The sequence below is a fragment of the Krasilnikovia sp. MM14-A1259 genome (genome assembly GCF_047159535.1).
GTDB lineage: Bacteria > Actinomycetota > Actinomycetes > Mycobacteriales > Micromonosporaceae > Actinoplanes.
In genome coordinates this window covers 6,270,742-6,499,536 of the sequence record NZ_BAAGAJ010000002.1, presented here as the reverse complement: position 1 = coordinate 6,499,536, position 228,795 = coordinate 6,270,742, and the positions used below count along the sequence as shown (strand labels likewise).

The 228,795-nt window shown below is 70.3% G+C and carries 204 protein-coding genes, 4 tRNA genes and 1 pseudogene (1 of these 209 only partly in view); 96 read left to right on the top strand and 113 right to left on the bottom strand.

What is annotated here, in order from left to right; translation table 11 throughout:
* The 3 genes in view from ACMCNK_RS29550 to ACMCNK_RS29540 are tightly spaced (at most 17 nt apart) and all read right to left on the bottom strand, a layout consistent with a single transcriptional unit that may run on beyond the window.
* Positions 1 to 795, bottom strand: partial view of a hypothetical protein gene (locus ACMCNK_RS29550; RefSeq protein WP_412739613.1) — the 5' portion only. It extends 225 nt beyond the left edge of the window; 795 of the gene's 1,020 nt are visible here — the first part of the coding sequence; the start codon lies at positions 793 to 795; its stop codon lies off the left edge, out of view.
* A gap of 11 nt (positions 796 to 806) precedes the next feature.
* Entirely contained in the window at positions 807 to 2,078 is a 1,272-nt protein-coding gene (locus ACMCNK_RS29545; RefSeq protein ID WP_412739612.1) for a methionine adenosyltransferase, read from the bottom strand.
* Between the two features lie 17 nt (positions 2,079 to 2,095).
* A complete protein-coding gene (locus ACMCNK_RS29540) occupies positions 2,096 to 3,319 on the bottom strand; it encodes an NAD-dependent epimerase/dehydratase family protein (protein WP_412739611.1) in 1,224 nt (407 codons plus the stop codon).
* 49 nt (positions 3,320 to 3,368) lie between these two features.
* On the opposite strand from ACMCNK_RS29540, the gene ACMCNK_RS29535 reads away from it, so the two are divergent.
* The 6 genes from ACMCNK_RS29535 (at position 3,369) to ACMCNK_RS29510 (ending at position 13,848) form a co-directional block, all read left to right on the top strand.
* Positions 3,369 to 4,667, top strand: a complete 1,299-nt coding sequence (locus ACMCNK_RS29535) for a helix-turn-helix domain-containing protein (protein WP_412739610.1) — start codon at positions 3,369 to 3,371, stop codon at positions 4,665 to 4,667.
* The gene (locus ACMCNK_RS29530) at positions 4,664 to 5,335 is read left to right on the top strand and encodes an HAD family hydrolase (RefSeq protein WP_412739609.1); all 672 of its coding nucleotides are present in this window, start codon (positions 4,664 to 4,666) and stop codon (positions 5,333 to 5,335) included. The genes ACMCNK_RS29535 and ACMCNK_RS29530 overlap by 4 nt, the downstream gene beginning before the upstream one ends.
* A gap of 147 nt (positions 5,336 to 5,482) precedes the next feature.
* The gene (locus tag ACMCNK_RS29525) at positions 5,483 to 6,517 is read left to right on the top strand and encodes a hypothetical protein (RefSeq protein WP_412739608.1); all 1,035 of its coding nucleotides are present in this window, start codon (positions 5,483 to 5,485) and stop codon (positions 6,515 to 6,517) included.
* An 11-nt stretch (positions 6,518 to 6,528) separates the two neighbouring features.
* Positions 6,529 to 6,717, top strand: a complete 189-nt coding sequence (locus ACMCNK_RS29520) for a hypothetical protein (protein ID WP_412739607.1) — start codon at positions 6,529 to 6,531, stop codon at positions 6,715 to 6,717.
* A gap of 207 nt (positions 6,718 to 6,924) precedes the next feature.
* Positions 6,925 to 8,982 (top strand): UvrD-helicase domain-containing protein, encoded by a 2,058-nt coding sequence (locus tag ACMCNK_RS29515; protein WP_412739606.1) that lies wholly within the window; start codon positions 6,925 to 6,927, stop codon positions 8,980 to 8,982.
* A gap of 408 nt (positions 8,983 to 9,390) precedes the next feature.
* Complete coding sequence (locus ACMCNK_RS29510) at positions 9,391 to 13,848, top strand: hypothetical protein (RefSeq protein ID WP_412739605.1); 4,458 nt, start codon at positions 9,391 to 9,393, stop codon at positions 13,846 to 13,848.
* A gap of 7 nt (positions 13,849 to 13,855) precedes the next feature.
* Here the strand turns inward: ACMCNK_RS29510 and ACMCNK_RS29505 are convergent, their stop codons facing one another.
* Positions 13,856 to 15,352, bottom strand: a complete 1,497-nt coding sequence (locus ACMCNK_RS29505) for a hypothetical protein (RefSeq protein ID WP_412739604.1) — start codon at positions 15,350 to 15,352, stop codon at positions 13,856 to 13,858.
* Positions 15,353 to 16,059: 707 nt separating this feature from the next.
* On the opposite strand from ACMCNK_RS29505, the gene ACMCNK_RS29500 reads away from it, so the two are divergent.
* On the top strand, positions 16,060 to 17,643 hold the full coding sequence (locus ACMCNK_RS29500) for a diguanylate cyclase (RefSeq protein ID WP_412739603.1): 1,584 nt from the start codon (positions 16,060 to 16,062) through the stop codon (positions 17,641 to 17,643).
* Positions 17,644 to 17,659: 16 nt separating this feature from the next.
* Here the strand turns inward: ACMCNK_RS29500 and ACMCNK_RS29495 are convergent, their stop codons facing one another.
* Entirely contained in the window at positions 17,660 to 18,637 is a 978-nt protein-coding gene (locus tag ACMCNK_RS29495; protein ID WP_412739602.1) for a hypothetical protein, read from the bottom strand.
* Between the two features lie 135 nt (positions 18,638 to 18,772).
* On the opposite strand from ACMCNK_RS29495, the gene ACMCNK_RS29490 reads away from it, so the two are divergent.
* A complete protein-coding gene (locus tag ACMCNK_RS29490; RefSeq protein ID WP_412739601.1) occupies positions 18,773 to 19,387 on the top strand; it encodes a hypothetical protein in 615 nt (204 codons plus the stop codon).
* Between the two features lie 58 nt (positions 19,388 to 19,445).
* Here ACMCNK_RS29490 and ACMCNK_RS29485 read toward each other — a convergent pair whose 3' ends face one another.
* Together ACMCNK_RS29485 and ACMCNK_RS29480 are read right to left on the bottom strand one after the other, a co-directional pair.
* The gene (locus tag ACMCNK_RS29485) at positions 19,446 to 20,495 is read right to left on the bottom strand and encodes a hypothetical protein (protein WP_412739600.1); all 1,050 of its coding nucleotides are present in this window, start codon (positions 20,493 to 20,495) and stop codon (positions 19,446 to 19,448) included.
* 285 nt (positions 20,496 to 20,780) lie between these two features.
* Positions 20,781 to 22,358, bottom strand: coding sequence for a methyl-accepting chemotaxis protein (locus ACMCNK_RS29480; protein WP_412739599.1), 1,578 nt, complete (start codon positions 22,356 to 22,358; stop codon positions 20,781 to 20,783).
* 239 nt (positions 22,359 to 22,597) lie between these two features.
* On the opposite strand from ACMCNK_RS29480, the gene ACMCNK_RS29475 reads away from it, so the two are divergent.
* The 3 genes from ACMCNK_RS29475 to serA all read left to right on the top strand — a co-directional run bounded on the left by ACMCNK_RS29475 (position 22,598) and on the right by serA (position 25,078).
* Entirely contained in the window at positions 22,598 to 22,738 is a 141-nt protein-coding gene (locus tag ACMCNK_RS29475; RefSeq protein ID WP_412739598.1) for a hypothetical protein, read from the top strand.
* Between the two features lie 84 nt (positions 22,739 to 22,822).
* Positions 22,823 to 23,740 carry an aminoglycoside phosphotransferase family protein gene (locus ACMCNK_RS29470; RefSeq protein ID WP_412739597.1) on the top strand — a complete coding sequence of 306 codons (918 nt, stop codon included), beginning with the start codon at positions 22,823 to 22,825 and terminating at the stop codon, positions 23,738 to 23,740.
* Positions 23,741 to 23,863: 123 nt separating this feature from the next.
* A complete protein-coding gene (gene serA, locus ACMCNK_RS29465) occupies positions 23,864 to 25,078 on the top strand; it encodes a phosphoglycerate dehydrogenase (protein ID WP_412739596.1) in 1,215 nt (404 codons plus the stop codon).
* 53 nt (positions 25,079 to 25,131) lie between these two features.
* On the opposite strand, the gene ACMCNK_RS29460 is transcribed toward serA, so the two are convergent.
* Together ACMCNK_RS29460 and ACMCNK_RS29455 are read right to left on the bottom strand one after the other, a co-directional pair.
* Positions 25,132 to 27,459 (bottom strand): hypothetical protein, encoded by a 2,328-nt coding sequence (locus ACMCNK_RS29460; protein ID WP_412739595.1) that lies wholly within the window; start codon positions 27,457 to 27,459, stop codon positions 25,132 to 25,134.
* A 97-nt stretch (positions 27,460 to 27,556) separates the two neighbouring features.
* Positions 27,557 to 28,219: a response regulator gene (locus ACMCNK_RS29455; RefSeq protein WP_412739594.1), complete on the bottom strand. Its 663-nt coding sequence runs from the start codon at positions 28,217 to 28,219 to the stop codon at positions 27,557 to 27,559.
* Positions 28,220 to 28,679: 460 nt separating this feature from the next.
* Between ACMCNK_RS29455 and ACMCNK_RS29450 the strand changes: the two genes are divergently transcribed.
* From ACMCNK_RS29450 to ACMCNK_RS29435, 4 genes are all read left to right on the top strand, one after another.
* Entirely contained in the window at positions 28,680 to 29,258 is a 579-nt protein-coding gene (locus tag ACMCNK_RS29450; RefSeq protein WP_412741031.1) for a class I SAM-dependent methyltransferase, read from the top strand.
* A 271-nt stretch (positions 29,259 to 29,529) separates the two neighbouring features.
* Positions 29,530 to 30,015 carry a MarR family winged helix-turn-helix transcriptional regulator gene (locus ACMCNK_RS29445; RefSeq protein ID WP_412739593.1) on the top strand — a complete coding sequence of 162 codons (486 nt, stop codon included), beginning with the start codon at positions 29,530 to 29,532 and terminating at the stop codon, positions 30,013 to 30,015.
* On the top strand, positions 30,012 to 31,790 hold the full coding sequence (locus ACMCNK_RS29440) for an MDR family MFS transporter (RefSeq protein WP_412739592.1): 1,779 nt from the start codon (positions 30,012 to 30,014) through the stop codon (positions 31,788 to 31,790). The genes ACMCNK_RS29445 and ACMCNK_RS29440 overlap by 4 nt, the downstream gene beginning before the upstream one ends.
* Before the next feature lie 81 nt (positions 31,791 to 31,871).
* Positions 31,872 to 32,171: an antibiotic biosynthesis monooxygenase family protein gene (locus ACMCNK_RS29435; RefSeq protein ID WP_412739591.1), complete on the top strand. Its 300-nt coding sequence runs from the start codon at positions 31,872 to 31,874 to the stop codon at positions 32,169 to 32,171.
* Positions 32,172 to 32,183: 12 nt separating this feature from the next.
* On the opposite strand, the gene ACMCNK_RS29430 is transcribed toward ACMCNK_RS29435, so the two are convergent.
* The 3 genes from ACMCNK_RS29430 to ACMCNK_RS29420 form a co-directional block, all read right to left on the bottom strand.
* The gene (locus ACMCNK_RS29430; RefSeq protein WP_412739590.1) at positions 32,184 to 32,999 is read right to left on the bottom strand and encodes an ANTAR domain-containing protein; all 816 of its coding nucleotides are present in this window, start codon (positions 32,997 to 32,999) and stop codon (positions 32,184 to 32,186) included.
* A 490-nt stretch (positions 33,000 to 33,489) separates the two neighbouring features.
* The gene (locus ACMCNK_RS29425) at positions 33,490 to 34,068 is read right to left on the bottom strand and encodes a DUF1360 domain-containing protein (protein ID WP_412739589.1); all 579 of its coding nucleotides are present in this window, start codon (positions 34,066 to 34,068) and stop codon (positions 33,490 to 33,492) included.
* Positions 34,069 to 34,079: 11 nt separating this feature from the next.
* Positions 34,080 to 34,331: a DUF6158 family protein gene (locus tag ACMCNK_RS29420; protein WP_412739588.1), complete on the bottom strand. Its 252-nt coding sequence runs from the start codon at positions 34,329 to 34,331 to the stop codon at positions 34,080 to 34,082.
* A gap of 85 nt (positions 34,332 to 34,416) precedes the next feature.
* On the opposite strand from ACMCNK_RS29420, the gene ACMCNK_RS29415 reads away from it, so the two are divergent.
* From ACMCNK_RS29415 to ACMCNK_RS29405, 3 genes are all read left to right on the top strand, one after another.
* A complete protein-coding gene (locus tag ACMCNK_RS29415) occupies positions 34,417 to 34,863 on the top strand; it encodes a hypothetical protein (RefSeq protein ID WP_412739587.1) in 447 nt (148 codons plus the stop codon).
* A gap of 25 nt (positions 34,864 to 34,888) precedes the next feature.
* Positions 34,889 to 35,197, top strand: a complete 309-nt coding sequence (locus tag ACMCNK_RS29410) for a DUF3817 domain-containing protein (protein WP_412739586.1) — start codon at positions 34,889 to 34,891, stop codon at positions 35,195 to 35,197.
* Between the two features lie 432 nt (positions 35,198 to 35,629).
* Positions 35,630 to 36,562: an NlpC/P60 family protein gene (locus tag ACMCNK_RS29405; protein WP_412739585.1), complete on the top strand. Its 933-nt coding sequence runs from the start codon at positions 35,630 to 35,632 to the stop codon at positions 36,560 to 36,562.
* Positions 36,563 to 36,741: 179 nt separating this feature from the next.
* Here the strand turns inward: ACMCNK_RS29405 and ACMCNK_RS29400 are convergent, their stop codons facing one another.
* Positions 36,742 to 37,743, bottom strand: coding sequence for an RNA polymerase sigma factor RpoD/SigA (locus ACMCNK_RS29400; protein ID WP_412739584.1), 1,002 nt, complete (start codon positions 37,741 to 37,743; stop codon positions 36,742 to 36,744).
* Positions 37,744 to 38,297: 554 nt separating this feature from the next.
* On the opposite strand from ACMCNK_RS29400, the gene ACMCNK_RS29395 reads away from it, so the two are divergent.
* Positions 38,298 to 38,990: an SDR family NAD(P)-dependent oxidoreductase gene (locus ACMCNK_RS29395; protein WP_412739583.1), complete on the top strand. Its 693-nt coding sequence runs from the start codon at positions 38,298 to 38,300 to the stop codon at positions 38,988 to 38,990.
* Positions 38,991 to 39,004: 14 nt separating this feature from the next.
* On the opposite strand, the gene ACMCNK_RS29390 is transcribed toward ACMCNK_RS29395, so the two are convergent.
* The gene (locus ACMCNK_RS29390; RefSeq protein WP_412739582.1) at positions 39,005 to 39,757 is read right to left on the bottom strand and encodes a dTMP kinase; all 753 of its coding nucleotides are present in this window, start codon (positions 39,755 to 39,757) and stop codon (positions 39,005 to 39,007) included.
* 98 nt (positions 39,758 to 39,855) lie between these two features.
* Between ACMCNK_RS29390 and ACMCNK_RS29385 the strand changes: the two genes are divergently transcribed.
* The 3 genes from ACMCNK_RS29385 (at position 39,856) to ACMCNK_RS29375 (ending at position 42,776) form a co-directional block, all read left to right on the top strand.
* Complete coding sequence (locus ACMCNK_RS29385; RefSeq protein ID WP_412739581.1) at positions 39,856 to 40,002, top strand: GPGG-motif small membrane protein; 147 nt, start codon at positions 39,856 to 39,858, stop codon at positions 40,000 to 40,002.
* 191 nt (positions 40,003 to 40,193) lie between these two features.
* Positions 40,194 to 41,108 carry an MHYT domain-containing protein gene (locus ACMCNK_RS29380; RefSeq protein ID WP_412739580.1) on the top strand — a complete coding sequence of 305 codons (915 nt, stop codon included), beginning with the start codon at positions 40,194 to 40,196 and terminating at the stop codon, positions 41,106 to 41,108.
* 27 nt (positions 41,109 to 41,135) lie between these two features.
* On the top strand, positions 41,136 to 42,776 hold the full coding sequence (locus ACMCNK_RS29375) for a glycoside hydrolase family 13 protein (RefSeq protein ID WP_412739579.1): 1,641 nt from the start codon (positions 41,136 to 41,138) through the stop codon (positions 42,774 to 42,776).
* Positions 42,777 to 42,858: 82 nt separating this feature from the next.
* Here ACMCNK_RS29375 and ACMCNK_RS29370 read toward each other — a convergent pair whose 3' ends face one another.
* Genes ACMCNK_RS29370 through xylA form a run of 3 tightly spaced genes read right to left on the bottom strand, consistent with a single transcriptional unit; the run spans position 42,859 to position 46,925 of the window.
* Positions 42,859 to 44,265: an MFS transporter gene (locus ACMCNK_RS29370; RefSeq protein WP_412739578.1), complete on the bottom strand. Its 1,407-nt coding sequence runs from the start codon at positions 44,263 to 44,265 to the stop codon at positions 42,859 to 42,861.
* A gap of 9 nt (positions 44,266 to 44,274) precedes the next feature.
* Complete coding sequence (gene xylB / locus ACMCNK_RS29365) at positions 44,275 to 45,735, bottom strand: xylulokinase (protein ID WP_412739577.1); 1,461 nt, start codon at positions 45,733 to 45,735, stop codon at positions 44,275 to 44,277.
* 2 nt (positions 45,736 to 45,737) lie between these two features.
* A complete protein-coding gene (xylA, locus tag ACMCNK_RS29360) occupies positions 45,738 to 46,925 on the bottom strand; it encodes a xylose isomerase (RefSeq protein ID WP_412739576.1) in 1,188 nt (395 codons plus the stop codon).
* A 110-nt stretch (positions 46,926 to 47,035) separates the two neighbouring features.
* Here xylA and ACMCNK_RS29355 point away from each other — a divergent pair, with 110 nt between their 5' ends.
* Positions 47,036 to 48,250, top strand: coding sequence for an ROK family protein (locus ACMCNK_RS29355; RefSeq protein WP_412741030.1), 1,215 nt, complete (start codon positions 47,036 to 47,038; stop codon positions 48,248 to 48,250).
* Positions 48,251 to 48,384: 134 nt separating this feature from the next.
* Here the strand turns inward: ACMCNK_RS29355 and ACMCNK_RS29350 are convergent, their stop codons facing one another.
* The 6 genes from ACMCNK_RS29350 to ACMCNK_RS29325 form a co-directional block, all read right to left on the bottom strand.
* On the bottom strand, positions 48,385 to 50,088 hold the full coding sequence (locus ACMCNK_RS29350; protein ID WP_412739575.1) for a substrate-binding domain-containing protein: 1,704 nt from the start codon (positions 50,086 to 50,088) through the stop codon (positions 48,385 to 48,387).
* A 245-nt stretch (positions 50,089 to 50,333) separates the two neighbouring features.
* A complete protein-coding gene (locus ACMCNK_RS29345) occupies positions 50,334 to 51,395 on the bottom strand; it encodes a lactonase family protein (protein WP_412739574.1) in 1,062 nt (353 codons plus the stop codon).
* A gap of 39 nt (positions 51,396 to 51,434) precedes the next feature.
* Positions 51,435 to 52,031 carry a GTP-binding protein gene (locus tag ACMCNK_RS29340; RefSeq protein ID WP_412739573.1) on the bottom strand — a complete coding sequence of 199 codons (597 nt, stop codon included), beginning with the start codon at positions 52,029 to 52,031 and terminating at the stop codon, positions 51,435 to 51,437.
* On the bottom strand, positions 52,012 to 52,398 hold the full coding sequence (locus ACMCNK_RS29335; protein WP_412739572.1) for a DUF742 domain-containing protein: 387 nt from the start codon (positions 52,396 to 52,398) through the stop codon (positions 52,012 to 52,014). The genes ACMCNK_RS29340 and ACMCNK_RS29335 overlap by 20 nt, the downstream gene beginning before the upstream one ends.
* Positions 52,388 to 52,807, bottom strand: coding sequence for a roadblock/LC7 domain-containing protein (locus ACMCNK_RS29330; protein ID WP_412739571.1), 420 nt, complete (start codon positions 52,805 to 52,807; stop codon positions 52,388 to 52,390). The genes ACMCNK_RS29335 and ACMCNK_RS29330 overlap by 11 nt, the downstream gene beginning before the upstream one ends.
* Complete coding sequence (locus ACMCNK_RS29325) at positions 52,808 to 56,095, bottom strand: nitrate- and nitrite sensing domain-containing protein (RefSeq protein WP_412739570.1); 3,288 nt, start codon at positions 56,093 to 56,095, stop codon at positions 52,808 to 52,810.
* Between the two features lie 224 nt (positions 56,096 to 56,319).
* Here ACMCNK_RS29325 and ACMCNK_RS29320 point away from each other — a divergent pair, with 224 nt between their 5' ends.
* Positions 56,320 to 56,742, top strand: coding sequence for a nitroreductase/quinone reductase family protein (locus ACMCNK_RS29320; RefSeq protein ID WP_412739569.1), 423 nt, complete (start codon positions 56,320 to 56,322; stop codon positions 56,740 to 56,742).
* A gap of 11 nt (positions 56,743 to 56,753) precedes the next feature.
* Here the strand turns inward: ACMCNK_RS29320 and ACMCNK_RS29315 are convergent, their stop codons facing one another.
* The 3 genes from ACMCNK_RS29315 to ACMCNK_RS29305 all read right to left on the bottom strand — a co-directional run bounded on the left by ACMCNK_RS29315 (position 56,754) and on the right by ACMCNK_RS29305 (position 60,885).
* Positions 56,754 to 57,218 (bottom strand): hypothetical protein, encoded by a 465-nt coding sequence (locus tag ACMCNK_RS29315; RefSeq protein ID WP_412739568.1) that lies wholly within the window; start codon positions 57,216 to 57,218, stop codon positions 56,754 to 56,756.
* A 180-nt stretch (positions 57,219 to 57,398) separates the two neighbouring features.
* Positions 57,399 to 59,312: a M48 family metalloprotease gene (locus ACMCNK_RS29310; protein WP_412739567.1), complete on the bottom strand. Its 1,914-nt coding sequence runs from the start codon at positions 59,310 to 59,312 to the stop codon at positions 57,399 to 57,401.
* A 127-nt stretch (positions 59,313 to 59,439) separates the two neighbouring features.
* Positions 59,440 to 60,885, bottom strand: coding sequence for a beta-N-acetylhexosaminidase (locus tag ACMCNK_RS29305; protein WP_412739566.1), 1,446 nt, complete (start codon positions 60,883 to 60,885; stop codon positions 59,440 to 59,442).
* Positions 60,886 to 60,968: 83 nt separating this feature from the next.
* Here ACMCNK_RS29305 and ACMCNK_RS29300 point away from each other — a divergent pair, with 83 nt between their 5' ends.
* The 6 genes from ACMCNK_RS29300 (at position 60,969) to ACMCNK_RS29275 (ending at position 66,859) form a co-directional block, all read left to right on the top strand.
* Positions 60,969 to 61,499 (top strand): N-acetyltransferase family protein, encoded by a 531-nt coding sequence (locus tag ACMCNK_RS29300; RefSeq protein ID WP_412739565.1) that lies wholly within the window; start codon positions 60,969 to 60,971, stop codon positions 61,497 to 61,499.
* 39 nt (positions 61,500 to 61,538) lie between these two features.
* Positions 61,539 to 61,775, top strand: a complete 237-nt coding sequence (locus ACMCNK_RS29295) for a DUF2277 domain-containing protein (protein WP_412739564.1) — start codon at positions 61,539 to 61,541, stop codon at positions 61,773 to 61,775.
* 74 nt (positions 61,776 to 61,849) lie between these two features.
* Positions 61,850 to 62,098: a hypothetical protein gene (locus tag ACMCNK_RS29290; protein WP_412739563.1), complete on the top strand. Its 249-nt coding sequence runs from the start codon at positions 61,850 to 61,852 to the stop codon at positions 62,096 to 62,098.
* A 265-nt stretch (positions 62,099 to 62,363) separates the two neighbouring features.
* Positions 62,364 to 63,512 (top strand): magnesium and cobalt transport protein CorA, encoded by a 1,149-nt coding sequence (locus ACMCNK_RS29285; RefSeq protein WP_412739562.1) that lies wholly within the window; start codon positions 62,364 to 62,366, stop codon positions 63,510 to 63,512.
* A 290-nt stretch (positions 63,513 to 63,802) separates the two neighbouring features.
* The gene (locus ACMCNK_RS29280) at positions 63,803 to 66,394 is read left to right on the top strand and encodes a lipopolysaccharide biosynthesis protein (RefSeq protein WP_412739561.1); all 2,592 of its coding nucleotides are present in this window, start codon (positions 63,803 to 63,805) and stop codon (positions 66,392 to 66,394) included.
* 114 nt (positions 66,395 to 66,508) lie between these two features.
* Positions 66,509 to 66,859 carry a DUF2750 domain-containing protein gene (locus ACMCNK_RS29275; protein ID WP_412739560.1) on the top strand — a complete coding sequence of 117 codons (351 nt, stop codon included), beginning with the start codon at positions 66,509 to 66,511 and terminating at the stop codon, positions 66,857 to 66,859.
* 3 nt (positions 66,860 to 66,862) lie between these two features.
* Here the strand turns inward: ACMCNK_RS29275 and ACMCNK_RS29270 are convergent, their stop codons facing one another.
* The 4 genes from ACMCNK_RS29270 to ACMCNK_RS29255 form a co-directional block, all read right to left on the bottom strand.
* A complete protein-coding gene (locus tag ACMCNK_RS29270; RefSeq protein WP_412739559.1) occupies positions 66,863 to 69,646 on the bottom strand; it encodes a transglycosylase domain-containing protein in 2,784 nt (927 codons plus the stop codon).
* A gap of 165 nt (positions 69,647 to 69,811) precedes the next feature.
* Positions 69,812 to 70,813 (bottom strand): biotin-dependent carboxyltransferase family protein, encoded by a 1,002-nt coding sequence (locus tag ACMCNK_RS29265; RefSeq protein WP_412739558.1) that lies wholly within the window; start codon positions 70,811 to 70,813, stop codon positions 69,812 to 69,814.
* Positions 70,804 to 71,430 (bottom strand): 5-oxoprolinase subunit B family protein, encoded by a 627-nt coding sequence (locus ACMCNK_RS29260; RefSeq protein WP_412739557.1) that lies wholly within the window; start codon positions 71,428 to 71,430, stop codon positions 70,804 to 70,806. Before ACMCNK_RS29260 ends, ACMCNK_RS29265 begins: the two co-directional genes overlap by 10 nt.
* The gene (locus tag ACMCNK_RS29255; RefSeq protein WP_412739556.1) at positions 71,427 to 72,212 is read right to left on the bottom strand and encodes a LamB/YcsF family protein; all 786 of its coding nucleotides are present in this window, start codon (positions 72,210 to 72,212) and stop codon (positions 71,427 to 71,429) included. The genes ACMCNK_RS29260 and ACMCNK_RS29255 overlap by 4 nt, the downstream gene beginning before the upstream one ends.
* A gap of 177 nt (positions 72,213 to 72,389) precedes the next feature.
* Between ACMCNK_RS29255 and ACMCNK_RS29250 the strand changes: the two genes are divergently transcribed.
* Together ACMCNK_RS29250 and ACMCNK_RS29245 are read left to right on the top strand one after the other, a co-directional pair.
* Complete coding sequence (locus ACMCNK_RS29250; protein ID WP_412739555.1) at positions 72,390 to 73,379, top strand: Ig-like domain-containing protein; 990 nt, start codon at positions 72,390 to 72,392, stop codon at positions 73,377 to 73,379.
* Between the two features lie 119 nt (positions 73,380 to 73,498).
* Positions 73,499 to 74,020: a hypothetical protein gene (locus ACMCNK_RS29245; RefSeq protein ID WP_412739554.1), complete on the top strand. Its 522-nt coding sequence runs from the start codon at positions 73,499 to 73,501 to the stop codon at positions 74,018 to 74,020.
* Positions 74,021 to 74,026: 6 nt separating this feature from the next.
* Here ACMCNK_RS29245 and ACMCNK_RS29240 read toward each other — a convergent pair whose 3' ends face one another.
* Positions 74,027 to 74,371, bottom strand: coding sequence for a YybH family protein (locus ACMCNK_RS29240; RefSeq protein WP_412741029.1), 345 nt, complete (start codon positions 74,369 to 74,371; stop codon positions 74,027 to 74,029).
* 39 nt (positions 74,372 to 74,410) lie between these two features.
* Between ACMCNK_RS29240 and ACMCNK_RS29235 the strand changes: the two genes are divergently transcribed.
* The 5 genes from ACMCNK_RS29235 to ACMCNK_RS29215 all read left to right on the top strand — a co-directional run bounded on the left by ACMCNK_RS29235 (position 74,411) and on the right by ACMCNK_RS29215 (position 76,001).
* Positions 74,411 to 74,803: a hypothetical protein gene (locus tag ACMCNK_RS29235; RefSeq protein ID WP_412739553.1), complete on the top strand. Its 393-nt coding sequence runs from the start codon at positions 74,411 to 74,413 to the stop codon at positions 74,801 to 74,803.
* A gap of 442 nt (positions 74,804 to 75,245) precedes the next feature.
* Positions 75,246 to 75,316, top strand: a tRNA-Gly gene (locus tag ACMCNK_RS29230).
* Positions 75,317 to 75,360: 44 nt separating this feature from the next.
* A complete protein-coding gene (locus tag ACMCNK_RS29225; RefSeq protein ID WP_412739552.1) occupies positions 75,361 to 75,804 on the top strand; it encodes an HNH endonuclease in 444 nt (147 codons plus the stop codon).
* A gap of 47 nt (positions 75,805 to 75,851) precedes the next feature.
* Positions 75,852 to 75,925, top strand: a tRNA-Leu gene (locus ACMCNK_RS29220).
* A gap of 1 nt (position 75,926) precedes the next feature.
* Positions 75,927 to 76,001, top strand: a tRNA-Leu gene (locus ACMCNK_RS29215).
* Between the two features lie 22 nt (positions 76,002 to 76,023).
* On the opposite strand, the gene ACMCNK_RS29210 is transcribed toward ACMCNK_RS29215, so the two are convergent.
* Positions 76,024 to 76,689: a TetR/AcrR family transcriptional regulator gene (locus tag ACMCNK_RS29210; protein ID WP_412739551.1), complete on the bottom strand. Its 666-nt coding sequence runs from the start codon at positions 76,687 to 76,689 to the stop codon at positions 76,024 to 76,026.
* A gap of 138 nt (positions 76,690 to 76,827) precedes the next feature.
* Between ACMCNK_RS29210 and ACMCNK_RS29205 the strand changes: the two genes are divergently transcribed.
* Positions 76,828 to 77,814 carry an NAD(P)-dependent alcohol dehydrogenase gene (locus ACMCNK_RS29205; protein WP_412739550.1) on the top strand — a complete coding sequence of 329 codons (987 nt, stop codon included), beginning with the start codon at positions 76,828 to 76,830 and terminating at the stop codon, positions 77,812 to 77,814.
* A gap of 31 nt (positions 77,815 to 77,845) precedes the next feature.
* Here the strand turns inward: ACMCNK_RS29205 and ACMCNK_RS29200 are convergent, their stop codons facing one another.
* Positions 77,846 to 79,042 carry a cytochrome P450 family protein gene (locus ACMCNK_RS29200; protein ID WP_412739549.1) on the bottom strand — a complete coding sequence of 399 codons (1,197 nt, stop codon included), beginning with the start codon at positions 79,040 to 79,042 and terminating at the stop codon, positions 77,846 to 77,848.
* Between the two features lie 237 nt (positions 79,043 to 79,279).
* Here ACMCNK_RS29200 and ACMCNK_RS29195 point away from each other — a divergent pair, with 237 nt between their 5' ends.
* A complete protein-coding gene (locus ACMCNK_RS29195) occupies positions 79,280 to 79,687 on the top strand; it encodes a VOC family protein (RefSeq protein WP_412739548.1) in 408 nt (135 codons plus the stop codon).
* Positions 79,688 to 79,697: 10 nt separating this feature from the next.
* Here the strand turns inward: ACMCNK_RS29195 and ACMCNK_RS29190 are convergent, their stop codons facing one another.
* From ACMCNK_RS29190 to ACMCNK_RS29105, 18 genes are all read right to left on the bottom strand, one after another.
* The gene (locus tag ACMCNK_RS29190; protein ID WP_412739547.1) at positions 79,698 to 80,288 is read right to left on the bottom strand and encodes a YdeI/OmpD-associated family protein; all 591 of its coding nucleotides are present in this window, start codon (positions 80,286 to 80,288) and stop codon (positions 79,698 to 79,700) included.
* Positions 80,289 to 80,394: 106 nt separating this feature from the next.
* A complete protein-coding gene (locus ACMCNK_RS29185) occupies positions 80,395 to 82,275 on the bottom strand; it encodes an NAD(P)-binding domain-containing protein (protein ID WP_412739546.1) in 1,881 nt (626 codons plus the stop codon).
* A 57-nt stretch (positions 82,276 to 82,332) separates the two neighbouring features.
* On the bottom strand, positions 82,333 to 82,797 hold the full coding sequence (locus tag ACMCNK_RS29180) for a type II toxin-antitoxin system RatA family toxin (RefSeq protein ID WP_412739545.1): 465 nt from the start codon (positions 82,795 to 82,797) through the stop codon (positions 82,333 to 82,335).
* Positions 82,794 to 84,305 (bottom strand): aldehyde dehydrogenase family protein, encoded by a 1,512-nt coding sequence (locus tag ACMCNK_RS29175; protein WP_412739544.1) that lies wholly within the window; start codon positions 84,303 to 84,305, stop codon positions 82,794 to 82,796. Before ACMCNK_RS29175 ends, ACMCNK_RS29180 begins: the two co-directional genes overlap by 4 nt.
* A 750-nt stretch (positions 84,306 to 85,055) precedes the next feature.
* Positions 85,056 to 87,089 (bottom strand): anthranilate synthase family protein, encoded by a 2,034-nt coding sequence (locus tag ACMCNK_RS29170; protein WP_412739543.1) that lies wholly within the window; start codon positions 87,087 to 87,089, stop codon positions 85,056 to 85,058.
* Entirely contained in the window at positions 87,086 to 87,733 is a 648-nt protein-coding gene (locus ACMCNK_RS29165; RefSeq protein WP_412739542.1) for an isochorismatase family protein, read from the bottom strand. Before ACMCNK_RS29165 ends, ACMCNK_RS29170 begins: the two co-directional genes overlap by 4 nt.
* A gap of 67 nt (positions 87,734 to 87,800) precedes the next feature.
* Positions 87,801 to 88,571, bottom strand: coding sequence for a 2,3-dihydro-2,3-dihydroxybenzoate dehydrogenase (locus ACMCNK_RS29160; protein WP_412739541.1), 771 nt, complete (start codon positions 88,569 to 88,571; stop codon positions 87,801 to 87,803).
* 1 nt (position 88,572) lies between these two features.
* Positions 88,573 to 90,057: an amidohydrolase family protein gene (locus ACMCNK_RS29155; RefSeq protein ID WP_412739540.1), complete on the bottom strand. Its 1,485-nt coding sequence runs from the start codon at positions 90,055 to 90,057 to the stop codon at positions 88,573 to 88,575.
* A complete protein-coding gene (locus tag ACMCNK_RS29150; protein WP_412739539.1) occupies positions 90,054 to 90,329 on the bottom strand; it encodes a phosphopantetheine-binding protein in 276 nt (91 codons plus the stop codon). The genes ACMCNK_RS29155 and ACMCNK_RS29150 overlap by 4 nt, the downstream gene beginning before the upstream one ends.
* A gap of 15 nt (positions 90,330 to 90,344) precedes the next feature.
* On the bottom strand, positions 90,345 to 91,979 hold the full coding sequence (locus tag ACMCNK_RS29145; protein WP_412739538.1) for a (2,3-dihydroxybenzoyl)adenylate synthase: 1,635 nt from the start codon (positions 91,977 to 91,979) through the stop codon (positions 90,345 to 90,347).
* Positions 91,972 to 93,021 carry a ketoacyl-ACP synthase III family protein gene (locus ACMCNK_RS29140; protein ID WP_412739537.1) on the bottom strand — a complete coding sequence of 350 codons (1,050 nt, stop codon included), beginning with the start codon at positions 93,019 to 93,021 and terminating at the stop codon, positions 91,972 to 91,974. The genes ACMCNK_RS29145 and ACMCNK_RS29140 overlap by 8 nt, the downstream gene beginning before the upstream one ends.
* The gene (locus ACMCNK_RS29135; RefSeq protein ID WP_412739536.1) at positions 93,021 to 94,367 is read right to left on the bottom strand and encodes a salicylate synthase; all 1,347 of its coding nucleotides are present in this window, start codon (positions 94,365 to 94,367) and stop codon (positions 93,021 to 93,023) included. Before ACMCNK_RS29135 ends, ACMCNK_RS29140 begins: the two co-directional genes overlap by 1 nt.
* 46 nt (positions 94,368 to 94,413) lie before the next feature.
* On the bottom strand, positions 94,414 to 95,598 hold the full coding sequence (gene aroC, locus ACMCNK_RS29130; protein WP_412739535.1) for a chorismate synthase: 1,185 nt from the start codon (positions 95,596 to 95,598) through the stop codon (positions 94,414 to 94,416).
* Complete coding sequence (locus ACMCNK_RS29125; protein ID WP_412739534.1) at positions 95,595 to 96,935, bottom strand: 3-hydroxybenzoate 6-monooxygenase; 1,341 nt, start codon at positions 96,933 to 96,935, stop codon at positions 95,595 to 95,597. The genes aroC and ACMCNK_RS29125 overlap by 4 nt, the downstream gene beginning before the upstream one ends.
* A gap of 881 nt (positions 96,936 to 97,816) precedes the next feature.
* The gene (locus ACMCNK_RS29120; protein WP_412739533.1) at positions 97,817 to 99,256 is read right to left on the bottom strand and encodes an MFS transporter; all 1,440 of its coding nucleotides are present in this window, start codon (positions 99,254 to 99,256) and stop codon (positions 97,817 to 97,819) included.
* 311 nt (positions 99,257 to 99,567) lie between these two features.
* Positions 99,568 to 101,886, bottom strand: coding sequence for a non-ribosomal peptide synthetase (locus ACMCNK_RS29115; protein ID WP_412739532.1), 2,319 nt, complete (start codon positions 101,884 to 101,886; stop codon positions 99,568 to 99,570).
* A 28-nt stretch (positions 101,887 to 101,914) separates the two neighbouring features.
* Complete coding sequence (locus tag ACMCNK_RS29110; protein ID WP_412739531.1) at positions 101,915 to 103,003, bottom strand: 3-deoxy-7-phosphoheptulonate synthase; 1,089 nt, start codon at positions 103,001 to 103,003, stop codon at positions 101,915 to 101,917.
* 23 nt (positions 103,004 to 103,026) lie between these two features.
* On the bottom strand, positions 103,027 to 104,049 hold the full coding sequence (locus ACMCNK_RS29105) for a ketoacyl-ACP synthase III family protein (RefSeq protein WP_412739530.1): 1,023 nt from the start codon (positions 104,047 to 104,049) through the stop codon (positions 103,027 to 103,029).
* Positions 104,050 to 104,227: 178 nt separating this feature from the next.
* Here ACMCNK_RS29105 and ACMCNK_RS29100 point away from each other — a divergent pair, with 178 nt between their 5' ends.
* Positions 104,228 to 104,806: a CGNR zinc finger domain-containing protein gene (locus ACMCNK_RS29100; RefSeq protein ID WP_412739529.1), complete on the top strand. Its 579-nt coding sequence runs from the start codon at positions 104,228 to 104,230 to the stop codon at positions 104,804 to 104,806.
* A gap of 43 nt (positions 104,807 to 104,849) precedes the next feature.
* Here the strand turns inward: ACMCNK_RS29100 and ACMCNK_RS29095 are convergent, their stop codons facing one another.
* The 7 genes from ACMCNK_RS29095 to lysW are packed head-to-tail and all read right to left on the bottom strand — an operon-like array spanning position 104,850 to position 111,534.
* Complete coding sequence (locus tag ACMCNK_RS29095) at positions 104,850 to 105,998, bottom strand: acyl-CoA dehydrogenase family protein (protein WP_412739528.1); 1,149 nt, start codon at positions 105,996 to 105,998, stop codon at positions 104,850 to 104,852.
* Positions 105,998 to 107,602 (bottom strand): AMP-binding protein, encoded by a 1,605-nt coding sequence (locus ACMCNK_RS29090; protein WP_412739527.1) that lies wholly within the window; start codon positions 107,600 to 107,602, stop codon positions 105,998 to 106,000. Before ACMCNK_RS29090 ends, ACMCNK_RS29095 begins: the two co-directional genes overlap by 1 nt.
* Positions 107,599 to 108,558 (bottom strand): transketolase family protein, encoded by a 960-nt coding sequence (locus ACMCNK_RS29085; protein ID WP_412739526.1) that lies wholly within the window; start codon positions 108,556 to 108,558, stop codon positions 107,599 to 107,601. Before ACMCNK_RS29085 ends, ACMCNK_RS29090 begins: the two co-directional genes overlap by 4 nt.
* Positions 108,555 to 109,433: a transketolase gene (locus ACMCNK_RS29080; protein WP_412739525.1), complete on the bottom strand. Its 879-nt coding sequence runs from the start codon at positions 109,431 to 109,433 to the stop codon at positions 108,555 to 108,557. Before ACMCNK_RS29080 ends, ACMCNK_RS29085 begins: the two co-directional genes overlap by 4 nt.
* A 31-nt stretch (positions 109,434 to 109,464) precedes the next feature.
* Complete coding sequence (gene argC, locus ACMCNK_RS29075) at positions 109,465 to 110,490, bottom strand: N-acetyl-gamma-glutamyl-phosphate reductase (protein ID WP_412739524.1); 1,026 nt, start codon at positions 110,488 to 110,490, stop codon at positions 109,465 to 109,467.
* On the bottom strand, positions 110,487 to 111,338 hold the full coding sequence (locus ACMCNK_RS29070; protein ID WP_412739523.1) for a RimK family alpha-L-glutamate ligase: 852 nt from the start codon (positions 111,336 to 111,338) through the stop codon (positions 110,487 to 110,489). Before ACMCNK_RS29070 ends, argC begins: the two co-directional genes overlap by 4 nt.
* A gap of 13 nt (positions 111,339 to 111,351) precedes the next feature.
* A complete protein-coding gene (lysW, locus tag ACMCNK_RS29065; protein WP_412739522.1) occupies positions 111,352 to 111,534 on the bottom strand; it encodes a lysine biosynthesis protein LysW in 183 nt (60 codons plus the stop codon).
* Positions 111,535 to 111,772: 238 nt separating this feature from the next.
* Between lysW and ACMCNK_RS29060 the strand changes: the two genes are divergently transcribed.
* From ACMCNK_RS29060 to ACMCNK_RS29035, 6 genes are read left to right on the top strand one after another with little or no spacing between them, the layout of a single operon-like run.
* Positions 111,773 to 112,693: a family 3 encapsulin nanocompartment shell protein gene (locus ACMCNK_RS29060; protein WP_412739521.1), complete on the top strand. Its 921-nt coding sequence runs from the start codon at positions 111,773 to 111,775 to the stop codon at positions 112,691 to 112,693.
* Positions 112,690 to 113,610, top strand: coding sequence for a sulfotransferase (locus ACMCNK_RS29055; protein WP_412739520.1), 921 nt, complete (start codon positions 112,690 to 112,692; stop codon positions 113,608 to 113,610). The genes ACMCNK_RS29060 and ACMCNK_RS29055 overlap by 4 nt, the downstream gene beginning before the upstream one ends.
* Positions 113,611 to 113,645: 35 nt before the next feature.
* On the top strand, positions 113,646 to 114,413 hold the full coding sequence (locus ACMCNK_RS29050) for an SDR family NAD(P)-dependent oxidoreductase (RefSeq protein WP_412739519.1): 768 nt from the start codon (positions 113,646 to 113,648) through the stop codon (positions 114,411 to 114,413).
* A gap of 15 nt (positions 114,414 to 114,428) precedes the next feature.
* The gene (locus tag ACMCNK_RS29045; RefSeq protein ID WP_412739518.1) at positions 114,429 to 116,339 is read left to right on the top strand and encodes a M20/M25/M40 family metallo-hydrolase; all 1,911 of its coding nucleotides are present in this window, start codon (positions 114,429 to 114,431) and stop codon (positions 116,337 to 116,339) included.
* Positions 116,336 to 117,268, top strand: coding sequence for a sulfate adenylyltransferase subunit CysD (gene cysD, locus ACMCNK_RS29040; protein ID WP_412739517.1), 933 nt, complete (start codon positions 116,336 to 116,338; stop codon positions 117,266 to 117,268). Before ACMCNK_RS29045 ends, cysD begins: the two co-directional genes overlap by 4 nt.
* Positions 117,268 to 118,515, top strand: a complete 1,248-nt coding sequence (locus ACMCNK_RS29035) for a sulfate adenylyltransferase subunit 1 (RefSeq protein WP_412739516.1) — start codon at positions 117,268 to 117,270, stop codon at positions 118,513 to 118,515. The genes cysD and ACMCNK_RS29035 overlap by 1 nt, the downstream gene beginning before the upstream one ends.
* Positions 118,516 to 118,564: 49 nt before the next feature.
* Here the strand turns inward: ACMCNK_RS29035 and ACMCNK_RS29030 are convergent, their stop codons facing one another.
* Positions 118,565 to 119,437, bottom strand: a complete 873-nt coding sequence (locus ACMCNK_RS29030) for a LysR substrate-binding domain-containing protein (protein WP_412739515.1) — start codon at positions 119,435 to 119,437, stop codon at positions 118,565 to 118,567.
* 317 nt (positions 119,438 to 119,754) lie between these two features.
* Between ACMCNK_RS29030 and ACMCNK_RS29025 the strand changes: the two genes are divergently transcribed.
* From ACMCNK_RS29025 to ACMCNK_RS29015, 3 genes are read left to right on the top strand one after another with little or no spacing between them, the layout of a single operon-like run.
* Positions 119,755 to 119,925, top strand: a complete 171-nt coding sequence (locus tag ACMCNK_RS29025; RefSeq protein WP_412739514.1) for a hypothetical protein — start codon at positions 119,755 to 119,757, stop codon at positions 119,923 to 119,925.
* Between the two features lie 9 nt (positions 119,926 to 119,934).
* The gene (locus ACMCNK_RS29020; protein WP_412739513.1) at positions 119,935 to 122,199 is read left to right on the top strand and encodes a TOMM precursor leader peptide-binding protein; all 2,265 of its coding nucleotides are present in this window, start codon (positions 119,935 to 119,937) and stop codon (positions 122,197 to 122,199) included.
* A 21-nt stretch (positions 122,200 to 122,220) separates the two neighbouring features.
* The gene (locus ACMCNK_RS29015) at positions 122,221 to 123,744 is read left to right on the top strand and encodes a SagB family peptide dehydrogenase (RefSeq protein ID WP_412739512.1); all 1,524 of its coding nucleotides are present in this window, start codon (positions 122,221 to 122,223) and stop codon (positions 123,742 to 123,744) included.
* Positions 123,745 to 123,828: 84 nt separating this feature from the next.
* On the opposite strand, the gene ACMCNK_RS29010 is transcribed toward ACMCNK_RS29015, so the two are convergent.
* From ACMCNK_RS29010 to ACMCNK_RS29000, 3 genes are all read right to left on the bottom strand, one after another.
* Positions 123,829 to 124,434: a DNA-binding response regulator gene (locus tag ACMCNK_RS29010; protein WP_412739511.1), complete on the bottom strand. Its 606-nt coding sequence runs from the start codon at positions 124,432 to 124,434 to the stop codon at positions 123,829 to 123,831.
* Positions 124,435 to 124,456: 22 nt separating this feature from the next.
* Entirely contained in the window at positions 124,457 to 126,925 is a 2,469-nt protein-coding gene (locus ACMCNK_RS29005; protein ID WP_412739510.1) for a sensor histidine kinase, read from the bottom strand.
* Positions 126,926 to 127,325: 400 nt separating this feature from the next.
* The gene (locus ACMCNK_RS29000; protein WP_412739509.1) at positions 127,326 to 127,700 is read right to left on the bottom strand and encodes a response regulator; all 375 of its coding nucleotides are present in this window, start codon (positions 127,698 to 127,700) and stop codon (positions 127,326 to 127,328) included.
* Positions 127,701 to 127,959: 259 nt separating this feature from the next.
* Here ACMCNK_RS29000 and dhaK point away from each other — a divergent pair, with 259 nt between their 5' ends.
* The 6 genes from dhaK (at position 127,960) to ACMCNK_RS28970 (ending at position 133,333) form a co-directional block, all read left to right on the top strand.
* Positions 127,960 to 128,958, top strand: a complete 999-nt coding sequence (gene dhaK / locus ACMCNK_RS28995) for a dihydroxyacetone kinase subunit DhaK (RefSeq protein ID WP_412739508.1) — start codon at positions 127,960 to 127,962, stop codon at positions 128,956 to 128,958.
* Complete coding sequence (gene dhaL, locus ACMCNK_RS28990) at positions 128,958 to 129,596, top strand: dihydroxyacetone kinase subunit DhaL (RefSeq protein WP_412741028.1); 639 nt, start codon at positions 128,958 to 128,960, stop codon at positions 129,594 to 129,596. Before dhaK ends, dhaL begins: the two co-directional genes overlap by 1 nt.
* Positions 129,596 to 132,148, top strand: a complete 2,553-nt coding sequence (gene ptsP / locus ACMCNK_RS28985; RefSeq protein ID WP_412739507.1) for a phosphoenolpyruvate--protein phosphotransferase — start codon at positions 129,596 to 129,598, stop codon at positions 132,146 to 132,148. The genes dhaL and ptsP overlap by 1 nt, the downstream gene beginning before the upstream one ends.
* Before the next feature lie 35 nt (positions 132,149 to 132,183).
* The gene (locus tag ACMCNK_RS28980) at positions 132,184 to 132,396 is read left to right on the top strand and encodes a dodecin (protein WP_412739506.1); all 213 of its coding nucleotides are present in this window, start codon (positions 132,184 to 132,186) and stop codon (positions 132,394 to 132,396) included.
* A gap of 4 nt (positions 132,397 to 132,400) precedes the next feature.
* Positions 132,401 to 132,667, top strand: coding sequence for an acylphosphatase (locus ACMCNK_RS28975; RefSeq protein ID WP_412739505.1), 267 nt, complete (start codon positions 132,401 to 132,403; stop codon positions 132,665 to 132,667).
* Between the two features lie 105 nt (positions 132,668 to 132,772).
* A complete protein-coding gene (locus tag ACMCNK_RS28970; RefSeq protein ID WP_412739504.1) occupies positions 132,773 to 133,333 on the top strand; it encodes an acyltransferase in 561 nt (186 codons plus the stop codon).
* Between the two features lie 26 nt (positions 133,334 to 133,359).
* Here ACMCNK_RS28970 and ACMCNK_RS28965 read toward each other — a convergent pair whose 3' ends face one another.
* The 3 genes from ACMCNK_RS28965 to ACMCNK_RS28955 are packed head-to-tail and all read right to left on the bottom strand — an operon-like array spanning position 133,360 to position 136,820.
* A complete protein-coding gene (locus ACMCNK_RS28965) occupies positions 133,360 to 134,643 on the bottom strand; it encodes a nucleotide sugar dehydrogenase (RefSeq protein WP_412739503.1) in 1,284 nt (427 codons plus the stop codon).
* Between the two features lie 12 nt (positions 134,644 to 134,655).
* Positions 134,656 to 135,723 (bottom strand): Gfo/Idh/MocA family protein, encoded by a 1,068-nt coding sequence (locus ACMCNK_RS28960; protein WP_412739502.1) that lies wholly within the window; start codon positions 135,721 to 135,723, stop codon positions 134,656 to 134,658.
* Positions 135,720 to 136,820, bottom strand: a complete 1,101-nt coding sequence (locus ACMCNK_RS28955) for a DegT/DnrJ/EryC1/StrS family aminotransferase (RefSeq protein ID WP_412739501.1) — start codon at positions 136,818 to 136,820, stop codon at positions 135,720 to 135,722. Before ACMCNK_RS28955 ends, ACMCNK_RS28960 begins: the two co-directional genes overlap by 4 nt.
* Before the next feature lie 336 nt (positions 136,821 to 137,156).
* Between ACMCNK_RS28955 and wecB the strand changes: the two genes are divergently transcribed.
* From wecB to ACMCNK_RS28935, 4 genes are all read left to right on the top strand, one after another.
* The gene (gene wecB / locus ACMCNK_RS28950; protein WP_412739500.1) at positions 137,157 to 138,242 is read left to right on the top strand and encodes a non-hydrolyzing UDP-N-acetylglucosamine 2-epimerase; all 1,086 of its coding nucleotides are present in this window, start codon (positions 137,157 to 137,159) and stop codon (positions 138,240 to 138,242) included.
* A gap of 309 nt (positions 138,243 to 138,551) precedes the next feature.
* Positions 138,552 to 140,987: a glycosyltransferase gene (locus ACMCNK_RS28945; RefSeq protein WP_412739499.1), complete on the top strand. Its 2,436-nt coding sequence runs from the start codon at positions 138,552 to 138,554 to the stop codon at positions 140,985 to 140,987.
* A 64-nt stretch (positions 140,988 to 141,051) separates the two neighbouring features.
* Positions 141,052 to 141,783 carry a hypothetical protein gene (locus ACMCNK_RS28940; RefSeq protein WP_412739498.1) on the top strand — a complete coding sequence of 244 codons (732 nt, stop codon included), beginning with the start codon at positions 141,052 to 141,054 and terminating at the stop codon, positions 141,781 to 141,783.
* A 543-nt stretch (positions 141,784 to 142,326) separates the two neighbouring features.
* A complete protein-coding gene (locus tag ACMCNK_RS28935; protein ID WP_412739497.1) occupies positions 142,327 to 143,853 on the top strand; it encodes a hypothetical protein in 1,527 nt (508 codons plus the stop codon).
* A gap of 1 nt (position 143,854) precedes the next feature.
* On the opposite strand, the gene ACMCNK_RS28930 is transcribed toward ACMCNK_RS28935, so the two are convergent.
* Positions 143,855 to 144,046, bottom strand: coding sequence for a hypothetical protein (locus ACMCNK_RS28930; protein WP_412739496.1), 192 nt, complete (start codon positions 144,044 to 144,046; stop codon positions 143,855 to 143,857).
* Positions 144,047 to 144,301: 255 nt separating this feature from the next.
* Here ACMCNK_RS28930 and ACMCNK_RS28925 point away from each other — a divergent pair, with 255 nt between their 5' ends.
* From ACMCNK_RS28925 to ACMCNK_RS28915, 3 genes are all read left to right on the top strand, one after another.
* Entirely contained in the window at positions 144,302 to 146,299 is a 1,998-nt protein-coding gene (locus tag ACMCNK_RS28925; RefSeq protein ID WP_412739495.1) for a hypothetical protein, read from the top strand.
* A 41-nt stretch (positions 146,300 to 146,340) separates the two neighbouring features.
* On the top strand, positions 146,341 to 147,990 hold the full coding sequence (locus tag ACMCNK_RS28920; RefSeq protein WP_412739494.1) for a hypothetical protein: 1,650 nt from the start codon (positions 146,341 to 146,343) through the stop codon (positions 147,988 to 147,990).
* A 272-nt stretch (positions 147,991 to 148,262) separates the two neighbouring features.
* Positions 148,263 to 148,475, top strand: coding sequence for a hypothetical protein (locus ACMCNK_RS28915; RefSeq protein WP_412739493.1), 213 nt, complete (start codon positions 148,263 to 148,265; stop codon positions 148,473 to 148,475).
* 172 nt (positions 148,476 to 148,647) lie between these two features.
* Here the strand turns inward: ACMCNK_RS28915 and ACMCNK_RS28910 are convergent, their stop codons facing one another.
* On the bottom strand, positions 148,648 to 149,124 hold the full coding sequence (locus tag ACMCNK_RS28910) for a winged helix-turn-helix transcriptional regulator (RefSeq protein WP_412739492.1): 477 nt from the start codon (positions 149,122 to 149,124) through the stop codon (positions 148,648 to 148,650).
* 92 nt (positions 149,125 to 149,216) lie between these two features.
* On the opposite strand from ACMCNK_RS28910, the gene ACMCNK_RS28905 reads away from it, so the two are divergent.
* Positions 149,217 to 150,608 (top strand): MFS transporter, encoded by a 1,392-nt coding sequence (locus ACMCNK_RS28905; protein WP_412739491.1) that lies wholly within the window; start codon positions 149,217 to 149,219, stop codon positions 150,606 to 150,608.
* Here ACMCNK_RS28905 and ACMCNK_RS28900 read toward each other — a convergent pair.
* The 3 genes from ACMCNK_RS28900 to ACMCNK_RS28890 all read right to left on the bottom strand — a co-directional run bounded on the left by ACMCNK_RS28900 (position 150,598) and on the right by ACMCNK_RS28890 (position 154,533).
* Entirely contained in the window at positions 150,598 to 152,172 is a 1,575-nt protein-coding gene (locus ACMCNK_RS28900) for a cellulase family glycosylhydrolase (protein WP_412739490.1), read from the bottom strand. The two genes, ACMCNK_RS28905 and ACMCNK_RS28900, sit on opposite strands and share 11 nt — an antisense overlap.
* Before the next feature lie 252 nt (positions 152,173 to 152,424).
* Positions 152,425 to 154,026, bottom strand: a complete 1,602-nt coding sequence (locus ACMCNK_RS28895; RefSeq protein WP_412739489.1) for a diguanylate cyclase domain-containing protein — start codon at positions 154,024 to 154,026, stop codon at positions 152,425 to 152,427.
* 45 nt (positions 154,027 to 154,071) lie between these two features.
* The gene (locus ACMCNK_RS28890) at positions 154,072 to 154,533 is read right to left on the bottom strand and encodes a nitroreductase/quinone reductase family protein (RefSeq protein WP_412739488.1); all 462 of its coding nucleotides are present in this window, start codon (positions 154,531 to 154,533) and stop codon (positions 154,072 to 154,074) included.
* A gap of 276 nt (positions 154,534 to 154,809) precedes the next feature.
* Between ACMCNK_RS28890 and ACMCNK_RS28885 the strand changes: the two genes are divergently transcribed.
* The 4 genes from ACMCNK_RS28885 to ACMCNK_RS28870 all read left to right on the top strand — a co-directional run bounded on the left by ACMCNK_RS28885 (position 154,810) and on the right by ACMCNK_RS28870 (position 162,197).
* Positions 154,810 to 156,378: a DUF2397 domain-containing protein gene (locus tag ACMCNK_RS28885; protein WP_412739487.1), complete on the top strand. Its 1,569-nt coding sequence runs from the start codon at positions 154,810 to 154,812 to the stop codon at positions 156,376 to 156,378.
* Positions 156,375 to 157,535, top strand: a complete 1,161-nt coding sequence (locus ACMCNK_RS28880) for a TIGR02678 family protein (RefSeq protein WP_412739486.1) — start codon at positions 156,375 to 156,377, stop codon at positions 157,533 to 157,535. Before ACMCNK_RS28885 ends, ACMCNK_RS28880 begins: the two co-directional genes overlap by 4 nt.
* The gene (locus ACMCNK_RS28875) at positions 157,532 to 161,830 is read left to right on the top strand and encodes an SbcC/MukB-like Walker B domain-containing protein (RefSeq protein WP_412739485.1); all 4,299 of its coding nucleotides are present in this window, start codon (positions 157,532 to 157,534) and stop codon (positions 161,828 to 161,830) included. Before ACMCNK_RS28880 ends, ACMCNK_RS28875 begins: the two co-directional genes overlap by 4 nt.
* 133 nt (positions 161,831 to 161,963) lie before the next feature.
* Positions 161,964 to 162,197, top strand: a complete 234-nt coding sequence (locus ACMCNK_RS28870) for a hypothetical protein (RefSeq protein WP_412739484.1) — start codon at positions 161,964 to 161,966, stop codon at positions 162,195 to 162,197.
* Between the two features lie 257 nt (positions 162,198 to 162,454).
* Here the strand turns inward: ACMCNK_RS28870 and ACMCNK_RS28865 are convergent, their stop codons facing one another.
* A complete protein-coding gene (locus tag ACMCNK_RS28865; RefSeq protein ID WP_412739483.1) occupies positions 162,455 to 163,066 on the bottom strand; it encodes a hypothetical protein in 612 nt (203 codons plus the stop codon).
* Positions 163,067 to 163,192: 126 nt separating this feature from the next.
* On the opposite strand from ACMCNK_RS28865, the gene ACMCNK_RS28860 reads away from it, so the two are divergent.
* The 3 genes and pseudogenes from ACMCNK_RS28860 to ACMCNK_RS28850 all read left to right on the top strand — a co-directional run bounded on the left by ACMCNK_RS28860 (position 163,193) and on the right by ACMCNK_RS28850 (position 165,398).
* Positions 163,193 to 164,155 (top strand): hypothetical protein, encoded by a 963-nt coding sequence (locus ACMCNK_RS28860; protein ID WP_412739482.1) that lies wholly within the window; start codon positions 163,193 to 163,195, stop codon positions 164,153 to 164,155.
* Positions 164,156 to 164,255: 100 nt separating this feature from the next.
* Positions 164,256 to 164,777, top strand: a complete 522-nt coding sequence (locus tag ACMCNK_RS28855) for a hypothetical protein (RefSeq protein WP_412739481.1) — start codon at positions 164,256 to 164,258, stop codon at positions 164,775 to 164,777.
* A gap of 40 nt (positions 164,778 to 164,817) precedes the next feature.
* A pseudogene (locus ACMCNK_RS28850) lies at positions 164,818 to 165,398 on the top strand (GNAT family N-acetyltransferase).
* Positions 165,399 to 165,450: 52 nt separating this feature from the next.
* Here the strand turns inward: ACMCNK_RS28850 and ACMCNK_RS28845 are convergent.
* Positions 165,451 to 166,284: an alpha/beta fold hydrolase gene (locus ACMCNK_RS28845; protein ID WP_412739480.1), complete on the bottom strand. Its 834-nt coding sequence runs from the start codon at positions 166,282 to 166,284 to the stop codon at positions 165,451 to 165,453.
* 186 nt (positions 166,285 to 166,470) lie between these two features.
* A complete protein-coding gene (locus tag ACMCNK_RS28840) occupies positions 166,471 to 167,508 on the bottom strand; it encodes a zinc-dependent alcohol dehydrogenase family protein (protein ID WP_412739479.1) in 1,038 nt (345 codons plus the stop codon).
* A gap of 110 nt (positions 167,509 to 167,618) precedes the next feature.
* Between ACMCNK_RS28840 and ACMCNK_RS28835 the strand changes: the two genes are divergently transcribed.
* The gene (locus tag ACMCNK_RS28835) at positions 167,619 to 167,849 is read left to right on the top strand and encodes a hypothetical protein (protein WP_412739478.1); all 231 of its coding nucleotides are present in this window, start codon (positions 167,619 to 167,621) and stop codon (positions 167,847 to 167,849) included.
* A 9-nt stretch (positions 167,850 to 167,858) separates the two neighbouring features.
* Here the strand turns inward: ACMCNK_RS28835 and ACMCNK_RS28830 are convergent, their stop codons facing one another.
* Together ACMCNK_RS28830 and ACMCNK_RS28825 are read right to left on the bottom strand one after the other, a co-directional pair.
* Positions 167,859 to 169,070 carry an RNA polymerase sigma factor gene (locus ACMCNK_RS28830; RefSeq protein ID WP_412739477.1) on the bottom strand — a complete coding sequence of 404 codons (1,212 nt, stop codon included), beginning with the start codon at positions 169,068 to 169,070 and terminating at the stop codon, positions 167,859 to 167,861.
* 21 nt (positions 169,071 to 169,091) lie between these two features.
* Positions 169,092 to 169,454, bottom strand: a complete 363-nt coding sequence (locus ACMCNK_RS28825) for a YciI family protein (RefSeq protein WP_412739476.1) — start codon at positions 169,452 to 169,454, stop codon at positions 169,092 to 169,094.
* Between the two features lie 298 nt (positions 169,455 to 169,752).
* Here ACMCNK_RS28825 and ACMCNK_RS28820 point away from each other — a divergent pair, with 298 nt between their 5' ends.
* Entirely contained in the window at positions 169,753 to 170,193 is a 441-nt protein-coding gene (locus tag ACMCNK_RS28820) for a DUF6069 family protein (protein WP_412739475.1), read from the top strand.
* Between the two features lie 90 nt (positions 170,194 to 170,283).
* On the opposite strand, the gene ACMCNK_RS28815 is transcribed toward ACMCNK_RS28820, so the two are convergent.
* The gene (locus ACMCNK_RS28815) at positions 170,284 to 170,553 is read right to left on the bottom strand and encodes a hypothetical protein (RefSeq protein WP_412739474.1); all 270 of its coding nucleotides are present in this window, start codon (positions 170,551 to 170,553) and stop codon (positions 170,284 to 170,286) included.
* Between the two features lie 578 nt (positions 170,554 to 171,131).
* Between ACMCNK_RS28815 and ACMCNK_RS28810 the strand changes: the two genes are divergently transcribed.
* The 3 genes from ACMCNK_RS28810 (at position 171,132) to ACMCNK_RS28800 (ending at position 173,941) form a co-directional block, all read left to right on the top strand.
* Positions 171,132 to 171,542 (top strand): VOC family protein, encoded by a 411-nt coding sequence (locus ACMCNK_RS28810; protein ID WP_412739473.1) that lies wholly within the window; start codon positions 171,132 to 171,134, stop codon positions 171,540 to 171,542.
* A 68-nt stretch (positions 171,543 to 171,610) separates the two neighbouring features.
* On the top strand, positions 171,611 to 172,999 hold the full coding sequence (locus ACMCNK_RS28805; protein ID WP_412738289.1) for an IS701 family transposase: 1,389 nt from the start codon (positions 171,611 to 171,613) through the stop codon (positions 172,997 to 172,999).
* A 630-nt stretch (positions 173,000 to 173,629) separates the two neighbouring features.
* A complete protein-coding gene (locus tag ACMCNK_RS28800) occupies positions 173,630 to 173,941 on the top strand; it encodes a hypothetical protein (protein ID WP_412739472.1) in 312 nt (103 codons plus the stop codon).
* Here ACMCNK_RS28800 and ACMCNK_RS28795 read toward each other — a convergent pair.
* From ACMCNK_RS28795 to ACMCNK_RS28780, 4 genes are all read right to left on the bottom strand, one after another.
* A complete protein-coding gene (locus ACMCNK_RS28795) occupies positions 173,936 to 174,145 on the bottom strand; it encodes a hypothetical protein (RefSeq protein WP_412739471.1) in 210 nt (69 codons plus the stop codon). The genes ACMCNK_RS28800 and ACMCNK_RS28795 overlap by 6 nt on opposite strands.
* Positions 174,146 to 174,223: 78 nt before the next feature.
* On the bottom strand, positions 174,224 to 174,892 hold the full coding sequence (locus ACMCNK_RS28790; RefSeq protein ID WP_412739470.1) for a hypothetical protein: 669 nt from the start codon (positions 174,890 to 174,892) through the stop codon (positions 174,224 to 174,226).
* Between the two features lie 140 nt (positions 174,893 to 175,032).
* Entirely contained in the window at positions 175,033 to 175,137 is a 105-nt protein-coding gene (locus ACMCNK_RS28785; protein WP_412739469.1) for a trypco2 family protein, read from the bottom strand.
* A gap of 9 nt (positions 175,138 to 175,146) precedes the next feature.
* Positions 175,147 to 175,695, bottom strand: a complete 549-nt coding sequence (locus tag ACMCNK_RS28780; RefSeq protein WP_412739468.1) for a hypothetical protein — start codon at positions 175,693 to 175,695, stop codon at positions 175,147 to 175,149.
* 345 nt (positions 175,696 to 176,040) lie between these two features.
* Between ACMCNK_RS28780 and ACMCNK_RS28775 the strand changes: the two genes are divergently transcribed.
* Positions 176,041 to 177,039, top strand: a complete 999-nt coding sequence (locus ACMCNK_RS28775; RefSeq protein ID WP_412739467.1) for an NAD(P)-dependent alcohol dehydrogenase — start codon at positions 176,041 to 176,043, stop codon at positions 177,037 to 177,039.
* 97 nt (positions 177,040 to 177,136) lie between these two features.
* Positions 177,137 to 177,580, top strand: a complete 444-nt coding sequence (locus ACMCNK_RS28770) for a DUF4279 domain-containing protein (RefSeq protein ID WP_412739466.1) — start codon at positions 177,137 to 177,139, stop codon at positions 177,578 to 177,580.
* A gap of 191 nt (positions 177,581 to 177,771) precedes the next feature.
* Here ACMCNK_RS28770 and ACMCNK_RS28765 read toward each other — a convergent pair whose 3' ends face one another.
* Complete coding sequence (locus ACMCNK_RS28765; protein ID WP_412739465.1) at positions 177,772 to 178,179, bottom strand: nitroreductase family deazaflavin-dependent oxidoreductase; 408 nt, start codon at positions 178,177 to 178,179, stop codon at positions 177,772 to 177,774.
* Positions 178,180 to 178,567: 388 nt separating this feature from the next.
* Positions 178,568 to 179,959: an AAA family ATPase gene (locus tag ACMCNK_RS28760; protein WP_412739464.1), complete on the bottom strand. Its 1,392-nt coding sequence runs from the start codon at positions 179,957 to 179,959 to the stop codon at positions 178,568 to 178,570.
* A gap of 441 nt (positions 179,960 to 180,400) precedes the next feature.
* On the opposite strand from ACMCNK_RS28760, the gene ACMCNK_RS28755 reads away from it, so the two are divergent.
* Complete coding sequence (locus ACMCNK_RS28755) at positions 180,401 to 181,111, top strand: hypothetical protein (protein ID WP_412739463.1); 711 nt, start codon at positions 180,401 to 180,403, stop codon at positions 181,109 to 181,111.
* 89 nt (positions 181,112 to 181,200) lie between these two features.
* Here ACMCNK_RS28755 and ACMCNK_RS28750 read toward each other — a convergent pair whose 3' ends face one another.
* From ACMCNK_RS28750 to ACMCNK_RS28735, 4 genes are all read right to left on the bottom strand, one after another.
* Positions 181,201 to 181,692 carry an HIT family protein gene (locus tag ACMCNK_RS28750; RefSeq protein WP_412739462.1) on the bottom strand — a complete coding sequence of 164 codons (492 nt, stop codon included), beginning with the start codon at positions 181,690 to 181,692 and terminating at the stop codon, positions 181,201 to 181,203.
* A gap of 368 nt (positions 181,693 to 182,060) precedes the next feature.
* Positions 182,061 to 182,474 (bottom strand): SRPBCC family protein, encoded by a 414-nt coding sequence (locus tag ACMCNK_RS28745; RefSeq protein WP_412739461.1) that lies wholly within the window; start codon positions 182,472 to 182,474, stop codon positions 182,061 to 182,063.
* Between the two features lie 207 nt (positions 182,475 to 182,681).
* Positions 182,682 to 183,053: a nuclear transport factor 2 family protein gene (locus ACMCNK_RS28740; protein WP_412739460.1), complete on the bottom strand. Its 372-nt coding sequence runs from the start codon at positions 183,051 to 183,053 to the stop codon at positions 182,682 to 182,684.
* 83 nt (positions 183,054 to 183,136) lie between these two features.
* Entirely contained in the window at positions 183,137 to 183,367 is a 231-nt protein-coding gene (locus ACMCNK_RS28735; protein ID WP_412739459.1) for a hypothetical protein, read from the bottom strand.
* 101 nt (positions 183,368 to 183,468) lie between these two features.
* On the opposite strand from ACMCNK_RS28735, the gene ACMCNK_RS28730 reads away from it, so the two are divergent.
* Positions 183,469 to 184,326, top strand: coding sequence for a helix-turn-helix domain-containing protein (locus ACMCNK_RS28730; RefSeq protein ID WP_412739458.1), 858 nt, complete (start codon positions 183,469 to 183,471; stop codon positions 184,324 to 184,326).
* A 367-nt stretch (positions 184,327 to 184,693) separates the two neighbouring features.
* On the opposite strand, the gene ACMCNK_RS28725 is transcribed toward ACMCNK_RS28730, so the two are convergent.
* A complete protein-coding gene (locus ACMCNK_RS28725) occupies positions 184,694 to 185,431 on the bottom strand; it encodes an SDR family oxidoreductase (RefSeq protein WP_412739457.1) in 738 nt (245 codons plus the stop codon).
* A 102-nt stretch (positions 185,432 to 185,533) separates the two neighbouring features.
* Here ACMCNK_RS28725 and ACMCNK_RS28720 point away from each other — a divergent pair, with 102 nt between their 5' ends.
* Positions 185,534 to 186,400, top strand: a complete 867-nt coding sequence (locus tag ACMCNK_RS28720; RefSeq protein WP_412741027.1) for a LysR family transcriptional regulator — start codon at positions 185,534 to 185,536, stop codon at positions 186,398 to 186,400.
* A gap of 99 nt (positions 186,401 to 186,499) precedes the next feature.
* On the opposite strand, the gene ACMCNK_RS28715 is transcribed toward ACMCNK_RS28720, so the two are convergent.
* From ACMCNK_RS28715 to ACMCNK_RS28705, 3 genes are all read right to left on the bottom strand, one after another.
* Entirely contained in the window at positions 186,500 to 187,057 is a 558-nt protein-coding gene (locus tag ACMCNK_RS28715) for a GrpB family protein (protein ID WP_412739456.1), read from the bottom strand.
* 867 nt (positions 187,058 to 187,924) lie between these two features.
* Positions 187,925 to 188,056: a hypothetical protein gene (locus tag ACMCNK_RS28710; protein ID WP_412739455.1), complete on the bottom strand. Its 132-nt coding sequence runs from the start codon at positions 188,054 to 188,056 to the stop codon at positions 187,925 to 187,927.
* Between the two features lie 204 nt (positions 188,057 to 188,260).
* Positions 188,261 to 188,334 (bottom strand) — tRNA-Lys (locus ACMCNK_RS28705).
* 281 nt (positions 188,335 to 188,615) lie between these two features.
* Here ACMCNK_RS28705 and ACMCNK_RS28700 point away from each other — a divergent pair.
* Entirely contained in the window at positions 188,616 to 189,005 is a 390-nt protein-coding gene (locus tag ACMCNK_RS28700) for a YciI family protein (protein ID WP_412739454.1), read from the top strand.
* Positions 189,006 to 190,548: 1,543 nt separating this feature from the next.
* A complete protein-coding gene (locus ACMCNK_RS28695; RefSeq protein ID WP_412739453.1) occupies positions 190,549 to 191,049 on the top strand; it encodes a hypothetical protein in 501 nt (166 codons plus the stop codon).
* Between the two features lie 344 nt (positions 191,050 to 191,393).
* Here the strand turns inward: ACMCNK_RS28695 and ACMCNK_RS28690 are convergent, their stop codons facing one another.
* Positions 191,394 to 191,846 (bottom strand): DUF6228 family protein, encoded by a 453-nt coding sequence (locus ACMCNK_RS28690; RefSeq protein WP_412739452.1) that lies wholly within the window; start codon positions 191,844 to 191,846, stop codon positions 191,394 to 191,396.
* Positions 191,847 to 192,239: 393 nt separating this feature from the next.
* Between ACMCNK_RS28690 and ACMCNK_RS28685 the strand changes: the two genes are divergently transcribed.
* From ACMCNK_RS28685 to ACMCNK_RS28675, 3 genes are all read left to right on the top strand, one after another.
* Positions 192,240 to 192,848, top strand: a complete 609-nt coding sequence (locus ACMCNK_RS28685) for a hypothetical protein (RefSeq protein ID WP_412739451.1) — start codon at positions 192,240 to 192,242, stop codon at positions 192,846 to 192,848.
* Positions 192,781 to 193,437 (top strand): hypothetical protein, encoded by a 657-nt coding sequence (locus tag ACMCNK_RS28680; protein WP_412739450.1) that lies wholly within the window; start codon positions 192,781 to 192,783, stop codon positions 193,435 to 193,437. The genes ACMCNK_RS28685 and ACMCNK_RS28680 overlap by 68 nt, the downstream gene beginning before the upstream one ends.
* 120 nt (positions 193,438 to 193,557) lie before the next feature.
* Positions 193,558 to 193,929: a group II intron maturase-specific domain-containing protein gene (locus tag ACMCNK_RS28675; RefSeq protein WP_412741026.1), complete on the top strand. Its 372-nt coding sequence runs from the start codon at positions 193,558 to 193,560 to the stop codon at positions 193,927 to 193,929.
* 205 nt (positions 193,930 to 194,134) lie between these two features.
* On the opposite strand, the gene ACMCNK_RS28670 is transcribed toward ACMCNK_RS28675, so the two are convergent.
* Entirely contained in the window at positions 194,135 to 194,719 is a 585-nt protein-coding gene (locus ACMCNK_RS28670; protein WP_412739449.1) for a DinB family protein, read from the bottom strand.
* A gap of 101 nt (positions 194,720 to 194,820) precedes the next feature.
* Between ACMCNK_RS28670 and ACMCNK_RS28665 the strand changes: the two genes are divergently transcribed.
* Positions 194,821 to 195,282, top strand: coding sequence for a GNAT family N-acetyltransferase (locus ACMCNK_RS28665; RefSeq protein WP_412741025.1), 462 nt, complete (start codon positions 194,821 to 194,823; stop codon positions 195,280 to 195,282).
* 225 nt (positions 195,283 to 195,507) lie between these two features.
* On the opposite strand, the gene ACMCNK_RS28660 is transcribed toward ACMCNK_RS28665, so the two are convergent.
* On the bottom strand, positions 195,508 to 195,657 hold the full coding sequence (locus tag ACMCNK_RS28660; protein ID WP_412739448.1) for a hypothetical protein: 150 nt from the start codon (positions 195,655 to 195,657) through the stop codon (positions 195,508 to 195,510).
* Positions 195,658 to 196,184: 527 nt separating this feature from the next.
* Here ACMCNK_RS28660 and ACMCNK_RS28655 point away from each other — a divergent pair.
* The gene (locus ACMCNK_RS28655; RefSeq protein ID WP_412739447.1) at positions 196,185 to 196,940 is read left to right on the top strand and encodes a metallophosphoesterase family protein; all 756 of its coding nucleotides are present in this window, start codon (positions 196,185 to 196,187) and stop codon (positions 196,938 to 196,940) included.
* Between the two features lie 67 nt (positions 196,941 to 197,007).
* On the opposite strand, the gene ACMCNK_RS28650 is transcribed toward ACMCNK_RS28655, so the two are convergent.
* The 5 genes from ACMCNK_RS28650 to ACMCNK_RS28630 form a co-directional block, all read right to left on the bottom strand.
* A complete protein-coding gene (locus ACMCNK_RS28650; protein WP_412739446.1) occupies positions 197,008 to 197,403 on the bottom strand; it encodes a hypothetical protein in 396 nt (131 codons plus the stop codon).
* 1,162 nt (positions 197,404 to 198,565) lie between these two features.
* Entirely contained in the window at positions 198,566 to 198,991 is a 426-nt protein-coding gene (locus ACMCNK_RS28645) for a C40 family peptidase (RefSeq protein WP_412739445.1), read from the bottom strand.
* A gap of 327 nt (positions 198,992 to 199,318) precedes the next feature.
* Positions 199,319 to 201,040 (bottom strand): pentapeptide repeat-containing protein, encoded by a 1,722-nt coding sequence (locus tag ACMCNK_RS28640; RefSeq protein ID WP_412739444.1) that lies wholly within the window; start codon positions 201,038 to 201,040, stop codon positions 199,319 to 199,321.
* 1,162 nt (positions 201,041 to 202,202) lie between these two features.
* Positions 202,203 to 203,276, bottom strand: coding sequence for a glycoside hydrolase family 26 protein (locus ACMCNK_RS28635; protein WP_412739443.1), 1,074 nt, complete (start codon positions 203,274 to 203,276; stop codon positions 202,203 to 202,205).
* Between the two features lie 290 nt (positions 203,277 to 203,566).
* Entirely contained in the window at positions 203,567 to 204,076 is a 510-nt protein-coding gene (locus ACMCNK_RS28630) for a hypothetical protein (protein WP_412739442.1), read from the bottom strand.
* 206 nt (positions 204,077 to 204,282) lie between these two features.
* Here ACMCNK_RS28630 and ACMCNK_RS28625 point away from each other — a divergent pair, with 206 nt between their 5' ends.
* Positions 204,283 to 206,601 (top strand): hypothetical protein, encoded by a 2,319-nt coding sequence (locus ACMCNK_RS28625; RefSeq protein ID WP_412739441.1) that lies wholly within the window; start codon positions 204,283 to 204,285, stop codon positions 206,599 to 206,601.
* A gap of 1,414 nt (positions 206,602 to 208,015) precedes the next feature.
* Positions 208,016 to 208,219: a hypothetical protein gene (locus ACMCNK_RS28620; protein WP_412739440.1), complete on the top strand. Its 204-nt coding sequence runs from the start codon at positions 208,016 to 208,018 to the stop codon at positions 208,217 to 208,219.
* Positions 208,220 to 208,266: 47 nt separating this feature from the next.
* Here the strand turns inward: ACMCNK_RS28620 and ACMCNK_RS28615 are convergent, their stop codons facing one another.
* The 7 genes from ACMCNK_RS28615 to ACMCNK_RS28585 all read right to left on the bottom strand — a co-directional run bounded on the left by ACMCNK_RS28615 (position 208,267) and on the right by ACMCNK_RS28585 (position 213,102).
* Complete coding sequence (locus ACMCNK_RS28615; protein ID WP_412739439.1) at positions 208,267 to 208,734, bottom strand: Imm1 family immunity protein; 468 nt, start codon at positions 208,732 to 208,734, stop codon at positions 208,267 to 208,269.
* A 194-nt stretch (positions 208,735 to 208,928) separates the two neighbouring features.
* Entirely contained in the window at positions 208,929 to 209,384 is a 456-nt protein-coding gene (locus ACMCNK_RS28610; protein ID WP_412739438.1) for a hypothetical protein, read from the bottom strand.
* Positions 209,385 to 209,564: 180 nt separating this feature from the next.
* The gene (locus ACMCNK_RS28605; RefSeq protein WP_412739433.1) at positions 209,565 to 210,458 is read right to left on the bottom strand and encodes an IS3 family transposase; all 894 of its coding nucleotides are present in this window, start codon (positions 210,456 to 210,458) and stop codon (positions 209,565 to 209,567) included.
* Positions 210,455 to 210,757 carry a transposase gene (locus ACMCNK_RS28600; protein ID WP_412739434.1) on the bottom strand — a complete coding sequence of 101 codons (303 nt, stop codon included), beginning with the start codon at positions 210,755 to 210,757 and terminating at the stop codon, positions 210,455 to 210,457. The genes ACMCNK_RS28605 and ACMCNK_RS28600 overlap by 4 nt, the downstream gene beginning before the upstream one ends.
* A gap of 552 nt (positions 210,758 to 211,309) precedes the next feature.
* Complete coding sequence (locus ACMCNK_RS28595) at positions 211,310 to 211,768, bottom strand: SUKH-3 domain-containing protein (RefSeq protein ID WP_412739437.1); 459 nt, start codon at positions 211,766 to 211,768, stop codon at positions 211,310 to 211,312.
* Positions 211,769 to 211,928: 160 nt separating this feature from the next.
* The gene (locus ACMCNK_RS28590) at positions 211,929 to 212,372 is read right to left on the bottom strand and encodes a DUF4279 domain-containing protein (RefSeq protein WP_412739436.1); all 444 of its coding nucleotides are present in this window, start codon (positions 212,370 to 212,372) and stop codon (positions 211,929 to 211,931) included.
* 310 nt (positions 212,373 to 212,682) lie between these two features.
* The gene (locus ACMCNK_RS28585) at positions 212,683 to 213,102 is read right to left on the bottom strand and encodes a DUF3995 domain-containing protein (RefSeq protein WP_412739435.1); all 420 of its coding nucleotides are present in this window, start codon (positions 213,100 to 213,102) and stop codon (positions 212,683 to 212,685) included.
* Positions 213,103 to 213,192: 90 nt separating this feature from the next.
* Between ACMCNK_RS28585 and ACMCNK_RS28580 the strand changes: the two genes are divergently transcribed.
* The 3 genes from ACMCNK_RS28580 to ACMCNK_RS28570 all read left to right on the top strand — a co-directional run bounded on the left by ACMCNK_RS28580 (position 213,193) and on the right by ACMCNK_RS28570 (position 215,113).
* Positions 213,193 to 213,495, top strand: coding sequence for a transposase (locus tag ACMCNK_RS28580; RefSeq protein WP_412739434.1), 303 nt, complete (start codon positions 213,193 to 213,195; stop codon positions 213,493 to 213,495).
* On the top strand, positions 213,492 to 214,385 hold the full coding sequence (locus tag ACMCNK_RS28575; RefSeq protein WP_412739433.1) for an IS3 family transposase: 894 nt from the start codon (positions 213,492 to 213,494) through the stop codon (positions 214,383 to 214,385). Before ACMCNK_RS28580 ends, ACMCNK_RS28575 begins: the two co-directional genes overlap by 4 nt.
* Before the next feature lie 275 nt (positions 214,386 to 214,660).
* Positions 214,661 to 215,113, top strand: coding sequence for a hypothetical protein (locus tag ACMCNK_RS28570; RefSeq protein WP_412739432.1), 453 nt, complete (start codon positions 214,661 to 214,663; stop codon positions 215,111 to 215,113).
* Between the two features lie 311 nt (positions 215,114 to 215,424).
* On the opposite strand, the gene ACMCNK_RS28565 is transcribed toward ACMCNK_RS28570, so the two are convergent.
* From ACMCNK_RS28565 to ACMCNK_RS28550, 4 genes are all read right to left on the bottom strand, one after another.
* A complete protein-coding gene (locus ACMCNK_RS28565; protein ID WP_412739431.1) occupies positions 215,425 to 217,086 on the bottom strand; it encodes a SulP family inorganic anion transporter in 1,662 nt (553 codons plus the stop codon).
* Positions 217,086 to 217,760 (bottom strand): GAP family protein, encoded by a 675-nt coding sequence (locus ACMCNK_RS28560; RefSeq protein WP_412739430.1) that lies wholly within the window; start codon positions 217,758 to 217,760, stop codon positions 217,086 to 217,088. Before ACMCNK_RS28560 ends, ACMCNK_RS28565 begins: the two co-directional genes overlap by 1 nt.
* A gap of 198 nt (positions 217,761 to 217,958) precedes the next feature.
* Positions 217,959 to 219,512, bottom strand: coding sequence for an MFS transporter (locus tag ACMCNK_RS28555; RefSeq protein ID WP_412739429.1), 1,554 nt, complete (start codon positions 219,510 to 219,512; stop codon positions 217,959 to 217,961).
* 47 nt (positions 219,513 to 219,559) lie between these two features.
* On the bottom strand, positions 219,560 to 221,482 hold the full coding sequence (locus ACMCNK_RS28550) for an alkyl/aryl-sulfatase (RefSeq protein WP_412739428.1): 1,923 nt from the start codon (positions 221,480 to 221,482) through the stop codon (positions 219,560 to 219,562).
* Between the two features lie 157 nt (positions 221,483 to 221,639).
* On the opposite strand from ACMCNK_RS28550, the gene ACMCNK_RS28545 reads away from it, so the two are divergent.
* Positions 221,640 to 222,656, top strand: coding sequence for an FUSC family protein (locus ACMCNK_RS28545; RefSeq protein WP_412739427.1), 1,017 nt, complete (start codon positions 221,640 to 221,642; stop codon positions 222,654 to 222,656).
* 486 nt (positions 222,657 to 223,142) lie between these two features.
* Here ACMCNK_RS28545 and ACMCNK_RS28540 read toward each other — a convergent pair whose 3' ends face one another.
* A complete protein-coding gene (locus ACMCNK_RS28540) occupies positions 223,143 to 223,406 on the bottom strand; it encodes a hypothetical protein (RefSeq protein ID WP_412739426.1) in 264 nt (87 codons plus the stop codon).
* Between the two features lie 195 nt (positions 223,407 to 223,601).
* Here ACMCNK_RS28540 and ACMCNK_RS28535 point away from each other — a divergent pair, with 195 nt between their 5' ends.
* Positions 223,602 to 223,925: a hypothetical protein gene (locus ACMCNK_RS28535; RefSeq protein ID WP_412739425.1), complete on the top strand. Its 324-nt coding sequence runs from the start codon at positions 223,602 to 223,604 to the stop codon at positions 223,923 to 223,925.
* A gap of 13 nt (positions 223,926 to 223,938) precedes the next feature.
* A complete protein-coding gene (locus ACMCNK_RS28530) occupies positions 223,939 to 224,253 on the top strand; it encodes an STAS domain-containing protein (protein ID WP_412741024.1) in 315 nt (104 codons plus the stop codon).
* 277 nt (positions 224,254 to 224,530) lie between these two features.
* On the opposite strand, the gene ACMCNK_RS28525 is transcribed toward ACMCNK_RS28530, so the two are convergent.
* Genes ACMCNK_RS28525 through ACMCNK_RS28515 form a run of 3 tightly spaced genes read right to left on the bottom strand, consistent with a single transcriptional unit; the run spans position 224,531 to position 228,388 of the window.
* A complete protein-coding gene (locus ACMCNK_RS28525; protein WP_412739424.1) occupies positions 224,531 to 224,932 on the bottom strand; it encodes a DUF6262 family protein in 402 nt (133 codons plus the stop codon).
* On the bottom strand, positions 224,919 to 227,213 hold the full coding sequence (locus ACMCNK_RS28520; RefSeq protein WP_412739423.1) for a tyrosine-type recombinase/integrase: 2,295 nt from the start codon (positions 227,211 to 227,213) through the stop codon (positions 224,919 to 224,921). The genes ACMCNK_RS28525 and ACMCNK_RS28520 overlap by 14 nt, the downstream gene beginning before the upstream one ends.
* A complete protein-coding gene (locus ACMCNK_RS28515; protein WP_412739422.1) occupies positions 227,210 to 228,388 on the bottom strand; it encodes a tyrosine-type recombinase/integrase in 1,179 nt (392 codons plus the stop codon). The genes ACMCNK_RS28520 and ACMCNK_RS28515 overlap by 4 nt, the downstream gene beginning before the upstream one ends.
* A gap of 35 nt (positions 228,389 to 228,423) precedes the next feature.
* On the opposite strand from ACMCNK_RS28515, the gene ACMCNK_RS28510 reads away from it, so the two are divergent.
* A complete protein-coding gene (locus tag ACMCNK_RS28510; RefSeq protein WP_412739421.1) occupies positions 228,424 to 228,768 on the top strand; it encodes a hypothetical protein in 345 nt (114 codons plus the stop codon).
* The last annotated feature ends 27 nt before the right edge of the window (positions 228,769 to 228,795 follow it).

Below are 228,795 nucleotides of genomic sequence, written 5' to 3'. Positions count from 1 at the left end.
GACCGGAGTGCCAGCGCGGATGGCGTCACCAAAGACGGCCGCACCTGCCTCGACGTAGTCGGGCGCGCAGGTGTAGACGAGGGTGCCGGCCTCGGCCAGCGCCTTGGACTTCTCCATGCCGCCCAGCTCGCCCACCCACGCCACCTCGGCGGTGTCAAAGTCGGCTGCGTGCTGGAAGACGTATTCGCGGTCATGCACAGGACCGATGAGGCGTAGCCTCCGGCCCAGCCGGGCGGCGACGCGAGCGGCAAGGTGCGGTGCCTTGTCCGCGCAGATCCGCCCCAGCCAGACCAGGTAGTCACCCTCACGGGCGGGAAGCGGTTCCTCATCCGTGCCAATCTGGACGCTCAACTCCGGGCGCGGATGGTGCGCCCGGTAGAGCTGGACCATCTCGTCCGAGTAGCAGTAGAGGCGGGTACGGCTGCCGTCGAAGGTTCCGGCTGGATGGACGAAGCGGGGATCATGCTGAAACGTGGCGATGGTGCACCCGAGTCGTTCCGCGGTCCACCGCCACGCGGGCAGTGCGGGGTACTCGTGGCCCGCGACGATCAGGTCAAGGCCCAACCCAACCAACGCATCGAGGCGCTTGTCTGGCGCTCGAAGGTCTTCGAGCCGGAGATCCAGGCGGCCGAAGGTCGGCGGTAGGTCCGTCCGCCATTGCGGCCCGAGGAGATGGACGGTGGCGCCCCACTCCTGGGCGCCGACCGCGACGGCCCACAACCAGCGCTCGATGCTGCCGTAGCCGCGCGGCGGGAACGCGTAGGCGGAAGGGTAGTCGCAGATTCCGACGATCATGTTTCTGCTCCTCACGCGGTCCGCTCGTGCCCGGCAAGCAGGTCTTCGGTCAGCGCCGGGAAGCGGTCCAGTTCGTGCTGGACGCGTTCCTCGACCGCCTGGTGGTCGATATCGGTGCCGGTCATCCGGACGACGGCCTGCCAGGGTGACGCGAGCGCCTGACCCGTTGCGCTGATCAGGTGGACCTCGACGAATCCTCCGAACTGCTCCTGCAGGATGGCCGCGATCCGTTGAGCAGCGATGTTGTAAAGCTTGCCGACGTGGTAGACGGGGTTCTTGCCATTGACGCCTTCCAGGTTCATCGGCCGTAGCGGTGTGATCAGGCCAGATGCCCGGTTCCCGCGGCCCACCACGCCCTCGTCGCCGGATTCGATCGAACTTCCGGTGACCGTCAGGTAGATCTCGTCCCGCTCCACGAGGTCACGCGCGTTGAGGGTGAGCCCGACCTTTCGATCCGGCAGGAACCGTCGGCCGAGGTCCTCGGCGAACTCGACGATCTCGGCAGTGTTCCGTACGTATGCCGACCGGCTCGGCACCTGCGAACTGATCTGCGGCACGCAGAAGACGAAATCGGCTCGGCGTTCGTCGGCGAGCGCCATCACCTTGACATCGGTGCCGCACCACGGCCGGTCCCGACGGAAGTCGCTGTCGCCGGACAGCGCGTCGGTGAGCGTGAGGACGAACTGCTCAACCTCGTTCAGCGGCGCCCACCCGGTGCCGATCGAGGTGTCGTTGGAGAGCAGCACGCGGTGCTCGCGGAGCTGCTCGACCGAGGTCGGCGCGAACCACGACGTTCGCTCAGGCTCGTGGGCTCCGGTATGCACCGCTCCCGGGCTTGAGTTCGACGTGACGTTCAACTCGACGACGAAGCGGTCGCCCAGATGAGGCAGCCTGCGCTGCATGAAGCGCCGAACGGTCTCCTGGATGATGTCGTCCACCGGGACGGTGACCGATCCACAACGACGCGTGGCCCGCCCGTTGACCAGCACTCGCACCGGGGCGACCATCCAGCCGCCCCCGTATCGCACCTGCGAGGAACCGCCAAGGAGCGCCAGCTTGTCGAAGTTGTGGTGCAGGATGGCGCCCACCGCGTCCCTGGTGTGCAGGGCGTAGGCCCGGGAGAGTTCCTCGGCAAGGTGATCGGCGAGGGTGTCGGGATGCCCGAATCCCTTGCGTTCGATGATCGACAGGGCGGGCGCCTTGCTGATGCCGGTTTCGATGGTCAGCCGAGATTCGCCCCCGGTGGTGCAGGGCAGTGGTGTCATGGAGAGCTGGGTGGTCATGGTCTTCCTTCCGTTGCTCAGGGCGCGGTGACGTTGGTGCGAGCTGCGTGGATGACTTGCCGGATGCCGGTCGGTAGATCGATGTGAGGGCGCCAGCCGAGGAGCTGGCGGGCACGGGCCGTGTCGAGCTGGATGTGGCGGACCTCGCCGCGCGCCTCTGGCATGAACTCAGCGTTCGGTTTGGTGCCGGCGAGGCGGCCCACGAGGGCAAGTAGCTGAATGAGGGACGTGGGGACTCCTGACCCGACGTTGAGTCGGCACACCGGGCCGTAGATGCAGGCGAGCCCGACGGCGTGTGCCACGTCGCGGACGTGAACAAAGTCCCGGGTCTGCTGGCCGTCACCGTGGATCCGGGGTGGCAGACCCGCCAGGATTCGGCTGATGAAGGACGCGACCACCCCGCTACCGAGGCCACCCGCGGTATCAGGGCCGTAGACGTTGCCGAAGGCCAGGCTGGTGGTGCGGAGGCCGTACAGCTCGGCGAACAGCCGGACGTACTGGTCCGCCGCGGCTTTGCTGGTGCCGTACGGGCTGGACGGGGTGCCTTTCGCGTCTTCTGAAACAGGCTGACCGTCCAGGCCGGCTTGCCCGTAGATCGTGCCGCCGCTCGAAGCGACCACTACCCGCTCGACCCGGTGTTCTACCGCGGCCGTGAGCACGTTGACTGTGCCCGTGACGTTGACCGCGGCGTCGGTGACCGGATCGCTGATCGAGCTGGCGACCTTCGACTGGGCCGCCAGGTGGACCACGATCGAGGGTCTCCATGTCTCGAAAATGCGGTTCACATCGTCGGACCGGACGTCCGCGGCGAAGACAGCCTCCGACCGGAGGCCACGGCGTTGCGCCTGCCTGAGGTTGTCGCAGGTCCCGGCGCTGAAGTCGTCCAGGACCGCGACCTCGCGGGTGTGGCTCAACAGTTCGTTGACGACGTGGCCGCCGACGAAGCCGGCCCCACCTGTAACCAGAACACGGGCCTGGTCCAGCCGGACGGGTGCAACGGACGGCGATCGGGTGGTGCCGCTGCCGTCTACCTTCCCCTCCGCGACGGCAGACTTGGACGAAGTGCCGGCGAGCGTCCCGGCGAGGGCCTCGACGGAAGCAGCCAGCCGTCTCGCCGGGCAGGGCCAGTGCCATCGGCAGCCTCGGCACTTCCCCGTCGCGTCTGCGGCGGGATGTTGCCAACTCACCTCGTCTGCCAGGACCGGCAGGGCGGCCGGTGCCACCGCTTGCAGTGTCGACATTGGCCGCTCCGTTGATCGATCTCGATGTCCCCGTTCCTTGCGATCGAGCTTGGCCGGTACGGTGTGTGCGTCGAAAGCCACTCGGTGTAGGCCCACGGTGGCCTACACCGTCTCTGGTCAGGGGGATCAGGTGGACGGCGAGACTTTCGGTCAGGCGCTGCGCAACAGCCGGCAGAGGCGAGGTCTGTCGCTGCGGCGGTTGCAGGCTCTGACCAGCTACGACTTCACGTACGTCGGTCAGGTCGAACGCGGTGAGAAACCCGGATCCGCGGACCTCGCCGAGGTGTGCGACCGTGCACTGGGCACGGACGGCCAACTCGTGGCGGCATATCGTCGGGCGTCAGCGCCACCGAGTGGACCGGAACAGCAGGAGGACGATATGCGCCGGCGCACAGCCATCAAGGCGATGGCGGCCTCTCCGCTCGCTCTCATGGATCACGACATGCGGGCCCCGGATCCTCGCGTGGCCCGCCTGGAGCGCAGCACGGAGGTCTACCGCCACCTGTACCACGGCGCCAGCGATCCCCGTGACCTGTTGACGTTGGTGCGGGACCACCTTGATGCGGCGATCGACCTTCTACGCGAGCTGCCGGACGGGGCGCTCAAGCGTCGTGTGCTGCGTACCCGTAGCGAAACAGCGACCCTGGCCGGTCGGCTGACCTTCTTCGACCTCCACCTGCCTACGGAAGCTCGGGGGTACTACGGACTTGCCCACGAGTCGGCCACCCAGGCGGACGACGACCTTCTCGCCGCGGCAGCTCTCTGCCATCTGGCCTTCCTTCCGGCGGCTGAGGCCAATCCGTCGGCCGCGGTCGACTACCTCGGCGGGGCTGCCCGTCATGCCGGCCGAGCCGGTGTTCCCCTCGTGCAGTCCTGGATCGCCGCCGTGGAATCCGAGATCCTGACGCCGGTCAACGCCGCTGGCACACTCCTGGCGCTCGACCGAGCGACCGAGCTGCTGACGCGACCGGCCGATGCCGCGCCGCCTGGATGGTTCGACTACTACTCCGGCGACCGACTCGACGGTTTCCGTGGACGGGCGCTCCTGCAGCTCGGTCGTGCCGAGGAGGCTCGGTCCGCCCTTACCGCGGCACTGAGGGGCGTTGGTCCGAGCGCCGTCAAGCAGCGGGCGGTGTTCCTGCTGGACATCGCAAGCTCGCACCTCGGCGAGGAGGTGCAGCTCGAACGGGCGTGCGACCTCGCCGTGGACGCTGCCACGGCTCTGGCGATGGCCGGGTACGCCACCGCCGGGGACCGGCTCCGTGAGTTTCGGGAGCAGGTGAAGCCGTGGGAGCATACGTCCGCAGTTGTCGACCTTGATGAACGATTGGGTGCGCTGATCGCATGACAAACCCGAGCCGCACGCCAGGACCGATCCGCGCCGTGTACTTCGACGTGGGCGAAACATTGATCAACGAATCCACCGAGTACGGCACCTGGGCCGACTGGCTGGGCGTACCCCGGCACACGTTCTCGGCGGTGTTCGGACAGGTCATCGCTCAGGGACGGGACTACCGCGAGGTGTTCCAGCACTTCCGGCCCGGGTTCGATCTCACGTTGGAGCGGCAGCGCCGGGCCGAGGCCGGCCTGGCGGAGCACTTCAACGGGCGGGACCTGTACCCGGATGTTCGCGAGTGCCTGGCCCAGCTCAAGGCGGACGGGTACTTCGTCGGTGTCGCTGGCAACCAGACTGCGCGGGCCGGCCGGTTGCTGCACGAGCTGAACCTCGGCGTGGACCTCATCGCCACGTCGGACGACTGGAAGGCCGAAAAGCCCGGGACCGAGTTCTTCGCCAAGCTGATCGAGTCGGCAGGCTGCGCACCGGAGCAGATCGCGTACGTCGGGGACCGCCTCGACAACGACATCCTCCCAGCGCTGAACGCGGGCCTGACCACGGTGTTCATCCGACGTGGCCCGTGGGGCTACTACTACGCCGGACAGCCCGAGGTGCAGCGAGCCCATCTGCGTATCGATTCGCTGCGGGAACTCAGCTCCCGGCTGCGCGAGCTGAGTTAGCTCGCCGCGGGCTTCCCATATCGGCAAGTTCCTGCCCTGAAGTACGAGCTAAACCCCTAATTCTCCGGTATGTCCCCGTAAGAGCTTGGCGCAAATGGCACAGTAGGCACTGGATGGCACTGTGCCATCTGTGCCATTGTAGTTCCCATGCCACCTACACCCCTGTCTCAGTGGGCCGATCGGCAAGGCATCCCCCGCAGGACCGCCTACAACTGGGCCAAATCCGGCAAGCTCCGGATTCCTCTACACCGCACGCTGACCGGCCGGCTCATGGTCCTGGACGACGACGAGGACGCGCCCGATGCGGAGGCCCATCCGTTCGTGGCGGCCTATGCCGAAGCGCTGAGCCTGCCGGTCGGCACGCACACCGGGGACTTCCACTACTCCGAGGTGCTGGAGGCGTGGGGCGTCAATCTGTACGAGGCGGTGGACTCCAACATCCGACCAGCCGTCCTGCATCTTGCAATGGCCGCTGCGTGTGGGCGACCCAAGCGTGACGTCCTCTTCCGAATGGCCGACTGGTTAGGCCGTGTCGAGCTTGCCGATTGGTACGAGTCGGCCGGCCTCCCGGAGCCGGCAGGCATGCTGAGGGAGCGTCCCGAGATCAAGGACGCCGACTCCTTCCTTGATTGGTGGCCGACCGGCGTCGGGTCCTTCAAATGGCGAGATGAGCTGGAGGAGGCGGTCAACCGTGGCATCGAGGCGGCTGACGCCAAGAGGATTCACGGCGGCAGAGCCGTCGAGAGCCTGGCGGAGGAGAGCATCGGTGCGTTGGAGCAGATCCCACTAGCCATCCGCCGCGACAAGTTCCGGCTCACTCTGGACCGCTTTGCGCGCCTTCGGGAGGGCAACAAGACCGTCAAGATCCTTGGACCCGACCGTGGCGACCTTTGGGATATTCGAGCCCTCTACGCGGACCCGATGTGGGCGCTCGGTCGCCCAGCAGCTCGCCGAACAGCTCGGCTTATGTGTCAGTTGCTCGGCTGGGACGCCGATGCGCCAATGCCCTCGACCGGCCATCCCCTCTGGGAGATCGGCCTTCCGGCATGCCAAAGTGCGGCAGTATCCGCCCTCACCCCGTACGTCCATGACGCTCACATGAGGGAGATCGACGCGTTCCGTCGTATCGCCTTCGGCAGACCGTTTGACCTGCCCATTTCCCGCGACAACGGAGGCAAGTGACGGAGGATCGAGTGAATCTGGCCGACGCTTACGACAGCAACGACTGGCAGGACCTGCTCAACCGCGCCAGGCGAGCTGAACGCAACTACTACACCCTCGCCGATCAGATCCTGCGCGATCACGACGAGAAGCATGCTGGCAATGCGCGCTGGTGCTCCTCACGAGCGTGCCGCATGGCCTACGACCGGAGTCAGGACTGAATCCGCCTCGACGCGATTGGCTCCGCGACACACCAAAGATCGACTTCTGTAAGCAATTCGTGAACGTTGAACGCCGTTCTAGGATCGCAATCGAACGTCTTCATTGGAGGGTCGTCTGTGCCTGCAGGGGGATCAGCAAACAGTCGAGCGCAGCGTGAGCGTGAGTACGCGGCAGAACTCATGCGACGGTATCGCCAAGCCCAAGCCGTGGCGTCCCGATACGAAGCAGCCGCGGCCGGGGAACAACGTGTAGCAGCCGCCCTCCTCGCGTTGACCGGCGCTGGCTGGACCCTCCTCGTCGACCGCCGCTGGCCAGGCAACGCAGTCGCCAACGTCGACATGATTCTGGTCGGCCCCGGCGGCGTCTTCGTCATCGACGTCAAGAACTGGCGGCCGTCGCCGACAGTCGTGGACGGCCAGCTCCACGCCGGCACGGAGAATCGCCAGCAGGAAATCAACAAACTGAGAGCAATCACCCAAAGGGTCCGAGACGAACTTGCCATCCTCGACATGGCACCCGCCGCGGCGGCATCCGTCATGGTCTTCGCCAGCCACCAAGTTGATCAGCAGGTGGGTACCGTCTTCCTTCGAGGTGTCAAGGAGGTCGCTCCTTGGCTGGCCGCTCTGCCGCGACGGCTCACCGCGGGACAGGCCGGCCGAGTAGCTTCGCGACTCGCCGCCAGGTTCCCGGCCTACGACAATCCCAACCTGGACAAGCAACCCGCGGAAGAGTCGGACCACCCTTCGGAGCCGGAGCCCCAATCGCTTTTCGACGTCGATGCCATCGCTGAGGCTGAGCAGCGGTCGGCGCTGGCGCGCCCCATCGAGAGCTGGATGACTTATCTACACCCGGACCAGCTCGCCATCGTCAGGCGCCGGTGGAACGGGCCGGCGCGCATCAGCGGGCCGGCGGGCACCGGCAAGACGGTCGTAGGCCTACACCGCGCCGTATGGCTCGCCGAGCACACAATCGGCAAGATTCTGTACGTCACGTTCGTGCGCAACCTGCCACGAGTGCAGGCGCAGCTCCTTGCTCGGCTGTCCCCCGCGGTCGTCGAGCGGGTGGAGTTCTCCAGCCTCCACGCTTGGGCACTCGCACTACTCGACGAACGCGGCGTCAAGATCCGGCTGGATCCGCAGGTCACCGAAGGCTGCTTCTCGCGAGCTTGGCTACGCGTCGGGAGAGGGACAGTTCTGGAGGAGCTTGAACCGAACCCACGGTACTGGCACGACGAGATCACGTACGTCATCAAGGGCCGAGGCATCACTGACCTGGGCCGGTACCACACGGCTACGCGGCCGGGCCGCCGGACCGCGTTGCGACACAACCACCGTGAAGCTGCTTGGCGGCTGTACGAGGAGTACGAACGGCTGCGCACCGATCGTGGCGTACACGACTTCACCGACGTGCTGACGGACGCTCTGGCAGCGGCGTGCAGCGAACCCGTCCAACCGAGGTACGCCGCGGTCATCGCCGACGAAGTGCAGGACCTCCCCTTGGTCGGGATCCGTCTCCTGCACCAGCTCGTCGGAGACGCCCCGAACGGACTACTGCTTATCGGAGACGGTCAGCAGGCGGTCTACCCCGGCGGTTTCCGCTTGAGTGACGCCGGCATCGATATCCGGGGTGGCCGCGCGGAAGTTCTCAAAGTCAACTACCGCAACGGGGCGGACATCCTGAACGCCGCCCTCAAAATCCTCGAAGATCAACCCTACGACGACATTGACGGCACCGTCGTAACCACCGGGCCGACCGTCGAGACCAGCTACCACGAAGGCAGCGTGGTCAGAGTCGATGCAGCCACAGCCGAGGAGCATGATCAGGCGATGATCGCCGCCCTGACCGCGCTCGCAGGCGCCTCACCTGACGACTCACGGCTGGGTGACACAGCCGTGCTCTGCGCCCTGAAGAAGGAGGTCGCCTACTATCGGCGCTTACTGACCCGTGCGGGCATCCCGAACAGCAACCTCGAAGACTACGACGGACAACCGACCGCCGAGGTCAAAGTGGGCACCTTCCTTCGGGCCAAGGGGCTGGAATTTAAGTACGTCTTTCTCCCACGCCACGATCGAGACGTACGAGGCGCGGGGACGGGCAGCTTCGCCGACACTGACCGCCTCGCCCTGGCGAAGCGGCAACTCTTCGTCGGTATGACCCGTGCCCGAGACATGCTCTGGATGGGCGCCGTCATGGGTGTGCAAGCGCCTAGGCCCAGGTCACGACACAGCGCGGCAGCCCGGACCGGCTCTACGCAGGCCGGTTAGTCACCAGGTCGTGGCATTCGCCCGCGCGCTGCGCGCACGGCCTACGCCAGGCGCTGCGTGGCCAAACACGGACGCGCGGACGGAGAGTGGATCACGTGCGGAAGTTGACGTTACCGCAGCTAGAGCGGCATCTGTTCGCTGCGGCTGACATCCTGCGAGGCAAGATGGACGCCTCGGAGTTCAAGGAGTCCATCTTTGTCAGCGGGCCAAGGAGGGGGAATTTGACCTCATCTAAACGTTGGGGCGTCGCCTGCGACGCCCTGCGCGTAGGGGGAGAGGCAGGCCAGGACGGGCCTTTCGCTGCCTTGATCGTTATCCGTGAAGCTGTCAAAATGTAGATTGAACAAGTCAAACGCCACAACTAATGATCAAATATACCACGCTTCTGGATCTTCTCGGAGAGACTTCGTGAGCCCACGTCCTGGCGGCGAGACTGATAAGTTCGGTAATCGCTATGAGGGCGCGTGGACAGTACAGCACGTCCTACGCGTGCTTTCCGGTGCCGCCGACTCCATCACGGTTGAAGATATCGACGACCTGGCGGAAGGGGCGGAGTTCACTTTTCGTCGCGGCGATTCGGTGCAAGTTCACCAATTGAAGCGCCAGAACGGGAACGCCAACAGCTGGACACCCAAATCACTTCAAGACAAGGGTATTTGGGAGAACGCCCGCCGACATGTGGAGGCGGGCCGCCGATTCCACTTCGTTTCCGGGGTTCCGTCACGTCCATTGCAGGAATTGACCGACAGGGTCCGACGCTCCTCTGATCTGGACTCTTTCGTCAAGCACTGGATGACCGGAGAGTTAAAGGTCCCGTTTGACGAGCTAGCATCTACCGCCATCTTCGGGTCGGCCGAAGTTGCATGGTCTGTCCTTCGCGGGTTCTGGATCGAGTGGCCCGATGAGCGGAACATCAACGACATGAACGCCGCACTCGCAGGCTTGTTACTGGAGGGCGCAACAGGCCGACTCGCCGCGGTCGGTCTCGGCGATCTTGTCGAGCAGAACCTCGGCGTCCAACTCGATGCCGCAGCCATTGAGGCAAGCCTGCCCGAGTACGGACTCCGCCGAGCACAAGACGCGAGAACGACTACGATAGCTGAGCGCGTTACAGCCATCACAGCAGGATGGACAACAGGGATTGAACGAGAGCTTCTCAACCCTGCGATCGTGCGTGATGAAGCGACCAAGCTAATTGACTTGTTGGACGGTGAGGATCGACTTCTACTCCTTACTGGTGACGCAGGCGACGGCAAGAGTGCTGTCTTGCAGCAGGCAGCGGGAAAGTTAGGCGTAAAGGAAGTAGCCGTTCTCAGTTTCCGGTTGGACCGACTCGACCCCTTCTCATCCACCGCAGAGCTTGGTGAGAGACTCGGACTAGCTGTCTCTCCAGTTACGGCACTCTCTGTCGTTGCAGGTGATCGCCCATCAGTTCTCGTAATCGACCAGCTCGACGCCGTTAGCCTCGCTTCCGGGCGTATGCCACGTAGCTTTGACGCCATCGCAGACACGATAAGAGAAGCCTCTGCGTTTCCGAACATGCGAGTATTGCTCGCATGTCGGAAGTTCGACATCGAAAACGATCACCGCATACGGGAACTGGTGAAGGACGAGCGGTCCGCCCGAGTCGAGGTTGAGAAGCTGTCCGAATCACAGGTCACAGAAGCCGTTCGGGGAATGAATCTCGACCCAACAGCGCTGACCGATAGGCAAATAGCACTGCTTCGGTCTCCTCTGCATCTCGTCCTACTGAACACGGTCGCGGATGAAGCTGGGGCATTGTCGTTCCAGACCCCGGACAATCTGTTCGATGCTTTCTGGGATCGGAAAATGGTTGACTGTTCCCAGCGGCGTGCGGCAACCCGATTCGCCGAGGTTACCGAGCGGGTGTCTGAGGCGATCAGCTCACGACAGCGACTTTCGGTGAATGTCTCGGTTCTCGATCGAGACAACTTGGCCGTCGATGCTGGCGTACTGGTGTCCGAACATGTACTTACCAGAGATGGTCAGCAGATCGCGTTCTTTCATGAGGCATTCTTTGGCTATGTCTTTACCCGCGGTTGGATGAACCGGAGTCAGACGATTGTCGAGTTCCTCCTTGGGAGCGAACAGGAACTGTTCCGACGCTCCCAGGTCCGCCAGATCCTTAACTATCTCAGAGCGTCGGAGCCAGAACGCTTCGTTGACGAAGTCGAAGAGCTACTCACCCACGACGGTGTAAGATTTCATATCAAGGATGTCGTCTTGGGTATCATGCGCTCTCTGCCTGATCCATCGTGCGCGGAGTGGGAAGCGGTGAGCCGTATACTTGAGACCCACCCGTCGTTCGAGGACCGAATTTGGCTGGCCCTGCGCACACTGCCTTGGTTCGAGCGTCTCGACGCCGAGGGTATGTTCGAGGAATGGCTTGCTCGCGGCGATGAACAAGTGCAGAACCAGGCGATGTACCTTGCACTTGGAGGAATTAAGGAGCGTCCCAACCGAATGGCTGAGCTTCTCCAGCCACACGCGGGGAAGGCTCAGAACTATGCCAACTGGCTCATGTGGGTCGTCAGGTTTGCGAACGTCCACGAGAGCCGCCCCTTGTTCGATCTGCTCCTCAACGCAGTCCGAAGCGGGACGATCCGTGAGTACGGCCATGACATGTGGATGTTTACTTACGACCTAGCAACGAACCAGCCGACCTGGGCAGTTGAGTTGCTTGCAGTACACCTCGTTCTACGTCCAGACGCTATGACATTAGATGACTCATGCAAGGTCGTATCCCTCCTTGACCGCGATCACGCAATCATCAGGCTAACGACGCAGGCAGCGGAAGGCGCTCCGCAAATCTTCTGCGAGATGCTAACGCCGTACCTACTCGCAGTGATGCGAGTGACGGAACGGGAATTCAAAGACCATCTTCTGGCGGACGCTCATTTCGGCCTCCGCATCCCACACAGTGACTTCCACGAACTTGAAGACGCGATCCTCTTTAGCGCCGCTGACGCTCTTCGCCGGTTCGCCGGGTCGGACCCTGAGGCGGCAAAGCCACTACTTGAGACTTTGGCAGCGGACCAACACGACGCAGCCCAATGGCTCCTATACGAGGGGCTGCGAGGAGAGGCCGCAGAGTACTATGCCGATTGGGCCGCGGACCTTCTCGGTGGGGGTACTACTAGGTTCCTGAGCGGTTACATGTCGAACGGGGTTTGGACGACTCGTCAACTCATCCAGGCAATTAACCCACACCTGTCGGCCGAGAGGTTCAGCCGGCTGGAGCAGGAGATCCTCGGCCTCCGCTTTCCGTGGGAGAAGAAGAACTTCGGCTGGTATATGTTCTGCCTGCTATCGGTCATGGACGAGTCGAGGTTGTCCTCCACGGGTCGGCGCAGGTTGGGTGAACTGAGACGTCTCGTCAATGTGGAACAGCCCGAAGCGCCGGAACCAATTGAGATGCGTGCTGTCCAGTCGCCTATAGCGCCAGAGGCGGCTCAGCGCATGTCCGACGACGACTGGTTGCGTGCAATGGCAAAACACAAGGCGGACAGAGAGGACTTTAAGACGTTCCGAGGCGGCTCCCATGAGTTGTCGCAGCTCTTGAAGAGCGAAGTGTCGAACGATCCTGCGCGGTTCGCCACCATGACGCTGCGTCTTAGTAGCGACGTCAACCCTGCCTACACCGAAGCAATCTTGATGGGTTTGGGTGACGCGGAGGCTCTTCCCGATCCGACTCCAATATTTGCGGCAATGCGCCACATAGCGTCACTTCGGCTCGCCCCAAATGACCGGTGGCTTGGGTGGCCGATTCGCCGCAATTATCTGAAGAATGACGTCCCCGCCGACATTGTCTCAACAATAATCGACCTAGCTCTGACCTCCGAAGACCCAGCGGAGGACAGATGGCCCAGCCATGAAACGGGTGAACGAGAAAGTCTTGACGAGGCGATCTATGCGAATGGAATTAACACAGCGCGCGGAAGCCTTGCTCTCACATTGGGAGATCTCCTTGTTTACGATCCCGATGGGAGCCGCACGTCACTGGTAGTGCCCGTCTTGGGCCGGATGGCTCAAGATTCATCTATAGCAGTTCGATCGTGCGTTGCCCATGTGATCGCAGCCTGCCTCCGTCATGCGCGCCCAGAGGCAATTCAGGCTTTCGACTTGCTGATCCAGGGTGATGACAGATTACTTGCGGTCGGCACCGTCCAGCGACTCATTAGATATATCGGGAACGGTGACTCTACCCTCGTGGTGCGGCTTATCCCACGGATGCTGGGCGCGCAGGTCGCGGAAGTCCGGCAATGCGGCGGTGCGTTGGCAGCCTTTGCCGGTATCGAGTGGGGTGAAGAGGATTTGCTCGCATCGGTCCTCGCGAGCCCGGACGCCGCAGCTCGACGGGGCGTTGCGGCTGTATGCGCCCACCGACTGGCGTTTTCGACGAATGTCATTGTGGCAGAGGATGCATTGATGCGCCTAACCAATGACGGCGACGAAAACGTGCGCAAGGCAGCGGCAGAAGTCGCTGGCGCCCTCCGCAATGAGCGATTGCGCCCGTTCACCCGCGTCCTGAGCGCTCTCATTTCGTCCGAAACTTTCTCTGATGCCGTGCCTCAGTTGCTGATTACGCTCGAACGCGCGCCAGATCGTGTCGACGCACTCGTAACTGCGTGCGCTCGGCGTTTTGTCGAGGTTCATGGTGTCGATGTTGGCAACATAGCAACGGGCGCGGCTGGAGATGCGCGGGAGGTCGGACAGCTTGTGTTCAGGGCATATGCGCAGTCAACCTCTGCTACGGGCCGTCGCGAGGCACTTGATCTAATCGACGAGTTGCTTGCGCTCAACGCCTACGGGGTGGCTGAGCTTGCGGACGCCGCAGAACACTAGTTTTCCACTACCTGACGTTCGAAGCAGATGGCTTATTGTCGTTGCGAGCGTCGATCATGACAATGCTTGGATCCTTATCGAGCTTGAGATTCTTGAGAATCTCGCACGCCCGATGTTCCTGTTGTTCAGTGTAGAAAATGATTACTTTGATTGACTTTTGGGTCTGATTGGCCTTCTCGTAAATCCTCACCTGATTCTTCAAGTTCATCTCAAGCTTTGTGTTGCTAGCCAACTTCAGTTCAACAAGGGCCTTGTCGCGCCCATAAGAAACCTTGAAATCCACTGGCCCACGTCCATTATTAGGCTCTCGGTTCACATCGAAAGTAGTTCCATACCAGATTAGCCCGAAGAATAACTGAACTTCAGCCTCATCGCTGAAAGGCTTACCCCGCCTATTTATTACACGGTATTCGTCTTGATCCTCGACGTAACGCTTAAACGCCAGTACCCGCTTGAGCGCCTCATCATGGCTGTCAGGCGAGTATGAATAGAAGTCGGTTACCTGCTCCAGCTCATCGATAATCCGGCGCACCCTTGAGATAAAAACCGTTTGAATGTAATCAACGTCGTCTCTGTTTTGCCTGCCGGCAGTTTGCGCTTCGCGCTCTTTGAGCTTGAGATAAAGCTCATTCAAATCAGGGAATCGCCACAGCGTCTGAACTATCGCCTCATAGCGCGGATTTTCGCCCTCGATCTCCATCAGCATCTTTTTGAAGTACTCATTAATCTTGGCGCGAAGATTTTCGTTTTCACAAGACTTCACTACCTTGTCGAAATTCCGCAACAAATCTTCGCGGTTGATGAAGGTGTCATTACGGGAAAGGAGATCCGTAGGCGTAAGTAGGACATAGTCGCCAGCATCAGCACGCCGCTTCCCCTTCCTGACAGAGATCCCAGCCTTCTGCGGGTCCAAGAATGGCAGCTCGAACGTACCGCTAACCCAGGTTTCGGTGCCATAGTCAAAGTCCACTCGCTCAACTACGAACCGGCGACGAAAGTCTGGCGCAACGTATTGGCGAGCGAAGTCCTGCGTATATTCCAGCAGGTATCTCTTGATCAAATTTGTAGCGAAGTCGCTAACTCCGTCCTGACCAACCCCATCATCGACCAGTCGGATATGCTCCAAGTGGACGGATTCCTGCCCGCCAACGAAAACATTAAGATTCCGGATGAGCGACTCTGCGAACTTCATCCCAGGTCCGCGACCCTGGTTTCCCAAAAAGCAAAACCCCAACCAGTTCTGCTTGACCTCGCCGAAGTAGAACCACTCCTTTAGAAGACCTTCGTTTCGCGTCGCGAGTTCTGCGCGGCTCCTCAAGAAGACCAGGTAGCTGATTATAGACTTATGCAACAGTTGATACTCGGGCTTCTTGCTCTGGAACAACAAGAACGGGTCAATGAACATTGGCAGATCGGACACCAAGCAGATATTCAACGCCCCGTGCGCATCGAGATCGTCTTCAGATACGCGAAAGTAGTCAGAGAAGTAGACTCTACTCGGCATTCACTCAATGTAGCTGAAGCATGTCGATGTGTCACCATGCTGGCATGCTGGATTGCTCCCCGGAAAGATCACCTCACGTGCGCAGAGCTGGCGTCAGGCGGCCAAGCGGCCGGGGCTCGCACCAAAGTGGGCACCCGATCACGACTACGTGAGGCGGACCCCGGAACGCAAGCCTGAGGGATCACCACCACGCGCCGGGGAGACTTGGAGCCCGCACTCTCTACCGCAGCCATATCGCGCCAAATGCCCCAAGGACGTGGCCCAGTTGGTTACCCACTTTGTTACCCGTCACCGCCGTTACCGTCGATGAACACCACTGATCACGGCTGAGACGACCATCTTCTTATGCGGGCGTTTTGCCTGTTCACGATGATGAGCGGTTAGGTTGGATGATTCGACAGGCCCGGCAGGTTTGCTAATCCGTCGGTCGCAGGTTCGAATCCTGCCGGGCGCGCCCAGGTCAGATGCTTGATCGATGATCACCACGAGATTTCGTGGAGCCAACGTGGCTCCACGTCCTCGCATCAAGGGCTCGAAGCTCGGTCGCGGTGAGATCGAGACCCTGCGCAGCGGATCACTGAGAGTAATGGTGAACGCTGGCCGCGACCCGCGCCGCCGACCCCCTTGGACCACGGTTCTCCGCCTGTTGTTCAGCCAGCTGCCCGGGATGCCGATAGGGCCATAAGGGTCCGGGTGGAGGTGGATTGATGGACGGCAGCGCGATCGGCGCCGGAGAACTGTCGGCTGCACTGCTGGCACTCGAGGACGAAGTCATCGACTACTCCGAGGCCATCCTTGCCGCCGCGGCCGAGTTCGAGCGGCAGGCCGTCGCCCTGGGCGACGAGCTGCTCGTCGTCCGGGCGAGGTTTCTCAAGGCCACCATGCTGGTCCGCGCCGGCGACCATGCGGAGGACGCCCAGCGAACGATTGACGGCATCCACGAGTGGGCACTTGTGCACGGCGATCACCGGCTCCAGGCCCGCACGCACCTGCAATGCGCCTATGCCGAACGGGTCTCCGGAGACATGGCGAACTTCCTGGAGCACGCGTTGAGCGCGGTCGAACTGTTGGACGACACCGCCTCCCCGCACATGCAGGTCTGGCACCGCGCCAAGCTGGCGGACGCGCTCGCTGACAACGGAGACCTGGCCGCGGCACGGCTGCGGTTCGGCCAGGCCGAGGAGTTGGCCCGCGAGCTCCACCAGCGGCAGATGCTGACGCGCGTACTCAACAACTGGGCCTACAGCGAGTACGAGGCCGGTGAGTATGCGCGCGCCCGCGAGGTGGTCGGCCGTCTGCTGGAGCACGCCGAGGCGCACGGCATCGACCTCTACCCCGCGGATCTCGACACGGTCGCCTCGATCCAGATCGAGTACGGCGAGTACGGCGAGGCCGAGCAGACGATGCTGCTGGCCATTGCCCGGCACGAGGCAGGTGCCCACAACGGGGCTGAAGCGCTGGCCCATTACCTGCTCACCCTGGCCTGCGCGCAGCGCAGACTCGGTGAGCTGGACCGGGCCCAGGCCAGCCTGATTGCGTCACGCGAGCTGTGCGCCGAGGGGAAGCTGACCGAGGTCATGCTGCGCGTGCATCAGGAACAGGCCGAGCTGCACGCCGCCGGTGGCGACTTCGCCGCGGCGGTCGCGGCGCAGGCACTGTTCATGGCTGCACAGGAAAGCATGCGTTCCGAGGAAGCCGACGCGAAGGCACAGACCCGGTGGGTCCAGTTCGAAACCGCCGAAGCCCGCGTGGAAGCGGAGCGGTTCCGGGAGCAGGGGCGCCGCGATCCGCTGACCGGGCTGCGGAACCGCCGCTACACCGACGAGGAACTGCCGGGTCTGGTCGCCGCGGACCCGGATCTGGTGGTGGCGATCGCCGACATCGACCATTTCAAGCGCATCAACGATGAGCTTTCCCACGCCACCGGCGATCAGGTGCTGATCCAGGTCGCCAAGCTGCTCGAAACCGGACTGGCCGCTGTCGCGCCGGAGGGCTTTGCGGCGCGGCTCGGCGGCGAGGAGTTCCTCCTCGTGCTGCCCGCGAGACCGGTGACCGTGGCGGCCCGTCAGCTCGACGGCGTCCGGCAGGCCATCAGCGACCACGACTGGCGGGCAGTGACCGGCGAACTGCCGGTGACCGTCAGCATCGGCGTGGCCGGGGTCAGCGAATCGGTCCCGGCCGACCAGGCAGTGGCGCTGGCCACTGCCGACCGCAACCTGTACGCCGCGAAGCGGGACGGGCGGAACCGTGTCGTCGCCACCACCGAGCCCGCTCCCGTCCGCCGCCACTAGGGATTCAGGGCCCTGGTCATGGGGTCAGGTAGGCGGTGGAGAACGGCTCGTGGCGTGCCCGCATGTCGGCGTATGCGGTGACGTTCATCGGGGCCAGCACGACCTGGGACATGGCGGAGAGGACGACCCCGAGGGTCATCACGGCGAGGAACGCGACCCCCGCCATCCGGTCGGTGCTGAACGAGCCGAGCGGCGCGGTGACGATGCCGAGAATCACCTGCTGCACGATGCCGATGGCAATACCGAGGCCGATCATTGTGGCCAGGCGGGCGAGCGCGGCACCCGGGCTCGCGTGGAACAGCCGGAAGCAGCGGGCAACCGCACGACCTCGTTCCAGCAGCACCACGGTGGGCAGGATCATCACCACGATCGCCACGTAATAGCCGGGCAGGATGCAGCAGACGAAGCCGACCATGGTCAGAAGACCACCGAGCAAACCCCATCCGATGTACGCGGGGACGCGTGGCCCCGCGTGGCGCAGGGCGTGCCGGACCGACGGCGGCCGGCCGACGGCGGCCTGTACCACCAGATGTGCCATGGCCAGGGACGCGAGCGCGCCGAGCAGGCCGAGCAGCAGGCCGAGCGGGACCAGGAAGTACAGCGACCGGAGCAAAGGGTGCCAGTCGGGCTGAACGTCCGCCGGCGTGTTGACCACATCGGTGAAGGTGCTGCCGAGGAAGAAGCTGGCGAGTGTTCCAGCGACGACGACCGGCCCCACCCAGAGGAGTTGCACCATGGCGGCCTGCCGCCAGACGGCCTTCAGGAGCCGGAAACTGCGGCTCCACCAGCCCCCGAAGTCCGCGCTGACCAGCGGATCATCCGGCGTGGGATAGAGGCCCGGAGGTGCGGGCGGAAACGGGGGCGGCGCAGCGACACGGACCGGGTCGCCGGGCGACGGCCGATCGAAGGCCCGGTCCGGTCCGGGCGGCGGACCCGTCTGGGCCGATGGCCGGATCTGCGGGGGCGGGCCGGGCGGCGGCGCGTCGTCAGGCACAGCTCCTTTCGTCCATCGCGATCGAGGACCCACGAAGTCCGGGACCTCGCGCAGACGTCGGACAAATCAGCCGGAACCGTACGGCTGCCGCGGACGTCCAACCCTGCGTAGATCACCGTACGGAGGGGGATTGTCATGGCACGTGACCGGTCGTACCTGTTCTGGGTGGTGCCGTTGTTCACCACCGTCGTCGCCACAGCCGGCTGCGGCGGGCCTAACGTGGGCACTGAGCAGCCCGCCGCTCCCGCGGCCGCGGCCTCCCAGCCCGGGACCGCTCCGCCGGAGATGGCTCGGAAGGAGCAGACAACCGTGGAACCTGTACCGGCTCAGGACGACACCGCGCCGCGCTGCGGTCAGCCGGTGCGCGCACCCGCGGCGACGGCGCTGACCGTGACCGGCCGATTCCCCACCAGCGTCGCGGCGAACGAGCAGACCGTGTCCGGCCTGGTCGAGGTCACCAGCCAGGCGGCCGTCAAGGGCGTCGGCGCGCCCCAGGCGGACCTGTTCCTCGTGCGGAAAGGGCGCATCGTCACGGAGCCGATGCCACAGGACGCCGTCGGCGTCCGCTGGGATCTGGCGGCCGGGCAGAGCAGGAAGATTCCCGCCGCGGCGACGTTGATGTCGTGCGAGCCCGGCGGGGACCGGCTGCCCCCCGGCGATTACGAGATGTACGCCCGGGTCGCGATCACCCCGGACGACGCGCCCACGGCCACGTCCCAGGGCGGCCCGTGGCCGCTGGAGCTGCACTGACGCGCGAAACGGCCGGGAACCGCGTACGGTTCCCGGCCGATCCGCGTACTGATTCAGGTCAGCCGGTCACGATGCTGAGGCCCATCCGGGGCGAGATCGTGGTCCACGGCTCCACGTACCCGTTGCCGTTGCCGGAGGCGATGACGTTGCCCCGGATCCAGGCGTTGCCCGAGGCGTCCTTGGCGTAGAACGGGCTGCCCGAGTCGCCGCCCTGCGGCAGGGTCCCACCGGTGTAGACGATGACGGGCGACTTGCAGCCGGTCTGGGTGCAGACCTGGCCGCTGATGCTGGTGGCGGTGTGGCCACAGGTCTCACCGGTGGTCCGGCCGCTGGCGCAGTAGGCGTTGTAGCCGACGTAGGCCGTACCGGCCGCCACGACGCGGGTGCTGGTGGAGCTGGTCACCCCGCCGGTGAAGATCCGCCCGGCGTACGCCTGGCCGCCGATCAGTTCCGCGTCGTACGCCTCACCGGTGACGGTGGGCAGGTGACGGTTCGACACCGAGCCGTACACGCGGCCGAACGACTCGGTCCACACGGTGGAACCGGTGGCGAAACAGTGCCCGGCCGTCGTCATGAACACCGTGCCGGCGCCGTTGCGGACGGCGTAGCCGGAGGAACAGATCCCGCTGCCGTTCGTGATGCCACCACCGCCGTAGAACGCCGGCACGTCGTCACGCCGGCTGAAGGTGTCCCGGATCGCGGCACGGCTGACCTTGATCTGGGAGACGGCGTCGCGGGTCGCGAGGGACGCCCCGGACAGATTGGTCAGCGACGACACGACGGCGTCCGGGGCGTTGGTATCGAGGACGATCCGGCCCGTGGTGGAGTCGATGAAACTGCCGAACGTGTACTTACCGCCGCTGGCGGCTGCGTAACGGGCGATCCGCGCTTGGAGCGAAGCCAGCGCGGCCGTTGCGGCGGGCGTCGCCGCCACGTGGGCCTTCGCGGCCCGGTCGGGCGACAGGGACGCGTCCACCCGCACCCCGGACGGGCGGACCGCTGCCTTGCCATCCCCTTCGGCTGCCTGCGCCGCTCCGACGTTCAGCGTCACCAGAGCCGCGGTCGCTGCGACGACTGCCCCGACGAGTGCTTTCTTCGTGGTTGGCATGTGGATCCCTTCTCACGCACACCCACGGCCCGTTGCCGTGGCACCTCTTGGAAGAGACCGCCACGGAGGGATCCGTACCTACCGAGGGTGTTTATTTCGCTGACGAGCTGTCAGAGACACGACAGTCATCATGATCTGCCGTGGACAGTGCTGAGCAGCAGTTTCGGTGATCCGATCAAGAAGTTCCCGGGATGACCGGCCGACCGCGACAGTCACCCTCTGTGGAGGTTCGGCCCCACGGGCACAGCAACGTACGCAAACGTGCCGTGCGGCGCAGGGACAGGGTCACACCGTGAATTGGGTGACCAGGGTGTGCAACTCACCCGCCAGACGCGACAGCTCCTCCGCCGTACGATTCGCCTCCGACACCCCCACCGTCGTACTCTGCGCCACCTCCGCCACCCCAGCAATCGTCTCCGTAATCGACGACGTCCCCACCGCAGCCTGCGCCACATTCCGACCGATCTCACTCGTCGTCGCCGTCTGCTCCTCCACCGCCGACGCAATCGTGTCCGAATACGAATTGATCCGCTCAATCACCGCAGCAATCTCCCCGATCGCCGCCACCGCCGCACCCGTATCCGACTGAATCGCCGCAATACGCGACGAAATCTCCTCCGTCGCCTTCGCCGTCTCCTGCGCCAAATCCTTCACCTCCGACGCCACCACCGCGAAACCCTTACCCGCCTCACCCGCCCGCGCCGCCTCAATCGTCGCGTTCAACGCCAACAAATTCGTCTGCTCCGCAATCGACGTAATCACCTTCACAATCTTGCCCACCTCACCCGACGACACCCCCAACTTCGCCACCGTCGCATTCGCCGCCGCAGCCACACCCACCGCACCCCGCGCAATCCCCGCCGCATCCGTCGCACTACCCGCAATCTCCCGGATCGACGCCGTCATCTCCTCCGCCGCCACCGCCACCGTGTCCACATTCGCCGACACCTGCACCGCCGCCGCCGACACCAACTCCGCCCGCGAACTCGCCGACTCCGCATCCATCGCCATCTGCGCACTCACCGACGCCATCTGCTGCGCCGACCCCGCCAAACTCCGCGAACTCCCCCCGATCCGCCCAATCGTCGCCCGCAACGTCCCCGCAGCCCGATCCAACTCCCCCGCCATCACACCGATCTCATCACCCGCATCCACATCCGCCTTCACCGTCAAATCACCATCCGCAATCGACCGGATCACCGCCGACAACGCCCGCACGCGACGGGCCAGCCCCCGGGCCACCAGCGTTCCGAACAGCGCCGCGAGCGCGAGCCCGGCAGCCAGCACGACGATCGTGACGGTACGGGCGGTGACGTACCGCGCGTGCGCATCCGCCGCGGCGGCGGTGGCCGAATCGTTCTCGGCCGCGATGAGCTGGTCGAGTTCGGCCATGGCCGAATCGGCGACCGGGTTGAGCGAGTGGTCCCGGATCGCTCCCACGTCACCGTGATTACGGCTGGCCGGGACGAAATCGGTGTCGCGCACCGTGCGGTACCGCTGCCACGCCGCCACGAGCGAATCAAGCCGCGCGGCGTCCACTGTCGTCGCGCGGTACGCCGCCACATCCTTGTTGAACGTGATATCGCCGGCCTTCATCGCCTGCTCGTACTGATCCATGGCACCGGGCGTGTCGGACAGCGCGTGATTCAGCACGATCGAGCGCATGTCGCCGATGTCCACCGCGATCTTCCCGAGCTGCTGGCTCGGCACCACACTGTTCGCGTACAGGTCCTGCGCCATCCCGCTCAGCCGCGCCATCTGCACCATCGCGAACGCCCCGACGCCGCCGCCGACCACGGCCAGCACCACCACGACCATAAGGATCTTGGTGTACATGGGCCGGTTGCGGAACCACCGGGCCACGGCGGCTCCCCTTACGCCGGCGGTCAAGCCTGTGAACCTCATGGCGTCGGCTCCCATCGGAGTGTGAGCTGAATCGCCCTACCATCGGTTGCCGTCGGCCCGACCTGACGTGTCTGCCGGGTGCCGTCGCGTAGCCGTACGCGGCGGACCCGATGAGGCAGCTGCGGTCGGCTGAATTCGCCGGTAGGGGCCGATAGGTCATCCGCAACGCAAGGGAGGAGATAGCGCCCAGACTGCGCGTGCACCACATCTCGACCCCCTGGACGGTACCCGGCGAGGAGCGCCTGCGCGGCGATACGGCCGCGGCTTACGCGGTGACCGCCCGGGTGCCGCCGACCGAGGTCGCGCACTACCGGTTCGCCCGCTCCACCGCAGGCTGACCGACGCCGGGCCGAGTGCCAGAACCAGCGGCCCCGGACAGAAAGTCCGTGTCGCACAGCCCGCCGACCTGCCAAGATCCCGGCATGGTCGCTGCCGTAGGAGTCCGGATCGGGTGGGCCGACGTGCCCTCCCACGTCCGGGCCGCGGTCACGGAGATCCTCGGCTCGCCGGTCGTCACGGCCACGTCACAGCCGGGCGGATTCTCCCCGGGCACCGCGGACCGGGTCCGCACCGCCGCCGGCACGGCCGCGTTCGTCAAGGCGGTGTGCCCGGCGCTCAACGAGCGCTCCACCGAGCTGGCCCGGCAGGAGGCGCGCATCAGCGCGGCGCTGCCCCCGCACGCGCCGGTGCCCCGGTATCTCGGCGGCTACGACGACGGCGACTGGGTCGTGCTCGTCCTGGAGGACATCGAGGGCCGCCACCCGCACACCCCGTGGCGGGCGGATGAGCTCGGCGCCGCCGTACGCGGACTGCGCCACCTGGCCACGGCCCTGACGCCCTCCCCCGTGGCCGGCCTGCCGACCGCCCGGGAGCGGATGGAGGACAACTTCGCCGGCTGGGATCGAGTGGCGGCCGACCCGCCGCCCGACCTGGACCCGTGGGCCCGCACCCACGTGGACGAGCTGCGAGCGCACGCCTGGTGGGCGTTGACGCTTCTCGACGGCGACACGCTGTGCCACTGCGACGTGCGTGCGGACAACATGTTGTTCCGCCCCGACGGCACGGTGATCTTCGTCGACTGGCCGTGGGGCTGCACCGGCCCGGACTGGCTGGACACCGTGCTGCTCGCGGAGAACGTCATCGTGTACGGCGGCGACCCGGCGCCGCTGCTGACCGGCCTCGAACCGCGCGCGGCCACCGCGATCATGGCGGCACTGGCCGGCTACTTCGTGGACCGGGCCCGGCAGCCGCCGCCGCCCGGCATTCCCACGGTACGGGCGTTCCAGCGCGCTCAGGGCGACGCGCTGCTGCCGTGGCTACACGGGCGTCTCACCCAGTGAGCAACATGGGACATCCGGCACACCCCGACGGGCCCGCTCGCCCAGGGCACTACGCTGGTGTGCCGTGAGCTGGGCTTCGGCGTGGCGGCCCGGACGGCGCAACCGCACACGAAACGGAAACTGATGATCGACCAAGCCAAGGTACGAGTCCTCCTGCTGGAGAGCATTCATCCCGACGCGGTGACCCGGCTCGAAGCCCAGGGTTACGAGGTCGAGTCCGTCCGCAACGCCCTCGACGAGGCCGAGCTGATCGAACGGATCGACGGGGTCCACCTGCTGGGGATCCGCTCCAAAACCCGGGTGACGGCCAAGGCGCTCGAAGCGGCGAACAGCCTCGTCGCGATCGGCGCGTTCTGCATCGGTACGGACCAGATCGACCTGCCGGTCGCCTCACGCGCCGGGGTCGCGGTCTTCAACGCGCCGTTCTCCAACACCCGTTCCGTGGTGGAGCTGGCACTCGCCGAGATCATCGCGCTGACCCGGCGGCTCACCGAGAAGAACGCCGGCATGCACGCCGGGGTCTGGGACAAGGCGGCCGACGGCAGCCACGAGATCCGCGGGCGACGCATCGGCATCGTCGGCTACGGCAACATCGGTACCCAGCTGTCGGTGCTGGCCGAGAGCGTCGGCATGCAGGTGTCGTTCTACGACACCGCGGACAAGCTGGCCCTGGGCAACGCCCGGCGCTGCGGCAGCCTCGACGAGCTGCTGGAATCCTCGGACATCGTCACCCTGCACGTGGACGGACGCCCGGGCAATGCGGGCTTCTTCGGCGCGGACCAGTTCGCCCGGATGACCAAGGGCGCGATCTTCCTCAACCTCTCCCGCGGCATCGTGGTCGACCACGTCGCCCTGCGGGAGGCCCTGACCAGCGGTCACCTGTCCGGCGCCGCGGTGGACGTCTTCCCCAAGGAGCCGAAGGGTCGCGGCGACGAGTTCCTCTCCGAGCTGCGGGGGCTGCCGAACGTCATCCTCACCCCGCACATCGGCGGGTCCACCGAGGAGGCCCAGGCCGATATCGGCAACTTCGTGGCGAACAAGCTCGCCAGCTTCGTGCAAGAGGGCAACACCACGCTGAGCGTCAACCTGCCCAGCGTCGCCCTGCCGCTGCAGGAGGGCATGAGCCGCATCGGCCACGTGCACGTCAACACCCCGGGCGTGCTGGCCCAGGTCAACTCGATACTCGCCGACCACAAGGTCAATGTGGAGGGTCAGCTCCTCACCACCCGCGGCGAGTACGGCTACCTGGTCACCGACATCAGCGGCGGGTACACCGACGAGGTGCTGGAGCAGCTGCGCGCCATGAACCAGACCGTGCGGCTGCGCGTACTGGCCTGAGCCGCTGCGCCGGGTCCGGCGGCGCGCCGGGTCCCGGCGCGCCGCCGGCCGGGTTAGATCGCCTCCACGCGCAGCAGGGTGATCCGGGCCGCCGCGTCCAGGTCGTAGCGGTCCGGCACCTGCCAGTTGCGCGGGGTCAGGGTCGAGCCCGGGGCGACGTCACGTAGGGTCCGGGTGCCCGCAGTGACGGTTTTCGCCCCGCTCTCCACGCGTACCCGGACGGGCGCGTCGCCGGGCGATTTCACGGACAGCTCGTCGAGGGCGCCGTCCACGCGTACCGCGACGGTGCCGGCGGGCTTGGGCAACGTCAGCGAGACCTTGCGGGCCGCCCCGGTCAGGGCCACATCGCCGACCTGGCCGCCGCTGAGGTCGATCACCTGTTCGTCCGCGCCGCCGGTGAAGCGCAGCGTCCAGCGGACCTTTGCGGACAGTACGACGTCGACCGCGCCCGGGTCACCGTTGCCGTCGGGAGTCACGTGCAGCCGGACCTGGTCGTCCGTGAGCACCGGGGTGGGCAGGCTCGTCGACCCGTCCGCGGCGGTGATGCGGTACAGCTGGTCGCCGAGGTCTTCACTGCGTACGGTCAGCCGCCCGATCCCGGCTACGACGTCAAGGCTCGCGGCGGTGCGGCCGTCCAGTGGGGCGGTGGCGGTGCGGCGGTCCGCCGAACCGGCGCCGAGCTGCAGCACCGAGGTGATGTCGCCGTGCGAGCCGGAGAAGAAGACGACACCGGCGACCGAACCGGCCAGCAGAATGACGCCCGCGAGCGCGACGACCGCGGCCGTCGCGGCCCGGGATCGCCGTCGCGCCGGGGAACCTCCTGCGCCCTGCAGGACCCGGCCGTCCGTGTTCCGGCCGTCCGTGTTCCGGCCGTCTTCGCTACGCCCGTCTTTCGCACGCCGACCCGCATGCCCATTCGCCGCGCGCCCGTCGGCCTCACGACCGCCACCCTGACGACCATCACCCCGGTAGCCGTCCGCGGCATGCCCCTCGGCCTCACGACCGCCACCCTGACGACCATCACCCCGGTAGCCGTCCGCGGCATGCCCCTCGGCCTCACGACCGCCACCCTGACGACCATCACCCTGGTGGCTGTCCCCGGCATGTCTCTCGGTCTTACGACCGCCCTGACGACCACCACTCTGATGGCCATCCGCGGCAGCGCCCTCGGCCTTACGACCGCCCTTACGGCCATCACCCTGGTGGCGATCCGCGGCAGCGCCCTCGGCCTTACGACCGCCCTTACGGCCATCACCCTGGTGGCGATCCGCGGCGCGGCCCTCGGCCTTGCGGCCGGCCGCGTCGCGGCGCGTCGCGCGGTGTGGCCGGATCTCACGCCCGGGGCCGTTGACGATGTCGCCGATGGCCGGCGTGGGCGTCGGATCCGGCTCATCCGTACGTTCGGGCTTCGTGCCCGTGCGGGGAACGGGCTGCGCCACCGTGCCGGGAGCGGGCTGCGCGACCGGTCCGGGAGCGGGCTGCGCGACCAGGCCGGGAAGGCCGGGCTGCGCGACCGGGGCGGGCGAGATCGGGCCGGGGCGCGCCAGGACGGGTGCCGGGGATTCCGGCGCGGCGGAGCGCGCGTGTGAACCGCTGATCGGGCCGGCAGTGAAGCCGAACGAGACCCGGCCGCCGGTGGCCGGCGGCGCCGGCCCGTACGGGGGCTCCGGCGCCTCGCGACCCGCCGGGGCGGCGTATCCCGCCTCGTCACGTCGGGGTGCACCGGCGCCGTGTGCCGGATTCGCGGACCGGCGGGCCTCCCGCATTCCGTCGGCGGGCGTCTCCGGGGACCGTCGGGGCAGTTCCGCGGACGGACCGTGCCCGGTGCGCCCGTCGCCCGGGTTGCCGGCTCGCGATGGCGACGCCGGGCGGTGCGGCGCTGACCCGGCAACGGCGGGGAGAGTGTCGCCCGCCGCAGTCCCGGGAACACGCCGGGGCAGGTCGCCGGTGGTGGCCCCGACTACCCGGCGGGGCAGTGTCTCCGCGCCCGCACCGCGCCGGGGCGGGTGCTCGGCCGTCGCCGGCCGGTCGTTCGGATGAGGCCGCCCGGATTGCGGGCCGTGTGACGTCGACCCGCCGCCCGTACGGTTGTCTGGGGCCTCGTGGTCGCGGTGCGCGATGCTGAACGCCCACGAGCCGGTGTCCTCTGTGGCCGACCCGCCGGCCCGCTGACGCGGTGTTGCGGGCGAGTCACCCGGGAGCGCGCCGGACGTCGGCGTGCGGCTGAACGGCTCGGCGGCGGCGCCGGGACGCCGCCGGTCGGCGTCGGAGTCCCGGTTGGCCCAGTGCGCGCCGGAGGCCGACGGCAGGTCGGCGATCGCAACGGACGCATCGGACATGCCGCTGTTGTCCGCCACATCTCCGGAAGCTGTACGTTCCACGCGAATCCTCCACCCGCGCCGGCGCCGACGATTCTCCAGGTGGCGCGCTGCACAGTGGTACGGATCCCGGCCTCTTCCGGATGAGTCGCGAGGGGAATTACCGTCCGTAGTGGCGATCCGGCCGGATCAGACCCCGCCGGGTGGCCACCGCGACCGCCTCCAGCTGGCTGTGCGCGTCGAGCTTCGCGAGCACCGCCTTCACGTACCCGCGGCAGGTGTGCACACTGATGCCGAGCCGGCGGGCGATCGCGCGCGGGTCGAGACCGGAGCCCATGAGTTCGAGCACTTCGTGCTCGCGCGCGGTGAGCCCCCCGGCACGGGGCCCGACGACCGGGGTGGTGCTGCGCAGCAGCCGCGCGAGGATGTCGGTGGACACCGTCATGCCGCCGCCGTACGCGGTGTGCACCGCGTTGAGCACGTCGCCGAGCGCGCCGTTCTTGCTGAGAAATCCCGCGGCACCGGCCGCCGTCGCGCGTCCCACCAGCGTCGCCTCACTGCTGGCCGTCAGGATGACCACGCGGGTCTCCGGCTGACGGTGCCGCAACAGTTCGGCGATCGCGATTCCGTCCGCGTCGGGCAGCTCGGGATCGAGCAGGATCACGTCGGGCTTCAGTTCCGCAGCAAGGCGGATCGCCTGCTCACCGTTGCGGGCATGGCCCACGTACCGCAGGTCCGGCTGACCGCGTAACGCGACTCCGAGCAGCTCAGCGAACGTCTGGTGGCCGTCGACGACGAGCACGGTGATCACTTGGTCGCCCATGCCAGCCTCCCGTCAACAACCGTTGTCGAAGTCTAAAATCGGGGCGCCCGCAGCCTCGCCGTATTAACAGCCGGACCGCGCGGGCGCGCCGGGGCCTACCGCCCGGTACGGCTGCCGCCCGGATGAGGCCGACCGGCTGTGATGACAGGTCATTCGGCCGAGGCACCCCCTCGATTGACCGGGCTGCCGTCCGGCGCCCACGAAGAGTCTGGCGCATGTGGGACATCCCGCTGCGGTGGGGCTCGCCGGCGCGGCGCCCGCTGCCGGTTCACAGGCGCGATTCGGTGCGGCCCGCCGACCACGTCGGACAGCCGGCGCCCGTACGCCCGGGGGCCATGGTGGAGGGTGACGACCGGGAAAATGGTGCGCGGCTGACCGTGATGCCCCGCAGAATCATCCGGTGCCGATCGAGCCCGTCCTGTTGCCGGTGCCCTTTGTGCCGGAAATTTCGCTGTTCCAGATGAACCGCCCGGTCGGCCTGTTCGACCTGACCGGCGGCGAGTTCCGCAGCGACGAGCCACCGCCCTTCTGGGCCTTCGCCTGGGCGGGCGGTCAGGCGCTGGCCCGGCACCTGCTGGATCACCCCGAGATCGTGCGCAGCCGCCGCGTACTCGATCTCGCGTCCGGCTCGGGTCTGGTGGCGATCGCGGCAGCGCTGGCGGGTGCCGCGCAGGTCCGGGCCGTGGACGTGGACCCGGCCGCCTGCGCTGCCGTGCTCCGCAACGCCGCCGCGAACCGCGTCGACGTCCGGGTGGCCGCCGCGGATGCGGGGGCGGCCCCGGATCCGGAGGACACCGCTGAGCCCGAGGTGGTCCTGGCGGGGGACGCGTTCTACAGCCCTTCCGTGGCCCCGCGAATGACCCGGGCGCTGCGCCGGGCGGCCCGCTCCGGGGCACGGGTCCTGGTGGGCGACCCGGGCCGCGGGTACCTCCCGGAACACCTTTTCTCCCGGATCGCGGAATATCCGGTACCCGTCACTGAGCTACTCGAAGAGACGAGTCTGCTGGTCACCGGCGTCTGGGAGATCCACGCCACATAACATGCTTTCACTAACCAACAAGTTGTACGCTACATGCATCGAGCGCCGGGGTCAGGACGAGCCACCGCGCGCAGACAGACATACGGGCGCACTGCGACCCGAGACCGGGCCCAGATCGCCCCGAGCGACCGGCACCGGATGAGCACCGTGACGGGCCTCGGCCGCCGAGAACCGGCGCCGCCGACCGAGCCCGTTCAAACGACGCAGAACCACAGTGTGGCCACCCGCGGACGCGGAGGGCCGCGCGCCGAATGCGATAGGACGGCATGACGTGGTGGAACGGGACGCCGAGGACGGCGTCAGCCGGCTCGCCGGCGAGATTGTGCGGTTCGCCCGGGTGGGCGCCCGCGCCAAGAGCATGCTCAACGTTGGGGACTTCGGAGCCGAATTCTCGGCGCTCATGCTGCTCTTCCCGCTGTGCCATCAGGGCCCGCTGCGAGTCACCGACCTCGCGGAGGTCAAGCAGGCGGACCCCTCGACGATCAGCCGGCAGGCCGCCCAGCTGGTGAAGGCGGGCCTGGCCCGGCGCGAGGCCGACCCGGCCGACGGCCGGGCGTCCCGCCTGGCCGCCACGGAGGCCGGCCAGGAGGCATGCCATCGAATGCACGAGGCGCGACACGCACTGCTCAGTGAGGCGCTGAGCGCCTGGCCCGCCGAGCGGGTCCGGACGTTCACCGACCTCTTCGAGGAATTCAACAGCTCCGTCGAGGCGCTGATGCGCCGCGACTCAGCCCCAACCCCACGGGAGAATGCGTGAGCAACGCGAGTACCACCGCGACGGCGAAGGCCGGTCCACCCGGCGGCGCGCCCGCAAAGCCGGGAATGTCCGCGGACTTCACCCACCGCCAGATCCTCACGATCCTCGCGGGCCTGATGATGGGCATGTTCCTGGCCGCCCTCGACCAGACGATCATGGCCACGGCGACCCGGACCATCGCCGACGACCTCAACGGCTTCAACCTGCAGGCGTGGGCGACCACGGCGTTCCTCATCACCTCGACGATCTCCACGCCGCTGTACGGCAAGCTGTCCGACATCTACGGCCGCCGCGGCTTCTTCCTGTTCGCGATCGGCGTGTTCATCGTCGGCTCGATGCTCTGCGGCCTGTCCCAGAACATGTACGAGCTGGCCGCGTTCCGCGCCATCCAGGGCATCGGCGCCGGCGGTCTCATGTCGCTGGCCCTGGCGATCATCGGCGACATCGTGCCGCCTCGCGAACGCGCCCGCTACCAGGGCTTCTTCCTCGCCGTGTTCGGCACCGCGAGCGTCATCGGCCCGATCCTGGGCGGCTTCTTCGCCGGGCAGGACACGCTGCTGGGCGTCGACGGCTGGCGCTGGGTGTTCTACCTCAACGTGCCGATCGGCATCGCCGCCATGGCGGTCGTGGCGAAGGTGCTGCACCTGCCGCACCACCGCACGGACCACCGCATCGACTGGCCCGGCGCGCTAACCCTGATCATCGGCCTCGTGCCGCTGCTGACGGTCGCCGAGCAGGGCCGTGAATGGGGCTGGGGCTCGTCGCGTTCCATCGCGTGCTTCGTCATCGGTGCACTGGGCCTGATCGCATTCGTCCTCGCCGAGCGGGCGTACGGCGACGAGGCGTTGCTGCCGCTGCGCCTGTTCCGCAACAGGACCGTCGCGGTCGGTTCGACCTCCAGCACCATCGTCGGCATGGCGATGTTCGGCGGCCTGATGACCGTCCCGCTGTACCTGCAGATCGTGAAGGGGTCCTCCCCCACGGTCGCCGGCCTGCAGATGATCCCGTTCGTCGTCGGCATCATGGCGGGCTCGATCACCTCGGGCCAGCTCATCGCCCGTACGGGTCGCTACCGGATCTTCCCGATCATCGGCAGCGTGCTGATGGCGACGTCGCTGGGTCTGTTCGCACTGGTCGGGGCGGACACGCCGCTGTGGAAGACCATGCTGGTCATGGTCCTGATGGGTCTCGGCCTGGGCGGCAACATGCAGCCGATGATCACGGCGGTGCAGAACGCGGTCTCGCCGCGGGAGATCGGCGTGGCGACCAGCTCGGTCACGTTCTTCCGGTCCATGGGCGGCACGCTCGGTACCGCGATCTTCCTGTCCGTGCTGTTCAACGTGCTGCCCGACAAGATCAAGGGCGCGTACACCACGGCCGCGTCGACCCCGGCCTTCCAGCAGGCGGTGGCGGCCCACCCGGACCAGGCCCGGGTGCTGCAGCAGTCCCAGGGTGGCGGCGCGCTCAGCGACACGTCGTTCCTGACCAGGCTGGCCGACGCGATGGCACACCCGTTCAAGGTGGGCTTCTCGGACAGCATCCACATCGTCTACCTGATGGCGCTCGGCGTGATGATCATCGGTCTGATTGTGGTGCTGTTCCTGCCGGAGATCCCGCTGGCACAGCGCTCGGCGCAAGCCCAGCGTGCCGTGGACCAGCAGGCGGCCGAGAGCGCGGCCGCGACCGCCGCGGGCGCCGGGGCCGTAGGAACGGACGCGGACGAGGCGGTTCCGGCCTCCGCCGGTTCGGACGGCCCGGCCCCCGGCCGCGGCTGACGACACGAAACACCGCCGGGGGTACGGGTGGCCGCGGCCGCCCGTACCCCCGGCGTTCGTGTGGGCACTAACCTGGAGCCCATGGCAGTGGTGAAGATCAACGCGATCGAGGTGCCGGACGGCGCCGGCCCCGAACTCGAGCGTCGTTTCGCGGCGCGGCTGGGCGCGGTGGAGAACGCCAAGGGCTTCCTCGGTTTCGAGTTGCTGCGCCCGGTGGCCGGCGAGACCCGGTACTTCGTCTACACCCGCTGGGAGACCGAAGAGGACTTCCAGGCGTGGTCGACCGGTTCGGGCCGGCAGGCGCACGCGGGCGAGCGGTCCCAGCCGGTCGCCACGGGCGCCGCGCTGCTGGAGTTCGAGGTCGTCCAGCGGGTGGGCTGACCGCCCGCCCGGTCACGCCTCGGCGTTGCGGGCCGCGGCAGCGATGAGCCTCTCGGCGACCGTACGGCGGTCGAGGCCGAGCCGCTGCGCGGTGTCCTGCAGCACGTCGTAGGCCTCCCGGACGCTGCACCCCCGCTGGGCGATGATCACCCCGACCGCACGGTCGACCGTGGCGCCGTCGCGCAGGGTGCCCCGCCGCTGGATCTCCCCGATCAGCACCTCGGCCTGCCCGACGATCGCCATCGCGGTCAGCAGCACCTCCGGGTCCACGCTGTGCGGGCGGGACAGGAACAGGCTCAGCGCGCCGACCGAGGTGCGCTGCACGTCGAGTGGGATGGCCACGACCGATTGGACCCCCTCCGCGCGGGCGCACTCGGCCAGTTGCGGCCAGCGCGCATCCCTGGGCAGGTCCTGGGCCGTCACGAGCGTGCGGGTACGGGTGGCGTCGAGGCCGGGGCCGTCGCCCGCGGCGTACTGAATGTCGTCGAGCGCCTGCGCCCGCGGCCCCGAGGCGGCCTTGGTCAACGGGGTGCCGTCGCCGATCAGCACCGCCGAGCAGCGCACCACTCCCGGGATGGCGGCCGCGGCGAAGCCGGTCAGCTGGGCCAGCGCCTGAGGGACGTCGTCGGCGCCCAGCAGCCGCACGGAGAGTTCGTGCAGGAGACCGGCCAGCTCGACCGGGTGCGGACCGGCGGCGGCCGGCAACGGCGGGGACGCCGCGGCCAGCGCCCGCGGCCGGGTGCTGAAGCGGACCTGGGCCGGTGCGCCGGCAACGGTCACGGACCGGCGCGGCACCAGGCCACCGGAACTCCGATGCGGGGCAGACATTTGCCCGATATTGCCATGCGGATCGACGGACACGGTAGCCGTACCCCTAACGGGTGGCTTCTCCGGAAGTCCCGGCCCCGGGCGACGTTCGGTGTCCGGAACACGTGCGCGGAGCTGGGCCGGTCCCGGTACGGCTCACCGCGTAGCCGTCGGCACCGCCCGTCACCCACGCGGGGAACACGTCTGCGGAGGGCCGTTCGAGGCGATCGTCAGTCACGGTGCGTTCTTACCCGCGCGGGCGCCGCGGCAATCGCCGCCGGGGGAAGCAGTGTGGCGCCCCCGGAGATCCGGGGGCGCCACAGGTGTCGGTGCGCAGGTCGCCTCGCGGCGAAAGGCGCAACGCGGCTCCAGCCGAACGGTATTCCGCGAAGGCAGGTGGTTGAGGCCCGGGGACACATGGACACACCGACATCCGCTCTCAACCGTCGGCGGCACGCGTCGATTCCGGCAGCGATTGTGACCTGGACCACACCATCGGGTCCACCACGGCTCAGGCAGAGGCTGCGGCGTGACCGGGCCGGTCCGCGCCCGCATCCGGCAGGGACCGGCGCCGCCCGCCCTCCGCGGCCTCCTTGGCCATCGAGTACGCCATCTGCAGGAAGTCCGAGACAGCCGTGGCGGTGAGGGCCACGGCGGCGAGCCGGGTCAGCCGCGGAGCCAGCACCAGCCCGCCCGTCAGCCCCGTGGCCACCCACATGCCCAGGCAGAACGGGCAGCTCACCAGTTCCCCGACGGCGTGCCGCACGGCGCCCCGGTCCGTGCGGACCTCCTCGTTGACCTCGGCACTGCCGCCGGGCTCGGCGTACCGGGTGAACGGGGCACGCAGCGGACTGGTCACGGCGTCCTTGGCGAGCAGCCGGCTGAGCTTGTGCGTGGCGATGGAGATCAGTACGACGTCCGAGGTCGCGGGGCGCTCCGGCACCGGGCACCGGGTCACCTTGGCGGCCCCGGCGAGACTGCCGGCGAGCGCCCCGAAGGCACCCAGTGCCGCCGCATACCCGTAGAGCGGCCGGTGCTCGTCCGGCGCGTACGCGCGCGGCAGGTCGGCGAATCGCTGGCGGAGAGTCATCGCGCAACCCCTCAGAAGTCCTGCGTCAACCGGGACGGGTCGACCTCGCGGCCGGGGTGCCGGGTCAGATATTCGCTCTCCAGTTCGGCGGTGCGGCGCAAGTGGTTGGCCAGCGCGGCATCCGGGCCGTGTCGCAGCGTGTTCAGCCGGGTGCGGTGCAGGCTGGTGAGCTCGCGCAGCAGGTCGTTGTCCGAAAGACCGGCCGGGTCGATACCCATCTCGGCCCCGACGTCGTCCGGGCCCACGCGCGTCACATCGGCCATGCGACTCTCCCCCTTCACAGTTTCGTACGTGTCCCCCGGTTGCCCGTCCAGCCAGGTCCCAAACCCCCGCCGGTACGCTCGGAGCATGAAGGGGCTGTGGACACCGGCGTGGCTCGTGCGCCACGTGGTCACGGTCGTCCTGGTCGCGGGCTTCTGCGGACTGGGCTGGTGGCAGTTCACCCGGGCGGCCGGCGGAAATGCGCTGAGCTGGGGCTACACGTTCGAGTGGCCGGTCTTCGCCGGGTTCGTGGCCTTCCTGTGGGTGCGCGAGGTGCAGCATGAACGGCGGCGGGCCACCGCCGCACCCGACGCCCCACGCCCGGAGGACTCCGCGGCCGGCGAGTCGGCCGCCGGGGCGCGCGGGGCCGGCGGGGTGAGCGTGCGGCGCCCCGTCCGGGTGCCGGTGACGCCGAGCGCCACGAGCGGCGCCGACGACCCGGAGCTGGCCGCCTACAACGACTATCTCGCCTGGCTGGCGGCGCATCCCGGGGCGCGCCCGACGGATTACCCTGGCCCGGCGCGCCACAGCTGACCGCAACAACCGAAGGACGTGCAACGTGCAGGGAGCCCTCACCCGCTACCGGATCATCGCCTGGATCGTCGGCGTGGTCCTGATCGTGCTCGTGTTGGGCATGCCGCTGAAATACCTGGCCCACAACGACGTCGTGGTGGCCACGGTGGGGCCGGTGCACGGGTTTCTGTTCATGGTGTATCTGGCCCTCACGTTCGACCTCGGGCGGCGGGCCGGGTGGCCGCTGGGACGCATGGCGCTGGTGATGCTGGCGGGGACGGTGCCGTTCCTGTCGTTCTGGGCCGAGCGCAAGGTGAGCCACGAATGGGTCAAACCCGAGCCGGTCGCCGCGTAGGTCCGATTAGCCGCAATTGTGGCTCTGTCGTGACGCAGCGATTCGACGTCATGGCAATGCGTTATCGGGATCATTGGTAAAACGACGACTATTGGCGTGAATCACTCCGCGACACCTTGATTTTGCCCGGTGCATCGATAGGTTGGTGCGGTTGATCCGGTCCGCAGCCACATCCCTCCGGTGGCGCCGGGTCGACGCCGCCGAATCATCGCGGCGTACCCGGCGTGCCCCACCCCCCGCGGGACGCTCCGCCGGCCGCCGCGCCGAGCCGGGAACCGCCGAGTAGCACCTGGGTGAATCCGCGCCAGCGGTAGGGCCTTCTTCCCGCCCCCAGACCCGCCGGGAACCCAGGCGTCAGCCACCCGGTAGGCGGCCATGCGGAAGAAAGGCCACGTACCGTTGTCACACGCCCGCACTAGGCTTCGGGCCCTGGTGGTCGCCGTCCTCGCCGTCGCCGTCACCGGCTCCGGCGCGACGGCCGCCCATGCGGCACCCTCCACCAGTGACATCAACAAGAAGATCGAGACGGCCTCCAACCAGCTCGAGGACGTCGTCGAGTCGTACAACAAGATGAAGATCAGCCTGGCGAAGACGAAGGCGGACGAGAAGCAGCTCGCCGCGTCGCTCGGGCCCGCCCGGGAGGCGCTCAAGAGCGCCAGTGCCCAGGTCCAGACCATCGCCTCGTCGGCGTACATGACGGGCACGGTCGGCACGGTGAACGTGCTGCTCGAAGGCCCGGACAACCTGATGGACCGGATGGGCTTCCTCGACCAGCTCTCACGCAGCCGCCAGCGCGACATCGCCACGTTCACCGAGACCACCCAGAATTACGCCGAACGGCAGGCCGCGCTCAAGAGCACGCAGGAGAAGCAGGACGCCGAGGTCACGGCGCTCGCCGCGCGCAAGAGCAAGATCGAGGGCGATCTGAAGAAGCTGTACTCGATGCGGCGCTCCGCGTACGGCAGTGACACGTCGAGCGGCAGCAAGTACACCGGCGCCATCCCCGACATCCCCGGCTCGGCGGGCGTGGCGGTGAAGTACGCCTACGGCACCATCGGCGCGATGTACCACTACGGCGCGGAGGGACCGTACTCCGCGGGCTACGACTGCTCCGGGGAGACCAAGGCAGCCTGGGCAGCCGCGGGCAAGTCGCTCCCGCACAACGCCGCCGCCCAGTACAGCGCCACGGCCCGGATCAGCCGCGCCGATCTCCAGCCAGGGGACCTGGTCTTCTATCGCAATCTCGGACATGTCGGCATCTACGTCGGCGACGGCCAGATCATCGACGCCTCGCACGCCGGCGAACCGGTCAAGAAGCGATCGATGGACGTCATGCCGCCGTACGGCTACGGCCGGGTGCGTTAAGGCAACGGTTCTTCGAGCGGGCCGGACCCGGGTGGGTCCGGCCCGCTTCGCCGTCCGGCCCGCTCGCGGTCCCGTCCGATGCGAGGACGCGAAACGCGCGAGCACGAGGAAAGCCGGCTAACCACGACGAAAGGCCGGTGTCCCCGTTGCGGGACACCGGCCTTGTCGTCTGTCTGCGGTCAGGCCGCCTGCAGGCCCTCGGCCCGGGCCAGCTCGCGCAGCCGGCCCAGCGCCTGGATCTCCAGCTGGCGGATGCGCTCGCGGGACAACGAGAACCGGGACGCCACCTCGGTGAGCGAGTGCTCCCGGCCGTCCTCCAGGCCGTACCGGGCGCGCATGATGCCGGCCGAACGGTCGTCGAGGTGGTTGAGCAGACCCTCGATGCGCTGGCGCTCCAACGCGGTCAGCACGATCTCCTCGGGCGAGGGGGCGTCGCTGTCGGCGACCAGGTCGCCGAGGTTGGTGTCGCCGTCATCGCCCACCGGGGTGTCCAGCGACACGGTGTCCTGGGCCCAGCGGGTCAGCTCGTGGACCCGCTCGACGGTCACCCCCAGCGCCGCGGCGACCTGCTCCGGCTCCGGGTCGGCGCCCAGCTCGCGGACGAGCTGACGGGTGACGTTACGCATCCGGTTGACGTCTTCGACGAGGTGCACCGGCAGGCGGACGGTGCGCTCCTGCTGGGCGATCGCCCGGCTGATGGCCTGACGGATCCACCAGGTGGCGTACGTGGAGAACTTGTAACCGCGCTCGTAGTCGAACTTCTCGACGGCGCGGACGAGACCGGTGTTGCCCTCCTGGATGAGATCCAGCATCGGCATGCCCGAGCGGACATACCGGCGGGCGATCGACACGACCAGTCGCAGGTTCGCGCGGATGAACAGGTCCTTGGCTCGGGCGCCCTCGACGACGAGGCGCTCCAGCTCCTCCCGGCTCACGCCCCGGCGGACGTCACCGGTGTCCAGCAGGTGCTCGGCGTAGAGGCCGGCCTCGATCGCCTTCGAAAGGTCGACCTCCCTGGCGGCATCCAGCAGTGGCGTCCGGGAGATCTCGTGCAGGTAGACGCCGACCAGGTCGCGCTCCTCGGCGACCTCATCGGTCCGCATCACGGTGTTCTTCTCCACGTTGCCCACGGTCCCCTCATTGCCATCACTAAGCCTGTTACGGGCAATACCTGTGTCCATCAGCCCTCCCGTAACGTCCGCAGTTCGTGCATTGCGGCGCTTCATCAACACAACAGATCTCGCCCTGCAGTGATTCCGGCTGGTGAGTCGAAAGTGTCACGAATGTCTGAGCGATAGCTGAGAGCCGCGTGCATACTTGCTGAGGAACGCCTGCATCAGACATTCGGAGCCGCACCCGGCGGTGGGTGCGAACACGCGCGCAAACCCGTCGCCTACTTCATGACACCATCGGCTCCCCATCCGTCACAGCGACGGGCATCACGACCGGCGTTGCGACACTCGTCACTACCCAGTACGGCCCGATAGCCGAATGGGTTCACAGGCAGCATCGACCGGGTACTGATCGTCTTGAACCAAAAGCCCGCACGAGAAAGATCCCCGTCTCAGCGCGGAACGGGACCACCTGCCACAATGCGGCACGCCACGCCGCTATTCACTCAGCCGACAGGGTGACCCCCGCCTGGGGGACCTTGGACTTTCCCCTACCTGGGCCGTTTTTCCCGGGCTGCACGTGACGAAACGCACACCACCGTTCGCGGGTCTACGGTGTCGGCATGGAACGCACCGCGCTGATCACCGGCGGCACCGGCGGCCTCGGCGCCGCCGTGGTTTCCGCCTTCTCGGACGCCGGATGGCGAGTGATCGCCCCGATCCGGCCGCGCACCGGCCGTGCGCCCCAAGCCACCACCGCGCACGTCGAGACCGTGGAGGCCGATCTCACCGCGGCGCAGGACGTCGCGGCCGTGGTTTCCGCGGCGGCCGCCGTACCGGAGGCGCCGTTGCGGGCGGTGGTCAACCTGGTCGGCGGGTACGCGTCGGCGGGGCTGGTGCACGAGACCCCGGTCGAGGACTTCGAGGCGATGCTGCGGGTCAACCTGCGCCCCACCTACCTGGTCACCGCCGCGGCGCTGCCGCATCTCGTGGCCGCGGGCGGGGGCTCGGTGGTGTGCGTGTCGTCACGGGCGGCGCTCGCGCCGTTCTCCGGCGCCGCCGGATACGCGACCGCGAAGGCCGCCGTGCTGGCGTTCGCCAACGCCGTGGCGGTCGAGTACAAGGGCCATCACGTGCGGTGCAACACGGTCCTGCCCAGCGTCATCGACACGGCGGCGAACCGCGCCGCGATGCCCGGCGCGGACACCTCCCGTTGGGTGACGCCCGCCGAGATCGCGCAGGTGATCCGGTTTCTCGCGGACGACGCGTCCGCAGCGACCAGCGGTGCGGCCATCCCGGTCTACGGCCGGGCCTGACCCGAGCGCCCGGCTCAGAGCACGTCGGTGAGCTGGCGGCCCACCGCCGCGGCGCCCGCCGCCAGAGGCCCTGCGGCCAGCACCACCGCGCGGGTGCCTGCCACCACGGCGGGCAACCGCGGGACGGCAGCCGGGCGGGCCTGCCATGCGTCCAGGGCGGCCATCAGCGCGGCGGCCACCTCGTCGGGGCTGCGGTTCGCGTCCACCACGACGAAGTCGTCGTGTTCCGGCAGCGACTCGTACGCCGCCGACGCGGCGCGCAGGAACACCATCTCCTCGTGGTCGTACCCGCGGGCCTCGATCCGTTCGTAGGCGACCGTGGGGTCGACCGCCAGCAGGAACGTGACATCCGGCCGCGGGAATATCCGGTACGCCAGCCGGGCCCGCCGTTCCGCGCCCGGGGAAGCGCCGCGCGCCCGCAGGCTCGCGTACTGGCAGACGGCGTACCGGTCCATGATGGTGGTCTCGCCGGTGAGCAGGCGGCGCAGCCGGGTGTCGAGAATCGCGAACCAGCGCAGCAGCGACTCGACGGACAGCATGAGCCGGCGCCCCAGCAGTTCCTCGGCGTCGCGGCGGCCGAACCTCGCGGCGAGCCGCCCGAACCAGCGCCGGCCGCCGGCATTGCGCCGGTACGCCGCGCGTAAACCCTGCGCTGCCAGGGCATCCGCGAGCACGCGGGCCTGGGTGGTCTTACCGGAGCCGTCGATGCCGACGAGCGCGACCGTGCGCAGTCGGCGGCGGCGGGTGAAGGCGAGGTCGGTGACCATGCCCGTCAACGGTACCCGGGGAGGTCACGCACCGTCTCCGGCTGCTCGCACGGGGGAAGGCGGGTTTTCGAGAACGGTCGATCGGGTACCGCGCAGACATGGACCTAGTGCTCTGGATTCTCGCAGTCGTTCTGGTGGTCGCCGGCATTCTCGCGCTGTTCCGGCGCCAGCTCCTCTGGGGCATCGTGCTGATCGTCGTCGGTCTGCTCGTCGGGCCCGGCGGCGTCAGCATCTTCTCCTCCTGACCCCCTTCCCTACCGGTCGTGAGCCGGGGCCCCGCCAACGGCCGGCCCCGGCTCTGCTGTGGACGGTCACCCGGCAGACTGCAAAGAGTCAAGAGGCGCACACGCCGTGCGATCCCACACTTCGGACATGTGGCTGAATCCGTACGCACGATCCGACGGGCGGATCCGAAACGTACGCGAGGTACGGCGCTGTGGCCCACGTCCATCACTTCACCTACGGAGCCTTCAATCCGGTCGCCGCGTACCTGCTGGCGTTCCTCGGATCCTTCCTCGGGCTGCTCAGCACGGGACGGGCGCGCAGCGCCCGGACCCGGGGACGGCGTACCCGCTGGCTGATCATCGCCGCGTTCGCGATCGGAGGCGGCGCGATCTGGCTCATGCACTTCGTGGCCATGCTCGGCTTCGACGTCCCGGCCAGCCCGGTCCGCTACGACCCGCGCATGACCGCGTTGAGTCTGGGCCTGTCCGTACTCACCGTCGGCTTCGGACTGATGGTGGTGGGTCACGGACGTCGCAGCTTCCCGAAGACCCTGGTGGCGGGCATCCTCACCGGCGTCGGTGTGCTGGCCATGCACTACACCGGCATGGCGGCCATGCATCTGTCCGGGACGATCCATTACGACTCCGGACTGGCTGCCGCATCGGGCGTGATCGCGGTCGTGGCGGCGACCACCGCCCTGTGGTTCACGGTTTCCGTACGGGGGTGGGGCCCGATCACCGGCGCCGCGGCGATCATGGGCGTCGCGGTGTGCGGCATGCACTACACCGGCATGGCGGCGATGCGCGTCGAACTGGACCCGCAGATGGACCAGCCGGTGACCGGGCTGCGGCCGATGCTGATGATCGTGCCGATCACCCTGCTCAGTGCGGCCACGATTCTCGGGCTCGCCCTCAGCGCGCTGCAGGCGCTGACCGAGGAGGAGTTCACCGACGGTGCCGGCATCCCCCGCCGCGGCGTCCATGCGGACAGCGCGGGCTGGTCGCTCAAGGAGGCGTCGCTGACGGCGATGCGTCGCGCGCCGGGCACCCGGCCGTCGCCGCGCCCGGTGGCCCCGCGCTTGCCCACCCCGGACGAGGTCATGGAGGAGGCGCCGGCCGTCTCCTGACCGGCGGGCGGCCGATAACCTGGCCGTATGCAGTCCTCCGCCGACGACTGGTGGCGCAGCGCCGTCATCTACCAGGTCTATCCACGCTCGTTCGCCGACAGCGACGGCGACGGGATGGGCGACCTGCCAGGCATCACCGCCCGGCTGAGCAGCCTGCGCGACCTCGGGGTCGACGCGGTGTGGCTGTCGCCGTTCTACCCGTCACCGCAGGCCGACGCCGGGTACGACGTCGCGGACTACCGCGACGTGGACCCGATCTTCGGGACGCTTGCGGACGCCGACAAGCTCATCGCCGAGGCACACGCGCTGGGGCTGCGCGTACTGATCGACCTGGTGCCGAACCACACCTCCAGCGCCCACGCATGGTTCCGGGCCGCGCTCGCCGCGGCGCCGGGCAGCCCGGAACGGGCGCGCTACTGGTTCCGTGACGGCCGCGGCTCCGGCGGGGACGAGCCGCCGAACTCGTGGCCCAGCGTGTTCGGCGGGTCCGCCTGGGAACGGGTAGCGACGCCGGACGGGCGGCCCGGGCAGTGGTATCTGCACCTGTTCGACGTCAGCCAGCCTGACCTGAACTGGGCGCACCGAGACGTCCGCGACGAGTTCGTCGACGTGTTGCGGTTCTGGCTCGACCGGGGCGTCGACGGATTCCGGGTGGATGTGGCGCACGGCCTCATCAAGCAGGCCGACCTCGCGGACTGGCACTACCCGAACGCGATCCTCGGCGGGCTCGGCCACGAGGGACCGCCGCCACCGATGTGGGATCAGGAAGGCGTGCACCAGATCTACCGCGAGTGGCGCGCCGTACTGGACGAGTACCCCGGCGACCGGATCCTGGTCGCGGAGGCGTGGGTGCAGCCCCCCGACCGGCTCGCCCGGTACGTGCGGCCCGACGAGATGCACCAGGCGTTCAACTTCGAATACCTTGAGGCGCCGTGGGCCGCGGCGGCACTGCGTACCGTCATCGGGGGCAGCCTGACGGCCAACGGCGCGGTCGGGGCGCCCACCACCTGGGTGCTGTCCAACCACGACGTGGTGCGGCACGTGACCCGGCTGGGCTACCCCGTCGGGGAGTCCCGGCGGCACGGGATCGGGGCCGAGGACCCGCAGCCCGACCCGGGGCTGGGATTGCGCCGTGGACGCGCCGCGACGCTGCAGATGCTGGCGTTGCCCGGCTCGGCATACCTGTACCAGGGGGAGGAACTGGGGCTGCCGGAGGACACCCGGATGCCCGACGACGTACGGCAGGACCCCGCCTGGTTCCGGTCCGGGCACACCGAGAAGGGCCGGGACGGCTGCCGGGTGCCGATCCCCTGGGAGGCCGACGCCCCGTCGTACGGCTTCGGGCCGGCGGACGCGAGCTGGCTGCCGCAGCCGGGGGTGTGGGCGGAGTTCGCTCTGGACCGCCAGCGGGACGTGCCCGGCTCGACGTACGAGCTGTACCGGTCGGCGCTGCGGCTGCGCCGCGAGCTCGGGCTGGGCACCGGCACCGTGGACTGGGTCGGGTCCCCGGCCGACGTGCTGGCGTTCCGTAACCGCGGCGTGCTGGTGCTGACCAACTTCGGGCCGGAGCCCGCCGAACTGCCGCCGGGCGCTCAGGTGCTGCTGGCCAGTGAGCCGTTGACCGCCGACGGCCGGGTTCCCCAGGACGTCACGGTGTGGGCGCGCTGACCCGCCCCGCCCGGTCGTCGTGGCCCGCAGCAGCGCCCGGGCCAGCGGCACCGGGTGGGCCGGAATCACGCGGCCGGGTGGGTCACGGGCCGGGTTGGGCGGCCTCGACCGCCGCGGCGCGCGCCGCCAGCAGCGCACCGTGGGTGTCCGCCATGTCGCGGGCCACGGTGCGGGAGGCCAGCCAGTACATGATCCCGGTCGGGATGAAGAACATCTGGAAACCGGCCAGCCCGACCGCGTAGTTCAGCGGCGGCGGGAAGCCGGTGGCCAGCGCGCGGAACGCCACACCGACCAGCGCGTTGCCACCGGCCCGGCCGGCGCCGTTGACCAGGTTGCCGAGGCTGTAGACCGTGCCGCGGTGCTCGGGCGGGTTCACGTCGGCGATCATCGCGAACCAGTTCGGCGAGTTCGCCGAGGTCAACGCGAGCGCGAACACCGCGGTGGCGAAGCACGCGCCCACGGTCGGTTCGGTGAACACGTTCGCGAGCACGGCCCGCAGCACCGCGCCCGAACCCGCGCTGTCCGGGACGCCGATGCGCATCGGCACGAGGAACAACACCACGTAGAACGGCACGGCCGCGAGGACCCCGACCGCCGCGACCAGGGCGCGGCCGCGGGGCGTACGCCGTTGCAGCCGGTCCCCGATCAGACCACCCAGGATGGACAGTGCCCCGCCGACCTGGAACAACGTGGCGAACACGCTGCCGACCAGCACCGCGGTCCCGGACGAGTAGCCCTGTGCCTCCGCGCGCGAGCGGAACAGCACCGGCAGCCACACCAGCGAGCCGAGCGCGATCTGCGCCGAGAAGCCCTGCAGGATCAGCCACACGTTCGTCCGGCGGCCGAGGATCTTGGGCAGGTCATCGCGGTGGATGCGCTCGTCGTACTCGATCCCGGCGAGCTCCGGCTGGCTGTCGCCGCGCGGCACGTCGTACGTCAGCAGGTACGCCGCGGCGGCGATCAGCCCCGCGGCCGAGACCGCCAGGAACGGGCGCCGCCAGTCGTCGTGGCCCAGCAGTCCGCCGAGCATCGTCCCGGCGAGAGTGCCGACGCCCTGTGACAGCCCCCAGAAACTCATCGCGAGTCCACGGCGGCGCGGCGAGATCAGGTCGCTGACCACGGAGAAGCTGACCGACGCCACCCCGCCGAGCCCGATCGCGGCGACGACCTGGGCCGTCAGGAATCCGGAGTATCCGCCGGCCAGCCCGGACCAGCCGGTGCCGAGGACCCAGATGACCGTGCCGGCGATGAGGACGGGTTTGCGGTGGGTGCGGTCCCCCACGTACGCCCAGACGACCGCGGCCACCGCACTGATCAGGAACATCGCGGTGGTGGCCAGGGCGATCCGGGCCTCGCCGACCCCGAACGTGGCGGCGATGCTGCCGTACAGCGGGGGGACCAGGCCGATCGCCACATTGTCCAGCGAGGCGAGGATGACGAAGACGACCACGCTGTAGCCGCGATGCGCGGCGCCGCCCCAGACCGTCACCGTGGCAGGTTATCGGGACTTTCGGTCCACCACCGCGTCGCGAGCCGCCGCGTACTGCTCTCTGATCAACGGGACACTGTCGGCTTCGTACTTCTGGGGGGTCGCGGCCGACCAGGTCGGCGGATCGGCCGCGCCGGACAGCACCCAGGCGGCCTGGCGGGCGGCGCCGTCGGCGACGTACTCGCCGGGCGGGGGTACGAGCACGGGCAGGCCGAACAGCGCGGGGGCGATGCGGCGGACGGCCTCGCTGCGCGCCCCGCCGCCGATCAGGACGATCCGGTTGGCCTGCGCGCCGTGCCGCACGAGCGCGTCCAGGCCGTCGGCGAGGGCGCACAGCATGCCTTCGACCGCGGCCCGGGCCAGGTGGGCCGGGGACGCGGTGCGCAGCGTGAGGCCGTGCACCGCACCGGTGGCATGCGGCCGGTCCGGCGTGCGCTCACCTTCCAGGTACGGGACGAGGACCAGGCCGTCCGCGCCCGCGGGCGCGGTCAACGCGAGCCGGGACAGCTCCTCGTGGTCGACACCGAGCAGCCGGGCGGCCGCGTCGAGGACCCGGGCGGCGTTCAGGGTGACCACGATCGGCAGGAAACGGCCGGTGGTGTCCGCGAAGCCGGCGACCGTGCCGGTGGGGTCGTCCGTGGCGACGTCGGTGGCGACGAAGACCGTCCCGGAGGTGCCGATGGACACCACCACGTCACCGGGCCGGGCCCCGGCGCCCAGGGCGGCTGCGGCGTTGTCGCCCGCGCCGGGAGCCAGCGGTGCGCCGTTGCGCAGTGCACCGGCCACCCCGGTGGGGGCGAGCACCTCCGGTACCGCGATCCGCCGCCCGAAGCCCAGTTCGAGGAGGTCGAGGCGGTACTCGTTGGTGCGCGCGGACCAGTACAGCGTGCCGCTGGCGTCGCTGCGGTCGGTACGCAGCGCATCGAGGTCGGCCGTGCCTGGCGCCGGCCCGTCGGCGCCGGACAACCATCGCCCGCCCGCGCCGGCGAGGTGCCAGGTGAGCCAGTCGTGCGGCAGGCACACCGCCTCGACCCGGTCCGCGTTCGCGGGCTCGTGGCGGGCGAGCCAGCGCAGCTTGGTGAGGGTGAAACTGGCGACCGGCACGATGCCGACCGCCTCGGCCCAGGCTCGCCGCCCCCGCTCGCCGCCGCCGAGGTCGTCGATCAGCTCGGCGGCGGCGCCCGCGCTGCGGGTGTCGTTCCACAGCAGCGCGGGGCGCACGACCGCGCCGCCGGAGTCCAGGCACACCATGCCGTGCTGCTGGCCGGCGACCGACGCGGCGGCCACGTCGTCCAGGCCGCCGGCTCGTGCGGCGGCCTCATCGAGCGCCGCCCACCAGGCGTCGGGGTGCACCTCGGTGCCGTCGGGATGGGCGGCGCGCCCCTGACGGACCAGGGCACCCGTGGCGGCGTCGCGGATCACCACTTTGCACGCCTGCGTGGATGAGTCGATGCCCGCAACGAGGCTCATGCTCAGCGGGCCCGCAGCAGGTGCTCGACCGCGAGCTGGTGCAGCGCGACGAAGCCGTATCCGGATGCGCCGGCCGCGTCCGGGTCGAAGTCCTCGAACGCGCTGCGGTCGGCGAGCAGGTCGGCGTACGTCTCACCGGCGCCCAAGGTGGGTGTGGCCAGCTCGCCGACCCTGGCCGCCCGCAGCGCCGCCTGCACCTCCGGGTCGGCGCGGAAGGCCGCGGCCCGCTGCTTGAGCAGCAGGTACATGCGCATGTTGGCGGCGGCGGAGGCCCACACCCCCGCGGTGTCCTCGGTCCGCGACGGTTTGTAGTCGAAGTGGCGGGGCCCGTCGTACGCCGGGCCGCCGCCCGGACCGCCGAACTCCAACAGGTCCACCAGCGCGAACGCGTTGATCAGATCGCCGTGGCCGAACACGAGGTCCTGGTCGAACTTGGGCCCGTGCTGGCCGTTGAGGTCGATGTGGAACAACTTGCGGTGCCACAGTGCCTGGGCGATGCCGTGCATGAAGTTGAGGTTGGCCATCTGCTCGTGGCCGACCTCGGGGTTGACACCGAACAGCTCGGGGTGCGCCAGCTCGGTCACGAATGCGAGGGCGTGGCCGACCGTGGGCAGCAGGATGTCGCCGCGCGGCTCGTTCGGTTTGGGCTCGATGGCGAAGCGCAGGCCGTACCCGCGGTCGAGGGAGTACTGGGCGAGCACGTCGAGGGCTTCGCGGTAGCGGTCGAGGGCGGCGCGCACGTCCTTGGCGTGGTCGTACTCGGCGCCCTCGCGGCCGCCCCACAGGACGAGCGTCTCGGCGCCCAGTTCGGCGGCGAGGTCCATGTTGCGCAGGACCTTGCGCAGCGCGTACCGGCGGACCGCGCGGTCGTTGCTGGTGAAGCCGCCGTCCTTGAAGACGGGGTGGGTGAACAGGTTCGTGGTGATCATCGGGACCGCGGTGCCGGTCTCGTCGAGCGCCTTGCGGAACCGGGCGATGGTGGCGTCGCGCTCGGACGCGCTCGCGCCGAACGGCACCAGGTCGTCGTCGTGGAACGTGACGCCGTACGCCCCCAGCTCGGACAGCCGGTGCACCGCCTCTACCGGGTCGAGCGGCGGCCGGGTGGCGTCGCCGAACGGGTCCCGGGCCGGCCAGCCGACCGTCCACAGGCCGAAGGAGAACTTGTCGTCGCGCGTGGGCTGGACCGTCACGGTGACCTCCACGGGTGATCAGCGCCGCCGGTGGGGACTCGGGCGCATTTGTTTATTGGTTGAATTATTTGGCGGGCGTGTGGCATTGTCAAGGCGTGCATTCCCGCCCGATGGCCGCGCACTCCCGCGCGGCGGCATCACCTCGGAGTCCGATCGCGGCCGCCGACGGCCCCGTACGGCAGTCCAGCGTGCGGGCCCACAATCTCGCACTGGTCCTGCGGCACGTGGCGGAAAGCCCGAAACCGCCGTCCCGGGCGGCGGTCTCCTCCGCCACCGGGCTCACCCGGGCCACGGTCTCCGCGCTGGTCGACGACCTCGTCGCCGGGACGCTGCTGGCCGAGGTCGCCCCCGCCCCCCGGACCGGTGCCGGACGGCCCGCGGTCGGGCTCATCCTCAACCCGGCCGGGCCCGCCGCGCTCGGGTTGGAGATCAACGTCGACTACCTGGCCGGGTGCGTCGTCGACCTCACCGGGACGGTCCGGCACCGGCTCGTTGCGTACGCCGACCAGCGGCCCACCGGCGCCCCGGGTGCGTTGACCGCGCTGGCCGGGCTCGCCGGGCGCCTCCGGGAACTCGCGGCGGGTGACGGGCTCGGCCTGGCCGGCGCCGCCGTGGCCGTACCGGGGCTGGTGGCCGCGGACGGCCTGGTCCGGGTCGCACCGAACCTGGGCTGGCAGGACGTGCCCGCCGCGGCCCTGCTGGGCGCCACGCCCGCCCTCGCGGGGCTACCGCTGACGGTCGACAACGAGGCCAACCTGGCCGCGCTCGGCGAGCTGCGCGCGGGCGGCGGCGCCCGCAGTTTCGTCCACGTCTCCGGCGAGATCGGCATCGGCGCGGGCATCGTGCTCGACGGCGCCCTGTACCGGGGTGCCCACGGGTGGAGCGGCGAGATCGGCCACCTGCCCGTGTATCCCGACGGCCCGCCGTGCCGCTGCGGCGGACGCGGCTGCCTGGAGCAGTACGCCGGCCAGGAGGCCATCCTGCGGGCGGCCGGCGCGCCGACGCTCGACGCCCTCGACCCCGCCGAGCCCGGCGCCCGCACCGCCCTCACCGCGGCCGGCAGCGCGCTGGGCATCGCCCTCGCCGCGGTGGTCAACCTGCTCGACGTGGACACGGTCGTCCTGGGCGGCAGCTACGCACCGCTGCTGCCGATGCTGCGCGAGGCGATCGAGGGCGAACTGCGGCGCCGCGTACTCACCGCAGACCTGGCGCCGGTGACCCTGCGCCCGGCCACGCTCGGTGCGGACGCCGCGATGCGCGGGGCGGCCGACTCCGTGATCCGCGCGGTGCACGCCGACCCCGCCGCGTGGCTGGCACGCCGCTGACGGCACGCGCCACACCGCCGCTGACGGCGTGCGGCACAGCACTCCCCAGGCAGGCACGACGACCCGCCCAGCCCGGAAGCGCGACGGCCGCCGCTCCCCGGGTGGGGTGCGGCGGCCGTCTGCGACCGGGTGCGTCAGCGGTTGGCGCCGGTCCGGGAGGAAATGGCCTCCAGGAAGATGTCCGAGATCTTCGCCGGGTCGGGGGCGATGAAGACCCCACCGGAACTCGTCGCGTCCGTGATCGCCTGAAGCTCGTTGCGGTCGACCTCGTCGCCGATACCGATGATCACCATGCGGACCGGACGCTTCGGGTTGTTGAGCTTCTTCAACTCGCTGATGAGCTGATCGCGGCTGATGCCGTCCTTGTTCTCGTTCTTGCCGTCGGTGAAGAGCAGAACCGAGTTGACCCGGCCGGGCTGCCAGCTGTCCTCCACCGTCTTGTACGCGGCGAGCGCCGTGTCGTACAGGCCGGTGGCGCCGTTCGGCTTGGGCGTCAGCTTCTGGATCGACTCCTGGATCTGGCCGCGGGCCGAGGTCAGCGGGCTGATCGGGACGATCTCCCGCCAAGGTTGCTTGCCCTGCAGCTCGGTCGAGAACACCCACACGCCGACCGCCCACCGGTCGTCGAACAGGCTGAGCCCCTGCGACGCGGCGCGCTGGGTGACCTGCGCCCGGGTCAGGTTGTTCGCAGTCGGTACCGGTTTGAGCATGGAGCCGGAGACGTCGAACACCGCCAGCGCCCGACCGGGCAGCGTGATCGCCGCCCAGCTGCCCAGCGCCTGGCTGAGCACCGAGGCGTCCAGACCGCTCGCGGCCGCCCCGCCCTGCGAGTCGCCGGACGCGCTGGCCGGCGGGGTCGCCTCCGGGGCGCCCACGGGCGTCGCGAAACCGGCGCCCTTCGTGCCATCGGGGCCGCGCAGGCCGACCGAGGCCAACGCGTTCTTGAATTCCGGCTTCTGCAGCTCCTGGCGCAGGCCGTTGGCGGCGGCCGCCTTGGTCAGGTCGACCTCGGGCATGACCGCGAACGGGTAGTCCAGCGGCGGCGGCATCGGGTCCAGGTACAGCGCGGCGAGCTTGATCGGCGGGCCCTCGGCGTTGAACGAGACCACGTCCTCCTCCGACAGCGGTGCGGCGCTCAGGCTGCTCGCGATGTCGTTGGCTTCCTCGGAGTGCGGGAACTTCTGCAGCAGATCTTCGCGCACCGCGGAACTGCCCGCGGCCAGCGCGCGCAACGCGCCGACCTTGGCCGCCTGGGCGTTCGGCCCGGCGCCCGCGGATTGGCCCAGCGCCAGCAGCCCGGCGAGGCCGGCCGCGTCGCGGGTCGGGTCCACGATGCCGGTACGCAGCGTGTTGCTGGTGACCATCTTGCCGAGCAGGTCCTTCCAACCCAGTTTCTTGTCCGGCCAGCCGACCGCCTGCTGCGCGACAGGCACGGGCATGGCCACCACGATCGGGCTCTGCGCCACGGACTTGCCGTCGGTGGGCACGAAGCCGGAGGCCTCCGACTTGAGCCGCAGCAGCCACGTGGAGGAGTCCGGAAGCCAGACGTCCGGCGTCACCACGGACTGCGGGGCGGTGCCGAGCCCGACGAGCGTGACCTGGTGCTCCCGCGCGATGGCCGCAGCCATCTGGGCCGGGTTGATCGCGTTGACGGTGACGGCGACGCACGTCCCGTTGACCTGGGCGCCACCCTCGGTCCACTTCGCGGCGGTCCGCTCGATGGCGGGAGCGATCTCGGGTGCCGCGGCGACGTTCAGCTTGATGGAGCCGGTGCACCCCGAGTTGGCGAGCTGTCGGTAGCCGAGCCATGACCCGGCGAGGATGACGACGATCGCCATCGCGGCACCAACGACGCCCGCTCCTCGGAGATTGAAGTTCCTACGATGGCGACCTGACACGCGGTCCATACTGCGCATCCCGCGAGCTGATTGCCATATACGTTCGGACGAAAATTACTCGGATTGGAAGTTCGGGACTACTTCACCACTCTCCGTGGTCACTCGACTTCTTCCAGTATCGAGGTCTGGGCCTAATCTGGGGTTCTAGGGTGTAAATCTAGAAGATTCTGAATGTCCGATATGACTCATAGGCTGACCTGCCCGGGAAGCCAGCGCAGGAGGCACGTCGGGCTCGCCTCCCCGACCGGATCACCCTGCTGGCGGGGAATCCCGCTGTCCGGGTCGAGACGGAACACCGTGACACTGTGTGAGCGCTCGTTCGCTACGTACAGATGATCGGCGATCAGCGCAAGGTGACGCGGCCAGGATCCGCCCGTCGGCACCTCCGCCACCAGAACGGCCGCCGCACCGTCCCAGGCGAACGTCGAAATCGTGTCCGGACCGCGGTTGGCCACGTACACGAAGCGGCCGTCGCGGCCCGCCGCCAGCTCCGACGGATGGTTCTTGCCCAGCGTCGTGCTGGCCGCGATGTCGCCCTCGCGATGCAGAGCGCCGTCCTGGCCACCCGGCCGGTACCAGGCAAGGTCGCCGCGCAGCTCGCCCACCAGCAGTAACGCACCGTCGGCCGCCCGCAGCAGGTGACGCGGGCCGGTGCCCGGAGCCGTGACCACGGCCGGGCCGCCCAGCGTCAGCCGCCCCGAGGCCGGATCCAGCCGGCACCGCCACACCCGGTCCGACCCCAGGTCCGTCACCAGCACGTCCGGGCCGTGCGGGTCGGGCGAGACCATGTGCACGTGCGGGCCCTCCTGACGGTCCGCCACCGGGCCCGACCCGGCGAGATCCAGCAGATCACAGCGCGGGCCGGGGACCCCGTCGGCGTCCAGCGGGTGCACGGCGACGCTGCCGCTGTCGTAGTTCGCCACCAGCAGGTGCCGCCCGCCCGCCGCCACCGCCAGGTGACACGGGTGCCGCCCGCCGGTCGACTGCACCGCGAGCGGCGTGAGATCGCCGTCCTCGGCCACCGCGAACGCGGTCACCGAGCCGGCGTGCAGCTCGTTCACCGCGTACAGGACCGGGCGGGTGGGGTGGCGGGCCAGGAAGGACGGCGACGCGGTGGTCACCGCGAGGCCGAGACGGGTCAGATCACCGGTCGCCGGGTCACGGCGCAGCAGCGCGATGCCCTCGCCCTCGCCGCCGCTCTCGCCGGTGTAACAGCCGACGAAAAGGAACTCACCATGAGCACCCACGAGTGCATCCAATCAGACTTCCCTGGTCGTGTCCGGGGGTCAGCGGCCTGCCATCGCCAGCTGGCGGCGCGCGACGTACTCGACCAGCTCGATGAGCACGTTACGGGCGGCCGACTGCTGCCGCGCGTCGAACAGCACCACGGGCACGTCCGGGTCGAGATCCAGCGCCCGGGCCACCGCCTCGGGCGCGAACTGCCGCTCGCCGTCGAAACAGTTCACCGCGACCACGAACGGCGTCCCGCGCTGCTCGAAATAGTCGATCGAGGGGAAGCAGTCCGCCAGCCGCCGCGTGTCCGCGAGCACCACCGCGCCCAGCGCACCCTGCGACAACTCGTCCCACAGGAACCAGAAGCGGTCCTGCCCCGGCGTACCGAAAAGGTAGAGCTGCAGGTCGTCCGTAATGGTGATGCGCCCGAAGTCCATCGTCACCGTCGTGGTGCGCTTGCCCTCGACCCCGGAGGTGTCGTCGCCACCGTCGACCCCGGTGAGCACCTCCTCGGTCTGCAGCGGACGGATTTCGCTGACCGAGCCGACCATCGTGGTCTTGCCCGCGCCGAAGCCGCCGGCGATGAGAATCTTGAGCGCGACGGGGATGCGTGCGCGCGACGCGTCCCGGTCAGAGCGCACGGAGTCCATTGACAACCGCCTTGAGTACGTTGACGTCGTGCGGCTGAGAAGCCGCGGGAGGTTCGTACAGCGAAATAAGTCCTGCCGAGCGTAGATCACCGAGCAAAACCCGGACGACCCCGAGCGACAGGTCCAGTTTGGAGGCCAGCTCAACGATCGAGGTCGGCTCCCAGGCCGCGGCGACCAGGGCCCGGTGCTCGGGCAGCAGCGCCGGCATCGCCGGCACCTCCGGCACCGTGGCCACCACGAACGCCACCAGGTCGAGATCCCCGCCGGCCGGCGCGACCCGGCCCTGGGTCACCGCGTACGGCCGCACCACGGGTCCGGCGTCGGCATCGAGCCAGTCGTGGGACGGGCGGGACGGCTCAGCGGGCATCGGACGGGGACACGAAAGGCCGATCAGGCGCACCCATGAACTCCCCGACACGGGTCACCAGCATCGCCATCTCGTACGCGATGAGGCCCAGATCGGCGTCACTGGCCGCGAGCACCGCCAGACACGCCCCCTGGCCGGCCGCGGTCACGAACAGGAACGCCGACTCCATCTCGACCACGGTCTGCCGTACCGGGCCCGCCCGGAAATGCCGGCTGGCGCCCTTGGCCAGGCTCTGGAAGCCCGCGGCCATGGCCGACAGATGCTCGGCGTCCGCCCTGCTCAGCCCGGCCGACGCGCCCATCATCAGGCCATCGGCCGACAGCACCACGGCCTGCTCCGTCGACGGCACTCGCTCGACAAGATCGTCGAGCAGCCAGGTGAGGTTCGCGCTCTGGTTCGTGTGTGCCACTTATGCGTCCTTCTCCGGCCGGTTCCCATGGTCGTCGTCCTGTGTGGCGGCGGTGCCGCCGTCCCCGGTGCCGGGTGGCGGCTCCGGAGCGCTGTCCGCGTCGGCCGCATCCCGCACGGCCGGAAGCAGAACAGTCGGTGCGTCCGCGAGGGTGTGATTCTGCGCCGGGCGCGGCGGATGGCCGTCGGCGCCCGCGGAACCTCCAGCGCCCGCGGAACCCCCGGCGCACGCGGAACCTCCAGGGCCTGCGGAACCCCCGGCGCCCGCGGAACCTCCCGGGCCGGACGGCCCGCTGGGGGCCGGGGCGGCATCTACGGCCGGGTCTGCCGGCCGCCCGGGCAGATCTGTGGGGCGGCCGGGCGGACGCGGAACGGGCGGCGGCGCAATTCCCGCGGCGGCCTGCCTGCCACGGTTGGTGCCTCGCTGCAGGGCGCTCATCAGATCCCGCACACGCTCGGGGGAACGGGCCCGCGCCATGGCCGGCGCGGCCGCGGGTTCCCGCAGCTGCGGCGCGAGGCTCGCCTGGCGCACCCGGCGGGGCAGCCCGTCCAGTCCGGACGGCATGCCCGGCGCCCCGTTTGGTGGGGTTACTTCGGCCGGGCTTGCCTCGGTCTGGCTTACCTCGGCCGGGAGTGCCATGGCCGGGCGTGCCTCGGCCTGGCTTACCTCGGCCGGAATTGCTTCCACCGGGATTGCTTCAGCCGAGGCAGCTCCGGCGGGGGACGTGTCGGTCGAGCCGTCTTCGATCGGGGTGGCTCCGGCTGGGACCGCTTCGGCCGGGACGGCTTCCACCTGGGCCGGAGACACCGGCGTGACCGTGATCGGCACCGGGGACACCGGGGCCGTGGGCAACAGTGCCGGGGACACCGGCGCCGCGGGGAACGAGCGCAGCAACGGATCCGGGCGGTCGAGCCCGGCCGGAAGCGGGGTGGCCTCGGTCCGCTGGGGCGCGCGCCGGCCCGCGGTACGCCGGCGCCGCACCAGGCCGTCCGCGCTGAGCCCGTCCGCCACCGCGCTGCGACTCGGGCCGCCGAGCGCGGGCCGCTGCGGCTCGTCACCCGCAACCGGCCCGCCGGGCTGCGCCGGGTCGCCGAGCCGCGCCGGGTCGCTGAACTGCTCCGGGTCCCTGAACTGCTCCGGGTCCCTGAACTGCATGGGTCCATTGAGCTGCATCGGCTCGCTGAGCTGGATCGGCTCGGTGGAGCGCACCGGTTCGGTGGCCGTGCCGTTCAGCGCCACCGGGCGGCCGGCCACCGTGATGGATCGCAATTCCTCCGAACCCTGCCATTGCAGCGCCGCCAGTGAGCGCCGCGCGGGGTCCTCCGTACCGGAGCCGACCAGGGGGCCGTCCCAGGCCGGGTCCGCCGGTGACGGGCCTGCGGGTAGGGCCGGGCGGCCCGGCTCGGCGGTGACCAGCTCGCCCGGGATGAGCACGACCGCCGTGACGCCCCCGTACGCGGAGGGGCGCAGCGACACCCGGATGCCGTGGCGCCCGGCGAGCTGCGCCACCACGAACAGTCCCAGCCGGGCGCTGTCTGCCGGGTCGAAGTCCGGCGGCTCCAGCAGGCGCCGGTTGGCGTCCGCGATGGCCTCCGTGGACATGCCCAGGCCACGGTCCTCGATCTCCAGCGCGTACCCGTTGGGCAGGATCTGGCCGATCACCTCGACCCGGGTGTGCGGCGGCGAGAACGACGCGGCGTTCTCCAGCAGCTCGGCGAGCAGGTGGATGACGTCCCCGACCGCTCGTCCCAGCACCGCGGAGGACACGACGGAACGGATGTCGATCCGCTTGTAGTCCTCGACCTCGCTGATCGCGCCGCGGATCACGTCGATGACCGGTACCGGGTTGCGCCAGCCCCGGCCCGGCGCCGCGCCCGCGAGGATGACCAGGTCCTCCGCGTGGCGCCGCATGCGGGTGGCCAGGTGGTCGACGCGGTACAGATCCTCCAGCTCCTGCGGCTCGGTCTCGCGGCGTTCCATCCGGTCGAGCAGGGCGAGCTGGCGGTGCAGCAGCGTCTGGCTGCGCCGGGCGATGTTGAGGAACACCTCGTTGATCCCGCGCCGGACGTTCGCCTCCTCCACGGCGGACTGGACCGCGGTGCGCTGCACCTCGTTGAAGGCGTGGCCGACCTGGCCGATCTCGTCCTTGCCGTACTCCAGCGGCGGGGTTTCGACGTCGACGTCGACCGCCTCGCCACGCTGCAGGCGCCGGATGACGCCGGGCAGTCGTTCACCGGCCATCTCCAGGGCCTCGCCGCGCAGCCGGATCAGGCGGCCGACCAGCGAACGGCCGACCCGGACCGACACCACGATCGACGCGATCACCGCGAGGAGACCGAGGACGCCCGCGACGGCGAGCCGGCCGAGCACCCGCATCGCCAGCGGGGTGGCGCGTTTCGTCAGCGAATCCGCCGCGGCCAGCTCGAACGTGCGCAACTGCAGCGTGGAGCTGTCGTACGCGGGCTGCCAGTCCGTGCCGCCGACCGGCGACTTCTCCCCCGCCCGGGCGGACTCGACGAGCACGTCCTGCATCTCGCGCAACCGGCTGAACGCGGGCCCGGTACTGAGCCGCTGGAACGCGGCCCGGTCCGCGGGTGGCAGGTCCGCGACGCCGTCGGCGAGCAGGAACCGTGCGGTCGCGATGGCCTGCAGCAGGTCGCGCCGTGACTCCGCGGTGAGTCGCCCGGCCGCGTCCGCCCCGGCGAGCAGCGAGTCGGTGCGGCTGAGGTACTCCTGGCCGCGCCCCACCGTGGTGAGCGCGCGGATCTGCCGGTCGACCCGCTCGTCGTTGAACGTCGCGGTCGCGGTGAACAGCTGGAACCCGGCGTCGACCATCGCGTTGTACAGGCTCTGGGCGGCGACCGGGTCGAGCCGGCGCGAGTCGATCTGGGCACGGTTGCCCGCGAGCCCGTCGAGGTCCGTGATGAGCTGGGCGACCCGGGTCCGCAGCGTGGGGCTCGCCGCCTGCTGGGCGTCGTCGCCGGTCGCGCGGTGGCGGAACGTGGCCGCGGCCCGGTCGGTCGCGGCGCGCTGCGCGGTCAGCAACGCGGGGTCGCTGCTGGGGTTGGACAGGAACGCCACGCTCAGGCGGCGCTCGTGCTGCAGCTCCCCGACCAGCGCCTCGCCCGGGTGGCCGACCGTGTCGAGCAGCGTATTGGCGGACAGCAGGTTGAACGCGGGCCCGGCGGTGAGCACGGTCGCGAAGATCCACAGCGCGAGCAGGGCCGTGAGCGGCACCGTCACCAACGCGATGATCTTGGACCGGATCGACCAGTTGCGGGTTCTCATCAGGCTCCGCCCGAGGGGTTCAGCAGGGGACCGACACCACACCGCCCATCACGGTCGTCAATGCCTGACGAATCGTAACGGGCCGCGAGCGCCTTCGGCAGAATACGTAAAGGTGGGCCGGGGAGCCACCACCAAGGCGTACCAGATGAACAGTTAATGTCCTTTTTGGTCGATGAGTTTGGCACTGTTCCGTCCATCGACGAGCCCGCGGAGGAAGCGACGCCATGACCATGCCCGACGACATCCTGGCCTACAACCGCACGCTGATCGCATCATTCCGCGCCGACGGCGGAGCGTCCATCGGCCACCGGCGCCTGCTGTTGCTCACCACGCGCGGCCGGCGCACCGGCGAGCAACGGACCAGCCCGATGATGTACGTCGAGGACGGCGCCCGGCTACTGGTCATCGCGTCCAATGCGGGCGCGGCGACCGACCCGTACTGGTACCGCAACCTGGTCGCCGATCCACACGTCACGGTCGAACTGCCGGGCCGCACGTACGCGGCGCACGCCACCTCGCTGACCGGGGCGGACTACGACCGGCAGTGGGTGCGGATCAAGCAGGACCACCCGTTCTTCGCCGAGCACGAGGAGAAGGCGGGCCGGACGATTCCGCTGGTGGCGCTGACGGAGGATCAGGCGGGCTAGACCCGCGCCGCTCAGGTCTCGGACCGGGCGGCCGCCCCCGTCTCCGTCGGGGCGGGCGGAGGGCTCGGCGAGACCGTGCCCTGGCCACCGCCGGTCGGCTCGGTGCCCGGGGTGCTCGGCGTGACGGTCGGGTCGGTGCTCGGCACGGACGGCGACGCGGGCCCGCTCGGCTCCTGGCTCGGCTCCGCCGACGGCGTGGTGGGGGTGGGCGGCGAACTCCGCGGCTTGTGCGCCCTAGGCGTACCGGACAGCTCGACGAGCCGCCCGCGAGGGCGCGTGTCGACCACCACGGACGGGTCGTCCCGGGCTGCCGCGCCGGCGCCCCCGGCCTCCTTGTTCACCTGCTGCGGCACGATCACGGCCGGAGGCCCGGCGGGTGGTGCGGCGGCCGGTCCGAACTGGGCACCCAGCCACATCGCGGGGCCGAGCCCGACCGCGACGATCGTGGCGAAGAGCGCCAGCGGTCCACGGTCCATCAGCGCCCCCTCCCTGCTCGACGAACAGCATCGCCGCACGTTCAGGGATCCATCTACCCAAATGTGGCGACGACCATGCCAACACCACCTGATGTCAGTGTGGCCCTCAGGGGCGCGCGGGTTGCCGATACGTCGGAAGTCGGTCCCCGTTGATAGGCACGGACCGGGCGGCCGTTCGGTTCACCCCGAGTCGGACGTTGCGCGCGTACGGGCGAGAAAGGCCACCGCCTCGTCGAACGCCGCCCAGCCCCCGGGCAGCTCGTCCGAGTCCAGCCCGGCCCGTACGCCCAGCGTGGCGCCATCGCGCAGGCGCAGGTCCCAGGCGCGCGGGCCCCGCCGGGTCCGGACCGCGCCGGCCACCTCCGTGTACGGCAGGAACCGGCTGCCCGGTGCCGCCACCTCCCGCTCCCCGGCCTCGGCCGCCGCGAACCGGGCCAGCCGCACCTTGGCCGAGCCGTTGCGGGCGCGGGGCAGCCCGGGCACCAGGAACAACCCGGTGTCCACGATGAGCACGTCGGTGCGGGCGCCGTCGACCACCAGGTTGACCACCCCGCCGACCACCTCGGCCCGCCCGGCCGCCGACCGGCCGGTGGCCGCGGGTGCGGCCGGGTCGATCCCGAGCGCCGTCAACCGGTCGCGGGCCGCCGTCACGGTCGCGGGATCGGCGACCAGCGCGGCCGGCCCGGCCACATCAAGGTGGGTGCCGTCGATGGCGACGAGTTCGGCCGTACCCGTCCAGCTGTGCCGCCAGCGGGCGACGCCGCTGCGCAGCGCGGCAAGCGCGAACAGCAGCGTGATCAGCTCCGCTTCCCGCCCGGCGGTCTGTTCCGCGTCCAGATCCGGGAAGACGGACTCGGCGGCCTTGCGAAGCCGGTTGTCCGCGGCGAGGTCGAGCACGTCGGCGGCGTTCGCCACGGGCACCCCCGCGGCGCGGGAGATGGCGGTCAGCGCGGTCTCGGCCTCCCGCTCCATCTCGGAGGTCCGAGCCGCGCCGAAGAACGTGTCCCAGTCCACCGCCGTGCGTCCCTGCGGTGGGTACGCGATCTCCTGCAGCGCGCGCCCCAGCCCGGGCAGGTCCGGCACCAGCTCGCCGTCAAGGCCCGACTCTCTGCCGGGGAGGATCCCGCCGGGCGCGGGCCCGTCGTCAGGAACGGGCCCGCCGTCGGGAGCGGACGGGAGGGCGGAGAGCCTTTCCGCCACCGGCGGATGGGTGTCCCACCGGCCCGGGATCGGTTGCGGCCGGGCGCGCAGGCGGGCGGCCTCGTCGGCACGGGCGGCCAGCATCCGCAGGAAGCCGCCGAACAGGTCGTCCGGCGTGTGCCCGGCCTGCCGGCCGGGAGCGACGTACTCGGCGAGGAACAGGTGCTGCATCGCGTCCAGCACGGGCAGGTCGGTGAGCACCACGGCGGCGGCGTGCGCTCCGGCGAACCGCGCGGCGACCTGGTCCGCGGCCAGCTCCTGGGCCCGGCTGAACGGTGCGTCGAGCCGCCGGTACAGCCCGGCGTACGCGCGCAGCACCGGCCCGGCCGGGTTGCGCCGGACGATCCGCGGCACGGTCCGGGCGACCGCCATCCGCCCCCGGTACGCCAGCGGCGCGAACCGCGCCCCCCGCGACGAGAAGTGGGCCAGCTCGTGCGCCACCACCGCGCGCAGCCGCGCCACGTCCCACACCTGCAGCAGCGGCAGGCCCAGGAACAGGTCGCGGCGCCCGCCGGTCAGCCCCAGCAGCCGCGTACGTTCCCGCAGGGTGGCGGCCGCCTCGGCGACGATCGTGACCGTGTCCGGTGCCCGGGTGCCGGCCGCGGCGGCGGCCGCGTCGAGCAGCGCCCAGAGCTGCGGGGCGTCCGCGCGGGTCACGGGCACACCGGCCGGTTCGGCGTGGCGGGTGCGCAGCGCGCGCCACGTCGCGTACGCCAGCACCCCGACGGTGGCCATGCACAACGGCGCGCCGACCTGCGCGGCGAGCGTGCCCGGCAGCATTGCGAGCAACACCAGGATCAGCACGCCCACGAACGCGATCTGGCCCACCGCGACGGCGAGGAACCCGGCCAGCGCGACGGCCGACCGCAACGCCCGCCCGCCGTGCCTGTCCACGCGGCAAGCCTAGAGGCGGCCGGCGCCACCCGGTACCGGGCACCCGTCCGGTGGACCGCCGCCGTCACACCCAGGAATCCCGCCGTCACACCCAGGAATCCCGCCGTCACACCCAGGAATCCCGCCGTCACGCCCAGGGGATCTCGGGCGAGCGGTGGAACGCGATCCCCTGCGCCCTCCAGCGTGGGCCGAACGCGGCGAGGCGGCGCCGGAACGACGCCCAGTCCCGGGCGGTCTGGGGCGACCAGGCCACTTCGGCGATTGCGGGCAGTCGCGGGAACGTCATCGTCTGTACGTCGGTGAGGCTGCGCAGGGTTTCCGACCACAGCGGAGCCTCGACCCCGAGCAGCGCCTGCTCACCGACCCGGGCCAGCCGGGTCGCCGGGTCCCAGTCGTACGCCCGGGCCACGTCGAGCGGCCCGGCCCAGTCCAGGCCGGGTTCGCTGTCCGCGGCGTACTTCATGTCGAGGTACGTGCGGTCGGCGGGCGACATGATGACCTGGCAACCGTTCGCGGCGGCGCGGGCCACCCCGGCGTCGGCCGCGCGTGTACGCCAGAACTGCGGCACCGCGGTGTCCGGCAGGTCGACCGCGGCCACCTCATGCCAGCCGATCGGGCGTTTGCCGTACCGGGCGACCAGCGGCAGGACCCGGTGCAGGAACGTGCGGTAGTCCGCGGCGCTGGTGGCCTTGGCCTCGTCGCCGCCGATGTGCAGGAACGGCCCGGGGGTCAGTGCGGCGACCGCGCGGATGACGTCCTCGACGAACGCGTACGTCTGTTCCCGCCCGGCGTCCAGCGAGCTGTAGCCGACGGCGCGATCGTGGCGGGGAGCCACCCGGCGGCCGTCGCCGGCCAGCTCCGGGTACGCCACCTGGGCGGCGTTGACGTGCCCGGGCATGTCGATCTCGGGAACGATCGTGATGAACCGGCCGGCCGCGTAGGCGACCAGGTCCGCGTACTCGGCGGCGGTGAGGAATCCGGGCCCCGCGCCGCCGACGCCGGTGCCGGGGCCGCCGCCGATCTCGGTGAGCCGTGGCCAGCCCTCGATCTCCAGCCGCCAGCCCTGGTCGTCGGTGAGGTGCAGATGCAGGTGATTGATCTTGAATTGGGCGATCGCGTCGATGAACGAGCGCACCTCGTCCGGGGTGAAGAAGTGCCGGGCCAGGTCCAGCATCGTGCCGCGGTAGGCGAACCGGGGCCGGTCCAGGATCCGGCCGCCGGGCAGCACCACGTCGCCCGCACGCCCGGCGACCGGCAGGAGCTGGCGCAGCGTCTGCACGGCTGCGTGCAGGCCCGCGGGTCGTTCGGCCGCGACGGTCACGGCGTCGGTCGCCACGTCCAGGCGATACCCCTCCGCGCCGTGACCGTCCTGCAGCTCCATCCGGATCGTGCCGTCCGGCCGCATCGGGACGGGGTGGCCGGTGGCCGCCCGCAGCAGCTCCGCGAGCTGCCGGGCCACCGGCTCGGCGCCGGGCGCGGCCCGGATGGCAGCGTCCGGGCCGATCGTGAAGTCCGCGGCCGGATCCGGCCACACCTGGGCCGGGACCGGGATGACATCGCCGAGCTGCCCCACCCGCCCGACTCTAAGGCCTGTTTCCAGTTCATGGCTACGGCTGTGCCACGGGCGTCGACGCGGCGGCGGATAGGGTGGGCGCCATGCCGATCACCACGCGGCGCGCCGTCGCCGCCGACGCGGACGAGTTGCACGACGTCGCCGCCCGTACGTTCGGCCTGGCCTGCCCGCCCGGCACCCCGCAGAGCGACGTCGACGCGTTCGTCGCGAAGCATCTGTCCGCGCAGCGGTTCGCCGCTTACCTCGCGGACGGCGACCGGATCCTGCTGCTCGCCGAGGACGACGGCAAGCCCGTCGGCTACGCGATGCTGGTGTCGGGCCCGATCACCGACCCGGATGTGCGCGCGGTCGTCCCGACCGGGCCGAGCATCGAGCTGAGCAAGTTCTACGTGCTGGAGGACAGCCACGGCAGCGGGGCCGCCGGTGCGCTCATGGCCGCCACGCTGCAGGCCGCGGGCGGTACCGGGGCGGCACTGTGCTGGCTGGGGGTCAACCAGCGCAACGCGCGGGCCGCCAAGTTCTACGCCAAGCACGGCTTCGAGGTCGTCGGCACGAAGCGGTTCAAGGTCGGCGAGCAGTGGCACGACGACCACGTGCGGACGCGCCCGCTCTGACGCCTTTGCGGAACGCGGGTCACGGGCGACGATGGGCCCATGTGCCGAAGCATCAAGACCCTGCGCGAGCCGTACACCAGTGATGTCACGGACGCCGAGATCCGCGCCGCCGCCCTGCAGTACGTACGCAAGATCTCCGGTTTCCGGGCCCCGGCAGCGCACAACGCCGAGGCCTTCGACGCCGCGGTGAGCGCGGTGACCGCGGCGACCAAGGACCTGCTGGAGCATCTCGTGGTGCGTTCCGGCCCGGCCGCGGCGCGACTGACAGGCAGCTGACAGAACCCGATGTACGGACCGGCGTGTCCGGGGCTCTTCTGGGTGTATGGCCCGCTGGAGGGAGGGACCCCGAGATGAGCACCATGACCGCCCCGCTGACCGCCGCCCGCGCGGAAGCGCTGTACGTGAGCCCGCTGGAGACCGGTGTCCGGCCGAGCCGCGCGGAGGTCACCTCGGCCATCCTGGCCGCTCTGCGCAGCCATGGCGGCGTGCGCGGCTGCGCCGCCGACGTCGCCGGCGAGTACGGCGAGTACCCCACCACCGCCGCACGGCGGATGACCTGGGCCCTCGGCGTGGTCGACGCGGTGTACGGCGTCGACTGACCGATCCCGGCTTCTCCCGGCCCCGCCGCCCCGCCCGGGTGGTGGGGCCGGTCCGTGAGACGGGCCGGGGCGGTCTGCGCGACGGCGCCGAAACTGTCGGGGGCGAGCGGTAGGTTTCATTCTGCGGATCGGCGCCACGGGGGCGCCGATCCGTCCATGTCCGGCCGCGCTCCCACCGGCCCCTGCCGGTGGACCTGCCTGGGCGCTCGTGCACCCGGCCGCTAACCTCGGCCTCCGGCGCAGGCGAGGCGACGGAGGTGCACGGATGCTGGGTTGGTCGCGACGGCGGGAGCAGCCGCTCGCGGAGCGTCCCCCGGGCCCGTTCGCCCAGTTCCTGCTGCGGCGCCGGCTTCAGGGCCGCCGGCTCCTGTCCGGGCTCGTCGGCCCGGAGCCGCTCATCCCTGCGCCGCGCCGCCCCAACCCGTCCGCGGTCGTCGACTGCGCGGTCTACGTCGACGGGGTGCGCCGGCCCGGCCGCCCGCATTACTCCGACGCCCGCCGCCAGGCGCGCCGGCACCGTGGCGGGTTCGTCTGGCTGGGCCTGCACGAGCCGGACGAGGCCACGATGACCTCGATCGCGACGGCGTTCCGCCTGCACGAGCTGACCGTCGGGCAGGCGGTCGCGGCGGGCCACCGGCCCGCGGTCGAGTCGATCGGCGACGTGACCCGGCTCGTGCTGCGCACCGCCCGTTACGTCGAGCACGACGAGCTGACCGCGACGTCGGAGGTGGTGGACACCGGCGACGTCACCGTGCTCATCGGTGAGCATTTCGTCATCACGGTGCGCCACGGGGCGGCCGGTGCCCTCGCCCCGGTGCGGGAGGAGTTGCAGCGCCGCCCCGACCTGCTTGCGCACGGTCCGTGGGCCGTCGGCTACGCCGCCTGCAGCCGGATGGTCGATATTTACCTCGACGTCGCCGGTCACGTGGAGAAGGACCTGGAACGCCTGGAGGAGAGCGCGTTCGCGCCCGACACCAGCCCCGACATCGCGCACATCTACCAGCTCAAGCGGGAGATGGTGGAGTTCAAGCGGGCGGTGCTGCCGCTGCAGGAGCCGCTGCACCGGCTGCTCGGCGCCGAGACGCTGCCCGAGCCGCTGCGCCCGTACTTCGCGGACGTGCGGGGGCGGCTGGCCCGGGCCGTGGACCGGGTGGCGGGCTTCGACGACCTGCTCAACTCGATCCTGCAGGCGCGGCTCGCGCAGGTGTCGGTCGACCAGAACAACGACATGCGCAAGATCGCGTCGTGGGCGGCGATCGCGGCCGTACAGACCGCGATCGCGGGCATCTACGGCATGAACTTCGAGAACATGCCGGGACTGCACTCCGTGTACGGGTATCCCGCGGTGATGGCCCTGATGGTGGTCGCTGCCGTGATCCTGTACCGCCGCCTCAAACGCGTGGGCTGGCTGTGACGCTGTGTCATCGGAGGAGGCGCACATCACGTCACCCACCTGGCGTACGTTCTGGTGGTGCGGAATGTGATCACCGCGATGTTTGAGGCCTCAGACAACTCAAAACTCGTCCGAACGGGCACCCCCACATCGACCGGAACCGCATTCCTCGACTCCGGACGGAAGCCCAACGCGACCCGCTCTCCCCTAGCCGTTGAATACGCGGTGTAACTACCGTTTCCGGCAGATCACCTACTGGGGGCGGTAGTGGAGAACATGGTGTGGCCGCAGCGGGCGGCCGGAGCTCGCGCGTGACCGCGACCGAGGCGATGCCGCCGAGCGTGGAGACCGGTACGCCGGCCGTCCAGCCGGGCATCGTGGGCAGACTCAAGGGCCACCTCGATCTGTTCCTGAACGCGGGCTCGCTGATGGCCACCACGGTCATCACGTCGCTGCTCGGGTTCGCGTACTGGTGGGTTGCGGCGCGGACCGCATCCGCGGAGGCGGTGGGCGAGGCGTCCGCCGCGGTGTCCGCGATGACGCTGATCGGGACGATCGGCATGTTCGGCATGGGCACCATGCTCATCTCGGACCTGCCCCGGATGGACCGGCGCCGCTGGGACCTCATCGCGACGTGCCTGCTCGTGGCGGGCGCGGTGGCGACCGTGGGCGGGCTGGCGTACGTGGCGCTGGCGCAGCTGGCCCTGCCGCAGCTGAAAGAAGCCATGGGCGGGACCGCCGCGACCGTGCTGCTGGTCTTCGGCATCGCGCTCAACGCGGTGACCCTGGTGCTGGACGAGGCACTGGTCGGCCTGCTGCAGGGGCCGATGCAGCTGACCCGCAACGCCTGGTTCGCGGTGAGCAAGCTGGCCCTGCTCGGACTGCTCGCGGCGCTGCCGGTCAAGCTGACCGGAAGCCTGCTGCTGCTGACCTGGATCGCCGGCATCGTGCTGTCCGTGGCGGTGCTCGCCCGGGTGCTGCGCCGCCGCGGCATGGTCGACTCGCTGCGCCCCTCCCCGGCGCTGCTGCGCGGCCGGGGCAAGGCCACGTTCGACCACAACCTGCTGAACCTCGCGACCTACCTGCCGCGCGCCGCGCTGCCGCTGGTCGTCACGGCCGTGCTGTCCGCGGAGGCGAACGCGTCGTTCTACACCGCGTTCATGGTGCTGTCGTTCCTGGCGATGGTGCCGGGCAACGTGGCGCTGACCCTGTTCGCGGTGGCCAGCGGCGACAAGGCCGCGCTGCGTTCCAAGGTGCGCATGGGCCTGCTGATCTGCCTGGGTGGCGGCCTGCCGGTCGCGATCGTGGTGGCGCTGCTCGCCGAGCCGATCATGTCGGTGTTCGGCGCGAACTACGCCCGCACCGCCAGCTCCGCGCTGGCCATCCTCACGCTGACGTACGTGCCGTTCGTCTTCCACCACTTCTTCCTGGCGGTCTCCCGGGTGCAGGACCGGGTCCGCCAGGCCGGCATCTTCTCCGTGTTCGCCGGTGTCGCCGAACTGCTCGCCGCCTGGTACGGCGGCAGCCGCGGAAGTCTGACTTCGCTCGTCACCTGGGTGGCGATCGTGATGGCGATCGAGACTGTTCTCGTCGCACCTACCGTGCTGCGCGTCGTCCTGCCCTCGCGGCGGGAGTCCGCGGCCGAGAACCCGGAGGGAACCATGTCCACCACCAGCCTGACCCTGCGCGAGCGCGCCTGGTTGCCGCTGGAGTACATCCGTACGGTCGGCCCGCTGACGCAGGTCACCGCGGAGCGGCTGCGCAACGCGCTGATCGGCCTGCACGCGGCCGACCCGACACACCGCGCGGTGTCCCGGCTGGACCGTTCCGGCAACCGCTGGATCCACCTGGACGCGGCCGCGTTCGCGGCGTACGTGCAGGAGGCCGTGACGGACCTGGGCGACGGCCCGGTGGACTTCGACGAGATGACCCGCACCCTGCAGTCCGAGCAGCGCGCCCACCACCCGGTGCGGATTCTGGTCGGCGGCGGCTACATGGCGCTGAAGGTGGCCCACGCGTACGGCGACGCCGGGCCTGTCAACACGCTGGTCCGCGAGCTGGTCCGGGCCGCCGGCGAGGGCCGCGCCGCGTCGATCGAGCCGATGTTGCGCCACCGCAGCGCGCTGCCCAAGGCGTGGTGGAAGACGTTCGGCCTGTCCGTGGGCCGGATCAAGTCCAGCATGCAGCTGGCCCGCCCGCCGCACGCCGGTGACGTGGCGATGCAGCCGTGGACCGCGTCGCTGACGGTCGAGACGGCCCGGTCGGCCGACGTGCTGGCGAAGATGCGCGTGTGGCGCGACGAGCACGCCCCCGGCGTGACCACCTCGGCGATCACGTTCGCGGCGTTCACCGCGGCGCTGCAGCAGCTGGGCCTGAACCCGGACACCGACGGTGCCACGTTCCTCGCCGACGCGCGTCGCTATCTGGACAAGGGCGTCAGCATCGACAGCAACTTCTGCTGGGGCCAGTACCTGTCCCCGGCCGACCTGACCGACCCGCGGGCGATCCACACCACCTTGAAGGCGGAGCTGGCCAGCGGGCGGATGCTGACGATGATGCTGCTGCGGGAGACGAAGATCGCGGTGACCGGGGCGCCCGGCCTGCCGGACCCGTACCCGGCCGAGGCGCCCGCCGAACCGCGCCCGCGGCTGACGTTCAGCAACCAGGGGCGTCACGACGTGCTGTCCGACCTGCCGTGGGCCGTGGAGCCCGCGGGCCGCGTCAACCAGAGCGTGCCGACCCTGAACGGCCCCGAGGGGGTCACGCTCACCACGTCCGAGATGAACGGCGTGCTGCACCTGGAGGCGACGTTCCACGCCTCGACGTACGACCCGGCGGTGGTCGCCCGGGCGCTTGAGCTGGTCTGCACGGACCCGGCGGCGCTCATCATGGCCTCCCGCTAGGTCGCCGGAGGGCTCGCGCGGCCGGCCGCCCCCGCCGGCCGCGCGTCTCCCCCCTTTCGAGCGTTTCCTCCCTGTTCGTCCCCCTGGGCGTTTCCGCACCTCGACCATGAGGGCATGTCGCTCAGCAGCGCGCACACGTCGGCGTTCCAGCGGGAGGTCCCCCGCGAGGGCCGGGTCTGGACCGTCCGCGACGACCGGGGCTTCCCCGCCCCGCGGGACCCCGAAGGCCACCGGGCCATGCCGTTCTGGTCCAAGCCGACCCGCGCGCAGCGGGTGGTCAGCCAGGTCCCGGCGTACGCAGACCTCGAAGTCGTAGAGATCCCGCTCGCCGACTGGCTGGAGAGCTGGCTGCCCGGCCTCGAACGCGACGGGGCGCTGGTCGGAGTGAACTGGTCCGGCCCCCGGGCGACCGGCTTCGACCTCCCGCCCGCCCAGGTCGCGGAATGGTTCGCCACCGACCGCTGACGGTCACTTCGCGGGTACGCCACAAGCCTTCCCGCACGTCGATGTCCCGTCGTCAGACTGCTGCGACCCACCGACATCGCCCGGCTGCTCGTCGCAACGCGACCCGCACGCCGGAGTGGACGGTGCCGCCGACGGGGACGCCGCGGACGCGGCATTCTGCGGCAGGCGGGTGTCCGGCCCCGGGCCCGGCAGTCCGGTGCCCGCCCCGGCGGCCGGCAGGCGGTGGCCGGGCCGCGTGGTCTCCGGCAGGTCGAACGTCCAGCCCTGGCCGAGCAGCTTCGGGATGAGCCCGGTCAGGGCGTCCACGGTCTGCCGGCGGTCACCTCCGCCGTCGTGCACCAGCATCACCGCCCGGTCGGTGAGCTGCTTCTCGATGCGGGAGGCGATCTCGTCGGCGCCGGGCAGCCGCCAGTCGTCCGGGTCGACCACCCACCCGAGCGGGGTGTGCCCGAGCTGCGCGCCGACCTTCGCCGAGGCGCCCCAGTCCCCGTACGGCGCCCGGAAGTACGTCACGGTCGCCCCCGGTACGGCCGCCGCGAGCGCCGCATCGGTCGCGGCGATGTCGTCGGCGACCTTGTCCGGCGGCAGCGTACCCAGGTCGTCGTGGTGCATGGAGTGGTTGCACAGCGCGTGCCCCTCGGCCACGATCCGCTTCACCACCTCCGGGTAGCGCGCGACCTCCTCGCCGACCATGCAGAACGTCGCCCGGACGTGATACTTCGCCAGCAGGTCGAGCACCTGCGGGGTCTGCGCGGACGGCCCGTCGTCGAACGTCAGCGCGAGCCGTTTCCCGTCGTGCGCGGTGTGCACGACCGGCTCGAAGCCGGTCGGCGCGGGACGCTTGCCGGGAACGGAGTCCGGGCTGCGCCCCGCGTCGCCGACGTCGGTACGGCCGACGTGCGCGGGCCGGGGCAGCGTGGTCCGGGGCGCGTCCCGCAACGAGTCGTGCAGGAAGTCGCGCCACAGCCGGGCGGGCATGTTCTCGCCCTCGATGGGACGGTTCGCGGAGTCGCGGATCGGGCCCGGCACTGCCTTGCCGATCCACACCGCGGCGGCCAGGTCCGGGGTGTACCCGGCCATCCACGCGTCCTGGTTGTCCCTGGTGTTCGCCCACTGCTGGGTGCCGGTCTTGCCCGCCGCCGGCCGGCCGGGCACCACGTTGTCACCCTTGACCACGGACTGCAGCACCGTGGAGACGTCGGCGGCGATCCGCGCGTCCAGCACGGCCCGGCCGCGCGGGGCGGCCGACCAGACGACCCGGCCGCCGGGTTCGCGGGCCGTCTGCACGAAGAACCGGTCGTTGCGCACCCCGCCCGCGGCGAACGTCGCGAACACGCTGGCCAGATCCGCCGGGGTGACCGGGTACCGGCCGATCGCGATGTCGGGGCGGGTGCGTCCCGGCTTCGGATCACCCTTGGCGTCCACCATGGACGGACGGCCGTCGTAGCGCGCGGGAATGCCGAGATTCACCGCCATGTCGCGAACCCGGTCCGCGCCGATGCGCTCGGTGACCGCGTAGAACGGGGTGTTCAGCGACTGCACCATCGCCTGTTCCAGCGTGCAGTCGCCGCACTGCAGACCGTCGTGGTTCTTCAGCGGCACCCCGTTGCGGCCCGGGAACAGCCGCGGTGAACTGCCGTCCCAGCGCGACTCGTAGCCGATGCCCGCGTGCTCGGCCGCGGCGAGCACGATCGGTTTGAACGTGGACGCGGCCGGGTGCAGGGCAGCCGCGTTGTCGAAGTAGCCGCGGCCCTTGTCGCCGCCGTAGTACGCCCGTACCCCTCCGGTGGCGGGGTCGAGCGCGACCAGCGCCGCCTGCAGGCCGGCGGGCTGGTTCGCGAGCTGCCGGCGGATCACCGTGCCGGCCGCGTCCTGCGCGGCCGCGTCGATCGTGGTGACCACGGACAGGCCGCGGGTGTGCAGGGTCTGGCCGGAGATCCCGTGCGCGGCGAGCTCCCGTTCCACCCGGTCCACGACCAGCCCGACCGGGCCCGCGGCGGGTGATTCGGTGGGCGCGATTTCCGGGTACGCCACGTCGCCGCCGAGCCATCCGAGCGTGCGCTGCGCCTCGACGATCCACTCCCAGCGCTGCTGCGCCGCGGCGCGGTCGACCGCGGGGTCGTAGCCGGTCGGGTCCTTGATGACCGCGGCGAGCACCGCGCCCTGCGCGGCGGTGAGCCGGTCCGGGGTGACCCCGAAGTACGCGTGCGCAGCGGCGGCGATGCCGTACGCGCGGCGGCCGAAGTAGATGGTGTTGAGATAGCGGGTGAGGATCTCGTCCTTGTCGAGCTGACGTTCCAGCTTCACCGCCAGCGCCATCTCGCGCACCTTGCGGTCGACCGAGAAGTCCTGGGTCAGGTACGCGTTACGCACGTACTGCTGGGTGATGGTCGAGGCGCCCTGACGGCCGCCCCGCAGGTCGGCGACGGCGGCGCGCAGCACCCCGCGCGCGGAGACGCCTACGTGGTCGTAGAAGTCACGGTCCTCCGCCGCGAGCACGGCCTGCCGCACGACGAGCGGCACCGCGGACAGCGGGACGTCGCTGTGGTCGACCGTGCCGACGCGGGCCAGGACCGTGCGTCCGTCGCGGTAGTAGAGCACGGATGCCTGCGGGGCGACCGCGGCCTCGGGCATGGGCACCGAGTCCACGTACGCCTCCGCCGCGGCCGTCCCCGTGCCGCACCAGAACAGCACGAGCGCGAGCAGCCGCCCCGCGATGCGCCGCCACCGCTTCGCGTTCCGGACGCGGTGCCGGCCCCGCCCGGGTTGGTCCGTTGGCTCGTCCATGCCGACATGACGAATGACGGTGGCCGATCAGTGGCATGGCCGGGCAAAACACTGTCCGCAACCGCGCCGGCACGCTGTTCACAAGCATGCTGAGCTGCCGTTTCGCAATATTCATCGAATCAGGCAGTGAAACATGTCACTTCTTGATGCGTACGCGCAGTGACGTCAGCCGGCGCGTCGGAACACCACCCGGCGGCCCGGGCGAAGCTGCGCGGCGCGGTCGGCTGCTGCCGGGGTGAGCACCGCGATCACCGGGTAGCCGCCGGTCAGCGGGTGATCCGCCTGGAACACGATCGGCATCCCGTCCGGCGGCACCTGCACGGACCCGCGGACGACGGCCTCGCTAGGCAGTTCCCGCTGATGTCGGCGAGCCAGCACGGGGCCGGACATGCGCAGCCCGACCGCGTCGCCGGCCGGGGTCACGGTGTACTCGGCGGCGAGAAACGTCGCGACCGCCTCGGGCGTGAACCAGTCGTCCCGCGGCCCGGGATCCACGTCCAGCACCACCGGCCCGCTCCCCGCCCCCAGCGCCCCCGCCCCGCCCCGCACCTCGCCGCCGCCCCGCACCTCGCCGCCGCCGGGCACCTCGCCGCCGCCGGGCACCTCGCCGCCGCCGGGCACAACGCCACTCGCGTCGCCGCCGCCCGGGTCCCCGCCGCCCGGGTCCTCGCCGCCCGGGTCCCCGCCGCTCGGGTCCACGCCGCCGGGTGGGTCGCCGATTGGAAGTACGGCGCGGGCGGTGAGCCTGGGCGGGCCCAGCCCGGCGAGCAGGTCGGCCGAGCGGGAGCCCAGCACGGGCGCCACGGCGAACCCGCCCCGCACGGCCAGGTAGCTGCGCAGCCCGTCGCGCGGCGCGGTGACACCGACCTCGGCGCCCGCCGCCACGTGCACCGCGGACTCGGCGGCGGTGCGCCGTCCGTCCACGGTGAGTACCGCGTCCGTGCCGGTCAGCGCCACGATCGCGGGCCCGTCGAAGCGCACCCGCAGCCCGCCCAGCACACACTCCAGCACGGCCGCGCCCGCCGGGTTGCCGACCACGCGGTTGGCGCGGGCGTACGCGGACCGGTCCGCGGCCCCGGACGGGGCCACCCCCAGCGCGGCCTGCCCGGGTCGCCCGTGATCCTTCACCATGGTCAGCGGCCCCGCGCGCACCACGGTCATGCGCATGTGGGCACCGCCCGGAACCGCACCCGCATGCCGGGCACCAGCAGCGCCGGCCGGGGCCGGTCGAGATCCCACACCCGCACCCCGGTACGCCCCACGAGCCGCCACCCGCCCGGGCTGTCAGCCGGGTAGATGCCGGAGAACCGGCCCGCCAGACCCACCGACCCGGCGGGGATACGGGTCCGCGGCGTGTCCCGGCGCGGCACCTCCAGCCGTGGATCTCCGCCGGTCAGGTACGCGAAGCCCGGCGCGAACCCGGCGAACGCCACGGTCCACTCCGTACCGGTGTGCGCGGCGACCACCGCATCCGTGGACAACCCGGTGTACGCGGCGACCTCCGCGAGGTCGGGCCCGTCGTACCGGACCGCGATCTCCACGGTGCCCGCGTCGGCGGTGGCGGGCTGATCGGCGGGCAGACCGGCCACGGCGGCGCGTACCGCGTCCGGCGAGGTGACGTCCGGGTCGAGGCACACCAGGACGGTCCGCGCGGCGGGCACGAGATCGACCACTCCGGGCAGCGCGGCGGCACGCAGGGCCGCGTACAGCGCGAGGGCCTCGTCGAGCCCGTCGACCTCGACCAGCACCGCCTCGCGCCCGCAGGGCAGGAACGTCGGGGTCATCGCCGTACCGTATCGGGGGTGAACGGCGCGAGCCGCACCCCGGCCGCGGTCAGCGCCTGCGCCACGGCCCGGGCCATCGCCACGGCGCCGGGTGAGTCGCCGTGTACGCACAGGGAGTCGGCGCGCACCGGCAGGACCGTTCCGTCCACTGCGGTCAGTTCGCCCGCGGTGACCAGCCGGACCATGCGGGCGGCCACCTCCGCCGGGTCGTGCAGCAGTGCGCCCGGCGCGCCGCGCGGGACCAGGGTGCCTTCCGGGGTGTACCCGCGGTCCGCGAACGCCTCGGCGCGGGTGGGCAGCCCGGCTGCGGCGGCCCGCCGCAGGAACACCGACCCGGGCAGGCCCAGTACGGGCAGCGTGGGGTCGTAGCGGCACACCGCCTCGACCACGGCCGCGGCCTGCCGTTCGTGGTGCACGATCGCGTTGTAGAGGGCGCCGTGCGGCTTCACGTAGCGCACCCGGCCGCCCGCCGCCCGGGCCAGGCCGTCCAGCGCGCCGATCTGGTAGAGCACGTCGGCGATCAGGTCGGCGGGGTCGTAGTCGATGAACCGGCGGCCGAACCCGGCCAGGTCCCGGTAGCCGACCTGGGCGCCGACGGCGACGCCGCGCTCGACCGCCTGCGTGCAGGTGGCCAGCAGCGTCCGGGGGTCGCCCGCATGGAACCCGCACGCCACGTTTGCGCTGGTCACCACGTCGAGCATGGCCGCGTCGTCGCCCAGCGGCCAGGTGCCGAAGCCTTCGCCGAGGTCGCTGTTGAGATCGACACTGGCGGTCGCGGTCATCCCGGTGGTCCCTTCGTCCCGGCCCGCGTGTGAGGACCGCCACTGCCCGCCATGGTCACACACCGTCGACCGGCCGGGGCACTCAGCTTTCGCTCAGGTATCCGCCCGTGCTGCCGAAGTTCCGCCTCGGACGGTGCCGGGACCTCCCCCGGCCGCCGCGGACACGGAGGTACTCGGGTGGGCACGCCTCGATGGGCACACGTCGGCCTGGCAGCACTGGTGAGCGCGGCGGTGATGGCACCGGCCGCACCGGCTTTCGCCGACCCGAGCCCCAGCACCATCACCGTGAGCGGACCGTCGACCGTCGCTCGCAACACCGGGCTCACGCTGACCGGCACGTTCTCGGGCGGCGCCGGGATGACGCTCAACGCCACGAAGTCGGACTCGGCCGGACAGCACGCCCTGCCCGCGGTCACGACCGGCGGCGGCGGCGCGTTCACCCTCACGGACGTCCCCTCGATCGGCGGGACGAACACCTACACGATCAGCTTCGCGGGCGACGTGACGAACGCGTCGACCAGCGCGGACATCCTGGTCGAGGTCAGCCGCGCCGCCAGCCGCCTGACCTTGAGCACCGATGCGACCAACTACAGGTACGGCGCCACGGCGCGGCTCACCGCGAAGCTCGGCACCACCCACGACAACCGGAGGGTCTGCCTGTACGCGACGCCGATCAGCGACAGCCGTCAGCCGGTCCGCTGCGCCACGGCGAACTCCGCGGGCGTGGTCACGGCGACCTGGCGGATGACCCGCCGCACCACGTTCCGCGCCGTCTACGACGGTGACCAGTGGTACGCGCCGGTCACCGCGACGCGTACGGCCACGGCCGGGGCGCGGATCGAGCAGGCCCTGGCGTACTCGTACAAGACCTCCGGCGGCTACAAGGTCTACCGGTCCAAGGTCGACCCGCTCTACGGCGCCCGCGTGTCCCCGGACCACTCCGGCGGCTGCCTGGCGATCACGCTGCAGCGGTACCGCGGCGGCAAGTGGCGCCACGTCGCGTTCGTGAGTTGCGCCCCGCTGAACGAGAACAGCATCACCGCGGGCTGGCTGCGCGGCAAGCCGCACCCGGTCGGCTCGAAGTGGCGGGTGCGCGCGAAGTTCGCCGGCGACTCGGTGAACAGCGCCACCACCGGCTCGTGGCAGAGGTACCGCTTCACGAGGTAATCCCCCGAAACGCTGAGCCCGCCGAGCAGCTGCCCGGCGGGCTCAGCCGTCTTTCGCGTTCGGAATAGCCGGACACGGACCGGGTACCTCCACTGCAGACGATTCCGAAAGGAGCTGTGGTGGAGCTGTTGACAGGCACGATGGCCCTGCTCGTGATCGCGACCGGTACCGCGATGCTCAGCGGCCATCCGGTCATCATGATCCTGCTGGCGGCACTGCTGGGCGCGGCGGCGTTGGTGCTGACCCGCGGCCGGGAGATCCGGGCACGCCGCCGCATCCGCTGGACCGTGCCGGCACGGGTGGCGGCCCGCCCGGACACCGCCGCGGCTGCCCCGACCGTGGTGGCCACGGACGTCATGGTCAAGGATGTGGTGCCCGAGGACGGGCTCAATCCCGTACCCCTCGACGGGCGCACGGCCGCGGCCGTGATGTGCGGCACCGTGGGGTTGTTCCTGTTCAATCCGTTGTTCGGGCCGCTGGCCATCGGGCTCGGGGTGGCCGCGCTGCGCCGCGGCACTCCCGGCCGGTGGGGTCGCCCGGCCGCGGTGGCCGCGATACTGCTCGGGCTGGCCGATCTGCTGGTGTGGGCGATCCTGCTGCTCTTCCCGTTGATCGATCACGGGGTGCTGTGGGACGGCTGAGCCCGCTCAGCGGGTCTGTGGGATGAACTCGGGCTGGTCGAGCACGCGCAGCCAGCTGCCGTCCGGCTGGCGCCGCACCACCTGTGCCCGGGCACCGGCGCCGTCCCTCGGCGGGGTCGAGGTCAGCGCGATGTCGCCGTTGATCAGTGTCGGCAGCGACGGCTCCGGTTCGAACCGGGGACGCCCGGCCAGCACCTTCTCCCACAGCGCACGGATCGCCTCCCGGCCCACGGTCTGCCCGCCGGGCGGGTACGCGAGCACCGCCTCCTCCTCGTAGAGGGCGGCCACCCCGGCCGCGTCACCGGCGTTGGACCGCTCGACGAACAGGCGGGTGATGTCCTCGGGTCGCATGGCGCGCTCGTACTCCGGCATGGCTTCCTCCTGACGGCGATGACTGTGATGGTGCCCAGCGTGGTCGCCCGGAAACCAGCTCACGGTCGGCATGGTCAGGAGATCTCGCTGCTGGAGGACAACTCCGACCGGCTCACCGAAGCGGTCCGCGACGGTACGGTCGACCTGGCGCTCATCGGGACGGCCGGCATCCCCGACGGGCCGGGCGCCCTGACCGTCGCCGTCCTGAGCGAGTCGATGGCGGCCCGTCACCGCGACCGGCTCGTCGCCCGCGCCGTCGACGACATGGAGGCGCCCGCGGTGCTCGCGCTGGTCTGGCGACCCGCACACAGCCCCGCGGTACGTGAGCCGATCGTGCACGCCCGGCGCACGTTCGCCGGGCCGGGCGCGGCGCAGGCGCAAGATGTCCGGCACTTCTGCCGCTGTGTCTAATTCGGTGGCGCGCATGGAAGCCGTTCCGCAGACTGTGTTCCGGCGCCACACGGCGGCGAGAATTGCACGGCGAAAAGCATTGACGAATAGCGCGGCCAAGGTCATCATTGACCGGCACCGCCGAGCCGAGGGGAGATGAATCCACTATGTTGTGTCCGACGAAATGGTCGACCGACGAGTCCAGCGCAGCATGGGAACGGCTCACCCTGCCCTTCCTGGCGGTAAATCTGCACGTCACAGGTGACCTGTTCCGAGGTCACCGGCGGCGCTGGAGTGGCTGACGCGGCATCGCCCGTGATCGGCCGCCCCCTCCCCCAGTGAGGTCCGGGCGGCTTTTTCATGCCCCCGAAACGATCCGACGGCATAGCCCGACATTCATGGCGCAGGTGCGAATCCTGCCCCCGCCCGTGCCCGGAAATTGCACGGCGGAATTGCACACCCTGCGGCTGTAGCACAACGGCAGTGTGCCGCCTTGCCATGGCGGAGACCGGGGTTCGACCCCCCGCAGTCGCTCTCGTCACCACCCCACGACGACATCACGAAGGGAGGTGGGCCCGGTGACCGCAGTCCTTGTTCTCAACGCCGACCTCGGTCCGCTGCACCGGGTCAGCCTCAAGCACGCCGTACGGATGCTGTGCCGCCAGGTGGCCGAGGTGCACGAGGCCGAGCCGGACCGGCTCATCGGCGTGTTCCCGGTACCGCGGGTGGTGCGTCTCATCGCGTACGTGGTGACCCGCTGGCGGTACGGCCGCGGCCCAGGCTGGTCCCGGCCGGGCGTCCTCGCCCGGGACCGGCGGCGGTGCGGCTACTGCGGCGGCGCCGCCTCCACCATCGACCACGTCCTGCCGCGTTCGCGTGGCGGGGCAAACACCTGGCAGAACACGGTCGCCGCGTGCGGGCCGTGCAACCAGCGCAAGGGCGACCGCACCCCGGCCGAGGCCGGGATGCCGCTGCGGACCTCTCCGAAGGTCCCCGGCTGGGCACAGCTCGCCACGCGCTGAGGTCCGGGCCGGCGGGTATTCGCTACCCCCGCCGGCCCGGACATCCCACCCTCGTGGCCCAACTGGGAGAGGCACGGCGTTGAGCGCGCCGACGGTGCGGGTTCGAATCCCGCCGAGGGTACGCCCGGGTAGCCCAACTGGCAGGAGGCGCCGCGCCCAGATCGCGGACAGTGCAGGTTCGAATCCTGTCCCGGGCACTACCGCACCAGCGCTGGTAGCTCAGCGCTGGTGCAGGCGGTCGAAGCCGTCCAGCAGGATGTCCAGGGCGAACTCGAATTCGGCCTGGTCGTCGCAGCCCGTGCCCACGATCGACGAGTCCTCGTGGGACACGGCCATCGCCAGCTCGGCGACGTGCGGATACCGGCTCAACATCGCCGCCTGCACGGCGGGGTCGACCGGGCCGCCCCGGGTGTCGTTGTAGACCTCCTGGCTGAAGCCCCACAACCGGCTGCCGAGGGCATGCATGGCGTGGTGGGTGAGGTCGATGCTGAACCCGCCGCGGCGCAACGTGCCGATCATCGAGTCCATGTACCGCAGCACCGCGGGGGTGGGCGTGACCCGCGTCTCGATCACCTGCGAGGCCCACGGGTGGCGCAGCAGCACCCGCCGCGCACAGAGGATGCGCTGCCGGATCGCGGGCTTCCAGTCGGCGTCCGCGGCCGGGGGGTCGATCTCGGACACCACCACGTCGATCATGCCGTCGAGCAGTTCCTCCTTGTTGGCCACGTGCTTGTAGAGCGCCATGGGCACCACGCCGAGCTCCTGCGCGAGTTTGCGCATGCTGAGCGCGTCGATACCGGCCCGGTCCGCGTGCGCGACGGCCGCGCGCAGCACGCGATCCCTGCTCAGCGGCGCTCGCGGCACCGGCTCCACGGGCTCGCCCACGCGCACCACCTCCGATCGCAGCCTCCCAGACGCGCCGGTCCGGCTTGACAGGTGTACGGCGTACACCTACCGTCGATCCGAGCGGGTGTACACCGTACACCCGGGCTGGGGCTGGGGCTGGAGGGAAGGGAGTGCCTGGTGAAGGCGATCTTGCAGGACCGGTACGGCGCCGCGGATGTCCTGAGATTCGCGGAGACAGACATGCCGGCGCCCGCCGACGGTGACGTGCTCGTCCGCGTGCACGCGGCGGCGGTCAACGCGTACGACTGGCATGTCATGCGGGGCGACCCGTACGTGGCGCGGCTGATGGCCGGCGACGTGTTCGGGCGGCGGGGGCCGCGGGTGGCGGTCCGCGGCCGGGACTTCGCCGGAACGGTCGAGGCGGTCGGCGCCGGGGTGACCCGGTTCCGCGTCGGCGACGAGGTGTTCGGCATGGCGCCGGGGACGTTCGCGGAGTACGCGGTCGCCCGGGCCGACGAGATCGAGACGAAACCCGCCAACCTCACGTTCACGCAGGCCGCCGCGCTGCCGTTGGCCGGCACCACCGCGCTGGAAGGGCTGCGCGACGAGGGCCGGATCCAGCCGGGCCAGCGGGTCCTGGTCAACGGCGCGTCCGGCGGGGTGGGCGCGTTCGCGGTCCAGATCGCGAAGGCGTACGGCGCGTACGTGACCGGGGTGTGCAGCGGCGGAAACGCCGAACTGGTCCGCGGGCTCGGCGCGGACGCCGTCGTCGACTACCGCCGGGCCGACTTCACGGCCGGGCCGGGCCACCACGACCTCGTCCTCGACCTGGTCGGGAACCGGTCGCTGGGCGACCTGCGGCGCGCCCTCACGCCGACCGGCACGCTGGTCCTCTCCGGCGGCGGGGTGTTCCGCGGTGGCAGTGTCCTCGGGCCGATCACGCTGATCGTCCGGGGCAGACTGACCGCGCCGTTCATCCGGCAGCGGGTGCGGGTCCTCACGACGGCGGGCGGCCGGGCGAACCTCGCCGCGCTGCGCGAGCTGGCCGAGGCAGGGAAGCTCACACCGGCCGTCGACCGGACGTTCGGGCTGCCCGAGGCGGCCGAGGCGATCCGGTACGTCGAGACCGGACACGCCCGGGGGAAGGTCGTCGTCGCGCTGTGACCCGCCCCGCGGGCGTCGGCACCGGGGAGTCTCAGGCCGGGACGACCGGCAGGTCGTGCAGGCCCCGCATCAGCACCCCGGGGCGCCACGTCAGCTCCTCGGCGGGCACGGCGAGCCGCATGCCGGGGAACCGCTCCAGCAGCTTGCCGAAGGCGACCTGGGCCTCCAGCCGGGCCAGCGGGGCACCCAGGCAGTAGTGGATGCCGTGGCCGAACGCGAGATGCGGGTTCTGCGCGCGGTCCAGGTGCATGTCGTCCGGGGCGGGGAACCGGTCCTCGTCCCGGTTGGCCGACAGCAGGACCACGAGAACCGGGTCACCGGCCGCGATGCGCTGCCCGCCGATCTCCAGATCCTCGGTGGCGACCCGGAACGTCGACGTCTCCACCGGGCTCTCGTACCGGAGGAACTCCTCGATCGCGGTGGGCAGCAGGGCCGGGTCGGCGCGCAGGCGCTCCCACCGCTCACGCTGGTCGAGCAGGATGAGGGCGCCGTTGCCGATGAGGTTGACCGTGGTCTCGTGACCGGCGATGAGCAGCAGGAAGATCATCGAGGTCAGCTCGTCCTCGGTGAGCCGGTCCTCCCGGTCACGGACGTCGATCAGGCCGGAGATCAGGTCGTCGGCGCGGTGCGACCGCCGCTCCGCGAGCAGAGCACGCAGGTAGGTGACCATCTCCTCGGTCGCCACGGGCAGTGCGTCCCCGGCCAGGGCGCCGGTCACGATGATGGTCGACCACGAGCGGAACCGGTCCCGGTCGGCGGCGGGCACCCCGATCAGCTCGCAGATGACCTGGATCGGCAGCGGGAACGCGAACGCGTCGATGAGGTCGAGCGTTTCCTTGCCCTGCATGTCGTCGAGAAGGCCGTCGGTGATCTCCTCGACGCGCGGGCGCAGCGCCTCGATCCGCCGGGCGGTGAACGCGGCGGACACCAGGCGACGCAGTCGCGTGTGGACCGGCGGATCGGACGCCAGCATGTGCTTGGAGACGGCCGAGGCGATCGACGGGGTACGCGCGGTCGCGGACGCCGCATCCAGCGGGATCGCCTTGGACAGGCGGGGATCGGCCAGCGCCCGCCGGGAGTCGTCGTACCGGGTGATCAGCCAGGCGTTCATGTCGTTGGGCAGGCGTACCTGCCGGACCGGGCCGGTGCGGCGCCAGTGCGCGTACGCCGGGTGGGGGTTTGCCTGGAATGCCGGGTCGGCGAAGCCCTCCGCGAGCTGCTGCGTCATCACACCCTCCGAGTGCATAGAGAAAGTCCTATGACACTACTCCGGCCCGGCAAACGGGAAGGTTTCGCTCGGGCTCCGGGAATCATGACGAACCCTCACAGATGACTTGTACCCACACAACGCTTACGATGGCCGAAAACCGGTTGGCGGCGGTCGACCACGGGCGTGACCGGCCCGGGTCGAGGTCGTTGTCGTGAAGGGTGCTCACCCGACCGCACCGGAGAAGGGGATCCAGCCATGTTGCGAGGACTCAGCACGGTCAGCTTCTACGCCGACGACGTCGCAGCCGCCGGCAAGTGGTACGCGGATCTGCTCGGCTTCGAACCGTATTTCGTCCGCCCCGAGCAGGGCCCACCCGCGTACGTCGAGTTCCGGATCGGCGACTTCCAGCAGGAGCTCGGGATCGTCGACCGCCGGTTCGCCGCGCACGGCAAGACCGATCAGGCCGCCGGGGCGGTGCTCTACTGGCACGTCGACGACGTGGAAGCCGCATTCGACAGGCTGCTGTCGATGGGCGCCACGGTGCACGAGAAGCCGGTCGAACGCGGGCCCGGATTCGTCACCGCGTCCGTGATCGACCCGTTCGGCAACATCCTCGGGGTGATGTACAACCAGCACTACCTCGACGTCGCCGAAGCCCGCTGACCGGGCGCCGTCACGGGCTGCGACGCGGCCCGTGCGGCGGCTCGCCGGCCGCCAGACGTTCCACGTACGTGGCGATCCGGCGAGCCCGGGTCTCCGGCCGCACCGCCCGCTCGACCGCGACCACGATCTGATACGCGTTGCTGCGGCTGAGCTTGCCGAACGCCTCCGCCGCGGCGGGCACGGCGTCCAGCGCGGCCCGCAGGTCGGTGGGCACCGTGGCGGTGCTGGGCGGGGCGTACGCCTTCTCCCACCGGCCGTCCGCCTTCGCCGCCTCGATCTGGGCCAGGCCCGCCGGGCGCATCCGCCCGTCCGTGATCAACTGCTCCACCCGGCCACAGTTGATTTTGGACCACGGGCTGCGCGCGCGCCGCGGCGAGAACCGCTGCGCCCACCAGCCCTCCGGGACATTTCCGGAGAACGCCTTCCCGTCGATCCAGCCGTAGCACAACGCCACGTCCAGCGCCTCGGAACGGGAAACCGACGGCACCGGGGTGCCCTTCTTCGGCAATGCCACCCACACCTCGCCCGCGGTCTCGTGGTTGGCCTCCATCCAGGCCGCGAAGTCCTCCTCCGAGGCGAAGGTCAGACTGTCATCCGTCATCGGTCGCACCAGATCCTTCGGTTGTCGGCCGCGCCGTGCGCGTACTCAAATTACCCGTCCGGGATATCGGCGGCGGGCCCACGCAGGTTGCGGGGCCCGCACAGCCTCATCCGGCGACCGCGGCCACGTCGCGCTCGGATGACGGGACGGCCGGACGCGGGCCGGTGATCCGTTCCGCCTCGGCCTTCACCCGGGCCAGCGTGGTGTGCATGCCCTGCAGCAGCTCGTCGTTGTGACCCCCGTACCCGTCGAGCAGCATCTCGGCGAACGACGCGGTCCGTGCCCGCTGGGCAGGGCTCTGCCCGGACACGTCCCACCACTCGGTGACCAGGGTGCCCCCGTCGTGCGGTTGCAGCCGGTAGCCCCAGCGGACCCCGTTGGTGATGGTGCGGAACGCGAACGACCGGCCGGGCTCGGCCTGCTCGACGCGGTTCATGGTGACCCACACGACCTTGCCGCGCCGGTTCACGCCGATGAACCGGCCGCCCACGCCCCGGTTACGCCCCAGCGGGATGCACCGGCGGCATTCCGGGCTCCACCGGCCCATCTGCTTGACGTCGCTGATCAGCCGCCACACCGTCATCGGGTCCGCGTCGACATGCACGGAGACCTCCCGGGGCTGGTAGTCCGCGGGCAGCGGGGGCACCGGACGGCGCCGGGCAGCCTTGCGGGCCCGCCGCGCACCGGCACGGCGTTCCTTCGCCAGCTCCGCCAGGTACGGGTAGTGGTCGACCTGGATGGTGTGCCGCTTGGAGGCGACGTACCGCTTCGCGAGCGCCTCACGGTATCCGGCGATCTCCGCGCGCATCTCGGCCACCGGCGGCAGCGCGGCCGTACCGGCGAGCAGGTCGGCGACCCACTTCGCCTGCGCCTCCGCCAGAACCGTGGTGGCGCCCAGGGGCTGGAACAGGCCGATGAAGTACAGGCCTTCGTGCGCCGGGTCGATCACCCGGTGGTACAGCGCGACCTCGTTGTCCGTGGGGGCGAGGATGCCGTCGTCCAGGAACGGGAAGCTGATTTTGTAACCGGTGCAGTAGATGACCGCGTCGGCGACCTCACTGGTGCCGTCGACATAGTGGACCGTGTCGCCGTCGAAGTGGCTGATGGTCGGCTTGGCGGTGAGGTCGCCGTGGCCGAACGCGGCGAGCAGCGTCTCCGACACCGTGGGATGCGAGTTGAACAGCTTGTGCTGCGGGGCGGGCAGCCCGTAGTCGGTGACCTTGCCGATCGTCGTACGCAGCAGCGCGGCCATGACCCACCGCTGCGTCTCGCGCGGCATGAACCGGGTGATGAACGGGTTGATCATGTCGTCGGCGGCCTTGCCGAACATGAACTTCGGGAACACGTACCCGCCGCTGCGGATCGCCATCGTCGTACGGGCCGAGACCTTGCTGGTCTCCACCGCGATGTCCGACGCCGAGTTTCCGAAACCCAGCACCACGACCCGCTTGCCCGCGTACGCGTCCGGCACCTTGTAATGGTGCGAGTGGGTCTGGGTGCCGGTGAACGTGTCCGCGCCGGGGAAACCGGGCTCCGGCCACCGCGGATCCCAGTGGTGGCCGTTCGCGACCAGCACCGCCCGGTACCGGCGTACGGTCTCCACCCCGGTGTCCCGGTGCCGCGCGGTCACCGTCCAGCCACCGTCCGCGGAACGCCGCACATGGATGACCTCGGTGCGGAACAGGATCGAGTCGCGGAAACCGAAATGGTCCACGAAGTCGTCGAAATAGTGGGCCATCTGGACGTGGTTCGGGAACGGCGGGTAGTCCGCGGGCATCGGGAAGCTGCGGTACTCGGACAGATTCTTCGACGTGTTGATGTGCAGCGACCGGTAGGACGACGACATGCCGTTGTCGTTGCCGTAGCGCCAGTTGCCGCCGACCTCGGAACCCGACTCGTAGCAGTCGAACCCGATGCCGCGTTCTTGCAGCGCCTGGCAGGCGGTGAGGCCGGACGCCCCGGCGCCGATGATGCAGACGTTCTCCATGATTGCTGTCCTCCGTGTGATGGGTGTGCGTCCGCCATCGGGTGCCGCCAGGGCGGATCAGGAAATGAGATCCCGCAGGAAGTGGCCGCCGCCGGTCACTCGTACCGGGCCCAGGGCGGAAACGATGTCGTGGGCGCTGCGGACCAGCACCCGCCCGACGGCCGAGTCGATCGCCCCGGCCAGGTGGGGCACGCTCGTGCGGAAGCCGACCTCGTACACCACCTGGCTTCCGTCGGGCACCGAGGTGACGGTCCAGCCCCCGCGCAGGTCCTGGAAATCGCCGCTGACCTGCTCGAATTCGATACGGTACGGCTCGCCGTCCCCGCCCGTGCGCCGCGAATGCTGCAGCCAGCGCGCCACCCCGCCGCGGAACGCCAGCACCCAGGCGCGGCGCCCGTCCCCCGCGTCGGAGACGGCGACGATGTCCTCCGCGTACCCCGGGAAGGCGATGTCGTCGGCGAGCCGCTCGGCAACCTGCGCGGCGGGAACGGGCACCGTGACGGTCAGCGTGCGCGTGGTCATGACGTGGCTCCCTCGGGGCGCAGGACGCTGACCGCCTGCAGCCGGGTCGTGCGCAGCATAGGGTGGCTCGCCTCGCCGAACGCGCCGCCGGTGAGACCGGGGCCGCCCTGGTTGGGCAGGAACGGCAGGAAACCGCTGTGCGAGTCGTTGATCTTCAGGGTGCCGCCGTTCGTGACCCCGTCCAGGAACGCGTCGATCGTGGCCGCACCGTTGGTCCACACCGAGTTGCGCAGCCCGTACGGGTTGGAGTTGACGAAGTGCAGCACCTCGTTGAGCAGCGCGGTGTCGTCGCCGCGGGCCGGGACGATGATCGGCAGCAACGGGAAGAACGTCTCGTCGCGGACCACCGACAACGACCGCGCATCGGCCAGGCCGTCCAGCCGCACGATGGTCGGCTCCACGAAGAAGCCGGTGGCCGACGGCGAACCGTCCACTTCGAGTCGCCGGCCGCCGTGCACCAGGCGGGCCCCCTTGGCCAGAGCCTCGTTGAGGCACCCGTAAAACCAGTCCACCCCCAGCACCGGGGTGAGCACCACGCCGGGCTCGTCGGGGAAACCGGGCCGGATCTGTTTGGTCGCCACGACCAGGCGGGCGATCAACTCGTCCGCGATCGCCGGATGCGCGATGACCTGATTGGGCACGTTGCAGATCTGCCCGGAATTCATGAAGAATTGCGTGACGCTCTGCACCGCGGCGTCCAGATCGGCGTCGTGCCACACCACACAGCAGTCGTTTCCGGCAAGCTCCAGAATCGGCTTCTTGCCGGCCGCCACGGCAGCCCGCTCGAATTCCAGGCCCTTCCGGCTGCCGCCGTAGTACAGCACGTCGTCTACGTGCGGGCTGGCCAGCCAGTCCTCCAGCATCGGGGGGCCGCAGAACGCGTTGAGGGTCCCCGGCGGGGCACCCGCCTCCGCCAGCACCGGGGCGACGATCTCGCGCATCGCGTACATGCAGCTCAGGCCGACCCCGCGCGGCGCCCGCACCACCACGGCGTTGCCCGCCAGCAACGCGGTCAGGCCGTTGAGGGCGTTGACCGTGGCCGCGTTCTGCGGCGGGTTGATGCACACCACGCCGTCCGGGACGCGGCGCAGGATCATCTCCCGCTCCCCGTCCCACCGGCGGATCTCCAGCTGCTCGGCGCACCACTCCAGGGTTTCCGGGCTCCAGCTGGTGTACGGCAGGCCGGCGATCATCGGCTCCGCCATAGACCGCGGAGTGCCCTCGGCGACGAGGATCTCCACCAGCGGATCGCGGTGTTCGAGGATCCGCTTGGCGATACGCCGCCCCACTTCGAGGCGGTCGGCCACCGGCACCCGCCGCCAGTCGCGGGCCGCAACCGCGGCCGAATCGAGTGCCCGGTCCACCATGGACGCGTCGGCTACCAGGCAGGCCCCGACGACGCCGTCGCCGGCCAGGGCCGGATCGGCGGCTCCCCGGTCGAGGTCCTGCTTGTGGCGCAACCGCGGGAACGTGTCCTCGATGATCGGCCGCGCCGCGACGGTATACACGTATCGCGGATCGTCACCGACCACATCCCGGCCGCCGATATAAGCGGAAAATGATCCGAACTTCACGCCGGCCCCCTCTCTCGTGACATTGGGGAATGACCTGTGCCGACGGTATTCGCGCCGAGCATTCCGGGGCAATGGAGTGGCAATAATGGTCGCTTATGCGGGCCATCGAAAATTGTTCCGCGCGGGTCGCTGCCACCGCGGGCCGCGCGGGTCCCCGTCACGACGGGCCGCTCGGGCGCCCGCCACCACGGGCCGCGCGGGCCGCTGTCACCACGGGCCGCTCGGGTGCCCGTCACCGCGGGCCGCTCGGGTGCCCGTCACCGCGGGCCGCTCGGGTGCCCGTCACCGCGGGCCGCGCCTTTCGAAACGGGCCTGACCGGAACGGGCCTGCCCCGCACCCCGCTTGTCTTCTCGACCCTTTTCGCTCTGATGTCGCAGATGGATCGGCCACGGGCACGGCGCGACTGGCAGTGCACCCCGCCTACGCCCACGGGCCTCAGGCGACTTGGCGATCTTGATCTAGCAGCGAGCGCGGTCGGCTACCTCGATCCAGCAGCGGACGCACTTATCGATCTCGATGCAGCAGTGTACGCACTTGTCGTCTCGTTCATCAATTGGAGCTTGGCGATCTCGATCCATCCACGGCATCAGAGCGATATAGGGCTGGCAGGGCACCGGGCCGGGGCCAACGCTCACCGAGTGTCAGCACGCTGCGCCGTGCGTCGGCTCTCGCGGTTGAGGCCGTCACGCCGCGAACCCGCGCGTCGCGGACCGGGCTGTCACGGACCGGGCTGTCGCGGGCGACGACAGGGTCGACCCACGGGGGCCGTCGGTGAGCAGGTCACCGAGAACGTCTCCGAGGATCTCCACACCGGAACGGGTCAGCACCGACACGGGATGGAACTGCACCGACGCGAACCCGGGGCCCCGCAGTGCGTGCACCTCCCCGGTGCGCGCGTCGCGGGACACCGCGACCGTCCCGGGGCGCAGCACGCTGGGGATCACGTCGGCGCCCGCGCGGGCCGCGAACGTGTTGTAGAAGCCGACCAGCTCGGACCGGCCGAATACGTCGATCTCGCGTTGCACGCCCTGATTGGGGCGGGGATTGCGTTCGATCGGCAGGCCCAGCACGGTGCTGAGGACCTGATGTCCCAGGCACACCGCGAGGAACGGGATGTCGGATGCCAGCAGGCGACGGGTCTCCGACCGCAGATGGGCGACCTTCGCGTCCGACGGATCGGTCGGATCACCGGGGCCGGGGCCCACGATCACCAGATCGTACGCATGCAGGTCGTACTGTTCGTCGAAGCGGCGTACGTGCACCTCGCAGCCGAGCGACCCGATCAGATGCCGGGCCATCAGGGTGAAGTTGTCCTCGGCGTCGATCACCAGGAGCCGCCGCCCGCGCAGTGCGGGCAGGTCGCGGCGGCGGCCGGCAGGCGGATCGAACCAGAACCTGCCGAGCGGGGTGTTGCGCTGCGCCAGGGCTTGGCGCACGGCCCGGTGCTCGCCCAGCCGGGCCACCACCACCGTCCCGCCCTCGACCGGAACCGGCCCACCCTCCACCGGAACCGGGCTGCCCGCCACCGTGGCGGGTGCCCGCGGCGGCGGGGTGGCGCGCAGCGCGTCGAGCAGGCCGGCGGCCTTGGCGCGGGTCTCCGCCGCCTCCGCGACCGGGTCGGAGTCGCGGACGAGCGTGGCGCCGACCGACAGGCGCAACCGGCCCGCGGCGTCGATGTCCGCGGTGCGGATCGCGATCGCGGAGTCCAAGGCCCGTGCGCCGGATGCGTCCCGGCCGATCAGCGCGAGGACCCCGGCGTAGTAGCCGCGTCCGTCCGGCTCGAACTTGCTGATCACCCGGCATGCGCTCTCCACCGGACCGCCGGTGACGGTCGGGGCGAACATGGTCGCCCGCAGCACGTCCCGTACGTCCATCCGGGTGTGTCCCTCGATGAGGTATTCCGTGTGCGCCACCCGGGCCATCGGCTTCAGGTACGGTCCGACCGCCCGGCCGCCGAGCTCGCACACCCGGCCCATCATCTTCAGTTCCTCGTCCAGCACCATGTACAGCTCGTTGGCCTCCTTGGCGTCGGACAGGAAGGACAGCACCCCGGACAGCTTCGGACCGTCCGCCGGATACCGGTACGTGCCACTGATCGGGTTCATCACCGCAGTGCCGGACGCCAGGCTGATGTGCCGTTCCGGTGATGCGCCGACCAGGGTACGGCCGCCGGCGTGCACCAGGAACGTCCAATGTGAACCCGGGTCGCGACCCAGCAGCCGCCGGTACACTGCCAGGGCGGTCCGGGCTGACCAGCCGCGTACCGTCGCGGTGAACGTGCGTTTGATGACGAAGTTCGCGCCGGTGCCCTGGCCGATCTCCTCCGCGATGACCCTGCGCACGGTCGCGGCGTACTGGTCGTCGTCCGCGTCGAACGTCGCGTCGTCGAGATGGATCGGCTGGTCGGGCAGCCGGTGCATGGCCTCGGCGACGCGGACCCGGGCCTGCGCGGTGACCGTGAGGGCCAGCAGCGGGGTGCCGTCGTCGGGGCAGGCGAAACCCCGCTCGGCGATCTGCCGGTACGGCAGCACCGCCAGCACCTCGTGCCGCCCGCGGGAGCCGCGCGGCGGCAGCGGGATGTCCGCGACGCGCGCGGGCGTGGTCACGTCGCCCACGAGTACGTCGATACGGTCGTCGCCCGTGGTGCCGGGCCGGTGCAGCAGCGCGAACGGGAGTCCATCCGATCCCAGGACGCGGTCGAGCAGGTCGGATGTCATGTCGGTTCTCCGTCCAGCATGGACAGCGCTGCGGCGGTGGAGACCGTCACTGCGCACCGGGCTGCGGCATAGCGCAACGCCATGGCGTGATCGTCGGCGGTGAAGTCGGCGACGGCGTCGCCGACCACGAACGTCTCGATGTCGTGGGAGAACCCCTCGTGCGCGGTCATCAGGATGCCGACGTGCGCGTACACCCCGCAGATGACGAGCTGGTCGCGGCCGCGGTCGCGCAGCAGCGACAGCAGGTCGGTGCGGCAGAACGCGCTCGGACGCCACTTGGTGAGCAACACGTCGGTGTCGGACGGATCCAGTCCGGTCAGAATCGACCGGTGTTCCGGGTCGGTGGTCATGCCCGGTCCCCAGAAGTCCTTCAGCAGGCCCCGCTGCGCGTCCGACATGCCACCGGGCTGCGCGGTGTATGCGACCGGGGCGCCCGCCGCGGTGAAGCGTTCCCGCAGCGCGGCGATGTTGCGCACCAGGTCGGTCAGCGGGGCCTGCCGCGGCGGGAACGGCCGCAGGAAATAGTTCTGCATGTCGTGTACGAGCAGCACCGCCCGCTGGGCGTCGATCCTCCAGGGTGCGACGTTCGCGGGCAGCTCCGCCTCCGTCGGCATGGCGTACGGTGCGATCGTCGGTAGGGCCATCGGTGCCTCCGTCGGTGGGATGGGTGTCACGGGTGCCGAGCCCGGCAGAGCCCGCCCGGACTGGGTGTCAGGTCCCGAGGGCGGCGCCGCCGTCCACGGTCAGGTCGTGCAACGTGATGTGCCGGGCGCGGTCGGACAGCAGGAACAGCACCGCGTCCGCGACGTCCTCCGGGTTGGCCAGCCGCCGCAGCGGGATGCCGACCCGGAACGTCTCCGGGGTGCCTTCGATGGAGGCCCGACGGGCGTCGTCGCCGTTCCACAGCGAGGTCAGCATCGGGGTGTCCGTGGAGCCGGGGGCGACCACGTTGCACCGGATGCCGTACTGGGCGAGTTCCAGGCCGAGGTTCTTGGTGAACGCGGTGGCGGCGGCCTTGGACGCGGCGTACGCGGCCATGTGCCAGCGGGGGGTGCGGGCGGAGTTGCTGGCCACGGTGACGATGGCGCCGGAGCGGCGGGGGATCATCCGGGCCGACACCGCCCGGCTGACGTGGAACACACCGGTGGTGTTGACCGCGAACGTGAGGTCCCAGTCGTCGTCGGTGAACGAGGCGGCGGGCCCGGCGCGCAGCACCCCGGCCGCGTTGACCAGGTAGTGGATGGGGCCCAGGGTCTGCTCGACGCGTTCCACGGCGGTGTCGACCTCGGTGGTGGAGCGCACGTCCACCGCGTACCCGCGGATGGTGTGGCCGTCCGCGGCCAGGTCCTTCACGAGCAGGTCGAGCAGGTCGGCGCGGGCGTCGACCGCGGCGACCGGGGTGCCGTCGCGGGCCAGCGCCCGCACGACCGCGTCGCCGATGCCGCCGGCCGCGCCCGTGACCAGGGCGACTCGTGTGCTCATCTCAGCCTCTCCGGGGTTCGTGGCGGCGGATCCGGGTGGCCACCGCGTCCGGGTCCACGCCGAGGCAGCGGACCGAGAACGCGCCGACCGCGCGCAGGTATTCGGCTTGCAGCACCGCCTCGTCGACACGGGTGGGGCGGCCTTCGGCGACCAGCACCTCGCCGCCCACCACGACGGTGTCCACGTCCGCGGAGCCGCCGAGGGTGAGGAAACCCTCCAGGGGCCGCGGGTTGAGCAGATATCGCCAGTCGTCGGCGCGGATCAGCACCACGTCGGCGCGTTTGCCGGGTTCCAGGCTGCCGATCTCGTCGGCCCAGCCCAGTCCGCGGGCCGCGACGCTGGTGGCCATGGCCAGTGCGTCGGTGGGCAGCACCTCGGTCGGGTCGGCGTACATCTCGGTGTACGACTGCCAGGTGACCCGCATCGCCTCGGCCATGCCGCCCACCGGCAGAGCCGCCCCGTCGGTGGACAGGGACACGTCGAGTCCGGCGCGGCGCAGTTCCGGGATGACCCGGGTCTCGGTGAGCGTGGACTCCCCCACCGGGCCGTACTTGGCCGGTGAGTGGTTGATGTGCACACCCGCGTCGATGAGCAGTTTGCGTTCGTCGGGGTCGGCGAACCCGCAGTGCACCGCCATGAACCTGTCGGTCAGCAGGCCCAGGTCCGCGAAGCGGCGGATCCCGGTGGTGCCGTAGTACGTGCGCATCGCCTCCGCTTCGTTGCGCAGCGCCGCGACGTGGGTGGCGAACGGCACGTCGTACCGGTCCATCAGGTCGCGGAAGCCCGCGCCCAGCTCGTCGGTCATGTTGGTGCCGTAGACGGCCGCGGGCCGTGCCCGGACCAGGCCGTCCGGGTCGGCGGCGGCCGCGGCCAGCAGCGCCTCGATGCGGTGCAGGACCGCGTCGGTGTCCCGGGTACGCCGGAACCGCGACTCACCCGGAGCGCACACCGCGTCCGACGCCCAGGTGCTGATCACGGCGCGCAGGCCGAGCTCGCGGGCCGCGGTGACCAGCGCCTCGGGCCGGTTGTACGAGCCGACGTCGGCGAGCGTGGTGACCCCTGACCGCAGCTGGGTCCACATCGAGTAGCGGGCGATCGCCACGGCCTCGTCGGGGGTGAGCCGGTCGATCTGGTCGGTGAACGCGTCGAACATCATCGAGATCTGCGGCATGTCCCCGCCCAGCGCCATGAACGCGGCCACGTCGCCGCGGTCGGTGGCCGGACGCAGCGCCCCCTTGAACGGAAACCGCAACGCGAACAGGTCATGCCAGTGCGGGTTGACGAAGCCGGGCAGGATCATCGCGCCGGTGGCGTCGACCGTGCGGAGCGTGGCGCGCGACTCTGGCGCGACGAGCGCCTCGACGTCGGCGGTGGGTCCGGCGGCGACGATGCGGCCGCCGTCGGCCAGCACCGCGCCGTCCGGGATCACCGATGCGCCGGCATCGGACGGGTACAGGTGCCCGCCGCGGATCAGCAGCATGCTCATCCGGCACCGCCCGTGTCCTGGGCTGACTCCCAGGCGGCGGTCAGGTGCGCGGCCCATGCGTCGATGGTGGGGTCGGCGGCCAGGTCGGCGAACGGCACGCGCAGCCCGGCGCGGCGCCACCCGGTGGCCAGCCGCATCACCTCCAGGGAGCCGAGTCCGAGGTAGACGAGGTTCGCGTCGCCCGGGATCCCGTCCGGGTCGACGCCGAGGATGCCCGCGACGGCGCGGCGGAGGTCGTCCGCGGCCGGCGGGGCGGCGAGGGGTGTGCTCATGTCGGTGGTCCCTTCTCAGGTGGCGGTCCAGTCGCGGGGAGCGGCGCGGTCGGCGGCCGCGGCGGCAAGGACCTTCTTGTCGACCTTGCCGAGCGGGGTGAGCGGGAACGCGGCCACGAACTCCACCCGGTCGGGCAGCTTGTACTCGGCGAGCCCGCGCTCGTGCAGGGCCCGTTTGAGGTCGGGCAGGGTGGGCTGCCCGGCCGGGCACACCAGGAACGCGTACGTGCGCTCGCCCAGGTAGTCGTCCGGTACGGGGACGACCGCAGCGCGGCTGACCAGCGGGTGGGTCAGCAGGTGCCGTTCCACCTCCCCGGCGGAGATCTTGTCGCCGCCGCGGATGACCACGTCCTTGAGCCGGCCCTCGATGACGAGGTTGCCGTCCTCGGTGAGCTGGGCCAGGTCGCCGGTGCGGTAGAACCCGTCCGCGGTGAACGCGCGCCGGTTGTGCTCGGCGGCCCGGTAGTACCCGCGCAGCGTGTACGGGCCGCGGGTGAGTAGTTCCCCGACCTGCCCGGGCGGCAGGTCCTCATCGTGTTCGCCGACGATGCGTATCTCGTCGCCGTCCGACACCGGGCGCCCCTGCGTGTGCACGACGGTGTGCGGGTCGTCGCCGTCGCGGGTCATCGACAGCAGGCCCTCGGCCATCCCGAACACCTGCTGCAGCCGGCAGCCCAGCGCCGGTGTGATCCGGGCGGCCAGTTCGGGTTGCAGCTTCGCGCCGCCGATCTGGATGAGCCGCAGGCTGGACAGGTCCGCGTCGCCCCATTCGGCGGCCTCCAGCCAGAGCTGGGCGACCGTGGGCACCACCGAGGTGATCGTGACGTGCTCCGCGGCGATCAGCTCGAAGCAGCGGTCGGGGCCGGGGTCCTCGGCGATGACGACCGTGCCGCCGCGGGACAGCGTGCCGATGACCCCGGGGCAGCCCCAGGTGAAGTTGAACTCCACCGGCAGCGCGGCCAGGTACACGTCGTCCGCGCTCACCCCGCACAGCTCGGACACGGTCCGCACCTGGTACGCGTAGTCGTCGTGGGTCCGCGGGATCAGCTTCGGCAGCGCCGTGGTGCCGCCGGAGAGCAGGAAGAACGCTACATCGGAGGCGACCGCCGGATACGGCGTGACCGGCTCGGCGTCCACGTCGGCCAACGGCACCAGGCGGTGGTCGCCGCGTACGCCGTCCAGCACGAACGCCTGCCGCAGGCCCGGCACCTCGTCCAGCATCCGGCGGGCCAGCGCGGTGTGGTCGAAGCCGCGGTGCTCACGGGGTACGACGTAGCCGACCGCGCCGGACAACTCGGCCAGGTGGCGGATCTCGCTGGCCCGGTGCGACGCCAGTGAGAACACCGGGGCGGCGCCCGCCCGGAACAGCGCGAACGCGACGATCACGAACTCCGGCACGTTGGGCAGTTGCAGCACGACCCGGTCGCCGGGCCGCACACCGTGCCGGGCGAAGCCCGCCGCCATCCGGTCCACCCGGGCGTCCAGCTCCCGGTATGTGATCCGGTCGGGGCCGGCGACCAGGGCGGTGCGGTCCGCGTACGTGGTGGCCCATGCCCGCAGCAGGTCGCCGAGGGTTTCCCCGCGCCACCATCCGGCGCGGCGGTAGCGGGCCGCGGTCTGCGCGGGCCACGGCGTGCATCCGTCAAGCATGGTCGCCTCCTTCAGGCCGGTGTCCGGCGGTGATCTCGACGACCGCGCACCCGGCCTCCATGCCGGGGGTGGCGCCGATGAGCAGCAGGTGGTCGCCGGGCACGACGGCGCCGTCGAGCCACAGCCGTTCCAGGGCGAGGAACGGGTCGGCGGCGCCCGCGTGCCCGACGTGCCGGGTCAGGTCCCACACGCCGAGCTCCGCGTCGATGCCCAGCGGGTCGAGCAGCATGGCCTGCAGCGGGCCGCGGGCGTATCCGACGTGGCAGACCCGGGCCACCTTGTCCCACGGCACGCCCGCGTCGGCCAGCGCCCGGTCGGCCGCGTCGGCCACACAGTCGCCGAAGTTGCCCATCGGCGGTGCGGCACCACTGGCCCACTGCTGCCGCCAGTACGCGCTGCGTTCCTCGAAGTTGAGGCCGCGCCCGACCGTGACGCCGGGCGGGAACAGTGCCTCCCCGCCGCGGTGCAGTTCCTCCATGCGCGGGTCGGAGACGGCCGCGAACGAGCGCACCCGGGCGAACCCGCCCCGCCGGGAGACCACCACGGCGGCGCCCGCGTCGGCGAGGACGAACAGCGTCGACGCGCGCCACCGGTCCACGAGCGGGGCGCCGAAGTTGTCGCCCGCGGTGAGCAGCACCGCGTCGTGGTCGGTGCCCGCGGCGAGCCGATGCGCGGCCATCTCCAGGGCGGCGATCATGCCGAGGCAGCCCTGGCGTACCTCGATCGCGGTGACCGGGCGGTCGACGGCGTGCCGCAGCACGTAGTGGGGGGCGGACCAGCCGTCCGGTCCCTGGTGGAACGTGCCGCTGTGCAGCACGGCCCCGATGTCGTCCGGGCCGTGCCCGCTGCGGCGCAACGCCACCGTGGCGGCCCGCGCGGCCAGTTCGGGTGCGGGTGTGTGACCCGCGATGCGGACGCTCAGCAACCCGGAGTTCCGGGCGTCGGCCTCGTCATACCAGCCGCGGCGGACCGCGTCGGCGATGCCGGTCGCGGGGGGCAGCTCGCTGCCGATGCCGGCGAGGTACACGTCGTCGACGCGCATCACACTGTCCCGGCCCGGGCGGGGACGAGGTACCGGGCGACGCTGTCGAGCTTCTCGCACGTCTCCTCGAACTCTCGTTCCGGTGTGGACTGCCCGACGATGCCGGCGCCCGCGCGCAGCCACGTCCGGCCACCCTTGCGGTACGCGCTGCGCAGCACCAGCGCCGCGTCCATCGCCCCGTCGGCGTCGATGGTCAGCACCGCCCCGCTGTACAGGCCGCGGCCCTCCGGCTCGTGGCGGCGGATCGCGGTGTACGCGGCGCTCTTGGGCACGCCCGACGCGGTGACCGCGGGGAACACCGCCCCGAACGCGTCCCACGCCCGCTTGCCCGGGGCGAGCCGCCCGGCGACCTGGGACGCCAGGTGCTGGACCGTGCCGCGTTCGCGGATCGCCATGAACTCGGGCACCCCGATGCTGCCGGTCTCGCACACCTCCTCCAGCTCGTCCGTGCCGACCTTGACCGAGATGGCGTGCTCGTACACCTCCTTGGCGGAGCCGAACAGGTCCGCCCGCAGCGCCTCGTTGGCGAGCAGGTCCGGGGTCAGCGCGCGGGTGCCGGCCAGGGGCTGGCTGACCACCTCACCGTCCGCGGTGACCTTGACGACGATCTCAGGGCTGAACCCGACCGCCTCCTCGCCGCCCAGGCGCAGCAGGAACGACCGCGCCGGGTTGTTGCCGCGCCGCCCGGCCAGGTACGTGGCGACCAGGTCGATGTCGTCGTCCACGTCGACCACCCGGGACAGGATGACCTTGTGCAGTTCGCCGCGGTTGATCTCGTCGACCGCCCGGGCCACGGACTCCCGGTACCCGCCGACGCCGCGGTTGCGCACGTCCAGCGGGCGGGGTTCGGCGCCCGGCACGGGCGGCAGGACGGACAGCGTGTCCAGCAGGACGGCGAGCGTGACCTGGTCGGCGGCGCGCACCTCGGCGTGGCCGTCGCGCAGGCGCACCTCGACCTCGGGGATCACCAGGTGCAGCAGCGGGCCGTCGCCGACGTGGTCGAGGTCGCCGGATTTTGCGTACGACAGCTCGAACGCGGCCCAGCCGTACGCCCGCCACGCGGGGACCTCGACCGTGTCGAGCAGGTCGGAGACGAGCCGCAGCGGCCGGTCGGACCAGGGGCGTACGACGTCGGGACGGCCGGTGTGGCGCAGCCGGGCGCCGGTACGGTCCAGGGTCAGCTCGGCGCGGGCGCCTCCGGCGTACGACCAGCGGCCGCCGCTCTCGTACACGACGTACGACTCGAACAGGCCGCTGGCGGCGAGCCCGGCGGCGACCTCCATCGGCTCGGCGGACAGCGGGACGCGGGTCTCGAAGTAGTTCAGCGACGTCGTGGGGGTGGTCATCTGCGGTGTCCTTTCCGTCTGTGCGAGTTGAGTGCGGTGCGGCGGCTCATCCCACGGGCAGGTGAGCCAGGTATCCCTCGACGTTGCGGCGGGTTTCGGCCACGCTGTCCCCGCCGAACTTCTCGGCGACCGCGTCGGCCAGCACCAACGCCACCATCGCCTCGGCGACGATGCCGGCGGCGGGCACCGCGCAGACGTCGGACCGCTGGTGGTGGGCCCGGGCGGGCGCCCCGGTGGCAACATCCACCGTGGACAGCGCCCGCGGCACGGTGGCGATCGGTTTCATCGCGGCCCGCACCCGCAACGGTTCGCCGGTGCTGACCCCGCCTTCGATGCCGCCCGCCCGGGCGGAGGTCCGCCGCACTCCGGCGCCGTCCGGCACGATCTCGTCGTGCGCCGCCGAGCCGGGCACCCGGGCCAGGGCGAAGCCGTCGCCGACCTCGACGCCTTTGATGGCCTGGATGCCCATGAGCGCGGCCGCCAGGCGGGCGTCCAGCCGCCGGTCCCAGTGGGCGTGCGAGCCCAGACCCACCGGCATCCCGTACGCGAGGACCTCCACGACCCCGCCGAGCGTGTCCCCGGCCCGGTGCGCCTCGTCGACGCGCGCCACCATCGCGGCGCTCGCACCCGGGTCGAGGCAGCGCACCGGGTCGGCGTCGAGCCGTCCGGCGTCCTCGGGCTGCGGGTACGTCCCGGCCGGGGCGGCCACCCCGCCCAGCTCGACGACGTGCGACACGATCCGCACCCCGGCGGTCGTCATCAGGTACGCGGCGGCCACCGCGCCGAGCGCCACCCGGGCGGCGGTCTCCCGGGCGCTGGCCCGTTCGAGTACGGGGCGGGCGTCGGCGAAGCCGTACTTCTGCATGCCGGCCAGGTCGGCATGGCCGGGCCGGGGGCGGGTGAGCGGGGCGTTGCGGGCGAGCCCGGCCAGCGTTTCGGCGGGCACCGGGTCGGGGGCCATGACCTGTTCCCACTTGGCCCATTCGGTGTTGGCCACCAGGATCGCCACGGGCGAGCCGAGCGTGCGGCCGTGGCGTACGCCGCCGACGATGGTGACCTGGTCGCGTTCGAAGCTCATCCGGGCGCCGCGGCCGTGTCCGAGCCGCCGCCGGGCCAGCGCGTCCGCGAGGTCGGCGGTCGTGACGGGCACCCCGGCGGGCAGACCCTCCAGTGTGGCGACCAGCGCGGAGCCGTGCGACTCGCCCGCGGTGAGCCAGCGCAACGCGTTCACGCCGCCTCCTTCAGTACGGACGGCGCGCCGTCGCAGGCTTCACCCGTTACCGTCGTTCCCCTGTTGGTAGGTGCCAGTGTCAGGACGCTGCCCGCTCCGGATCCCCGGGGCGCGGCGGCCCGGACGCGGGAGGCGAGCGGGCGGCGGGTCGCGGGCGCCGCTGTTCCCGCGTCCAGCGCTTCCGGACCATGCAGCCACGCGACCGTGTCGTACATGTCGTCGGCGGTCAGTGCGGCCAGCATCCGGTCCCGGTCGCGGGCCTCATCGCCCGCGACGTGGTACAGCCGGCTGCCCATCTCCCGCGCCAGCAGCTGGATGCGGGCGGTGCGATCCCGGCGGTGCGCGGCGTATGCGCTGAGGCCCTGCGGCAGCGCCCCGATCGCGAGGAACCGGCCGAGCACGACCGCGTCCTCCAGTGCGGTGCACGCGCCCTGGGCGGCGTACTGAAGCATGGGGTGGGCGGCGTCGCCCAGCAGGGCGACGCGCCCGTCGACCCAGCGGTCCACCGGGTCGCGGTCGCACAGCACCCACGAGCGCCAGCCGTCGCCGAGTTCCAGCAGCCGCCGCGCGGCGCCGCCCAGCGCGGGGAACTGGTCCAGCACGTGCGCCCGCTCCACCGCCTGTCCGGTGACTTCGCGGCGTGCGCCGTCGTCGCGGGTGGCGGCCAGGTTGAGGAACTCGCCGCCGCCGATCGGATAGTGCACGAAGTGCCACCGCGGTCCGGCCCACAGCGTGACCGCGTTCCAGCGCAGGTCCGCCGGCACGCGGTGCATCGGGATGACCGCGCGGTAGATGGTGTGCCCGGACACGCGGGGGCGGCCGTCGCCGACGAGCTGGGCGCGCACCACGGAACGGATCCCGTCGGCGCCGATCAGGGCGGCGCCGGTAACCCGCTCGCCACCGGCGGTGTGTGCGGTGACCCGGTCTGGGTCCTGGGTGTACGCCGTGACCGCGCACCCGGCGCGCAGCTCGATCCGGTCGTCGGCCCGGCATGCGCCGAGCAGGGCCTCGTAGAGGTCGCCGCGGTGCACCACCGCGTACGGGTTGCCGAATCGGGCCCGGTACCGGCCGGTCAGCGGCATGCCGGCGAGCCTGCGCCCGGTGCGGCCGTCCATGAGCCGCAGTTCGTCGATGAACACCGCCCGCTCGCGCACCCGCTCGCCCACGCCGAGGCGGTCCAGCGCGTGGAACGCGTTGGGGGCCAGCTGGATGCCGGCGCCGTACTCGGCGAACGTGTCCTGTCGTTCCAGGACGGTGACGCGGTGCTCGCGGGCGGCGACGGCCAGCGCCGCGGCCAGCCCGCCGATGCCGCCTCCGGCGACGATGATCTCCGCCATCATTCCCCTCCCGTGGTTACCAACTAAAACGCTATGTTGGTAACCACGGGAGAACAACGGTCGCGCGATAAGGATGCGTTGTCGCCTCGCAAACCGCGTCACGTGAACGATCAACGGCGCAGGTTCGGAGTCGCAGCGCAGGGTTTGGCGAAGTAGCGCAGGGTTTGGCGAAGCAGCGTGCGCAGCGCCGCCGCCCAGCGCTTGTTCCCCCGTGACGGACAGACAGTCGGCGCCGAGGCAACAGTGGCGGCCCCGCCGGTTGCGTTGCGCGCACGCGGCAGCGGGGCGGCTTGGGTCCGGCGTGACCCAGTGCCGGGTGGCGGGCCCAGTGCCGGGTGGCGGGCCCAGTGCCGGGTGGCGGCCGGTTCCGCCGGGCTCGGAAGGGCAACTCCCGGGGGTCTCCTGCAAGCCCTTACAGGTCTGATGTCGTAAATGAATCGGGGCGGGTCGGAAATCGTGCGGTTGCGTGGGACATCCACCCACCCCGCGAGATCGATCAGGTGACGTGGCCGATCCATTGCCGACATCAGAGCGATAGGGCTTCGAGGACCATCTGCGATGGCGAAGCGGTCGACGACATGGATCCATCACGAGCCATGTCATCAGCTCGCGCACCGAACGCCGGGCGCACGAATGGTGGGACCGAGGAACGCGGGCACACGGACCGGGCGCGAAACAGCGCGAACACGGGACGGACGAACAGGGCGGCGCGAACAGGGCGGCGCGAACAGGGCGGCGCGCACACGGGACGGCGGACACCACGGGACCGCGGACACCACGGGACCGCGGACACCACGGGACCGCGGACACCACGGGACGGCGCGGACACAGAACGGCCCCGCCGGGGGGACGGGGCCGTTCCTGTGGGGCGGAGAGAAGGGTCAGTCGGTCACCGCCACGGGCTCGCGGGACGGGGCCGCCGCCGGGGCGGAACTGGCCGGGGCGGCGACGGGCGCCGGCTTGCGGCCGGGGACCAGCACCGCGGAGACGATCGCGATGACGATCGACAACCCGGCGGACAGGCTGAACGCGGTCTTGAAGTTGTCCACACCGCTGCCGAGGGCACCGAGACCGGCGATCGCGACCGCGACCGACAGGCACAGGCCCACGCCGAGCTGGCGCAGCGAGTTGTACAGACCGGACGCCAGGCCCATCTGCTGCGGCGGCACGCCGGTGGTCGCGGCGAACGCCGTGGTGATCATCATGACCGTCACGCCGAGGCCGAGCAGGACACCGCCGGGCAGCACATGGCTGAGGTACGAGTCCGGCCCGGACGCCTGCGTCAGCCACAGGGAACCGGCCAGCAGGAACAGCGCGCCGCCGACCAGCACCGGGCGGGGACCGTACTTCATGGTCGCCTTGGCCACCGGAAGGCTGGCCAGCACGACCACGAATGCCTGCGGGAAGAACGCCAGCCCGGTCTTGATCGACGAGTAGTGCAGGATCTGCTGCATGTAGAGGGTCAGGCAGAACGTGGAGATGGACATGACGCCGCCGGACAGGAACGCCACCGCGTTGCCGCCCGTGACGCTGCGGATCTTGAAGATGCTGAGCGCGACGAGCGGCTCCTTGACCCGGGTCTCCAGGATCAGGAACGCGATCAGCAGCACCGCACCGGCCACCATCGGCCAGATCACCGAGCCGGCACCCCAGCCCTTGTCGGCGGCGATGGTCAGCGCGTAGCTGAACAGGCAGAACGCGCTCGTGACCAGCAGCGCGCCGGGGACGTCGACGCGGCGGACCTGGTGGCCCTGGTGGTCCGGGGCGAGCTTGCGCAGCGCGGAGACGACCAGCAGGATGCCGACCGGGACATTGACGTACATGACTGAGCGCCAGCCCAGGGTCTCGGTGAGGATGCCACCGGCGAGCACACCGCCGGCGAATCCGGCCGACGCGACCGCGCCGAACACACCCATGGCCTTCGCCCGTTCGGCGGGCTGGGGGTAGCCGGCGGCGATCAGGGCCAGCACCGCGGGTGACACGGCTGCCGCGGACAGGCCCTGCAGGGCCCGCGCGAGGATCAGCACGATGGGTACGGTGGCGAGCCCGCCGACGAGCGACGCGAGCGTGAACACGATCAGGCCCGCGACGAACATCCGCTTGCGGCCGAACAGGTCACCGGCGCGGCCACCGAGCAGCAGGAAGCCGCCGAAGAACAGCGCGTACGCGCCGATCACCCACGGCAGGCTGCCGCTGGTGAAGCCCAGGTCCCGGTGCATCGCCGGCAATGCGACGTTCACGATCGCGAAGTCGAGCGTGAGCATGAACTGCGCGCTGCACAACAGCGCGAGTGGCGGGCGTCCGCCGTTGGGAGAACTCATTTTCCCTTTCCTTCCGCCTCGATGTCGGAATTCTTTTCCGATCTCGGCACGCCTCGGTTTCGGCGCGCAGGGGGGCACCGGCGCATTACTGGAATTCGGATCGTGGACACCGGAACAGAACGGCGACCGACGATTCTTTGTGTGGAGCGGGCGGACCGGACCTCCCCGGTTCCTTTCTGCGCCTGCCCTTCCGCCGATACCAGGTCAGCGTAGGACCAATGGTGCCGCCCGCCCTACAGACGACGTCACGACCAGGACGTGAATTCCTCACATTCGATCATGACGAATTCACACTCGGAGAATGGTGCCGATCAGGCGCGCAGCGCGGCGCCCACGGCCAGCGCCATGCGTTCGATGCTGGGGTCGTCGAACAGGTCGTCGACCGAGGTCTCGACCCGGAAGAACTCCTGGATCTGCGCGGTCAGCGCCGCGGCCCGGATGGAGTCGCCGCCGAGTTCGAAGAAGTTGTCCAGCACCCCGATGCCCTCCAGGTCGAGCGTGGTCGCCCAGAGCTGCCGCAGGCGCTGCTCGATCGGGTTGCGCGGCTCCTGGTACGCGCTGCCCACGTCGGGCCGCGATTTCGGCGGCTCCGGCAGCGCGTTCCGGTCGATCTTGCCGTTGGTGGTGGTCGGGAACGTGCCGACCACGTACGCCACGGGGATCATGAACGACGGCAGGCGGTCCCGCAGCGCCGACCGGATCTGGCGTACCGACGGGACCGCGCCCGTCTCCGGCTCCAGGTACGCGACCAGCCGGGTGTCCCCGGTCTCGTCCTTGCGCGCCAGCACCGCGGCCTGGTGCACGCCCGGCTGCGCGGCCAGCGCGACCTCGATCTCGCCGAGGTGCACCCGGTTGCCGCGCACCTTCACCTGGTTGTCCGTACGCCCGACGATCTCGATGTTGCCGTCCGGCCAGTACCTGGCCAGGTCGCCGGTGCGGTACAGGATCGGGTGCCGGGCCGGGTCGATCGGGTTGGGCAGCCACTTCTTCGCGGTGGCCTCGGGCTGGTTGAGGTAGCCCTCGGACAGGCTGTCGCCGGCCACGCAGATCTCCCCCACCACGCCGGGCGGCACCGGCTGCAGCCGCTCGTCCAGCACGTAGGTCTTGACGTTGTGCAGCGGGCGCCCGATCGGGGGCAGTTCCCGGGCCCGGCCGTGCTCGCCCAGCCGCTGCCCCAGCTCGGTGATGTCGCACGTGGCGACCACGGTCGCTTCGGCGGAGCCGTACAGGTTGAAGACGTGGAACGGCAGACCGGACGGCCACGACTGGACCCGTTCGCCGCAGATGCGGATGTTGCGCAGCGCGGTCTCGGCGGGCCACTCCTGCTCCCACAGCCGTTCGGCCATGGCCTTCATGAGCAGCGTGTGGGTGATCCGCTCGGCGACCAGCCAGTCGCGCAGCCACACCGGGGAGGTCACCACGGACGGCTCCGGGATCTGCACGGGTGCGCCCGCGGCCAGCACGGAGAAGCATTCGACCTCGACCATGCCGTACCCGGGGGCGGCCAGCCAGGTGCCGCGGGACTCGGCGGTGATGCCGAGGACCGTACGCATGCTGTGGATGAGGTTGCGCGCCGCGCCGTGGCGCACCAGCACGGCCTTGGGCCGGCCGGTGGAGCCGGAGGTGTAGCAGACGTGGATGAGGTGGTCCGCGGTGACCGGTTCGCTGACCGCGGTGTCCGGCTCGGTACGCCAGTCCGCGGTGTCCAGCGGGACGACCGGGCAGATGCCGTACAGCTTGGGTTCGTGGGCGGCCATGGTCAGCACGGCCACGGACTCCGCGTCCTCGATCATGTACCGGAGCCGGTCGACCGGGAAGTCCGGGTCCAGCAGCACCGCCGCGGCGGCCAGCTTGAAGCAGGCCAGCTGCGCCACGAGGCTTTCCGCGCTGCGCGGGAAGCAGGTGGCGACCCGGCTGTGCGGGCCGACCCCGAGCGCGGCCAGCCGGTGGGCGAGCTGGTTGGCCTGCCGGTCCAGTTCCCCGAACGTGAGCGTGCCGCCGGGCCACGTCAACGCGACCGCGTCCGGGGCACGCCCGGCGATCTCCGCGACGACCTCGTGGAAGAACGCGGGCGGCACCGGTGCGTCGGTCCGGTTCCAGTCCACCAGGATGCGGTGCCGGTCCTCGTCGGTGAGCAGGGCGATGTCGCGTACCGCGATGGTCGGGTCGGCCGCGAGCGTGTGCAGGACGCGGCCCAGGTGCAGCGCGTACTGGTCGGCGGCGGCATCGTCGAAGTCGTCCGCGGACATCAGCAGCCGGGCTTCGTCGCGGGTGACCACCACGGTGAGCGCGGCCGTCGGCACCCCGCCAGGAGCTTCGCTGAGCACGGCGCCGGTGGCGGGCCGCGGGTCGTGGGCGTCCAGCGGGGCGGACCCGATGGCCACCAGCAGGCCGCACGCGGTGGTGTCGCCGGTGACCCGGATCGGCCAGGCGACGTCGCCGTCACCCGCGATGACCAGGTCGGTCTCGCCGGTGTAGCGGTGGATGAGAACGGCCAGCGCGGCCTCGGCGTACTCGCGGCGCCGCCACAGCGCGGCGCCGGGAACGTCGAGCGGCCGGTGGTGCACCGCCCCGGTACGGCGGCCCCCGGCGCGGGCCAGCGGCAGTGTGGACGTGTGGGTCGACTCCATCGGACTGTCTCCTTTCGCGGGTGCGGCCCTACGCGGCGAGCGCGGACCGGTGGACGGGCCGTCGCGCGGCGGCGGCGCGGGCGAGTTGTTCGACCATGCGCACGGTCTCGCGCCATCCGACGCAGGCGTCCGTGACGCTCTGCCCGAACGTGAGCCGGTGCGCCTCGCCCAGCACGAGTTCCTGGCGGCCGGGGACGATGAAGCTTTCCAGCATCACCCCGGCGATGCCGTGCTGGCCGTCTTCGACCTGCCCGGCGATGTCGGCGACCACCGCAGCCTGGCGGCGGTGGTCCTTGCCGCTGTTGCCGTGGCTGGCGTCGATGAACACCCGGGGCGGCAGCCCGGCCGCGCCGAGCAGGCCGAGGGCGCGTGCGACGTGCGCGGACGTGTAGTTCGGGCCGTCGCTGCCCCCGCGCAGCACGACGTGACAGTCGGGGTTGCCGGTGGTGGCCACCACGGCGGCCTGCCCGTCCTCGGTGATGCCGGGGAAGACGTGCCCGCGCGACGCGGTGACGATGGCGTCGACCGCGTCCTCCACCCCGCCGTTCGTGGCGTTCTTGATGCCGACCGGCATGTGCAGGCCGCTGGCGAACTGCCGGTGCACCGGGCTCTGCACCGTACGGGCGCCGATGCAGCTCCAGGACACCGCGTCGGACAGGTAGCGGTGCGGCACCGGGTCGAGGAATTCGCAGGCGACCGGCAGGCCGGCGTTCGCGATCTCGACCATGAGGCGGCGCGACAGGCGCAGGCCGCCGCCCAGGTCGTCCGAGCCGTTCAGGTCCGGGTCGCTGACCAGGCCCTTCCAACCCAGCCGGGTACGGGGCTTCTCCACGTACACGCGCATCACGACGATCACGTCGTCGGCGGTGCGGTCGGCGAGGGCGAGCAGGCGTTCGGCGTACGACAGGGCGGCGGCGGGGTCGTGCACCGAGCACGGCCCGGCGACGACGACCAGGCGGTCGTCCGTACCGTGCAGCACCCGGGTGATGGCGTCACGGGCCTGGTGCACGGCGTTGCCGGCGCGCAACGGCAGGGGGATCTCGTCGCGCAGTTGCGCGGGAGTGGGCAGTAGGTCGACCGCGGCGAAGCGCGGAACGGTATCGGCGAGCAGGTGCATTGCGATGTTCCTTCCCATGGGGGTCAGCCGCCGTCGGCCGCGAGTACGGCCGCGGAGAAGGTGAAGCCCATGCCGGTGCCGACGAGGAGCACGGTGGCACCCGGCCGCAGCAGGTTCGTGGTGACGAGGTGGTGCAGGGCGTAGACGCCGTCGGCCGGTCCGAGGTGGCCGGTGGTCAGGCCCAGGTCGGTGAGCAGGTTGCGCGGCTGCCCGGGCAGCGGGCGCAGGAAACTGTCGGCCATCAGTGCCTTGCCCACGAACGGCGGGCAGTACCAGTCGACCTGCTCGATCGAAAGGCCCGCCTCGGCGAGCGCGCGGTCGACCACGCTGCGGGTGCGGGTCGCGGAGCGTTGGCGTACGTCGCGCAGCGACAGCTCGCCCTTGGCCAGGAACTCGCGGGTGCGCTTGCGGGTGTCGGTGTGCTGGTACGGCACGGTGCCGAACGGCTCGTCGCCGCGGGAGAGGCCCTCCAGGTCGGTGTCCGCCTCGGACACCACCGACACCAGGCGCAGCGGCCCGCCGGTTCGCGACACGACCGCGGCGGCGCCGCCGTCGCCGAAGACCATGCCGGGCGACAGGTGGAACCGGTCGACCGGCGGGGCGAAGCGGTCCGCCAGGGTGAGCAGCGCGGCGGGCAGGTCGGGCCGGGCGGTGAGCAGTCCGGCGGCGAGTTCCAGGCTCGCCAGGCTGCCGTTGGAGGCGGCGGAGACGGTCAGCGGCATCCCGGTGAGCTGGGCGCCGAGCAGCCGCCCGGCGATCCAGCAGGCGGCGGGCCACATGTCGATGCCCTGGAAGTAGCCGTGGCTGTGCAGGTGCAGCGCGTCGGCGCCGACGACGGTGCCGGCGTTCGCGGCCTCTTTGATGGCCTGGCGGCCCGCGGCGACGGCCAGCTCGGGCGGGGCGTGCCGGGCATCCGCGTACGAGACCATGCCGGTGCTCGCGGCGGCGTCGGCGGGGTACGAGCCGTCCGCGACCGCCCGCTCGATCGGCACGCGCTCGCCGAGCGCAGCGCCGGTTCCGGCGATCCAGATGTCGTCGAACTGCATCGCGATCCTCTCCCCTGTCCAGTCGGTGCGTTACCGGTAACAACGGTAGAGTGGTAACACTGGAGCGAACAATGATCCGGTGATTAGCGGTTCTTCTCGCGTGATAAACGGAAACCCCGATGCAGCGCCCCGCACAACGCACTACCGGTGTCCGTTATTCGTCAGTAAGGTGGTGGCCATGCAGCGACAACCCGGAGACAGGGCCGTGGCCCCGGGGCCGCTCGCCCTGGTGCAGTCGTTCCTCAACAGCATCAACGTGGAGTTCGGGCCCGACGAGCTCGCCACCACCGCGGGCTTCGCCCGCTGGCTCGACCGCAACGGATTGGCCACTCCACCCTCCGGTGTGGACGATCTGGACCTGCGCCGGGCGGTCGCGTTGCGCGAGGCGCTGCGCGCCCTGCTGCGGGAGAACAACGGCGCCGCCCCCGACCCGGCCGCCCGCCGCACCGTGGAGCACGTGTCCCGCGACTGCCCGCTGGTGGTCGGCTTCGACACCGACGACAGCGGCCCGGTACTGCACCCGGCCCAGTCCGACGTGCGGGGCGCGCTCGCGATGATCCTGGCCCGGGTGGTCGCCGCGGTCGCCGACGGGTCCTGGCAGCGCCTCAAGGCGTGCAGCGAGCACCGCTGCGAGTGGGTGTTCTACGACCGCTCCCGCAACCGGTCCAGTCGCTGGTGTTCGATGGCGGTGTGCGGCACGCGGGCGAAGATGCACACGTACCGGCACGGCACGGCGGAGGCCGCGGCACGGCACTGACCCCGCCGGCGGCACCGACGGGGTCCTGCGGGACGGCACCGGGCTACGGCGCGCTCTCCCGGCCCAGCAGCGCCCGGGCCACGACCAGCTTCGTGGCGGCCGCGGTGCCGTCCGCGAGCTGCAGCCCGATCACGTCGCGCAGCCGCTGCGCCACCGGGCCGTCCTCCGACCAGCCGAGCTGCCCCAGCGTCAGCAGCGCCTGGTGGACCGCCTCCATCGCCGCCTTCGGCGCCCACCACTTCGCCATGTTCGCCGGGATCCGCGGATCCTGGCCCGCGTCCGCCGCCCGCAACGCCTGATACGCCACCAGCCGCGCCGCGTGCAGCATCGTGTGATGCTCCACCAGCGGGAACGCCACGGACTGGAACTGCCCGAGCCGCTTGCCGAACGCCTCGCGCCGCCCCGCGTACGCGACCGCCTCGTCCAACGCGGCCCGGCCCACCGCGATCGCCATCAGCGCGATCAGTGCCCGCGACACCCCGAACCCGCGCATCACCTCGACGAACCCGGCCCCGGGCCGGCCCACCACGGCGTCCGCACCGACGCGCAACCCGTCGAACACGATCCGGCCCCGGCCACCGGAACGGCAGCCCAGATCGCGGTGCCGTTCCCGGCTCACCCGCGGGTCGCGCAGGTCCACGAAGAACGCGGTGATGCCCCGCGGCCCCGGCTCCCCGGTACGGGCGAAGACCAGGCTGTGCGTGGCGTACGCGGTGACCATGATGGACGCCTTCTCACCGGTCAGCACCCAGCCGCCGGCGGAGTCCGGCTCGGCGCGCATCTCGATTGCGGCGGCGTCCGTGCCGTGCCCCGGCTCGGTCAGCGCGAGCGTGAGGATCGACTCCCCGGCCGCGATCGGCGGCAACCACCGGGCCAGCTGATCGGGGGTGCCGTTGGCCGCCAGCACGCCACCGACCAGGGCCGCGTTGAGCACCGGATAGCACACCGACAGGTCCGCTGCGGCCAGCTCCTCCAGCACGATCCCGGCGCTGACCGCGTCCAGCTCCTGCCCGCCGTACGCGCGGGGGATGCGTACCGCGAACAGGCCTTCGGCGGCCAGGTCCGCGAGCAGGCCCGGCCGGTACTCGCCGCTGCGGTCCGCGGCAGCCCGGTACGGGCCGACCCGGTCGGCCGCGAACGCGCGGACCCGCTTGGCCAGGATCCGCTGCTCCGGCGTGAGCTCGTCGTCCATCACCGCACCCCCAACCGGTCCCGCAGCACGAACTTCTGCACCTTCCCGGACGGGGTACGCGGCAGCGCGTCGACGACCTCCACCCGCTCCGGCCAGTACTGCTTGGCCATTCCGAGCCCGGCCAGGTGAACCCGCAGGTCAGCCACGTCCAGCGGCCGGTCCCGGACCACCAGCACCGCACACGCCCGCTCCCCCAGCCGGTCGTCGGCGTACCCGACCACGGCCACGTCCCGGATCTCGGCGTGCCGCAGCAGCGCCGCCTCCACCTCCAGGACCGGGATGTTCTCCCCGCCGCGCACGATGATGTCCTTGACCCGGCCACTGATCCGGATGCCGCCGTGCCCGTCGTCGCGGGCCAGATCCCCGGTGTCGAACCAGCCGTCCGGGCTCGTCGACGCCGCGTACAGCTCGGGGCGGCGGTAGTAGCCGAGGCACTGGGCGGAGCCGCGTACCTGAAGGAGGCCGGAACCTCCCGGCCGGACCGGGCCGCCGGTGCGGCCGTCCACGATGCGCACCCGCATGCCCGGCACGACCGTGCCGTCGCTCTGCGCGGCCCGCAGCGGCGGGTCGTGCGGCCGGGTGATGGTCACGCAGCCGTTCTCGCTCATCCCCCACAGCGCGTAGACCCGGCAGCCGAGTACGGCGTCGGCCTGCTCGACCAGCGTCGGCGCGATCGGCGCGCTGCCGGTGGCGAACGAGTGCAGCGCGGACAGGTCGTGCGGGTCGTCGCGCTGCGCCTCGATCAGGTCGGACAGGAACGTGGGTGCACCCATGAAGAACGTGACCCGCCGCTGCTGCAGGATCGCCAGCATCCGCTGCGGATGCCACGCGTCCACGTGCACCGCGGTCGCGCCCAGCAGCAGCGGCATCACCAGGTTCCACGTGTAGCCGGCCTGATGGGTGGTGGGCGAACCCATCGCGGTGACTTCGTCGCCGGTCAGGCCGAGCACGTCCGCCTGGGCCTTGTTCATCGAGTACAGCGTGTTGTGGCTGTGCACCACGCCCTTCGGTTCGCCCGTGGTGCCCGAGGTGAACACGACCTGCGCCGGGTCGTCCGGCCCCGCCTCGTCCGCCCGCGGCGCGGGGCTGACCGGGGCGAGCAGTTCGGCGTCGAAGTCCAGGGCGCCGGGCCCACCGCCGATCAGCACCCGGTGCCGCAGCGTCGGCACGGCCGCGGCCACCTCGGCGCTCATCTCCGCGTACGAGAAGCCGGAAAAGCTCGCCGCGGCCAGGTAGATCGGGCTGGCCGTGAGCCGGGTCATGAACTCCACCTCGCGGCGCCGCATGATCGGCACGACCGGGCCGGCGACCGCGCCGATCCGGGCGCACGCCAGGATCGCCGCGACCAGCTGCCACGAGTTGGGCAGTTGCAGCGTGACGACGTCGCCGCGGCGGGCGCCGAGCCGGTGCAGGTTCCCGGCGATCAGCTCCACCCGCCGGGACAGTTCCGCGTACGTCAGCTCCACGACCCCGCCGTCCTGATAGCAGACGAACGCGGGCTTGTCCGGGTGCCGGGCGACCGCCCGGCGCAGGTCGTCGAGCACGGTCTCGCGCCGCCACCAGCCCTTCGCCCGGTACTGCAGTGCGTCCTCGGTGACGGTCATCGCACGGCCCTCCTCGGGCGGGCCAGGGCCGCGCGGGCCCGGGCGGCAACGGTGAGCGCACCGACCCCGGCGCGCTCCAGCAGGTACTTCTGGTCGCCCGCGACCGGCACGAACGCGTCCGGCATGGCGACCCGGTGGACCCGTACCGGGATGTGCTCGGTGAGGGTCTCGGCGACCGCGGAGCCGAAACCCCCGGCACGCCAGTGCTCCTCGACCGTGACGACCGTGCCGCCGGGCCGTACCACGGCGAGCAACGTCTCGGCGTCCAGCGGCTTGACCGTGTGCACGTGCAGGACGGTCGCGTCGATGCCGTCCGCGTCGAGCAGATCCGCGGCGTCCAGCGCCGCATGCACCGGGTACGGGCCGCAGGCGGCCAGCGTGACGTCCGTGCCCCAGCGCAGCACCTGCGCCTCGCCGAGGCGTACCGGCGGGCCGGGTGGCAGGTCGGGGGTGGCGTTGCGGCCGAGCCGCACGTACACCGGACCGGGCCGGTCCAGGGCCTGACGCACCAGGTCCTCGGTGGAGGCGGCATCCGCGGGCACGACGACGGTGAGGTTGGGCAGGGCCCGCAGCACGGCCAGGTCCTCCAGCGCGTGGTGGGTGGGTCCGAGATGCCCCGCGGACACCCCGGAGTGGGTGGCCATGATGCGCACGGGCAGATTGTTCAGCGCGATATCGATCTTCACGGCTTCGATCGCCCGGGACGCCGCGAACGCGGCCATGGTGTTCACCACCGGGATGCGCCCGGTACGGGCCAGGCCCGCGGCCGCGCCCATCAGCGTGTGCTCGGCGATGCCGACGTTCAGGTAGCGGTGGGCCGCGGCGCCGAAGTCGACACCGTCGAACAGGCCGGTGTCACTGTCCAGGCACACCAGCCGGTCGTCGGCCGGCAGCAGCTCGGCGAGCAGGTCCCGATACACCTCACGGGACGAGCGGACAACGGCGGCCGCGGTCATGATCGGCCCCTTTCGGCCGCCCGGAGCACCGCGTGGGCCCGCTGCTGCTGCCGCTCCCCCAGCCGAGCGTAGTGACTGCGGGCCTGGCCCTCGATGAACGGCAGCCCCTTGCCCTTGACGGTGTGCGCGAGGACCACCGTGGGCCGGTCGGCCGCCGCCCCGTCGAACGCAGCGGTCAGCTCGTCGACGTCGTGGCCGTCGGCCTCCAGCACCCGCCAGCCGAACGCACGCCACCGGTCGGCCAGTGGCTCCAGCGCGTCCACCGTCTCGGTGCGTCCGGTGATCTGCAGCCCGTTGCGGTCGACGACCGCGAGCAGGTTGCCGAGCCGGTGGTGGGCGGCGACCGACGCGGCCTCCCACACGGAACCCTCCTGCAGCTCGCCGTCGCCCATGACGACGACCGTGCGCCGGTCGGTGCCGTCGAGGCGGGCGCCCAGGGCGAACCCGACGCCCAGCGCCAGGCCGTGCCCGAGGGAGCCGGAGGGCATCTCCACGCCGGGGATCTCGGGGTGCGGGTGGGCCATCAGCGGGCTGCCGCGTTGGCCGTACCCGGCGAGGACCTCGGGTGGGAAGAACCCGGCCTCGCACAGCGTCGCGTACAGGGCGATGCCGCCGTGACCCTTGCTGAGCAGCAGGATGTCGCGGCCCGGGTGGCCGGGACGTTGCGGGTCGATCCGCAGTACCCGCAGGTACAGGGTGGCCAGGATCTCCACGAGGGACATGGAGCCGCCGAGGTGGCCGCCTTCCGGTCCGGCGCACATGTCGACGATGTGCCGCCGGATGCGCAGGGCCGCGGCCCGCAGGTCGGCGGTACCGGTCACCGGGTCGTCGAGGTCCAGGGCGTCCGGCCCGCCCGGCAGGGTGGTGGTGATCATGGTCTCCTCCTCAGTTGGGGTGCAGGCCGGCTCAGTTGGGGTGCAGGCCGGTGAACTCCAGACCGGCGGTCTCGGGCTGGCCGAAGCGGATGTTGAGGCATTGCACGGCGTTGCCCGCGCCGCCCTTGACGAGGTTGTCCAGCGCGGCGATCAGCGTGACGTGCGGGGCGCCCGGCTCCAGCGCGAAGCCGACGTCGCAGAAGTTCGACCCGGACAGGATCTTCGCGTCGGGGAACCGGTGGTGGCCCCGGCGGTGTGCGACTACCCGCACGAACGGCTCCTTGGCGTACCGGGCGCGGTAGGCGGCGCGGATCGTGCGCTCGTCGGCGGCGTCGGTGACCGCGGCCCGGCACACCAGTTGCACCCCCCGCACCGCTTCGACCCCGGTGGCGGTCATGCGTACGGCCAGGCCGGTCGCCTGTGCCATCTCCGCCTCGTGCCGGTGCCGGGTCGGAGCGAACACGCGCAGGGCGCCGCTGCGTTCGGCGTGCAGGTTCTCCGAGCCGGCCCGGGCGCCCGCGCCGGACGACCCGGTACGCGCGTCCACGGTGATCTCCCCGGTGATCAGCCCGGCCTCGGCCAGCGGCACCAACGCGAGGATCCCCGCGTTGGCCATGCACCCGTGCACACTGATCCGGTCGGCGGTGCGCAGCCGGTCCCGGTACAGCTCCGGCACCCCCGGCACGAACGTATCCAGCAGCTGCGGCGCCGCGTGCGGCACCCCGTAGTACTGCTCGTACGCGTCGGTGCAGCGCAGCCGGAAGTCGGCGGACAGGTCGATCACGGTGTCGGCCAGCCGCAGGAACTCCGGCATCTGCGCCATCGTCTCCCGGTGCGGGGTGGCCAGGAAGATCGCGTCGTAGTGGTCGAGCCGGTCCACGGCGCAGAACGTGAGCCGGGTCCGGCCCCGCAGGTTGGGGTGCACCCCGTCGACCGGGCGCCCGTGCAGTTGGCGGGAGGTGGCCGCGGCGACCTCCACCCCGGGGTGTCCGATGAGGATGCGCAGCAGTTCGCCACCGATGTACCCGGCGGCGCCGACGACCGCAACGCGGATCATGGTTGGGCCCTCCTGATCAGCAGTCCCGCCATGGCGTCCGCGACGTCCACGCCGGGGTGGGCGGACTGGAATCCGCGGAACTCGACCCGGTCGTTGACCTCCAGTACGACCAGCCGGCCGTCGGTGTCCTCGATGAGGTCGACGCCCGCGATGTCCGCGCCGACCGCGTCCGCGGCGGCCACGGCCAGCTTCGCTACCTCGCCGGTGAGCGTGCACGGTTCGCTGGTCGCCCCGCGGGCCACGTTGGTGCGCCACTGCGTGCCGCGCCGGTACGTGGCCCCGAGGGCCTGACCGTCGACGACCACGACACGCAGGTCCCGGTCGGCGGTGGACATGAGTTCCTGCAGGTAGATGACGTGGGATTGGGGCGAGGGCAGGGCGGCGACGTGTTCCAGCACCGCCTCGGCCGTGGCCCGGTCGGGCAGCCGGGTGACCAGCCGCCCCCAGGACCCGACGAGCGGTTTGACCACCGCCGGGTATCCGATCTGCTCGCACGCGGCCAGGGCCGCTTCCGGCGCCACGGCCAGCGCGGTGCGCGGGGTGGGCAGGCCACGGGCGGCCAGGGCCGCGGACGTGTGCCACTTGTCGCCGCTGATGTGGGTGGCGGCGGCGCTGTTGAGCACCACCGCCCCGGCCGATTCGAGCGCGCTCGCCGCGTACAGGGCCCGGAAGTGGCCCACCTCGCGGTTGAGGACCACGTCCGGGCCGGTCCATTCGCCGGCGACGAACAACGTACGGGGGTCGAGGAGCGTGAATGCGGCGCCGCGCCGGTCCAGCGCGGCCATGATCTGCTTCTCCTCGTACCGCACCCGCGAGGCGAGTACGCCGAGGCGTGGTCCGTCAGTCATCGTCAGCGTCCGCCTACTCGCCCCAGTCCTGCTCGACCTCGGGGGCCGGGGTCAGGCTGGGCGGGTCCATGGAGGCGATCTCGAGTTCGATCCGGCAGTCCGGGCATTCGACGATCTCGCTGACCCGGGACTCCGGGTCGACCGCCACCTCGGCGTTGCATTCCGGGCATTCCAGGGCGTACATGAGCTTCGGCATGATGATCCTCGGTTCACGATCGAAATGGTCGGGCTGAGCCAAACCGTAAATGGTGAAGGCCGGGAATCGCCAATAAAATGCGCTGCTCAGAATGAGCGGATCCGCTTATCGGGGTCGCAATAACCCGCGATACCGGCCCAGTATAAGCATTCCTTCTTGCCGCCGCGGTACATCTTCGCCCGATCGGTTCTAGTGTTTGCGAATCCATTCCTCGCAGCGATCCCGAAAGGAGCGCCGAGTGCTGACCACAACGAATCCGAACGGCCATGGCGTCGTGTCCACATCGGCCGGCACCGGACCGTCCACCGCGCAGCCGTCGGTCGGCGAGCGAACCCCGGGCGAGACGTTCGCCGCCGCGGTACGCGACGCCACGGGGGGCGGTGACCTGAGCGTCCCGTTCGGGATCCACCTGCCCGCCGCGTTCCCGCTGTTCGCCTCCCGGCCCCGGTACACCGTCCGCCACCTGCTCAAGACCCTGTCCGTGCCGGACGCCCCCGCCCCCCACGTGTACGAGCCGCCCCGCGGCGGCCTCACCACCACGGGCACCTCGTACGCCGCCACCCCGGAAGCCGCGTTCGCCCTCCGGCTGGACACCACCCGGCTGACCGACCTCACGGTCACGGTGACCCTGCCCGACGGCATCCTCGCCCACCCCGACCTGCTCGCGACGTTCGTGGACCTGCGGGTCCTGGTCCGGCTGTCCGTGCTGGAGAACCAGTCGCTGCTGCACGGCACGCCGGACGGGGCGATCCAGGGCCTGCTGCAGCTGCCCGGCATCCGCAGCGACACCGCGGACCGCGGCGACCTGGCGACCGCGGTGACCGCCGCCGCGGCCGAGGTGGAGGAGACCGGCGGCTCGTGCGACGGCATCGTCGCGCACCCCGCCGTGTACTGGGAGCTCGTTCGCAGCGGCGCCCTGGGCCGGTTGCAGCTCGCCGGGATCACCGTGTCCCGGACCCGGATGATGCCCCGCGACACGCTGCTGCTCGGCGACTTCCGGGCCGCGCTGACCCTGCTGCTGCCCGGCCGGGCGAGCATCACCCTGCACCGCGGTGCCGGTACGGCCGGCGCCGACGTCGTCGAGGCCACCTCCCGCGTCGGCCTGGCCGTGCACCTGCCGCAGCACCTGCTGGCGCTCACGCTCGGCGCGTCGTCGTGACGCGCCCCCGCGTGCTGTACCTGACCGGCTGGACCCGCAGCGGCAGCACCCTGCTCGGCAACGTCCTCGGTGAACTGCCCGGGGTGCTGCACGTCGGGGAGATGCACTACCTGTGGCGCAACGGCGTCCTCGGCGACGGCACGAACTCCACCTGCGGATGCGGCGCCCCGGTCACCGCGTGCGAGCTGTGGTCGTCCGTGCTGGCCGACAGCGGCGCGGGCACCGCCGAGGTCGCCCGCCGGATGGTCCGGCTGCAACGGGCCCACCTGCGGACCCGGCACGTCCGGGCCCGGCTCGCCGAGTCCCGCGGCACGGTCGCACCCGCGGCCGGGGTCACCGAGGCGGTCGGCCGCAGCGCCGGGATCTACGCGCTGCTCGCCGAACGCGGCGGCGAACGCCTGATCGTGGACGGCTCGAAATACCCGGCCGAGGCCGCGGCGCTGCTCGGTCGCTCCGATGTGGACGTCCGGGTGCTGCACATCGTGCGGGATCCGCGGGCCACCGCGTTCTCGTACAAGCGGGCCAAGGCGTACATCGACCCGATGCACCCGGCTCGCAGCAGCGGGTTCTGGACCGCGTTCAACCTGATGTCGGAGCTGGTGGGCCGCGCCGGGGGCGAACGGTACCTGCGGATCCGGCACGAGGACCTGTGCGCCGCACCGCGGGAGACCGTGGCCCGGGTGATGCGGTTCGCGAGGCTGGACGGGGAACCGCCGGTGGACGCCGCCGGGCGGGTCGCGCTCGGCGTCAACCACACCGTCACCGGCAACCCGGACCGCCTGTCGTCCGGCGAGACCGTCATCCGCGCCGACGAGCGGTGGCGCACCGGACTGTCCGTACCGGAAAAGGCCGCCGCCACCGCACCCGCCCTGCCGGTCCTGGCCCGGTACGGCTACCCCGCGGTGCCGGCCCGCTGACGTCCCGTACCGAAATCAAGGAAGGAAGCCGACTCATGGACCTGGGTCTGGAGGGTCGCGTCGCGCTCGTGGCCGCGTCGAGCAGCGGCCTCGGCCTGGCCGTGGCGAAGACCCTGGCCGCGGAGGGCGCACACGTGTCGATCTGCGGCCGCAACGCGGGCCGCCTGGCCCGCGCCCACGCCGAGATCAGCAGCGTGGCCAAGGGTGACGTGCTCAGCGTCCCGGTCGACGTGCGCGACGAGCGGGCCGCGGCGGCGTGGGTACGCCAGACCGCCGAGACGTTCGGCGCTCTGCACATCGTGGTGACCAACTCGGGCGGGGTGCAGTTCGGTCCGGTGGAGAGCTTCGGGGTCTGCGACTACCGCGAAGCCATCGAGACGAACCTGATCCCGCACGTCAGCATCACGCTGGCCGCGCTGCCGCTGGTCAAGAAGAGCGGCTGGGGCCGCCTGCTGATGATCACCTCGGAGGCGGTACGCCAGCCCGACCCGGCCAGCGGCCTGTCCTCGGTGGCCCGGCTCGGGCTGCTCGGCTACATGAAGGGTCTCGTGCACGCGCTCGGGCCCAGCGGCGTCACGGTCAACGTGCTGGCACCCGGCTTCCACCGCACCCCGATCCTCGACGAGCAGTTCGGCGCGGACGTGGACGCGGAGATCGCCCGGGTGGCCCGGCACATCCCGATGCGCCGCATCGGCGACGTGGCGGACTTCGGCGCGCTGGCCGCCTTCCTCGCCAGCGACCAGGCCTCGTACGTCACCGGCACGGTCCAGGTGATCGACGGCGGCAACACCCGCGGCATCTGACAAGGGAGCAGGCACATGTCCGTACTCGGTGAGGTTGCCGGGACCCGTCAGGCGGCGCTGTACGTCGTCAAGGTGGGCAGCGCGAGCCTCGACCACAGCAACGTGTTCGACGAAATCGCGGTGATCCGGCGGCGCGGGGCGCGGGTGCTCGTGGTGGCGGGCGGCGCGGCCGGGATCGCCCGGCACTACGCCCAGATCGGCCGCCCGATGCGCACGCTGGAACTGCGCAACGGCGACGAGGTCAGGTACTGCCCGCCGGACGAGATGGCGCACATCGTGGCCGCGTACCGGCAGGTCACGCTGCCCCACGTGCAGCAGGCGCTCGCGGATCGGGGACTCGTGACGTTCGCCGCGGTCGCCGCGGACGGTGAACTGGTGCGGGCCCGCGCCAACCCGCCGCTGCGGGCCGTGCGCGACGGCCGGCTCACCGTGGTCCGCGACCACCGGGCGGGCACGGTCGCGGACGTCGCCACCGACCGGCTGCGGCTGCTGCTGCAGGCGTACGACGTGGTGTGTGTCAGCCCGCCCGCCGGGGACGTGGACGACGGCGGGCCGCTCAACGTGGACGCCGACGTGCTCGCCGCGGAACTGGCGAACGCCCTGGACGCCGACCATCTGCGGCTGGTCACCGGCACCCCCGGCCTGCTCGGCGACCCGGACGACCTGAGCAGCCGGATCCCGGACGCACTGCCCGGAGACGGCGCCCCGCTCGCCAAGGGACGGATGCGGCAGAAGGTCCGGGCCGCCGAGATCGCCCTGACCGGGGCCGCGGACGTGGCGATCACCGGGCCGCACATGCTCGCCCCGGCGTCGGGGACGCGGTTCTGGCGTACCGCGGCGCCGGGCGCGGACCTGGAACTGCTGGGCCGGGCGGTGGAGATCTCGTCGGTGTCGCGCGACGAGCAGGAACTCGCCGAGTACCTGATGGACTGGTGCACCGGGCACGGCGTGGACGCGCACATCGACGCGGCCGGAAACCTCGTCGGCACGCGCGGGCACGGGCCCCGGCGCCTGCTGCTGCTGGGCCACCTGGACACGGTGCCGTACCGGTGGCCGGCCGGATGGGACGGCGACACGTTGTCCGGGCGCGGCTGCGTCGACGCCAAGGGCAGCCTCGTCACGTACCTGGAGACGCTCGTGGATCTGCCGGTCCCGGACGGGGTGCAGGTCCGGGTCGTCGGCGCGGTGCAGGAGGAGAACACCGCGGCGGGCGCGTTCTTCGCCCGCGACCACTATCCCGCGGACGCGGTGATCGTGGGCGAACCCAGCGGCTCCGCCGCGCTGACCATCGGCTACTACGGCCTGCTCAAGGTGCGGCTGACGCTGTCCCACCCGGTCGGGCACACGGCAGGGCAGGGCGTCAGCACCGCCGCGGACCGGCTCGTGACGATCCTGGCGGGCCTGCGCGAACGGATCGCGCAGGCCGCACCGGACGCGTTGCAGGCCGTGCTGGGCGTCCACGCGGTCAACGGCGGCGACCGGCAGATCGGCGAGGCCGTCCTCGACGTACGCGTGCCGCCCGGCGCCGACCTGGCAGCGCTGACCGCGGCGGTGACCGAGGCGGCCGCGCCCGCCTGCGCCGAGGTCCTGCGCGCGACCCCGGGCATGCTCACCGCCCGCAGCACCCCGCTGGTACGGGCGTTCTCCCGGGCGTTCCGGGCCGCGGAGATCGCCCCGCGGTTCCTGGCCAAGAAGGGCAGCAGCGACATGAACACGCTGGCCACCACGTGGCGCGACGTGCCGATGGTCGCGTACGGGCCCGGGGACGCCGCGCTGGACCACACCCCGGACGAGCGGATCGAGGCCGCCGAGGTGCGCCGCGCCCGCGACGTGCTGGCCCGGGCGGTCACCGAGTGGATGTACGACGGGACGCCGCCGCCCGGCGGATGGCCGGTCCCGGCACGCGAGGAAAGGACATTGAGATGACGACGATGGCTGTCCGGGCCGAGACGGCGCAGCCGTCCCGGCTCTCCCACCTGGACGTGCTGGAGGCCGAGGCGGTGCACATCCTGCGGGAGACCGCGGGCCAGTTCGCCCGCCCGGTGCTGTTGTTCTCCGGCGGCAAGGACTCCGTGGTGATGCTGCACCTGGCGGTCAAGGCGTTCGCCCCGGCGCCGGTGCCGTTCGAGCTGCTGCACGTCGACACCGGGCACAACTTCCCGGAGGTGCTGGCGTACCGCGACGAGGTGGTGGCGCGCGGCCGGTTCCGGCTGCACGTGGCGTCCGTGCAGGACTACATCGACCGGGGGCAGCTCGCCGAGTCGCCCGGCGGTGGGCGCAACCGGTTGCAGACCGTACCGCTGCTGGAGGCCGTCGAGGCGAACCGGTTCGACGCGGTCCTCGGCGGCGGGCGGCGCGACGAGGAGAAGGCCCGCGCGAAGGAACGGGTGTTCTCGCTGCGCGACGAGTTCGGCGGGTGGGATCCGCGCCGCCAGCGCCCGGAGCTGTGGAGCCTGTACAACGGCCGTCACCACCCCGGCGAGCATCTGCGGGTGTTCCCGCTGTCGAACTTCACCGAGCTGGACGTGTGGCAGTACATCGCGCGGGAGGCCATCGCGTTGCCGTCGCTGTACTACGCGCACGAGCGGGAGGTGTTCCGGCGCGGCGGCATGTGGCTGGCCGCCGGCGACTGGGGCGGCCCGAGGCCGGGCGAGCCGGTGCAACGCCGCACGGTGCGCTACCGCACGGTCGGCGACATGTCCTGCACCGGGGCGGTGGACTCGTCCGCCGCGACCGTGTGGGAGGTGATCGACGAGATCGCCGCGTGCCGGGTCACCGAGCGCGGCGCGACCCGCGCCGACGACCAGTCGTCGGAGGCGGCCATGGAGGATCGCAAACGGGAGGGGTACTTCTGATGCCGACGTCGTTGCTGCGTGTCGCCACGGCCGGTTCCGTGGACGACGGCAAGTCCACCCTGGTGGGCCGCCTGCTGTACGACTCCAAGTCCGTACTCGCCGATCAGCTCGCCGCGGTCGAGGAGGCGTCGCGGCGCCGGCACGGCGCGGGAGCCGCCGATCTGGCCCTGCTCACCGACGGTCTGCGCGCCGAACGGGAGCAGGGCATCACGATCGACGTGGCGTACCGGTACTTCGCCACCGGCAAGCGGCGTTTCATCCTCGCCGACACCCCGGGTCACGTGCAGTACACCCGCAACATGGTCACCGGGGCCTCGACCGCGGAGCTGCTGATCCTGCTGGTGGACGCACGCAAGGGCATCGTCACGCAGACCCGGCGGCACGCCGCCGTGGCCGCGCTGCTGCGGGTGCCGCACGTGGTGCTCGCGGTGAACAAGATGGACCTGGTCGGGTACGACGAGGCCACGTTCGCCGCGATCGCCGCCGACTTCGCCACCCTCGCCGAGGACGTGGGCCTGAGCGAGATCGCGGCGGTCACCGCGATCCCGGTGTCCGCGGCCGACGGCGACAACGTCGCCACGCCCGCGGACACCATGCCGTGGTACGGCGGCCCCACGATCCTCGAACTGCTGGAGACCGTCGCGTCCGGCGACGACCTGGTGGGGTCACCGATGCGCCTGCCGGTCCAGTACGTGATCCGCTCCGGCCGCCACCGCGCGTACGCCGGGCAGCTCGCCGGCGGGGTGCTGCGGGTCGGCGAACGGGTGACCGTGCTGCCGGAGTGCCGCAGCACCACCGTGGCCGCCATCGACCTGCTCGGCACGAGCGTACCCATGGCGTGGGCCCCGCAGTCGGTGTCCGTCCGTCTCGCCGACGACGTGGAGGTCGGCCGGGGCGACCTGATCGCCCCCGCGCACACCGCCCCCGAGCCGGTCAGCGAGGTACGGGCCACGGTGTGCCAGCTCGACGACCGGCCGTTGCGGGTCGGTGAAAAGGTGGAGTTGCGCCACGGCACCCGCTCGGTGCCCGCGGTGGTGCAGGACGTCGAGCCCAGCCCGGAACTGGGCGACTTGAGCTGCGCGCCCGGCGCGGACCGGCTGGCGGTCAACGAGATCGGCCGGGTGCTGCTGCGCACCGCACAGCCGGTGGTGCTGGACACGTACGCGACGTCGCGGCAGACCGGGTCCTGCCTGCTGGTCGACCCGGACGGCGGAGCCACCCTCGCCGCCGGCATCGTTACTCACTGAGCACCGGCTCGTCGAAAGAGGGTTCGAGTCGTCGCCCCGACTCGAACCCTCATTCGGCGAACGGGTACCCGTGCAGCGCGTTCTGCAGCGCCCGGCGGGCGGTGCGCACGAAACCGACCGCGGTGGCCCCGCTGGAGACCGCCATCGTGACCGGGATCGGTCCGGGCGGCTCGGGCAGGTCCGTACGCGTGGTGCGGGGCAGGTCCCACAGCTCGTCGCCGTTGGCGATCAGGCACGCGACACCCAGGCCCGCCTTGGTGGCCGCGCGCAGCCCGACCAGTTCGGCCCCCTCGTACGCGACCCGCCACGGCACCTCGGACGCGTTGAGCACCTCGACGATGCGCCGCCGCATCGTGCACGGCTCGGTGAACAGGGTCAGCGGCAGCGCGCCCTTGCCGTTCGCGGGCCGGCCGAACCAGTCCATCCGCATGCGGCCCAGTTCGTGGCTGGTCGCGGTGGTGCGTTGCGGGCGCGGCTGCAGCAGCAACGCCAGGTCCAGGTGCCCGCTGGCGACCTGCCCCTCGAGGGACTCGCTCAGGCCGGTACGCACGCTGATCCGGGCCTGCGGCATGCCGTGGGTCAGCGAGCGCAGGATCTCCGGCAGCACGTCGGCGAGCTGGTCGCCGACCCCGATGGACAGCCGCATGTGCCCGGCCGGCGGCATGAACCGGTCCACCGCCTCGTCGTTGAGCGCGACGATGCGGCGGGCGTACCCGAGCAGTTCCTCGCCCTGCGGGCTGAGCCGCAGCTCCCGGCCGGTGGACAGGAACACCGGGCCCTTGAGCAGGCTGCCGAGCTGGCGGATCTGCTGGCTGACCGCGGGCTGGGTGATGTGCAACGCCTCGGCCGCTTTCCGGAATCCGCCCAGTTCGACGACCGTCACCAGGGCGCGCAATCTGTTTATCTGCAAATCGTAGTACATGGGATCCTCTATCCGAGCCTCGGCAAAATGGGCGCGACACTCCTGCCACCGATTAGATCGGCGCCGAAATACGACTGCTGAAATACGACTGGGGAAAGTCAGGTAATTGACGGTTCTCGGGTGCCGGGAGCTGCTCGTACCAGCGCACCTGCACCTGGTGCCGACGATGGTAGCCCGGGCGCGGCACACATCTATACACACGGCACCATCGGCCGGATGTGAAATCTTCACATCCGATTGATGCGGCAGACACTATCGCCGGAGCAGGTCATTCCAGCAGGATTTTCCCAGCCAATCGAGAACGAGGGGGGAAACCCATGAACACTTTGACCGATTACCTCGTCACCGCCGCCGACACCGACGGGCTGACCCGCGAATTCGGCTTCGGGACGCTCGTTGCGGAGACCGGCCTGCGCGTCGGCGACCTCGTGATCGAGGACCTGGACCACCCGAAGGCCGCCACCGCGGCCTGGACCTTCTGCATCTGAGCGGCGGCCATGGACGGCGTCACGTCACCGCTGATCGGCTTCAAGCGCCACCTGCGCGCCGCCGAGGTCCCGGGCGAGGCCGTGTACCTGAGCTCGGCGCGCGGCACCGTGGCGGTGTCCGGGGGCCAGATCGAGGTCCTCGCACCGCTGCTCGACGGCACCCGCAGCCTCGCCGAGGTACAGCAGGAGATCGCCTCGGTCATCCCGCCCGACCGGCTGGGCCAGTTGCTGGGCAGCCTGAGCGCGGCGAACCTGGTCGGCCGGCGCCGCCCGGTCACCGCGAACACGGACGCGGCCGCCGAGGCGTACTGGGATCTGGCCGGACTGGACGCGGACGACGCGCTGGCCGCGCTGAGCGCCACCCCGGTCCGGCTCGTCACGCTCGGCGGCGTCGACGCGGCCGCCACGGCCGACGCGCTGGGCGCGCTCGGGCTCACGGTCGTCGCGGACGACACCGCCGCGGTGGCGTTCTCGCTGGTGCTGTGCGCCGACTACCTCGACCCGGAACTGGAGCGGGTCAACGCCGCCCAGCTCGTCACCGGCCGCCCGTGGCTGCTCGCCAAGCCGACCGGCGTCGACGTGTGGATCGGCCCGGTGTTCCAGCCCGGCGGCGCGTGCTGGAGCTGCCTGGCCGCCCGGCTGCGCGGCCGCCGCCGCGGTGACGCGTGGCTGCGCAGCACGGGCGGCGAAGGACCCACCGCCGACCTGCCCGAGGTGTCGCTGGCGCTGACCCGCGCCCTGGGCCTGCACCTGACCGCGTTGGAGACCGGCAAATGGCTGGCCGGCTGGCGCGACGACCGGCAGGACGCACTGTGGACCTGGGACACCCTCACCCTGGCCGGTGCCGCCCACCCCGTCCAGCGGCGCCCGCAATGCGCCGCATGCGGCGACCCCGGCCTGGTCACCACGCAGGTACGCCGCCCGGTCGCGCTGGTCACCAGGCCCAAGTCCGGGGAGGCCGGCAACGGTCACCGGGCGCTGACCACCGAGCAGATGTGGGACCGCCACCGGCATCTGGCGGATCCGCTGACCGGCATCACCGATCCGATCCGCCGCGACGACCGCGGCCCCGCGTTCCTGCACGCGTACGTGTCCGGCCCGAATCTGGCCGTCACGGCCGACAGCATGCCCGCCATGCGGGCCGGGCTGCGCCAGCAGGCGGGCGGCAAGGGCGGCACCGACCTGGAGGCCCGGGTGGGCGCGCTGTGCGAGGCGGTCGAACGGTACTGCGGGTCGCGGCTGGGCGACGAGCCGACCGTACGGGCCAGCTTCCGCGAGCTCGGCGAGTGGGCGGTGCACCCGGACGCGTGCCAGCTGTTCGACGCCCGCCAGTACCGCGACCGCACCGCGTGGAACGCCCGGTCGATGCACTTCCAGCACGTGCCCGAACCGTTCGACGACCACGAGGTGCTGGACTGGACGCCGGTCTGGTCGCTGACCGGATCCCGGCACCGGCTGATCCCCACCGACCTGCTGTACTTCCGCCGCGACGGCCACCGCGCGCTGCGCGCCACCTCCAACGGCAACGCGGCCGGGGCCAGCCTGGAGGACGCGGTCGTGCAGGGCACCCTGGAGCTGATCGAACGCGACGCCGTCGCGCTGTGGTGGTACAACCGCACCCGGCATCCCGCGGTGGACCTGGATTCCTTCTACGACCCGTGGCTCACCCAGCTCCGCCGCCAGTACGCGAGCATCGGCCGCGAGATCTGGGTCCTGGACGTCACCGCCGACTTCGGCGTACCCGTACTGGCCGCGGTGTCCCGGCGGGTGGACAAGCCCGCGCAGGACATCATGCTCGGCTTCGGCGCCCACCTCGACCCGCACGTGGCCCTGCGCCGCGCCCTGACCGAGCTGGGGCAGCTGATGCCCGCGGTCGCCGGGGCCCGCCCGGACGGTTCCGGCTACGACGAGAGCTCCGCGCACCTGCGCCACTGGTGGCAGCACGCCACCGTGGACAACCAGCCCTACCTGCTGCCCGACCCGGCGCAGCAGCCCCGTGACCGGGCCGGGTACGGCTACCAGCCGCACGACGACCTGCACGCCGACCTGCAACACCTCACCGCGCTGGCGGCCGGGCGGGGGCTGGAGGTCCTGGTCCTGGACCAGACCCGACCGGATGTCGGCATGCCCGTGGCCAAGGTGATCATCCCTGGGCTGCGCCACTTCTGGGCCCGATTCGCCCCCGGCCGCTTGTACGACGTGCCCGTGCTGCTGGGCCGCCGCGCGACGCCGGTCGCGTACGAGGACCTGAATCCCGTTCCGCTGTTTCTGTGAGCACGAACCAGGAGTACGACGATGGCCGACTCCGCAGTCCACCACGACGAGCCCAGGCCGCGTTTCCCGCTGTGGTCGTTCCGGGAGGACGTGTACCTGGAGACGATCGACCCGCCCGGCGAGACCGTGGTGGTGCACAGCCGATGGGAGGACACCACCCTGCCGCGCCCGCGTCCCGCGGTGCTGGAGGCGATGCGCCGGATGAGCCTGGGACCGATCTCGCTGGACAACGTCATCCGCGACGACACCGACCGGCGGCAGCTCGCCCGGCTGCTGGACCGGGTGCCGCACCTCGTGGTCCGCTCGTTCGGAGTGGACCGGGAGCAACCGCTGGTGTCGGTCGTCCCGCTCACCCCGCAGGCCCGGTTCCGGCTGCCCACCGGTCCGCTGACCGAGCCGGTGCGGTTGTCGCGGTTCGCGCTGATCCGCAGCGACGGCAACTCGTTCGTGGTCGAGTCACCGCTGTCGCTGCACCGGGTGATCCTGCACCGCCCGGAGGCGATGGCCCAGCTCGGCCCGCTGATGCGCCCGGTCGACCCGGCGCGCGTGGCACCGGCCACCCTCGTGCTGATCCACCACCTGATGGCGGCCGGGATGGTCGTGGAGGCGGCCAGTTCGGACGCGTTCCGGCCGGCGGAGTTCGCGGAGGACTCCGATCCCGTGCTGGCCACCTGGCGGCCGGTCGACCTGATGTTCCACACCCGGTCCACGCTGGGGCGCCACGACCACGACTTCGGCGCCACGTATCCGGCCGGTGAGCGGGGCAACGTGGAACCCACGGTGAAGCCGCCCTTGACCCGGCACCCGATCCGGCTGGCCCGCCCGAAGTGGGACGACCTGGTCGCGGACGACACGCCACTGACCGTGGCGATCGAGGCCAGTCAGTCGTACCGGCACTACGCCACCGAGCCGGTGACCGTCGACCAGCTGGGCGAGCTGCTGTATCGCACCGCACGGGTGCGCTCGCTGGGCCGCAATGCGAACGAACCGGGCGGGGCTCCCGAGGAGCCTGCCGCCAGCGACCGTCCGTACCTGGCCGGGGGCGAATCGTACGAGCTGGAGGTGTACCTGACCGTGGACCGATGTGCGGGCCTGACCCGCGGGGTGTACCACTACGACCCCCTCGCCCACGCGCTGGAACCCATCGAGGTCCGGTCCGCGGACGTGGACGAGCTGCTCGGCACGGCCCGGGTCGCGGCGAACCTCAGCACCAGTCCGCCCAGTCTGCTCACGATCACCGCCCGGTTCCGGCGACTGTCCTGGAAGTACGACGGCCTGAGCTACTCGCTGGTGCTGAAGAACGTGGGCGCGCTGACCCAGACCCTGACCCTGGTGGCCACCGCGATGGGCCTGGGGACGTGCCGGCTGGACAGCGGCGACGTGGAGACATCCCCGCGCGTGTTCGGGCTGGACTGGCGCGCCGAGTCCACAGTCGGCGAGTTCGTGGTCGGGCACCCGGCGCACCGGCCGGAGGAGCCCGTGCCGGGCCGTCGGCCCGTCAACGACGCGGACTGGCCGGCCCGCGCCCGGACCGGCCTGCTCTGAGCCGGCCGGACGCCGCCGGCCATGGCCCGCGTCGTGCACGACGAGTACGGTCCGCTGACACCCACCACCCGGCCAGGGCTTCGTTCAGATCCAGCCGGCCTCGGTGGCGATGCGGATCGCGTCGACCCGGTTGCGGGCGTTGAGCTTGGTGACGATCCGGGTCAAGTAGTTGCGGACCGTGCCGACGGACACGTGCATCACCGCGGCGATCTCCGGCGGTTCCGCCCCGCCCGCCGCCAGCCGCAGCACCTGGATCTCACGCCCGGACAGCGGGATCTCCCCCACGTCCCACGCCGACACCGCCAGTTGCGGGTCCACGATGCGCCGCCCGGCGGCCACCTCACGGACCGCCTGAGCGAGCCGTTCCGGCGGTGCGTCCTTGAGCAGGAAGCCCGAGACGGAGACCGACATGGCCCGGCGCAGCGTGCCGGGACGGCCCATCCCGGTCAGGATCAGCGTCTTGCAACGTGGCAGCCGGGTGTGCAGTTCCGCCGCGGCCGACAGCCCGTCCACCACGGGCAGGTCGACGTCGATGACGGCCACGTCCGGCTGGGTCTCCAGCGCCATCGGCACGATCTTGTCGCCGCTGCTGACCTGCGCCACGACCGTCAGGTCCGACTCCATGTCGAGCAGGGCGACCAGGGCGCCGCGGACCATGTGCACGTCCTCGGCCAGCAGGATCCTCAGCACCGGCGACTCCCCTCCCACACCATCAGGCGACCCAGCCCGCCGGCGTCGGCATCGTAACGGGTACGGCGGCGGTGAGCCGGAACGTCGCGCCGTCCGCCGCGGCGCTCACCCGGCCGCCGATGGCGGACAGCCGCAGCACCAGGTCACCGAGGCCGGTCGCGCCGTGCAGATCCGGCACCGGACCGTGCGGGACGCCGTCGTTGCGGACCTCCAGCCGTACGGATCGGGCGCGTTCGGCGTGGGCCTCGCCGGGACAGCCGCCGGCCACCTCGATCGTGCACATCGCGGCGTCGCTGTGCCGCAGCACGTTCGTGGCCGCCTCCCGCAGCACCAGCGCCAGCACCGCGTCCACCTCGTCCGGCACGGCGTCGGTGTGGCCCAGCACGCGCACGTCGATGCCCGCCGCGGACAGGGTGGACACCGCGAAGCTCAGTTCCGCGGCGAACGACATGTGCCGGTATCCGCTGGCCGCGGCGCGAACGTCGGCGACGGCCCGGCGGGCGGTCTCCAGCACCTCGGCGACCTCGTCCTTGGCCCGCTGGGCCGAGTCCGGCAACGCCCGGTACGCCAGCTCGCTCTTGGCGATCATCGCGGACAGGTTGTCACCGAGCGCGCCGTGCAGGTCCCGGGCCACCCGCAGCCGTTCCTGGGTCACGGCCAGCCGGGCGACCTCCTCGCGGGCCCGGGTCACCCGGGCCACCAGGCCGGACAGGGAGCTGATCCCGTACACCACCAGGCCGGTGAGCAATGTGGAGATCACCAGGTATGCGGTCTGCTGCAGGGCCGTGTGATGCGCCAGGGCCAGCGCGAGCACGGTGACGCCGACCGCGCCGTAGCCCGCCCACCGCCACCAGCCGGGCACCACCAGCAGCACCGAACCGGCCAGGAAGCCGCCCATGGAACCCCACGGTCCGGGGATCCACAGCAGCGGCAGGGCCGTGGCCACCGCCTGCACCGCCAGCACGGCGCCCCCGACCAGCGTGCGGCGCGGGCCGGGCGGCCAGAACGCGAGCACGAGCTGCACGATCACCTGCGCCGCCATACACCCGGCGAACGCCAGCCACGCGGCGCCGGTCGGCGCCAGGGGAAGCACGTTCACCATGATCAGCAGTCCGTACCCGGAGAGCACCAGCACCGTGATCAGCCGGGCCATCCGCAGGTGCCACGGCGGTCCGGCCGCATCGGCGGGGGCGTCGTGACCGCCGGGCTCGGCCGGGCCGTGCCGCTCGGGATGCGTACGGACCCGGTCGGCGGCGGTGGCGGGCAGCGGGGCGCAGGCCATCAGGCGGAAGCACTCCCCTTCCGCGCGGGTGGTCAGCCGCCCGCCGACCCCGGCCAGCCGCCCGCTGAGGTTGGCCAGCCCGGACCCGCCGCCCGCGCCGGTCTGCCCGCCGGCCGTGCCGGTGAGCCCGTCGTTGTCGACGCGCAGCCGGACCTGGGTGCCGTCCACGACCGCCTCGACGTGGCACCACCGCGCCTTGCAGTGCCGCAGCACGTTCGTCGCGGCCTCGCGCAGGACGATCGCCAGTACGGTGTCGACGCGCTCGGGCAGCCCCTCGGGCGGCGGCTCCGCGGACACCTCGATCTCGGCGGCGGTGAGGATGGACCGGGCGGTGGCCAGCTCGGCGGCCAGCGACAGGGGCCGGTGGCCGCCCGCAACGACCTGCACGTCGGCCAGTGCCCGGCGGGCCACCTCCGAGGTGTCGAGGATCTGCTGGCGGGCCTTGTCGGCGGCACCGGGCAGCAGCCGGTACGCCAGCTCGCTCTTGAGCACGATCGCGGAGACGTTGAAGCCGAGCAGGTCGTGCAGGTCGCGGGCGACGCGCAGCCGTTCGCGGGCGACGGCCATGCGGGCCAGTTCGCCGCGCGCCGCGAACATGACCCCGACCAGCAGCGCCAGGGAGCTGACGCTGTACACCATCAGCCCGGTGAGCTGGGTGACGTAGACGCTGTAAGTGACGTCGACCGGGCCGAGGTGCGGGTAGGAGACGACGAGAACGCCCGCGCCGACCGCGGAGAACAGCAGCCAGCGCACCCGGCCGGGGACGGCCAGCAGCATCGAGCCGGCCAGGAAACCCGCGGTGGACCCGGCTTGCGGCCCGATCCACGCGAACGGCACGAACGTCACCACCGCCTGGGCGCTCAGTGTCAGCATCCGGCGACGGGCGGACCAGTTCAGAACGTCTGCTGTGGAATGGGCGTACTGCAGCAGGAATGCGGTCGAAAGGCAGATCGCGAACGCGAGGAACGCCAGCCCGCGGGACCCGTCGCGCCAGACGAAAATCAGTGCATTGAGGACGTAGCCGAAAAGCACCGCGGTGATGACCGCCCGGGCCACCCGGGGCGCGGCCGGGCCGGTGCCGGCCGCGGCCAGGCTCTCGGTACGGGCATTGTCGTCACGCGGGTCCGCATCCCCGCTGCGCGGCGCGTGTCCCGCGGCCCCAGGGCGCTGCTGCGCGCGCTGCGGGCTCCGCGGGCGGTCTGCATTCACGGTTCCCCCCGCTGGCGCACCGACCCACCCCGCCGGGATCACGGATCACTGCCGTGCGATCCCGCCGGTTTCCATCTGCAGGCCAAGCTTCGGGGTCACCAAAGTCGAGTGTCAAGATGAGAACGGACAGTACAGATGACCGGGAAATACATTTCCGCACCCCCCACGGCGCAACTCGCGCCAAGTCGGGCTTCTGTCCTGGTTGACCGTTTACGCGCGATAACGCCGTTGTCCGGCCGCCTTTGCGGCGGGGTCTGGGGGGTAATCGCCCGAATTCGGGGCCGAGTTTGTTCAGACGATTTCGCTGGATTCTTTCCCGTCGCGGGTCAGAACCCTTGCAGTCGGATTTCGGCACCCACGGGTCGATCTCCATTGACCGCCGTCAACGGGAAATGGCGCGTCAGGGGCTGACCAGACCGAGATAGGCCAGCTTCTGCTGGATGATCTCGGGGGTGAACGGCTTGAGCACGTACTCGTGGGCGCCGGCCGCAAGGGCGCGCACCATCTGGCTGTGCTCGCTCTCCGTGGTCACCATCATCATGCACATGTCCCGCAGCGGCGGGTGCTTGCGGACGTTGCGGATCAACTCCAGCCCGTCCATGACCGGCATGTTCCAGTCCACCAGCGCCACGTCCGGCACGGACGGGATCTCCATGAGGAGGTCCAGGGCCTCCTGCCCGTTGCCCGCCTCGTACACCGCAAATCCCAACCCGCTCACGATCCGGCGCAGGATGCGTCGCATCGTGCCCGAGTCGTCCACCACCAGGGCCAGCATGAGCCCGCCTTTCGCCGAGACGTGAGGCAACGCCGTCCCATCGGCGTTCCCGGGGACCACCTGAGCGGAACCGCCTCAACGGCGGCTCTGCTTTGCCTTCGACGTGACTCATGCCGCAACCCAGGCAGGCCGAAACGGCGGCAAACCACCCCCCGGCGATCAGTACGGGGCGGCCCCGGCCGCCGCGCGCATCCACCGCGCCGGGCGCCGCGTGTGGTAGTCAGGTCGTGTCTCCAGCGTCCCCGGCGAGGAGCCATCGATGCGCAAGCTCATCAACGACCCGGCGACCGTGGTCACGGACGCCCTGCACGGCGTCGCCGCCGCCCACCCCGAGCTGCGGGTCGACCACGACCACCGGATCGTCGTACGCGGCGACGCGCCGGTGCGCGGCAAGGTGGGGCTGGTCTCGGGCGGCGGTTCGGGGCACGAGCCGCTGCACGCCGGGTTCGTCGGGCCCGGCATGCTCGACGCGGCCTGCGCGGGCGAGATCTTCACCTCGCCGGTTCCGGATCAGGTGGTGGCCGCGACCCGGGCCGTCGACGGCAGCGCCGGAGTGCTGCACATCGTCAAGAACTACACCGGTGACGTCATGAACTTCGAGATGGCCGCCGAGATCGTGCAGGCCGAGACCGGGGTGGAGATCGCCACGGTGGTCACCGACGACGACGTGGCCGTGCAGGACAGCCTGTACACGGCGGGCCGCCGCGGCGTCGGGGTGACCGTACTGCTGGAGAAGATCGCCGGTGCCGCGGCCGAGCAGGGCCGGCCCCTCGCCGAGGTCGCCGGCGTGGCCCGCCGGGTCGCCGCGAACGGCCGCAGCATGGGCGTCGCGCTCACCTCATGCACCGTGCCCGCCGCGGGCAAGCCCACCTTCGACCTGCCGGACGGCCAGCTGGAGCTGGGCATCGGCATCCACGGCGAGCCGGGCCGCCGGCGCGTTCCTGCCGCACCGGCCCACGAGATCGCCGGGATGCTGGTCGAGCCGATCCTCGCCGACCTCGACTTCACCGGCGGCCCGGTGATCGCGTTCGTCAACGGCATGGGCGCAACCCCGCTGATCGAGCTGTACGTGATGTACCGCGAAGTCGCCGCGCTGCTCGACGCGGCGGGAGTCGCGGTGGCCCGGTCGCTGGTCGGCCCGTACGTCACCAGCCTGGACATGGCGGGCTGCTCCGTCACCCTGTGCAGGGCCGACGACGAGCTGCTGCGGCTGTGGGACGCGCCGGTACGTACCCCGGCGCTGCGCTGGGGCGCGTGATGGCCGCCGGGACCGGCACCGCGGCGCTGACCGCCTGGATGCGCGAGTTCGCCCGCCTGGTCGCGGACAACCGGGAGCTGCTGACCGAGCTCGACGCGGCGATCGGCGACGCCGACCACGGCGTCAACCTCGACCGCGGCATGACCGCCGTGCTCGCCGCGCTGGCCGGCGAGCCGCCCGCCACGCCGGCGGACCTGCTCAAGCGCGTCGGGATGACGCTGGTCAGCACGGTCGGCGGCGCCGCCGGCCCGCTCTACGGGACGGCGTTCCTGCGGATGGCAGCGGCGGCCGGGGACGCGACAGCCCTGGACGCGCCCGCCCTCGCCGCGGCACTGCGGGCCGGGCTCGACGGCGTGGTCGCGCGCGGCAAGGCCGCGGCCGGTGACAAGACGATGGTGGACGCGCTGGCCCCCGCGGCCGACGCGCTGGATGCCGCGGTGGCGGCGGACCGGCCGTTGGGTGCGGCCCTGGACGCCGCGGCCGGCGCCGCCGAGCGGGGTCGCGACGCGACGATCCCGATGGTCGCCCGCAAGGGCCGGGCCAGCTATCTCGGCGAGCGCAGCGCCGGCCACCAGGACCCGGGCGCCACATCGGTGGCCCTGCTGCTCGCCGCCGCGGCGGCCACGCTGCCCGCCTGATGGTCGGGCTCGTCGTGGTCTGCCACAGCCGGGCGCTGGCCCGCGCGGCGGTGGCGCTCGCGGCACAGATGGTGCCCGGCGACGCGGTGCCGATCGAGGTCGCCGCGGGGCTGGACGAGTCGACGTACGGCACGGACGCGGTCGCCATCACGGCCGCGATCACCGCCGCCGACCGCGGCGACGGGGTCGTCGTCCTGATGGATCTGGGCAGCGCAGTGCTCTCCGCCGAGTTGGCCGTGGAGATGCTCGACGACAGTCTGCGCGACCGGGTGGCGTTGTGCCCGGCGCCGCTGGTGGAGGGACTGGTGGCCGCGGCGGTCACCGCCGCGGGCGGCGCCCCGCGCGCCGAGGTGGCGGCGGAGGCCATCGCGGCACTGGCCGGCAAGCAGAGCCATCTCGGCGAGCCCGCCCCCGCGGACACGGACAGCACGCCGGGTACGCCGCTCACCGTGCGCAACCGGCACGGCCTGCACGCCCGCCCGGCCGCCCGGCTCGTCGCGCTCGCCCGGACGTTCGACGCGGACGTGTGGATACGCAACCTCGACACCGGCTCGCCGTGGGTGTCCGCGTCCAGCCTGTCGCGGGTGGCCACGCTCGGCGCCCGGCAGGGGCACCGGATCGAGGTACGCGCGTCCGGCCCCGAGGCACGCCGGGCCGTCGAGCAGATCGCGGCACTGGCCGACCGCGCGTTCGACGACCCCGATCCCGCCACCGTGGCGCCGACGGGGGCTGGTGAAGCGGGTTCGGCTTTCCTGCCGCCGCCCGTCCTGACGCCGACGACCGTGGGCGCGGCAGAGCCGCCGACTGAAGCGGTGCACGGAAAGGCGGGGACGTTTCAGGGGCTGGCGGCCTCGCCCGGGGTCGCGACCGGGCCCGCCCGGCATCTCGCCCCGGCCGTCCCCGACCTACCGGATCTGCCCTCGCAGGATCCCGGCACCGAACGGCGGCGGATCGAGGACGCCGTCGCCGCCGTGCGCACCGAGCTGACCCGGGTCCGTGACGCCACGGCCCGCGACGCCGGGGATCCGCTGGCGGCCATCTTCGACGCGCATCTGCTGCTGCTCGACGACGCGGCGCTGCTCGACGACGTCCGCGACCGGATCGGCCACGGTCACGCCGCGCCCCAGGCCTGGTCGGCGGCGGCGGACGCGGTCGCGGCCGGGTTCGATGCGCTGCCCGACCCGTACCTCACCGCCCGCGCGGCGGATGTGCGCGCGGTCGCCGCGCAAGTACTGCGGGCCCTGCTCGGACCGGCCGCGCAGGCGAACGCGACAGCGACGCCCGCGGATCCCGCGACGGCGGGCGAGGTGCTGATCGCCGCCGACCTGGCCCCGGCCGAGGCCGCCACCCTCGATCCGGCGCGCGTCGCCGGGGTGGTGCTCGCGTTCGGCAGCCCCACCGCGCACGGCGCGATCCTCGCCCGCGCCCGCGGCATCCCGGCCGTGGTCGGCGTGGGACCGGCCGTCCTCGCGGTCGGCGCGGGCACACCGGTCGCACTGGACGGTGGCACCGGCGAGGTCGCGGTGGCTCCGGCCGGGCCGGTGCTGGCGTCGTTCCGGCAGCGGGGCGCCGAGTTCGCCGCGCGCCGCGACCGCGCGGCGGCCCGCGCGTCGGCACCGGCCGTCACCCGGGACGGGGTGCGCATCGCGGTGGGCGCGAACGTGGGTTCGCCCGCCGACGCCCGGGCCGCCGCGGACGGCGGGGCCGAACTGGCCGGCCTGGTCCGCACGGAGTTCCTGTTCCTGCACCGGGACACGGCCCCGGATGCGGGCGAGCAGGAGGCCGCGTACCGGCAGATCGCGGAGGCGTTGGGCGGGCGGCGCATCACCGTACGCACGCTCGACGTGGGCGGCGACAAGCCGCTGCGGTACGCGCCGACGCCCGCCGAGCCGAACCCGTTCCTCGGGGTGCGCGGCATCCGGCACGCGCTGGCCCACCCGGCGCTGCTCGCCGAGCAGTTGCTGGCGATCGTCCGGCTGGCCCGGGACACCCCGGTCGGCGTCATGTTCCCCATGATCAGCACGGTGGACGAGATGGTCCGGGCGCGCCGCCTGCTCGACGAGGCGGTCGCTCGGACCGGCGGCGTACGGCCCACCGGACTGCGCGTCGGGATGATGGTGGAGGTGCCCGCGGCCGCGCTGAAGACCGCCGCGTTCGTGCCGTACGTCGACTTCGTCAGCATCGGCACGAACGACCTGACCCAGTACGCGCTGGCCGCCGAGCGCGGCAATCCGGTGCTGGCGCCGCTCGCCGACGCTCTGGACCCGGGTGTGCTGCGGCTGATCGCCGCGGTGTGCCGCGGTGCGGGCACCCGTGTCCACGTCGGGGTGTGCGGTGAGGTCGCCGCGGACAGGACCGCGGTGCCGCTGCTGGCCGGGCTCGGCGTACGGGAGCTGAGCGTGGCGCCGCCCGCGGTGGCGGGCGTGAAGGAGGCCGTACGCGAGACCAGCCTGGCCGTGGCCGCCCGGGCCGCGGCGCGGGCCCTGCGGATGGGGGACTCCGCCGCGGTCCGTGCGGTGTTCGGGTCCGGGGGCGCGGGTACACCGCGATAATGGGCGCGGGTCCTTCCACGACGAAGGGGCAACAGATGAGTTCGCACACGTACCGGGTGACCGAGATCGTCGGCAGTTCCCCCGACGGCCTGGACCAGGCGATCCGCAACGGCATCCAGCGGGCGTCGCAGACGCTGCACAATCTCGACTGGTTCGAGGTGACCGAGATCCGCGGTCATCTGGAGGACGGCGAGATCGCGCACGTGCAGGTGACGATGAAGGTCGGGTTCCGGCTCGACGAGGGCTGACCGGGTGGTCCGCACACGGGTCCTGGTGTCCGGGGTGGTGCAGGGTGTGTTCTTCCGCGACACCTGCCGCCGTACGGCCGTGCAGCACGGCGTCACAGGCTGGGTCCGTAATCTGCCCGACGGCCGGGTGGAGGCCGTCTTCGAGGGCGAACCGGGCAGCGTGGACGCGTTGGTGGCCTGGGCCCGGCAGGGTCCGGACCGGGCCGAGGTCACCGAGCTGAGCGCCCACGACGAGCCGGCGGAGGGGCTGACCGGCTTCGAGATCCGCTGACCGCACGCCGGTCGGCGCGATGGTAGGGTGTGGGCGAATTGCCCCCCGTTGTCCGGCGCGAGCTGCGGGCCGCTGGACGACCCCTCTCCGTTGGGAGCCCAGACGATGGTGGACACCGGCGCGGCGATCTTCGTGCACCCGACGGCGGACGTCGAGGACGGCGCACAGATCGGCGCGGGAACGAAGGTGTGGCACCTCGCCCACGTGCGCGGCAGCGCCAAGGTGGGCGGCGGCTGCGTGCTCGGCCGCAACGTCTACATCGACGCCGAGGTGGTCGTCGGCGACCTCGTGAAGATCCAGAACAATGTGTCCGTCTACCAGGGCGTCACGCTGGAGGACGAGGTGTTCGTCGGCCCGTGCGTGGTGTTCACCAACGACCTGCGCCCCCGCGCGCAGAACCCCGGCTGGACGATCACCCCCACCCTGGTACGCCACGGCGCGTCCATCGGCGCCAACGCCACGCTGGTCTGCGGCATCGAGGTCGGCGCGTACGCGATGATCGCCGCCGGTTCCGTGGTCACCAAGGACGTCGCCCCGCACCAGCTGGTCGCGGGCAACCCGGCGCGGCCCATGGGCTGGGTGGACGAGCGCGGCGAGGTCATCTCCCGGCAGGCCGAACCGCCCGCGTCGATCGTCGAGCGGGTGCGGGCCGGAAAGGGTCACTGACCGGCACCGCCCGGGTGAGAGAAAGGTCAGCCGCCGATGACGACGCGGCGCACGCCCGGCCACAACGCCGGGTCGGTGATGCGCCGCCCGTCGACCAGCACCCGCACGCCCGGCACCTGAGCGGCACTCAGCGTGCGGTATTCCGGGTGGTCGGCCTGCAGCACCGCGGCGGTGACCGGTTCGTCGCGGTGCGCGGGCAGTCCCAGCGTCTCGAGTTCCTCGGCGGTGTACATCGGATCGCTGACGTACGCCTTGGCGCCCCGGCGGTGCAGCGCATCGACCGCGGCGAACACCCCGGAGAACGCGGTCTCCTTCACCCCGCCGCGGTAGGCGGCGCCCAGCACCAGCACGCCCAGCCCGTCGAGGTCACCGGCCGCGGCGGCCAGCAGGTCGACCGCGTACGCGGGCATCGCGGCGTTGACCTCCCGGGCGGCGCGGACCACCGTGGCGGACGGGTCGTTCCACAGGTACAGCCGCGGATACACCGGGATGCAGTGCCCGCCCACCGCGATGCCCGGCGTGTGGATGTGGCTGTACGGCTGGGTGTTGCACGCCTCGATGACCCGGGCGACGTCCACCCCGACCGTGTCGGCGTACCGGGCGAACTGGTTGGCCAGCCCGATGTTCACGTCGCGGAACGTGGTCTCGGCAAGCTTCGCCAGTTCCGCGGCCTCGGCGCAGCCCAGGTCCCAGACACCGTTGCGGCGGGCCAGATCGGGCCGTTCGTCGAAGTCCAGCACCTCCTCGTAGAACGCCACCGCGCGGCGGGCCGACTCCGTGTCGATCCCGCCGACCAGCTTCGGGTAGCGGCGCAGGTCGGCGAACACCCGCCCGGTCAGCACCCGTTCCGGGCTGAACACCAGGGCGAAGTCCTCCCCCGCGGTGAGCCCGGACCCCTGCTGCAGCATCGGCGCCCAGCGCCCGCGCGTCGTGCCGACCGGCAGCGTCGTCTCGTAGCTGACCAGCGTGCCCGGGCGCAGGCCCGCGGCCACGGCCCGGGTGGCGTCGTCCATCCACCCGAAGTCGGGCCGCCCCTCGGCGTCCACGAACAGCGGCACCACCACCACGACCGCATCGGCGCGCGACACCGCCGCGGTGGTGTCCGTGGTGGCGCGCAGCGACCCCGCCACCACGGCCTCTTTCAGGCGCACGTCCAGGTCGGCCTCGCCGGGGAACGGCACGGTGCCGTCGTTGACCGACTGCACCGTACGCTCGGAGACGTCCGCGCCGACCACCTCGTGGCCCTTGCTCGCGAACTGCACCGCGAGCGGCAGACCGATCTTGCCGAGCGCCACCACACAGATCTTCATCGGTTCGGACTCCTACTCGTCCACCAGGGCGCCCGGCGCGAAGTGGACCGGAGTCCCGCGGCGGGGATGCGGTACCTCCGATGCCGAGATCCGCATCGTGGCGCCGTCGCGCGCCGACGACAGCACCGCGGCGGCCACCTCGACCGTGCGCAGGCCCTCGCGCAGCGACACGATGCCGCTGTCCTTGCCGTCGACCGCGTCCCGGAACAGCTCGTGTTCGACCAGCAGCGGTTCCCGCTTGGGCAGCGCGTACCGGATCATGTCGCCCTGCGAGACGCCGACGAACGTCCGCAACGCCTCCCACTCGGTGGAGATCGCGGCGTTGGCGTAGAACGTCAGGTCGGCCGTGAGCGTGTCGGCGACGTAGCAGCCGCGGTCGCCGGTGACCACGGTCGAACGTTCCTTGAGCGGGCTGAGCCAGTTCACCAGGTGATTGACCACCGCGCCGTCGGCGAGTTGCCCGACCGCGGCCAGCATGTCCTCGTGCGGCCGGCCGCTGCGCGACGCGGTACGCGCCGCGATCGACACGTACTCCTGGCCGGTCACCCAGCTCGTGAGGTCGATGTCGTGGGTCGCCAGGTCCAGCACCACACCCACGTCCGAGATCCGGTGCGGGTACGGGCCCTGCCGCCGGGTGACCACCTGGAACACTTCTCCCAGCTCGGCGGCCTCCAGCCTCGTCCGCAGGCTGCGCAGCGCCGGGTTGTACCGCTCGATGTGGCCCACCCCCGCAACCAGGCCCCGCGACTCGAACGCCTCGACCAGCCGGCGCGCCTCGTCGACCGACAACGCCAGCGGCTTCTCGATCAGCGCGCACACGCCGTGGGCCGCCAGTTCCAGCCCCACCGGTTCGTGCACCGCGGTCGGGCACGCCACCACCGCGTAGTCCAGCCCGAGCGCCAGCAGGTCCGCCAGCTCCGCCACGACCGGCACGCCCAGCAGCCCGCCGGGATCGCCCGCCGGGTCATGGACCCCGACGAAGTCCACGCCGTCCAGCCCGGACAGCACCCGCGCGTGGTTGCGTCCCATCGCGCCCAGCCCGATCAGGCCCGCGCGCAGCTTGCGGCCCCCGGCGCTCATGCCGCCACCGCCACACCGTCGACCGCCGTGGCGATCCGCGCCAGCTCGGCCTCCGTCAGCGACGGAAACACCGGCAGCGACAGCACTTCACGAGCCGCCCGGTCCGTTTCCGGCAGCGGTCCGCGTACACCCTCGGCATTCACGTACGGGCGCAGCCGGTGAATCGGCGTCGGGTAGTACACCGCGCTGCCGACCCCCCGCTCGCGCAGCCCCTGCTGCACCGCGTCACGGTCACCGCGCACCCGCACCGTGTACTGGTGATAGACGTGGTATGCCCCGTCGGCCACCGCCGGGGTCACCGCCCGGGTGATGGCGGCGTCGAGATACTTCGCGTTCGCCCGCCGCTGCCGGGTCCATTCCGGCAGTTGCCGGAGCTGCTCGCGGCCGACCGCGGCGGCCACATCGGTCATCCGTACGTTGGCGCCGACGATCTCGTTGGCGTACCGCTGCTCCATCCCCTGATTGCGCAGCAACCGCAACGTACGGGCCAGTTCCGCGTCCGCCGTGGTGACCATGCCGCCTTCCAGCGAATGCATGTTCTTCGTCGGATAGAAGCTGAAACAGCCGGCCGCGCCGAACGTCCCGGCCGGGCGCCCGCCCAGCGCCGCGCCGTGCGCCTGGGCCGCATCCTCCACCACCGCCAGCGAGTACCGCTGCGCCACCGCCATGATCTGGTCCATCGCGGCCGGATGACCGAACAGATGCACCGGCATGACGGCCGCGGTCCGCGCGGTCACCGCCGCCTCCACCGCCGCCGGGTCGAGGCAGAAGCTCGCGGAATCGATGTCGGCGAACACCGGCTCGGCGCCCACCAGACGCACCGCGTTCGCGGTCGCGGCGAACGAGAACGACGGCACCACCACTTCGTCTCCCGGGCCCAGCCCGAGCGCGAGCAGACTCAGATACAACGCCGAGGTGCCGGAGTTCACCGCCACGCAGTGCCGGCCCGCGACCAGCTCCGAGAACTCCTGTTCGAACGCGGCGACCTCGGGCCCCTGCACCACCATGCCGCTGCGCAGCACCCGCACGGCGGCCTCGATCTCCCGCTCGCCGATCACCGGCCGGGTGGGCGGGATGACGTCATTGCTCCCTGGCATGGCTACCTTCCTGCTGTGGCCACCGCGGTGCCGATGGTGACGAGTCGTCTCGGTGTGCCGCCTCCGAGCTCAGCTCCGTCTCGATGAGGCGCGAAAGGAGCAACGACGCTGGGGGTGGTTGAGATCCGGACTCCGGCATGAGCCGATTGCCACCACCGGTCGACCTCCGATCGACGGCGCCATGATCGCCGCCGGATCCGGATCTGCCCGGGGAAGACAGGGCCACTCCATCGAACGGGGGAATGTCATCCGTCCTCATCTGTCCAGCGTGTCGACTGTCAGAGCGCGGACGTTGAAGAGCGCGACACCGGGTCAAAGGCGGAGGGTGCCCGTTCAATGAAGGTTGTCAGCATCGTCGGGGCGCGCCCTCAACTGGTCAAACTCGCCCCGATGTCGGCCGCGTTCACGACGGCAGGACACGATCATGTCATCGTGCACACCGGCCAGCATTACGATGCCGACCTCTCGGACGTCTTCTTCTCCGGCCTGGACATCCCCGATCCCGACATCAACCTGGGGATCGGCTCGGGCAGCCACGGCGCACAGACCGGCGCCTGCCTCAGCGCACTCGACCCGGTCCTGCAGGCGCAACGCCCGGACTGGGTGCTGGTCTACGGTGACACCAACTCCACCCTCGCCGGAACGCTGTCCGCGGTGAAGATGCACCTGCCGGTGGCGCATCTGGAGGCGGGCCTGCGGTCGTTCAACCGCCGGATGCCTGAGGAACACAACCGGGTGCTCACCGACCACGCCGCGGACCTGCTGCTGGCCCCGACCGAGGAGGCCGTGCGGCACCTGGCGGCGGAAGGGCTGCAGGAACGCACCGCCCTGGTGGGTGATGTGATGGTCGACGTCTGCCTGCGGATGCGCGACGCGATCCGCGAACGCCGGGTGGCCGTCCCGCCGCTGCCGGGCGGGATCGACGCGGAAGAGCCGTACGTTCTCGCGACTCTGCATCGCGCCGAGAACACCGATGATCCGAGACGACTCGAAGCTCTCGCCCAGGCCTTGGCGGATCTGCCGCTTCCGGTGCTGCTTCTGGCCCACCCGCGCCTGCTGTCCCGGGCGGACGAACACGGCCTGAAGCTGGAGCGCGGCGCGGTTCACGTCGGCCGCCCCTTGCCGTATGCGGGCATGGTTGCCGCCGTGCTGGGCAGCACGGCGGTGGTGACCGACTCCGGAGGACTGCAGAAGGAGGCGTACCTCCTCGGCCGCCCGTGCACCACGTTGCGGACCGAGACGGAGTGGCCGGAGACCCTCACCGGTGGCTGGAACGTTCTGATCGACAACCCGAGCATCCTGGGCGCCACTCGGTGGGCGAGGACCGTGTCGCGACCGGCACCGACGACCCACCGCGGGCAGCCGTACGGCGACGGAACGGCGGCGCGGCGAGCCGTGGAGGTGCTGGAGCAACGCGTGTGACCATGACCGGTGGCTGTCGGCTGGCCCGGTCTGCTCCATCAAACGAGGGAACTCACTCACCACACCGGATCTTGCCTGTCGATCGTTGGACACTGGCAATGGGAAGCGCACGCCCACGGTCCGACCCAGCCGAAGAAAGAGTCACCAACGTTGAGCCACCTTAGCGCCGCGCCGCGGCTGGCCGTCATTGTTGCCAACAGCATCACGGGCGACTCACGGGTCCAGAAGGCCGCGATAGCCGCAGCACGCGACGGCTGGGATGTCACGCTGATCGGACGAAGCGTTTCGAAGCAACCGGAAGAATCAGCCATGGGGCCGATCAAGGTTGTTCGTCTGATCCTGCCGGACAACTACCGGAGGTATCGGCGGCGTAAGCAACGGAGCTGGCGTTCCCTGGTGACTCAAGCCGGCCTGCCGGATCGGGCTACGTACCGGCGTTATCGAAACGGCCACCATGCTTGGCTGTGGTGTCAGGAGAGCCGGCTGGCAACCGCCACCGGGACCGATGCGCTGCTGAACCCCGCCCGCCGGGTGTGGATGAAGACGCGGCACGACATCTTCCGATTCCGGCGACGAATGTGGGGTTGGGAACACTCGCGGACCAGCAGCGGCGATCGCATCACGGGCGACTGGCGCCGAGATCTTCCGGAGCAGGTGGATTGCGATCACGCGTTCGTGACGGCGCTCGAGGAATTGGCGCCGGACGTCATTCACGCCAATGACATCACGATGATCAGCACTGCCGCCCAGGCCGTCGCTCGACTCCGGCAACGAGGCCATCAGGTCCGCTGGCTGTACGACGCACACGAGTACGTCCGGGGCACGGTGTGGACCCGGCCCCGGCAGGCTCACTCCTTTCCGGCCATGGAAAAGGAGTTCATCCGTCAGGCTGACGCGGTGGTCACGGTCTCGCCGGAACTCGCGGAGCTGTTGCGTGCGGACTATGGCCTGCCCCAGGTACCGCTGGTCGTGCGTAACGCACCGATCCGGGAGGTGATCGGCAAGGATCTCGGCGCCCTGTCGGTACGCCATGTCGCGGGCCTGGATGCGGCGATCCCACTACTGGTGTATGTCGGCTGGATATGCGCGGAGCGCGGGCTGGGCACAGCCGTACGCGCGTTGACCGAGCTGCCCGAGTTCCATCTGGCCATCGTCGCCAACTCCAACAACGAGGAGCTCGAGTCGCTGCTGCTGCTCGCCGGCGAGCTCGGCGTACGGGAACGGATTCACGTGGTCCCGTATGTTCCGCAGCACCTCGTCGCCGACTACCTTGCCTCCGCCGACCTCGGGATCATCTGTTCCCAGCACACGCCCAACTACGAGAACTCGCTGCCCACGAAGATGTCGGAATACCTGCACGCTCGGCTGCCGGTGGTGGCCAGCGACCTGCGGGTACTGCGCGAGTTCGTCGAACAGCACGGGCTCGGCGTGGTATTCACCGCCGACGACGCATCGAGCTTCGTCGGCGCCGTGCGCCGGGCATTCGCGGACCGAGACGTGTTGGCGTCGCACATCACCGAGGACCTGCTGGATGAGCTGTCGTGGGAACAGCAGAGTGCGGGGCTGGTGGAGCTGTACCGGCGGATCGCCCCCCGTACACCAGAGACCAGCCGCCCGGATGTCTCGTGGACGGTGAACGAACGCGCCGCGGACCCGGCCGCTTCCCTCGCCGATGAGGCATCCGCACCTCCCCGATGGCGGCCGCTGGCAACCACCGGGATACGCCTGGGGATCGGGCCGGCCAACTTCGCCGGCCAGGCCGCCGCGTTCGCTCAATCGGTGTGCCGGATGCGCTCGGACGTTTCCGCCGAAGTGTTCATGTACGCCTCGGCGACCGGCTTCGGATTCCCGGCCGACGTCTACCTCGACAAGGCGAAGGTGCGCAGCGTCGAACTGCAGGTCGATCAGGTGCGACGCGTCCGCGGACGGTACACCCACCTGATCGCGGACGGCTTCCGTCCCGTCTTCGGTTACCTCAACGGCACCGACATCGGCGCGGATCTGCCCATGCTGGCCTCCGCCGGCATCAAGGTGGCCCTGCTCGGGCACGGCAGTGAGGTCCGGCATCCGGCGCGACACCTTGCGCAGCACCCGTTCTCCCACTTCCGGGACGCACCCGACGGCATTGTCGAACGCCTGACGGAAATCACCGAGCGGAACCGGGAGATCGCCGAGCGGAGCGGTCTGTCTATTTACGTCACGACGCCCGACCTGCTCGACGACCTGCCGATAGCAAGGTGGACGCCGTTGGTGATCGACACCGATGCCTGGCGGTGCGACCGGCCGGTGATGGAACGCGTACGGCCCGTGGTCCTGCACGCCCCCTCGGCCCAGTGGACCAAGGGCACCGTGCACATCATGCCGGTCCTGGAGGACCTGGACCGCCGTCGCGTCATCGAGCTGCGGCTCGTCGAAAAGGTGTCGTGGGCCGAGATGCGCCGCCAGATCCACGACGCCGACGTGGTCATCGACCAGTTCACCACCGGCGCGTACGGCGCGCTGTCCTGCGAGGCGATGGCGGCGGGCCGGCCGGTCGTGGCGTACCTCAGCGACCGCGTGAAGAACACGATCGGGCCGGACCTGCCGATCGTCGAGGCGACGCCGGCGACTCTGGCGGAAACGCTGGAGAATCTGCTCGCCGACCGGGATCGCGCCGCAAAGCTCGGCCTGGCATCGCGCGACTTCGCCGTGAGATACCACAGCGGCGAATACACGGCGCAGGTGCTGTCGGACTTCCTCACCTGAAATTCGGGTCGACACTCCGGGTGCGGTCGGTGCTAACGTACCGGCCGCACCGAGAGGAGAGATCGTGCCCAGGCTCAACCAGATCATTGCGGTGGAGAAGGGCGTCAAGAGCAAGTCCTTCGCGGATTTGACCGAGGCGCACCAGGCCGTGCAGAAGACCGCCCCGCTGGCCGGCATCTCGCGCACCTACCAGCCCAAGGACGAGGAGGGCGAGCAGCTGCCGCCCGAGTCGACCCGGGTGCAGATGAAGGCTGAGGACATCCTGCGGCAGGCCGCGACCACGCTCACCCGCCTGTTCGACGTCACCGCCACCAAGGACTGGACCAACTGTACGGCGCGAGCCGACGTGGTGGTCGACGGCCGGACCATCGCCGCCGCCGTACCGGTGTCGTACCTGCTGTTCCTGGAGAAGCAGCTCGTCGACCTGCACACGTTCGTGAAGAAGCTGCCGGTGCTCGACGCGGCGGAGACGTGGGTGCGCGACGACTCGACGGACAGCTGGCGGACCGAGCCGGTACGCACGATCCGTACCAAGAAGGTGCCGCGCAACCACGTCAAGGCCGAGGCCACGGAGAAGCACCCGGCCCAGGTCGAGGTCTACTACGAGGACGTCGCCGTCGGGTACTGGACGACGGTGAAGTTCTCCGGTGCGCTGCCCGCCAAGCGGGTCAACGAGATCCTCGACCGGGTGGTGGCGCTGCAGACCGCGGTCAAGTTCGCCCGGGAGGAGGCCAACAACACGGAGGCCGACGACCAGCGGATCGGCGCGGCCGTCTTCGACTACCTGTTCGCGTAGTCGTCACGGATTCCCCTGTGGGAGCGCAGGGGTGCGCCGCATCAGGCGCAAAGCTGAAGGTGAAGCCGAAGCTGACAATCCGTGGTCCCAGTGCGGGTTCGAGCCCCGCCCCCGGCACCATTCCGGCCGGGGTAGCCCAACTGGCAGAGGCAGCCACGATCAAACTCAGATTCTCGCTCCAACTTCAGCATTCGTCACCGAACACCGGGTCGACCGGACGCAGACGATGATCGTCGGATGCTGGTTCAAGTCCAGCCCGCTGCTCCAACATGCGGCGGTAGTTTAAAGGCAAAACCCGACGTCGTAACGAATGATCTGCGGCCTTAAATGTGCTGGTGTTGGGAATTCGGTGACAACCTGAGGCCCGGGGATTGGACATATCCCCGGGCTTCGCCATGTCCGGCGAAACGTACGGGCTGCGCATCCGGCCGGCCGTTGCTAGCATGCCCGCTCCATCCCCCACAGCGAACGGCTGGAGCTTCGACCGTGCGGCGTCTCTGCTTGTCGACACTGGTGTTTCTGGTGTTGTTTCCGATCACTCTCGTGACCACCGGTGCGCCCGCATCCGCCGCAGCCGCCTCCCTGACCGTCGCCACGTACGACCGCACCGGGGCGAAGGTCGCCGCGAAACTCCACCTCGTCAACACGGAAACCAACAACAACTACACGGCCACCGGGAACAAGGCGAAGGCACTGCCCAAGGGCACGTACGCCGTCCTGGCGGACATCTGGACGTCCCACGATCAGACCCAGACCATCGGCGGCCAGATCGTCACGGTGTCCGGCACCACCAGGAGCACGATCGACGCCCGCCGCGGCCGGGCGCTACGGATCTCCCTCGACAAGGATCCCGGAGCAGTGTTCGACCGGGAAATGAGCGCGCGGATCTGCCTGCGGGACAGCTTGACGACCCTCGACGGGTGGGGCGCCCCGGGAAAGCTTTTCGTGATTCCCAATGGGTCCCGGCTGCTTCGGTTCGCGTACTCGGCAGCCTGGGTCGCCCCGGACGCCCACGAGTCGTACGTCGTGGCAGGGCGCACCGGCGCGACTGTCCCGACGGCGATGGGCCACACCTTCCGGACAGCCTCGCTGGCCACGGTCAAAGGCGCCTTCAAGAGCGGCCCCACGGTCGCCGAGTACGCCGACCTGACCCTGACCGAACAGGGCTCGTGTGCCACCAGCGGACACAACATTTCCTCGGTCGACTTTCCGGGCACGACCACGGTGCATGCGTCGGCCGGTACCTGGGAGTTGGGTGGGTTCCTGAACGCATTCAAGGAAACCGGCGAGAGCACAAACCTCGGATACATGCTGCCGCACACGTTCACCGCGGCCGCGGGCAGGTCCTACCGGCAGAGCTATTTCAATTCGGCGTGGGGCCCCGCCTGGGATCTGCCCGTTCTACGCAACGGCGGCATCGAATTCCTCTCGGAGTCGATGTTCAGCGATCCGATCATGGGGGCCGAGGGCATGGACGACGTCCAGCGCTCCCGGATCACCCTGTACGACGCCAGGCATCGGGTGGTCAAGGCGCGGTGGCGGACCAACCAGGGTGGTCGATGGTCGGCCGCCCCGTTCAGCGCGCGGACGAAGACCAAGGGGTGGTACACCCTGCAGGTCAACGCGCGACGGCAACGACAGCCGGGGCTGCGCATCCCGGTAGCACCACTGTCGCCCCGGACCGACGCGGTGTTCCACCTGAAGATCGACCCGAAGGGGGCACCCCGGTTCGCCGACGTGATCCTGCCTCGGATGGTGCCCGCAGGGCTGAGCCCCACGAACAGCGCGGCGCCGGGCACCAGCACGGTGGTGAGCATCCGGCCGGATCGGCATCGCGTGTACGAGGACTACCGGATGGGCCCGGTGAAGGCCAGGACCGTGACCGTGTACGCGTCCTTCGACGACGGCCGCACCTGGCGGGCGACGCCCGTGCGCAAGGTGGGCGCGACCTGGCAGGCCGTCGTCAGGAACGCGGGCGCAAACGGGTACGTGAGTCTGCGATCACGTCTCACGACGACCAGTGGGCAATGGACCGAGTCGACCGTCTACCGGGCGTACCGCCTCGGCTGAGTCAATCGCCGCCGCCGGCGGATCGATTCGGCTCCCGATCGACCACGATTCCTTCGGCCTCCAGGAAGGATCTGAGCGCGTCGGCCAAGGCTTGCACCTTGTCATCCTCTACGAAGGCGTAGCCGCGTTCCGAGAAGCAATACGTGACCTGCTCCGCGATCGCCACCATCGGATCATCGTCCTGGGCGTCCATGGCATCATCCAGTCTCGACTCGGCGGCCGGTGAATCCGCCCGCTCATGGCACAGCATGATGCGGCCGATGCCGTTGTCAGGTAGACAACTCCCCCTTGGCGAGCAGACAACCGATTCCCGTCGAGCAGAGCCGTCCACTCCCGAGTGCACCGCTGCACTGCTTCCGAGTGAACATGGGCTTCGCGGTTTGCTTCGCCGCGCCGCCCGCGAGTAGGTATGCATGGCCGCCTTCTGCCCGCGGCTGAGGAGTGAATCGTGTTCTACGGCCGGGAGAAGCTGGAAGCGCTGGTCACCCGCCTGATCCGGGTCGATCCGCGCCAGGCCGTACCCATGGCGGCGGGTCCGGTGGTCGCGCTGGAGGGCTCCGGCGGCTCGGGCCGCAGTGCCGCGCTGCGCCTGCTGGCCGATCAGCACGCCGCCGCCCTGCCGGTGGCGATCCTCGACGCGGTGGCCGACGCGACGAAGACCAGCACGTTCGACGAGGTGTCGATCCTGCTGCTGTCGGCCGCGGCGGATCTCGCGAAGCCACCGTCCGGTTTCGGCCGCATCCCGTTCCACCGGTTGTTCCTGGGGCACCTGGCGCTGGCCCAGCAGATCGATCCGAACGCTACCCCCGAGGAGCGGCGCGCCGTCATGGCGGGCGCGCTCAAGAGCTACCGCAAGCGTCGGGCGAGCGCCGAGCTGATCGGCCAGGTGCTGTCCGAGGTGGCGGTGGAGACGGTGAACCAGGCCGCCGGGACGACCGTGCCGGGTCTGGGCACCGCGTTGCGGCCCCTGGCCACCTCTTTGACCCGGACCAGGCTGACCCGCGGATCCGCCCTCAAGCGCGCGGAGCAGTGGTACGTGGACCGGCTGACCGACGGCCGGACCACCCCGGCGGCCGCGCTCGCCCGGCTGCACCGCTGGTGGCAGTCCGAGGCGGCCCGCGGCGAGGTGGAGGAGATGCTCGTCCGGGCGTTCCTGGCGGATCTGCACGCGGCGGCCACCGGGCGTTTCCGGCGTTCCGGCTGGCGGCATTGGCGCGCCGAGCTGCTGCTCGACAACGCGGACTGCCCGGCGGGCCAGCGGCTTCTGACGCTGCTCGGCGATGCTCGCAACGACCAGGCGGTCCCGCCCGCCCCGCTCGCGGTCGTCGCCGCCAGCGGGGGTGACCCGCTGCTCGCTCCGGTGGCCTGCGCCGCGGACAGCCGTTCGCTGGGCGAGGCGGAGGCGGCGGCACTGTCCGACGAGGACCTGTATGCGGTGAAGTGGCTGCGGATCACCCTGCCGCCGCTGTCCGGCAACGAGACCGCCGCCGCGGTGCGGGACAAGGACATCTTCGACGAGGTCGGGGTTCACCGGGTCGCCCGGGTCGTGCACCGGCTCGCCGAAGGGCACCCGCTGGCCACCAAGCTGCTGCTGGACGCGCTGGCCCGCCAGACGGATCTGTTCCACGACGTCGACAAGCTGCTGGACGGCGAGCCGGCCGACCCGGACGCGCACCGGGCCCGTTCGCTCGCGGACGAGATCCTGCGGGAGATGACGGAACGGACCCACGCGGCGATCCGGCCCAGCGGCGCGTTCCGGGACACGTTCGTGACGCTGGCGGCGGCCCGGGACCTGGACGAGGCCGACCGGATGACCCGTACCGATCATCTGCGGACGGCCCGGGCGCACGACCTGCTCGTGGCGCTGAGCGACACGTGGTGGCCGGTGGGTGCGGGCGGTGCGCGCCGCATGGCGGCGCCGGCCCGCTTCCTCGCGCTGCGCGAGCTGGCCGCCCGGCCGCCGGGCCATCCGCATTCCTGGACCAAGGTTTTCCGTACGCTGCTGGAGCTGGCCGTGAAGGACCTGACGACCGCGGCGCCGGAGGCGGAGCCGCGCTTGCGCACCGCGTTGCTGCACCACCAGCTGGCGTTGGGCGAGGTCCGTTCCGTGGCGGCCACGCTGGCGCATCTGCTGCCCGGCATGCCGGCGTCCGCGTGGCTGGGTGTGCTCGACGAGATCGTGGCCACCCCGGATCCGGCCGACACGCTGTCCGGTGGTGCCGACGATCTCGCCGACTTCTTCGATCCGCTCCAGCAGGCCATCGGACGCCTGGTCGTGGCGCTGCGGCGGCTCGACGACCCGCGGCTGACCGACCCGGACGTCGTGGCGGACCTGCGGCTGCTCGTCGCCGACCAGTACCGGGACGTGGCCCGGGCCGCAACCCACCAGTCGCGGGAGTACCGCATCCGCGCCACCCGGTACGAGCAGCCCCTCATCGCGGAGTAAGACCCGCACCGGCTCCCTGAAGGCTCGAAAGGGTGGACGCCATGCCCGTCACCACCATCGCACGTCCCGGCCTGGCCCCGTCCCGGCCGTTGTGGAAGCGGCCCGCCACCTGGATCACGGTCGTGGTCGTCGCGGTGGCGGCGTTGACCGTCGCCGGGGTACGGCTGCAGCCACGGCACTGGAACTCCTGTCACGCCTTCTCCCGCGCATACCTGCACGTGTGGCCCCGCGGCGGTGACTGCGTCGGGGTGACCGACGGCGGAACCCCGATCGACGCGGCGTTCGGTGCCGAGCTGGGCGGTCGCTTCGGTGCCCTGCTCGAGGCGATCCACGCCGAGAACGAGCGGGTCGAGGCGGGTCGCGTCGACACGCCGGGCAGCGCCACCGACTGCACCAGCACCGCGGGCAGCTTCGTCGACGTGGCCTCGCTCGCGCCGTGGCGTTCCGGGCTGGCGGGTGGCCGGGCGTTCCACCAGCTGGCGGGCATGTACGTCGCACAGTGGCAGGCGAACCACCTGCGCCAGCCGGGCGGGTGTGTGCCGTTCATCCGGCTCCTGGTCGCCGACCCGGGCGAGGACATGAACGGATGGTCGGAGGTCGTCGACGAACTGTCCACGTACGACCGGCTGGTGGCGGTGGTGGGGCTGGCGCTCAGCCGTACCCAGATGATCGAGGCCGCGCGGACGTTGAACGGGCGCGGCATCCCGGTGGTGGCGGACCTGGTGACCGCGGACGGGTTCGACCGCAGCAACTTCGCGGGTGTCCCCGCGGTCTGTCACCCGCCGCAGAGCACGACCGGCAGCCTGAGCATGTTCTACCGGATCGCCTACCCCAACCAGCGGTACTTCGACCAGCTCGGCGGCTACCTGCGCAGTGTGGGCCTGCTCGGGCGGGGCCGGGCGGTGCAGGTCACCCAGGACGGGTACGCCCAGGACCAGTTCGCCTGCACCAATGTGGAGCACGTCAACGGTCTGCTCGACCCGGCGCCGGACCCGATCACGTTCGAGTTGAGCAGCGACGGCAACGATCCGACCGGCCAGATCCTCACCAAGGTGGCGCCGATCTGCACCGACCCCGCGGTGCGGACGGCGTTCTACACCGCCCGGGCGGTCGACCTGGCCAACTTCATCCTGGCGCTGGACCGGGCGTGCCCGCGGGGCATCACGATCGCCGCGGGCACGGACACGACCCGGCTGCTCACGCCGGAGGTGTCGCATGCGCTGGAGATGCAGCGGCGGGCCGCCCTGCAGGTGTTGCGCACCGGCAACGTCAAGGTCTTCTTCCCGGCCACCACCAGCGCCGCACAGCTCGCGGGTACGCCGGGGTTCGACAACTTCAAATCCGCGTTCACCGGGGCGTTCGCGGGTACACCGCATGCGGATCTGTTCCCGTTCTCCGACGCGGAGCTCGCGGACACGTGGGCGGTCAACGCGCACGACGCGATGTTCATGACGGCGGGCGCCGTGCACGCGCTGGACACCAACAAGCAGGCGTACGAGCCGGGGCATGTCGCCAGCAACCTCAGCAGTTTCGAGATCCGCGACGCGGCGCAGGGGACGTTGCGTTTCGACCGCAACGGCACGCGGGTGGGCACTCCCGTCGTGCTGCGGCTGTGCTCGGACGGGGTCGCGCCGTCGACCCAGCCGGCGATTGCCGGGTTGCCGACGCCGTGCCCGGGTGATCGCCGGTAGGTCGTCCACTGTCGAGCGTCACGGGCGGTGGGGGTGCGCGCAGTTGACCGAATCGTCGTGAAAGTAAACAAAGATTTTGCAATGGGACATCCACGTCGGCGCATCCCGTCGGTAGGCTTACCACGGCACTACGGACCGTCGGACGCTCGGTTACCTAGTGCTGAACATCGGTGTTGACCTTCAATGGACCGCAGGGGCCGGAGCCGGTTGCGCGGGCTCGGTATGCGTGCGGACCGGCGACGGCGCTACCCGTGGTGGAGGTGGCATCCCGAATGCATGACGAGGTCCTCGGCCTGCTGGACAAGCACTTGGCCGAACTCCACGCCCTCCGGGGCGAGCTCGCCCGTCAGCGCACCGTTGTGCCCGGCGAGCGGCGGCGTGTCGCGGCGGCCACCGCCGGGTCCGCCCGCCGGTACGCCCAGGCGTTGATCCAGGTGCTGGGCCGCGACGACGGCGACGACCTCCCGCGTCGCCCGGCGCGGTAAGCCCGGCCGGGCGGCGGCCAGGCCCGACGCAACGGCGCGCCGGGCGGATCATCATCCGGTGGTATCGAGACAGCGGTCGTCGGGGTCGATGGTGCGCATGATGCGCCCCGGCTGATCGCCCTGAGGTGCCGCTGCTGCGCCTTCGTGAGCGGGTCGAAACCAGGCTGGCGCGTCAGCGGACGACGCCGCGAGCGTCGGCGGGCACCCAGTCGGCGTACGACAGGTCCAAGCCTGACGATGACACCGGCTGCCCGCAGCGCTCGCACACGAGCCGGGCGTGCAGGTCACCGCCGCAGTCGCGGTGCCGGGTCAACCGCGGCGGACCGGCGGGACCGGCGAGGTGCCGGTCACCCCAGTGCATCAGGCTCAGGATCGGTACGCCAAGCTCGCGGCCTTTGGGGGTCAGCTCGTACCGGAAACGCTCGGGGCGCTCGCAGTAGCGGACCCGCTCCAGCACGCCCGCCTCGACCAGCCGTTTGAGCCGGTCGGCCAGCACGTTGCGCGCCACGCCGAGGCTGTGCTGGAACTCCTCGAAGCGGCTCAGCCCGTTCAGTGCGTCGCGCACCACGAGCAGCGTCCACCGCTCGCCGAGCACCTCCAGCGTGCGGGCCACCGAGCAGACCTGGTCCTCGTACGTCCTGCCGAGCATGCCCGCCACTCTACCCCTCCGGGTTGCGTGATGAAACCTGCCTGATCTATGGTCCGTTTCATCAAACAACTAACCACCTCCGGGAGCGGGTCATGACCACGCAAACCCTTACGGCGACGCATCCCTGGCGTACGTTCCTGTTCGTCTCGATCGGTGTCTTCGCCTCCCTGCTCGACCTGTTCATCGTCAACATCGCCTTTCCCGACCTGCAGCGCGAATTCGCCGGTGCCGGGCTGTCCGAGCTGTCCTGGGTGCTCAACGGGTACGCGATCGTCTTCGCCGCCCTGCTCGTGCCCGCCGGCCGCATGGTCGACCTGTACGGCCGCAAACGCGGCTTCGTCCTCGGCCTCACGATCTTCACCGGCGCGTCGCTGGCCTGCGCTGCGGCCGGTTCCGTGGAAACGCTCACCGCGGCCCGGCTGCTGCAGGGCGCCGGCGCGGCCATCCTCGGGCCCGCCTCGCTCGGCGTGGTGCTGCCCGCGTTCGCGCCGCGGTCCCGACCGGCCGTGATCGCGGCCTGGGCCGCGGTCGGCGCGGTGGGCGCGGCGGCCGGCCCGCCGCTCGGCGGCCTGCTGGTGCAGGCGGACTGGCGGTGGGTCTTCCTGGTCAACGTGCCGCTCGGCCTGATCTCGATCTGGTACGCGGCCCGCCACCTGCCGGAAAGCCGCGACCCGCGGGGCGGGCGCCTGCCCGACCTCGTCGGCACGCTCGCGCTCATGGCCGGGATCGGCGCGCTCACCCTGGCCCTGGTCAAGGGACGCGCGTGGGGCTGGACGGACACCCGCACCGGCGTCGTGTTCGCGCTCGCCGCCGCGGCGACCGCCGTCGCCGTGTGGCGATCCGCGCGCCACCCCGTGCCCGTGCTCGAACTGCCGATCCTGCGGGTGCCGTCGTTCGCGCTCGCGGTCGCCTCGGCGATGGCGTTCTTCGCGGCGTTCTCGGCGCTCATCCTGTCCGGGGTGCTGTTTCTGACCCAGGTGTGGGGGCACTCGGTCCTGCGGGCCGGGCTGGAACTGACCCCGGGACCGCTCGCCGCACTGGTGGCCGCGGCCGTGGCGAGCCGGCTCGGGCCACGCATCGGCTTGGGCACGGTCGGCGCGCTCGGCGGCGCACTGGTGGCCGCCGGCATCGGGCTGAACGCCGTCCGGCTCGGCCTGACCCCGGACTACCTCGGCACGTACCTGCCCGGTCAGGTCATCGGCGGGCTCGGCGTGGGGTTGGCCATGCCGTCGTTCACGGCCGTGGCGGTGACCGCGGTCGGCACCGCCCGGTTCTCCACCGCGATCGGCATCTCGTCGATGTTCCGGCAGGTCGGCGGCGCGCTCGGGGTGGCCGCGTTCGTCGCGATCCTGGGTACGCCCGCGCCGGGCGACGCGCTGGACGCGTTCCGGGACGGGTGGGCGTTCATGGTGCTCGCCGCGCTGACCGGTGGCCTGCTGATGCTCGGCACCCGATTCGCCCCGGCGGCGCCGCTCAGAGATTGAGCGTGGACTGCACGCTCTTGACCGTGGCGAGCACCGGGTCGTTCGCGGGCATCTCCAGCGGGCACTTCTCCTGGCCGTACGGGTTGTACTGCACGACGCTCCACACGTTGACGCCCGCGACCGCCGGGTAGGCGGTGTACCTGGTCAGCTTCTGGCGGATCGCGGCGTCGCGGGCGGTGACGCTGGTCCGGCAGCCCGCCCCGGCCTGGATCCCGGTCTCACCGATGATCACCGGCTTGCCGAGCGGGGCCATCTGGGCGAGCACCGTCGCGAGGTGACCGGTGACGATCGCGTTGCTGTTGTTCCAGTCGTACTCGTACTCGTGCAGCGAGGCGACGTCGATGTTCGGCGAGGCGTGAACGGTGGCGTAGTTGCCGGTGCCCTTCATGTCCTCGGACAGCGCGCCGGTGCCGACCAGGTGGTTCGGGTCGATCGACTTGATCTTCGCGGCGGTCGCGTCGAAGAAGCCCTTGACCATCGCGTCGGTGTACGCCGACGACGAGAACGACCCCGGCTCGTTGATCATCTCCCACATCGCGACCGTGGGGTTGTCCTTGTACCGGGAGACGACGGTCGTGACCCACGGCAGGTAGTTGGTCCGGTAGCCGGAGGTGTACCAGGCGGTCGACTTGTCGCCGCCCTCGGGCGTGACCGCACCGTCGTGCTCACCGCAGTAGTTGCGGCCGTCCGCGAGCGTGAAGATGACCTTCTGCCGGTACTTCGCGGCGGTCGCCACGATCCGGTCCAGCGGCGCGGTGCCGAACGGCTGGAACGCCCACGTGCGGGTCACCGTGTTCGGAGCCAGCCGGGCGAAGTAGTCGGCCAGCTGGGCGTCACTCCAGGCCGGGCCGTCACAGCCGGACATGCCGTACGCGTTGAGGCCGACGTACTTGAACGGCTTGCCGTCGAGCATGAGCGCGGTCCCCTGGCGGGAGACGAACCCGGCCGGTGCCTTGCCCTCGGCGACCGGCGGCGCGGCCGATGCGGGCGGGGTGACGGGTGCCGGCGCGGCCGCAGCGGGGCCCGAGGCGACCACCCGGTCGAGGTCGACGAAGCGGTTGCACGTGCGGGTGCCGTACTGGTTGAGGAACGTGACCCCGATCCGGTGCCGGCCGGGCGCCCAGGAACCGGTGAACGTGTAGGTGCTCCAGCGGGTCGCCGACACGGTGGCCAGACCGGCCTGCCGGCCGTCGACGGTCACCCGTACCCGAGGGGTGGCGTCCTTCGTGCCGCACCGGCCGCCCATCGCGGTGACCTGCAGGCGGTTGGCCCGCATCGGGGTGGTGATCGAGCCGGCAGCGGTCGCGTTGTGCCAGATCGCCAGCGCGGCACCGCCGGAGGCCCGGTTGTCGCGGTAGGTGCCGCCGTGCGCGGACGAGATCGCCAAGCCCTCGGCCTGCACCGACACCGCGGACGTCGAGGCGGCAGCAGGCAGCGCGGTGAATGTGACTGCGGTCACAGTGGAGGCGGCGGTCGTGGCGAGAATCAGCCGGACCCGGCGCGACCCCGCGCGGGAATCGCGGTGGTGCGGGGTTCCGGTGGCACTGCGACGCGTCTGATCCATGTCCTCGCCTGGCGAAGCGACGGCCACCGGGATGCCATCACCGCACCGCGGTGTGATGTCGCGGTCGTGGACGGGATCGTCCGTGCCCGGTGTTGCCGCTCCCATCGGCGCCCCTTGCGCCCTGCTGAGACGAACACCGCTCGCATTCGACTCACCACGGCGCGCTACCGCCTGCCCTCGGGAGGGAATGTGGCGTGACTCACACCGGCGCCCCCGGGTTGCCGCCGCTGCGGGGGTCGCGCGCCCCTGCGGTCAGACCGCGCTGCGGTGGCGCCCCGCGCCGGGCACGGGGACGGGTTGGACCACCGCCGCGGGCGCCGCGGACGGCGCGGACGGCGCGGACGGCACGGGCGCCGCGGACGGCGCGGGCGCCGCGGACGGCGCGGACGGCGCGGGCGCCGCGGGCTCCGCGCCGGCCAGCACCCAGCGGCCGCGGCCCAGCCGCTTGGCCTGGTACATCGCCGCGTCCGCGGAGCGCAGGATCGCATCCGGGCAGTCCGAACCCGGATCCCCGCCGATGCCGATGCTCGCGCCGACACACAGCAGATGGCCGCGGAACGGCACCGGCTGCGCCACCGCCACGAGGATCCGCTCGGCCAGCCGGACCGCGTCCGGCGCACCCGCCCCCGGGCACAGCAGGACGAACTCGTCACCGCCGAGCCGCGCCACCAGATCCCCGGTACGGGCCACCGCGGTCAGCCGCTCGGCGACCGCCACCAGCACCGCGTCACCCGCGTCGTGGCCGTGCCCGTCGTTGACCTCCTTGAAGCCGTCGAGGTCGAGATACAGCACGCCGACCGGGTGGTCGGCGTCCGGCCGTACCAGCGCCAGGTGTTCGCGCAGCGCCGCCCGGTTCGCCAGCCCGGTCAACGAGTCGTGCTGCGCCTGGAACGCGAGCTGTGCCTGCGTACGGTCCTGCTCGCGCACCGCGATCGTGAAACGGCTCAGCACGAACACCGTGCACATGGCCGCGGCGCCCAGCGCGACCAGCGTCTGGGTGTCGAAGCCGGCATGCAGCATCGTGAGCGTCGGCGTGGTCATCAGCGCCAGACCGAGGAACAGCACCCGCGCCGGATGCAGCGTCGGCACCCGCCGACCGCTGCGGGCCAGCTCGGCACGACCCGGGTGCAGCAGCGCCGCCGTCATCAGCGCACCGCCGAACATGACCACCGTGCCGAGCCGCGACGACACGTCGTAGCCCAGCCACTCCGACACCAGGCCGCGGTCGGCGAGCTGCGGCAGCACGTTGATGGCCACATCGTTGCCCAGCAGCACCGCGGCCGCACCGAACAGCAGCCGGGTCGGAACACCGCGGGTGCCCGGGGACAGCACGACGACCAGCACACCGGCCAGCAACACCACGTCCGCGACCGGATACAACGCGGGCACGACCGTGTCGGCCAGTGAATAGCCCTTGCCCAGGTATGGGCCGATCAGGAACTCCCAGGCCAGCAGCGCGGCGGCGATGGTCAGCGTGCCCGCGTCCAGCACCGCCCCGCGCAGCCGGCCGGGGGCTCGGCGGCGGGCCATTCGAACGAGCGCGGCGGCCACCAGCGGGTACCCGGCGAGCCAGCACGCGTCGGCCACCCCCACCGAGGGCACCTCACCGGCGAGGTAGTTGTAGAGCATCTCGGTCGCGTCGCCCAGGAACCACAGCGTCTGCGCCAGGGCGATCAGGAGCCAGGGGCGGCGGTCATCGGCCAGCCGCAGCGCCGCCCACCAGGCCAGGCCGCACAGGGCCAGATACACGACCGTGTACGCGACGTCGCCGGCCGCAGTGCCGTACCCGGCGAACAGCAGGGCCACCGCGACCGCCGTCGCCAGCAGGAAGAGCCGTACGTCGCGCCGACACATGGCCGTACCGTCGGCGGGCACGGCCCCGAGTTGAGGGGTTCGAGGTCAGGAAGTCGGTTCGAGGCGGAACACCTCGATCGGGCGGCCGCCCGCGCGCTCGGCGTACACCGGGTAGGCGGGCCACACCGCGACCAGCAACGCCCACAGCCGGTCACGTTCGGTGCCGTCGGCGCGGCACGCCCGCACCGGGTGCACCGCACCGCCGACCGTGACCGTGGCGGACGGGTCGGCGGTCAGGTTGTGCACCCAGGCGGGCTGGTGCGTCTGGCCCCAGTTCGAACCGACCACCACCCAGGAGTCGCCGTCACGGACGTACAGCAGGGGGTTGCTGCGCGGCTGGCCCGAACGGCGGCCGGTCGTGGTGAGCAGCAGCGAAGGGACCAGCCCGAGCGCCACCACGCGGCCGGAGGTGAGCCGGCTGACCAGGCGGTCCGCGGGCACCAGCAGACGGAAGACCGCGGCGAACCACCGTCGACGGCCGAGCCGGCGGGTGAGCGTACGGATCATCGCCACAGTCTGCCCGTCAGCACCGGCCACGGCGACCCTCGTCTCGCGGTATGCGGGCCGCCCGACAGGGGAATGTCAGCCTGCGTACCGAGAAGCGGTCAGCGACGTGGGCCCGATCGTTGATCACGGTGAGTTCGCCCACCCGGATGCGCACGCCGACTCGGAACGGTGGCCGGTCGCTCCTATGCTCGCGGAGCAGTTCCGGTCGGTGCGACGAGCACGTCCGCCGCCGGTACGGGGTGCGAGCCCCGAGACGCGGCACGAAAGGGGACGGCGGTGCAGCCGGACGGCGCGGAACCGGACGATGACGAGGAACGGCCCGCGGACGGTCCGGATCTGTGGCACCTGGCCGGCCTGCCGGGCGGGCTTCTCCAGGCCAGCTACCTGACCAGCAGGTTCGCGACGCAGTACCGCCTGATCGTGGACGTGCTGCTCGCCGAGCAGGAGCACACCCTCACCGGAGTCGCGGCCGCCGACCTGCCCGACCTGCTACATCGCCGCCTGCGCGCGTGGGGTGCCGATCCCGGGCTGCTCGACGATCCGGCGTTCAAGCTGAAGGATCGGATGAGCCGCCTCGAACGGTGGGGTGTGGTCTACCGGTTCCAGGACAAAGCGGTCCGCGACGCGGAGTTCGTTCTGGACCGGGACCGGTACCAGCTGACGGAGACTGTCGCCGAGCTGCACCGGGCGATCACCTCTCTCGGTGACGACACCGCGGCCGCGGCCGCCGCCACCCTGGCCCCCGGCATCCTGACGGCCAACCTGGCACTGCTTCGCGACACCGCTGGGGCGGACCCGGCCGCGGCGGCAGCCGCCTGGTCGGTGATTGCGACGACCCACCAGGCGATGGTGCGGGCCGCCGCGGGCTGGCAGGCCCGGCTCGCGGGTGCGCTCGCCGGCGCACCGACGCAGGAAAAGATCACCACCGTGCAGGAGACGCTGCGCCGGTACGTCGACATGTGGGGCGCCGGCATCGATACGCAGTCGGAGGCGATCACCACCCTCGCCGCGGGACTCACGACACTGCCGGCGCCGGTGTGGCGGCGCATCGCGGTACACACGCTCGGGGCCAACGCGGACGAGCCGGCCATCGACACGCTCGTCGACACTCACCTGCGTACGCTGCATACGTTGCGCCGCTGGTTCGACGGGCCCCACTGCCAGGCCCGCAAACTGCGCCGGCAGATGCGCGACACCATCGGGCCGTTGCTGCGCGGGCAGCGGACCCTCGCTGCGGTCGGCGGGCACGTGTCCCGGCGCGCCGACCTTGTCGACCTGGCCACTCGCCTGGCTTCCGCCCCGGACGACGACACCGCGTGGCATCTGTGGTGCGCCGCGACCGGCCTGTTCTCCGCGCGGCACCTGCCCGGCGCCGGAAACCCGCCGGCCGGGAACCCCGGCGCGGTGTCGTTCTGGGACGCCGAGCCCGTACCGGTGGAAGCCCGCCTGCGTAAGCAGGGTCCGAAAGCAACGACCGGGACGGCCGCCCGGATCTCCGACCGGACCGGCGCGAAACGCGCCGCCCGGGACCGGGCCGCGCAGGCCGCCGCGCAGGCCGCGATCACCGAGGCGGCGATCCTCGCCCGCTCCGGGCAGCGGCTGTCGCAGTGGCACGACCTGAACGCCGCCGAGCTGCAGATGCTGCTCGTCCTGCTCGGCGCGGTGGCCGCCGCGCATCCCGACCGCGACGGCCGGCGTTCGGCGACCACCGGTGACGCCCGCTGGCGCCTGCGGACCGAACCACCGGAGCGCGGGGCACCGGCCGCGGTCGTGCACACCCCGGACGGCCGTCTCGTGCACCCCGACATCGTCCTGCACATCTCTCCTGCGGCGAGCCGCCCGTGAACACGTCCGCGTCCGCCCGTGAGGCACAGCAGGCGTTCCTCGGACTGCTCGCCCAACCCCTGCTCACCCCGGCCACGAACCGGGTCCTGCACCGGCACGTCCTGCGCCATCAGCGACAGATCACGGACCACGCCCGCCGGGCCGGGTACCGGATCCAGCGGATCGGCCGGGCCGTACGCCTGATCCGGGTGCCGGTCGCCGGTACGGTCACCGCCCCGTCCCGCCCCGCGGACGCACCCGGCCGGCGTCTGCTCTCGCTGGTCTGCTGCCTCGCCGCCTGCTGCGAGGACGTCGCCGGGACCGTGACGTTGCAACGGTTGTCCGACATGGTGCGGGACCTGACCTGCGCGCCCGGCGTCACTGTCGCCGGTTACGACCCGGAGCAGAAACCGCAGCGCAGGCTGCTGCGCGACGCGGCTGCCCTGCTCGCCGGGTGGGGGGTGCTGCGCCGGCGTACCGACGACGACAAGATGCTCTCCGACTGGACCGAGGACGGCGCCGGGCCGGGCGCCGGCTACGAGGTCGACCGGGACGCCCTGCTGCTGATGACCAGTCCCGACGTGCTGGCCGCTGCCCTGCACACGGCGGACACCGACGCCGAGCACCTCGACGCCACCCGTACGGTCCGCCAGGTGCGTGCCCTGCTGGAGACTCCCGCGGTCGTCTACACCGACCTGGCCGAACCGGACGCGGACGCGCTGCGCAAGGCCCGTGGGCTGCGTACCGCCGACCTGGCGCAGATGACCGGCGGCACGGTCGAGGCCCGGGCCGAGGGGCTCGTGCTGGTGCTGCCGGACGACCCGGACCGCCCGCCGACCGTGGCCGACTGGCCGCGCGCCCGGGCCGCCGACTGGGTGGCGCTGCTGATGGCCGACCTCGCCGGGCGGCACGGCACCCGTACCCCGGCCGGCCCGGTGCTGCTCACCGACGACCAGGTCAACGAGGTCGTCGAGGATCTCGTCGGCTGGCGCGGCGAGTACATGTCCAAGGATCAGAAGACCGTGCCCGGCACGGTCCGCGCGGACGCGGAATCGATCCTCACCGAGCTCGGCCTGCTGCGCGTCGGCGCGGACCGGTCCTGGACGTTGTCCCCGGTCGCCGGCCGCTACCGCGACCCCGATGTCACCCTCATCGACCCGACGGAGCCGACCCGATGACCCGCACCGATCTGGCCGCCCCGAGCCCGGCCGCCACCGACGCGCAGCTCGCGACGTGGCGGGACGCGGTGACCACGGCCGGGCTGCCGGACCCGACCCGCACCCGCTGGCAGGTGCTGCGCGCCGGGGCGGTCGGCCTGTGGGAGTTCGATGTGGCCGAGTACTGGTTCGCGGACGGCCGCGCGCAGTTCGTGGGGCAGAACCAGTCCGGCAAGTCGACGCTGATGGCGCTGACGACGCTGATCATGCTGTCGGGCAGCCTCGACCGCAAGTACGTCGACACGTTCGGCCAGTCCGACAAGGAGTACCGCTACTACGTCGAGCCGGTCGCCGACGACCGGGACCGGCGCGACGCGTCCGCGTCGACGAACCGCGGCTGGGCGTGGGTCGAGTACGGCCGGATCAGCCCGCTCGGCACGCCGGAATTCTTCACCACGCTGCTGTACACGCAGGCGAAACGCGGGGTACCGCAGATGACCCGGGCGTGGGTGGTCTGCCACGGCACCGCCCGGGTCCGCGCCGGCCTCGAACTGGCCGCCGGTCAGGCCGTCACCGAGCCGAAGGACGTCGAGGCGGTCGACGGGGTGACCGTGTACGCGAAGGGGCGCCCGTACGCGGACCGGCTCGCCACCGACCTGTTCGGCTTCGACGACACCGAACGGTTCGCGACCGTGATCGAGATGCTGAAGGTGCTGCGTACGCCGCATCTCGGTCAGAAGCTGGACCCGGACTGGTTCACGTCCCAGATCCGCTCGGCGCTGCCGCCGGTCGCGAAGAACGAGGTGGCCGAGCTGGCCGAGGGCTGGCAGCAGCTGGAACAGCTCGCCCGGGACCGGGATTCGGCGGACGAGGCCCGCAAGGCGATCACCGCGTACCTGAGCCGGGCGTGGCGGCCGTGGGCGGACGCGGTGCTGCGCCTGCACGCCGACACGCTGATCGCCGCGGACGCCGCCGTCGACCGGGCCCGCGCCGACGTCGGCACCGCGAAGCGGACACTCGACGGCGCTCGGGAACGCCTCGACCGGGAGGCGCGCAACACCCGCGATCTGGAGGAGGCGCTCGACCGGACCCGCAACGAGCTAATGCAGTTGCTGCGGTCGTCGGCGTACACGAATGCGTTGGGGCGGGCCGACGACGCACGGCGGCTGCGCGCCGCCGCGAACGCCGCGCAGGCCCGCGCGGAGAAGAACGCCGAGCGTCTGGCCCAGGCCCGGGCCGGGCTCGACACGGCCGTGTCCGAATGCGAGCTGGCCGAGGGCGACCTGGACAGCGCCGAGCGGGAACGCGGCGACGCCGCCCGCCGCGCGGTCGAGACGGCGATGGCGGCCGGGCTCGGCGACCAGGTGCCGCGGTGGGCGGAGTCCGGTGACGTCGACCGGTTCGACGCCGCGATCGCCGCGCGCCGCGCGCAGCTGGCCACGCTGCGGAAACTGATCCGTACGGCCGCGAAGGCGGCAGCGGCCTGGCACACGTCCGACGACCTGGCACACCGCGCGCAGCAGCAGTTCGACGAACGGGCCGGGGCGGCGACCGCCACCGAGCAGACGCTCGCCCACGCACAGCAGGTCCTGTCCGACGACCTGGAACGCTGGGCGGTCACGCTCGGCGACACGTGCCCGCCGGTCGAGACCCGGGACGCGTGGATCGCGGCCGTCGCCGCCCAGGCAGCGGCGCCCCGGCCGCGGGAGATCCTGACCGGACTGCTGACCCGGGAATGGCTCGACCCCACAAGGGAACCGCTCACCACCCGCGCGGCCGAACTGCGCGCGGACGCCAAGACCACCGCCGACCGGGCCGACGCCGCCGACCGCGACGCCGACCTGCTCGAACACGCCGGCGACCCGAAGCCCGAGCCGCCGGTGCGGTGGACGCGCCGGGACCGGCCGTCGGCCCCGTCCGGTGACGGCGCCCCGTTGTGGCGGCTGGTCGATCCGGTCGACGGCCTCGATCCGACGATCCTCGACCGCGTGGAGGCGGCCCTGGCAGCCGCGGGCCTGCTGGACGCATGGGTCACCCCCGACGGCGGCTGGGCACCGGATCGCGACGGCGACGACCTGGTCGTCGTCGCAGGCACCGGCCCGGCCGCCGCGGGCACGCTCGCGCAGGTGCTGCAACCGGCCGAGGACGCGGGCGGTCTGGCCGGCGCGGTGGTCCGCATGCTCGCCGGGATCGGCTGGACCGCCGACGGCGCGCTGACCTCGCCGACCTGCCTGGCCGCCGACGGACGCTGGCAGACCCCGACGGCGGCCGGCCGGGCCGGGGCCGCCGCGCACGGCGCAGAGCTGATCGGTACGGCCGCCCGCACCGCGGCCCGCCGCCGCCGGATCGCCCGCCTTCGTGCGCAGGCGGCGGAGTTGCGCGCCGAACGTGACCGGCTGACCGGTGCCGCGGAGCAGGCCACCGCCCAGGCGGTGGGTCTGCGCGCCGCGGCCGGCCGGGCTCCCACGGACGCCGACGTGGTCGCGGCCGGGCTCGCCCACACGACGGCTGCCGCCGAGGCCGACAGGGCCGCGAGCGCGTGCCGGGACGCGCGCGACCGCGAACGGGACGCGTGCCGCCTGTCGGACTCGGCGGCCGGGGACGTCACCCGGCATGCCGCCGACAGCGTCCTTCCGGCCGGCGAGGAACACCTCGACACGGTCGCCGGGGCGCTCGACGACGCCGCGGCCGCCGCCGGCGGTCTCCGTCTCGCACTGCGCGGGCAGCAGGCCGCCGCCGCGGCCGTCACCGCCGCCGCCGGCCGGGCGGCAGCCGAACAGATCCGGGTACGCGACGCCTCCTGCGCCGCCGAGGACGAGGCGCGAGCGGCGCGTACCGAGGATGAGAACGCGACGCTGGCCGAGCAGTCCGTGGACGCCGACACGCAGGAACTGTTCAGCCGGGCGGAGCGCCTGGAACGCCGGGTCGAGGAGTTCGGGCCGTCGATCTCGGCAAGCAAACGGGAAGGTCTCGTACGGTCGGAAGCGGCCGGCGAAGCCGGCTCGGTCTGGCAGCAGCGCTGCGACGACCTGGCCGCCGCCGTCGAACGCCGCGACGGCGCCGCCACCGCGTGGTGGGTGCCGGTCGACGCCGGCCTGGCCGACGCTCGCAACCTGCCCGCCCCGGACGGCCGGGACCTGGACGCGGCACTCGCGCACGCGGGCACCGCCGCGGATCAGCTGCGGCCGCCGATGTGGCCCGACCGGCTCGACGAGAAGGCGCGGCGGGCGGAGGTGGCCGTGTCGCGGCTGCTCGGCGGCGCCCTGGTGGAGCTGCGTGCCGTTCTGGAAACCTCCGGCGGACGGTCGGTGGTCACGACGGAGGCCGACGAGCAGCATCCGTTGCCGTCGGTCACCCTGATCGTGGACGCATCCGGCGCCCAGCTCGACCCGGCCGACGCGGTCCGGCATCTGCAGACGCTGGTCGAGGAGCTGTCGCGTACGCATGACGAGAAGCTGCACCGGATGTACACGGAGCTGCTGTCATCGACGTTCATCGACCATCTCGCGGATCGGATGAAGAAGGTCATCCGGCTGCTCGACGTCGTCAACGACGTACTCCGCAAGCATCCGACCGGGGCGAACAGGACCACCTTGCGGCTGCGGCGGGTTCCGGCCGAAGGGCAGGGGGCCGGATTCGCCATTCTGAAGGCGTTGCAGGAAGGATCGATCGAGTCCGACAGCGCGCAGCAGCAGATCCAGTTGTTCCTCGGCGCGCGGCTGCGCGAGGCGCAGGACGCCGGCCTGGTCGGCACCGAGGACTGGACCGACCGCCTCGCCGACCTGCTCGACTACCGGGCCTGGTTCGACGTCGTCGCCCAGTACAAGGTCGGTGACGGTGACGAGGAAACCCGGTGGAAGGACCTGACGAAGAAGGTCCACGGCGTCGACTCCGGCGGCGGGAAGGTCGTCACCCTCCTGCAGCCGTTGCTGGCGACGCTGGTCGCGCTGTACTCCGAGTCGCCGAACGCGCCACGGCCGTTGTGGCTTGACGAGGCGTTCGAAGGTGTCGACCCGGGCAACCGGGCCACGATGATGCGGATGCTCACCGATTTCGACCTGGACTTCCTGCTCGCCGGGCCGGCGCCGCTGGTCGCGGTGGCTCAGGTGCCCGCGGCCGCGGTGTGGGTCGTCACCCGGGCCCCGGCACCCGTCGCCGGCGTGGATCTGTCCCTGATGCTGTGGGCCGGCAAGGACTTGGCGCAGATCCCGGTCGGTGACTACGCGACCCGCGTCCTGACACCACGCCGGCCCGCCGACGACGATGCGGGCCCGGACCTGTTCAGCGCGGGTCTCGCGGCAGGCGACGGCCGGTGACGGCCTCCCGACGATCGCTCATCCGGGACCCGGAGCCGTCCGATCCACCGCGGCCAGCGCATTCCGTGATCCTCGTGCGCCCTCTGGCTGTTCGGTCGTTCACCGGGGCCACCGGACGTGATGAGCTACGAGCATGATCCGCACCTTGGTACGAGCATGGCTCACCGTCGGCCGCCTGGAGTACGGGGTGCTGCTCGCCGGCGGTCTGCTCGGTCTGGTGGCGAAGCATGCCGGCGCAAGCAAATGGATCGTCGCCGCCGCCTTCGTGGGCATGGTTCTCGGCGTCCGCTGGGCGCGCAACCGTGGCTTGTTGGCTCGTCTCGTATCCCGTTGGATGAGTTCGCCACAGCCTGACCACCGGCGATGAGGCCACGTCCCCTCGGGGGCTTCGCCACGCACGGTGACGCCCACCGGGCCCGCCCTGCGCCGGATCCGTTTCGACGACCCTGAGCTCACTCGTGTGCGACACCGTTGTGACGAGCCAAGTGTCGAAATATCCCCGACATTGCCCATGAAAGGCTCGGTACGTCCGGATTTGGACGCAACCGCAAATGCCGGCCGCCGAACAGCCGGGAATGGACATTGCAGACGCCGGCGACGGAACAGGTCTTCGGCATGAGGGCGTCAGGCCGCGGGCGTGCGTGAGCCTCCCGAGGAGGCGACCAGCGCGTCGGCGACCAGCGCGGCATCCGCATCGGCCAGGTCCGCGGGGTACTCCGGCAGCAGGTCGTCCCAGACCAGCAGCCACGACCCGTACAGCTGGGCCTGGCCTTCGGGCCTGGCAAAGAACCACATGTGCAGGTGAGCGGCGCCGTCGCCGAAGCGGTACATGTGGGCTCGGGAAACGTACGGCACCGCCTGCATGTGCCGCACGATGCGGGTACTCAGCAGGCCGAGCTCGGCGGCCATCTCGTCCGGCAGATCGGCCAGGTCGTAGTGATCGCGTGGGTAGAGCATCAGGATCAGCGGCACCCCGGCGCCGGAGATCCGGTCCAGCCGCCAGCGCTCGTTGAACCAGATGCCCTTGTCCCGGTCGCCGCAGATGCTGCACTTCGCCGGATCGTCGCCGTGCCGTGGCGGCTCGGGCGCCACCGGCGGGCGCAGCGGCGTGACACGGAGTCCTTCCTGCTCGAACGGACTGATCTCCCAGCCCGTCATCCGAGACAGGGGAAGGCGGTGCTCGCTGTCCGCGGCCGCGAGCGCACGCCGGTAGAACTCGTCTGGAGTCAATGCCATGGCCGAAGAGTAGTCGGCGCCGGCTCCGGCGAACGGGGGCGGCCGGGCGACGAGCAGTCCGTCCCGCCACGTCGAATTGATCAGCGGGGGCACACGGCCGGGACGGCCACCGGTATTCTCCCGCGCGTGCGTGCCAGCCGTCTCGTCCTCACGATGCTTTCCGTGTTCGCCCTCGCCGGGTGCGGTGGTACTGCCGCCACGGCGGAGAACCCGGCGCCGTCCTCGGTCGCGTCGGCGCCACCGGTCATCGCATCCGACCCCGCCGGCCGCTCGGCGCCAACACCGGCTCACCCCGCACCGCCGTCCCGCTCCCCCTCGACAGCGCCATCCGCGGCGGCCGCCACCACCATCGACGCCCGCATGGCCACGGCGCGGGCCCTCATCGCCAAGAAGCCCGGCACGATCGGCCTCGTGGTGCGAGACAGGGTGACCGGCACGGTCTGGCGGGCCGGCAACACCACCCAGCTCAACTGGACCGCCTCGACGATCAAGCTGGCCCTCTCGTCGGCGATCCTCGAACGTGCACACGCCGGCCAGGTCACGCTCACCGCCACCGACAAGAAGTACATGCGGCTGTCCCTGGTCAACTCGGACAACGACGCGACCACTGCGCTGTGGAACACGTTCCACGGCGCCGACATGCTGACCCGATTCCGCGATACGTACGGGATGTCCACGCTCGGCGTCGTTCCCGGCAACACCGTCTTCTGGCGCAACCTGCACTGCTCGACGCAGGACCTCGCGAACCTGATGTCGTATGTCCTCGACCGGATGGACGCCACCGATCGCGCCTACCTGGTCACCACGCTGCGCGAAGTGGCGCCATTCCAGCACTGGGGGGTGTGGGGCGCCGGCACGTCGATGCACCCCGGCAACAAGAACGGCTGGGCCCAGAAGCCGGACGACGGCATCACCCACTGGGTGACCCACAGCGTCGGTTTCGCCGGCGACCACGAACGCTACGTCGTCGCCGTCACCTACCGCCTGACCGCCTCCGGCACGCTCCCTCAGGGCGCGCACACCGTGAGCGATCTCGTCGCCACCGTCTTCGGCGCGACCACCCCGGCGGCCATCTCCTTCCCCACCTGAAACCACCGTTTCGTACGCGAACACACCCGGCCATGACACCCGGTGCGCGGACGGCGACGTCGGATCAGCGGTCCGGGCGCGGTCCACGTATCTTGTCGGCGTGAAAACGCTATCCGTCACAGCACCCGAGGGCACCCCGTGGAACGTTCGCGTGGTGTGGGCGCCGCGCTGGCGGGCTCTCGCGCGACGCTTCGGCGGCTGGCGCGCCAAGCGCACCGGCCGCGCGGGCGACGTGGTCGACGGTGCCCTTCAGGTCGGCGGCGACATCCCGACGTCCGGCGGCGGCGGGGGTGGCGGCCTCGACCTGGGCGACGAGATCGCGGCTGTCGTATTCATCCTCATCGCGTTCGTTGTGGGGGTTGCGCTGTTCTGGTGGGTCTTGCTGCCGCTGCTGCTGGTGATGCTCGACGTCGTGGCCGTGCTCATCCTCCTGACGGTGTCGATCGTGGCGCGCGTACTGTTCCGCCGCCCGTGGACCGTCGAAGCGAGCGCACCCGGCCACGACCGGCTCACCGACCACGTGGTCGGCTGGCGGGCGGCCCTGCGCCGGCGTGACGAGATCGCCGATTCCCTGCGCCGAGGGCTGCGACCCGAGGCTGCGCCCGATCCCCTCCGGCACTGACCGGGGGCAACGTGGCGCCCGCCCGCTGATCAGAGGCACCATGACACCCATGTCCCTGCCTGCGCCCACGCTGCAGACCGCTCGCCTGCGACTGCGTCCCTTCACCGACGCGGACGCGAACGCCCTCTTCGCGCTGCACAGCAGCGCCTACGTGCTGCGCTACTGGGACGCGCCGCCCTGGAGCGAACGTGCGCGCGCCGAGCGGTTCATCACGGCGTGCCGGCAGATGGCAGAGGAAGGCACCGGAACGCGGCTCGCCGTGGACCGTGTTTCCGACGGGGTGTTCATCGGCTGGTGCAGTCTGACCCGGTGGAACCCGGCTACCGGAGCGCGTCGATGGGCTACTGCTTCGACGATGCGGCCTGGGGCCACGGCTACGCGACGGAGGCCGCGCGCTCCTTGCTGCAGTGGGCCTTCGACACACTGAACCTGAATCGGGTTCAGGCCGAGACCGATACGCGCAACGCGGCATCCGCCCGCGTCCTGGAGAAGCTCGGATTCCTGCGTGAAGGCACATTGCGAGAAGACTGCGTCGTGAACGACGAGGTCTCGGACTCATGGGTGTACGGGCTGATCAGGCGAGACTGGCGGCCGCCCGCCGAGCCGGTTCCGGACCACTGAACCCGGCTTCACCCCGAAGGTCTGCCCGAGGCGCCGCAGATCAGACACCTGGTCAACGAAGTGCCGGGGCGGCGATGGCAGTCACGAGCAGGTCGGCAAGGTCACGGGGTGCCGTGAAGTTGGCGACGTGACCGTGACCCGGCAAGACGACCAGCTCGGCGCCGGGAATCACCGACGCGACGGCACGGGCCGGGGTACCGAACGGCGGACGGTCGCTACGGGCGCCTTGGATGACCGTGGTGGGGACGGTCAGTGTCGCGTAGGGAGACAGGTCGAACCCGGTCAACTCGTCCAGAGCGGCCAGCTCGACGCAGGAGCTCGCCGCGAGGCCGAGGCGTTCCGACCAGCTGGGAAGTGTGCGCAGCTGAGCGAGCGTGTGGGCGCTGTCGCCCAGCACGTCCAGGTGGATCATGGAAAGTGCGGCGTCGAGGTCGCCCCGATCCAGCGCTGTGCGGATGCGGTGCAGGGCCCGGCCGGTGACCGGCTTGTCGAGTGGGAGCGGCGGTTCGTAGAGCGCCAACGCACCGAGATCCGTCCGTGCTGTGCTGGCCAGCAGCGACACCACTGCACCGTAGCTGTGTCCGATCAGGACCGTTCCGGGCCCGGTGCCGTCCAGGAGCGCGCACAGGTCCGCGACCTCGACCATCAGGTCGTAGTCGGGCCCGAAGTCGGCGCTCGTGGCTCGCCCCCGGCGGTGTGGCGTGAGGACGCGACGACCGGTGCGCTCCGCGATGCGCGCAGCGACATCGAGCCAGTCCCGCCCTGTGTTGAGTGTTCCGTGCAGGATCACCACGGGCGCTTCGGTGCTCGGCGCGGCCGGGACGGTTTCGAGATACTGGATGATGGCGCCGTTGTGGCCGCGCACCACACCTTCCGAGGGGATCACACCGTTCACCGTAGTCAGGCCGCTCGATCTGTGCGCGGCCGGTCCCTGTCGCGCAACATGGTCGGTATGGGCGGCCGGACATGATGAAGCAGCCTCGGCCATGACGCGCAGTGAGTTGCCCCGCGACGTCGCCGAACTCCGCCAGCACCCCGGCGGTGCCGTACAGGCCGACGGCGAGGATGGCGTTCACAGCGATCCGACCCGGATGAGCGACTTGACTGCACGCCGCTGGTCCATGGCGGCATACGCGTCGGCGACGTGCGCGAGGTCGGTGTCGTAGTCGAAGACACGGCCGGGGTCGATGGTGCCGGCGAGAACGTCGTCGAGCAGGTCCGGGATGTAGATCCGGGCGGGTGCGGGGCCGCCACGCCACCCGACGTTGCGGAAGAACGTCGTGGCGAACGGCACCTGTCCGTGCGGCACCCCGACGATCCCGACGGTGGACCCGGGCCGGGCGACGGCGAACGCGGTCTCGATGGCCTGATCAGTGCCGACGCACTCGAGGGCCGCATCCACGCCTACGCCGTCGGTCAGCGACAGCACTGCCTCGTTGGCGTCCTGTCCGCGGGCCTCGACGATGTCGGTCGCGCCGAACTCACGCGCCAGCCGCTGACGCTGGGGGTGGCGGCTGAGCGCGATGATCCGCTCGGCGCCGAGCCGGTGCGCGGCGAGCACCGCGCACAGCCCCACGGCGCCGTCGCCGACCACGGCGACCGTGTCGCCCTTGCTGACCCCGGCGCTGAGGGCCGCGTGGTGGCCGGTCGACATGACGTCGGAGAGGGCGAGCAGTGACCGCAACGTTCCGTCGGTGTGCCCGGCGCCCGGGACCGGGACCAGGGTGCCGGCGGCCAGCGGAACCCGCACCGCCTCACCCTGGCCACCGTCGAACGTGCCGTTGCCGAAGCTTCCGCCCTGCACACAGCTGATCGTCGAGCCGTTTCGGCAGTGCGCGCACGACATGTCGCTGAAGATGAACGGGGCCACGACCAGATCACCCGGCGCCAGGGTGTCGATGCCGCCGCCGATTTCCTCGACGACGCCGATGAACTCGTGGCCGATCGACCCGACCGCGTGCGGGCTCTCGCCCCGGAAATACCACAAATCCGAACCGCACACGCAGGCCAGCACCACGCGCACGATTGCGTCCGTCTGCGCCTGGATGACCGGATCCGGGCGCTCGCCGACCTCGACCGCGCCGGGCCCTCGGAAGATGGCTGCTCTCATGATCTTCGACTCCTCCTCGCGGACCCTCTCCGCACCGACTCGCCCGCCTGGTGGGCCGTCGCCGGGTGGCGGCAACCTCCAGGTAAGCCCGATACGGCCCCGGTCAGGCGGTGGCTGGTGTTCCAGGGGCTGCCAGCCCCCGTCTCCATGGCTGCCCCACGCCGCAGCGTCGAAACAGGGAACAACCGGCGCAGTTCCTTTCCACCCGCCGCGCCCGGCTCGAGCCGGAGCAGGCCGGGCTGCCCACCCACGGCGGCAACCGCCGGGTGCCCGGGCTGCGCCGCGAGGCGGACGCCGGCCACGCGTTGCTGCGCACCGGTTCGCGTACTGCTCTGCGCTGATGGGACTGCTCAGACCAGCTCGCCGCGCTTGCGGTGCAGGTAGGCGAGCTCGGCGGAGTTCTGCGTGGCGGCGATCGCGGCGTTGTACGCCTGTTTCGCCTCGGGGCTGCGGCCGAGTCTGCGGAGCAGGTCGGCGCGGGTGGCGTGCCATGCGTGGTAGCCCGTCAGGGGCAGCCTGTCGACGAGGGCGAGGGCGACGTCCGGGCCATCCAGTTCCGCGACCGCGACCGCGCGGTTGAGCGCGACGATCGGCGACGGGTCGAGCCGGGTCAGCTGGTCGTACAGCGCGACGACCTGTGACCAGTCCGTTGCCTGCGCCGAGAGGGCGTCGGTGTGGACGGCGTTGATCGCGGCGAGTATCTGGTAGCGGCCGGGCCGGTTGATCGCGAGACATTCGCGGACCAGGTGGTGACCCTCGTCGATCAACGCGCGGTTCCAGCCGGCGCGGTCCTGTTCATCGAGCGGAACGAGCTGCCCATTGCGTACGCGGGACTCGCGCCGGGCCTCGGTGAGCACCAGCAGCCCGAGCAGGCCGGACACCTCCGGCTCATCGGGGAGCAGCCGGCGCAGGATCCGCGTCAGCCGGATTGCCTCGCCGGTGAGCTCGGCGCGTACCGGGTCACCGTCGCCGGTGGCGAGGTAGCCCTCGTTGAAGACCAGGAACAGCACCGCCAGCACGTCGGCGAGCCGTCCGGGCAGATCGGCGGCCTCGGGCACCCGGTAGGGCACCTTCGCTGCCGCGATCTTGTTCTTCGCGCGGGTGATCCGCTGCGCCATCGTGGTCTCGGGTACGAGGAACGCGTGCGCGATCTCGGGCACGGTCAGGCCGCCCAGCAGCCGCAGGGTCAGTGCGATCCGCGCCTGCGGCGCCAGCGCCGGGTGGCAGCAGGTGAACAGCAGCCGCAACCGGTCATCCTCGACCGGCCCGGTGGGCTCGTGCGGTGTGTCGTCGAAGGTCATGAGGGCCGCCTGATGCTTGGCGTCGCGCTGCTTCTCGCGGCGGATCCGGTCGATCGCACGGTTGCCCGCGGTGGTGGTGAGCCAGCCGCCGGGATTGGCCGGCACGCCGGTCTCCGGCCACCTCTCCAGCGCGGCCACCAGCGCCTCGCCCGCCGCCTCCTCGGCGATGTCGATGTCGCCGAAGCGGCGTACGAGCGAGGCGATCAGGCGGCCGTACTCCTCGCGGAAGACCCGCTCCACGGCCGCCGTTTCTGGTTGCATCGATCAGTCCGGTCAGCCGACTCAGGCGAGGCCGTCGAACGGACGCACCTCGACCTTGCCCCGACATGCCTTGGATCCCTCGGCCGCGAGCCGGAGCGCCACGTCGAGATCGGGTGCGTCGATGACCCAGAAACCGCCGATGATCTCCTTCGTCTCGAGGTAGGGGCCGTCGGTCATCTCCGGCGTCGCGCCCTGGCCGTCCACGACTGTCGCCGTCGACGCCGGCGCGAGCCCACCGGCGAAGACCCAGTAGCCCTCGGCCTGCAGCCTGTCGTTGAAGGCGCCGGTCGCGGCGAACGCCTCCTCCATCTCCTCCTTGGAGCCGTAGTTGCCGAACTCGTCCCGCTCGGCGGGTCCGTGCACGCTCAACAGGTAGTGCGTCACCGCAGTCCTCCTCAGTTCCGGCAGTCCCGACGACCGCCTTCCACACCACCACGAACGACACCGCGCCGATACGACAACCCGCCGCAGAAATCTTTTCGGTCGGGTTCCATTCGCTGACGCGATGGGCTTCGCCCGCGTCACGGCCGGGACCGCGCCCGACCCGTCCCGGCGCTGCGCCGCCGGGCATCAACCCGGCAGAACATTTCTTCCCCCGACCTGTCGAATCCGTGGCTGCTCGTTCGTCGCGTAGGTGTGAGCGGGCCGCACCGGGCGGCACGCCGAGGCAAAGGAGCCGGCCATGTCCACCACCCAGGCACCCACCCACGTCACCCCCAGCGCGCCGGTCCCGGCCACCGAGCGGCAGTCACTCTGGAAGCACGGCCTCGCGGCGGCCGTTGTCGCCTCAGCCGCAACGACCTGCCTCGCGGCGGTCGCGTCGACCGCCGGGATCTCCTTCGCCGACAGCACCGGCGCGAGCATCCCCATCGCCGGGTTCGCGCAGCTGACGCTGGTGTTCTCGCTCGTCGGCGTCGCCATCGCCGCCGTCATGGCCCGCACGGCACGCCGGCCGCGGCGCACGTTCATCCGGACAACGATCGCCCTGACAGTGCTGTCCTTCATTCCGGACCTCACGTTCGGGTTCGACCCCGGCTCCGCGGCAACCCTGATCGCGCTGCACACCGTCGCCGCAGCGATCGTGGTGCCCACCGTCGCGGGGCGTCTCGCCCGCACCCGCTGACCCGGCTCGAATCGCGCACATCGTGGCGCGAGCGGCCCGCGCTGCCCCAACCAGGATCGCTGATCACCGGCCAGAGCTTCGCACCCGCGCTCAGGTTGCCTGCGCACCTCGATCGACCGCCTTGGCGGTACGGCTGGCGGAACAGCCCCTGTGCATCTGCGTCTCGTAACGGGATTCGGCTTCTGGCGTGTGGACCCACGAGATGACCACTTCATCGATGTCGTCGCTTGGTCCTTGCCCCGTGCCAAGGTTGAGGTCCCACTCCTGCACCGACGCGCCGCAATCGGCGAGGCCCATGATGCGCACGGGTGAGTGGGGATTCTGTTGCGACAACCACTCCTGGAGTTCCGCCACGATCATGAGTGAGATGGTACGTGCGCCGCATGTGCTCGCCGAGGTCGAACGGGCCGCTGTGGACGCCGTCGCCGAGAGGCTATACGGATAGTTGGCTGTACGCATGGCTGTATGGCGAGGAATGAGAAAGCCCAGGCGTGGTGACCTTGCGTTGCCTGCGCGTGCCCCCGTTCTGGCGGCGCTGATCGTGCCGCAGGTTGGGGTCATGCGGGAGTCGAGGACGAACGCCGCTCGTCGTTGCCTCGTCGTGGGCTTCCCTCGATGGTCAGGCGTATCCGTGCCCATTGGATGCCGCCTCGATCATGAGCTGCGTCGTTACGATCAGTTATGTGGGCACGACCTCTGGACGGTTTCGCTGGCGGACGAGGTTTCGCCGAAATCTTCCCTGGTTCCTGATCAACCTCGGTATAGCGGGTAAGGGCAAGTCGGACTGTGGTCGGCACGAGTGGTACAACGCCGGTGCTGGGGTGGAGCACTGCTATCACTGCGTAGTAGGGGAACGGCCGTACGATCCGGCGCATTTCCGGACCGCACCCCATGGCCGTCTCAAGTCCGGCTCATAGATCTTCTGGCAAGATTGCCGGATGCTGCGACTCACCGATTTCATCATCGACTGCCCAGAGACGATGAAGCTGGCGGCCTTCTACTCCGAGGTGACGGGTCGCCCGGTCAAGGAGGGCAGCGACGAGAACTGGGCCGGTATCCAGTTCGGCGAGATCGAGCTGGCCTTCATCCGGGTGGAGAGCTACCGTGCCCCGCGGTGGCCCGACGGCGAGCATCCCAAGCAGTTCCACCTCGACTTTGAAGTCGACGACATCGAGGCCGAACAGGGCCGCGTTCTAGCCCTCGGTGCCACCCTGCAGCAGGACTCCATCGGCCCGGACGGTTACGGCTGGCGCGTTTACACCGACCCAATTGGTCACCCCTTCTGCTTGTGCCGCAACAAGGGTGTTGTCTGGACGGACCAAGGTCTCATCTGGCCCAAGAGCGACTAGTAGGACTTTGTTAGGTCGTTTCGGTGTGTCGCTTGTAGCCGGTCGGTGATGATGCTTGGCTGCGCTGCGTGGACGAGCGTGGGCTGGCGCGGGTGCGGGAGCAGCTTCAGGAGTTCGCCGCTGGGGTGTTCGCGGGGTTGACGCGGGTGGATCAGCGGGAGACGGGTGTGCGATATCTGCGCGGGTTGATGCTGGATGGGCAGCGTAAGTCGATGCAGCCGATGGCTGCCCGTCTCGGGGTGGATCATCAGCAGTTGCAGCAGTTCCTGACCTCCTCGACGTGGGACGTGGTCGGTGTGCGACGGCGGGTCGCGACGGCGGCGGTCGGCCTGATCACGCCGCGGGTGTGGGTGGTCGACGACACCGGCTTCGCCAAGGATGGCCCTGCGTCAGCGTGTGTGGCCCGGCAGTACTCCGGAACCCTCGGCAAGGTCGGCAACTGCCAGATCGCGGTCAGCGTGCACGCGGCGACCGACGTGGGATCGGCGGTGCTGGACTGGCGGTTGTTCGTCCCGGAGTCCTGGGACGAGACCTGCGTACCCGACCAGCACGGGAAAGTCGCGAACGGTCACGCCCGCCGGCTGCGCCGTCAGCCGAACACCCTGGACCGGGCCGGAAAGAAGAAGCCGCACCTGCGCAAGGAGGTGCCACGCGAGGAACGGATCGCACAGATCCTGCGTCGCAGGGCGGCGGCGAAGATCCCTGACGGTGAACGCTACCGGCCGAAATGGCTGATGGCCCTGGAGATGATCGACGAACTGGCCGACTGGGGCCTGCGGCCGCCGCTGGTGACCGCCGATGCCGGCTACGGTCAGGTCGCCGAGTTCCGGCAGGGCCTGAGCGACCGTGGCATCGGCTGGATCGTGGCGACGACCTCGAGCACCACCGCCCAGCCCGGTCACGCCGAACCGGCCGAGGTTGCCTACGCCGGAGTCGGCAAGTATCCCACCCCGCGATATCCGCATCCGGCCCGCAGTATCAGAGACCTCGCCCTGGACCACGGCGCTGAGCACGCCACGCTCGTGCACTGGCGCGAACGGCTACCCCCACCCGACAGTACTGGCGACCAGAGCACCGGCACCCTGTCCGGGCACTTCTTCGCCCTGCGGATCCGCCTTGCTGGCAGAGCCGTCCGCGAAGGCCTGCCCCCACACGGTGGCGGCGTCCTGCCCGACTGCTGGCTGCTCGTGCAGTGGCCGCCCGGCCTCGACGAACCTACCGACTACTGGCTGTCCGACCTGCCCACCGACACCGCCCTAGCCGACCTGGTCCACCTCGCGAAAAGCCGCTGGCGCATCGAACACGACTACCGCGAACTCAAAACCGGCCTCGGCCTCGACCACTTCGAAGGCCGTTCCTGGATCGGCTGGCACCGCCACGTCACCCTCGCCACCGCCGCCCAACTGTTCCTCACGCAGCTGCGGCTGACCGACCCAAAAGCAACCCGGCAGCCCTGAGCCTCTACGCCGTCCTACGGCACCTGCAATACCAACTCGGCACCTGGCTCGGGTTCTGCCCACACTGCCACCAACCAGTCCCGACCTAACAAAGTCCTACTAGCGCGTCAGCCACCCCTCTTCTCCTCCGTCGACCCACCCCCGGGGTGCGGGCCACCGCCGGGGCCGCCATGACGTACGGACCGCAACGGCCCCGGTCACGCTGGCGGCCCCCGGCGGCGGTATGCGCGGCATGCCTGGGCCGATGGAGGGCGGATGGCTCTCCTGCCATCCCAGAATCCCGAGCGCTCCCGCCGGAGGCACATTTGCCGGGAGAAGTGCGTCGTTCGCGATAGGGGAATCCGCGACGCCACCTTCAGGATTTGCAATCGTCGCTCCAATCACCCTGTCGAGTCAGGACATCATCTGACTGGGCCGGCAGCACAGTCGGGCTCGGCCTGACCGCGGGGGGGGGACGCCGGAAGCCCCGAGCGGTGTTGAGTACAGGTACCTAGTGAGGACGAGTAGCGCGACGAGTGCTCGTCACTGCGGCGGGTGGGAGTCTTCGGGTGAAGATCAGCAGAAGCGAGGTGTGTCGTCGTGTCTCCCAGAAGTGAATCCACGCAAGGCCCATCGACGATGGGCAGCCGAGTGTCGAACGCCGTCATCATCGCCGGGGTCGCAGGCGCGGCGGCCCTCGGTGTGCTGCTGGGTGGGATCGTGGGCGCAAACATCGGAGGGAACTGGTACACGTCGTTCAGCTTTGCTGGGCAGCGTGGGTACGAGGCGACCGGCTTGATCGGCGCCGTGGTGGGTGGCGTCGCGCTCAGCATCGTCGGCGCGTGGCTGGCGCTGAGGCGTCGACGCACACCTTATGGGGTGTCAACGGCACCGGAGCGCCATGCCCGCTCGAATTCGGCGCCCGTGATCTCGAAGTCACCCCAGTCCTCGTCTGAGTCATAGAGGCTTGCCTGGCCGAGACCCCCCGTAGCGGTCGTCGCCATATTCTGGGCCATAGCGGAGAACGCGACCTGCGTCGTACACCTCGACCTGACGAACGGGCCAGCCGTCATCGTCGACCTCGAAGAGCCAGATCGAGTGGCCCCAGTCGTCGAACTCATCGCCCCGAGTCTCGTCCCAACGACGGCGGTAGAAGCGGTTCGGCACGGCGGAAGAGTATCGCTGCACGGGTCGTCATCCAGCGGCGTACCGCGCGATGCGTAACGGTCGCAGGCCGAGATTTGATCAGCCCTCGTGGGACGACTCGAATGCCGGCTCGCTGGTCCAAGGCTCATCCAGCCCGGTCCGGGAGGCGCTCCCGCCGGGCGAGAGGTCGAGGACGTCGAGCAGCGTCGGATCGTGTTCCACGGCATGGTAGAGATGACTGAGCTTGGCCTTCGCGGAATCGGCGTCGCTCGCACCGATCAGTTGCCAGAGTCCGTCATCGGCATCGTGGCAGACGTACAGAATCGGCTCTGTCCGTGCGAAGACCTCGCCGGTCTGGATGCTGGTGGTGCCCAGCAGCCAGTGCTTCATCCAACGTGCGCGGCGGTCGCGTTCCATCACGCGGTCCACTACCCACCAGATGAACGGCAGGTCCTCGTGCGCGCGGGCCTCGACCGCGGTCAGGTCGGGGCCACCTTCGGGTACCCGCTCGAACGGCTCGTCGACGAGCGTGCAGGCGTAGCTGCCCTCGTTGTTGAAGATGATCGCGTGGAAGCTGGCGCCGCCCGGATTTCCGGCACCTATCCCCACAGTGATCCGGGCGACATGGTGCTCCGACTCGGTCGTCCAGCCGAACGCGAACGACGCGAGCTCACCGCACGGCCCGACGAACTCGCCGAAGGCACGCCGCTCCACGCCCTGCCCGAACCGCGTCTCGGCCAGCCGACCCTCGATCACCCGCAAATCCACGCGGCCAAACTACAGCAGGACCGGCGACAGGCTCCGAGACATGGAATTCACGACCGAGTTGGGCCTGACCCGCTATGACGGACAACGCTGACCTTCACCCGATGAGTTTGACCCCGCGTGATCCCTGCCTCCGCGCCGGCCTAGGCGAACACCCACGCCTTGAACCCTGCCTTGACCTTGCCGTCCGCGCGTAACTCGACCGCGAACTCCATCTCGATCGGTCCCGAGCGGCTCGAGCAGACCACTGACCTACCTCAGGCAAAACCAGCGCGATACCACACGGGGTCCGACGTGTACGCGCACACCGTCGCCGCCATGACGTCGCCGAGGAGATACTCGCCGCGGTCCGGGCCGCCCCAGGAGGCGATCTCCACGATGACCCGCGCCGTCCCGTCAGCGAGCACGCTGCAGTATGCCCGGCTCATCGCCGAGTAGGGATATACCAGGAACTGCGTACCGGCCTCGTGGCCGTGCAGGTGGTCCCCAGGACCTCCCTCGCCCACCTCACGCGATCGGCGAAGGGGGGCCAGCAGCAGCTCGCCGCTGAGGGCGAGGGCGAGGTCGAGGCGATGGTCGCCGCCGTCGGTCAGCGGCCAGGCCCGATCGCCGGTGACCCGGTAGCGCGGGCCGTCACCTGCGGGCGGCTTGCCGATTGCCCGGTCCAGAAAGCGCGCAACCCGACCGGGCGGGCGGCGGTGTCGGACCAACGGCAGCGGTACCGCCCCGAGGGACTCCAGCGTCTCGACCAGCTGCTTCATGGCCGGCGCAACGGCTGCGGACGCTTCCGACTCGGCTCTCCCCATGCGGCGAGCATAGATGCGCCGAGCAGTTCGTCAGCCGGGCGGCCTTTGGCGTCGGACTGGATCGGGTAGTCGCCGAACGCGCGGTGGCGGCGGACTCGATCACGGACATGATGGTGCTGCTCCTCCGCGCAGGAGTAGCAGGTACGACCGTCGGCTCGCGCTGTTGAGCGCGCTGTCGCTCACCAGAATGCCGCTCCCTGTCGGGGCGTATCAATATCTATAGATCACGCACGGATCACGCAAACGTCCACACGGGGACAGAGAAAGGCTCTCATCCGGCACGATGCCCAGTGGGACTCTGGCGCGTCGGTTGACAGCGCGGCCGCCGGCAGATCCGATGGCTTCGTGAAGGCCATCGTCTACACCCGCTATGGAGGGCCGGACGTCCTGCATCTGGCGGAGGTGCCGGCGCCGGACGCGGGCGACCGGCAGGTCCTGATCAAGGTGCGGGCGGCCGAGGCGACCAAGTCCGACTGCGAGCTCAGGAGCTTCCGCTACGCCGTGAGATGGCTCTGGTTGCCGCTGCGGATCGTGTTCGGCGTCCGCCGGCCGAGGCGTCGCGTCCTGGGCGGCTACTTCGCCGGTGAGGTCGTGTCTGTGGGCGAGCGGGTCACCTCCTTTGCCCCGGGCGATCAGGTGTACGGTTCCGCCGGCCTGCGTCTGGGCGCGTACGGCGAGTACATCGTCGTTCCCGAGGACGCCGCCATCGCGCCGAAGCCACGGAACATGACGTTCGCCGAGGCCGCCGCTGTCCCGCTCGGTGGGCTCAACGCCCTGCATTTCGTGCAGCGCGCGAGCATCAAGCCCGGGGAGCAGGTGCTGATCAACGGGGCCGGCGGCAGCATCGGCGCTCACGCCATCCAGCTCGCCCACTCGATGGGCGCACGGGTCACCGCGGTCGACCATGGGATCAAGGAAGACCTCGTCCGGCGCCTCGGGGCAGGCGAGTTCATCGACTACACCATCGACGATGTCACGGCCACCGGCCGCACGTTCGACGTCATCTTCGACATGGTCCCCGGGAGCCCGTACCGCCGTCTCATCGGCATGCTGCAACCGGGCGGGCGTTATCTCAACGGGAACCCCCGCCTCTCGGTGCTCGCCCGTTCGGCGCTGACCACCCGGCTCACCGACAAGACCGTCACCGTGGCGTTCGCCCCGGAGACGAAACAGGCCCTGGCAACGATCACCGAGATGATCGAAGCCCAGAAGATCCAATCAATTGTCGACCGGACCTACCCGATGTCGCAGGCGGTCGCCGCCCATCGCCGGGTCGAAACCGAGCAGCGGCTGGGCGCGGTCGTGATCATCATCGGCGAACCGGACGAGCCGGCCGGACGCTGATGGGTTCAGGCGTAAGGCCGATCTCAAGTTGCCCATCCGCCCGAGTCGGTGCGCCACCGAGGCATGTCTGCAGGTCCGAACGCATAGGTTGGCGCTCATGATGGACTGGCCATGGAAGGTTCGGCAGTACTGTTATTTCTGGCTCGCCAGCGAGGCGGTGACAGCCGAACAGATCACGGAACGTCTCGGGCTTGGACCGGACCGAACTGCGGTCATGGGAAGCCGACGGACGTCGCCGGGCGTGGTCCCTGCCGCTCATCGGTGGGAGATCCGCTGTGAGACGCACGGACCAATCGACGAACAAGCGTCCACCGTCCTTGCTCGCATCGCGCCCGCAGCGGATCAGGTGCGGGCCCTCGTTGACGGTGGCGACGTCGAGGCTGGCCTCATGATGGTTCGCCGGTTCGACGATCCGGACGGCGGGCACCACGCGATGGGCTGGTGGCTGACCCGTGAGCAGATCCAGCTACTCGCGCGGATGGGCGCGAGCGTCGAATCAGACGAGTACGCGGGAGACTCCACAGCGCACTCGAGCCGGTGACCGCACTCATCGGCCACCGACCGAGCGCCACGGTGATTAGCGGGACGCCAGAGCCAGGACGTCCGGTCGTGCCGAGATCAGTCACGCCGCGTCCGCTCATGCCGTCAGGCATTGCGCGGCGTACCCCCAGTCGTGGCTCCTCGCACCCTTCGGGCAGTGAAGCTGCCGCACTACCTGCTTTGTGCGCGCCGCTACTCGTTCTTTCGGTGCAGCGCGACCAGCGGGATCCGGCGGGCCGTCTTGGTCTGGTAGTCGGCGAAGCCGGGCATCGCCGCGACCACCCGGGCCCAGGTCTGCTCGTAGTCGTCGCCAGTGATCTCGGCCGCGCTGACCTCGACCGTATCCGAGCCGATCTCGATCGTCGTGTCCGGGTTGGCCCGCACGTTGAAGAACCAGTCCGGATTCTGCGGGGCGCCTGCCTTGGAGGCCACGATCACCAGACGGTCGCCGTCGTCGTAGTAGGCCAGCGGGTTGACCCGGACGGTGCCGGTGCGGGCGCCGGTGTGGTGCAACAGCAGCAGCGCGTCCCCGAACTGGGCCACCCCCTTGCCGCCTTGGGCGCGGAACTGCTCGATGATCGCCGTATTCCAGTCACTCACCCGAATAACCTATCCGGGTGATCGCCCCGGGAGCGGATCTTCCGCGTAATTTTCCCATGACTCGGGCCGGACTCGCCGCCCATGCGGCGCCGGCGGATGCGTCGGCCGGCCCGGATGGTCGCACTGCGTTGCCGACAGCGTCGTCAGGAGCGCACAGACGCAGCCGATGTGAGTGCATGCCAAGGCATCCGCTCGCAAGGGTGATGGTGAAATCGTCAATGCCGCGGGTCTCATTGAGGGGGCATCCGCCAACCGAGCTCCACGGCGAAGTCTTGGGGCGGGGGAGCCTCCGACCGCCGGTCGTGGCCGGGGTGACCATGTTGGATCATGCTGTCCTCGGTGGCACACTCACGGCTTCACTGCGCGAGTGGTCTGCGCGGTCCGGCGGTCAATCAGGGTCTGCAGAGCCAAGTAGCGAGCGCGTGATGTTCTGTGCCTCGTCAAGCATTTCCTGGGCGGCGTCAGTGAGGTCGTTGTCAGTGGCGTCCCGCCCGGCCTCGGCGGCGATCAGCACGGCGCGGCGTACCAGTTCCTTGATGAAGGAGGCGGTCATGCCCTCCGCTTGGGACGCGACCTCGTCCAGCACAGTGGGCGAGAAAGCGATACTACGGGCGTAGCGAGCCAGCAGCAGGCGGCGGGCGCTCTGGTCAGGCAGCGGCACCTCGACCGCCAGATCGACCCGACCGGGGCGCTGGGCCAAGGCGGGTTCCAGTACATCGACCCGGTTCGTGGTCAGCAGGAACGCCACGTCGGCGTCGTCGCTGAGCCCGTCGAGTGCCTCCAGCACCTCGAAGAGCAGCGGCTGGGCGCCTGGGCTGAAATCCCGGTTCTCCGCCACCAGGTCGCAGTCCTCAAGCACTACCAGCGCCGGTTGCAGGGCGCGGGCCATCCGGGCGGCCTCAGAGACGAACTGGATCGACGGGCCGGACAGCAGCACCACGGTCAGGTCGGGCAGCGAGCCGAGCAGGTAGCGCACGGTGTGCGTCTTTCCGGTACCGGGCGGGCCATAGAGCAGCAAACCGCGCTTGAGATGCTGACCGGCCGCGCGCAACCGGTCACGGTGTCGCGCCACACCGGCGACGTGTCGTTGCAGTCGGTCGAGCAGGCCGGAAGGTAGCACGATGTCATCAGGCGCGAGAGTCGGACGCTGGTGAAAGGTGATGCCACCGACGCCCGGCTCGAAGTCCGAACCACCCATGGTCAACACCTGGCCGCGCAGCACTGACCGACGCACCATCAGCTCGTGCACCTCGGCGATCAGCCCCGCCGCAACCCCAGGTGCCGGGCTGAGGATCTCCATCCGTCCGGTCGCGCTGCCATAGCGCGGAGCAGCGGCCCGTTGCAGCACGACAACCGGGCTCTCCGCGTACGAGAACAGGCGCAGGCCGAACGACACCGCCTCGCGGGTGCTCTGCGGGCCGGTCGCGACGCTGGAGTAATCCACCGCGCCGACCGGGAACTGCTGAAACCGGCCGGCCATTTCCAGCAGCTCGCTGAGCGAGTGGTGGTTGCGCTGTTCACCGCCGCCGATACCGAGCAGTTGCGCCCCCTGGTCACGTTCCTGAAGCTCGGCAAGCGCCACATCCAGATCGACGAAACGGTAGGCCGGCACCTCCTCAGTAACCACCGGAATACCCCGCGGGTCCATGCCGAGATGCCGCTCCAGCACTGGAGCGAGGGCACGGTCGTCCTCACCCTGAGCACGCTCCCGATGGTTCGCCACCACCTCGTCGAGAAACGCCTGAAAGGCCGCGATGAAGTCCTGCGTGCGCTGGTCCATGCCGAGAAGTTAGCGAAGATCGCTCTCACTCGGGTCCGATTTCTGCGCCAGATTCTCTCCGTAGGCTCCGGAAACCCTGCCGTCAGCCCTGCGTTCCGACCACCCGACGCGCAGCTTGATCGCCGCGACGTCGGCACTCCCTGGACCGGCGCCCCTAACCCGGTCGCAGCTCGCACGGTGCATCTCCTCACGGACCCTCGATCAGCAGTAGGTTGAACGGCGCGCCGGTATCCGGATCTGCTGCAATACGCGGGTTCGGCGTCACGGCTCGTTGACGCGCTGTAACGGTTGAGGGCGTAGCCCGTCGGCGGTGCGGCGCCAGACCTGACGCCATGCGTCGGGTTGGTAGGGGCCACCCGCAATCGGACCGCGGGCGTCGACACCGCATTCTGGACATGAACGAGGCCGCAACCGCTCATGCCCAAAGACCCGTTGGCTTGGATGTCCTACCGGCTGGAGCTGCGGCTGCCCGTCGAAGACGATCTTGTTGGGCCATCGGCGCAACAGCGGGCATCCGCGGAGGCTCTGCTGGAGGGTGCCAGACGTGGCGAGCCCACGCATGGCACCGACGACGTCGCTGTAGCGCTTGAGGTCGCCCGCCTGGCAGTCGCGTCGCAGGAGCCGGGTCGGACGCGCTTTCACCTCCTGCTCGAAGCAGCGACGTCGCTGTCGGTCGCGGCCGAGGCGTGCATCGTGCGGTTGGGGCGGCGGCCTTGTGCCGCGCCGGGTTCCGAGGAGTGGGTCGACGGTGTCGCGCTGGCTGCGGCTGCCCGTCAGGTCACCGCGAAGTTCGCTGCCCAGCCCGACCCGCAGCTCGAGGAGCGCGGCCTCGGGCTGGTCGGACGCATCGTCACCCGGCTACTGGGCGAGTGTCACGCCTTCGTCGGACGAGCGATGATCGAGTCGGCCCGCTGTTTCCAGCGCAACGGCGATCCTGACCGGGCTGCCAGGCACGTCGAGGCGGTACTGGTTGACTTCGAGGTTCTGCTTGATCATTTCGAGGTTGAGGATCCGCTCGACGAGTACGTCATTGCCCTCGAGTACCTGCTGGCCGCCGTCCAGCTCACCATCGAGGTGAGAGGCAGCTCCGCCGACCTCGAGGCCCTTGGCAACCGAACCAGGCACGTACTCGCCCGCGCGTCAACCGGCTGAGCCCCACCGGTATCACCGCGCAGGTGTAGTAGAGCGTGTCCCTATCTTTGGTCTGGCTGAAAGCGCGGAGTGTTGCTCGCCGCTCTCCTTCAGGCAGTGAGCGCCTTCCGGATGGCGGCGCCCAGCTCGGCGACCTCACCGGCGGTGTGCGGAAGGATTCCGTTTTCCGCCATGAGCGCGTGGTACTGCTGCTGCTCGTAGGGCACGCCCGGGTCCAGCGGCGCGATGTGCCAGTGGACGTGGGCGTTGCCCTGCATGCTACCCAGCGACAGCAGATAGGTCCGTTCGGTCGGGACCACCTGGTTGATCGCCGACGCGACGGTGTGCACGACGGCCTGAAGCGCCAGGTACTCCGTGCTCGTGAGGTCGCGAACGACATCGGTGACGTGCCGACGAGGTACGACCAGCGCATATCCGCGCAAGGTCGGATAGCGGTTGAGGAACGCGACGTGCACGCCGTCGTCGTAGAGCAGCTCGTGTTCGGCACCCGGGTCGCCACGAAGGAACGCGCAGATGAAGCAGTCGCCGGAACGGACCCGCCGCTCATACGCGGCCAATTCCATCGGGATACGCTCGCCCACCTGGACCAGTATCGCGAACTGCCGCCACGACTGGGCACCGGCGTGGGCGAGTGAGTAAGCCGAGCGTGCTTCGAACACCGTCAGCCGCATCTCCTCTGCCGCCGAGCTGACGCGCCGGTGCAACCGGACACGACCCGGCTCCTACCTTTCGGTCCTCAGCACGATGTGCTGGTAACGGGCTTTCCCACCCGCCTTTGCCCGGCGTGCCCGCTGAGGATACTTGCCTGTCGGAGGCGTGCACGCCAGCTTCCGGCCGTACTCAAATGCCACGATCCGCCCGCCACGCAATGTCACGGCCGAACCGCTGTGGGACGCATACGCTCGCAGTCGATGAGCGCAACGGTCCGAGCTCTGCGAGCCTGCCTCGTCTATCGTTCGGTCTCGTTGGACTCCAGGACTCTTTTCATCTCCTCGATTCCCCGCTCGACTCGCCCCCTCACCGCATCGGCCATGGCATGTGGGAGGACGTCGGTCAGCCAGACGATCCGGCTGTGATCGCCTTCGTCGAACACTTGGAATGCCGCATGGTGGTAGGTCAGCGGCAGCCGGTGCCCGTCGGTCACCGTGTACGCCATCCTCCGGATGGTGTGGTCGATCGCCAGGATGACTTCACGGACCTGCGCCCCGTCCGGCATGCGCAGGATGCGAACGTCGCCCTCGACCCGGGCATCGGCCACCCGGCCGGGCAACAATCGCCGGTGTACCGCGCCGACATCCGCGATGGCCTCCCACACCCGCTGCTGGGGAACGTCGACAGTGGCTTCAACCCGGACTGTGGCCATACTCGACGACCCTCCCCGTCCATGCGTGGCGGCAACGCGGATGCCGCAGCCTACGGGTCACGATCGCATGAGGGGCCCGACGCTCGCGGGCCTGGCTTCAGCTCATGCCGGCCCGAGGGCACGCCCGCCGACAAGCGCTGTCACACTCCGCGCGAAAGGTGGCAGAGGCCTCGAGCAGCGGCATGCTGAACTGCGATGACCGTGTGGTCAGGCGAAGATGGAGGGGTCGAAGTAACCCCGCAGCTGGCAGATCTTGTCGTGATCGTCGAGCGTGAAGACGGTGATCCCGGTCCAGGCCAGCTCGCGGCCCGTGGCCGTATTGGCCGTCGCGCGCCAGTGCACGGCGACGCTGGCGCCACCGTGGTACGCGTTGGTAGGCGTTAGTCCGTCGAATCGCGAAAAGTGCGGGAGGAACCCGGTGATCCGTTCGCAGAAAGCGACGCGGCCGGTGAACGGCGGCTGTCCGACCGGGTCGTGGATCAGCGCGTCATCGGCCAACGGACGCGCCCAGGCGTCCGGGTCGGCGGTCCTCGAACCGCCGAAGAAGTCGGCGACGGCCGTGGGCAGCTTGTCATTCATCGATGACCCTTTCGGTGACTGGTGATCAATTACAGAAGGCGTCCAGAAGGCATCTGCGCCGGCGGAACCCCGTGTGCCGCTGGTCAACGCTGTAGCCACGAGCCGAACAGGCGGTGCAGCAGCGGAATGACCACCCACACCATCAGCGCGACCATGACCGGCACGATCAGTGCGAACCGGCCCGCTGGCGGCAGCGGCTCCAGCACCGGGGCGGCCAACGTAACCCCAATGGTGATCAGCGGATACAACACGGCGACCATCAGCAGCCACAATTTCCATCGGACCGGCTGTGCTCGTCTCGACATGTGCGCCATGCACCGAGCCTGCGTGAGTCGCCCGCGCCGAACCAGACCGTGTGGTGGCTAGCAGCCACGCACCCAGGCTGCACCAGCCAGCAACTGTCACACTGGGCCGCATGACGTCATCCCACCCGCTAGGCGCGTTCCTACGTGCCCGTCGCGCACGGCTACAGCCGCAGGACATCGGCCTGCCCGGCACCATCGGCCGCCGGCGTACCGCGGGACTGCGGCGCGAGGAACTGGCCGCGGTCGCCGGGCTGAGCGTCGACTACTACATCCGACTCGAGCAGGGCCGAGAACGCAATCCCAGCCCCGTCGTCATCGCCGCACTCGCGCACGCGCTGCGGCTTGACGCGGACGAAAGCCACCACCTGCACCGGCTGGCTGACCACGCTGCCGGTCGCCGGGCTGAACGGCCACCGCCCCGACCGGCCGTCAGTGCGCCCACCATGGCCCTTCTCGATCGGCTCCGCCCTTGGCCGGCGCTGATCCTCGCCCGTACCGGCGATGTCCTCGCCTGCAATCCCGAAGGGCTCGCGTTGTACGCCGGCCTCGACGAGTGGCCCGAACCACGGCGCAGCATCATCCGGTACATCTTCACGCATCCGGCAGCACGGTCGGTCCTAGCCAACTGGCAGTGGTCCGCGGCCACCAGCGTCGCGAACCTCCGTCACTGGACCGGCACCGACCCCGACGCTCCGGACCTGCGCCGCATTCACCACGAGCTCGCCGCCGCCAGCGCCGACTTCCGCCAGCTGTGGGAACGCCAGGACGTACGGCCTCGCCGCACAACCAACAAAGCCTTCCATCATCCGCGGGTCGGAGACATCGTCCTGACCCACCAGAGCTGGCACCTGGACGACTCGGCCACCCGGCTCAGCCTCTACCAACCCGAGCCCGCCCACACCGACCAGGTCGCGCTCCTCGCACACACTCTCCACACGCCACGACAGCCGTACCCAACCAGAGAGTGACCCAGCGGTCCGCGCAGCCACACCACCCCAACATCTGACTGCTTCATGTTCCAATCCCATGATCAGACACGCTCAGTCCGGCCGGGGCCTGCCGAGACCGCCAGAATCGCCGGCTACCCCGCGGGGACTATCTCGCCAAGTTGGAGACCCCTCCGACGCCGGCACCTTGACAAAGAGGTGCCGTTAGATCCACAGTCCCCCTGCATCGGCGATTTATCGTGTCTGTCTTCTGGTGACGCCGCGCAGATGGTCATGTCTTGGTCATCGGCGGGGCCCAGTAGGCCCGTTGTGAGGTAGCTGTGTTGTTGCCTTCCGCGACATCGATGCGGAAACCTGTTCGCCCCGGCATGTGGCCAGGGGTCATCGCTTACCAGGGGACGATGCCTTCGTCGTTGAAGAACGCGCCGGAGGGGCTGTCGTCGGGCAGTGTGGCGAGCCGGATCGCTGTGGCCGCGCCCTGCTCGGGGGTTCGGGGGCCATGGAATCCGGTGAAGGTGGTCGCGACCAGGCCCGGGCAGGTGGCGTTGATCAGGATGTTCGTGCCGGCGAACCTCCGGGCGTACTGGACGGTCACGGCGTTGAGAAACGACTTCGACGGCGCGTAGGCCGCCATGACCGGGCCGATCTCGATGTCCGGGTCGGCTTGCAGAGTCACGGAGCCGACGCTGCTGGAGATGTTGACGATGCGCGGCGACGACGAGCGCTGCAGCAGCGGGAGCATCGCATTCGTCACCCGGATCACGCCGATGACGTTGGTCTCCACGACCGTGCGGACCAGGTCGAGGTCGAGCGTGGTCGGGTCCTGCGCCCAGTCCGCACCCAGCTGTCCGGAGATGCCCGCGTTGTTGACGAGTACGTCCAGCCGGCCGGTCTTCCGCTCGATCAGTTCCGCGGCGTTCGCGACGCTGTGGTCGCCGGTGACGTCCAGCGGTACGCCGAACGCGTCGGCCCCTGCGGCGCGCAGCTTCTCGACGGCGCTTTCGCGCCGGCCCGCGTCCCGCGCTCCAACGGCGACCCGGTGTCCGAGGGCTGCGAGCCCGGTGGCGATCGCGTAGCCGATTCCCTGGTTCGCGCCGGTGACCAGCGCGATCTTCGTTTCGTTCACGCGGTCCAGGCTCGCCCCCAGGTGGACGCGCTGGCCAACACCGATCGAGTACGCTGTCATACCCGCCGGGTATCAGTGACGTACGCTGTGGCCGTGGACACCTTGGAGACCCGCGAGCTGAGGTACTTCGTGGCCGTCGCCGAGGAGCTGCATTTCGGCCGGGCCGCCGAACGCCTCGGCATGGCCCAGCCGCCGCTGTCGCGCGCGATCCAGCAGCTCGAACGGCGCCTCGGCGTCTGCCTGCTGGAACGCAACCGCCGTGGCGTCGCGCTGACAGATGCCGGACAAGTGCTGCTGTCCGAGGGGCGCGCGACACTCGACGCGGCCACCGCCGCCGCCCGCCGTACCCGCCGCGCCGGCGGAGCCGGCAGCCCGGGCGGTGCGCGTAACCGTCTGGTGCTGGCGGTGAAGACCGCCGCGGTTCACGGGCTGCTCCAGAAGCTCCTCGACGCCTACGTAGCTCAGCCCGGCGCCGCCGAGGTCGAGGTCCTGCAGTGCCGCATGTGCGACCAGGAGGCGCGGCTGCGCGATGGCAGCGCCGACGTCGCGCTCATGCACGTGCCGTTCAACTCCCTCGCCGGGTTCGACAGCGAGGAACTCATGACCGAGGGCCAGCTCGCCGTCCTGCCCGCCGGACACCCCCTCGCCACGCGCGAGACCCTGTCCATGGCCGACATCAGCGACCTGCCCGGCCTGCCCCCGGCACGCTGGCCCCGGCACGGTGTCTACCCGCCCGGCCCAGGCCCCGAGATCCACGACCAGACGCAGCTGGCCCAACTGGTCGCCCTGGGCCGTACCGTCGGGATCGTGCCGGAATCCGCGCGCGCCTGGCTGTGGTCCGCGCACGCCGCCATCCCGCTGACCGACTCGCCCCCCGTCGTCACACACATCGCCTGGCCTGCCCACAGCCGCTCACCAGCCCTGGCCAGCTTGATCAGGACCGCCGTACAGCTCGAATCCTGCCGGTAGAGCCCTGTCACCCCTCCCGGGCAGGCCCCCGTCACCGCCCGCGGCGCGGCGCGGGCGGTGTGGCCCGGTCGCGTGTGGAGATGTTCGTGGCGATGCCGTTCACCCACGCCCTGCGAGCCATCGACGCGCGTCGGCGGTAATCGACGCGACCAGGGCACTTTTGCCGTCGGTATAGGCATCGCGATCATGGATATGGTGGACAGCCAGCTGCAGTTTCAGCTGCTCATACCGCCGGACAGCGTGGGGATGAGCCCGCAGGTAGTCACGAAACGCCAGGACATCGGTGAACCGTGGAGAGCCGACCGGAACCAGGTGCAGATGGTGCGTACGACGCTGCGGGGCCGGCTTGCAAAACCAGTGCATGACATCTTGCCGATGAGGCGCGTAGCAGTAGCTGAGCCCCGCCAGCAGATCGATGCACGGACGCGACGAGTCGAGGTCAACGACGCCGATCATGATGTCGATGATCGGCTTGGCCGTCAGACCCGGGACGGCCGTGCTGCCAACATGGTGCACTCCGCCCGCGACATGGGACCCCAGCACCTCGGTCAGGATCTCGGCCTCCCGCTGAAACCCAGCCGCCCACGCCGGGTCATAAGGCAACAGACGGATCGGATCGTCGCCGACCGGGGAGCCACCTTCGCTGTCCTGCGTCATAGCCCCACCTTGCCGCACTGAGGATCACCTCGCGGACCCGGCCTTCCATACTTGGCAGCCGATCCTCGGGCCGGCCATCCATCTACTGGCACGGACAAGGTTCCCTGTCTCAGGCCCGCGCACAACGCGATCGACAGGGCCAACCAGACGGACACGTCGCGACACAGCGTCACCGCCAGCCCAAGCTCCCAACGGGGCCAAATCAAAACCGGGCGGATTCCGACCGGTGCCACCCGAGACCGCCAGAATCAGTGCCTGGGCCGTGATGTCATCGCGGAGGCGGGTCAGCTCCACGCCGGACATCAACATGCGCACGACCGTGCCGTCTGCGGCCGGCACGTCCCAGCCGTACCGGCCGTTCCGATCGGCGGCGGGATCCCGCACGGCCTCACCGAGCACCGCGCCCCGGTCGCGAGCCGCGGCCAGCAGCACCTCGACGTTCGCCGCGGCGAGGTACTCGCGGGTGTCGTCGAGCGGCCGCCGTCCCGGGATTGGTCATGGTCCGACGAGACTGCCCGCGGCTGCGAAGCCGCGCCACCCAGGCCGGTGTCTCCCCGCCGCCGGAGGTATGTGGCCGATCGTCGCAGTCTGAGCGGAACGCGCCACAATGCGTCGGGCTGCGCCGCCGGAAAGGGCAGCATTTCCCGTGGTCAGCGCCCATGCGGTATGCGAGAACGGCGCGACCGGCAGCAGCGGAGGAGGATGGCCGGATGATCGTCGAGCTGCGGTCGGTGCCGGACTGCCCGAACCTGGACGCTACCCGGAGCACGTTGGCAGCTTGCCTGGCGGAGGCCGGCCTGACGGTGCCGATCATCGAACGCGTCGGGGACTACCGGTCGCCGTCGATCCTGATCAACGGCGCCGATGTCACTGGTGCCGATCCGAGCGGCCCGCCCGCCTGCATGCTGCGGCCGCCCACTGCCGCGCAGATCCGGCGTGCCGGGCGATGTACGTGGCGACGAAAGCCGCGGCGCTGGTGGTGGTCTCGAGCAGGGTCACGATGGTGCTACTCCTCCGTGCAGGAGTAGCGGGTACGACCGCTGGTTCGCTCTGTTGAGCACCCTGCCGCTAAGCAGAATGCCGTCCCCTGTCGGGGCGTATCAATATCTATAGATCACGCACGGGATCACGCAAACGTCCACAGGGGACATGGGAAAGGCTCTGATCAGACGTAAAATGCCTGATCAGAGCCTTGATCAACTGTGCGCCGCGTAGGACTTGAACCTACAACCCGCGGATTAAGAGTCCGCGATCATGAGTGTCGCCTGCTGCTTTGCGATGTCCATTTGTGCTGTCTCATACCAGTCTATTGGCAAATCGACCCCGGCGGTCTGCCGATTCATGCCGACAGGTGACGTCCTGCGCCAGAACCGTCGATCACGCATGGATCACGGGTTCCACCCTGGATGGCGCCGACTGCGGCATCCGGACCTGGCTGATGTAAGGGCGACGTTGACCCATTGACAGAAATCAAGCTGGAGAGTGTCGGATCTGCCGGATGCCGTTCGTAGCGTATGCAGAGACGGACATCGGGTCCGGAAGATCAGAAGGAGCGGACATGCCCGAGTACCTCATCTACTTCAATCAGCAGTGGGTGGGTGACCACACCGAGGAGTGGTTCCGCGGGCGCGGTCCACTCGCCAGGGCGGTCGTCGACGAGATCAAGGCCGCCGGGGCATTCGTCTTCGCTGGGGGCCTGGAGGAAGAGGACGGCCCGGTCTTCAGTGCAGACGCCACCAGCGGTGCGATCATCTTCACCGACGGGCCCTATGTCGAGACCAAAGAGTTCCTGGGTGGCCTGACCATCGTGAACGTGCCGGATGAGACCACCGCCCGGATGTGGGCCGGCAAAATCGCTGAGGCATGCGGCTGGCCGCAGGAGGTTCGCCGGTTCAAGCCGCAGCGCATCCTGCAGGGACGAGATCGTCACTCGTCGACTGAAGTGTGACCGGAGCCGGGCTTCCGTCGCTGCTGCGCTCCGCCCAGCATTCGACCCAGGCACGGCTCCGGGGCGGCCAGAAATGTGCCGCCCCGGAGCCAGCCGACGAAGCGCTTCACCGTGCTCATCTGCCGCCCGGCGAACGGCAAATGGCGTGCCAACGTCAGGGTCCGGGCGAGATTTCCCGCGCTGAGCCATGTGCCGCGTTGCTGAGGTGTGGAGAACGTGCTCGGAGGGGCCCAGAGCCTGCTGCGGGTATGGCGCCATCGTGCACCATGTGACGGATCTGCTCGAATCGGCTCTGCTTCTGCCGCGCCCCCTGCCCGTCCGCGCGACGGCTCGCGGAATGGAACCCGAAGAGATCGCTCAGCATTATTCGGTGACGATCGAGATGGCGCGGGTTCCGGTACAACGCGAGAGGGGTGGCGCGGCAGTCCACGCCGCACTAGAACGACACGGTCCCCAGCCACCGGCGCCTTGTTGCCGGCCAGCGGACACCGGTGCGCCCGCGCACCCCAGGGTGGGCGCCCGAGCGCGCCGGCGCACCCGCTGTCACCACGCATGGGCGCACCTGCGAATGCGCCCGCTCAGTTTGGCGATCAGAACGACCTGTTGCTCAGCAGAATGCCGTCGTGTGTCAGATCGGACCAGCATCTATAGATCACGCACGGACCACGCGAACGTCCACAAGGGGCATGAAAGTGCTCCGATCCGGCACTTATTGCCTGATCACAGCCTTGATCAACTATGCGCCGCGTAGGACTTGAACCTACAACCCGCGGATAAAGAAGATTGCCGATCGTAGGTCCGGGCCTTGCCCTCCTGCTCAATCCGCCGGCAGTCGTCGGAGGCCGTCGTTCACCGCCGGGTACCTTGGCTGTACAGCCAAGGCGCGGCGACCATCTGATCCGTAGAGGTGAGCAGGGTCCGCCGCTCCTCCGATCGCCACGTCGCCGTGTCCGGGGCTTTGTTCACACAGCGGGCGAAGACCCGGGTCGAACAGCTCGCGAAGCAGGCCTGCACCGACGTGCCCAAATGGCCCGGAGAGTCCGCGACCCACTGGGGCACCCGGGTACACACCCGGTTCGCGGAACTCGTCGATGACGAACCGGAATCGGCCAATCTGTTCTCGGAGTTTGGCTACCGCAACGGTCGCCGTGCCATCAGGTGGAAGAGTCCGGTCACCGGACGGTAGGGCTGGGAGCAGGACGCCAGGGCTCCCGACGTCGTGTTCGGCGCGGCGGCACTTGAGCCGGAGCTGTTCCTCGACCTGAAGACGGGCCCCCGAGGGCTCGAGCCCAAGTGGTATAGGGAGCTACAGGAACAGCTCCCGCGATCGTTCAAGAATGTGCCTGCGATCGCAGTCCGTTGCTGAGAAGGAGATGATCACGTGCACGTCGGCAGGTGGGAGAAGGCCCTCGACGCGTACCTGCTACCCGCACTAGGGGAGGGCTGGCGCGCCGCGGATGGTCGGCTGGTGCGGGGTCCAGTCGGGTGGACGGCCCAGACGGTGCAGCCGCTGCCGCCCGTGTACCGGAGGCCCACCTTCAAGATGGAGGTGATCGTCTGGTTGCTCGCGGTCCCGGTCGCCTATGGCTACACCTGTGGACGGCGGCTTGACGGGGTGTTTCCCGAGCCGGACACCGTGGCCGGCTACGAACCGGTGATGGCCGACGTCAGGGACGTCATCCTGCGCAAGGCCGTCCCGTTCTTGGACCGCTACGGAGATGTCGACGGCTTCCTCACCCACCGGCAGGAGCGGGAAGCGAGAGAGGCGGAGCGCGGCCTGACCGAACCGGACATCATTGCGGCCGAGGAACACGCCTACATGGCCGTGATCCGCGGTGACTGGGAAGCAGCCTTGGCCGCTGCGGCCGTGGCCGAACAGGCCGGGGAACTGAACCGTGCCCGCCCGGACCCGATCGACTGGGAGGACGAGATCCTCGAACGCGTCCGTCAAGTGATGGCACTCGGCCCGGACGGCGCCCGCGAAGCCCTCGCCCGCAACGCCACCGCCACCGCAGCCAAATTGTCCCTGCCCTACGACATGTAGCCCGTGGAGTTCCTCCCAGGCTAGGTTGCGGGCGTCCAGTCATATCAGGTGCCAGGCCGTGCTAAAAGCTCTAGCACGCATCGATCACGCGCTCGTCCATACGTACATGAAAGGCTCCTGATAGGACGCAGAACGACTTGTCAGCCTTGATCAATTGTGCGCCGCGTAGGACTTGAACCTGCAACCCGCGGATTAGGAGGGCTCCCGCTCGGGAACGGTCAAGGCTCTGACCACATGTCTGCGCCAAGAGCGCCAGTGCCAGTCGTGCCGTCGGTGCTGCGGGTTGGGGTCAGGCTGGGGTCAGGCTTGGGTCAGCGAACAGGTGCAGCTTGCACAGCCGTGGCTCATCCATCCTTATCCCTCTCCCACCGCAGGAAATGGGTCAGGTCCGCCGCAGCGCGGGTCATCTCCTCCCCCGCTTCCAAGACCAACATGGCACTCGCCGACCAAGCGGCGTCATCCCAGCTCGGACCGGGCGCCCGCAGGCTCACACGGAGCGAGACGTGCCCGCGGCCGTCGTGTCGAGCATCGACGACGAGATGGCTCTCCATCGAATGCCAGGTGCGGACACCTTCCCATCCTCGCCAGTCAGTCGCGAGGCCGTTCATGAAAGCGGGCAGGGTATTCGCCGGATTGGCGATCACGCCCTCGATCTTGGCCGTCGTCGCCGCCCTCACGCCGTCGTCGTGCAGCTCCGTGGCGGCCGTAAGGACGTAGCCGTCACCGTACGGGTCCTGCAGCGGATGGATTACCCAGCGCGCGGCATCGGCCCTGCCCAGGACGAACGGCTCCTCCATGGTCAGCGAGCATTCCCTGACGTCATCGTGTCCGCGCCCGATTTGGCGCCTCACCCCTGCCCTGCCATCCCTCCGCCGTCGACCCACACATCGTGGAGCGGGCCTGCCCCCTCCGGTGACAAGGTGGAGCGCCCCACTGGACGACCTTGGCACCGGAGGGCAGGTCTGCTCGGCTCCGCCTGGATCGACGGTGGGCGGGATGGCCACCATCCCAGAGCCCGAGTGCTCCCGCCGGAGGCATCCGACCTTGCAACCCGAACCCGCGCCGCCGCCCGGCCGATTTCGACCAGAGGGTCGCCAGCAGGCCGAGCGCGAGCGTTGTACAAATGGTCGGGAGCCTCAGTAGCGGCAGACGTCGTGGAGCCAGTAGCCACCCTCCGTGGGCATTGGAAGATGCCACGCTCGCTGGTCGACTTCACGTGGCGCTGGCATGCCGAGCTGCCCGGAATCAGATCTTTGATCACGTTTGCGCGTCCGGTTGGGGTAAGCGAGGATCAGGTTCATGACGTACGGGAAGGGCGCCTCGCGCCTCGCACTGTGAACGGCTCGGCGCTGATGCCGCCGCTGGACGACTGGGGATGGCTGGAAGCGGCCATCGTCTCGGGCGATGTTCTGGTCCCCGGCAGCGATGTGCGGTCACAGGTCTTCCACCAAGTCGAGGTCGACGGGGACGGGCTGATCACCCGTCACCTGTTGGCCTTCACGACCGATCGCCGTCTGTCGGTGCGGCGGACGATCTTCGAGTTGCTGTACTGCTTGTGCTTCCAGAAACCCGGGTGGCTTCTGGTGGCAGACGCCGCCGAGACAGCCCTGAAGGACGTGGATCCGCAGGTGCGGCGGAGGGCGGCGGCGTTACTGGTGAACACCGCCGACCATCACCAACGACTTCGCCTCGCGGGGCACGATCAACTCCGGTCTCTGTGTCGCGGCTGTGGTGGACCTGGCCGAGGGTTACGGGTTCGTGTGGGATTGCCAAAGCCACTCCTTCAAGCTCTGGGATGACTGGCCCCCCTACGCGCGGATGGCCGCACCGACCAGCGACCGGACCCTGTCCTCCTCGATCACGGCGCGGTGGACGGGCTCGGATCTCGGGCACGGCATCGCCTCCGCAGCGGTCCGCGTGCGGACCGCTGCCTTCAACGGCACCTACGGCGCCTGGCAGTACCCCGCCGCCTGGCAGCGGACGACCGCCGCCTCGGTCTCCCTCGACGACAACTACGGTGCCTGGAAGTACCCTTCTGGCTGGGAACAGACCTTCGCCGGTTCGGCCACCCTCAACGGGGCCCGCCCGGGCAGCACTTACTGCTTCTCCGTGCGTGCCACCGACAAGGCCGGCGGCACCTCGGCGTGGAGCCCGCAAGACTGCATCACCCGCGCCCTGGACGACCGATCGCTGACCGGGCGCTGGTGGCAGCGCCTTTCCGGCAGCTCCTATTACAGCTCCACCATCAGCCAGACCACCAGCCAGGGCGCCACCTTGAACCGGACCGGCGTCCAGGCGCGCCGCATCGGCCTGATCGCCACCAAACGCCCCGGCGGAGGCCGGGTCGCGGTCTACCTCAACGCACGCTGCTCACAACGGTCAACCTGAACGCCTCCACCACACGGCCCCGGGCGTACTTCCTGGTGATGTCCTCACCGTCGCTGCGCACCGGGACCGTAACGCTCAAAGCGACCACGAGCGGCAAGAAGGTCCAGATCGACGGCCTGGATATCGCTCGCGAACCGTAGCGGCCGGGTCCGTGAATGGCGGATCCACCGGCGCACCAGGCTCGACTTGGACGAGCTCGCCGATTGGATCAACCCGATCGTGTCGGGCTGGATGACGTACGACGGCCGGTTCTACCGGTCGCAGCTCTACCCCTTCCTGCAACGCGTCAACACCTACCTGGCGCGATGGGCTCGGAAGAATGTCACTACGGGGAGATCTGACTGGCCATTGACAGAAGAAGTACCGACGGCTGCGAAGCTACAAACGGTTCAGGGCATGGTGGTCCGGGCTCCTCGATCGAGAACCCGGCCTGTTCAAGCACTGGGCGTGGAGCCGCGACTTCCTGTGGGTTCGATGAGAAGAGCGGAATGACGGGAGACTGTCACGTTCCGTTCTGTGGGAGCCCGGGGGTGCGATTCCCCCGGGCCACCCGACCCTCGCCGTCCGCCTGGCGTCGCTGCGGGAGCAGTTCACGGCGACACCAGAGGTGACTACGGTGAGTTCCGGCTGACAAGCGCCGTGCGGAGTGGTGAGGAACCGACCGCGTTATCGGCGGCGAATCAGGACGTCTTAAGGGTCAGCCGACTGGGCGCGGCGCTGGGCTGCTTACGTCCGCTAAGTGATGCACCACGTCGTGGAGCAGGTAGCGGCCCAGCGACTCGAAGGTGAAAACCGATCCGTTCGACCGCAAGCCGCGGCGCCCCCAGGCGTGCTCGGGCGCCGCCGCGAACACCGCCGCGACGCGCCGGCACCGCACCGCGAGTTCGTCAGCGACCGTCGCCGGATCCTGCTCCCAGTAGCGTGTGGCACGCGCCGTGGCGTCGCCGTCCCAGTCGCCGAAGCGGGCGTCCTCGTCGGTAAGGATCAGCTCTGCTCGCTCGGCGAATACCCCGAACACGTCGCGGACATGGCACCCGTACTCCAGCGCTGACCAGACCCCCGGTTCGGGACGCTCAGCGACGTTGTCGCGAGCAAGCACCTCCCGCCACTGAGGCGCGAGCCCCGCGATGGTTGCTGCCAGGTCCGCCGCAGCTACGTCTCGGCTGTCGAATCCGCAGAACCCGCACGGCTTGTCGAGCACCCAGGTCCAGTCCTTGGTCTCCGGAATGGGAAGCCCGGGTTCGGATGCCGTGTCGGAGACGGCGGACGATGGTTCGATCATGACACCGGACCCTAGTCAATGATCTTCATGCTCCGCCATCCGAAGTCGGGAATGGGGACGTACTCGGATCGGACCCGTGCCAGCATGGCGGCGTGACGACGATGAACGACGGGCTCCTACGTACGGCCGCCGCGCGCGATGGCGCTGAGTTGTTGGACCTGTGGGCGCTGTTGTTCGACGACAGCAGCTCAGCACCGGAGGGGCGGTGGAGGAGTCACGCAGCCGAGTGGTTCGCCCGATTCGTTGACGATCCGAGTAATGCTCGCTTTCCTGTCGTCGAGGTCGCTGGTGCGATCGTCGCTACGGCGATCGGGACACTCGAGCTCGGTGTACCGAACCCTCAGTGCACCAGAGGGCGCACTGTGCGACTGGCGAACGTCATCACCCTGGGCGGACACCGCGGCCGTGGCTATGGGGCGACGCTTGTCCTCGACGTGCTCAACTGGGCCAGGTCTATCGATGCCGACCGCGTCGATCTGAGTGCCACGCCGGAAGGGCAACGCCTGTACGAGAAGATGGGCTTCACGATGACCTCAGCTCCGCGGATGAAATTGGTTCTCTGACGGACTGCGTCGCCGAATCAGCAACGCGCAATTTTCGGTAGTCCGTGCACCTGCCGGCGTGGCGGCACTGGACGCCACGCGCTGACGCTCACAAACATGAACGAGGGCCGTCCCGGCTGGGGGCGGCCCTCGTTGTGTGGCTCGGCTGTCAGCTGACGGGCAGGCGTCCGGCCGCGCTACTCGGCCTGATCCATCCAGGCTGCACTTACCGCCGGCCGGCCGACGTCAGGTTCGCCGGCTCCGCAGCAGGACGGCACCGCCAGCACCGAGCACCATCGACAGCACCACCATGACGGTCAAAAAGGTGCGGCCACCGCCGGTCATCCCGTACACCGCCCACCCGGCGCCCAGCAGGATGCCGATGAGAGCCCACACCGCCCTGTATCGCTTTGGATCAAGCTCGAACATTTCTCACACCTACCAAGGAGTCGGAAATCCCGGTTCGCCGCACGGACGCACCGCCGCGAGGCCGCCGAGGAAAATAGCCGAGCCGTCGGGCGAGGTTCCCACCACGCGCATCGACTCAGACGAGTCGGGGATCAAGCCCATGCCGGTCCCCCGCCGTCAGGTCAAGTCAAGCTCGGACCAGGCAGCATAGGGCAGATGATCAACGCGCGCAGCCCCACGACCAGGCGACGGCCGTCGGCCGGAAGGGCGCGCCTGGGGTACTCGGGTTCCCTGGTAAGGCTGGCTGTATTCGTCTGCCCGGCGCCGTCTGCGCCGTTCGTATCACCGTCACGGTGACGCCGATCCGAACGCCGCGCCGCCGAGGTGACCCTTCTTGATTCGGTGCGCGGATCGACCGAGGGCGCTCGATCTCGATGGCCTGCGGGTCTCGGAATGGATCTGCCTCGGCCGCGCAACCTGCCTTGGCGGTCGCTGTTTGTGCGAGGGTCAATCGCATGTTCGAAACTGTCGCTGTCATTTCCGATGTGCATGGTGTCCTGCCCGTGCTGCAAGCGGTGCTCGACCATCCGGAGGTGCGCGGCGCCGACCGCATCGTCGTCTGCGGAGATCACGCGGCCGGCCCGCAGCCGGGCGAGGTCCTCGACCTGCTGACCAGTCTCGACAACGCCGTACTGGTGCGCGGCAACGCCGACCGTGAGCTCGCCGTCCTCGGGCGCAAGGAGGCGCTCGACGGGGCGTACCCGATCGACGTGTGGGCAGCGGCGCAGCTCTCCCCCGCCCAGATCGACCTGCTGGCCGGGCTGCCGCATCCGGTGACCCTCGACGTCCGCGGCTTTGGCCCGGTCGTGTTCTGCCACGGCACTCCGCGCAGTGACGAGGAGGTCGTGCTCGTCGACACCCGTCTGGAGAAGTGGGCCGAGGTGTTCGCCGAGCTGCCCGACGAGGTCCGCACGGTGGTCTGCGGACACACCCACATGCCGTACGTGCGGCTGGTCAACCGGCGGACCGTGGTTAACGCGGGCAGCATCGGCATGCCGTACGGCTCAACCGGGGGACACTGGGCGCTGCTACGCGACGGCGAGATCTCGCTGCGCCGGGTGGAGATCGACGTCGACGAGGCGGTGGCGAGAGTGGTCGCGGGCTCCTCCTATCCGGATCGGCAGGCGTGGGCTGACTGCTACCTGCGCTCGGAGGTCAGTGATGCCGACGCCGTGACCGCATTCGGCCCCCGTGACGGCCGGGGTGCTTGAGGTCGTCACCCCTGGCCGTGGGCCAACATTTGCTCTAGCTGCGAGAACGGGTTGATAGACAGCCACTTCAGGTACGGGCGTAGCTCTCGGAGTAGGTCGGACCGGTGATCTGCAGGGTGTTGGCTGAGCAGGTGTATGACTCTGCTCCGTCGCGGAAGTACGAGATGGGGGTGGGGCTGCCGACCTGGGTGCCGTTGCGGAACATGGTTTCGTCGCCGGCTTTGTCGCTGGGCGAGTGGTGGATCTTGTTGTTGTCGGCGGAGCAGTCGAATTGGGCCGTTCCGTTGTAGAGCACCTCCCACATGGCGTTGTCGTCGCTTGCCGTGCCGCGTACGGAGTAGTCGGTGTAGGTGACGCTGCCCACGCCGCTGCTGCCGTAGACGCGGGTTTTCCGTCCGGCCCAGTACGACAGTTTGTCCGGTAGGGTGTCGTCGATGGCCCTGTACTCGTGACCGCTGGTCATCCGCCACTGGCCGACTATGCGGGGCGTGTTTGGTCCGGTGCCGCGGGTCGGGTTGGTCCGCTGGGTCGGTGTCGGTGTCGGTGTCGGTGTGGCGCTGGGTGAGGTCGTGGGTGACTTGCTGGCCCCATGGGGCTCGGTGTGCGTGGGAGAGGGTGACGTCGAGGCCCCCGTCGACGGTGACGGCGACCAGCCCACGAAGGGCAGCACATCCCCGGATCCGGTGACGGTCGGGCCGGGCGTGGGCCCCAGCCAGGCGGCAGTGGCGGGTCCTCGCCGGGACCGTTTCTCCACGTGCCCACCATCGCTCCGCAGGCGACCAGGAGCACTGCCGCGGCCGCGGCAGCGATGATGAGGAGCCCGCGCCGCCGACCGGGCGAACGCTGGTCGAACAATCTGCTGAACAACCGCCCGGACGTTGCGGAGGCGATCAGGGCGGCAGCTGCGTTGGCTTGCCAGCTTGCGGGACCACCTTCCCGGTTCCCCGGTGACCGTAGCTGCCGACCACCCGTCAGAACGCTGCGAACGCCCGGTGGGTCGTGCCCGCGCATGGAATTTGCGAATGACCGTCCAGTTCCGGAACCGACCTAACAAGGGCATGTCGCCATTCCATCCTGCACCGGCTCCCTTTTAGCGCTGCGGGCGCCTCGGCTGGCGGTGCGGTGCCACGGATGGGTGGTGTCGCGAGAAACCCGCCCATATCGAACCTCCAAACTGGGATCCGGAGTGGTAAACCTGCAGTTGGCGAAGGTACTCCCCACGCACGCGGGGGTGTGCCGTGGTCGCATGAGCCGCCTCGGAGACGTGCTCGGTCCTCCCCACGCACGTGGGGGTGTGCCGAGACGCTGATCCTGGCCGAGGATCGCGGGTACGTCTTCCCCACGCACGTGGGGGTGTGCCGGCGCACGAGGTGGTCGGAAGGCTGGCCGAGTCGTCCTCCCCACGTACGTGGGGGTGTGCCGCTGACGCGGCTCGCCCGCGCGGCCTGGCGCGCCTCCTCCCACATACGTGGGGGTGTGCTGCGGCCGAACGGCTCACCGAGGCCGGTATGACCGCGGGCGCCGCGTTCCTTGCGCACGTGGGGTGTGCCGGTGACTGGCAGAGTCTGGCTGGAGCCGGGAACGTCCTGCCCACGCATGTAGGGGTGCGTCGATACGTCAGTCTCTCACTCTCTACCGACTGTGGTAACCGGCCGCCGGATGCTGACGATGGTGTTGGTCCAGGCGCTTACGGGCGACACCTTCACGTGATCACCGGTGTGTGGTGCTTTGGACGAGGTACTGCTTGCCGTCTGCGCCGACGCCGATGTACATGCCGACGTGGCGGGGTTGTTCGCCGAGCCGAGTGAGCCGGGGATGAAGATAAGGTCACCGGGCTGCATTGCGGCCAGACCGGGCACGGCCACCCCGGTCTTGACTTGGTCGAAGGTGACCCGGGGGATGGCCACTCCGGAGGCGGCCCAGGACTGTTGCATGAGGCTGGAGCAGTCCCAGGCGTTCGGGCCGTTGGCGCCGAACACGTATGGCTCGCCGAGCTGGGCGAGCGCGAACGCCACCGCGGTGCGGGCCTGCCCGCCGGTGGGCAGCTGCAACCCGGCGGGTACTCCCCCGCCGCCGTCGAGGCCGGCGCCTGGGCCGTCGGAGCACACGACCTGTTGCCGGTCGCAGCGTTGTGCACGCTCCGTAGCCGATCCATAAGGGATACTGAAGCGAACAGCGTCAGTCATCCGCCACGTGGCCGAATAGCTCACCTGCCCAGGCGCGGCAAGAAGTTCGGAACCTTCACGGGGCAAGCAGTTCGCCAACGCGTGCACCAAATCCGGTCAGCCCGGTCCCCGGACGGCCCTGGCTCGCGCGGCCGGCGGGCCACCAGCCACCGCGACATCGGACTCATCCACGCCCTGGTCCAAGGAACGAGATCAGCCAGATGGCAACAGGAGCCCAGGCTGCGGGAGGGCGGGAAACCGGGGCGGAACACTCCACTCGCCCGGTGTTGACAGATCCACCTCGCCGCCGGAGAACGCCGCGTTGGCGAAGTCCACCTCGCTGCCGGAGAACGCCGCGTATTCGAAGCCCACCTCACCGCCGGAGAACGCCGCGTTGGCGAAGTCCACCTCGCCGCCGGAGAACGTCGCGCGGTAGAAGTTCCCCCTGCCGCCGGAGAACGTCGCGTATTCGAAGCCCACCTTGCCGCCGGAGAACTTCGCCAACGCGAAGTCCACCTTGCCGCCGGAGAACGTCGCGTATTCGAAGCCCACCTCGCCGCCGGAGAACTTCGCGTTCGCGAAGCCCACCGTGCCGGCGGAGAGCGTCGCGTTGGCGAAGCTCGCCTGGCCGCCGGAGAACGTGCCGAAGCGGAAGTCCACCGTGCCGCCGGAGAACGCCGCGCCGCGGAAGTCCACCGTGCCGGCGGAGAACCTCGCGTACGCGAAGCCCACCTCGCCGCCGGAGAACGTCGCGTTCGCGATGTCCACCGCACCGCCGGAGAACCTCGTGTTGGTGAAGTTCACCGCGCCGTCGGAGAACGTCGCGTAGCGGAATTCTGCCGTGCCGGCGGAGAACGTCGCGCCGGTGAAGTTCACCTTGCCGCCGGAGAACTTCGCGTTGGTGAAGTTCACTGTGCTACCGGAGAACGTCGTCAACGCGAAGTCCATCGTGCCGCCGGAGAGCGTCGCGTTGGTGAAGTTCACTGTGCCGCCGGAGAACTTCGCGTTGGTGAAGTTCACTGTGCTACCGGAGAGCGTCGCGTTGGCGAAGTTCACCTTGCCGCCGGAGAACGCCGCGAAGCGGAAGTCCACCGTGCCGCCGGAGAACACCGCGTTGGCGAAGTCCACCATGCCGCCGGAGAACGCCGCGCCGCTGAAATCGCCGCCATCGAAGGTCGCGCCGGTGAAATCGAAATCGTGTTCCTGCCAACTGTGGGGATGTTTCGTGCGTAAGTGGTCACGGATGATCCGGATAATGGTGTGCCGGACCTGGCGTTCCTGGCGACGGTCTCGGTCGGAAGCTCCCGCATTGGGCAATGCGCTGGTTTGCGGCGGGACCGCGGGGCGTGGCCGCATCTGGTCGCGCAGCAAAGGGCGTGGGACTCGATGCTGCTTCGCAGGAAGCGTTTCGTCCTCTGGTGCGGTGTAGGGCATTCGTAGGTAAGCGCAGAGCACGTCGATGCAGGTTTGCCGACCAGCGACCCAGTCGTCGGCGAGGGCCGCGACCGCGTAAACGCCGGCCAGGCGGACAGCGGCCTCGCCCGAACCCAGCAACTCCGCAGCCTTGGCAAACCGGTCGGCGAACAGCTTGGTGTCTTCACGACGGTCGGCTGATTCGCCCAGATGCTGACGCCGGTAGCCCACCGTCAACGCCACCACACCACCAATACCCGCAACCAACGCCAGCACGATCTTCATCGCGTCGAACGTGTTCGACACCGTCCAGCCCACTTCGACAGCAGGAGCTGGCAACGGCGTACGCGATCCCGGACCGCTCCCTGGAACTGGCGAGACGCTGACCGGCCCCGACGGCGATGACGCGGACGACCCGGTCAGCGGCGGTCGCCCCAACTCCGACCACAGCACGAACCCTGCGCCGACCGCCACCAGGAAGGCCAAGACCAGCATCAGCGCCACGTGCAGGTACAGCGGCAAGCGCGGACCGCCCGACCGCCGCGAGGAAGGGGTGGGCTTCCGACCCGAGTCGCCGATCACAACCTCCGAAGTGCAGTAAAGCAGGCCTAAGCGACAATCAGGTCTAATTTAGCTTCCCCCTTCAAGTTGCCCGGCATCTGATACGACCAATCCGCGGATCGCGTGGGCAACGGTCGCCGAGATGCGGCGACGAGCGGTCCCACCAGGACAGCCGACGCACCTGATCCGCGGTGCCCACCAGCGACCCGAAAGCCATCCCCGAGCCAAGTCAGTCCGTGGTTGATCTTCAGAGCGGTACCCCGGGAGGCGGTGCAGGCGGTGGTCGAACTGATCGCCTCACTCGGCGCAGCGTGACGGCGAGGTCAGGTCAAGAGCCGGCACCGGCGAAGGGGGGTGCCAGTAGCTTCCAGCGAAAAACAACGCCGCCCCGGCCCGGCCGTTGCCGCCGGAATTGTTGCCCCGCTCACCGCTCTCGTCCTGCACTACGGCGTGGGGCTCGCCCTTGGCATGTTCGGTCCGGACGTCTGGGTCGCCAACTCGCACTGGTTTCTGGCTGCGATGGTCCTGGGCGGACCGCTCGGCCTGGTGGGCGCGATCGCTCGCCGGCGGGATGGGTGGGGGCTGACGGCACGTGTTGTTGTCCCGGTCGGGGCCGTGCTCGAGCCGTTCTACCTCGGTCGGTTCACCACCCCCGCGATTTGCCCTGGCCGGACCGGGTGGCGGCCATCGGCAGCGGATTGGTGCTGGTGACAGCCGGAGTTGCGGGCTGCTTTCTGGTCCTCGCCACTGGTAGGAGGCGGCAGGCAACACATGGGCGACGTGCTACCGCCGAGCCGTGAGCCCGGTGTCTCTGTGGTTCGGGGAAACAGACAGGACAGCGTCCCCGTCTTGATCAGGAACCGGTACGCAGTCACGCGCCCAAACTCACGACACCTCAATACTCGACGCCATCAGTAAAGCTCGGCTCGGCGCTGGTCGCAGGTTCGCGGCATGACCGATGCCGGGGGCATCTGCACGGGGGTGGTCGCTGGTGCAGCAGCCGGCCGGGCACCGACTGGGCTGGCGCACGCACGGCCGGCGAATGTTGGTGGAGAGGGCCTGGCATGGCACGAGCCGCCCGGCGTGGTGCCGGGCGGCTCGTGGTGCGAATGTTGCCTGCGGGTCAGGCGATTTTGACGTTGAAGATGGGGTTGGCGGCGAGCTTCTTGAATGCGGCGAGGTTGCCCGGCGTGCTGTCGATGCTGATGTCGCGGTCGCCTTGGTCGTCGTGCTTGGTGTCGAAGTACACGATGGCCTTGATGTTCGGGCGCTTGGCCAGCTCCGGCAGGACGCTGTTGTAGCCGGCGGACTTGTCGACGGGGTGGCCGATGCGGTGGTAGACGCCCCACTCGGCGATCATGATCGGCTTGCTGGCGTGGTGGGTGGTGGCCCAGTCGTACCAGCCCAGGCCCTTGCCGCCCGACGCTTTGCGGTCGAGCAGGTCGGCGAACTGGCCGTAGTGGTAGTAGCCCTTCTCGGCGGAGACGTAGGAGTCCAGGCCCATCCAGTCGACGACGTCGTCGCCGGGGTAGAGGTCCTTCCACCAGGACTGGGCCATCCACTTCTCGTTGCCCATGTAGGCGAGGACGTTGACCGCGTTGGTCACACCGTGCGCGCGCAGGCGGGTGATGGTGTGGCGGTACATGGCGGCGAAGTCCTTGGCTTCCATGCCGGAGCCCTTGCGGGCGATGACGTCGTTCTCGGGTTCGTGGTTGAGGACCAGGTAGAACTTCTGCGGGTAGGTGGTTTTGATCCGCTGGGCGAATGCGTCGATGCGCTTGTCCTGCTGTCCGGCGGCGACCTTGGCCCAGGTGGAGCCGTAGGCGATCTTCCAGTTGACCAGCAGGACGCGGGGGTGGGCGGGGTCGGTGGTCATCGCGATCTCGCTGTTGGTGGGGAAGACTTCGTCGCCCTTGTGGTAGGTGTGGAAGATCGACGCGTCGCGGCCGGACAGCTTCTCCCACTTCTTCAGTTCGGCGTCGCGGGGGGCGGTGGTGAAGCCGCCGGCGGCGGCGCCCCACAGGACTCCGCAGGAGGGGACGAGCTTGTTGTTGGTGACGCAGGTCTTGGTCTTGGCCTTCGCGGTTGCCGGCGCGGCGGGCGCGGCGTGGGCGGCGCTGGCGGCGCCGATCACGGCGGTGGTGCCGGCCAGCAGCGCGCCGACCATGGTCACGACCTTCTGAACCTTGCGACCCAAAGCGAATCTCCCTCGTTTGCCCGGCCACGTCGCCGGTCACATGAAGAAGATTCGGTGTCGGGGGGAGCGCCCCTGGGTCCTGGAAGGTTTCCTAACGGTTGCAGCTCATACCTTTGTCTTGGATGGCGCTGCGGCCGGCCGATAAGGCCCCCCGGGATGCCAGGCGGGCATCGCAGCCGGCCCCGTTTGGGTAGGCGTCACCGTGACGCTTAACACTCGGGAGGGCCCGCCATCGGGTGGGGGCGCCTCCGCATGGGTACAGCGTTATCGCCGGTTGGTCACGGACGTCTTCAGCTGGGTCGTGATGACGGCGCCGGGGGGAAGCGGTGAGGTGTCGGCGTGCCGGTGACGGCACCCGGTGTGCAGCTCAGCAGGTCCGTCTTGGCCGGGTAACCCACGAGCAACCAGTACCGGCCGGCGGGCAGTTCGATGGGCTGGTAGTGATCCTCGGCGACCACGACCTTCCAGCCGAGCGGGGTCACGTTCTGGTGGGCGTCCAACCGGGGTGGGGTGTCCGCCGAGCCGATGTAAACGTTGACCTGCGACCCTTTGGGCCCGGAAATGAGGGACCCTCGGGCGAGGTCGTGGACGGTGACGTACAGCGTGCCACCGCTGGTGGTGAAGGTCGCGGCGTCGGGGGCCCAGTCGGTGTTCGACACGCCGAGCTCGGCGCGACTGGCGGGGGTGCCGCCGCACGGCGGGTCGGGTGACCCGCCGTCGGGGCCGGTGGAGCAGCCGGTGATCGCCGCGAGGGCGATCCCGGCTGCCACCATCGTCGTGCGCCTCAGGAAGCGAGGCATGCGTCGTCGACCTCCACGCGGACCTTGGCCCCGCTGATCCGGATGCTCGGCGATGCCGGCGCCATTGAGGGTGAGGGCGTCCGCGGTGGTGCCGGAGGCCCAGAGGCCGAGCGCCGCATCGACCCGTACGACCATCAGCGCCCCGCACGCCCCCGGACGGCACGGAATCACCACAACGTTTGACCGCTTTATCCATTATGGCTGTTATGACGGTTGACGGAAACCCGGCAGTGCTCGGGGAGCTGACGCATCGTTCCGTGGAACAGAGTTTGATCTTGTCCGTGGCCCGCGGCGAGCAGCTCGACCTGGCCGGCGACGGGCCGGTCGATGAGGCCGCGATGCGGTCCTGGGGCGAGGACCGGACGATCTCGGCCTCGGTGATCCGTGATCTCCTCCGTGGCCGGCTCGTCGCCGATCCCGATCCGCACGGCCTGCGATTGCGCGGGGCCCGGATCGCCGGCCGGATCGACCTGGAGAACATCACCACCAAACTATGGTTGGAGCTGTCGGACTGTTACCTGACTGACGGGGTCAACCTGCGCGATGCCCAGCTGCCCGCGGTTGCTCTGATCGGATGCCGCATCGAGCAACCGGCACACAGCGAAGAAGCCCCAGTGGACGCCATACGCGTGGTCACGTCCATGTTCGTGCTCTCTCAGGCGACGGTCCTCGCCGATAGCGCGGCCGGGGCGGTGAAGGTCACCGACGCACGCGTAGGCATCCTCGATGGTGCCGGGGCGCGGTCGGAGAACACCTCCGGCCCCGCCCTGGTCGCGGAGCAAATACAGGCCAGCCAGGCAGTGGACCTACGCGAACTCGTCGCCACCGGCGTCGGCAAGCGGGGCACCATTTCCCTAGACGGTGCTCGCATCAGCGGTGTGCTGGCCGGCGACGGGGCGCGGTGCGAGAACACCTCCGGCCCCGCCCTGAGCGCCAACAGGATGCAGGTCGACCATGGCGTGTTTCTGCGCGAGCTCGTCGCCACCGGCGCCGGTGAACAGGGGGCCGTCCACCTAAGCGGCGCCCGCATCAGCGGTCAACTGGCCTGCGAGGGGGCACAGTGGAACAACACCTCCGGCCCCGCCCTGAGCGCCGAAAGCATGCAGGTCGACCATGACGCGCTCCTGCGCGAGCTCGTCGCCACCGGCGGCGGCGAACAGGGGGCCATCCACCTGGGCGGCACGCGCATCGGCGGTCAACTGGCCTGCGAGGGGGCACAGTGGAACAACACCTCCGGCCCCGCCCTGAGCGCTGCACGGCTGCAGGTCACCCAGAGCGCGCTCCTGCGCGAACTCGTCGCCACCGGCGCCGGTGAACAGGGCACCATCGACCTGAGCGGTGCTCGCATCGGCGGTCAACTGTTTTGTCCCGGGGCGCGGTGGGAGAACACCTCCGGCCCCGCCCTGGTCGCCGACGGCCTGCAGGTCGACGACAGCGTGTTCCTCAACGACAGGTTCGTCGCCACCGGCGCCGGCGAAGGGGGCACCGTCCGCCTGCCCGGTGCTCGCATCAGCGGTGTGCTGGCTTGCGCTGGGGCGCGGTGGGAGAACACCTCCGGCCCTGCCCTGGTCGCCGACAGTTTGCAGGTCGACCAGGGCGTGTTCCTCAACGACGGGCTCGTCGCCACCGGCGCCGGCGCACAGGGCACCGTCCGCCTGCCCGGTGCTCGCATCAGCAGTCAACTGGCCTGCGAGGAGGCGCTGTGGGAGAACACCTCCGGCCCCGCCCTGGTCGCCGACAATATGCAGGTCGACCATGCCGTGCTCCTGCTCGGGCTCGTCGCCACCGGCGCCGGCGAGGAGGGGGCCATCCACCTGAGCGGCGCCCGCATCGGCGGTGTGCTGGCCTGCAATGGAGCGCGGTGGGAGAACACCTCCGGCCCCGCCCTGGTCGCCCACAGCATGCAGGTCGACCAGAGCGTGTTCCTACACCACGGGTTCGCCGCCACCGGTGGCGGCGAACGTTCCGTTTTGAACCTGGCGGGCGGACGGATCGGGGGCGAACTCTGGCTCGACGTCCAACAGGTCTCCCGTACCGCGGTGCCTCCAGGTCCGCTGGTGCACCTGGACGGTCTCACCTACACCGGGCTACCCCAACCCGCGTCAATGCAGGACTGGCGGGACCTGCTGCGCAATCACACTCCCGGCTATGCGGCCCAGCCCTACCAGCACCTCGCCGCCGCCTACCGCGCCGCTGGCCACGACCGCGACGCCCGGGACATCCTCATCGAGCAACGCCGTGACCAACTCCGCCGCACCGGAACCACCCGCCGTGAACGCGCCTGGGGCCGGATCACAGACATCACCCTCGGCTTCGGCTACAAGCCCTGGCGCGCGCTGTACTTCCTCATCGCCGCCCTCGCCGTCGCCGTCGCCGTCGCCGGCGGCCACCACGGCGGCCTCGAAATCCCCAAAACCACTGCCGCTGCCGCAACGGCCGCAGCGGGTGAGGCCTGCCCCTTCATCGATCAAGTCGGGGTTGGCCTCGACCCTCGGCACACCCCTGCTCAAAACCGGTGCCAGTGAACGCTGCAAACCCACCGCCACGGCCGTCGGGCAAACCGTGACCGTCTCCGGCTGGACGCTGCAACTCATCGCCTGGATCTTCGCCACCCTGTTCGTCGCAGGCTTCACCAGCGCGGTCCGCAAAACCTGACCCCACGCGCCCATCCCGGGTCAGCCGAGGCTGGCTCGACCGTCCCCGCCCACCGGCTCGGCACCCCGACTCAGGCAGGCGCGGGCGGCGTGAGCGGGCTCGGACGTGACCGGACGCGGGTCGCTGTGAGTCTGACCCCCGACGGCCGACGGCGTGGTCGCCCTCTTGATTGACCCCGCCCGGTCACGGTCGTACATCACCATGCCCCCCACCACGGCGCGAGCGAATGGATGACCGGCAGCCGAGCCCCGGCCCGCCCCTTCCGGCATCACCCGGAACCTGGCGAACACGACCACCCCACACGATCAGCACCACCGCGTTGCGGTGGCACTACCTACTTGCCCAGCGGCAGCCCACACCCCGAACGAAACCGGCCAAACCCCGCGCCTTGACCGGCCCCGCTCCTTCATGGATGACTCGCTTGTACGCCTCCCACACCAGACTCTTCGGAATATCAAACGGCTTGTCCTGTGGACCTGACATGCTCACCCGTGTCATCCCAGACTTTCGTCCGGTTGTTCGTGTAAACAGATCCCGATGAGCCGGCCCCTTCGCTCCACGCCCATTACAGGCGCTTCCCCGCTACTACGGGCCGGTCCGCCAGCGGGTGCCGCATCGGTACTCAACGCCTCACGATTTCCGTTGCGCCGCGCGCTCCCTCTCGCCGTCCCGCAGCTCACCGAGGCACGGCGGCCGTATCGGCACTCGCCTTCCCACGTTCCGTGCAGATGCCGCAGACCGGACTCGCGCCGCCTCCATGCCGGACACCGCCTGGCCAATAGACGGGCACCCGCCAGGCTCATCCCGGCGCCATTTAACCGCCCCGGTTTCGATGTCATCTTCTTGTTTCGACACGTCATCAGCGGTTCGCTCACCCTCGCCTTCCCGGTCCCCACCTGACGCGCTCATAGGCGCGCCTTTCCTCAACGCTCACCACGACGGTCTTCAGCCAACGCAGCTTGAGGTGGTTTGACGCCTCCCCCCGAAGGGCGACGCCGAAGGGCCAGAACCTTCATCATCCACACAGCACCGCATCAAATGAGGTTTACCTACATAACCCTCACCTTCTGCGCTCGTCCTTTGGACTTCGATCGGGTTGGGCCGGTCGTACGGCGAGGAGTTGCCGCCATGGTCCCGGGCCGATGTGGTGGCGCTGCTTCGGGGTTGAGAAAGACCTCCGGTACAGCGGTTAGCGGTAGCGGTGATCTTGTCCGTTAGGCGATCCATCAACGGACGCAAAGTGCCGGTTGTGCATCGGACTTCGATCTGCGGAAGCTGTTCCCGGTGCAGCTCAGCGACCCGGAGCAGAACACCGCGCGGGCGATCTTCAATCAGCGGATGGCGAGTGAGGTGGACCTGGAGGCCGTCGACGTCTTCGCAGCATTGGAGCCGCTGGGCGCCGCCGGTCAGGTCCAGGTCTTCATGGCGCTGTTCTGGACGTTCGGGGCCAAGGTCGGCGCGATGAAGCAGCGAACCGGCATCGAGTAGAGGCACATGCAGGAAGGGGGCTCCCACCCCAAGATGCCATTGCCCGGTCAGTACTGGATTCCTTCGCCGGCATCCATGCCGTCGTCGGAGACCCACGCCCGCCACGTCAGTGCCAGCCACTGCAGGCCGGTCGGACGCCACCCCGTCGTAACGAATTCGCGAGCCGCCTGCCGGGCGATGGCCGGCCTGACCCGGGTCAGTGCTGGCGGGTGGTAGACCACCGAGCCCGCCACCTCTTCGAAGGCGATCCGCGGCCCGGACACGCCGACGTCCACCTCGTACCCGAACACCATGCCTGTTTCGCTGGTGAAGTGGACGAACGACCGCTCGGGATGCCCGACCCCGAGCACGACGCCGAGGGGCTCCCCGTTCTCACCCAGGCGGGACACCTCGACGTCGCAGGCGAGGCCGCGGTCGCCGCGGTCGGCGGCAACCCGGTCCAGCAGCACGTCGAGCTCATCCACGCTGGACAGCGTGGTCTCGGGCGTGCCTGGCCAACGGATCCGGTATGGCACGAACAAAGCCTATATTCCGGGTGTTGCCTAGGCTAACCTGCACCGCGCCCTGCGCGAACCGCTGACGGCGCTTGAGACATCGGAACGGAAACTGGCGCCAAGGGGTGATCTTGGCTTTTCCCCGGTGGATCAGTGCCCGTCCAAGGGCTACCAGGCTCGCCGCGCCCCACAAACCTCCATGCTGCTCATGCCTGTCATCCTCTCGCACCAGCGGCCGGGGGCGCTGCCCGGCGCCGGTCGACGTCGTCGCGCACAGCCTTGCCCAGCGCCGCGGCGTCGTCGGCGAAGTCGTCGGGGCGGTGTCGGGTCGGCTCGTGGTGCAGGCCGCATTTCGCCGTGGTGGCCTCCTTGGCAAGCCGTCGGATGACGCCGGGCAGCCACCGGTTGTGCCATTCCCCGGCGCCGGCGGGGGTGCCCGTGCCGGTCCCGTACAGCCGGTACCACTCCTGGCACAGCCAGCCCAGCTCGGCGACCGCATGGGGATGCCGCCGCCAGCAGGACGGGATGCAGGGGTGCCGGCCGGTGTCACCGACCGCGCCGCACACGCCGGTGAGGACGTCGCGGACCCACTCGATGAGCGTGGTCCACGCGGCCGCGGCGGCGTCGCGGTCCATGCCGGCCAGGTCCCCACGGCGGCGGCTACCCAGCATGAACAGGGCCTTGCCACGGACAGGCGGGGCCGTCTTCGCACCGCGATTGGGCTCTCGGTGCGCGGTGCACCACCCGGTGCGCCAATTGATGGGCCGTAATGAGCGGCGCCACCCCGGAGGCAGTTGAGAGGGGCTGGGCTTGACCCGTTTCAGCGGACAGGGTCGATGTGTTGATCTTATCTAGGCGGCCTGGGCTGCTGGTTGATGGCAGTGGGTCGCTTCGTATTCGGCGGGGCTGAGGTAGCCGAGGGTCGAGTGCCGGCGGCGGGTGTTGTACCAGCCTTCGACGTATTCGAAGATTGCTTGTCGGGCTGCGGCGTGGGTGGGCCACGGCTGTCGGTGCAGCAGCTCGGTCTTGATGGTGGCGAAGAACGACTCGGCGACCGCGTTGTCCCAGCATTGCCCTCGCCTGCTGTTCGAGAGCCGTACCCCGTGCCGTGCGGCGAGGCGGGCATGCTGAGCGCTGGTGTATTGGCAGCCGCGGTCGGCGTGGAACACCAGCCCACGGGCGGGTCGGCGCCGGGTCAGGGCGTCGGTCAGGGCGGCGTCGACGAGGTCGGTCTTGAGGTGGTCGGCGACGGCCCAGCTCACGACCCGGCGTGAGGCCAGATCGATGACGGTGGCCAGATACAGCCAGCCCTGCCACGTGTTGATGTAGGTGATGTCGCCGCACCAGCGGCTATCTATCGCGGCCGGGTCGGTGGCGAAGTCGCGTTGCACCAGGTCGGGCCGGGCTGCCGCGGCCGGATCCGCGATGGTGGTGGTCCGCCACCGGCGCGGACATCTGCCCCGGATTCCAGCGGTGCGCATCAGCCGGGCGACGCGTTTACGGCCGTGCCGTAGCCCGTGGGCGGCGAGCTCGGCGTGGACCCGCGGCGCTCCGTACGTGCCCCGAGATTGGGCGTGCACGACGGTGATCTTCTCGACCAGTACCTGGTCGACGCGGTCCCGGTCGCTCTGCTGGTCGCTGGTGTGCTGGTAGTAGGCGGACCGGGAGACCTGCATCAGCTCGCACGCACGCTTGACGTTGTGCTTGCCGGCCTGCTCCGCCTCGATGAACGGGTACACGTTCACCGGGTCTCGTTGGCGAAGAAAGCCGTGGCCCGCTTGAGAATGTCAACGTCCTCGCGCAACCTACGGTTCTCCCGCCGCAGCGCGGCGAGTTCGGCCCGCTCATCCGAGGTCAGCCCGTCAGTGCGGGCCCCGGTGTCGAGGTCAGACTGCTTGACCCAGTCCCGCACCGCGGTCTCGGTCAGATCGAAATCCTGACTGACCTGCCGAATCGTGCGGTCCCCGCGCTGACACAACTCGACGATCTCGGCCTTGAACTCCGGCGTGAACGACCGACGAGGCCGAGGCCGTTTCTTACCCATGCTCTCCATGATGCTGGACATCCTCCCGGAGCCGACCAGGCTCCTGATCTCGGATGTCCGTCAAAGCGGGGCAGGCCCAGGCGGCTCGTGACGGTCCATCATGCGGCGGCGATCAGCAGCGGCTGACACCACAGACAATCGGCGGCGAGGCTCAACCCCACCTCATGCCGAGCTCCGGCTCCACTACCGATGAGGGATTTGAGCGACAGGCCCGGCTGTCGCTCAACAGGACAGGCGGGGCCTCTTCGCACCAAGATAGGATTCCTGTGACTACAGTGGCTAGTTGGCCCGCCTCACGCCTTCTGAGCTCGCCCCTTGGAGGCGACTTCAACGCTTGATTGGCCCGTTCTGCAAGAGTTGGTTGGCCACTCTGTGGTTGATCAGGGCCGTGGGCGTGGGCAGTAGTCGTGACGGGCGAAACCGGAATCTGGTCACTTTGGTGATCGGCGTGGTCCGAAGTGAGTCTCCCGCGGACTACGGTGCGTCACCGACAAGCCGGGAGGACGCACGCGGAATTAGATCCGGATGTCCGACGTCATCTCTACCGAAGGGTTAGCCGATGTTCCGGGGCATGTACCCGAGAACAAGGCGATCCATTGCCTGCGGCATGAGGCCGAACGTAGCAAGCCGATCGACCACGACGTACAACTCCGCATGATCGTCGATGCCGAGAAACGCAGACGCGCAGGTTCCACCGGCCAACTCGCCGACAGGAGCGATATCACGGCCGATGCTCCGGCCCCATTCGATGAATCGGTCGGCTTCGCCAGCGCATTCGGTCGGTTCGAGAGTGAAGGGCTCGCGGGCGCGGGTGACGCCAAGACCGCCAGCAGGAACGTCGATGCCTCCGAACTCGGCAAGGAACCGGAGAGCGATCGAGTGCAGAGGCGGGAACCCGTCCGCGGCCAATTCGGCCTCCCACCGCGCGGTGTCGACAGCACGGTCGGGGTGCCACCCGGCTGCTTCCAAGACCTTGCGGGTTTGCTGGCGAAGGCCGTTTGGGTCGTCCATGGCAGCGACGGTAAGGCAGGCGCTGGCAAGCCGCGAACCAATCCTCGAGCTCAAACTTGTCGACCAGGTGCCGGCGCACTGCCCTCGGCACGACCGTGCACCCACCGCGAGGTCGGCCGTGACGGTCCGTAGCGCGCGTCTCGCGGCCAGATGAGTGCGGTCACCGGCTCGAATGTGCTGTGAAATCTCCCGCGTACTCATCCGATTCGACGCTCGCGCCCATCCGTGCGAGAAGTTGGATCTGCTCACGGCTCAGCCACCAGCTCATCGCGTTGTACCCGCCGTCTGGATCGTCGAACCAGCGAACCATCATCAGGCCTGCCTCAACGTCGCCGCTGTCAACGAGGGCTCGCACCCGATCAGCGGCGGGCGCGATGCGCGCAAGAACGGTGGACGCTTGCTCGTCGATCCGTCCGTGCGTCTCACAGAGGATCTCCCACCGATGAGCGGCAGGGACCAGGCCTGGCGACGTCCGACGGCTTCCCATTACGGCAGTTCGATCCGGTTCAAGCCCGAGAAGTTCCGTGATCTGTTCGGCCGCCACCGCCTCGCTGGCCAGCCAGAAGTAGCAGTACTGCTGAACCTTCCACGGTGCGTCCATCATGTGCGCCAACCTAGGCGTTCGGATGTGCAGACGTGCACTCAATTCGGCATGAGCGCGCATCGTTGGGAACCCTGGTCGACTACTTACCGTAGCCGCCGCCTGCTCGTCGACGGTCATGGCGGGCCAGTTGCGGCCCGTCCGCTGGGGTCGTCATCACCGCCAGCATCGACACAGGCGGCGGCTCGGTTCTGCCGGCGAGTCCAGGTGGCCAACTAACCATTGCAACGGCCAACTATCCGTTGCAGTCACAACTCGCCCGTGCCAGGTTCCCCACCAGGAGTTATGCTCACGGATTAGTACACATGTGGATCTACTCGGGTTTCTGTGGGTCAGCTGAGCTCAATTCAACACGGCGGACATAGCTAACGGCGGTCGCCGCCCACAGTAAACCCCAGACCAGAAACAGTGGCGACCACAGAAACAGGTCCCAGAACGCAGTTCGGGCAAGTTCTCCGGTCAACAGCCACCGCACGTCCCCTGAACCCGCCACCACGGCCCGCAGCACCATCAACAGGGACAGCGGCCACAACGTGTACCGCACGATCCACACCGGTAAAGTGCGCCGCCACGGCCGTACCGTCGCCAAGGCAAGCAAGACACCCGCCAGCGCCAGGACCAACGTGACTGCATCGGCCACCACGAACCAAGGATCCGCCGTGTGCGTCCGGGCCTTGTCGATCATCGACTGAGGCAGCGGCGCTATGTTCCACAGTGCGGTTCCACCGAACACCCAGTAGGCCTTGGGCCTGCCCCGCTTTGACGGACATCCGAGATCAGGAGCCTGGTCGGCTCCGGGAGGATGTCCAGCATCATGGAGAGCATGGGTAAGAAACGGCCTCGGCCTCGTCGGTCGTTCACGCCGGAGTTCAAGGCCGAGATCGTCGAGTTGTGTCAGCGCGGGGACCGCACGATTCGGCAGGTCAGTCAGGATTTCGATCTGACCGAGACCGCGGTGCGGGACTGGGTCAAGCAGTCTGACCTCGACACCGGGGCCCGCACTGACGGGCTGACCTCGGATGAGCGGGCCGAACTCGCCGCGCTGCGGCGGGAGAACCGTAGGTTGCGCGAGGACGTTGACATTCTCAAGCGGGCCACGGCTTTCTTCGCCAACGAGACCCGGTGAACGTGTACCCGTTCATCGAGGCGGAGCAGGCCGGCAAGCACAACGTCAAGCGTGCGTGCGAGCTGATGCAGGTCTCCCGGTCCGCCTACTACCAGCACACCAGCGACCAGCAGAGCGACCGGGACCGCGTCGACCAGGTACTGGTCGAGAAGATCACCGTCGTGCACGCCCAATCTCGGGGCACGTACGGAGCGCCGCGGGTCCACGCCGAGCTCGCCGCCCACGGGCTACGGCACGGCCGTAAACGCGTCGCCCGGCTGATGCGCACCGCTGGAATCCGGGGCAGATGTCCGCGCCGGTGGCGGACCACCACCATCGCGGATCCGGCCGCGGCAGCCCGGCCCGACCTGGTGCAACGCGACTTCGCCACCGACCCGGCCGCGATAGATAGCCGCTGGTGCGGCGACATCACCTACATCAACACGTGGCAGGGCTGGCTGTATCTGGCCACCGTCATCGATCTGGCCTCACGCCGGGTCGTGAGCTGGGCCGTCGCCGACCACCTCAAGACCGACCTCGTCGACGCCGCCCTGACCGACGCCCTGACCCGGCGCCGACCCGCCCGTGGGCTGGTGTTCCACGCCGACCGCGGCTGCCAATACACCAGCGCTCAGCATGCCCGCCTCGCCGCACGGCACGGGGTACGGCTCTCGAACAGCAGGCGAGGGCAATGCTGGGACAACGCGGTCGCCGAGTCGTTCTTCGCCACCATCAAGACCGAGCTGCTGCACCGACAGCCGTGGCCCACCCACGCCGCAGCCCGACAAGCAATCTTCGAATACGTCGAAGGCTGGTACAACACCCGCCGCCGGCACTCGACCCTCGGCTACCTCAGCCCCGCCGAATACGAAGCGACCCACTGCCATCAACCAGCAGCCCAGGCCGCCTAGATAAGATCAACACATCGACCCTGTCCGCTGAAACGGGTCAAGCCCAGCCTTGAGTAGCCCGTATCCGGCCGTGACTCCCGCTGCCGCGTACCCAGGCCACCGCCTGGTCCCCGACCATGGCCACCGCGCCCGCAGATTCACCGGCGCCACCGTGCCACAGCCGCGCAACGCCGACCCGACCCACACAAACCCGCGTTGTCGCACACACATGTTCGCCGTCTTCCCCGGTTGGCGTACGTACGTCCGCGGAGCCACGCGCACGGGGAGGGAGCGAGATGGCCAGCGCCGAGCGTGCCTGGAGCGGCGCCGGACGCATCACCGGCCCGGCGGACGTCGCCCGGGTGATCGCCGAGGTCAACGCGGCCGGGCTCGGCCGGGACCGCACCGCGGCGCTGGCCCGCAGTGTGGCCACCGCCGACGACGTCGCGCTGACCGGCCCGGACGCCTCCCGGACTCTGCCGGTGCTGCGGGAACTCACCGACCTGTTCCCCATCGGCGGGCTGCGCCGCGGCAGCGTCATCACCGCGACCGGCAGTACGTCGCTGCTCATGGCGTTGATCGCCCCCGTCGTCGCGGCCGGGTCGTGGGCGGCGGTGGCCGGGATCCCGGACTTCAGGGTGCTCGCGGCGATCACGGACTACGGCATCGCCAGTGAACGGCCCTGGTACCCGCGCCCGGCCCGGACTGGCCCACCGCGGTCGCCGCCCTGCTCGACGGCGTCGACCTGATCGTCGCCGCCACCCCGGGCGGACCGCCAGCTGATTCGGTGGTGCGGTCGCTGGCGGCCCGCGCCCGGCAGCGGGGCAGCATCCTTGTCGCGGCGAGTCCGTGGACCGGTACCGACCTCACCGTGGAACTGGTCGACCGGCAGTGGATCGGGTTAGGTGCCGGCCGGGGCCGACTACGCCTTATGCACAGCTCGGTTGCTTCGTATGGTGCTTGAGCTGCGGTTCTGCGTCGTGGACATGCCAACAGAGACACCCGCCAGAGATCACATGGGGCGCCGGGGGCCTTGGGGTCTTGCTGTGGCGGAGCGGTGTCAGTCTTGCTCGGTGAGCCATTGTTCGGCCTGCGCCGCGGCTCGTTCGAGCGGTGCCATGATGGGTCCGTCGTCGGGGACGAGGCCGTTCGGGCCGAGGGCGTTGGCGAGGCCGGTGTTGTGCAGTGTCGCCATCAAGGGAGGGTCGACGCCGGCGAGTATGAGGCGTCCTCCGGCGTGGTTGAGTTCGGTGGCGCGGCGGCGGAGCAGTTTGATCATTCCGGAGGTCGGCACGTCGGGCAGCCCGCGGAGCGACAGGATCAGCACCGGCTGGTGTGCGTCGCCGATGTCGGGCCAGTGTTGGTCGATGCGGGGCAGCTCGGCGAACAGGCTGACTCCCTCGTAGTGCAGCACGGTGACTGATCTCGATGTCAGCCGTGCGGGGACGGGCGCTGGTGTCCACTGGCGGTTGGTGTCGCGGACCAGTGCGACGAGCCGGGCCTGCCGGGCCGCTTGCGCGCAGTAGAGCAGCAGTGACAGCACCGCGGACAGGATGACGGCCTGTTGCAGGGGCAGTTGGGTGGTGGCGAGGAACGTCAGGGCCATCGCCGCGGTCGACAACTTCGAGGTGCGCCAGACGAGAATGACGTCGTGGCGGCGGCCCCAGATCAGTTCCCCGCCCACGACGAGGATGAGCCCGCCGATGACCGGCATCGGGATCCGTTCGGCCAAGGGGGCGCAGGCCAGCACGATGACGGCGAGCCATAGCCCGGAGAAGATCCCTGCCCAGCGGGTGCGTGCGCCGGCGGCGACTGCGACTCCGGTGCGGGACAGGGAGCCGCCGACGGGCAGCGACTGGAACAGCCCGCCGGCGACGTTGGCGGCTCCTTGGGCGAGGAAGTCGCGGTTCATGTCGCTGCGGGAGCCGTCCGGGTTCGGCACGGTCGGTGCGATGCCGGCGGCCTGGGCCAGCGCCACCAGTGCCACGGAGACGGCCCCGCCGACGAGCGTGCCGAACGTCGACCAGTCGGGCATCGTGAGGTGCGGCAGTGAGGCGGGGATGGCCGCGATCCCCTTGACGAGTTCGACGTCGGTGCCGAGTAACGCGACGGCGACGCTCACGACGACCATGGCGACTAGCAGCGCTACCGTCTCCAGTCGGCGTACCGCGTGCGCCAGCGCCCAGACGGCGACCGTGGCCACCGCGACCAGGGTGGTGGCGAGTTGCCATGATCCGATATGTAGCAGCCAGTCTCCGAGCTGCACCAGCTTGTTGTGTCCGTGCGGCTGGTAGCCGGTGGCGTCCTTGAGTACCCCGGTGATGATCTGCAGGGCGATGCCGGTGGAGAAGCCGGTCATCACGGCGTTGGACACGAAGCTCATCACCGCGCCGAGCCGCAACACCCCCATGAGCACCATGACGAGGCCGGTCATGACGGCCAGCAACGCGACGTTGCCCGCGTCTGCCGGGTTTAGCCCGGCCGCGGACAGCACGCTCTGCGACGTCAGTGCGATCGCGCTGGTCAGCGTCGTGACCATGAGGACGGTGCGGGCGGTCAGCGACCCCGCGATGACGGGCAGCACGCCGGAGAACAGGCCTGCGACGGGGTTGAACCCGGCGATCGCCGCGTACGCCATGCCCTCGGGGATGCTGAACAGGCCGGTCACCAGGCCGGCGGAGACGTCCGAACCGGTCGGCCGGGTCAGGGTGGGCCGGCGCATCAGCTTGTCAGGCCGCTGAGGGCGTCGCCAGCGTATTTGGCGCCCAGGACCAGCAGGAGCACGGTCATGATGGCGGTGTTGTGCGCGGCCATCCATCCCTTCCAGTCGGCGAGGGCGTGTGCGGATCGCGGGCCGCCGACGAGATAGACGCCAAGCGGCAGCAGGACGCACAGCGAGCCGATCAGGACCAGCAGCGCGGCGGCGACGGCCTGGGCGCCGTCGGTCGCGCCCGTACCGGCGATGGACACCGCGCCGCCGACGGCGAGGACCAGGTTCTTGGGGTTGGCGACCGCGAGCGCGGCCGCGAGCCCGGCCGATTTCGTGGGAGTGAACTGGTCGATCGCTTGCATCCAGCCCGGCTCGCTGGTGGGCTGCCCGGCGCGTGGCCGGTCGTGGCACTGCTTGGCGCCGAGGGCTAGGAACAGCAGGCCGAGGGCGAGTTTGAGCCACAGCGTCCAGCCGACCGGCGCCCCGCTCGACGCGGCGGCACCGGACCCGATCAGCAGCACCACGGTCACGACCAGCGCTAGCGAGACCAGCCATCCGGTGGTGAAGGCCAGCCCGTTGGCCCGTCCATGCGGGGTGACGAGCATGAGGATCACAGCGATGATGGGTAGCGGGCTGATCGCGATGCCGACCGCTGAGGCCAGCATCTGACCGATCGCGTCACCCATCCCAACCCCGTTCCGGACCCTAGCTGTCGTAAGGGTCATACATCACCAGTGCGCGCCTGCGATCGACTTCACGGAAATCGGGTGCGTAGGACCTTTGCGATATCAACCGAGATCAGCCGTCAACGTGACACTGCCGGAGCCACCCAGACGTGGCTCATGTCAATGCCTGGTCGGCTGCCCGTGCGTCCCGGCCCCGTGCTACCGACGGGACGTCTGCCGGTCCGCGGTCGAGTGCCATGAGCGGGGCCACAGCCAGAGCAGGAGCAGGCCGCAGGCGAGTGCGATCACCGCGGCCATTTTCACCGCGCCGGCCGCCCCGGCTGCCTGCGCCTGGTGGTAGCCGTCGATCACCCGGGCGCGGTCCGCGTCGGATAGGCCGGCGAGCTGGTTCTGGCCCGCTTTCGAGGCGGTCAATGCCTGTCGCAGGTTGTCGATCTGCTCGTCGGTGAGCCCAGCTTGGTGGCCGAGCCGGCTGCCGGTGTTGGTCTGGAACGCACCCGAGGCGGCGGCCAGCAGCGCCACGCCGAGCGAGCCGCCGAGCATGCTGGTGGCCTTGAACAGCCCGGACGCGGTTCCGGCGAGCTCTGGTGGCGGGCCGGCGACCGCGGTGTCGGACAGGGGTGTGGAGAGCAGCCCGATGCCGGTGCCCAGCACCAGCAGGCCGGCCGCGAGCAGCCAGTAGGGCGACGTGGTGGACAGGAAACCGGCGACGAGCGCGCCCAGGGCGATGATGTACATCGCGGACAGGATCGGTCCGCGTGGGCCGTGGTGTTGCCCGATGCGCTGTCCGATCGGGTTGAACACCAGGATGGTGAGCGTGGCGGGGAGCAGCAGGCAGCCTGCGACGAGCGGCGAGTATCCGCGTACGTCCTGCAGGTAGAGCGCGAGTACGAAGGAGATCCCGCCGAAGACGAGGTTCATCACGAGATTCGCGACCAGGGCTCCGTCGAAGTCGCGGGCGTGGAACAGCCGGAGTTCCACCAGCGGGTTGCGGACCCGGGCCTCGATGAGGATGAACGCGACCCACAGTACGGCCGACGCGGCGAAGCACGTGAGGATCAGCGGGGAGCTGAAGCCGTCCTCCTGTCCTGCGGTGCACGCGTACAGGAGGAAGAACGCGGCGAGTGCGCTGGTCAGCAGGCCTGCGACGTCGACGCCGCGGGGTGTCTCGGCGTCACGGGACTCGGGGCAGTACCGCAGTATCAGGTAGAAGGCGACCGCGGCGAGGGGTGCGTTCATCCACAGGATCGCGCGCCAGCCGACGGTGGCGGTGAGCAGTCCGCCGAGGGCCGGGCCTGCGGCCTGGCCGACCCAGGCCACGGCCATCCAGGTGCCGAACGCGCCGGGTTGGCTGTCGCGGTCGAACATGACCGGGATCAGGGCGAGGGTGGCGGGCAGGATCAGGGCCGCGCCGATGCCCATCAACGCGCGGCCGGTGACCAGCCCCGGCAGGCCGGACAGGAACGCGCTGAGCAGTCCGAAGGTGCCGAACACCACGGTGCCGATGAGCAGGACGAGGCGGCGGCCGTACACATCGGAGAAGCGCCCGGCGCTGAGCACGACGACCCCGCAGGCCAGGCTGAACGCGTTGTTCACCCATTGCAGGTCGGTGAGGTCGATGTCGAGTTCCTGGGCGATCGTGGGCAGCACGATCCCGGTGTCCGCGAACGCGAGCCAGACCAGTCCGGCTGCCAGGCAGAGCCCGAACAGCGCGATGCGGCGGTGCGGGACGACCGGAGCAGTGGCGGTCACGTCGACGCGCACCTCTTCAGGACCAGTGCCACGGCCAACGCCCTCGGTTAGGGTTCGACGATGTTGAACATGACGTGAAACTCGTCCAGGCAGCCCAGCAGCTCGGTCAGCGCTGCGGGGTCGCCGTCGATGCGCAGGGCGCCGTTGTTGATGGCCTGCTCGAATGTGGTGTCACCGATGCTGATCTGATCGAGCAGCGCGCGGGTCAAGGTGATGGTGGCGTCCGGGTCGGGCAGGCCGCGGCCGGCCCGGTAGGTGAGGGCGGCGTGCCGCACGGTGACGGCGTAGGTCTGGTCGGTGTCGGTGAACTCCCAGTTGAGTGTGCGGGTGGGTAGCTTGGCGGCCTTGTCGGCGTTGAGGCGGATGCCCAGGTAGTCGAAGTACAGGTCGAGGCTCATGGCGCGGATGGTGTCCGGGGTGGCGACGGTGAGTTCGACGCCGTGGAAGACGCCGTTGCGCAGCTCGTGCGCTCCGGACAGGTAGAGGGAGCGCCAGGTGCCGTTCTCGCACTGGTATCCGAGTTGTTCGAGCGCGTCGGCCTGCAGTTCCCGCGCGGCGGTGTTGGTGGGGTCGGTGAACACGAGGTGGTCGACCAGTTCGGCGACCCACCGGTAGTCGCCGTCGGCGTACGCGGCCCGGGCCTTGTCCAGCAGCGCGTCGGGGCCGCCGGCCAGGTCGACGTAGCGGCGTCCCGCCTCGGTGGGCTGGTGCGGGTTGAGGTGGGCGGGGTTGCCGTCGTAGAAGCCGAGGTATCGCTGGTAGATCGCGCGGACGCCGTGGCTGATCGAGCCGTAGTAGCCGCGCAGGTACCACTTGTCGGCCAGGCCGGGCGGCAGTTCGGTGAGGGTCTCGGCGATCTCCATAGGGGTCAGGCCGTGGTTGATCAGCCGCAGCGTCTGGTCGTGCAGGTACTGGTAGGCGTCGCGGATGTCCTCCAGGTAGCCGCGGATGCGGTCGCTGCCCCAGACCGGCCAGTGGTGGGAGGCGAACACGACGTCGGTACGGTCCGCGAACAGGTCGATGGTCTCGTTGAGGTAGGCCGACCACGCTTTCGCGTCGCGGACCTCGGCGCCACGCAGCGTGAGCAGGTTATGCAGGGTGTGGGTGGCGTTCTCCGCCGCGCACAGGGCCCGGAACTGCGGGAAGTAGAAGTTCATCTCCGCCGGGGCCTCGGTGCCCGGTGTCATCTGGAACTCCAGGTCGACCCCGTCGATCGTGAGCCGGGTGCCGGTCTTGTCGATCAGGTCGGTAGGTGGGATCAGCGTGATCGTGCCCGAGGACACCGCCTTGCCCAGACCGATGTCGACCTGGCCGCGCTCGTTGCGCGGCAGGAAGATCCCGTACTGGAAGTGGGAGCGGCGGCTCATCGCCGTGCCCGCGAAGACGTTCTCCGATACCGCGTTCTCCAAGAATCCGGACGGGGCGTAGATCTTGACCCGGCCGGAGGTGATGTCATCGTCGCTGACCAGGGCACGCACGCCGCCATAGTGGTCGACGTGGCTGTGGGTGTAGATCACCGCCACCACGCGCCGGTCGCCCCGGTGCCTGCGGTACAGGTCCATCGCCGCGGTCGCGGTCTCGGTGGAGATGAACGGGTCGATGACGATGATCCCGGTGTCGCCCTCGACCACGGTGATGTTGGAGATGTCCATCCCGCGCAGCTGATACACCCGGTCTGTCACCTCAAACAGACCGGCGACCCGGTTGAGCTGGGCCTGGCGCCACAGGCTCGGGTTCACCGTCGCCGGCGCCGTGGGAGCGTCCTGGAAGCTGTAGGCGCCGAGGTCCCAGATCGGGAACCCGTTCGGCCGGCGGATCGCCTCGGTCGATGCGGCCTCGACCAGGCCGCGGGACACGTCCTCGAAGTCCTGCCGATCGGAGAAGGGCAGCAGGGCGAGCATGGCTTCGTTACGCGCCCGCGTCGAAGGCTGAGCGTCCTTCGGGCCGGCGGAGGCGGTCTCGGTGATCATGATGTCCGGTCTCCTCGTCCGATTCGATGTCGCGCCCCGGGTCCGGGCGGCCACCGTCGACCGACATCAGGCCCCCAACCCGCCTTCCATCGTGTAGAACTCACGGTGAGGTTGTCCTAAGAACTGCGGTATTGCTGGCATTGCCCGGGGGGCGGTGATGACCGAAGGTCGCGCAGCGGCGCGAGCGCCCGGCCGTGCGGAACCACCGGCGATCGTGTGGTCATGGCCGGACGCCGCACGCGGCCTGGTGTACGCGTTGCCCGCGATCGCGGTCACCAGCGTGAACCCTGCGGCGGGGGTGCCCCTCGCCCTCGGTGTGCTGCCCTCAGCGATCATGCCGTTCCCCGGAACGGCCCGTTCCCGGCCGCTGCTGCTGATCGTCGGCGCCCTGACCGGGGTATCGCTGTTCACGGGTGCGGCGCTCACGCACCTGCCGACCCTCGTGACCGCAGTGACCCTCGTCGCGGTCGTCGCCGCGGCGGCCTGGGCCACGACCCGCGTCGCCGCTGCGCAGCTGCTGCTCGTGCTCGCCGCACCCCTGGTCGCCGTAGGGCTGTCGTACGACGACTGGGCAAGCGCGCTGCGCCTGCTGCTACTCATGGTGCTCGGCGCCGTCTACGCGTGGGCCGTCTCCATGCTGTGGAAACCTCGCCCTCCGCAACCGCGCCCGCAGCGCCCTGTCCCCTCGGCCCCGGCCATGCTCGGCTACGGGTTCTGCCTGGGGACGGCCGCGGCCGTCAGCTACCTCGTCGCCATCGGCCTCGACCTCGACCATCCAGGATGGGCGCCAGCGGCCTGCCTACTCGTCGCCCGACCCGACCCCGACCTGCTGCGCGCCCGCGGCGCGGGACGCGTCCTGTCCGTGATCGTGGGAGCAGCCGCCGCCGTGCTCACCCTCGCCGCGGACGCCGCCAACGGACTGCTCGCCGTCCTCACAGGTGTCGTGATCTCCGCGGCTGCCGCCACCCACGCCAGCCGCTGGTACATCACCTCGGCGTTCACCACATACCTGGTGTTCCTGCTCCTGCTGGGCGACCACCCAAACCAGGCCGGCCAGAAATTCACCGAACGCGTCGCCGAGACCGTCCTCGGCGTCACGCTCGCGGTCCTCAGCGAGCCCGCCCGACGCCCGTGGTTCCGGATCAGCCGCGCCAGCGCCGAGGCAGCACACTGATCCAGAAACATCCGAAGCCTTGCGACTGCTGAAGCGTCCGTGAGTAGCTGTCTCTCAACCTGTTTCCGCAGCTAGCACGAATCTGGTTGCCGCGGGCGCGTCCCAGGCGTTCGGATCGCCGTCACGGTGACGGCGATCCGAACGACCGCGAAGCCGGGTGTGCGGTGGGGCGGGGCGTGGTGTCCACGCTGCACAGCTCGCAGGAGTCGCCGCGGCGTAGCACGTCGAGATCAGCCCGGGTCGCCAGCCGGGTCGCGCTGTGCCGCTCGGTATCGACCGACGTCCCGCTCCTCGACCCGTGATCGAAGTCGTGCCAGAACATTCCACACCCGGACTAGGTGCAGGCGTACGCGAGCGGGTGCCCGCACCGGGTGGCGAACAGCCCCAGCCGCCGATGTAGCCCTGCGGGTTCGCAGGATCAGTCACCCCGTGATCAGTCATCGCCGCTCACGGCGGGTTAACACTCCCGTTGTTAACCCGCAGTCGTCAGTGCTCGTCTGCGCCTCGGTGGGGCAGGGCGTGGTGTCCGGGCTGCGCACCTTCCAGGCATCGCCGCGGCGACAGCAGCAGCCGGCCGGCCTCGGCGAGCGTGGCCTGCACCTGATCCAACGCGGCATGCACCCCGGCCGCCTCCAGGCCCGGCGCCCCCTGGGCCACCGCGTCCGACAACTGCCCCCGGAGCACCGCGAGCTGCACCTCCGCCACGAGCAACAGGGCGGCAACCTCCGGGTCACACCGATCCGGCTGCACCACCTCACCGTAAGCCCGTGTGGCAGATCCCGTCCGGCCCGATCGGCGCGTTCCGCGTGTGGGCCAGGAGGTGCCTTCGGGCTGCCGTCACTGTGTGCAAGATCGGGGCAGCTTCCGTCCGAGCGTTGCGCCACGATCAGAACGTTGCGGTCCGTTGCCGTGTTTGCGATGGGCGCAGGCGGGTACCGGACGAACGTGACATTGCGGAAGTTGGCAGCCGATGTCGAGGCGGTCCGTGGGGCGGTGGCCTCCGAGGTGCTGCCGCCGCAGGATGATCCGCTGCTGGCAGCGGTGCGGGCGGCACACGTTCGGCTGATGGCGGCTGACCAGGAGATTCGACTGCTGTTGGCCTATGGACGCCGGTTCGTCTATCCGCACCCCTATACGTTGGGCGAGCTGGCATCGGTGTCCGGGATGTCGGTGTCGGGGGTGCGGACCGCGTTCGGCGCCGACGACGTGCGCAAGGTTTCGCAGGCCACCGGTCTGGAACCGGCACCGGATGGCCCGCAAGGCGATTGAGGTGACGCCCGTGATGACCGACACCTGCACCGAGCCCGGTCAGATCATGGTCATGGTGCGCGGCGAGATCGACATGGCGGTCTGCGACGACCTGGCGGGCGTGTTGCGGGACGCGATCGGCAGAACGCCGGACGGCCAGGCGGTGGTGGTGGACCTCTCGCAGACCTCGTTCCTGGACTGCGCGGGCATCCGGACGCTCCTGGATAGCCGCCGCGCGGCGACGACAGCCGGCGACGGTTTCCGGGTAATCGGTGCCTCTGGCCTGGTTGCGCGGGTGCTCGGGGCGACCGGCGTGCTGGCGACCTTGACTCACCGGTGCGGTGAATGACCGCTGGGGTGGCACAAGGCAGCGGGCATCACTGCCGCGGCACCAGCGACAGCCAACCCCGAGCACCACGCCCGCCACTGGTCATGCCGCGAGCGTACGACCGACCCGAACCCGATCTTGAAATTCAAGGACAGGCACTGAGTGACAGGCGACGTCCCGTGATGCCGCTGACCGCCGGTTGCCTTCATGGCATCACGCTGGGTAACCAGAGACCCAGGGCTGGGCTTGAGCGGCAAGACGCCATGAAGGCGAGCCTGGGCCCCAGGCCGTGGCGACGTCACGGCCGGTTCCCTGGTGTCTGAGTGCAGCGCAGGTCTCGGATGTGGCCATGGGCGATTTCCAGGCGTTTGGTCAGGTCAGCATTGGCTTCACGGAGTTGCTTGATGCGGTGCAAAGCGGTGTCGAGGCGTCGGCGCAGTGACGCCTCGCTGGCGGGGTGCGGGGTGGTCCGTGCGGTTTGTGTGGTGTGGCGGCGCAGGCTGGTGATGGCGGCGATGAGGTCAGTCTGGGTGTAGAGCCAGGATCGGGACACGCCGGCGGCGCGGGCTATTCCCGCGACGGTGGCAGGCTGGCCGGCGTGTTGGGCGTGGCAGATTGCGGCTTCGGCTTGGCGGCGGGCTCGGGCGGTGCGGCGGTGTCCGGCCTCGCGCAGCGCGTGGGTGTTGTCAGCCGGCGGCATCAAGGTCCTCCAGCCGTCCGCCCGCGACGATCTGATCGTTGGTCGCGGTTTCGAGGACGTCGATGATGGTGTCGAGACGGCCCAGGGTGCGCCGATTCTTTTCCGCGACCCGGGCCAGCCCGGATGCCTCGGCGTCGCTGATCAGCGCGGCGGTTTCGGTGCGGTGGCGGCGGTGCTGGTCGAGGAAGTCCGCCGTGGTGATGAAGAACTGGCAGTCCAGGCACGGGTTGGCGTATTCGCAGTCGGTCTGGATGGGGGCGCCACAGTACCCGTTGGGCAGGGTCACCTTGGCGCGGACCATGCTGAGCCGGCTCCACGACGCGTCGGCCAGCGGGTGATCTTGGTCGATCGTGACGGCTTGGCCGTCGGCGTTGACCTTCACTGCGGATTCCCAGTGCCGGCGCACCGTCTTGTTGTGGATGCGTGCGTAGACCGCCGTCATTTCCGGGGACATGTGGTCGAGCAGTTGCTGGACCACATGCTGGGGCACGTTGGCGTTGATCAGTCGGGTTCCCAGCGTGTGTCGGAACTGGTGCGCGGTGACCCGCACCGGGTTACCGGCCTCGTCGGTGAGATTGAGCCGTTGCAGCCACCGGCGGCTGTGCTCGCGCCAGTAGCTGTCCGACAGGGCGGTGGAGCCGTCCAGGTTGGCCTGGTGCGCGGGGAACAGCCAGGGGCTGCCCTGCGGGAAACGCCGTCGTACCCGTTCCTGCTGGGCGGCGATCTCCCCGGCCAAGGCCTGTGAGATGGGGAAGTACGCGTGGCGTCGCATCTTGCGGTTGATCCACAACAGGTAAGGTGCGCCGTCGTTGTCCCGGCTGACACAGTCCAGGGGCAGCCAGCGGGCGTCCTTGAGCCGCAGGCCGCAGGCGATGAGGATCTGCAGCAGCACCCGGCCGTCGTCGCGGTCGAACTTGGCCACGTTGTCGGGATGCTCGAGTTGCCGCATCACGAACTCGGGGATGAACCGCGGTGCCGGTCGTAGGCGGCGGGGCGTGTCATCGGCGATCACGGCGCTACGCGGCAGGTCCGGCAGCCAGCCGTGGCGGTGCGCGTCCCGCAGGAACATCCCGACGGAGCGAATCGTGCGCGCCCGCGAGTAGTCACTGGGCTGCACGGCGTTCAGGGCCGCGAGCCAGTCTTCGATGCGGTCCCTGGTCACCTGCGACGCCGGCCCGGTCGCGGGTAGCCAGGCGGCGAACACTGCCACCGACTGGATGTTGATCTTCACTTGGGCCGAGGAGACACCTCGGCTGAGTCGGCCGCGAGCCCACCGCTTGGTCGCGGTCTTGAGCCAGGCCTGCGGGATGCCCTCGAAGTGCAGGTACCGGGTCTGGGGGGTGCGGATGTTGACGATGAACAGGTCCCACCGGTCGCGGGGGTACTGGTCGGCCCACGGGTCGTCACTGACCAGCAGGGAGTGCAGCCGCAGTCGGGTGTCCAGCAGGAACGCCAGCCCACCCTCGTTGGTGGGGTTGACCACGCAGGTGCCGACGTGCGCCCGCCACTGCTGCTCGTCGTAGTCCAGCAGGCTGTGCACGCTTGCCCGCTTCAGGTAGCTCAGGGCGCTGGTGACGACTCGCGGCGGTGTCCTCTTCTTCGCCTCATCGTGGCGGCACTGCAACCCGAACTGCGCCTCCAACGTCAACTGCCGAGACAGGCCGGCAAAGCTGATCCGCGGGTCACCGCCACGGGAGAGTTCAGTCAGCCAATCGTCGAGGTCGGGCTTCCGACGCGCTCGCCACCGGGCCTCATGCTTGCGGCACAGACCGTTCGTCAGGCCTTCCGCCCAGCGCCCGCAATCAGGGAACCGGCAGTCCCGTTCGCCGCCTGCCGGTGGCAGATACGTCACCTCGGCGAGGAACTCGGTAATCGTGCGCCCGCGCGGGCGGTAATGCGCCTCGAACGCCCGACCGTGGCGGTGGCACACCGTCCACGCCTTCGCAGACCGGTTACAGCCCCGCACCGCGCACGCCTCGATCTGCGTCAGCCGGCGAATTCGCTCGCGGGTGCGCACGTCCTCGACCGTCACCCACGCGTCCATCGCGGAACCCGACGGCTTACCCGCCCGTGTCCACTTGTCGTAATGGCCCCCACAGAGCCGCTTGATCGGCTGCGACAGCGCCACCACGCAGGACGGGATCCGACACACACCGCTGTAGAACACCGAGGATTCCCGGCTGGGCAAGTAAACCTCACCGCGGAACTCCGGCCGCACCACCTCCATCAACCTTTCCAGCAGGCCGGTCGAGGAACCCACCCGGGTGTGCGTGACGCTCACCTCGTCACCGTCGCCGAGTCGAACATGCCGGCCGCCTGAAGTACCCGCCGGTGATCAGCAACCGTCAAGTGGGCGTAGGTCTGCGCGGTCGTCTGCGACGACGAGTGACCAAGCAGATCGGCGACCACCTCAATCGGCACCCCGGCCCGCAGCAGCCGCGTGGCGAACGAATGCCGCAGCGCATGCGGCGTGAACCCGGCGATGCCGGTGTCCCTGCGCAGCCGGCCCGCCAGCTTCTCCACCGTCGAGTCGGTCATCGGGACGCCGACCGGCGGCCGGAACAGGTTGACGAACACGTAGTCGCTGTCCACGCGGCCGTACTCGAACTCCATGTAGCTGGCGTAGGCGTCGAACACCACCGCGCCTGCGGGCACAACTCGGAACCGCAGACCCTTGACCCTCGCCTGGTTAGCGTTGTCGACCCGCGGCACGACGTGCACCTCCCCCTGACGCAGCCGAAGATCCCTGTGCCGCAATCCCAGCGCTTCGCCAAGCCGCAGCCCCGTCTCAGACAACAGCAAGATCAAAAACCGGTCGCGGCGCCGACGACACGAGCCCAGCAACCGACGTACCTGCGCTTCCGTCAATGCCGGCGGCGGGGTTCTGAGCGTCGGCACGTTGATCGGGCTGCGCTGCTCCCGCCACGGCCCGCCTCGCCGGGTGTGCGCCAACATCGGGATGAACGCCCCCGTCGCTCGGGGCCCCACCACCTGGCCGAAGACCGCAGGAACCGACCCATCGCGCCGGCCATGGAAGGCGAAGAACGCGGTCAGCGTCGACCGCTTGCGCCGCAGCGTGCTGTTCGAGACCCTCGACGGCACTGCGGGAAGAAGGAACACGCCCCGCGGCCGCGCCGCAACCGGCCGGCGAAGCCAAGCGAAGAACTCCGCCACCGCGTCGATATCCACATCGCGGTACGAGCGGCCCGAGATGTCCAACCACTCGACGAAGTCACGCAGGTCATGCGCGTACGCGGCGACCGTGTTCGGCGACCGACCCACAGAGGTCAGCCACCGCAGGAACACCTCGACCGGCACCACCGGCAGGCCATCACCCCCGACCACCGTGTAGGAGACCGCGTCGTCCGGCACCTGGCGGAGCCGCTGCACCCGCGGAACACCGACCATCTGCCCGAGCCCTCCCGTCAAGGACACTTCACCGACCGTGTCCACCACGGGAGAGGCGTCATGCCCACAGGAACGACTCAGACATGCTGGACGAAACCAGCAAGTACCAGATAATGCGCCGACAAGAGATCATGGTCCGTGCTACGGGACGCGGGCGCGCCGCGCGGCCCCGAACCGCGACGCTCACGCTGCCGCAGAACCAGGATGAATTGCAGCCGATGCAACAGCCGACCGGCGGCCCGAACGTCGGACAGGGACCGGTTCCGGTTGCGGCCATCCCGGCCGCCCTGCGCTCCGTCGAGGCTGTACCGCAGGCGCCGGCTGAGTTGCCCGCTGATCTGCATCTGCACGCCGTGGAGTCCCCGGCCGACCTGTGCGGTCCGCTGGTCCGCAGCGTGCCGCGGCCCGAGCGGCGCAAGCCGCGGTGATCAGGTCGCCGGGCCGCTGCGCCGGGT

Coding starts and splice junctions, on each gene's coding strand:
- ACMCNK_RS28900 (WP_412739490.1), bottom strand. CDS start 152,172: ATGGATCAGACGCGTCGCAGTGCCACCGGAACCCCGCACCACCGCGAT.
- ACMCNK_RS29530 (WP_412739609.1), top strand. CDS start 4,664: ATGACAAACCCGAGCCGCACGCCAGGACCGATCCGCGCCGTGTACTTC.
- ACMCNK_RS29470 (WP_412739597.1), top strand. CDS start 22,823: ATGGTCGCTGCCGTAGGAGTCCGGATCGGGTGGGCCGACGTGCCCTCC.
- ACMCNK_RS29430 (WP_412739590.1), bottom strand. CDS start 32,999: ATGTCTGCCCCGCATCGGAGTTCCGGTGGCCTGGTGCCGCGCCGGTCC.
- dhaL (WP_412741028.1), top strand. CDS start 128,958: ATGGCCGCCGGGACCGGCACCGCGGCGCTGACCGCCTGGATGCGCGAG.
- ACMCNK_RS28525 (WP_412739424.1), bottom strand. CDS start 224,932: ATGCCGCCGGCTGACAACACCCACGCGCTGCGCGAGGCCGGACACCGC.
- ACMCNK_RS29385 (WP_412739581.1), top strand. CDS start 39,856: ATGGACCTAGTGCTCTGGATTCTCGCAGTCGTTCTGGTGGTCGCCGGC.
- ACMCNK_RS28565 (WP_412739431.1), bottom strand. CDS start 217,086: ATGCGCCGGCCCACCCTGACCCGGCCGACCGGTTCGGACGTCTCCGCC.
- ACMCNK_RS28895 (WP_412739489.1), bottom strand. CDS start 154,026: ATGTGTCGGCGCGACGTACGGCTCTTCCTGCTGGCGACGGCGGTCGCG.
- ACMCNK_RS29350 (WP_412739575.1), bottom strand. CDS start 50,088: ATGGCGATCGTCGTCATCCTCGCCGGGTCATGGCTCGGCTACCGACAG.
- wecB (WP_412739500.1), top strand. CDS start 137,157: ATGAAGGTTGTCAGCATCGTCGGGGCGCGCCCTCAACTGGTCAAACTC.
- ACMCNK_RS28920 (WP_412739494.1), top strand. CDS start 146,341: ATGCCCGTCACCACCATCGCACGTCCCGGCCTGGCCCCGTCCCGGCCG.
- ACMCNK_RS29025 (WP_412739514.1), top strand. CDS start 119,755: ATGAACACTTTGACCGATTACCTCGTCACCGCCGCCGACACCGACGGG.
- ACMCNK_RS28815 (WP_412739474.1), bottom strand. CDS start 170,553: ATGATCGTGGCGGAACTCCAGGAGTGGTTGTCGCAACAGAATCCCCAC.
- ACMCNK_RS29085 (WP_412739526.1), bottom strand. CDS start 108,558: ATGACCGCGGCCGCCGTTGTCCGCTCGTCCCGTGAGGTGTATCGGGAC.
- ACMCNK_RS28685 (WP_412739451.1), top strand. CDS start 192,240: ATGCCACGCTCGCTGGTCGACTTCACGTGGCGCTGGCATGCCGAGCTG.
- ACMCNK_RS29500 (WP_412739603.1), top strand. CDS start 16,060: ATGGACGGCAGCGCGATCGGCGCCGGAGAACTGTCGGCTGCACTGCTG.
- ACMCNK_RS28820 (WP_412739475.1), top strand. CDS start 169,753: ATGTCCACCACCCAGGCACCCACCCACGTCACCCCCAGCGCGCCGGTC.
- ACMCNK_RS28695 (WP_412739453.1), top strand. CDS start 190,549: ATGGAGGTGATCGTCTGGTTGCTCGCGGTCCCGGTCGCCTATGGCTAC.
- ACMCNK_RS29095 (WP_412739528.1), bottom strand. CDS start 105,998: ATGGACGACGAGCTCACGCCGGAGCAGCGGATCCTGGCCAAGCGGGTC.
- ACMCNK_RS29450 (WP_412741031.1), top strand. CDS start 28,680: ATGAACCGCCCGGTCGGCCTGTTCGACCTGACCGGCGGCGAGTTCCGC.
- ACMCNK_RS28780 (WP_412739468.1), bottom strand. CDS start 175,695: ATGGGGAGAGCCGAGTCGGAAGCGTCCGCAGCCGTTGCGCCGGCCATG.
- ACMCNK_RS28740 (WP_412739460.1), bottom strand. CDS start 183,053: ATGAATGACAAGCTGCCCACGGCCGTCGCCGACTTCTTCGGCGGTTCG.
- ACMCNK_RS29265 (WP_412739558.1), bottom strand. CDS start 70,813: ATGCGCATGACCGTGGTGCGCGCGGGGCCGCTGACCATGGTGAAGGAT.
- ACMCNK_RS29260 (WP_412739557.1), bottom strand. CDS start 71,430: ATGACCCCGACGTTCCTGCCCTGCGGGCGCGAGGCGGTGCTGGTCGAG.
- serA (WP_412739596.1), top strand. CDS start 23,864: ATGATCGACCAAGCCAAGGTACGAGTCCTCCTGCTGGAGAGCATTCAT.
- ACMCNK_RS28810 (WP_412739473.1), top strand. CDS start 171,132: ATGCTGCGACTCACCGATTTCATCATCGACTGCCCAGAGACGATGAAG.
- ACMCNK_RS29100 (WP_412739529.1), top strand. CDS start 104,228: ATGCAGCGACAACCCGGAGACAGGGCCGTGGCCCCGGGGCCGCTCGCC.
- ACMCNK_RS29355 (WP_412741030.1), top strand. CDS start 47,036: ATGGCCGCGCACTCCCGCGCGGCGGCATCACCTCGGAGTCCGATCGCG.
- ACMCNK_RS29505 (WP_412739604.1), bottom strand. CDS start 15,352: ATGCCGAGTAGAGTCTACTTCTCTGACTACTTTCGCGTATCTGAAGAC.
- ACMCNK_RS28600 (WP_412739434.1), bottom strand. CDS start 210,757: ATGGGTAAGAAACGGCCTCGGCCTCGTCGGTCGTTCACGCCGGAGTTC.
- ACMCNK_RS28870 (WP_412739484.1), top strand. CDS start 161,964: ATGATCCGCACCTTGGTACGAGCATGGCTCACCGTCGGCCGCCTGGAG.
- ACMCNK_RS28700 (WP_412739454.1), top strand. CDS start 188,616: ATGCCCGAGTACCTCATCTACTTCAATCAGCAGTGGGTGGGTGACCAC.
- ACMCNK_RS28960 (WP_412739502.1), bottom strand. CDS start 135,723: ATGAGCGCCGGGGGCCGCAAGCTGCGCGCGGGCCTGATCGGGCTGGGC.
- ACMCNK_RS29285 (WP_412739562.1), top strand. CDS start 62,364: ATGCTGGGTTGGTCGCGACGGCGGGAGCAGCCGCTCGCGGAGCGTCCC.
- ACMCNK_RS29525 (WP_412739608.1), top strand. CDS start 5,483: ATGCCACCTACACCCCTGTCTCAGTGGGCCGATCGGCAAGGCATCCCC.
- ACMCNK_RS29145 (WP_412739538.1), bottom strand. CDS start 91,979: ATGCTTGACGGATGCACGCCGTGGCCCGCGCAGACCGCGGCCCGCTAC.
- ACMCNK_RS29485 (WP_412739600.1), bottom strand. CDS start 20,495: ATGCCAACCACGAAGAAAGCACTCGTCGGGGCAGTCGTCGCAGCGACC.
- ACMCNK_RS29425 (WP_412739589.1), bottom strand. CDS start 34,068: ATGACTCTCCGCCAGCGATTCGCCGACCTGCCGCGCGCGTACGCGCCG.
- ACMCNK_RS29235 (WP_412739553.1), top strand. CDS start 74,411: ATGACTGTGATGGTGCCCAGCGTGGTCGCCCGGAAACCAGCTCACGGT.
- ACMCNK_RS29300 (WP_412739565.1), top strand. CDS start 60,969: ATGCCGATCACCACGCGGCGCGCCGTCGCCGCCGACGCGGACGAGTTG.
- ACMCNK_RS29340 (WP_412739573.1), bottom strand. CDS start 52,031: ATGGACTCCGTGCGCTCTGACCGGGACGCGTCGCGCGCACGCATCCCC.
- ACMCNK_RS29420 (WP_412739588.1), bottom strand. CDS start 34,331: ATGGCCGATGTGACGCGCGTGGGCCCGGACGACGTCGGGGCCGAGATG.
- ACMCNK_RS28690 (WP_412739452.1), bottom strand. CDS start 191,846: ATGGAGGAGCCGTTCGTCCTGGGCAGGGCCGATGCCGCGCGCTGGGTA.
- ACMCNK_RS29455 (WP_412739594.1), bottom strand. CDS start 28,219: ATGGGCGACCAAGTGATCACCGTGCTCGTCGTCGACGGCCACCAGACG.
- xylB (WP_412739577.1), bottom strand. CDS start 45,735: ATGAGCCTCGTTGCGGGCATCGACTCATCCACGCAGGCGTGCAAAGTG.
- ACMCNK_RS28715 (WP_412739456.1), bottom strand. CDS start 187,057: ATGACGCAGGACAGCGAAGGTGGCTCCCCGGTCGGCGACGATCCGATC.
- ACMCNK_RS28915 (WP_412739493.1), top strand. CDS start 148,263: ATGCATGACGAGGTCCTCGGCCTGCTGGACAAGCACTTGGCCGAACTC.
- ACMCNK_RS29045 (WP_412739518.1), top strand. CDS start 114,429: ATGTCCGTACTCGGTGAGGTTGCCGGGACCCGTCAGGCGGCGCTGTAC.
- ACMCNK_RS29125 (WP_412739534.1), bottom strand. CDS start 96,935: ATGGCGGAGATCATCGTCGCCGGAGGCGGCATCGGCGGGCTGGCCGCG.
- ACMCNK_RS29180 (WP_412739545.1), bottom strand. CDS start 82,797: ATGACCACGCGCACGCTGACCGTCACGGTGCCCGTTCCCGCCGCGCAG.
- ACMCNK_RS29170 (WP_412739543.1), bottom strand. CDS start 87,089: ATGACATCCGACCTGCTCGACCGCGTCCTGGGATCGGATGGACTCCCG.
- ACMCNK_RS29000 (WP_412739509.1), bottom strand. CDS start 127,700: ATGCTGGCCCTGGTGGTGGACGACTCGGGCACGATGCGACGCATCCTG.
- argC (WP_412739524.1), bottom strand. CDS start 110,490: ATGATCCGCGTTGCGGTCGTCGGCGCCGCCGGGTACATCGGTGGCGAA.
- ACMCNK_RS29030 (WP_412739515.1), bottom strand. CDS start 119,437: ATGTACTACGATTTGCAGATAAACAGATTGCGCGCCCTGGTGACGGTC.
- ACMCNK_RS29050 (WP_412739519.1), top strand. CDS start 113,646: ATGGACCTGGGTCTGGAGGGTCGCGTCGCGCTCGTGGCCGCGTCGAGC.
- ACMCNK_RS29200 (WP_412739549.1), bottom strand. CDS start 79,042: ATGACGCAGCAGCTCGCGGAGGGCTTCGCCGACCCGGCATTCCAGGCA.
- ACMCNK_RS28770 (WP_412739466.1), top strand. CDS start 177,137: ATGATGGACTGGCCATGGAAGGTTCGGCAGTACTGTTATTTCTGGCTC.
- ACMCNK_RS28730 (WP_412739458.1), top strand. CDS start 183,469: ATGACGTCATCCCACCCGCTAGGCGCGTTCCTACGTGCCCGTCGCGCA.
- ACMCNK_RS28955 (WP_412739501.1), bottom strand. CDS start 136,820: ATGCCAGGGAGCAATGACGTCATCCCGCCCACCCGGCCGGTGATCGGC.
- lysW (WP_412739522.1), bottom strand. CDS start 111,534: ATGCCGAAGCTCATGTACGCCCTGGAATGCCCGGAATGCAACGCCGAG.
- ACMCNK_RS28595 (WP_412739437.1), bottom strand. CDS start 211,768: ATGGACGACCCAAACGGCCTTCGCCAGCAAACCCGCAAGGTCTTGGAA.
- ACMCNK_RS28550 (WP_412739428.1), bottom strand. CDS start 221,482: ATGATCACCGAGACCGCCTCCGCCGGCCCGAAGGACGCTCAGCCTTCG.
- ACMCNK_RS28625 (WP_412739441.1), top strand. CDS start 204,283: ATGACGGTTGACGGAAACCCGGCAGTGCTCGGGGAGCTGACGCATCGT.
- ACMCNK_RS29140 (WP_412739537.1), bottom strand. CDS start 93,021: ATGCGCGTCGACGACGTGTACCTCGCCGGCATCGGCAGCGAGCTGCCC.
- ACMCNK_RS29375 (WP_412739579.1), top strand. CDS start 41,136: ATGCAGTCCTCCGCCGACGACTGGTGGCGCAGCGCCGTCATCTACCAG.
- ptsP (WP_412739507.1), top strand. CDS start 129,596: ATGGTCGGGCTCGTCGTGGTCTGCCACAGCCGGGCGCTGGCCCGCGCG.
- ACMCNK_RS29150 (WP_412739539.1), bottom strand. CDS start 90,329: ATGAGCACACCCCTCGCCGCCCCGCCGGCCGCGGACGACCTCCGCCGC.
- ACMCNK_RS29335 (WP_412739572.1), bottom strand. CDS start 52,398: ATGCCCGCTGAGCCGTCCCGCCCGTCCCACGACTGGCTCGATGCCGAC.
- ACMCNK_RS29400 (WP_412739584.1), bottom strand. CDS start 37,743: ATGGACACAGGTATTGCCCGTAACAGGCTTAGTGATGGCAATGAGGGG.
- ACMCNK_RS29255 (WP_412739556.1), bottom strand. CDS start 72,212: ATGACCGCGACCGCCAGTGTCGATCTCAACAGCGACCTCGGCGAAGGC.
- ACMCNK_RS29135 (WP_412739536.1), bottom strand. CDS start 94,367: ATGACCACCCCCACGACGTCGCTGAACTACTTCGAGACCCGCGTCCCG.
- ACMCNK_RS29090 (WP_412739527.1), bottom strand. CDS start 107,602: ATGACCGTCACCGAGGACGCACTGCAGTACCGGGCGAAGGGCTGGTGG.
- ACMCNK_RS29275 (WP_412739560.1), top strand. CDS start 66,509: ATGTCGCTCAGCAGCGCGCACACGTCGGCGTTCCAGCGGGAGGTCCCC.
- ACMCNK_RS29070 (WP_412739523.1), bottom strand. CDS start 111,338: ATGACTGACGGACCACGCCTCGGCGTACTCGCCTCGCGGGTGCGGTAC.
- ACMCNK_RS28970 (WP_412739504.1), top strand. CDS start 132,773: ATGGTGGACACCGGCGCGGCGATCTTCGTGCACCCGACGGCGGACGTC.
- ACMCNK_RS28655 (WP_412739447.1), top strand. CDS start 196,185: ATGTTCGAAACTGTCGCTGTCATTTCCGATGTGCATGGTGTCCTGCCC.
- ACMCNK_RS28910 (WP_412739492.1), bottom strand. CDS start 149,124: ATGCTCGGCAGGACGTACGAGGACCAGGTCTGCTCGGTGGCCCGCACG.
- ACMCNK_RS29390 (WP_412739582.1), bottom strand. CDS start 39,757: ATGGTCACCGACCTCGCCTTCACCCGCCGCCGCCGACTGCGCACGGTC.
- ACMCNK_RS29490 (WP_412739601.1), top strand. CDS start 18,773: ATGGCACGTGACCGGTCGTACCTGTTCTGGGTGGTGCCGTTGTTCACC.
- ACMCNK_RS28530 (WP_412741024.1), top strand. CDS start 223,939: ATGACCGACACCTGCACCGAGCCCGGTCAGATCATGGTCATGGTGCGC.
- ACMCNK_RS29110 (WP_412739531.1), bottom strand. CDS start 103,003: ATGCACCTGCTCGCCGATACCGTTCCGCGCTTCGCCGCGGTCGACCTA.
- ACMCNK_RS29320 (WP_412739569.1), top strand. CDS start 56,320: ATGACCATGCCCGACGACATCCTGGCCTACAACCGCACGCTGATCGCA.
- ACMCNK_RS29020 (WP_412739513.1), top strand. CDS start 119,935: ATGGACGGCGTCACGTCACCGCTGATCGGCTTCAAGCGCCACCTGCGC.
- ACMCNK_RS29415 (WP_412739587.1), top strand. CDS start 34,417: ATGAAGGGGCTGTGGACACCGGCGTGGCTCGTGCGCCACGTGGTCACG.
- ACMCNK_RS29395 (WP_412739583.1), top strand. CDS start 38,298: ATGGAACGCACCGCGCTGATCACCGGCGGCACCGGCGGCCTCGGCGCC.
- ACMCNK_RS28570 (WP_412739432.1), top strand. CDS start 214,661: ATGGCCAGCGCCGAGCGTGCCTGGAGCGGCGCCGGACGCATCACCGGC.
- ACMCNK_RS28980 (WP_412739506.1), top strand. CDS start 132,184: ATGAGTTCGCACACGTACCGGGTGACCGAGATCGTCGGCAGTTCCCCC.
- ACMCNK_RS28865 (WP_412739483.1), bottom strand. CDS start 163,066: ATGGCATTGACTCCAGACGAGTTCTACCGGCGTGCGCTCGCGGCCGCG.
- ACMCNK_RS28665 (WP_412741025.1), top strand. CDS start 194,821: ATGAACGACGGGCTCCTACGTACGGCCGCCGCGCGCGATGGCGCTGAG.
- ACMCNK_RS28610 (WP_412739438.1), bottom strand. CDS start 209,384: ATGCTGGGTAGCCGCCGCCGTGGGGACCTGGCCGGCATGGACCGCGAC.
- ACMCNK_RS29290 (WP_412739563.1), top strand. CDS start 61,850: ATGAGCACCATGACCGCCCCGCTGACCGCCGCCCGCGCGGAAGCGCTG.
- ACMCNK_RS29165 (WP_412739542.1), bottom strand. CDS start 87,733: ATGGCCCTACCGACGATCGCACCGTACGCCATGCCGACGGAGGCGGAG.
- ACMCNK_RS28735 (WP_412739459.1), bottom strand. CDS start 183,367: ATGGCGCACATGTCGAGACGAGCACAGCCGGTCCGATGGAAATTGTGG.
- ACMCNK_RS28580 (WP_412739434.1), top strand. CDS start 213,193: ATGGGTAAGAAACGGCCTCGGCCTCGTCGGTCGTTCACGCCGGAGTTC.
- ACMCNK_RS28760 (WP_412739464.1), bottom strand. CDS start 179,959: ATGGACCAGCGCACGCAGGACTTCATCGCGGCCTTTCAGGCGTTTCTC.
- ACMCNK_RS29540 (WP_412739611.1), bottom strand. CDS start 3,319: ATGTCGACACTGCAAGCGGTGGCACCGGCCGCCCTGCCGGTCCTGGCA.
- ACMCNK_RS29120 (WP_412739533.1), bottom strand. CDS start 99,256: ATGAGTTCTCCCAACGGCGGACGCCCGCCACTCGCGCTGTTGTGCAGC.
- ACMCNK_RS29325 (WP_412739570.1), bottom strand. CDS start 56,095: ATGAGAACCCGCAACTGGTCGATCCGGTCCAAGATCATCGCGTTGGTG.
- ACMCNK_RS29240 (WP_412741029.1), bottom strand. CDS start 74,371: ATGCGACCCGAGGACATCACCCGCCTGTTCGTCGAGCGGTCCAACGCC.
- ACMCNK_RS29105 (WP_412739530.1), bottom strand. CDS start 104,049: ATGCAGTTCGACGACATCTGGATCGCCGGAACCGGCGCTGCGCTCGGC.
- ACMCNK_RS28630 (WP_412739442.1), bottom strand. CDS start 204,076: ATGCCTCGCTTCCTGAGGCGCACGACGATGGTGGCAGCCGGGATCGCC.
- ACMCNK_RS29115 (WP_412739532.1), bottom strand. CDS start 101,886: ATGGAGTCGACCCACACGTCCACACTGCCGCTGGCCCGCGCCGGGGGC.
- ACMCNK_RS28745 (WP_412739461.1), bottom strand. CDS start 182,474: ATGGCCACAGTCCGGGTTGAAGCCACTGTCGACGTTCCCCAGCAGCGG.
- ACMCNK_RS28965 (WP_412739503.1), bottom strand. CDS start 134,643: ATGAAGATCTGTGTGGTGGCGCTCGGCAAGATCGGTCTGCCGCTCGCG.
- ACMCNK_RS28545 (WP_412739427.1), top strand. CDS start 221,640: ATGACCGAAGGTCGCGCAGCGGCGCGAGCGCCCGGCCGTGCGGAACCA.
- ACMCNK_RS29270 (WP_412739559.1), bottom strand. CDS start 69,646: ATGGACGAGCCAACGGACCAACCCGGGCGGGGCCGGCACCGCGTCCGG.
- ACMCNK_RS28840 (WP_412739479.1), bottom strand. CDS start 167,508: ATGAGAGCAGCCATCTTCCGAGGGCCCGGCGCGGTCGAGGTCGGCGAG.
- ACMCNK_RS29545 (WP_412739612.1), bottom strand. CDS start 2,078: ATGACCACCCAGCTCTCCATGACACCACTGCCCTGCACCACCGGGGGC.
- ACMCNK_RS29015 (WP_412739512.1), top strand. CDS start 122,221: ATGGCCGACTCCGCAGTCCACCACGACGAGCCCAGGCCGCGTTTCCCG.
- ACMCNK_RS28875 (WP_412739485.1), top strand. CDS start 157,532: ATGACCCGCACCGATCTGGCCGCCCCGAGCCCGGCCGCCACCGACGCG.
- ACMCNK_RS28510 (WP_412739421.1), top strand. CDS start 228,424: ATGCTGGACGAAACCAGCAAGTACCAGATAATGCGCCGACAAGAGATC.
- ACMCNK_RS28945 (WP_412739499.1), top strand. CDS start 138,552: ATGGGGCCGATCAAGGTTGTTCGTCTGATCCTGCCGGACAACTACCGG.
- ACMCNK_RS29190 (WP_412739547.1), bottom strand. CDS start 80,288: ATGACGGATGACAGTCTGACCTTCGCCTCGGAGGAGGACTTCGCGGCC.
- ACMCNK_RS29435 (WP_412739591.1), top strand. CDS start 31,872: ATGGCAGTGGTGAAGATCAACGCGATCGAGGTGCCGGACGGCGCCGGC.
- ACMCNK_RS28930 (WP_412739496.1), bottom strand. CDS start 144,046: ATGGACGCCCAGGACGATGATCCGATGGTGGCGATCGCGGAGCAGGTC.
- ACMCNK_RS28590 (WP_412739436.1), bottom strand. CDS start 212,372: ATGATGGACGCACCGTGGAAGGTTCAGCAGTACTGCTACTTCTGGCTG.
- cysD (WP_412739517.1), top strand. CDS start 116,336: ATGACGACGATGGCTGTCCGGGCCGAGACGGCGCAGCCGTCCCGGCTC.
- ACMCNK_RS28560 (WP_412739430.1), bottom strand. CDS start 217,760: ATGGGTGACGCGATCGGTCAGATGCTGGCCTCAGCGGTCGGCATCGCG.
- ACMCNK_RS28905 (WP_412739491.1), top strand. CDS start 149,217: ATGACCACGCAAACCCTTACGGCGACGCATCCCTGGCGTACGTTCCTG.
- ACMCNK_RS29160 (WP_412739541.1), bottom strand. CDS start 88,571: ATGAGCACACGAGTCGCCCTGGTCACGGGCGCGGCCGGCGGCATCGGC.
- ACMCNK_RS29185 (WP_412739546.1), bottom strand. CDS start 82,275: ATGGAGAACGTCTGCATCATCGGCGCCGGGGCGTCCGGCCTCACCGCC.
- ACMCNK_RS28830 (WP_412739477.1), bottom strand. CDS start 169,070: ATGCAACCAGAAACGGCGGCCGTGGAGCGGGTCTTCCGCGAGGAGTAC.
- ACMCNK_RS29035 (WP_412739516.1), top strand. CDS start 117,268: ATGCCGACGTCGTTGCTGCGTGTCGCCACGGCCGGTTCCGTGGACGAC.
- ACMCNK_RS29315 (WP_412739568.1), bottom strand. CDS start 57,218: ATGGACCGTGGACCGCTGGCGCTCTTCGCCACGATCGTCGCGGTCGGG.
- dhaK (WP_412739508.1), top strand. CDS start 127,960: ATGCGCAAGCTCATCAACGACCCGGCGACCGTGGTCACGGACGCCCTG.
- ACMCNK_RS28755 (WP_412739463.1), top strand. CDS start 180,401: ATGTCCTACCGGCTGGAGCTGCGGCTGCCCGTCGAAGACGATCTTGTT.
- ACMCNK_RS29080 (WP_412739525.1), bottom strand. CDS start 109,433: ATGATCACCACCACCCTGCCGGGCGGGCCGGACGCCCTGGACCTCGAC.
- ACMCNK_RS29155 (WP_412739540.1), bottom strand. CDS start 90,057: ATGAGCATGCTGCTGATCCGCGGCGGGCACCTGTACCCGTCCGATGCC.
- ACMCNK_RS28650 (WP_412739446.1), bottom strand. CDS start 197,403: ATGACCAGCGGTCACGAGTACAGGGCCATCGACGACACCCTACCGGAC.
- ACMCNK_RS29195 (WP_412739548.1), top strand. CDS start 79,280: ATGTTGCGAGGACTCAGCACGGTCAGCTTCTACGCCGACGACGTCGCA.
- ACMCNK_RS29295 (WP_412739564.1), top strand. CDS start 61,539: ATGTGCCGAAGCATCAAGACCCTGCGCGAGCCGTACACCAGTGATGTC.
- ACMCNK_RS28670 (WP_412739449.1), bottom strand. CDS start 194,719: ATGATCGAACCATCGTCCGCCGTCTCCGACACGGCATCCGAACCCGGG.
- ACMCNK_RS28890 (WP_412739488.1), bottom strand. CDS start 154,533: ATGATCCGTACGCTCACCCGCCGGCTCGGCCGTCGACGGTGGTTCGCC.